Here is a 192450-nt window from a genome sequence, read left to right as displayed (position 1 = left end):
GACGCGCCAGCGGCGACTGGCTCGCGACTACGAGCGTCACGAGCACTCGTCCGAAACCTTCATCCACATCGCGATGACCGGCCTCATGCTGCGCCGCCTCGCGTAGCGCTCCATTTCAACAGGCTCTAAGGGGCCGGCGGGACAGGCCGGCCCCTTCATTCATGCAAGCTCCTAGGGCTTGCGTGGACGTCTATTTACGAACCAGGAGGTAGTTGGCGGAACCGCTGTTCCAGTAACCGTCCCGGCCGCTCCACGGGCGGTACTTGTACCGGGTGACGACCTGCCACGTGTACTGGTTGATCTGCACCGCGTAGCACTCAATCTTGATGAGTGCGTTGTCGCCCTCGGAGCCGGGCTCCTCGAATCCCATGCTCTGCGGGGACACGTGGATGACCCAATCGTTCACCGTGCCCGAGGGGACGGTGATGTAGGTGCCGTCGTTCGCCGTCCCAGTGCGGGCATTCTGCGCGAAGCTCTCGCCCGCATACAGACACGTGAAGACAGAGAGCATGGCCAGGAAAGAGAGACTGGTTCGTCGCGACATGGGAACTCCGGGGGTGAGCGCGGGCGTTCCGAGCCCCGCTTGGGCAGCCAAGCTAGGCCGCCGCTGCGAGGATTCAACTGGCCGGCACCCGGGGACAGGGTTCCCGTGAGGCATTGAATGGGTGTGAGGTGTGTGCCCGATTCTTGAGAGATGAATGGCAGGTCGTGCCGAAGGGGCCGCCGGGACTGGCCGGCCCCTTCATTCTGTCAATGAGGCAAGGGCACACTGAATGCGTCAGCGTGGCTCAAGGGAGTGCCCGGATTGCTGTCAATAGTCAGGGATTTGTTCGGGGCAAACCTGCATATAAGGGCATTCCCTGCATCCCTCGTCAACTCTGCCGTCGCAGTTGTTGTCGGCCATGTCATAGCAGACATCCCAATGGCCTGGGGAGACGCTACCATTTGAATCGTCGCAGTCCGATGCGTCGCCGACGTAGCCAGACGGTTGCCCGCAGGATTGATGAGTGATGTACGGGGTGCCGAAGCCGTCCCCATCCGCATCCCTGTACCAAGTCTGGGTAGCCAGGCCCTCATCCGTGGCTCCGTCGCAGTCGTTGTCCAGGGCGTCGCATACCTCCGTCGCGCCGGGGCTGATGTGGGGATTTCCGTCGTGGCAGTCCCCGGTTGCCGTGGTGTGGAACTTGATGGAGCAGCCTAGCGTGCCTGGATGGCTGGAGGAGCCGTAGCCGTCGTGGTCGCCATCCGGGTAGAGCATGCGTAAGGCGCCTTCATCCACCTCTCCGTTGCAATTGTTGTCAGCGTAGTCGCAGAGTTCAGTGGCCCCGGGATGCCAGCTCGACAGCCAGTCGCTGCAGTCATCGCCATTCGCCACATAGCCGCTGGGCTGGGTGCAGGCTGTGGTTGGGATGGTGGCGTTTCCGTAGCCGTCGCCATCCGCGTCCCGATAGAAGGTGAGCAGCACGCCTTCGTCCGTGGAACCGTTGCAATTGTTGTCCAGTCCGTCGCAGCTCTCCGCCCTGCCTGGGGAGACGTTGGAGCGGATGTCGTCACAGTCGTTGGCGTTCGACGCATATCCGCCGGGCTGAGCGCAGGCGAATGTGGTCAGGCTTGCGTTGCCGTACCCATCACCATCGGCATCGCGGTACCACGTAGGCATCACGCCTTCGTCTGCCTGACCATTGCAGTTGTTGTCTGCCCCGTCGCAGACCTCGGATGCGCCAGGACGGATGCTCGCGCTGGAATCGTTGCAGTCGGTGGCGTCCGAGACATAGCCACCGGGCCGCGCACACGCCTGGGTGGGCAGGCCCGCGTTGCCATACCCGTCGCCGTCGGCGTCACGGTAGAAGGTGGACTGCACGCCCTCGTCGGTGGCGCCGTTGCAGTTGTTGTCGGCCCCGTCACAGATTTCCGTGCCACCGGGGCGAATGCTCGCGCTGGAGTCGTTGCAGTCGCTGGCGTTCGCCACATATCCACCGGGCTGCGTGCAAGCGTGGGTCGGCTGGCTTGCGCTGCCGTAACCGTCGCCATCCGCGTCCCGATAGAACGTCGACGTCACGCCCTCGTCCGTGGTGCCGTTGCAGTTGTTGTCCACCGAGTCGCAGACCTCCGAGGCGCCAGGGCGAACGCTGGCGCTGGAGTCGTTGCAGTCGGTGGTGTCCGTCACGTAGCCCGCCGGACGTGAGCAGGCGTGGGTGGGCAGGCCCGCGTTGCCGTACCCGTCACCATCCGCGTCCCGGTAGAACGTCGACGTCACGCCTTCGTCGATGGAGCCATCGCAGTTGTTGTCCACGGAGTCGCACGTCTCCGTCGCTCCCGGCTTGATGCTGGCACTGGCGTCACTGCAGTCGCTGGCGTTCGACACATGCCCCGCGGGCTGGTCGCATTTCAGCGTGGTGGCTGAGGCCGTGCCGTAGCCGTCGCCGTCGGCGTCGCGGTACCACGTCTGGGTGGCGAGGCCCTCGTCCGTGGAGCCGTTGCAGTTGTTGTCCACGGAGTCGCACGTCTCTGTGGCTCCCGGCCGGATGCTCGCGCTGCCGTCGTTGCAGTCGCTGGCGTTCTGCACGTAGCCTGCAGGACGCGCACAGGCATGGGTCGATTGCGCCGCGTCACCGTAACCGTCGCCATCGGCGTCGCTGTACCACGCGCTCATCAGACCTTCGTCGACCTGGGAGTCGCAGTCGTTGTCCACGCTGTCGCAGACTTCATTGCCGCCGGGCTTGATGGCTGCGTCGCCGTCGTTGCAGTCGCTCGCGTTCGACACGTGGCCAGCGGGCTGCCGACAGCCCTGGACGGTCTGTCCGGCGGAGCCGAAACCGTCTCCATCCTGGTCGCGATACCACGCCTGCGTGGCCAGACCTTCGTCTGCCTGCCCATCGCAGTTGTTGTCCACCGAGTCGCACACTTCCGTGGCGCCTGGGTGCAGGCTCGGCTGGGCGTCGTCGCAGTCACCCGCGTTCGGTGCGTGCCCCGTGGGCCGGGCACACGCCTGCGTCGACTGGGACGTCACGCCGTAGTTGTCGCTGTCCTGGTCGCGGTACCACGTCTGGAAGACGAGGTCCTCGTCCGACTGGCCGTCACAGTCGTTGTCCAGACCATCGCAGCTCTCCGAAGAGGCCGCCTGCTTCTGCACGCATTCGAGGGCGCCATGGGTGCAGTACTTCACCCCCTCCCCACAGACGCCCAGGGCCCCCGTCTGGCACGCCACCAGTCCGCCAGGGTTTCCCTCGTCCGACTCGCCATCGCAGTCGTTGTCCAGGCTGTCGCACGCCTCGGGGGACGCCGCCTGGTTCGGCGCGCAGACCACGCTTCCTCCCGTGCAGGCCGTGGTGCCCGCCGAGCACACGCCGAGCTGTCCCGTGGCGCAGCTCTCTCCGCCACTCGGGTTGCCGTCGTCCACCAGACCGTCGCAACTGTCATCCACACCGTTGCACTGCTCCGGCGCGCCCGGGTAGGTGGTGGGCATCAGGTCGTCACAGTCGAGCTCCTCCACGAAGCCGGGGGAGGGCGTGCACGCAGTCTCGGGGCTGAACTCGTCGCCGAAGCCATCCATGTCCCCGTCGAAGTAGAACGTGTTGGTGAGCAGCGTGGACAGAGGCGTGGTCGATGGGGTGGTTGATGTGCTGGCGCTGGTGCCGAGCTGTCCCTGGCTGTTGTTGCCCCAGGCCCACACCGGACATCCCGGCCGCACCGCCACCGCATGCTGGGCTCCCGCCGCGATGGAGCTGGCATCCCCGAGTCCTGTTACGTCCACCGGCGACGCGCTGGTCACCGTCGTGCCATTGCCGAGCTGCCCCGAGGCATTGTGGCCCCAGCTCTTCACCAGTCCGTTGCCCATGATGATGATGGCCATGTTGTGTCCGGCCGCGATGGCCGTGGCGGCGAACACGCCTCCCACCGGCGAGGGCGACAGCACCGGCGTGGAGGAGGCACTGCCGGTCCCCGTCTGCCCGAAGGTGTTCTGGCCCCAGGCCCAGACGTTGCCGAACTGCTCGTCGATGATGAGCGAGTGGCCCGCTCCCGCTGCAATCGCCTTGGCGCGCGGCACGCCCATCACCCGCGTGGGCGTCAGCACCATCGAGGGAGACGTGCTTCCCGTGCCCACCTGTCCTGCGTTGTTGAAGCCCCAGGCCCAGAGCTGCCCATCCGCATCCAGCGCGAGGGTGTGATTCACGCCCGCCGCGATGGCGCGGATGGTCGGCAGTCGCGTCACCTGGACAGGAGAGGACACCGATGCGCTGGTGGAGCCCGTGCCCAACTGTCCCGAGGTGTTCTGTCCCCAGGCGAACACCTGTCCGTCCAACGACAAGGCCAGGGAGAAGCTGCCGTTGGCCGCGATGGCCTGGATGTTGGACAGCCCGGGCACTTGGGTGGGCACCAACACCGTCCCTCCCGTGCTCCCGAGACCCGCCTGACCCGAGGCATTCTGACCCCATGCCCAGACACGCCCATCCACGCCGAGTGCCAGAGAGTGGTATGCGCCGGCGGCGATGGTCTTGATGGCGAGAAGCCCATACACCTTGCCGGGTTGAGGCTGGGTCGTAGGGCTGACGCTGCCCGTGCCCAGTTGGCCGAAGGTGTTCTGCCCCCAGGACCAGACCGTTCCGTCCTTCTCCAGGAAGAGCGAGTGATAGGCGCCCGCGGCCACCTTGCGCGGCACTCGTACGGCAGACAGCTCTTGTCGCTTCGTGTCGAGGATCTCCTGGGAGGGTTCGGGGATGGGCTCTGGCTCTTCCCCGCAGCTCACGGACGCCAGGATGACGAGGACCGCGCTCAGCACGCGGACTCGTGACGCTTCGGGACATGGACTTTTCAAGGCACGGCTCCTGAGGGCCAGCCCAGACCCGGCCTCTCTCGGGTCATGGCTGTTTTGACGGGGCGGAAACCCTGCCGGATGCGGCCTGAGTCAGACGTGTCCTTCGGGGTGTCTGAGATAACCCCGGATGTGTTCGCGCGCCGGAGAGAACGAGAGGCGGAGGCCTTCTAACCCGAGACTGATTGCCAGGGATACCCGCGCCGCCATTCTCCGGGCTGGCTGTCTCGCTAATGCCTTGCAGGCCCGCTGCTGAGGGGCCCGGTCCCCAGCTTCAAATCCTGGTGCAGTCCCTTGTCCCGACTCACCCGCCAGATTTTCTGGTCCAGGTAGTAGTGGTGCAGCGCGAAGCCCCAGATGAAGCCCGCCATGAAGTCCTTCAGCGTCAGGCCCGCGCCCAGCGCGAGCTTCGCGTCGAACCCTCCACAGCCCGGATGCGCGCCGAAGCCACACCCCACGCCCCGGTACACCAGCGTGAAGACCACGCCGCACACCGCGTAGATGAGGAAGCGCTGACTCACCTTCGGCGCCCAGCCGAACGCCGCCGCATCCACGCCCGGCGAGTGATAGCGATTGCGGTGATAGAACCAGACCACGCCGTGGTACTGCACGTTGTGGAACGCCGTCACCGCCACGGCGAACATGATGAAGTCCATCCGCGCTGACACCGACGGCCAGAACACCACCGCCGACAAGCCCACCGCCGCGGCCATCATCAACAGCTTGGGCCCGTTCACCCGCTGGCCCGTCCTCCACCGCCACACCTGCCGCCCCGCGCTCAGCACCACCACCGCGAGCACCAGTGCGAAGCACGCCGCCGCGACGACGGGCTCCCACGTCGGCGTCCCCGTCAGCCCCAACTGCCTGCGCGCCCCCGGATGCGTCACCGCGAACGCGACGAAGGGCGCGAGCAACCCCACGTACAACGTCACGCTGTCGAGCCTCCGGTCCACCAGCGACGTCTCGCCTCCCTTGCGCTGGTACAGCGACATCAGCCCGTAGTGCTGCCTCACCACGTGCCAGTACGCCCACAGCGCGGCGAAGGTGAGGAACAACACGAAGGGCAGCTTGCTGCCCACCACCGCCGACACCGCGAAGCACAGCGGGCCCAACGCGAACCACCCCAGGCTCCCCAGCAGGAGCCCTCGCCGCGTCTTCCACTCCCTCGCGTCCAGGTACGTGCGCGACACCGTCGCGAACAGGTGCGGCCCGTCCAGCACCAACACCCACGCCCACCACAACGCCAGGCTGCTCACGCCTCCCCAGACGTGAAGCCCGACTAGAGCGAGGCTCGCGCAGGCGCCGCCCACCGTGGAAAGCAGGTCATGGCGACGGTCGACCAGCCAGCCAGGACGTGGCGCCTCGGAGGCGGTGAGAGGCAGGGTGCTCATGAGGCTCTCCTCGGAGGCCCCACAAGATACAGGAAGGTGCAGGTAGGCCGCAGGCCCACCTCTCGTCCTCCATTCGCCGGTCGACCGACCAAGGGCCCAAAACCCTCTTGAGCCGGGCGCTGCGTACCGCGATGGTGGTGCGTTATGGATCAAGGCAGGCGCACCACGGACCGGAAGGCAGTCGGTCTGTTGGTGAAGCTCAAGCATGAGAGCGTGGGGAGCTTCGCGGAGGAGTTCGCCACCAACCTGAGCCCGGGCGGGATGTTCATCCGCTCGCGCACGCCCCAGCCCGTGGGGACACCCGTCAAATTCGAGGTGCAGATCGCCGGTGGCGTGCGCGTGCTGCACGGCACCGCCGATGTCCGCTGGATTCGCGAAGTGGGAGACCCCTCGGGCCCTCCCGGCATGGGCCTTCAGTTCCATGAGCTGGACCCAGCCAGCCGCGCCCTCGTCGACATGATGCTCCTCCAGCGCAAGCCGGAGGCCCCCGTCGCCGTCGTCTCGCCGCTGCCCGCCATCGCCCCCTCCGTCGCGCCGCTGGCTCCCGCCATCGCGCCGCTGATGCCCGCCGTGCCGCCCGTGCAGGCCCGGCCCGCACCCCCGCCCGCCGCGAAGCCCGCGCCGCGTCCGGTGGAAGGCATGGCGCTCGACTCGCTCTTCGATGACATCGAGGCGCCGCCCGCTCCCGCGCTCGATGAGCCCTTTGATTTCTCTCCGCCGTCCCTGGCGGATGAGTCCTTCGACTTCTCGCCGCCCCCTGCCTCGGCGGAGAGCGACGTGGACATCCCGCTCGACGAGCTCATCGCGAGCACGCCGCCGCCCGCCTCGCTCCCCGGTGACGAGCCGCTGCCTGGGTTCGACTTCGAGATGGAGACGGGACTCGCGGACGCGCCCCTGGCGCTGGGCGAGGTGCTCGATGAGCCCGTGAGCCTCGACGAAGCGCCTCCCATCGAGGTCGGCATCACGGTGGAAGATGACTCGTCCGCGGGCTCCAGCGGACCGCTCGAGTTCGACATGGATATGTCCGAGGAGGCCCTGGCGCCTCCTCCTGCTCCCCGCGCCGCGCCGGCGCGCGCCAGCGGACCGCTGGAGTTCGACCTGGACCTCAGCGAGGCGATGGAGGAGTCCCCTCCCACGCCCCCCGTGCGCCCCGTCACCGCGCCCGTGCGCACCGCCGCGCCGCCGCCTCCCGCCGCTGCCGCGCGGCCGAGTGGGGGAGCGTTCGAGTTCGACCTGGATTTCAGCGAGGCCGTGGAGGAGGCACCTCCCGCGCCGCCTGCGCGCCCTTCCTCGCCCGCGCGTCCCGTCGCGCCGCCGCCTCCCGCTGCCGCCAGGCCGAGCGGGGGGACCTTCGATTTCGATTTGGATTTCAGCGAGGCCGTGGAGGAGGCACCTCCCGCGCGCCCCGCCGCGCCCGCGCGTCCGTCCGCGCCCCCGCCTCCTCCCGCAGCATCCAAGCCGAGCGGTGGAAGCCTCGAGTTCGACCTGGATTTCAGCGAGGCCGTGGAGGAGATGCCTCCTTCTGCGCCGCCTCCGACGCGGACCTCGCCGCCGCCTCCGCCGTCCGCGAGTCGACCGGCCGGTGGCAGCTTCGAGTTCGACCTGGACCTGTCGGAGGTGAGCGCGAGCCCCTCTCCGGGCGTCGCCGCGCCTCGGGTGCCCGCGCCGGCGCCTCCCGCGGCCCGGCCGCCACCGCCGCCCGCCGCGTTCCAGCCTCCACCCGCGCCGCCCGCGTTCCAGCCTCCTCCGGCTCCCGTGGCAGCGCCTCCTCCGGCGCAGGCGCTGCCCAACGTGCGCCGCGAGGCCCCCAAGCCTCCCGAGCCGGTGGGGACTCCCACGCTGCTCTCCCCGACGGCCGCGAAGCCCGCGACGCCGCTCGCCGCGCCTCCGCTCGATGAGCGGGGCCTTCCGAAGACGGTCTTCCTTCCGCCGCCGCCCGCGCAAATCGTGGGCACGGGGCCGGTCATCGGCATCGACCTGGGCACCACGAACTCGTGCGTGGCGCTGCTGTCCAACGGACGTCCCACGGTCCTTCGCTCGCGCGAGGGCTACAACACGATTCCGTCGGTCATCTCGCTCAACGCGCAGAACAAGCTGCTCGTCAGCCACCGCGCGAAGAACCAGCTCGTGTTGCGCCCGCAGCACACCATCTACGGCGCGAAGCGACTGGTGGGTCGTCCCTACGACAGCGCCGTGGTGAACCAGGTCCGCGAGCGCTTCCACTACGAAATCGTCCCCGACGCCGCCGGCCGCGCCGCCGTGCGACTGGCGGACAGCGTGCTGTCGCTGGAAGAGGTGCAGGCCATCATCCTCCGCGAGTGCAAGGAGATGGCGGAGGCCCACCTCAACCAGAAGGTGGAGCGCGCGGTGGTGACGGTGCCCGCGTACTACTCCGAGCCGCAGCGTGAAGCCGTGCGCAAGTCCGGCATCCTCGCGGGCCTCAAGGTGGAGCGCATCCTCAACGAGCCCACCTCGGCGGCGCTCGCGTACGGCCTCAACCGCGAGCTGAACAAGAAGGTCCTCGTCTACGATTTGGGCGGCGGTACCTTCGACGCCACCATCCTCAAAATCGAGAAGAACGTCTTCGAGGTGCTCGGCACCGGCGGCGACATCTTCCTGGGTGGTATCGACTTCGACAACCTCATCGTCGACTTCCTCCTCCAGCGCTTCCAGGAGAAGGAGGGCATGGCCTTCAACGGCGACGGCATCGCCCTGTCGCGCGTCAGCGACGCCGCCGAGCGCGCGAAGATGGCCCTCTCCGAGCGCGCCACCTTCGAGGTCCACATCCCGATGCTGATGATGGACAACGACGGGCGCCCCAGGGACTTGCGCGTCGTGATGACGCGGCAGGAGCTGGAAAAGATTTGCGACCCGCTGCTCAGCCGCACCGTGGACGTGGTGCGTGACGTGCTGCTGGACGCGAAGCTGAAGGCCAGCGAGGTGGACGACATCATCCTCGTGGGCGGCATGAGTCGCATGCCCCTGGTGCGCGAGAAGCTCAAGGGCCTGTTCGGCAAGGGCCCGCAGGCGAGCGTCAACGCGGACGAGGCCGTCGCCCTGGGCGCGGCGCTCTACTCGGGCTCGGTGGACAAGGTGAGCAGCGTGGTGCTCATCGACGTGCTGCCGATGACGGTGGGCGTGGCGATGCCCGGTGGCGCCTTCAAGCGCGTCATCGAGCGCAACAGCCCGCTGCCCGCCCAGCGCTCGTTCGCCCTCAACACGACGAAGGACAACGAGGAGTCCCTCGAGCTGTCCATCTTCCAGGGCGAGGACAATCACATCTCCGCCAACGAGTACCTGGGCACGGTGCGCATCGAGGGACTGCCTCGGGGACCGAAGGGCTCGGTGCGCGTGGCCGTCACCATCAAGCTCGATTCGGAGTGCGTGCTGCACGTCGAGGCGCGCGAGTACTCCACGCGCAAGGAAGTGAAGGCCACGCTGGCCACGCGTTACTCACCCGAGGAGCTCCAGAAGCAGCTCCAGGTGAGCAAGGAGTCGGTGAAGGCCGCCGAGGAGCGCCGTGGCGCGGACCTGAAGGAGCGCGCGGGTGGGTTCTGGGGCTTCGTGAAGAAAGCGCTGGGCCGCAAGTAGCGGGCACGCCGAGGGATGAAAGGACGGTACGTCGTGAGCCAGCACATTCCTCCCCGGCGGCGCTGCTCCTTCTGTGGCACCGCCGAGCCTCAAGCGGGCCACCTGCAACAGGGCAGTGCTGGTGCCGCCATCTGCGACCCCTGTGTGGTGCGGCTGTTCGCGGAGTTGGATCGGCAGGCCTTCTCCGCCGGCTCGCCTCCGAAGGGGAACCCCACCCCGCTTCACGGTGGCTCGGACGACGCGTGACCTCGGGAGCCCCATGTCGTCTGTCTCCGCGCCTCGGTACCTGACGCGCTTCCAGTGCCTCGCGGAGACGTGCGAGGACACCTGCTGCGCGGGGCTCGTCGTGCCGGTGAGTGAGGCGCGCTGGGGCATCCTTCGTGGCCTGGTGGCCGGTGGCCCCGATGCGGCGCTCGTGGAGGGGCTCGTGGTGCCGGACCCGGGCAGCGGCACGGGCGCCGAGGCCGCGTATGTCACCAAGCGCGAGGATGGGAACTGCTCGTTCCTCGATGAGCGCAAGCTGTGCTCGCTGCATCGGAAGTATGGAGAGGTCGCGTTGCCGGATGCGTGCGCGATGTTTCCGAGAGTCGCCACGCGAAGGGGAGGGCGGCTGGAGGTGACGGGCTCGTTCGGTTGTCCGGAGGTGGTGCGCCTGTGCCTGCTCGCGGAGGATGCGCTGGAGCAGGTGCCGGTGGACGCCTCAATCGTGGCTCGGCCGGAGGTCGCACGCGCGCTGGAGGGCGAGGACGCGTGGATGGTGCACGCCGAGCGGGTGCGTGATGTGGCGCTCAGCATCCTGGAGCGGCGCGAGTTTCCGTTCGCCTCGCGGCTGTTCATGTTGGGGGAGCTGGCGCGGCGGCTGGGGCCCTTCTACTTCCGGGGCACCGAGATGTTCCGGGAGGAGGGCGCGGCGACGCTGCTGACCCAGACACTCGCCATGTTCGAGGTGCCGGAGACGCTGGCCGCGCTGCATGTGGCGGTCTCCGGAGTGTCACTGCCTGGAGGTCCATGGGCGGGTATCTGCGGGACGGTGCTGCGGGCACGTCTGGGTGCGGTCGGGAGTGAGCGGTTCGCGGGGTGGGCTCGCGCGGTGCTGGCGTCCCACGGTGGTCCGCAGGCTTCGCCTGAGGAGGTCTGGGCTCGCTATGGCGCGCGCAGGGCTCGGTTGGAGCCGGTGCTGGGCGAGCGCGTGGAGCAGTACTTCCGGCACCACGCGATGAACCACTGGCTGCGCCATCCATTCACTGATGCGCCATCGGTGCTCGACTATGTCTTCAAGCTGGTGCTGCGCGCGGCGGTGCTGCGCTGGGCGCTGTTCGGCCATCCGACGGTGGTGGCGCTGTGCGAGCGCGAAGACCTCCAGCCCACGGAGGAGGCTCGCGCTCAGCTCGACGCGGCGGCGGTGGAGTGCTTCCAGCTCAGCGCGAAGCACCTTGAACAATCTTCAGAGTTGCACGCGCTTGCCCAGGGACTCTCGGGCGGCGCGGGGCCGGATTCACTGCCCCGGATGCTCGTGCTCCTCCAGGGACTCTGAGCCGCGCCGAGGTCGCCGCACGCGCCTCCACCGCGCGGCCAACCTTCAGCGTGATGAGACAGCGGCGTGAGCCTTCTCGCGCTCACGTCGCCGAGCGGGGCTTCGCGCCCAGTCGCTCCATCGCCTGACGGAACACGGCGATGTCCTGAGCGCCCTGGATGCCGAAGCGGTCTCCCACCACGAACGTCGGCACCGCGCTGACGCCCATCTCCCGCGCCTCCGTCACCGCGTCGTCCACCACCTTCTCGAAGTGCCCGCCCTCCACCGCCTTCTGAAGCGCGTCCGGCTCCAGCCCTACTTCCGTCGCCGCGCCGCGCAGCGTCTCCCACGCCCAGAGGTCCTGTCCCTCGCTCCAGTAACGACGCAGCAGCGCCGCGTGGTACGGCTCCAACTTGCCCTGGGTTCGCGCGTACTCGGTCGCCTGGTGCGCCCGCCGCGTGGACGGGATGACCTCCCGGTCCACCATCGTCAGGCCCTCCTGTGCCGCGCGCACCTTCAACGGGTTGTTGGGGTCCTTCATCTTCTCGCGGATGTGCGCGGGCAACGGCAGCCCCTCCGGCGGCGTCTCCGGACGCAGGAAGAACGGACGCCAGTCCACCTGGATGTCGTACTCCCGGCTCAGCTTTTTGACTTCCTGCAGACCGACGTAACACCAGGGACAGACGAAGTCGGACCAGACGCGGACGGTGACGGGCTCGCTCATGCCCCTCTCACTAACCGGAGTGGCGCGTCACGTCATGGCTTCCGTCTCCCCGCGAGGACTCCGCGAGTGAAAGTCCTCCGCTCCGGGCATACAGCCGCCGCTCGCATGTTCCGACGCCCCAGGGTGGACAGCGTCCAGAGGAGCGGGCACGGTCCACCCCCGAATGCCCCCAACCCGAGCGCTCGCCTGGAGGCCAGCGCCTGGGTCCACCCCAGGAGGACACCTTGTCGCTGTCGCTTGTCGCGGCCCTGGCCATCGCCGCCTCTCCGGCGCCCGCCCGGCCCCAACCGTTCACCCACCACGACATGATTTCGATGCGCCGGCTGAGCAACCCGCGCGTCTCGCCGGACGGAAAACAGGTCGCCTACGTCCTGCGCACCACCGACCTGGAGGCCAACAAGGGCCGCAATGACTTGTGGCTCGTCAACCTGGACGGGAGCGGCGCGCGCCAGCTCACCTCTCACCCCGACTCGGACTCCGACCCCACCTGGGCCCCGGACGGCAAGAGCCTCTTCTTCCTCTCCTCGCGCGGCGGCTCCTCGCAGGTGTGGCGCCTGCCCGTCGACGGCGGCGAGCCCCTCCCGGTGACGAAGCTCCCCCTGGACGTGGGCTCCTTCCGCCTGTCCCCGGACGGCGCGCGCCTGGCCATCTCCATGGACGTGTTCCCCGACTGCGTTTCCGGCCTGGAGTGCAACACCCAGCGCGAGACGGAGCGCTCCAAGCGCAAGGCCACCGGCCGCACCTACGACAAGCTCTTCGCCCGCCACTGGGACACGTGGAAGGACGGCAAGCGCTCCCACGTGTTCGTCGTCCCCGTGGCCGGCGGCACGCCCGTGGACGTGATGAAGGGCATGGACGCGGACAGCCCCTCCAAGCCCTTCGGCGGCCCGGAGGAGTACACCTTCACCCCCGACGGCAAGAGCGTCGTCTTCACCGCGCGCGACGTGGGCCGCACCGAGTCCTGGTCCACGGACATGGACCTCTTCGTGGCCCCCATCGACGGCAAGTCCAAGCCGCGCAAGCTCACCGACAAGAACCGCGCGACGGACACCAGCCCCGTCTTCAGCCCCGACGGCAAGACGCTCGCGTACCTGGCCATGGCCCGCCCGGGCTTCGAGGCGGACCGCTACCGCGTCATCCTGCGCACGTGGCCGGGTGGCCAGGAGCGCGTGCTCGCCGAGGACTGGGACCGCTCCTCCGGCTCGCTCGCGTGGAGCCCGGACAGCAAGACGCTGTACACGGCCGCGGGCCACATCGGCCAGGTGCCCCTGTTCGCGCTCGACGTCGCCAGCGGCAAGGCGCGGCAGCTCACCAAGGACGGCACCGACGACTCGCCCCAGCCCGCCGCCGGCGGCACCCTGGTCTACGTGCATGACGACCTGGACTCGCCCGCGGACCTGCACGTCCTGAACGCGGACGGCACCTCCAAGCAAATCACCCAGGTGAACCAGGACGCGCTCGCGCGCATCCGCTTCGGCGGCTTCGAGCAGTTCGAGTTCCCCGGCTGGAACAACGAGACGGTGCGCGCCTACGTGGTGAAGCCGGTGGACTTCGACCCGAAGCGCCAGTACCCGCTGGCCTTCCTCATCCACGGCGGACCGCAGGGCTCCTTCGGCAATCACTTCCATTACCGGTGGAACCCCCAGGTCTACGCGGGCCGCGGCTACGTGGCCGTCATGGTCGACTTCCACGGCTCCACCGGCTACGGACAGGCCTTCACCGACTCCATCACCGACGACTGGGGCGGCAAGCCGCTGGAGGACTTGCAGAAGGGCCTGGCCGCCGCGCTGCAGCGCTACCCCTTCATCTCCAAGGAGAAGAAGTGCGCGCTGGGCGCGAGCTACGGCGGGTACATGATCAACTGGATTGCCGGCAACTGGCCGGACGGCTTCAAGTGCCTCGTCAACCACGACGGCATCCTCGACGAGCGCATGGGCTACTTCGACACCGAGGAGCTGTGGTTCCCGGAGTGGGAGCACAAGGGCACGCCGTGGGAGAACCCGGACGGCTATGGCAAGCACAGCCCCATCAACCACGTGGCGAAGTGGAAGACGCCGATGATGGTGGTGCACGGCGGCCAGGACTTCCGCGTCGTGGAGACGCAGGGCCTGGGCACCTTCACCGCGCTCCAGCGAAAGGGCATCCCCTCCAAGCTGCTGTACTTCCCGGAGGAGAACCACTGGGTCCTGCGCCCCGCCAACAGCATCCAGTGGCACGACGAGGTGCTGGCCTGGCTGGACCAGTGGACGCGCAACTAGACAGGTGACACCCCGGGGCCCCTCGTCACGCGAGCGGGCCCCGGCTGTTTCTCTTCAGGGAATGACGAAGCACTCGTCGATGCAGTGCTCCAGGTACTCGGAGCAGCTCTTGTCGGCGGCGCAGTCGGCACACTCCGCCACGGCGTCCTTCCGGTCGTCGGTGTCGCGGTCATCCACCCAGTCGTTGATGGTGTCCGCGCACTTCCCTGTGTCGAGGTTGGAGTCGAAGCACTCCTTGCGATGGTCACAGATGGTGTCGGCGTTGCTGGAGCAGCCGGTGAGCACCGCGCTGAGCGCCAGGAGGGTCGTCACTGCGATGGTTCGGATGGACATGGGGCGGTGTCCTAGCGCACCCGGTCTCTTCCTGGAATAGCCTGGACGTGTTGCCTCCGGCGGTTCGCCACGTGTGGAGGTGAAGCGTCCTCCACACGTGGTGGGAGGGCCCGGCTAGTTCTTCTTCGTGCCCATGTCCCCGTGGCCCTGGTGCGCCGGGGTGCCCGGCGTTCCGGAGGGCGTCGCTCCGGAGCCTCCGACGCCCATGGTGTCGTCCAGCTTGCCCAGAATCTGCCAGGCCTGCTCACGGTGGGCGGGCACCTTCTGGGTGAGCTCCTGGAACATGGCGGTCAGCTCGGGGCTGGCGGAGGGCATGCCCTGCTTGGCGGCGAGCACCTTGCCCAGCACCGCGTCATGGTCCGCCACCTGGCCGGCCATGTAACACGAGTCGAAGGGAGGGCCCTGGAGCACCTGGAGCTCCTCCATCGCGGCCTTGTCCGCCGCCATGACCTTCTTCTCCACGTCGTTCAGGGGCTTGGGCATCTCCGCGAGCTTCATGCCCTGGGTCTTCGCATAGTCGGTGAGCTTCTGGTCCATGGCGGTGTGGTCCTTCACCATCATCTCGCCAAAGGCACGCACTTCGGGGTTCTGCGAGTTCTTCTGGGCGAGCTGGCCGAGCTGGATTTCCTGCTGGTTGGCGTAGTGCAGCCGCTCCAGCAGCGCCTTCTCGTCCGTGGGGGCCATGAAGCCGCGATACTCGGCCATGCCCTTCTGCGGAGTGGCGGGCTTCATCGCGGGAGACGGTGTGCCCTGTGCCAGTGAGACGCCGCCGGTGACCAGGGAGACCGCGAGGACAACTCCTTGCAGGGTTCGCTTCATGGGGTGTGGGTCCTTTCAGCGTTGAAAACCAATCAGTGCCGCACTGCGGACACGCACGTTGAGACAGACGTCTGGGGGAAGGCACGTGGGCGTCGCGCCATTCGTGTGGCAGCACACGAACGCCGTGGAGACAGGTCAGGCAGTCAACGGTGGCGCCCGTGACGGGTGTTGGGCTCGCGACGTCTCGGGGCTGCGTGTGCGTCAGCGCGGAGGCACGGAGTGCTCGCGCTCGGGCTGCCACGGCCAGCGGCCCTCGAGCTCCACCGTCAGGGTGAAGCTGAGGAAGGTCCGGACGAGGACGATGAGGCCCAGCACCAGGACATCCCGCAGGGTGGGCTCGTCGCTCACGGTGCGCAGGATGTCGGCGGCGACGAGGAACTCGAGGCCGAGCAGGATGGCGCGGCCCAGGTTCAGTCGGAAGTGGCGATAGGCCTCACCGGCCCGCAGCTCCCGTCGCCGCAGAAGCAGCATGACGAGCGCGAGCAGGGCGCCCAGCACCATGGCGCCGACGCCCGCGGCCTCCATCAGCCGGGCGGACAGCGAGACGAGCGGCCGGATGTCCATGACGACGCCTCCCCGGCTGAACCTGGACACGAGGAGCGCCGGCCTTCAACGGCGGGCAGGGCCTTGGCTGGCGGCTCGCTGTCGGACTCGAGCCGCCCTGGGCCGCGCGGCGTCTTCAGCGCCCCGCGTCCGTCGGCCCCGCCGTGGAGGGCGCGGGCGCGGCGGGTCTGGCCGGAGCGCCGCCCGTGGCGGGGACGTTGGTCTCCGACAGCTCGCCTTCCTCCCGCAGGAACTGCTGGGCCAGCTTGTCGACCTCGGCGGGCTCCAGGCCGGTGAGCACGGCTGTCGCCGTCTTCGCGCGGGACGCCAGCGCCGTCTCGCCGAGCGCGCCGTGGATGCGCGTCAGCGCCACGTGGATTTCGGGGTCGAACGGGTCCGACGCGAGCGCCTCCAGGTAGGCCGTCTTCGACTTCGGGTAGTCCTTGCGGTGCAGGAGGATGCGGCCCAGGTGCACGTTGGTGGCGGGCGAGCCCGGGTGCACGCGCAGGCTGCCGCGCAGCACGGACTCCGCCTCGTCCAGCCGCTTGAGCTCCAGGAGCGCCAGCGCGTACTTGTTGGAGACGGACTCGTACTTGTCGCCCACCAGCTTGTGCGCCTTGGCGTACTCCTCGGCGGCGGCCTTCACGCGGTTGCGCTCGCGCAAGAGCTCCCCCAGGTGCGCGAACTTGCGCGCGGGCACCTCCGCCACCTCGTTGAAGTCGCCGAAGGAGATTTCACGGCCCTTCTTCTCGCCGTCCTCCTTGCCCTTGTTCTTGGCGTCCTCTTTCAACACGACGCGGTCGTCGCGCGGCACCAGCTCCGAGGGGAAGGGCTGCTTCTTGATGTGCGAAAGCCACGACTTCTCGAACAGGGCGAAGGGCATGCCCATGGCCGCCTCCACCGCCTTCCGGTCCGTCTGCCCGGCCTTCAGCTCGCGCACCACGGCGCGCAGCCCCGCCGCGCCCTTCGTCTGGTGCACGTAGTCGATGGCGTAGAACACCTCCGCGAAGGCGGTGGCCGCGTCCTCCGCCGTGGGCAACAGCGCGATGGACGGGTGCATCTTCTCGAACGGGATGAGCGTGTCCGCCTTCACGCGCTTGCCCAGCAGGGCCTGCGTGGACGGCGTCATCGCCAGGCCCGCCTTGCCGCGCCAGCGCGACTCCAGGAACTTGGCCATGCCCTCGTGCAGCCAGATGGGCACCGTGTTGCGGCTCATCTGGCTGACGACGAGGTGGATGTACTCGTGCGCCAGCGTGTCCTGCCAGTCGTAGCCCTGCGCCACGGCCTTGGGGCTGGTCACCATCAGCTTGTTGAACTTGCAGATGGCGATGGTGCCGGTGGTGCGAATCTGCTTCTCGGTGAGCGTGCTCACCTTGGACAGCTCACGCGCGTTGTTCACCACCTCGACGCGAATCTTCCCGCCCGGCGGCGTCCAGCCCAGGTCCTCCGCCATGGCGCGGTGGATGGCCTCCAGCGTCTCCAGCGCGTAGGGCACCAGCACCGCTTCCTTGCCCTTCGGGTAGAAGAAGATGAAGTGCTCGCTCTCCGCGCGCTCGTGGCTCTTGACGATGTCGCGCGTGTCCTTGGCCAGCCGCAGGTAGCTGCCCGGCTTGTCCTCGATGTTGGCGCCTTCCAGCAGCCCCACCGCGTCGTCGTAGCGGCCCTCCTCGAAGGCCACGCGGCCCTGGTAGTACTTCAAGGGCTCCACGTCCGAGGGGATGAGCTGCTCCACCGCGGCCAGCTCGCGTTTGGCGCCGGGCACGTCCCAGTCGTCCAGGCCCTGCTCCACCTGGCCCAGGCGCGCCTTCACCTCGTCCTTGAGGGAGGACTCCTGCTGCGCGACGGCGGGCGTGGCCACGCCCAGTCCCAGGGCCAGCGCGAGGGCCACCCAGCGGTTCATCCGGCGGTCTCTCACTTCACCAGCTCCTCGTAGTAGCGCTTCACCTGCTCGCGGTACTTCTCCGGCGCGCCCTGCTTCATCGCGTCCAGCAGGTCCTTGCGGAACTCCTTGGGCGCCTGGAACGCGTCCTCGTCGGGCAGCTCCACCTGGTCCTTCGGGTCTCTTCCGGAGTTGCCCTGCTTGCGCCCGCTCATGCCGCCGGGCAGGGGCAGCCCGCCCTTGCGGCCCTTCTGGCCCTGCTGCATCTGCTGCTGGAACTGGCGCAGGCCCTCCAGCGCGGCCTGCTGCTCGCCGTAGCCCCGGCCCGGGTCCTTGCCCTGCATCCGCTGCGCGGCTTCACCCATGCGCTGGCCCACGCCCTCCATCTGCTGTGAGGCCTCTTCACCGAACAGCGGCGCCGTCTGCTCCATCTCCTCCATCTGCTGGCGCAGGTCCTGCGCGCGCTGCTCCAGCTGCTGCTGCTGCTGGGAGAGCTGCTGGAGCTGCTGCTTCTCCTGCTGCGAGAGCTGTGAGCCGGGAGGAGGGAAGAGCGACTGGAGCTGCTTGTTCACGTCCTGCACGTTGCGCGCGTCGCGGTCCAGGCGCTGGGCCAGCTCCGAGGACTGCTGCCGCACCTCGGGCGGGTTGCCGAACATCTCGTCGAGCTGCTTCTGCTGCTCACCCATGCCAGCCAGCTGCCGGGCCGCGTCCTCGGCCCTGGCGGCGGCCTCCGCGGCCAGGTCGAAGTCGTTCACCTTCAGCGCGTTCTCCACGTTGCGCAGCTCCGACTGGGCTTCCTCCAGGGGGCGCGCGGCGCGGCTGTTGAGGTGCTCCGGGTTGAGCTTGTCGTAGCTCTGCTGGGCCTGCTGCACCTTGCGCATGAGGTCGCTCTTGATGGACTCGCCGCGCTCGGAGAGGCGCTCCTTGTTCTGCGCGCGGGCCTGGTCTCGCAGCTGGCGCGTCTGCTCGGCCACGCGCTGCTGCTCGTCCACGGTGCCCTTCAGGTCCTCCATGAACTTGCCGAACTTCTCCGCGAGCTCCGGGTACTGCTCGCCGCCGAACTCCTCGTTGGCTTCGTCCAGGCCCTTGAGCATCTCGTCCATCTGCATGCCCAGCTCCTGGAGCTTCGCGAGCGCCTCGTCCGTCTTGCCCTCGCGCATCAGCTTCTCCACATCGTCCAGGGCGCTCTGCATGTCCTTGTCCTTCATCATCTCGGACAGGGCCTCGGCGTTGAGGTGCTCGTCGCGGATGCCCTTGCGCATCTCCGCCATGCGCTGCATCAGCTCCTGGATGCGCGCCTTGAGCTGCTGAATCTGCTCCATCACCGCCTGGCGCGCGGACTCGTCCGGGTTGGCCTTGAACTGCTCAATCAGCCGCGACAGCTCGCGGCGCTCGCCGGCCAACTGCTTGCCCATCTCCTGGAGCGCCTCCAGTTTCTGCCTGTCGAGCAGGGCCTCCAGGTAGAGGATGTCCTTCTCCAGCTCGGCGATTTCCTCCGTCACCACGCCGGACAGGCGGTTGCCGGTGCCCCAGTCCTCGCCGCGCGCGCGCTGGGTGCGCAGGTAGAGGCGGCGGAAGTCCGCGGTGCCGTTGATGTGGCTGCCCAGGGACTCGGAGATGTTGGCGAGCGCGGAGACCAGCTCGGTGGGCACGTCGCGCTCGCGCGACAGCGTCTGCGCCAGCGTGCGCATGTCGGTGATGAGCTGCTGACCGCTGGTGTCCACGGACGCGGCGGAGGCGATGGCCTGGGCGTCCTTCTGCTTGTCGCGGTCAGGCCCCTCCAGCCGGTCCGCCAGGTGGTCCACCATGCGGCCCCAGAGCTGCTCGGCCTTCTCCAGCGCGGCGCGGTGGTGCTCGGCGGCGGAGTAGATGCGCAGCACCTGGGTGCGGCTGACGCCCTTCTTGGGGCCCTCCACCGCGTCGTTGTCCTGCGCCTCCACGAAGTACGTAATCCGGTCGCCCGGGTCCACCTTGAGCGAGCCCAAATCCCACGTGTACGTGTCGCGGCTGCGCCGGCCGTCCTCGCGGCGCAGTGGCACGCGCGTGTCCTTCTGTGCGCCGGGCGTGCGGAAGACGAGCGACAGGCCGGACAGGCCGTAGTCGTCGGTGGCCTCGTACTTGAGCGTCACCTTCTGGCCGGGGTCGACCTCCAGCTCCGCGGCGGGCGTCATCAGCGTCACCTGGGGCGCCTTGTCCGCCTCCACGGTGAGGGGGATGTCGGGGCCCACCGCGAGCGGCTTCTCGCTCCGGGCATAGAAGACGAAGCGGTAGTGGCCGGTCTTCTTCGCGATGAAGGTGCCTTCCAAATCCCGGTTGCCGGTGACCTGGAGCGGCACCGTCTCGTCGTTGATGACCAGCTCCGCGCGCTCCACGGGGCGGTCCGAGCGTGTCTTGAGGACGACCTCGGTGCCGGCCGGGGCGCTGACGGCGCCGTCGGTGCCGGGCACGGTGCGCTGGGACAGGCCGGTGTACGCGGGGTAGCGGTACGTCAGCTCGATGTCGCCGGTGATGGGCTCGACCTGGGCCTGGGCCACCGGCGTGCGCGCCACCTCCAGGATGCGCTTCACGCCCGCGCCCCACTTCTCACCGAACAGCCCCAACACCAGCGCGAGCACCAGCAGCACGCCGCACGCGGCCAGGGCGCTGCGCTGCGCGGGGCGGCCGTCGACGACGGAGCGCGCGTCCACGGTGCGCACCCGCGTGTCCATCTGCGCGAGGAAGGCGTCCGCCAGCTCCGGCGAGCCGTTGGCCTGCCCCTCCTGCTCGCGCCGCAGCTCCACCGCCGCCAGCACGTCCAGCGACAGCTCCGGCCGGCGCTGGCCCACCAGGCGCGCGGTGAGCAGGTCGTCGCCCACCCGTCGCCGCGCGAGCCACAGGCCGAAGACACACGCCACCGCGGCGCCCACCGGCACGGCCAGCCCGAGCAGCGAGCCGCCGATGCGCGGGGCCACGAGTCCCAGCAGGCCGCCGCCCACCCACAGGAGGCAGGCCGCCACGAAGCCCAGGGCGACTCCCTGCAGCCACAGGTACCGGCGCTGCCGGGCGCGCACGGCGGAGAGCAGGGCCTCCACGCCACGGCCTCGCGAGGACCTGCCCACCCGCGTGGGCGAGGCCGGTGGCGGAGGCGGCGGGGGCGGCAGCTCGGGGCCTGGGCTCTGCGGGGTGTCGAGGTTCACGCTGTCCTGTCCGCTCAGTGGCGAGGCAACTCCCGGCGGAGGTGCCTATTTCCCGATTCTCTAGCAACGTCCGACGGGCCGCGAGGTGCTTGGGCCCCTGGATTTCACCCAGGATGGGCGGGGCTGTCCGACGCCGGAAGGACCCAGGCGCCGGAGGGTCCGGGAGGCAACGCGGCGCAGGCCGCCATTCGTCCCGTCAGCCCGCGCCAAGTGCCCGTCATGACTCGGGAAGGGCTTCATGGCGCTGGTGGGCCGGAGGCGGTCGACGCCGGGCGACGTGGCCGCGAAGCAGGGTCCCACCCGAGGTCCAGGCGCTGGGAGGGGTGGGGAAGCGCGTCGAGGGCCTGCGCGGAGGCGGCACCGGATCGACGCTCGTTGGTTCAGCGGGACGCCGGGCGAGCGAGCTGGCGAGCCGGGGCCCGCCGGAGGGGCGGGCCGTGGCGGACCTGCTTCAGCGAAAGTCCGGCTTCTTCGCGGCCGAGTCAGCGGCCAGGTCCTCTTCTGGATGCGGTACGCCACCCAGCTCCTGCGCGAGCGCGGTGAGCACGTCCTGCGTGCAGAGGATGCGGTTGCGCGACATCCGGGAGAGGACGCGCTGCACGGCGGACTCGACGGTGCCCTCGGAGGGGATGTCCAGCGCGCGCCCCGACTCCGTGAGGGCGAACAGCGCCTTGCGCCCATCCAGCGGGTCAGACTTGCGCTCCAGCAGGCCGCGCTTCTCCAGCCGCTTGAGCACGCCCGTCAGGGTGCTCGGGTGCACATGGAGAATCTGGGCGAGCGTGCCGGCGGTGATTCCGGGGAAGCGTCCCACCAGCCGGATGACCAGGCGCTGCGGGCCGGTGAGGCCCAGCGTCGACTCCATCCGCTTCGAGGTGGACTGGAGCCCGTGGTCCACGGCCCACAGCAGGCGCATGAACTCGAGCACTTCGCCGAGCGGCGGGCCCTTGAGCCGCTCACCTTCCTGGGGTTCCGGCTCCCCACTGGCCGTGTCCTTCATGACTTCATCTTCCCTCACCTGCCGCCTCCCTGTCTCTGCAAGTCTTTGAGTCGCAGGGGGTCTATCTCTTCGCGGTCCCCCCCGCCCTGTAACTTCGTTGTGTATCAGTCACCAGAAGACGTGGGGAGGCTTTCACCTTCCGCCACCTCCGCCTTCCGCGCCCGTGCTTCCCATGACGCGGGAGGGGGGCGCCCGTCCCTCCACCCCGTGAGGTGGGGGGCGGGGGGCGCCCCGCCTGGGTTGTCCGCTCGGTGGCGGGGCTCCGGCGGCCCCTCCCGACCTGGGCCGGAGAGGGGGCGGGGGACTACGGAGCGGGCGCCACGGTGGGCTTGGGCGCGGGCGCGGGCGGCGTCTTCGGGCCGGGGCCGGGGGCCGCGACGGGCTTGGGCTCCTGGGGCTCGGGCGGCATCTCCAGCGTCTTGCCGCGCTCCTGGGCGATGCGCCGGTACCAGCTCTCCGGGTACTTGGGGTGGTTCACCTTGCCCTGCTCGTCGCGGACGTTGCCGTCGATGTACTTCACCAGCAGCGTCTCGCCGAGCTTCCGCCAGCGCGCGTGGACCTTCTCGCCCTGCTGCACCGAGTAGGTGGTGAGGTACTGCCGCGCCTCTTCCGGGCTGCGCTTGTAGTGCTCCAGCGCCGTCTTCTCGATGTCGGCCTGGTCCGCGAGGAACTGGCCCTCCAGCGCGCCCTGCTCCTTGTGCACGTCCACGGACATGTCGCTCCAGCGCGCATAGGCCTGGTTGGACACCCAGTTGAACACCCAGAAGGAGGAGTCCCAGGAGAACGCGCCGCGGCTGGCCACGCCCTGGGCGAAGTTCCTCGGCACCTGACGGATGCCCGCGTACATGGGCGTGTAGACCGTCATCGACGTGTCATCCACGCCGAACCAGAGCACGCCGCCGATGGGGGCCGGCATGGAGCCGCGCATCTGCGCGACGAAGGAGAAGCCCGTCTGCTGCGTGGAGATGGCGCGCTCGTGGACGTACTTCTTGCCGTCCACCTCCCACGTCATCGGCCGCCAGCGGTAGGGCGCCGCGTAGGGACCCGCGCCCACGTCCTTGGACATGTCGAGCGGCGTGTTGTCGAAGTGGTCGCGCATCAGCGCCATGACGTCCTGCACGGACAGCTTCTTGTCCGGCTTGACCCACAGGGGCAGCCGCTTGGCCGGCGCGGAGCCATCCGCGTACTCCGGACCGTAGTTCTTCGACGGCGCCGCGCGCCGGAAGATGCTCCACACCCGCGCCTCGGAGAAGCGCTGCCCGCCGAAGTCGAGCGGGTTGTACGTCTCCGCGAAGCTGAAGTCCTTGTCCGCGCCCTTGAACCAGCCCTTCTCGCGGGCGAAGGAGATGACGTCCGGCGAGTACAGCACGTTGTCCGAGTCGTTCAGCGGGAACTGCTCGATGCGCGCCTGGTTGGCGTGAGCGGTGATGTGGCCTTCCGGAAGCCGGCGGGCCACCCACACCGCGCCCTTCTGGCCTGTGCCCTTGCCAATCAGCTCCAGCAGCCACGCCTCCTTGGGGTCGGCGATGGAGAAGGACTCACCGGTGGACGCGTAGCCGTGCTCGGCCACCAGCTTCGTCATCACCGTGATGGCCTCGCGGGCCGTCTTGGAGCGCTCCAGCGCGATGTAGATGAGCGAGCCGTAGTCGACGATGCCCGCGGGCCCCTCCAGCTCCTTGCGGCCGGAGAAGGTGGACTCGCCGATGGAGAGCTGGTGCTCGTTCATGTTGCCGACGACGGAGTACGTCACCGGCGCCTCGGGGATGCGCCCCAGGTGCTTGCCGGTGTCCCATTCGATGATGTCGCGCTGGGCACCCTCGGCGTGGCGGCGCGCGGGCGTGTAGTACAGCTCGCCGTACAGCTCGTGCGCGTCCGCGGCGTATGTCATCAGGGTGGCGCCGTCCGCCGTGGCGCCCTTGTTGACCAGCATGCTGGTACACGCGAGGACGGGCGGAGCAACCAGCGCGGCCGAGACGGGCAGCGCGGTGAGCAGTCGAGGCAGTCGTCGGTTCATGGCGGCGGATGCTCTACCAGCCGGGTTCCAGATACAAACCTCTCTTGCGAGGTGCCTGGCCGCTCCCCCGGCGCGGAGCCGCGACTCGACAGGGCCACCGCCCGGGCCACGAGACAGACCCGGGCGGCGACCCCTCTCCCCATGAATGGATGCGTCGTGTCAGTTGTTCGTGGCGACCACCTCCTTTCCCTCGGGAGGCGAGGCCACCTGCTCCACCTTCAAGGTGGTGGGGCCGCTCAGCGTCAGGTGGGCCTTGAGCTTGAGGAACTTCTTGCGGCCGAAGCCCTTCACCCGCACCAGCTCCTCCACCCGCTGGAAGGGGCGCTTGCCCCGGTGCTGGATGATGCGCTGCGCCGCCGAGTCACCCACGCCGGGCAGCAGGTCGAGCTCCGCCGCCGTCGCCTCGTTGAGGTTCACCACGCCCGAGTACTGGGTGCGCAGCCGCGCCGCGTCCGCCACGCCGGGCTTCCCCACCAGGAGCACCAGCGCCAGCAGTCCCCACGCGGCCCTCACGAATGGCCCCCCACGGGCGCCGCGTCCAGCCCCACCTCGGGCGCGTACCGCCCGCTGACTCCCGGCGTGTCCCGCTTCTCCGCCGCCTCACGCACGTGCAGCTTGCCGTCCAGCGGCAGCACATCCAGCAACACGTTCAGCGAGCCGTCCTTGTTCACGAACGCGCTGCCCGCCCGCACCCAGATGCTCCCGCCCTTGCCCTCGCGAATGGAGAACACCGCCAGTCGCTTCCCCGCCATCAGCATCTTCCGCCTCCACACTCCACACCGCGCCACCACGGCGCGACCGCCTCGCCGGCTTGACCGCCTGAGGTCGCCACCTGCTTGAGCAGTCGCCGTGCCAGGGCCGTCTCCCTCGGAGGCGTGTCATCACCCCCGTGCACGCGTCCGCGAGGTGTCCCACCGCGAGGACGGGCGCCGAGGCTCCAGTGGCTTCTCACGCGGCGAGATGCGTGAGGTGCCACGCGACGGAGCCAGGGCGCGAGAGGTGTCCGTCCCCGCGAGCGGCGCGGGGTTCGCCATCGTCCCATGTCGGCACGCCGCTCGGCGTCGTGACGGTCCGTGTTTCACGGGAGAAGTGAGGCTCTCGGGAATGAAAGGGCGCCAGGTTTGCTAAGACGCGCGCCGCCGCATCCCCCGTCGTCTGGAGGTCGCATGAAGGCCGTTGCCGCCGTGCTCGTCCTGCTGCCCTGTCTCGTGCTCGCGCAGGACCGCGACTTCTCCCAGGTGGAGGTGCGCGCCACGCCTGTCGCCGGCAACGTGCACCTGCTCCAGGGTGCCGGTGGCAACATGGCCGTCTCGGTGGGGCCCGACGGCGTGCTCCTGGTGGACGACGACTTCGCGCCGCTCATCGACAAGGTCCGCGCGGCGCTGAAGACCTTGAGCAAGCAGAAGCTCGTCTACGTCCTCAACACGCACGTGCACAGCGACCACACCGGAGGCAACGCGGTGCTCGGGCGCGAGGCGACGCTGGTGGCACACGAGGCCGTGCGCGCGCGCATGTCGAAGCCGAGGGTCCGTCGGGGCGAGACGCTGCCTCCCGCGCCGGAGCATGCGCGCCCCGTCCTCACCTTCCAGCAGGGCCTCAGCCTCTGGTTCAACGGCGAGGAGGTGCGGATGACGCACCTGCCTTCAGGCCACACGGATGGCGACAGCACGGTGCTCTTCGTGGGCAGCAACGTGCTGCACCTGGGCGACCAGTTCTTCACGGACCGCTTCCCCGTCATCGACCTGGAGGCGGGCGGCAGCGTGGAGGGCTACGTGCGCAACGTGGAGGGCGTGCTCGCGAGCCTGCCGGCCGGCGTGCGCATCATCCCGGGTCACGGCGCGCTGGCGGGACGCGAGGAGCTGGAGCGCTTCGTCGCCATGCTGCGCGAGACGACGGCGCTGGTGCGGCGCAAGAAGGTCGCGGGCAAGACGCTGGAGCAGGTGAAGGCCGAGGGCCTGCCGGAGCAGTACCGGAGCTTCGGCGAGGGCCACGTCAAGACGGAGAAGTGGCTGGAGACCGTCTACGCGGGCCTGGGCGGGGTGGGGCAGGGCAAGCGCCCCTGACGTCCCTTCATCCCGCGCGGGCTCCGTGGGAGAGTCCCCCCAAGTCCCGTCGTTCCGAGGTGCCCGCGTGAACCGCTCCGTCCTCACCGCCCTGCTCCTCCTGGGCGCGCCTTCGCTCGCCGCCGCGCCCGCCGCGCCGTCGCCCATCTCCGCGAAGGCCCGCGCCATCCACGAGTCGGCGCTCATCATCGACACGCACGTGGACACGCCCCTGCGCATGCTCAACGAGGGCTTCGACGTGGGCTCCCAGCCGCCCAATGGCCAGGGTCACCTGGACCTGACCCGCGCACGCGCGGGCAACCTGGGCGCGGCCTTCTTCTCCATCTGGGTGGAGCCCAAGGAGTTCGCGGGCCGCTACACCCATCAGACGCTGCGCATCATCGACTCGGTGCTCAGCGCGGTGGAGAAGCACCCGGACCAGATGGTGCTCGCGCTGTCCTCGAAGGACATCGTCGCCGCGCGCGCGGGCAAGCAGAAGAAGCTCGCCACGCTCATGGGAATCGAGGGTGGCCACTCCATCCAGAATGATTTGGGCGTGCTGCGCGACTTCTACCGGCTGGGCGTGCGCTACATGACGCTCACCTGGTCCAACACCAACGAGTGGGCGGACTCGTCGGGCGATATCCAGGACGCGGCGGTGAAGCACCATGATGGCCTCACCGACTTCGGCCGTGACGTCGTGCGCGAGATGAACCGGCTGGGCATGCTCGTGGACATCTCCCACGTGTCCGACAAGACGTTCTTCGACACGGTGAAGGTGACGCGCGCGCCCGTCATCGCGTCGCACTCGTCCGCCCGCGCGCTCACGGACCATCCGCGCAACATGACGGACGAGATGCTCAAGGCCGTCGCGGCCAACGGCGGCGTCGTCATGGTGAACTTCTTCTCCGCCTTCGTCGACGACACCTACCGCAAGGCCTACGCCGCCATGGCCACCGAGCGGAAGGCCGCCGAGGCCGCGGTGGAGGCGAAGTACAAGGACGCGGACCCCGTCACCCGCTTCCGCGCGGACTCCGAGGTGAGCTGGGCGTGGGCCGCGAAGGTGCCGCGCCCGCCGCTGGAGGCCGTCATCAACCACATCGACCACATCGCCAAGGTGGCCGGCGTGGACCACGTGGGCCTGGGCTCGGACTTCGACGGCATCAACTCCTCGCCCCAGGGGCTCGACTCGGTGGCGGACCTGCCGCGAATCACCGAGGCGCTGGTGGCCCGGGGCTACACCCGCGAGCAGCTCCACAAGATTCTGGGCGGCAACCTGCTGCGCGTCTTCCGGGAGGCCGAGCGCGTCAGCCGCGAGCTGCGCGCCACCCCGAGCGTCCAGCGCTGAAGCCACGCACGAGGGCAGCCTGGAGGCCCAGGCCCATGGCTGCCCGTCCGCCGGAGGATGGCAGGCGCAGCGCGTCTTTTCCGGTACGCCTGCCACCCGCGTCGTCGCGGTGAGGTGTGTTTGCCCCGGGGCTTCCCGCGCGCACTCACGAGACGCTAGCCTCCGCGCCATGGCATCGGGCGTCGTGTTGATTCGGCTGGGGCTCGTCGCCGCCCTGTGCCTGGGCGTGGAGGTACGCGCGGCGGACGGCGGCCCATGGCTCGCCGTGGCGCGCGTGTCCTCGGAGGAGGACGGCGCCCTGCTGGAGCGCGTGCGAGGCCAGAGCAGCGACCTGCCCGTCGAGCTGCGCGCCATGCCCGGCCCATCCCTGGAGGGCACTCCCCAGGACCAGTGGCGCTCCGTCGTCGCGCTGGCGGATGCGCAGCAGGCCCGCGCCGTCCTCTGGTTCCAGCGCTCGGGCACCGAGCTGCGCGTCCACTTCGCGGAGCCCGGCAGTCGCCACCTCTTCGTGCGTGTCGCGCGACTGGAAGGGCAGCCCGGCGCGCTCGAGTGGTCCGCGGGCGCCGAGGCCGTGGCGCTCGTCGTGCGCTCCGCCCTGCGCGCGGTGGAGGCCGGCACGCCCCTGGGAGACGTCGTCGAAGTCGCCGCCCCGCTGCCCGCGCCCGCCACCCCCGAGACGGAGCGCGAGCCCACGCCCATGCCGCCGGAGCTGTGGTCCATGCCACCGGCCGCGTCGGACTCGGTGCCGCTGCGCTGGCAGGTGATGGTGGGCGGGGTGATGACGCTGGATGGGTATGAGAGCTCAGGCCATCAGGGCCTGCTGCTCGCGTCCGGTTGGGAGTTCCGCACGCTGCGCATCCGCCTCCAGGTCCTCGCGGGCCTGGAGAAGAAGCTCCCGGATGGGCGCACGGACGTGAAGCTGGAGCAGTACGCCGGAGGCCTGTGGGTGGACACTCCGCTCATCGAAGCGGGGAGCCTGCGCTGGGGTGTGGGCGCGGGCCTGGGCCTGCTCATCTTCGGCCGCAGCACGGAGTCGTATTTCGGAGGAATCATCGCCGCCAAGCCCCGCTTCACCCCCGCCCTGCTGGCCGGGCCCGATACCTCGGTGCGCTGGCGCTTCTCCCAGCTGGTCGCGATGGAGGCCACCGTCGCCGCCGATGCCGTCCTGGGGCGCCCCCGGCTCGGCTACTCCGAGGACGGAAACTTCGTGCCGCGCAATGAGGGCTGGGCGGTACGGCCCCGGTTCGCCCTGGCGCTGGTGTTGCTGCCGTGAGTGGCGATGACCCGTTTTCGCCTCGACCTCCCTCCATGGGGGCGATGACGAGCACGGGACGGGAAGTTGTCGGCAGGGCACGTCCTGGAGCGGACCCCCGCATCCAGGCGGCCATCCAGGGACGCAAGGAGGCCGCCGAGTCCTTGCTGATGGAGCTGTTGCCGCGCGTGCGCAACCTCGTGCGCTACCTGGTGCATGGGGATGGAGAGGTGGAGGACATCTCGCAGGAGGCGCTCATCGCGCTGTTGCGCGGGCTGTCCACGTACCGGGGCGAGGGGCAGTTCCAGTCCTGGGTGGACCGGGTGGTGGCGCGGACGACGTTCGCCTGGCTGAAGCGCGCTCGGGGCAACGAGGCGCGGCGCGGCGATGACTCCGCGGAGCTGATGGCGGTGCCGTCCGAGGACGCGCCTCCCGACGAGTACGTGCACCGTCGTCGCATGGTGATGCTGCTGGACCGTATCCCCGACGAGCAGCGACATGCGATGGTGTTGCATCATGTGCTCGGCATGAGTGTGCCGGAGGTGTCGGACGAGCTGGGGATTCCCTTCGAGACGATTCGCAGTCGGCTGCGGCTGGGGCGCACGGCGCTCCGCGCGCTGGCGACCGAGGACGGCTCCGTTCCGGATGGAGGTACGGAATGAGCCGGCCCCTGGATGACGAAGGGCTGCCGCCGGGGATGCTCGCGCCGCTCGACGAGGACCCGGGGCCCGCCCGGCGACTGTCCCGGCAGAAGTCCGCGGCGCTGGTGCAGGCCGCCATGCTCGCCGCCCTGGACGCGCCTTCGCCGCCTCCGCGTCCCCGTCGACGGTACGAGTGGTTGATGGGAGGCGCGCTGCTCGTGGTGGGCGCGGCGGCCGTCGCCACCTGGCACCTGTCCCGACGGAGTGAGCCGGACGCGCCGTCGCTCAGCGCGAATCCCACCGTGGTGGAGCCCGTGCTTCCGGAGCCGGGAGTCGCCCCCGGGGGAAGTGCCAAGGGCGCGCGGGCCCACCCGGAGATGGACGGAGTCCGCGTCGGGCCGACCGTGCCCGAGGGCGTCGGTGTCGATGGCTCAAGGGCCGAGCCTGGGCGCGTGGACGCCGCCGCCGCACGGACTGGGTCCGAGGTGCCTGACGTCGACGCGGCTGGGGCCGGGCCCGAAATCACCGCGTCGCCACCGTCCGTGAAGCCCCGGGTGGAGCCTCGGCTCCCGGGTGCGCCCGCGCCGGAGGACCTGTTGCGCCGGGCCAATGAGCACCGGGCCACGGGGCAGTGGAAGGCCGCGGAGGCGCTCTACCTGCGCGTCATCCGGACCGACCCGAAGGGCATGTCCGCGTATGTGGCACGCGTGGCCTCGGGCTCGCTGCGGCTGGAGCACCTGGGGGATGCACGCGGTGCGCTGCGGCAGTACCAGGAGGCCCAGCGGGGCTGGCCCGGGGGTGTCCTGGAGGAAGAGGCGAGCCACGGCGTCGCGGAGGCCCTGCGGGCCCTGGGCGACAGGGACGGCGAGGCGCGAGCGCTGGAGGCCTTCCTCGCGCGCCACCCCGATTCGCCCCATGGGGTGGCGGCTCGGAACCGACTGAGGGAGATTTCAGGTCGATGACTCGCGCCTTCGCATCGCGGTGGAAGCGTTCTCCTGGCGGCTTCGTCCTGCTGGGCTGGCTGACGGTGGGGTCCGCGTGCACGGTGAGGGACCCGGTGGCCTTCATCAACACGCCGCACAACGACGCGGGCCCGGTGGCCTCGTCCGACGGTGGTGGGCCGACCGGGGAGGCCGAGACTCCCGATGACCAGGCGGCCTTCTGCGCGTCCACCGGGCCGCTCTTGCTCGTGGGCGACAGCGTCACGGGAGAGAAGGTGTGCAGCGGCCATCTGGCGGAGCGCGCCTTCCGGTTCGCGCTGTGCTCGTGTGACAGGCTCGCGTTCAGCGCGGCGCTCACCACGGACGCGTTCCGGAGCTCCATGGGCAAGTACGTGCCGGGAGGGCAGGGCGGCGCGGTGGCGACGAATGGTGGCGTCGCGGCCAACGACACGCTGAAGGTGGGCGGTGGGTTCAGCGCGGGCGGCGCGGATGGCATCTCGCTGGGCCGGGGCCTGTCGGTGGGCGGCGGCCTGTACAGCGGAGGTCCGCTCACGGGCAACGTGTCCGCGCAGGTGACGGGCGATGCCTGGGTGCGCGGAAACGTGGGGCTGGCGTCGCTGACGGTGATGGGCAAGCTGGCCGTGCCCGCCGGCAATGACATGTCGGGCACGGTGACGGCCTCGGAGGTGCTGCGCGAGCCGGTGGAGTCGGTGGCGCCGTGCGCGTGTGATGACGCCTCGCGCGTGGACATCCGCGGCCTCATCGCCAATCACGCCGAGCACAACCACAACGACGCCATCGGCCTGGACGCCTCGTCGCTGGCGGGCTTCAACGGAGAGCGCACGCTGGAGCTGCCGTGCGGGCGCTTCTTCCTGACGGGCATCGAGGGACAGGGGCGGCTCAACCTCGTCGTGCGCGAGCGCACCGCGCTGTTCGTGCGCGATGACGTCGTCATCGGCGAGCGGCTCTCCGTGGAGGTGGTGCCGCCCGGAGAGCTGGACCTGTTCATCGGCGGCGACGTGACGGTGGCGGGGCAGTTGCTGCTGGGCTCGGTGGATGCGCCGGCCCGCGTCCGCGTGTACTCGGCGGGCACCGGGACGCTGGGCATCTCCGCGGGCAGTGTCATCGCGGGAAACTTCTACGCGCCCGGCGCCACGATGACGCTCAGTGGAAACGCGGAGGTGTATGGCTCGCTCTTCGTGCGCCACATCGAGGCCTCTGGCGCCTTGGGGCTGCACTACGACGCGGACGTGCTCTCGCTCGGGAGCGCCTGCGGCCCCGCGAAGTGAGGTGCGTGGCACGTCCCCGCGACACCGGGACGACTTCGCGAACGCGCTGGGGTGGACAGACGCAAGGGGCGTGCACAGGTTAGCGAGCACACCTTCCTTCCGGCCTGGAGGACCCCCGTGCTCCACCGTCTGTCAGCGCTGATGGCCCAGCTCCAGGAGGACCGCGAGGCGCTGCTGCGAGGTGTCGGGTGGCCCGTGCTGGTGTGGGACTCGATGCCGCGTCTGCCGCGCGCGGTGTCTCCGGTGGAGGCCCCGACGCTGATGGGCCCGTCGCCGCCGCGTGTCGGGGAGCCCGTCGTCTTCGAGCTGCGGCCGAGGCTGCCGGGAAGTGGTTCCGAGGTGACGGTCGGCCGCAGCCCGGAGTGCGACATCGTCCTGCCGGAGCCCACCGTGTCGCGACAGCACGCGCGATTTCGTCCGGAGCCGCACACGGAGGTGTGGAGCGTGACGGACCTGGAGAGCCACGGCGGCACGTACCAGGAAGGCGTGTTGATTGTGCCGGGTCGCTCCTCTCCGTTGTTCAGTCGGGCGTCGCTGCGGCTGGGGGGCGCGGAGGTGGTGTTCCTCCAGGCGAGCGCCTTCGAGCAGTACGCGCGCTCGTGCGCCGCGCCGTCCCGGGTGCGCTTGACGCGACGGAGGTGACCCCCTTAGAAGGGGTGCGCCCTTGGGTGCCCATGTCGGGCTTTCAAGAGGGAAGCCGGTGCGAATCCGGTGCGGTCCCGCCACTGTGATTGGGCAGCCCTGAGGACAGGGCCGGGGACTTCGGTCAGTCGCCACTTCGGCAGCGGCCTCGCGGCGCTCCGGGGGAAGGCGGAAGCCCCCTTCCAGCCAGACGCGCCGTGCGCCTGAGGTTGGAGCCCATCAGCCAGGAGACCTGCCCAGGGGTGCGGACGTGTCGCGTGGCGACACGCTCGGACGGCCTTCTCTCTTCGATGGAGAGAGCGGAAGGCGGAGCATGCGGCGCACCTTCCTCGTCGGGCACCTCGTGTGCCTGGCGCTCAGCCTCCCAGCCCACTCACGCGCCCAGGCGTCGGATGACGTCGGTGTCGCTGTGCCTCCCGTGCAGGCCGACGCGGCTCCGGATGCAATCCCGAGCGAGCCTCCGAAGCCCCCCGCGGACGAGGTGACACCGGTGAGTCCCGGTGCGCGCTCCACGGTGGTGCGGGGCAAGTCACCGCCGCCTCCTGACTCACCCGAGCGCAGGGACCCGACGGGCGCCATCACCATCATCGACGCCACCGCTCGCGCGGGCGAGGCGCGTGACTCGGCGGAGCTGCTCGTCGGCTCGGTGGGCCTCGCGGTGCAGGACTCGGGAGGCTATGGCCAGAGCAAGAGCCTGGTCGTGCGCGGCGCGGCGTCGAACGGGGTGTTGGTGTTCCTCGATGGAATCCCGCTCAACGGCGCGGGTGGCATGGCGGACCTGTCCCAGGTCCCCGCCGCTCTTGTCGAGCGCTTCGAGGTGCTGCGCGGTGGCGCGGGCGCCCGCTATGGCTCGGGAGGCCTGGGCGGCGCGGTGAACATCGTCACGCGCGCGCCTTCCGCACACACGCGCGCCAGTGGCGAAGTCACGTACGGAAGCTGGAACACGGCGCTGGGGCACGTGGCCGTCACCGGCCCGCTGCTGGACGGACATGGCCTGGTGCTGCTGCACGCGGGACGCTCGGATGGGGACTTCGCCTACGAGCTCGATGAGCTGCCCGCCGTGGACGACAACCCCGTCACCGCCGAGGCCCGCGCGCGCAACGATGCCCAGGGCGGCGGCGTGCTCCTGCGCTATCGACGACGACTGCCCGGAGGCTCACGCCTGGATGTGCTCTCCGAGCTGGCCCTGGAGGACCGCGCCATCCCCGGCACGGTGCAGAACCCCCAGTCCGCCGGACGACAGGACCTGGACCGGCTCTCGCTCGGCGTGCGCTGGTCGGGTGCGCTCGGCGGCGCGGGAACGCAGGGCAGCGCGCGCGGCTTCTTCCGGCGCGATGGCCTGGAGGTGACAGGCGGGCTGCTCGGCGCGGGCGGTCCGCAGCGGCACCTGGTGGGCGGCGTGGAGCTGGAGGGACGGCTGCCGCTGGAAGGCGCTCACACGCTGACCACCACCGTGGCCTCCTCCGGCGAGCAGGTCACCGAGGCTCGGGGTTCTCAGTCCGCGGGTTGGTGGCGCGGCAGCGTCATGGCCATGGACGAGTGGGCGCTGTTCGGCGGTGTGCTGGATGTGGTGCCCTCGCTGCGGTTCGAGCGCGTGGGGCCCTACTGGCTCTTCTCTCCGAAGCTCGGCGCCGCGGTGTCGCTGGGCGGTGGCTTCGGCCTGCGCGCCAACGCGGGCCAGTCCCACCGCGCGCCCTCGTTCCTGGAGCTGTACATCCGCCAGGGCACGCTTTTGCCCAACCCCGGCTTGAAGCCCGAGCGCGCGCTGTACGCGGACGCCGCCCTGGGCTGGGACTCCGAGGAGACCGTCTCCGGAGCGCCCCGTTGGAGCGCGACGGCGGGTGGCTTCGCGGCGCTGTACGAGAACCTCATCGCCTACGAGCTGTATCCGCCGATGATGGCGCGGCCCTACAACTTCGACGCCGCGCGAGTGTGGGGCGTGGAGCTGGAGGGCGAGGCCCGGCCCTTCTCCTGGCTGTCCGCCAGCGGCAGCTGCACGTGGCTGCGCACGCAGAACCGACTGGGCGATCCGCGCTACTACAACCAGGACCTGCCCTACCGCCCGCGTCACAAGTGGGTGGGCCGCGTGCGCGCTGGCCCCGACTGGCTCAACGCTCGTACCGAGGTGCTCTACCAGGCCTCGCAGCTCGTCAATCGCACCGGCACGCGCGACCTGCCGTCACGCACCCTCTGGAGCGTGGGCGCCTCCAGCACCTTCCTGCGCGCTCCAGACGTCACCCTGTCCGTCGAGGTGAAGAACCTCCTCGACTCCCGGGCGCAGGACTTCACCGGCTTCCCGCTGCCAGGGCGCGCGGCCTACGCGACGCTCGCGGTGGCGCTCGACCCGAACCCCGCTTCGCCTCCTTCCTCCGAGGACTCCCATGCCCCGCGCGCCCCGTCTCCCTGAGCCCACGCCGCTGGCGTTGCTGTCGGTCTGCCTCCTGGCGCTCGTGCTCACCGGTTGTCCGGACGAAGGCGTGGTGTGCACCGCCGGCCTCACCGTCTGCGAGGGCTCCTGCGTGGACCTGCGCGGTGACACCGCCCACTGCGGCGCCTGTGGCACCACCTGCTCCTCGGGCGAAGTCTGTCAGGACAGCATCTGCGGCTGTCGTGCCGGGACCGAGTCCTGTGGTGGCGCCTGCGTGGACACCGCGACGGATGTGGCCCACTGCGGTGCGTGTGGCTCGGCCTGTGCCGCCGGTCAGGTGTGCGAAGCGGGCACGTGTCGAGAGGGTTGCTCGGAGGGTCTCCTGCGCTGCGGCGGCGCGTGCGTGGATGCGCGAAGTGACGTGCTGAACTGCGGCTCGTGCGGCGTCGCGTGCCAGGACGTGCAGTCGTGTCACGCGGGCCGGTGCGCCTATGACGTGGTGACGGCGTGCTTCACGAATGGACATCTCGTGGGCATCCAGGCGGGGACGGACCAGCTCGGGCCCCGGCGCGAGTTCGGCGCGGGCGTGCAGGCGCTCGCGTCGTGGGATGGCCACGTGCTCGCGGCGGACATGACGAACGGCAAGCTGCTCCAGGCGTCGGGAGGCAACCTGGGGGCCCTCGTCGAGGAGGACTCGCTGGGCGTGGTTTCCGGCTCGCCCAATGACATCCTCGTGGACCCGCCCTACGTGTACGTCATCGACTCGGTGAACAACACGCTCCAGGTGCTCAAGCGCGAGGGCGCCGCGCAGGGCAACGGCCTGGGCCTTCGCACGGTGGGCCAGGTGAACCTGGGAGCGAACACCAGTCCCCAGGCGCTCGCGCGCTTCGGCACCACGCTCTACATCCCGCTGTTCGGCACCGCGAGCTCCGGCTTCCAGCACGGCAACGCCGTGGCTCGCGTGGACGTCTCCAACCCCGAGCAGCCGCGCAAGGTGGACACGCTGTCGCTCACGGGGCTGGACTTGAAGCCTTTCGGTGGAGGCCCGGTGATGCCGCTGCCGTACTCGGTGACGGCGACGCGCTCCGCTGTCTACGTGGCGCTCACCAACCTCAACCCCGCCAATGACTACCGTCCCAACGGGCCGGGCATGCTCGCGCGCATCGACCCCTCCACCGGAGCGGTGAGCGCCATCGACCTGGGCGCGGAGCGCTGCCTCAACGCGGGCTATGTGGAGGCGGTGGGGGACCAGCTCGTGGTCGCCTGTATCGGCGAGGCCCTCTATGACCCGGAGAATGGCTACATCGCGACGTCGGTGCGCTCCACCGGGCTGGTGCTGGTGAAGGACGACGCCGTCGTGGCCTCCTACGCGCTCAACCCCGGCTGCCAGCCCGGTGCGCCCGGGTGTGTGCTCTCCGTGGCAAGTCGCTTCGCGGTGGCCAAGGGCGCGGTGTACCTGGCGGACACCAACGCCGGCCGCGTCTTCGTGGTGGAGGTGGGAGACGGCCGACTCACCGAGCGCCGTGGCTACTCCACGCCCGAGGCGAAGGGCCCCGCGTTGGAGGCGTGCCCGTTGGACCCGCGTCGCCCCGTGTCCAATGCCATCGACGTCACCGCGCTCCATTGACAATGCCCGCCACCCGCCATATCCCGGCCGGCGTCCTCGGTGCTGGCGTGGAAACACGGTGGCTCTAGGGAACCCGGTGTGAATCCGGGACTGCCCCGCAGCGGTGTGCAGGAACGACCGCCGTCACGAAGCACTGGTCCCTTTCGTGGGGCTGGGAAGCGACGGCCAGTAGGTGGGTGCCCCTGGGGCATCCGCGCCTGCGAGTCCGAAAACCTGCCAAGGACCCGTGCCCTTCGGGCACGGACATCACCGAGGCCTCCGAGGGGAGGCGGCGGAGGCGTCAGCCTTTTTCCCGTGCGCGTGGGTGTGCCCGGGGCCGCCTTCGACCGCGTCCTCCTGGAAGCCCACCCGCCCGTGGGGGCGGAGAGGGACCGAGGACGCTGATGAAGACCGCTGATTGGAAGCGAGTATCCCCCTGGACCAGGTCTGTTTCGCTGGCAGTAAGCACCTTCGCGGTGGCGCTGCTCGGCACGGGTTGCAATCCCGAGTGCGTCGACCAGTTCGACTGCCGCGCCGACAATGGCCAGCCCCCCGCGGGCCAGCAGTGGGTCTGCGTCGACGAGAAGTGCGAGACGGAGCCGGTGGAGCAGCCTCCGACGCCTGACTCAGGCACGCCGGACGCCGGGCCCGTTGACTCGGGCACTCCGGACTCGGGCCCGGGTCCCGCCGACTCGGGAACGCCGGACGCAGGCCCCGTGGATTCGGGCACGCCGGATTCGGGCCCGGTGGACCCCACGCCGGACGCGGGAACGCCGGACGCAGGCCCCGTCACCTGCGAGAACACGCCGCACGACGCGAAGCTGGGCACGCTCGCGCTCCAGCCGGGCTTCGTCGCCACCGAGACGGCGCCACTGCCGGATGGCATCGCCGCGCTGGGCTCGTCGCCGGGTCCGACGTACGCGTTCTACGCGGTGCAGGGGGGCGGCAAGGACGCCGCGCTGTACTCGATGGGCACGTGGCCCAACCTCCAGCTCTCCACTACCAAGCTTTATGACGTCGTCACCCCGGAGGACCGCGCTGGCAGCGTCACCGTCTACGCGGGCGGCTACCTCATCAACGACGGGCAGCGCGTCTTCACCGGCTACACCACGGGCGCCTCCGGGTCTCCGGGCTCCATCGCCGCCTACGACATCGCCACGCCGGCCTCGTCGTCCTTCCTCTCCGCGCCGAAGAACTACTCCGCGGCGGCCTTCTCGAGCGGGGACACGAGCGCGGTGCTCATCAACGGCGGCGGTCTGGGCACGCTGCCCACGGGTCTTGGCATCTACGGCCTGGTGACGTCCGAGAATCCGCTGGGCACGGTGCGCGTGGCCAACTTCCCGGAAGGCACGGTCGGTAGCGGCTTCACGGCCGTGGCGGACAACGGCGTCGCCGCGCTGGGCTACTTCAACGGCGACTTCGTCAACGTCATCTACGGCGTGGCCCCGGCTGTCGTCGCCCAGGCCATCACCAGTGGGACGCCGCTGGAGCTGGGCAGCCAGTCGCCCATCGAGGTGGGCAGCGAGTTCGACAGCGCGTCCTCCTTCGGCGCGGGCGTGGTGGTCAACCGCGGCGGGTATGACGAGAACTTCAGCTTCGTGAGCACCGACGTGTCGCGCTTCGCGCTGTCCACCAACACAGGTGGCGACACCGTCACCGTGGGCGCGCGCGCCGCCGTGCTCGACTACGTGGACCAGTGCACCACAGTCACCATGTTGGAGCCGCTCGGCTCTGACGTGCTGGTGGGCGTCGCCGACAAGAACGGCCAGCGGCTGGTCCGCCTCCAGGTGGCCCCGTGATTCGCCGCGCGTACAGGGGCCCGGCGCTCGCCGCGCTCCTGAGCCTCACGGCCTGCGGAGGCGAGGACCCGTCCTCTCCCTCCGGAGACGCGGGGCCGAACGACTCGGGTCCGCCCGGGGACGCGAGCGTCGCCGTGCCCGCGGACCCGTACGCGGACGAGGTCGTCGAGTTCCTTCCGGGCCTCGGCGCGGGCTTCGGGCAGGACCGCTTCCCGTCCGTCGTCCTGGGGCCGCCGGTGGGCTCGGGGCTGGACAGCGGCTCGCTCGACGTCCTCTCGCTGGGCAAGTCGGGCTCCATCACCCTGCGCTTCACGGACATCGCGGTGATGGATGGGCCGGGCGTGGACCTGCTCGTCTTCGAGAACGCCTTCCTCATCGCCGGAGGCGCTCGTGCCTTCACCGAGCGGGCGAAGGTCTCCGTGAGCGACGACGGCGTGCAGTGGTTCGAGTTCCCCTGCGCCCCCTCGGACGCGGCGAACAACTACCCGGGCTGCGCGGGCGTGCGTCCCGTGACGGCCAACCCCGCCGCGGGCATCAGCGCCACGGACCCCGCCGTGGCGGGCGGAGACGGCTTCGACCTGGCCACCGTGGGCCTGAGCCGGGCGCGCTACGTGCGCATCCAGGACTCCGGCACCAACGGCTCCGCCGGCACGTCCGCCGGCTTTGATTTGGACGGAGTCGCCGTGGTGAACGGCGTGTCGCTCACGGCCGCCCCATGACGAAGAAGCTGGACCGCCGCGCCGCGCTCCTCACGCTGGCCCAGGGTGGCTGTGCCCTGGCCGCGCTGGGAATGGGGTGCGGCGGTGAGTGGCGGGAGGCCGTCGTCCTGGACCTCCCGCCCGACGGCGCCGCCTGTCCCGGGGCGCCGCTGCCGGGCACCGCCGAGGAGGGCTGGGTGGAGGTGCGGCTCGCGGACCACCCCGCGCTCCAGACTCCCGGCGGCCATGCCGAAGTGCGCGTGCCCCAGGCTCTCCTGGACGTGGTGCTCGTGCACACGCGGCCCGGCTGCTTCGTGGCGTTGTGGCGCATCTGCACTCACGGTGACTGCGCGGTGGACTGGCTCCCGTCCGAGGGCGTCATGGAGTGTCCCTGCCATGGCTCCCGCTTCGCCCTGGACGGCGCGGTGCTCCAGGGGCCCGCACAACGAGCGCTGACGACCTTCACCGCGGTGCGCTACGCGGACTCCGTCTTCATCCACAGGCCCCGCTGAAGTCCTGCCCCGTCGGGCACTTGCGAGTCGCCCCGCGCACTGTCAATCTTGACGCGGCGCATGGCACTCGCGCCCGTGGTCCGGGTCACTCCTGTCCCCCCTCTCGAAGCGGTGTCTCCTTCTCTCATGAGACGGGAGAGTCGTGTAATGTCGGGCATTCGATGTGGCAGATCATCATCAACGGGCCCGGCTACTTCGATACGTCCTACGATTTGCCCGAGGGCGTGACGAGCCTGGGCCGCGCGGACGAGAACGACATCGTCCTGGGTGGCGACCTCGTGTCGCGCCGTCACGCGCGCCTGTACGTCGAGGCGGACATCCTCCGCATCGAGGACCTGGGCAGCCGTAACGGCAGTCGTGTCAACGGCGCGCCGCTGCAGGGCTCGCGGCAGCTGTCCCCCGGGGACACCGTGGCGCTGGGCGAGAACACGCTCGCGGTCCGCCAGCCCAACACCGTGGAGAACGCGGCCACGGAGATGGTGAACCTGGGCGCGGGCGGCGTCGTGCGCTTCGGCCATGGGCAGGACGTGGGGCCCTCCGTGCTGCTCGCCAAGAGCGTGCGGGACGCGGACGTGCTGCGCCTCCTGGACAACGTGGGGCCCATCCCCTTCGAGGACTTCAGCAGCGCGTCCACGCCGATTGCGCCCGCAAGTCCCCGCGTGGGCCAGGAGACGCTGGTGCTGATGTTCCGCACCGCGGAAGCGCTCTCCACCGCCACCACGCTGTCCACCTTCCTGGACACGACGATGGACCGGCTGCTGGAGCGCACGGACGCGACGACGGCGGTGGTGTTGCTCAAGCACCCCACGGGCGCGCTGGTGCCCGCGGCCGTGCGCCACCGGGGCAAGCTGGCCAAGGGCGAGGTGCCCGTGTCGGACGCCATCGTCGAGGAGGCGCTGAAGCAGGGCCGCGCGCTCGCGGTGGGCGACGTGCGCGACGACCGCCGCTTCGCCGCGCGAGAGAGCGTCATCCTCTACGCCGTGGACAGCGTGCTGTGCATCCCCATTGGCGCGGAGCCCCCGTACGCGGGCGTCCTCTACGTCAACACCACCACCAAGGGAGACGGGCTGGAGCCCATGCTGGACGCCTGCTCGGCGGTGGCCCACCTGGTGGCCACGGGCGTGCAGAAGTTCTCCCCCAAGGACGGCGGCGCCACGCTGGAGCGCGCGCGCCGCACGCTGGAGCGCTTCCACCCGCCGGACATCGCCGAGCGCCGCGCCTCCGAGGCCCAACGCCAGGGGGGCAGGCTGCCAGGCCTGGAGGAGCGCACCCTCACCGTGCTGCACGTGGAGCTGGTGGGCTTTGGCGCCCTGGCGCCTCGCATCGGCGCGGCCAAGGCCACCCAGCTGCTCAACGACTTCCACGCGCGCGCCACCGGCATCGTGTTCAGCTTCGAGGCCACGGTGGAGGGCTTCCTGGGCGACTCCATGCGGGCGCTGTTCGGCGTGCCGTACATGAAGGGCGAGGACTCGGTGCGGGCGGTGCGCGCCGCGCTGTCGCTGCGCACCGACTGGGAGCGGGCCATGAGCCGCCGCCCCCAGGACGAGCGCTGCGAGCTGCGGCTGGCCCTGCACACCACGCGCGCGCTGGTGGGGATGATCGGCAACGAGGTGCGCTCGGACTACACGGCCGTGGGCGAGGGCATGCCCGTCGCCGGGTGGCTGGCCGCCACGGGCAACCCCGGGCAGGTGCTGATGACGGGGAAGATGCTGGCCTCCGTGGGGGCCCGCTTCGACGTGATGCCCCTGGGGGAGCGGCTGGTCCGCGCGCCCCGGGAGAAGGTGGCCGTCTTCGAGGTGCTCGACGAGGACGTCGGCACGCTCACCAACCCGGGCCTGCGGTGAAAACCCCTCGCGGCAGGTTGACGGGTTGATGCAGTGGCCCTGGACGGGGTTCAATGGGGTCCCAGTGGTGGACCCCCGCCTCCATGAACGCCCATAACCCTTCCGCCCGGCTGCGTCCGTTCCGGCCCCAGCCCTTTGGCCGGTATACCCTCCTGTCCCATCTGGCGACGGGCGGCATGGGAGAGATTTATCTCGCCCGCCTGGAGGGTGCGCAGGGCTTCGAGAAGCTGTGCGTCATCAAGAAGATCCTCCCCCAGCTCGCCGAGGACACCGACTTCGTCGAGCGCTTCGTGGGCGAGGCGCGCACGCTCGTCCGGCTGAGCCACGGCTCCATCGCCCAGGTGCTGGACATGGGGCTGCACGAGGGCGAGGCCTACATGGCCCTCGAGTACGTGGACGGCAAGGACCTGCGCAAGGTGGCCGCCCGCGTCAGGGACAGGCAGGTGCCGCTGCCGCTCACCTTCATCCTCTATGTCGTGGGCCGGGTGCTGGACGCGCTCGCCTACGCGCACCGCAAGAAGGATGACGACGGCGAGGACCTGAAGCTGGTCCACCGGGACATCTCTCCGCAGAACATCCTCATCTCCTACGAAGGGGAGGTGAAGGTCGTCGACTTCGGGCTGGCCAAGAGCCGGCTGTCGGCGGCGAAGACGAACCCCAGCATCATCCTGGGCAAGTTCCTCTACATGTCCCCGGAGCAGGCGCGGCACCAGCCGGTGGACCGCCGCAGCGACTTGTACGCGGTGGGCCTCACGCTCTACGAGCTCATCGCCGGCAAGAACCCCTTCGACGGCATCCACCCCGGCGAGCTGATGTCCGTCGTCGCCAACCCCAAGGTGCCGCCGCTGGATGAGGTGGAGCCGCTCACGCCGCGCTCGGTGACGGCGCTGGTGGCCAAGGCGCTGGAGGTGGACCCCGCGCAGCGCTTCCAGACGGCGGAGGAGTTCCGCGGCCGGCTGCAGACGTGCCTGATGGAGATTGACGCGAACGCGGGCCCGGAGAGCGTCAGCCGCTTCATGCGCGAGCTGTTCACCGCGGACTTCCAGTCCGAGCGGCGCCTGTTGGCCAGCCTCAAGGAGGTGCCGCGCGGTGGCGGCGCCCCGGAGCCTCGCGCCGGTGCCCTGGAGCAGGAGGACGGTGGCCCCGCGCCCCGCGCGACGCTGCCGGCGGGGGCGATGCTGCCCGCGAAGACCATCCGGCTGGATGGCCCGGTGGAGGCGCTCTCCTTCCACCCCACGCCGCGCAGCCGCGAGGCCGGGGGGCCGGTGAATGACGGCGAGACGCGTCCGGGCATCCCCATGGACGAGTCCACGCGGCCCGCCTTCCCGCTGGAGGCCCTGGAGGAAGAGGCCCGCGCCCGGGCGGGCCGGCTGAATCCGGACACGTCGCCCTCGGTGGAGGTGGAGCCGGAGGCCTTCAGCCGTCCTCCTCCCGCGCCGCCGCCCGCGGTCCCCGCGGTGATTCGCCCGCCCTCGCAGACGCGCGAGGTGCCACTGGCCACGATGCCGCCGGAGGCGATTCCCCCCGCCCCCTGGACTCCGCCCGCGCCGCCGCCTTCGAGGCCGGACATGCGGCCCACGGAGCTGGAGCTGGTGCCCATGGGGGCCGTGGTCGGCCCCGCCGACTCCGAGCCGTCCCCCTGGCCGGTGGAGCCGACGGAGCCCCGCGCGGAGCCGCTGCGTGGAGCCGGTGGCGAGCCGCTCAGGCCCGGCGCGACGGCGTCCCGGCCTCCGGCGCCCGCCTCGGGTCCCCGTCCTGGTGGACCTCCGCCTCCGGTGGCCCAGCCGCCGCCCGCCGCGCCAGTGCCGCCCGCGACGATGCCGCAGCGTCAGGCGCTGAGCGCTCCTTCGGGGACGCTGCCTCCCGGGGCTCCCGCGCGCTCGGGGGCGATGGTGATGCCCGCGGTCTCCGCGGCGAGCGGCCCGTTCTCCTCGCCGCCACCGGGCGCTCCGACGCGCTCGGGGGTGATGATGATGCCGGCCGTCTCCCTGCCCGCGACGCCCGCGCGCTCGGGCGCGGCCCCGGCCAGCGCGCCTTCGTCCCGCGGCGCCGAGTCGGGCGGGGGCGTTCCGGATGTCGGGGCCTCGGCGGGCTTCGAGTCGGACGGGGCCGAGCTGCCGGTGCTCACGCCCGAGCAGATGGGCCACGACGAGCAGGCGGTGCGGGTGGAGGAGATGGACACCAACCCGCGCGCGTCCCGGCCGCCACGAGCGGAGCGCTCCGACGACACGCAGCCTCGCGGGCCTCGCGACGCGGACACGGACCCTCGGGGGCCGCGCGTGGCGGACATGCGGCCGGCGGCCGTCGCCCATGAGGACACCCAGCCTCGCGTGGTGCTCGACGAGAGCTTCCTTCGCGACGCGGAGGGCGCCGCGCGGGAGCAGGAGGAGCGGCAGGGGAGCGCGCGTCCGAAGACGGGCTCGAGCCGCGTCCGCGCGTCCTCTCCCGGCATGCGACCCGTGCAGCAGGGCCGGCGCACCGGGTCCGCCTCCGTCATCCGTCCCGCGCCTGCCCCGGCGCCCGCACCCGAGCCCGCCGAGGACGAGGAGGAGGACGCGGATGTTCGCGTGTCCATGCCCTCGCATGACGAGACGCGCCGCACGGCGGTGCCCGTCCGGCCGAACGTGCAGGCCGCCGCGCGCCGCGCCGGAGAGGACACCCGCAGGACCTCCATGCCCCGGCGCTCCCAGGGCAGGTCCGTCGTGAAGTGGGTGGTGATGCTGGGCGGTCTGGGCGCGTTGCTCGCGGGCGCCGCCGCGCTCGTCCTGAAGCCCGATTTGCTCAGACTCCTGACACGGCAGCTGGGGCTCGCCCAGCTCGACGCGGGCCCTCCGGCCGCGAAGCCCATCGAGCGGCCCCAGCCTCCGTCCTCTGAGCGCGCCGTGGCGCGGGGGGATGAAGTGCCTCCGGTCGCCGCGCCGCCCGTCGCGGGTGAGGTGGTCGCCGAGGACAGCCCGCCTCCCTCCCCACCGGCTCCCGCGAACGTACCGCCTCCCGCGAAGCCGGCCGAGGACAAGCCGGTGGCGGAGGACCTGTTCCTGGCCCCGTTGTCGGGCAGCCCCGCGAAGTCCGCCCCCTCCAAGCGCGCCGCTTCACGTGCGCGAGCTGCCACGGCTCCCACGAGCAAGGCCCAGGCCGAGCTCAGGAAGGAGTGGAAGGAGACGCTCGCCCTGTTCGAGAAGCTGGAGAAGATCCGTCCTTGCGAGAACATGGGCGTGCTGTGCACGCGTCGGAACGACGTGAGCCAAATGGTGGAGGCCGCCAAGGGGGAGCCGGACCCGGACCCCGAAATCCTCAAGAGTGTGAGGCGGGTGAAGAAGGATGCGCTGAGACAACTCAGCCAGGAAGACGAGTGAGCCCGCGGCCTTGGCCCTGGAGCAGCCAGAAGTCATGGAGTTGACCGGAAGTCCTGGGCGGGAAAGCCTTCAGGAATGAGCCTCCCCCTGATTGCCGGCGTGTTCCTGGTGGTGCTGGCCCTCGGCTATCGCTTCTACGGCGGCTTCATCGCCCGGCAGTTCCGGCTGGACGGTGGCGCCGCGACGCCCGCGCACACGAAGCAGGACGGCGTGGACTTCGTGCCGACGAAGCCCTTCTACCTGCTGGGCCAGCACTTCAGCGCGATTGCCGCGGCGGGCCCCATCGCGGGTCCCATCCTCGCGGCGCAGCAGTTCGGCTGGCTGCCGGCGCTGTTGTGGATAGCGGTGGGCTCGGTGTTCATCGGGGCGATGCACGACTTCGCCACGCTGGTGGCCAGCGTGCGCCACGGGGCCGTCTCCATCGCGGAAGTCGTGCGCAGCCACCTGGGGCCGACGGCGGGGCTGGCGATGCTGGCCTTCATCTGGGTGGCGCTCGTCTACGTCATCGTCGCCTTCACGGATGCGACGGCCGCGACGTTCGTCAGCGGTGACGCGGAGCTGGAGGGGCTCACCTTCCGCTTCAACCTGGGCGGCGCGGTGGCCTTCGCGTCGATTGCCTACCTGGGACTGGCGATGGTGATGGGGCTGGTGGACCGCTACCTGAAGCCGCCCTTGTGGCTGCAGACGCTCATCTTCGTGCCGGCGACGCTGGGCGTGGTGTTCCTGGGCACGCGCTTCTCCACGCTGCTGGTGATGGATGCGCGCAGCTGGGCGGCGCTCATCCTCGCGTACTGCTTCATCGCGTCGCTCACGCCGGTGTGGGTGCTCCTGCAGCCGCGCGGCTACCTGGGCGGCTTCGTGCTCTACGCGGCGCTGGCGGTGGGCGTGGTGGGCATCTTCTACGGCGGGCTGAGCGGGGAGCTGTCGATTGAGCAGCCGGCCTTCGCGGGCTTCAACGTGCCCGGGGCTGGAGGCGCGCTGTTTCCCTTCCTCTTCGTCACCATCGCCTGCGGAGCATGCTCGGGCTTCCACGGGCTGGTGTGTTCGGGCACCACGTCGAAGCAGATAGACAAGGAGCCGCACTGCAAGCCGGTGGGCTACGGGGCCATGCTGCTGGAGGGCTTCGTGGCGGTCATCGCGCTGGCGACGGTGATGATTGCCACCCAGGGGGAGCTCGCGGGCAAGGCGCCCGGCGCGGTGTATGGCGCGGGGTTGGGACGCTTCCTCGTCACGGTGCTGGGCAAGGAGCACCTCGTCTTCGCCACGACGTTCGGCGCCATGGCCTTCTCCACCTTCGTGTTCGACACGCTGGACGTGTCCACGCGGCTGGGGCGCTACATCCTCCAGGAGCTGACGGGCAGGAAGGGGCGGGTGTCGGCGATGGTGGCCACGGCGGTGACGTGTGGGGTGCCGCTGGCCTTCGTGCTGCTGGCGGGCACGGGGGCGTGGCGCTCGTTCTGGACGTTGTTCGGCACGTCCAATCAGCTGCTCGCCTCGCTGTCGCTCCTGGGCGTCTGTGTGTGGCTCAAGAGCACGAGCCGGCCGTATGTGTATGCGCTGGTGCCCATGCTGTTCGTGGGGGCCGTGACGCTCACCAGCCTGGTGCTCCTGGTGCGCGAGGCGCTGCAGCCGACCAGCTCCGCCGCCTCCCGCGTGAATGGGGTGGTGGCGGTGGTGTTGCTTGCGTTGGCTTTGTCGCTCTTCACAGCGGGGGCGCGTGCGCTGCGCTCCCGGCGTCCCCCCGCGGCCCCCGCGCCCGCTGTCTGATTCCGCCTCAAGGTTCTGCATGCTCCGTTACGCCGTTGCCATCTTCACCAGTGCCTTCTTGTTGTTTGGAGTGCAGCCCCTCGCGGGGCGGTATGCGTTGCCCTGGTATGGCGGCACGCCCGGCGTCTGGACCGCATGCATGCTGTTCTTCCAGGCGGCGCTGCTGGGCGGGTATGCGTATTCGCACGGGCTCGCGTCGCGACTGAGGCCGAGGACGCAGGCGAAGGTGCACCTGGGCGTGCTGGCGGTGGCGGTGGCGGTGCTGGGGGCAAGGGCCCTGTGGGTGGGCTCACCGGTGGCGCCAGGGCCGGAGTGGCGTCCGGCGGCCACGGACCTGGCGGTGCCCCGGCTGTTGGCGATGCTGGCGGCCACCATCGGCCTGCCGTTCTTCGTGCTGAGCACGACGGGGCCGCTGCTGCAGTCCTGGTTCTCCCGCGCGCGGCCCGGCCGCTCCCCGTATGCGCTGTATGCGCTGTCCAACGTGGGCTCGCTGCTGGCGCTCCTGGGCTACCCCTTCCTGGTGGAGCCGTGGGTAGGGCGGGGCACTCAGGCGTGGGGCTGGGGCGTGGGCTTCGTCCTGTTCGCGGTGGCTTGCGCGGTGTGCGCGGTGGACGTGCTGCGACACGAGCGGGCGACAGCGGGCGCCGTGGGCTCGACAGGGGCCGAGGGAGCTGGAGTCGACGTCGTGAGCGCGCCCGCGGGCGTGGGGGCCACGGGCGAGCTGTCGGCGAGTGCCGAAGTGCTGGGGACCGGTGCAATCGGTGCCTGGCCCGCGTTGGCGGCGGGAGGTGCCTCGGGCCCGCACGGTGCCGCCGCCCAGGAGGGTGAGGTCGCTTCGCGGAGGGCCGAGGCCAGTGCGGGGAACGGGCTCGCCGTGGCCTCCTCCCCGACGTCGCTCGAGGCCGCGTCACCGGCACAGACGACGGCTGCGGAAGCGGCCCGTGAAGCGGCCTTCGAGGCGATGCGGCGAGAAGCGCGAGGCGCGCCCGCCCCCATCGACTCCGAGGCCCGGCCCGGAGTGGCGCGCACGCTGTCGTGGCTCGGGTTGGCCACATGCGCGTCGGTGCTGCTGCTCGCGACGACGAACCAGCTCTCGCAGGACGTGGCCGCGGGTCCCTTCCTCTGGGTGCTGCCGCTGGCCGTCTACCTGCTCACCTTCATCATCGCCTTCTCGCGCGAGTCCTTCTATTCGCGCACCGTCTACGGGGTGCTGCTCATCGGCTCCGGGGCGGCGGTGGCGCACGCGCACGCGGCGGGGGCCCACTTTCCGCTCCCCCTCCAGCTCCTCGCCTACGCCCTGTCGCTCTTCGCCGGCTGCATGGTGTGTCACGGCGAGCTGTACCGGCTGCGTCCGGCCCCGCGCCACCTGAGTGCCTTCTACCTGTGGGTGTCCGCGGGGGGCGTGCTGGGCGCGCTGTTCGTCAGCGGCGTGGCCACCGTCTTCTTCCGCGCGTACTGGGAGTACCCGCTGTCCTTGGGAGGCTGCTGCGCGGTGGCGCTCGCGGGAATGGTGCGCGGGCCGGCGGCCGAGACGTGGAGTCAGCGCGGCCGACGGGTGCTGCGCGGCGCGATGCTCGTCATGGTGACGGTGAACCTGTTCCTCTCGGTGAACCGGGAGCTGGACAAGGCGCTGTTCAGCGAGCGGAACTTCTTCGGCGTGGTGCGGGTGACGGAGCAGGGCGAGGAGGACCCGGAGACCCACTTCTACAGCCAGCGCCACGGCGCCATCACCCACGGCATGCAGTACGTCAAGCCGGAGTACCGCTCGCGGCCGACGACGTACTACACGCGGGAGGCCGGGCTCGGGCTGGCCATCGCGGAGCAGCGTCGGCTGCGCGCGGCGGTGGGCCTGCCTCCGGGCCTGCGCATGGGCGTGCTGGGGCTGGGCGTGGGGACGAGCGCGGCGCTGCTGGAGAAGGAGGACCTGGGGCGCTTCTATGAAATCAACCCGGCGGTCATCTCCCTGGCGCGAGGCGAGGGCGGCTTCTTCAGCTACCTGAGCGACTCGCCCGCGACGATTGAAGTGGTGGAGGGGGACGCGCGCATCTCCCTGGAGCGCGAGCTGGAGCGAGGCGAGCCCGGCGCGTTCGACGTGCTGGCGTTGGATGTCTTCTCCTCCGACTCCGTCCCCGTGCACCTGCTCACCGAGGAGGCGGTGGCCCTGTACAAGCGGCACCTGGCTCCTCACGGCGTGCTGGCGCTGCACATCAGCAACGTGCACCTGGACCTGGTGCCGGTGACGCTGTCACACGCGCGCCGCCTGGGCATGCACGCGGCCTTCGTCTTCTACGACACGCAGGGGGACGCGCTGCGCAGCAACTGGATGCTGCTCAGTCCGGACCGTGAGTTCTCCTGGGGCCCGACGTTCACCCGAGCCACGGCGCGCGTGCGGCGCCTGGGGCTGCGTGAAGAGCAGGACTTCGCCTGGACGGATGACCGCAGCAGCGTGCTGCGGGTGCTGCGGGAAATCGAACCCGATGTGAATGTCGTGGATGTGGCGGCGTCCTCGGGCCCGCCGAAGATACCCCTGGCCCGTCCCGCCGGGCGGTGACTCAGGCGCGCGAGGCCGAGTCCGGCTGGCGTCGCGCCGCCTGGCTCAAGTCCAGGCCGATGAGCAGGAGCAGCACCGCGCACGGCAACCCCAGGGCAGCGGCCCCGTGATGGACATAGAGCAGCGGCCCGCTGGTGCACCCCAGCAGGAACGCGGCGCCCAGTCCCAGGTGAAGGCGCGTGCGCTCGAACTCGATGGCGGAGGGCAGGGCGCGCAGCCGGCGCAGCACGCCGGTGACGCCCTGGCCGCGAGCCCCGTCCCGCACCCAGGCGAACATCCGCACCAGCTGAATCCCGATGTCCGTGAGGATGCCGGTGATGTGGGTCGTCCGCACCACCGCGCCGGACACCCGGGTGACGAGCGCGTTCTGCAGCCCCATGGCGAAGGCCAGGCCCCACATCAGCACGGGCGCGCGCGTGCCCGGCGAGGACGTGAGCGCCGTGCCGATGCCGGCCAACGTCACCACCTCCACCAGCAGCGCGGCGACGTGCCGGCCTCGCGAGCGGTGACGGGACGCATCCAGCAGCGCCGCCGCGCACACCGCGCCCAGCACGAAGGACAGGAGCAGCTGCGCGGCGAGCACCGTGAGGCGCCCTTCGCCCGTGGCAATCGACTCGCCCAGCGCCGCCATGTTCCCGGACATGTGAGACGTGTGCATGCCGAGCGCCACGAAGCCCGTCGCATTCACCGACCCGGCGACCGCCGCGAGCAGGAGCGAGAGCACCGTATAGGCGCGGCGGTTGCTGGGAGAGGATTCCGTGGTGAAGGGCATGCGCGGCGCACCCCTGCGCTGTCAGGAGACGCTAACACCCGCTCACCCGGCCCGCGTCCACTCCCGTGCCAGCGCCCTGGCGGTCCGCAGCGCGTGCCTGCTCAGCCTGGAGGCCAGAGGAGCGGCCGACCCGCCAGCAGGTGCAGATGGATGTGGAACACCGTCTGCCCGGCGTCCTTGTGAGTGTTCATCACCACCCGGTACCCGTTGCTGGCGTGGCCCCGCTGCTGGGCCAGCTTCGCCGCGGCCACGAAGAGGTGGCCCACCGCCGCCTCGTCCTCCGTGGAGATGTCGTTCACCGTGGCGATGTGCTTGCGGGGGATGAACAGGACGTGCGTGGGCGCCTGGGGATTGATGTCCTCGAAGGCCAGGCAGGCGTCGTCCTGATAGACGACCTTGGCGGGGATGAGGCCGTCGCGAATCTTGCAAAAGAGGCAGTCGGACATGGGCCGGGGCTTAGCAACGCGCGGGGCGGGGGGAAATGGCCTCGGCGCTCATTGTTGAGGTCCCAAGCGATTCGCTGGGAGGGCGGCCGGGGCTTCGCTCGGGTGGGCAATCGGCGGTAGAGGTGGGGGACGACATGCCAGGTGGGCACTTCGCCTCAAAAGCCCCCACCGGTGATATTCCAGGCCCCGACGATGAAATCCATCCGCATCTCCCAGCTCATCGAGGACCACGACTACGACTTGCGCCTCACGCTCATCGCGGGCGCGAGCGGGCTGACGCGGACGGTGGACTCGTCGCGCATCCAGAAGCCGGGGCTGGCGCTGGCGGGCTTCACCGAGCACCTCCACCCCCACCGGGTCCAGGTGTTCGGCAACACCGAGATTTCCTATCTGGCCACCCTGCCGGAGTCGCGGCAGCGGGACGCGCTCTCCAAGCTCTTCGAGGAAGAGGACCTGGCGTGCGTCGTGGTGACGAAGGAGCTGGAGATTCCGCCCGTCCTGGTGACGGCGTGCGAGGCCGGCGGGCTGGCGCTGATGAAGACGCCGCTGCTCTCCAGCGAGTTCATCACCCGGGTGCAGTCCTTCCTGGAGGAGGCGCTCACCGAGTCCAGCAGCCTGCACGGCGTGCTGATGGACGTCTTCGGCGTGGGCATCCTGCTGTTGGGCAAGAGCGGCATCGGCAAGAGCGAGATTGCCCTCGATTTGGTGATGCGGGCCCACCGGCTGGTGGCGGACGACATCGTCGACGTCAGCCGGCGCAAGGGGGCCGTCTACGGCGCGGGCAACCCGGTCATCAAGCACCACATGGAGATTCGGGGCCTGGGCATCATCAACATCAAGGACCTGTTCGGCGTGGCGGCGGTGCGCGAGCAGAAGAAAATCGAGCTCGTGATTGAGCTGCAGGAATGGGACCCCCATCAGGAGTACGACCGGCTTGGCGTGGAGGACAAACATCTGCAGATTGTGGGTGTGGACATCCCACTGTCGGTGGTACCCGTGCGTCCAGGCCGTAACATGGCGACCATCATCGAGGTGGCCGCCCGCAACCAGTTGCTGAAGCTTCAGGGCCACCACTCGGCGAGGGAATTCGCCGAGCGGCTCAACCGAGCCATCGCCGAAGGGGCGATGCGCCGCACCCTGGGAGAAGAGGTCGAGTGACCGCGCCCGCGAAACAGTTGGTCGTCATCACCGGCATGTCCGGCTCCGGCAAGTCCACCGCCATCCGGGCGTTGGAGGATGCGGGGTTCTTCTGCATCGACAACCTGCCGGTGCTGCTGCTGCCCAAGCTCACGGAGCTGGCCGGTGGGGGCAACATCGAGCGCATGGCGCTGGTGATGGACGTGCGCGAGGGCGTGTTCCTCAAGGACGCCCCCCGGGTGCTCGACGAGGTCCGCCGCGCCGGTCACCACGTGGAGGTGCTCTTCCTCGACTCCAGCGACGACAGCCTCATCCGTCGCTTCAGCGAGACGCGCCGCCGCCATCCGCTGGCGCCCAACGGCACCGTGGCGGACGGCATCAAGGCGGAGCGCCAGGAGCTGCGTGACTTGCGCGAAATCGCCGACCAGGTCATCGACTCGTCGGTGCTGAACGTCCATGACTTGAAGCGCATGGTGCAGGCGCGCTTCAGCCCGGAGCCCGCGGCGGGGCCGAGCCTGTCGGTGATGTCCTTCGGCTACCGGTACGGGGTGCCGCCGCAGGCGGACCTGGTGCTGGACGTGCGCTTCCTGCCCAACCCGTACTTCGTCCCGGAGATGAAGGGGCTGACGGGCAAGGTGCCCAAGGTGGCGGCGTACGTGCTGGAGCGCGAGGAGACGCAGCAGTTCCTCGAGAAGGTCGTGGACCTGTGCCGCTTCCTCTTCCCTCGCTACCAGAAGGAGGGGAAGGCGTACCTCACGGTGGCGCTGGGGTGCACGGGTGGCAAGCACCGCTCCGTGGCCATCGCGGCGGAGCTGACCAAGCGGCTGACCGACGACAACACCCGCGTTCAGCTCTGGGACCGCGACATCGAGAAAGAGTAGCTCGGTGGCGTCCCTGACCCTGTTTCTGCTCTCGCTCGGGGTGGCGATGGACGCCACCGCCGTGTCCAGCGGGATGGCCATCCGTGGCGCGCGTCAGCCGGATGTCCTCAAGCTGGCGCTGACGTTCGGCCTGTTCCAATTCGGCATGTCCCTGGGCGGTGCGCTCGGGGGCCGGGCCATCCTCACGCACTTCGCGGCGGTGGACCATTGGATTGCCTTCGGACTGCTCGCGCTCGTGGGCGGGCACATGATTTGGGAAGCGTTCTCCCATGACGAGGAGACGCGCTCCGCCACCGGCATTCCGCTGCCCATGCTGCTGACGCTCGGCGTGGCCACCAGCATCGACGCGCTCGCCGTCGGCGTGACGCTGCCCGCGCTGGACCAGGGCATCCTCTTGTCCACGGGCCTCATCGGGGTGATGACCTTCGTGCTGTCCATCCTCGGCGCCTGGGCTGGCAAGCGGCTGGGGGAGCGCTTCGGCACCCGCATCGAAATCCTCGGCGGCCTGGTGCTCATCGGCATCGGCTTCAAGACGCTCTTCGAGCACATGAGCGCGTAGGCCTCCCGGCGGTGGGCTCCGTGCCCCCGCATGAGGCTGCCTCTCGTGCGACACCTCGCTGGCCTACGTCACGAGTGAGTCAAGATTGCGAAGTGACTCATGGCGCGCCATGCTGGGAGTCCGTAGCGTGGGTTCCCACTGGAGGCCAGGATGTCCCTTCCCCTGACGCGGCACTTCCACGTGGCCATCGCGGGCAGTGGGTTCGGCGGCCTGGGGATGGCCATCCGGCTCAAGCAGGAGGGGCTGGAGGACTTCGTCGTCTTCGAGCGCGCGGACGACGTGGGTGGCGTCTGGCGGGACAACTCGTATCCGGGGTGTGCGTGCGACGTGCCCTCGCACCTGTACTCGTTCTCCTTCGCGCCGAATCCTCGCTGGTCCCGCTCGTACTCGCCCCAGGCGGAGATTCATGCGTACCTGCGCGACTGCGCGGAGCGGTTCGGCGTGCTTCCTCACGTGCGCTTCCGTCACTCAGTGGAGGACGCGCGCTGGGACGACGAGGCGGGGCACTGGCGCCTCCAGACGTCGGAGGGGCTCTTCACGGCGGACGTCTTCATCCTCGCGGCGGGAGCCTTTGGCGAGCCGGTGCAGCCCGCCATTCCGGGCCTGGAGCGCTTCCAGGGCAAGGTGATGCACTCGGCGCGGTGGGACCACGACTACGCGCTGGAGGGGCGCCAGGTGGCGGTGGTGGGCACGGGGGCGTCCGCGATTCAGTTCGTCCCGGCCATCCAGCCGAAGGTGGCGAAGCTGGTCCTCTTCCAGCGCACGCCGCCGTGGATTCTTCCGCGCAACGACGACGCCATCTCCGGTTGGAAGCAGTGGCTGTACGCGCGCGTCCCTGGGGCGCGGTGGTTGATGCGCGCGGGCATCTACGCGGTGAAGGAGCTGTCCGCGCTGGCCTTCATGTACCCGTGGATCATCAAGTTGGCGCAGCGTGGCGCGTGGCGGCACCTGAAGGCGTCGGTTCCGGACCCGGTGCTGCGCGCGAAGCTGCGGCCTGGCTACACCATGGGCTGCAAGCGCGTGCTGGTGTCGGACGACTACCTGCCGGCGCTGACGCGGGAGAACGTGGAGGTCGTCACGGAGGGGCTCCAGGAGGTGCGCGAGCACTCCGTCGTCACGACGTCGGGCGTGGAGCATCCGGTGGACGCGCTCATCTTCGGCACGGGGTTCCAGATAACGGAGCCGTCGTTCGCCCGGCACATCCGGGGGCGTGACGGGCGCACCCTGGCGGAGACGTGGGCGGGGAGCATGAAGGCGCACCTGGGGACGTCGGTGAGCGGGTTCCCCAACTTCTTCATGTTGCTGGGGCCGAACACGGGGCTGGGGCACACGTCGGTCATCCTGATGATTGAGAGCCAGCTGGCGCACGTGCTCAGCGCGCTGCGCTACCTGGAGGGCAGGGGACTGGCGGCGGTGGAGCCCACGGCGGATGCGCAGGAGGCGTTCGTTCGCGAGGTCGACACGCGAATGGCCCAGACGGTGTGGATGCGGGGCGGCTGTGTGAGCTGGTACCTGGATGCGACGGGGCGCAACTCGACGCTGTGGCCGGGCTTCACCTTCGAATACCGGCGCCGCGTCTCCGCCTTCGAGCCGACGGACTATGTGGCCATCCACCGGCGAGCGCGTGCGAGGGGCGAGGCGGGTTCTCGGAAGAAGGCGCATGGCTGACGCGGTGGCGATGGCGGCGCTCGCGATGTCGTCGCGCCGCATGCTCGATGAGGGTCTGTCGGGCCGAACGCGGAACGGAGCCAACAGATGAAGTCGGTGAAGGACAAGGTCGCGGCGATAACCGGAGCGGGCTCGGGCATCGGCCGGGCGACGGCGGTGTTGCTCGCGCGTCAGGGCTGTCACGTCGCGTTGTCGGACGTGAATGTGCAGGGGCTCTCCGAGACGGAGACGCAGTGCCGCGCGCACGGTGTCCGTGTCCGGGTGGACCGGGTGGATGTCGCGAAGCGCGAGCAGGTGCACGCCTGGGCGGATGATGTGGCGAAGGAGTTCGGCGGCGTCCACATCATCATCAACAACGCGGGTGTGGCGTTGGGGGCCACCATCGAGGACACCCGGTACGAGGACTTCGAGTGGCTGATGAACATCAACTTCTGGGGTGTGGTGTATGGGACGAAGGCGTTCCTGCCGCACCTGAAGGCGGTGGACGAGGGGCACATCGTCAACGTGTCGAGTGTCTTTGGCCTCATCGGGGTACCGACGCAGGCGGCGTACAACTCGGCGAAGTTCGCGGTGAAGGGCTTCACGGAGGCGCTGCGGCAGGAGCTGGAGGTGGAGCCGGGGACCATCGGCGTCACCTGTGTGCACCCTGGGGGTATCAAGACGAACATCGCGCGCAATGCGCGGGTCACGGTGCGTCGAGGGTGGACGGACGAACGCTCGTCGAGTGACTTCGAGAAGGCCTTCGCCACCACGCCGGAGCGGGCGGCGGAGGACATCGTCACGGCGATTCGGAAGAACCGTCGTCGGCAGCTCATTGGCGGGGATGCGGTGCTCATCGACCTGTTCCAGCGGTTGTTGCCGACCCTGTACCAGCGGGTGCTGGTGGCGGGGATGCGGCGTCGGCGGCGGAAGATGCTGAGCGCGGCGACATGAAGCGCACGCGCGTGAAGGACTCGAGGGGCGCGACGAAGGCGGCGCCTTCGAGGACGCGTCGGCCGGCTTCGCGAGAGAAGGCGCGGGGGCGGGTGACGCCGCTCTCGAAGCGGCTGGAGGTGCCTTCACGGGCGACGCCGCAGGACCTCTTCGCCCTGGCGATGCGGTGGTGGGAAGAAGGGGAGCGGTTCGACATCGGCCGGATGGCGCAGGAGCTGGGCGTGAGTCGGGCCACGGTGTTCCGCTGGGCGGGGACGCGGGAGCTGCTCTATGGCGAGGTGCTGTCTTTCCGGTTCGAGGCCGCGCTCACCGCCGCGAGAAGCGAGTTCAAGGGGGAGGGGCCGGCGTATGTGGCGGCGGTCACCCAGCGCCTCCTCCACCTGATTGTGGAGGACGCGCCGCTGCGGCGCTTCATCCAACAGGATTCCGAGTACGCGATGCGGGTGCTGATGTCGAAGAGCAGCCGCGTGGAAGAGCGCTGCGCGGCGAGCATCAGGAAGGCGCTGGAGGAGGGCGTGAGGGACAAGCACCTCCGCCCGGCGATGGGGCTGGATGCGCTATCGAACGTCATCGTCCGGGTGGGACAGTTCTTCCTGTACCGCGACGCGCTCACGGGCGACCCCCCGGACGTGCAAGCCGCCATCACCGCGACGCTCATCCTCCTCACCGCGGAAGAGGGCGATGCGAGGTGGAAGAGGCGGTGATTGGAGCAGGCGTCAGGAGATGACGGGTCGCAGGAGTCCGGCCTCGCTCACTTGTGCAGTGCGAGCCCCTTGATGGCCTTGTCCACCTGCTTGCGCTCACCTCGCAACGCCAGGCCCACGAAGTCGAAGTCCTCGGGGTTCTCCGCGCGGAACGCGGCCCGGTTGTCCACGTCGTTGCCCGTGGCGAACATGGCGGCCACGTACACAGCGGCCGTCAACCCTCGCTCCACGGCGGCCCGGTGCGCGGCTTGAAGCTGCTCCCGAGTGGCGCTGAACACGAGCATCGGCTGGCCCAGGAGCCGGCTGTACTTCCTTCCCGTCGCATCCTCATACGGCTCCCCCAGCATCTCCGGAGCCGATGCGGCCATTCCCGTCGCGAGGAAGGCGGTGACGTTCAGCTTCTGCCAGACGGCGAGGTCTTCGCGGATGACGATGGCGATCTTGGTCGTGAACAGCTCGGGCATGGAGGTCTCCTCTGTCGCCGGTCATCCTCGACAGAGGCGCGCTCCAGGTCTGGAACGTTCGTGCACATCGCGCGGTAGGCGGCCGGTGTCAGTCCATACGCCCGCCGGAACCATCGTCCCAGGTGACTCTGGTCCGCGAAGCCCACCGCCGCCGCGACACTCGCGGGTGTCTCTCCTCTCGCCAACCTCCCGCGCGCCGCCGCGAGGCGAAGCTGCACCAGATACGCATGAGGTGGCAGCCCATAGGCCGCACGGAACGCTCGCGAGAGCTGGAAGCGATTTGCTCCGCACTCCCGCGCCAGCTCCTCCAGCCCCAGGTCCTCCTCCATCCGCGTCCGCAGGAACTCCCGTGCCCGACGCGCGGCCCGGTGCGCTGCCTCCCCCAGTCGCGTCACCACCGATGCTCCGAGCTGTGGATTGAGCGCCGCCGCCAGCTCCTCCAGCGCCTCGTCCCGCGCCAGCCGCGAGCCTGTCCCGCGCAGTCGCCAGAACGCCCGCTGGATATGCGCCGCCAACCGAGGCTCCTCCGTGAGCGTCGCCTGGAAGCCCGGTCCCTGTGACACCCCACGCCCATCCGCCACGCGCTCGCAAGCCCGAGCCACCCACGACGGCTCCAGGTAGAGCATCAGATACGTGAAGCCCGTCTCGCCCCGGGCATGCCCGTCATGAGTCTCCCCGGGCTCAATCAGGATGACCCGTCCCGGGGTGCTCCGGTGCAGGGCCCGCCGACATGAGAACTCCTGGAGCCCCTGCTCCGTCACTCCCACGAGGTACGCGTCGTGAAAGTGGGGGTCATACGCATGGCCCGTGAAGTGCGCTCGAATGCTCTCGATGCCCGTCGCCTCGTCACGCGCCACGTCGACCCAGTCCCGCTCGAGTCGGGACACAGGGGAGCAGCTCGGACAAGACGGACGCGCGCCGGACATCTCGCGCTCAATCCTAACACCGCGTCCCGGCAACAGGCCCGCTCCCCCTGAACCAGGGAAGCGGGCCCAAGCCTCACAGCTAGTTCGCCGTGAAGTACAGGTTGTCCAGCAGCAGCGCGTTGCCCGAAGGCCCGCCTCCCGCGATGAACACGAAGGGCGACAGCACCGCGCCCATGCTCACTCCCGCCGCGGAGAAGTCCGACAGCGGAATGGCCAGGTGGTGCCACTGCCCGTCATTCACATACCCATACTTCGCCACGTCCAACTGCACGCCCTCCGTGTCGCTCATCCCAATCTTCACCGAGGCGAACCCCGGGTCCGACGAGTTGAGGCTCACGTGCAGCGTCTTCCACGCGTCCAGGTTGTGGCCCGTATCCCAGTGGATGCCGAAGCCCAGCCACCCCTTGCCCGTGTGGATGATGCGGTCCGCCGTCTTCCCCTCGATGCGCGTGTTCGAAGGCTCAATCGTAACGGTGCCCTCGTACAGGTAGAGGTGCGTGTCCACGTCGTTGATGATGATCTCCTCGGACCGGCCTCCCTCGTAGAAGCCGACGAACAGGCGCCGCTGGCCCGCCTCGAACGGGAACGGCCCCGGGAGCGCCTCGTCCTGGGGATTCGACCCGGCATCGTTCTGCGAGGACGGCTGGTGGTTCTCGTAGTCGGATGCCCCCGGGTCCGGTCGGCACGCGGCCAACGTCAACAGCAGCATTCCCACGGTCCGCTTCATGGTCGCACCGCCCTTTCACCACCACTCGAGGTCCGCACCAGCACCCAGCCGCCCGTCACCGTCCCACCCATCTCCACGATGGCCTTGTAGGAAGGCGTCAACAGCTCGTAGGGAATCGTCCCCGTCGAGTCGTACGTCACCGCGTCCGGGAAGTTGTCCAACACCGACTGGTACGAGCGGATGGCCATGTCCCGCACCACCGGCAGGTCCTCCTGCCGGGCCAGTCCGTTCTGGTACACGCCGAGCAGGTTGAGGCCCACGTAGTACTGCGCCTCGCCATACGGCCCTCGCGCGAGCACGGTGGCCCACGAGTAGAACGCCGCCACCGGCCCCGCGTTGGCCTGGAGCACCCACTTCGTCTCCGTCCCCGGCGTCGAGTCCGCGAACGGATTGTTCGGGTCGTCCAGGATGGTGGTGCTCGGATACACGCCCATGGTCGGGTCATGGACCTCGAGCGTCAGGTCCTCCAGCGACTCGCCATAGACATAGCTCGCGCGGTCATAACACCCGAAGGTGCTCAAGGCCGCGAGGAGCACGAGACACGTCCTCATACGTCGTCCCTCAGAGCGAAAGGATTGCATACGCACCCACCTCGTATTCGCGGCCCTTGAGTCCCTCGGCGATGGCCACCGTGCTCATGCCCTCCGAGTACTCATCCAACATGCGCACCAACCCTCGCAGACCGAAGCGCGTGGACACCGCGCCCAGCACCGGCCGCTTGAGCCCGTAGGACACGTCGCCGCCCAGCTGCACCGGATACGTGAGGTTGAACACGCGGTGGTAGTCGTATGGACCCCAGTCGTTGAACCGAAGCTGCGTGGCGAGCAGCAGCGTGTCGTACAGCACGTTGGCGTCCAGGCCGAAGCGGCGCACCTGCCGCGCGTCCTCGCCTCCGGACTGCACGCTGCCCACGAAGGCCGTGCCGTACAGCTTCAGCCGCTGCGACGGATTGCCCACCATGCGCAGCGTCGTCTCCCACTCGTCGCGCGCCGGTGGCGCCCCGGCGAAGGCCACCGCGCTGCCGTCCGCGAGGATGGCGATGCTCGCGTCTCGCGACGTCGGCTGGCGGCGGTACACCAGGTCCAGGCCCGCGGCGAACGGCGCGTCCTCGCGCATCTCCCGGTCCCACGCCCAGAACCACGTCCCCGGCGTCGGGTCGAAGGTGATGAGCAGCTCCGCGCCCAGCGTCTCGCGGTTGTCCAGGACGGTGAAGGCGTCCTGCAACACGTTGCGCGCCCGCACCGCCGGGAAGTACGTGCCCGAGTCCTGGTCGAACGTGTCGGGGATGTTCGGGTTCGGCCCGATGAGCGGCTTCTGGTACAGCACGTTCGGCGCCACCTCGATGGTGCCCAACTGGAACGCCGCGCCCGCCTGCGCGCCGAAGTGGTTGCCGCGTCCGCTCTCCCGCAGGCTCCAGCCCGTCAGGACGATGCTCGGCTCGGGACCGCCGTCCGCCACCAGCCCGCGGAACGAGCCCTGGGCATACAGCCGCACCCCGCCCAGGTCATACGTGGCCCGCGCCTTCGCGCCGAGCGTGTCGAGGAACTGCACCTCGTCGCGCAGCACCTCCTGGCCCGTGCCCATGTAGCTTGCGCCACCCTTGGCCTCGCGCGTCCAGGTGAACTCCTCACCAATCCGTTGGGGCGCGGCGAGGATGCCGCCGATGTCGAGCGCCAGCGGGCCCTTGTTCCACTCGAACGTGAGCGCGGTGCGACGCGCCACGCGCTCGCGGATGACGGAGGCCGTCTGCTGCGTGGCACCCCGGGCGATGTCCTCCTGGTGCACCAGCGTCAGCGCCATGTCCCCGAAGCCCTTGCGGTACTTGGCGACGATGGACGGGTTGGCGCCCCAGTACAGCTCCGGACCCACCGCCAGCTTGAAGCCCTCGAAGGAGCGCTTGCCGCTGAGCACCACGCCGAAGGGCGCGTTGCCATGGTAGATGTCGATGTTCGGCCCGTAGTTGGCCTCACGGTACAGGCCGAAGAAGTCGCCCTCCTCGCCCCAGTGGTAGTGGCCGACGCGGTAGTAGCCCTCCAGCGCGAAGTCCGCGCGGTCCAGCTTGAACTCCGCCTGGTACAGCGCGAAGCGGTCGAAGGCGGACACGCCCGGCTGGGAGACGCCCGGTGTCGGCGAGCCCGTCGTGGGCGTCGTCGGCGTGGGCGTGGTGCCCCGGTTCTCGTAGAAGAGGTTGTTGAGGCGGTTGGTGGCCACGTTGCCCACCACGTTGAACGACGCGCGGCCGTACACCCCCGTCGCCGGCTGGACCGCCAGGTCGAAGAAGATGGACTCCGTGTGGTCCGCCGCCGTCAGGTTGGGCCGCGTCGTCGCGATGCTCCCGCGCGACAGCGAGCTGTCCATGACCAGGCGCAGGTTGGACACGCGCACCATGCTGAGCTCCTCCGTCTTCGCCAGGGCGATGGAGGACTCGTAGCTCTTCGACATGTCGGAGGGACGCAGGCCCGCGAAGTGCGCGTGGATGCGGTCCAGGTCCGTGTCCGCCGCGTACGGGTCCAGGCGGAAGGCCGCCTGCAACATGTAGTAGGCCGTGCGCGGTTGGATTCGGGAGATGCCCGCGTCGTCCGGCTGGCCCAGGGCGCAGATGCCGAACCACTCCTCGTTCATGTTGTTCTGGCCGGGCACGAAGTCCGCCGCGTAGCCGCCGTTGGGCCACGACGCCGTCGTGTCGTGAATGGAGAGGTTGGCCTCCTGGCCCATCTTCCACCAGCCGTCCACCCACTGGAACACGAAGCCGCCCAGCGCGTTGCCCACGCGGCCCTGACCGTAGGTCTGCGTATAGATTTCCTCCCACTGCTGGCGCAGGTACTCGGCCTGGGACAGGTGGTCCTCACGGCCGTCCCGCGCGTTGAAGGCGTCCGCGCCGAACTCCGAGAAGAGCACCGGCTTGTCCACCTTGCGCAGCACCTCGTCGAACAAGTCCCTGACGCTCGGGCCCCGGTAGACGTTGGCGCCGAAGATGTCGATATCCATGGCGTGCTTGGCGACCAGGTCGATGTACTGGAGGTCTCCGTTGGCCAGGGCCACCGGGTGGTTGACGTCACGGGCCTTGATGGTCCGCGCCGCCTCGCCCATCAGCGTGTAGAGGTGCTCCGCGCGCGCGGCGTCCTCCTGGCCCGGCAGCGCCTCGATTTCGTAGCTGGTCCAGTGCAGGCCGTAGTTGTTCTCGTTGCCGAGCAGCCACATCAGCACGCCCGGAACGCCCCGGTACACCTCCACCTTCTTCGCCAGTTCCTCCAGGAGCGCCTTGCGGTGCGCGGCGTTGGAGTAGTCGATGTTCGGCACGAAGGCGCCGTTGACGGTGGCGCCGTAGCGGCCCATCAGCGGGTTCACCACCGTGGTGATGCCGTAGTTCTTGAAGATGAACTCCACCCAGCGCGGAGGGATGTCGTCGAACTGGCGGATGGAGTTGACGCCCATGTCGCGCAAGAGCGTCATCTCCCGAGCCAGCACCGCGCGCACGAAGTCGTCGGGCTGGTTCCAGAGCGAGTAGCGGTAGTTCTCTCCAATGGGCGTGTAGCCCCAGTTCATGCCGCGCAACAGGAAGTCGCGGCCGTCCACCTTCAGCTTGAAGCCGCGCTCGTCGTGCTGAATCTTGACGACGGTGGCCTGCTCCGCGCCCGGCTTGACGTCCACGGGCTGGAGGGTGAGCGGCTGCGGGGCGGGAGACGGCGTCGGACTGGGAGGACCCGAGGGCGTCGTCGTGGTGGCGGCGGGAGGCGCGCCACCCGGGGGAGAAGCGGCAGGCGGCGTCGACTCCACCGGCGCCGTTTGCGGTTGGGCACCGCCGGGTTGGACGGGCTGCGCGTCCTGCCCGGCATGGACGGGGGCCTGGTACAGCGCCACCGCGAGGAGGGGTGCGAGGACCAGGGCTCTCACGCGGCCAGCTCCACATCCAGCCCGTTCTGGGCCACCACGGCGCGGTACAGATGCGCGCTGTCCTTGGGGATGCGCTTCTGCGTGGCGTAGTCCACGTACACCATGCCGAAGCGCTTCTGATAGCCGTAGGCCCACTCGAAGTTGTCCAACAGCGACCACGCGAAGTAGCCCTTGAGCGGCACGCCCTGGTTGATGGCCTCCAGCGAGGCCTCCAGGTGCGAGCGCAGGTAGTGCACGCGCTTGGCGTCCCTCACGCGGCCATCCGCGTCCGGCGTGGTGCCGTAGGCGGCCCCGTTCTCCGTGACGTAGAGGTGGCCCGGTTTGTAGTCCTGGTGCAGCCGCACCAGCAGCTGCGTGAGGCCGTGGGGCGACACCTCCCAGTCCATCTCCGTCTTCTCGGAGCTGACGTGGACGGTGCGAGGCGCGTTCTGCGACTCGGGGATGCGGTCGCTGCGGATGACGCCGCGGTTGTAGTAGTTGACCCCCAGGAAATCGATGGGGACGGCGATGTCCGCCAGGTCGCCCTGGCGCACGAAGGGCAGCGTGTCCGACTTCAGTCGCCCCTCGGCGACATGGTCGTCAATCACGTCGCGCGGGTAGCCCTTGCCGTAGAGCGGGTCCAGGTACCAGCGGTTGAAGCCGCCGTCGAAGGCGCGGCACGCGTCGTGGTCCTCCTTGCTGGGCGACGCCGGCTCCGCGGGCACCAGGTTGAGGGTGATGCCGACCTCCGCCTTGGGCACGTTGGAGCGGATGACGGGCACGGCCTGCCCATGCGACAGCAGCACGTGATGGGCCGTGGCCAGCGCCTGGCCCCAGTCCTTGATGCCGGGCGCATGCTCGCCGTTGGCGTAGCCCAGGATGCTGATGCACCAGGGCTCGTTGTGCGTAATCCACTTCGACACGCGGTCCCCGAGCTTCTGGCTCACCACGTCCGCGTACTCGACGAACGCGCTCACCGTGTCGCGCGAGGCCCAGCCGCCCTTGTCCTGGAGCGCCTGCGGCAGGTCCCAGTGGTACAGCGTGACGGCGGGCTCGATTCCCACCTCCAGCAGTCCGTCGACCAGCCGCGAGTAGAAGTCGAGTCCGGCGGTGTTCACCTTGCCGCGTCCCACGGGGAGCACGCGCGGCCAGGCGATGGAGAAGCGATACGCCTTCAACCCCATCCAGCGCATCAGCTCCACGTCCTCGCGCCAGCGGTGGTAGTGGTCGCAGGCGACGTTGCCGTTGGTTCCGTCGGCGATTTTACCGGGCGTGGCGGCGAACCTGTCCCAGATGGACTCACCGCGCCCGTCGGCGTCGGTGGCTCCTTCAATCTGGTACGAGGAGGTGGCCACACCCCACACGAAGTCATGAGGAAACTGCCGCATCGTCAGGGACTCCTTTCGAGGACTCGAGATGGCAGCGGACGTGGTGCTCCGCCGCGGGAAGGTGAAAGGGAGGAAGCGCCTCGTGGCACCGCACGTCGGCGTGAGGACAGCGGGGCGCGAAGGCACACCCCAGGGGAGGAGGCGGCGCGGTCGCCACGCGCGCGGGAAGGGGCGTGCGCAGGAAGTCCGCGCCATCCGGCACCGCTGACAACAGCAGCCGCGTGTACGGGTGCCGAGGCGCCTGGAGCACATCGCTGGTGCGGCCCGTCTCCACGACGGAGCCCGCGTAGAGCACCAGCACGCGGTCCGCCAGGTGACGGGCGCTCGCCAAATCGTGCGTGATGAAGAGGATGCCGATGCCGCGCTCGCGCGTCAGGCCCTTGAGCAGCTGGAGCACGCCCCGGCGCGTGGACACGTCCAGCATGGAGGTGGGCTCGTCCGCGATGATGACGTCGGGCTCCACCGCCAGCGCCCGCGCCACGGCCACGCGCTGACGCTGGCCACCGGACAGCTCGTGCGGATAGCGCTTCGCCAATTGCTCCGCGGGCGTCAGGCCCACCGACTCCAAGAGCGCATGCACCTTCCGCGTCAGCTCCACGCCGCGCGCGCGCCCATGGCGCACCAGCGAGCGCTCCAGGTGATAGGCCACCGTGTGCACGGGGTTGAGCGAGGCGAACGGGTCCTGGAACACCATCTGCACGCGGCCCCGGTAGGCCAGCGACGCGGAGCGACCCTCGCGGGCGAGCACGTTCTCTCCACTGAGGAGGATGTCGCCCGAGTCCGGCGTGTCCAGCCGCGCCAGGAGGCGGGCCAGCGTGGACTTGCCGCTGCCGGACTCACCGACGAGCGCGAGGATTTCTCCGCGCTCCAGCGAGAAGGACACGTCCGTCAGCACCTTGCGCCGCGCGTGGGACAGGAAGCCGCCCACGGGGAAGCTCCGATTCAAACGCGAGGCTTCCAACAGGGGAGGGCTCATCGACGACCTCCGGGCAGTGCGGCGAGCGGGGGCTTCAGCGCGCTGGCGGCCTGCTCCAGCACGTCGGGCGTGGGCGCCTGCGTGTCGGTGGCGCCCAGGTGCGGGAAGGACGACAGCAACAGGCGCGTGTACGGGTGACGGGCGTCCGTGCGCAGCCGCTGCGCGGTGTCCACCTCCACCAGCTTGCCGGCCTGGAGGATGCCCACGCGGTCCGACAGCGCGAGCAGCAGCGGCAAGTCATGCGTGATGAAGAGGACCGCGAAGCCCAGCCGCTCCTTCAGCTCCAGCACGCGCTGGAGCAGCTCCTTCTGCACCACCACGTCGAGCGCGGTGGTGGGCTCGTCCATCACCACCAGCCGGGGCTCCAGCGCCAGCGCCAGGGCGATGCCCACGCGCTGCCGCATGCCGCCGGAGAGCTGGTGCGGCCAGGCGTTCACCAGCTCGGGCTTCAGGCCCACCATGGCCAACAGCTCGCGGCCCCGCGCGTAGGAGGACGCGCGTGAGGCGCCGCCGTGCGCCGCGAGCGTGTCGTGGAACTGCTCACCCAGCGTGAGCACCGGATTGAGCGCGCTCATCGCGCTCTGGAACACCATGGACACACGGCTCCACCGAAAGGCGCGCAGCGCCTCCGGCGACAACGCGGTGACGTCCGTTCCGTCGAAGACGATGCTTCCCTGGGTGATGGCCGCTGACGAGGGCAACAGGCGCAACAGCGCGTAGCCCAGCGTGGACTTGCCGCTGCCGGACTCGCCCGCCAGGCCGAACACCTCGCCCGGGGCGATGTCCAGGGACACCTGGTCCACCACGCGGGAGGGGCCCGCCTGCGTCATGTACTCGATGCACAGGTCGCGCACGCTCAACAGCGCGCCGGGCGCGGCGGCCTCCTGCGCGGGCGTGGCGACGGCGCGCATCACCGCGGCCTTGGGCGCCTTCGGAGGCGCGCGCAGTGAGGGGTTGGTCAGCTCGTCGATGGCGGAGCTGAGCAGCGTGAGCGAGAAGCCCACCAGCGCGATGCAGATGCCCGTGGGGACGAATATCCACCAGGAGCGCGTCAGCAGCGCCGCGTCGTTGCCGGCCCAGTAGAGGTTGGTGCCCCACGTCACCGCGCCCACGTCGCCCAGGCCCAGGAACTCCAGGCCCACCTGAGCGCCCACGGCGTACAGCGTGTTTCCAATGAACGACGAGGCCACCAGCGACGCCATGTTGGGCAAGAGCTCGCGGGTGATGATGCGCGCGTGGCTCTCTCCGGCGACCACGGCCGCCGCGACGAAGTCCCGGCCTCGCAGCGCCAGCGCCTCCGCGCGGAAGACGCGCGCGTTCCAGGCCCAGCCCGCGAAGGTGAGCACCACCACCATGCGGAAGGGGCCGGAGGGCAGGTAGGCGCCCAGGACGATGGCCAGAGGCAGGCCCGGGATGACCAGGAAGATGTTGGTGGTGAGCGTCAGCGCGTCATCCACGCGTCGGCCCAGGTAGCCGGCGGTGATGCCCACCAGCGCGCCCACCAGCGTGACGAGCGCGCCCACCGCGAAGCCGATGGCCAGCGTCTCGCGCGCGCCCACCACCGTCTGCGCGAGCACGTCCTGGCCCTGGCCCGTCGTGCCGAACCAGTGGGCACTCGAAGGCGGCTGGTGGGGCTGACCCATCAGCTCCGTCGGGTCCATCACGAACCACGGGCCCACCAGCGCGACGAGGAGGAAGCCCAGCAGGAGGGTGCCTCCCACCGCGGCCTTGCGCTGGCGGAGCAGGCGTCGAAGGGTCTCACGCATGGGCGCGGGTCCTCGGGTCCAGCCAGAGGCAGAGCAGGTCCACGGCGAAGTTCGCGGCGAGCACCGCCAGCGTGATGACCAGGAAGAGCCCCTGCATCAGCGGGTAGTCCTGGTTGCGCACCGCGAGGATGAGCAGGTAGCCGGTGCCCGGATACGAGAAGACGATTTCCGTCAGCAGCGAGCCGCTCAGCACGAAGCCCAGCGCCATGCCGAAGCCCGTGACGTTGGGCAAGAGCGCGTTGCGCGCCGCATAGCGCAGCATCACCTGACGGGGCGGCAGGCCCTTGGCGTGCGCCAGCCGCAGCGTGTCCGTGCCCAGCACCGCCACCATGGTGTTGCGCATGCTCAGCATCCACCCGCCGAGCGTGGCCACGACGATGGATGCCGCCGGCAGCACCGCGTGTCGTCCCACGTCCGCGATGAAGGTGAGCGTGGCTCCGGGCTCCACGTCGTGCGAGTACGCGTGACGCAGCGGGAACCAGCCCAGCCCGAAGCCGAACAGGTACAGCGCCAGCATGGCCAGCCAGAAGTAGGGGAAGGCCCCCAGGAAGGCGAGCGCGGGCGCGAGCGCGGAGTCAAGCCAGCCGCCCCGGTTCCACGCGGCCAGCACGCCCAGCATCGTCCCCACCGCGAAGCTGATGATGACCGCGCACCCGGCCAGCCCCAGCGTCCACAACAGGCCCGTGCCGATGACCTCCGTCACGGGCGACGGGTAGTACGCGTACGACAGGCCGAAATCGCCCGTGAGCAGGTGCTTCAGGTACGTGAAGTACTGCACGTGCCACGGCGCGTCCGTGAAGCCGAACGCCGTCTTCAGGGCCACCAGCGCCTCGGGGGAGATGCGGCCCTCGAAGCGGGCGAACATCGCCGTGGCCGGGTCGCCGGGCGCGAGCCTCGGGATGACGAAGTTCATCGTCAGCGAGGCCCAGGCGGCGAGCAGGTAGAAGCCGAGCCTGCGGAGCACGTAGCGCATGGTCAGGGCGCCTCCCTCGGGACGAGCGCCGTCAGCACCAGCAGGCTGTCGGGCTCGGCGTGGGGCGAAAGCCGGGCGTAGGGGTTCGCCTCGGTGGGAAAGCCCGTGAAGCGCTTGGAGTTGGACTCGCCCCAGGACGGGTTCGGGAACAGCGGAATGGCCGGCGCCGTCTCGGAGAAGCGCCGCTGCACCTGCGCCATCAGCGCCTGCTGCTCCTCGCGCGAGTCGGTGACTTCGAAGCGCTCCAGGAGCGCGTCCGTCTCCTTGTCGCCGTAGCGCTGCCAGTTGGCGGGAGCCACCTCGCCCACCGGACGCACCGTCGCGGACGACAGCATCCACTTGTAGAAGGTGTACGGCGTGGGCCCGTCCAGCGACCAGGAGATGGCCAACTGGAACTCCCCCTTCTGGAGCCGCGCCTGCCACGCGCTGAACTCGTACGTGCGCAGCTGTGCCTGGAGGCCCAGCTTGCGCAAGTCCCGCGCGACGACCTGTCCCGCGCGCACCCAGTCCGACCAGCCACCCACCACCTCGATGTCCAGCGTCAGCGGGCTGCCGTCCGCCTGGCGGCGCAGGCCGTCGGGCCCTCGCGTGAGGCCCGCCTCGTCCAGGAGCCGCGCGGCCTCCTTCGCGTCGTGGCGCACCCACGCGTCGTCCGCGACGGCCGCGTCCCGCCAGCCGGTGTACGCGTCATTGAGCCCCGTGGCGTCCGCCGGCCGCGTGTAGCCGTACATGGCGATTTCGACCAGCCGCTCGCGGTCCAACGCCATGCTCAGCGCCTTGCGCACGCGCACGTCGTTCAGCGGGGGCTGGGTGGTGTTGGGGTAGAGGAAGACGGTGCTGCCGAAGAGCGGGAACCAGCGCGCGTGGTGCTTGGGGTCCTTGGAGACGAAGGTGCGGTCCACCGCGGGGACGAAGTTGCCGGCCCAGTCCACCTCGCCCTCCACCAGCGCCAGGTTCGCCTGGTCATTGGTGGGGAAGGCCAGGAAGCGCAGCGCCCGGACGGCGGGCTTGCCGGGCTGCCAGTAGTACGGGTTGCGGCTCAGTTCGTACACCTGGTTGCGGAAGACACTGACTTGCGTGAAGGGCCCGGTGGCCACCGGGTTCGGATTGGTGAAGGTCACCGGGTCCGCGACGAGCTCCCAGATGTGGCGCGGGACGATGGGCTGCGCCGCCAGGTCTCCGAAGCCCGGGATGAAGGTGCGGGAGAACTGGAAGGCCACGGTGTGAGGCCCTTCCGCGCGCACGTCCGAGAGGAAGCGCCACACGCCGCCCGCGTCCAGGGCCGCGTGCTTGCGCAAGAGCTGGAAGGTGTAGGCCACGTCCTCGGCGGTGAAGGCCTTGCCGTCGGACCAGCGCACGCCCTCGCGCAGCGTGAAGCGCAGGGTGCGGCGGTCCTCGGACCACGCGTGGCCCGTGGCGAGCCACGGCTGGAAGTCACCCTTGGACGGCGTGTACAGCTCCAGGCACTCGTAGACGCCCGCGCGCGTGGGCCAACGCGAGCCCGCGCCCGGGAAGAGCGGGTTGAAGTTGCGCACCCACGCGCTCTGCTGCTCCACGGAGACGAACAGCGTTCCGGGCGGACGCGGACGAGGCTCGTTCGAGCACGCCGCGCACAGGAGCAGGAAGAGGGTGGAGGCGATGAGGCCCGCGGGCCTCATTCCACCCTCGTGTAGGCGCGCACGTAGTCCACCCGCATCTGCTGGGGGAACTGCGTGGTGCCGTCCACCGGACCCACGAAGCCGCCACCCACCGCGACGTTGAGGATGAGGAAGTGCGGATGGTCGAACACCCAGCGGGCGTTGCCCGGCAAGTCCCTGGGCGTCACCTCCATGAAGGCGATGTCGTCCACGAACCAGCGGATGCGGTCCGGGTCCCACTCCACCGCGAAGAGGTGGAAGTCCTCGTAGAGCTTGCCGCCGGCGACGACATGCTCCTCGCCCACGTTCTCCCCGCCGGAGTAGCCCGGGCCGTGTAGCGAGCCCCGGACGATGGCGGGAAGCTGGCCCCGGTGCTCCATGATGTCGATTTCACCGCACGTGGGCCAACCCACCTGGTTGAAGTTCGCGCCCAGCATCCAGAAGGCCGGCCAGATGCCCTTGCCCGTGGGGAGCTGGATGCGCGCCTCGAAGCGCCCGTACGTCCGCTCGAACTTGCCGCGCGTGGTGAGGCGCGCGGAGGTGTAGTCGTTGCCCTGGTAGCGCTCGCGCCGCGCGGTGATGACCAGCCGGCCCTCGCCGTCCAGCGACGCGTTCTCCGCCCGCGCGGTGTTGTGCTCGTACTGGCCGTTGCCCCAGCCGTCTCCTCCGACGTCCGGACTCCACCGCTCCGAGGAAGGCAGCGCGCCCGCGGGTCCGTCGAACTCGTCCTGCCACACCAGGCGCCAATCCTGACGCTCGGGCTGTTGCGTGGTGGGAGGCGGTTCCGTTCGTCCTGAGCGGGCCGGGTCACAGGCCAGGCTTCCCAGGAGCGCGAACCACGGAAGGAGTCGGCTGGGCGTCATGCGGATTTTCCGACGTGTTGGAGGGGAAATAGCGTGCGGTCCCGAAGGGCCGCCTGGAGCACGAGTGTGGCCGCGCCCACCGCGATGGACTTGTCGCCCAGCGCGGAGGTGACGATGCGCGTCTCCGCCATGGACGTGGACAGCGCGCGCTTGCGCACCGACGCCCGCAACGGGTCCAACAAGAGGTCTCCCACCGAGGAGATTTCGCCGCCGAGCACGACGATGGCGGGGTTGAGCAGGTTGAGCAGGCCCGCCACGGCGACGCCCAGGTACTGGCCCAGCCCGTCGATGATCTGCCGCGCCGCCGGGTCTCCCGCGCGCGCGCCTTCGACAATCTCCCGCACCGTGGGCGCCTTGCGGCCCTTGGTGCCCATCAGCTCCCGCGCGCGCTCCACCAGCGCCCCGGAGCCGATGAGCGTGACGAGACAGCCGCGCAGGCCGCACAGGCACGGCGGGCCCGCTGAGTCGACGGCGATGTGGCCAATCTCTCCGGCCGTGCCACCGGCGCCGCGGTACACGTCGCCGTGGATGATGTGGCCGGAGCCGATGCCCGTGGCCAGCTTGATGTACGTCAGGTCCTCGCCACCGATGCCCGCGCCCCAGTAGCACTCCGCCAGCGCGCCGAGGTTCGCGTCGTTGTCCACGAACACCGGCAAATCGAACGTCGTGTTCAGCGCCTCGCGCACGTCGTAGCCGCGCCACGCGGGCAGGATGAGCGGGGACAGCTTCCCGGGCGCGGACGGGTGCACGGGGCTGGGCGCGGCCACGCCCAGGCCCACCACGGAGCGCCGGGGCACGCGCTCGGCGTCCAGGCACTCCTGCACCAATGTCCGCACCGTCTTCAGCGTGCCCTCCGGATCATTGCGAACCTGCTGCGCGGCCGTGCGGTGGGTGCGCACGCGACCTCTCAAGTCGGTGAGCACCACGGTGACGTGGGTGGCGCCCATCTCCACGCCGATGATGCTGAAGGCGTCGTCGCGGAAGCCGATGAGGGTGGGGCGACGGCCGCCTCGGGAGACGCCGGCGCCAATGCTGCGCACCAGCCCCGAGTGCTCCAGGTCCGCGACGATGGCCGACACGGTGGACGGGCTCAGCTCCGTCCTCCGGGCAATCTCCGCCCGGGAAATCTGGCGCTCGCGCCAGATCATGTTGAGCAGCAGGCTGCTGTTCTGCGCCCGCATGCCCGCCGCGTCGACCGTCAGTGCCGCCGTTCCCACTTTCATCGTCCCCTTACGCTCCATTCCGCCGCGCGGAAGGCGCGGTGGGTGTCATCTCCACTGGATGTCGTCGATGTAGAAGACCATCGGGGAGGGCTTGCCCCCCGCCACCCAGCCGAAACCACCCACCACCTTCCGGTATCGGACGCGGCTGACGTCGATTGTGTACTCCTTTGGCTCCGTCGTGAGCGTCTGGTCGCCGGTATCGAGGGTGAAGCCGTCGGCCTTGGTGCTCATCCCCACCAGGAACTTGACGACCTCGCCTCCCTGGGCGCCCCACGCATAGAAGGACAGCACGGACGCGCCGTCGGGGACCTCGAAGCCGGGCAGGTCACCCCAGTTGAACTCGGGGTACTGCCACCACACGCCACCCCAGCCGTTGTTGCTCGCCGTGTAGGTGAACTTGTGGCAGTCGCCCTTGGCGGTGCCCGGCCGCGTCGCGGCGCACTCGGGCGCGGAGACGATGGTGCCCAGCTCGCCGTCACCCATGTAGCCGCTGGGCGCCCAGTGGCCATCCACCGTCAGGGGCAGCAGCGTGGTGGGGCCCGCGTCCGGTACGCCCGCGTCCGGTGGCGGCTCTCCCGCGTCAGGCGTGCCCGAGTCCACGGGCCCCGCGTCCGGCGTACCCGAGTCGACAGGCCCCGAGTCCGGCGTGCCGGAGTCGGGCTTTGTCCCCGCATCGGCCTGCGGCTCGGGCGTCTTGTCGTCGTCCTCCGGGTCACACGCTCCAAGCAGACTCATCGCGGCGAGCATCCCCGCCGCGGCACACGTCCAGGCGAAACGCTTGTGTTGCATGGGCTTCCCCTCCCTGCTGGAAAACTTCGTTCGCACTGCGAAGAAACCAGTCGACGCAACGAGCCAGCGCTCGCGTGGTGCGATGCGTCAAGAAAGCGCTTTGCTTCAGAGGAGAGTGAGGTGAATCACGCCGTGCCCATCCGCCAACACCCCCGGGCCCACCGTCACTCCGCCACGAACGCGTGCTTCATTCGTTCGAGTGCCGAAGAAAGTACCAGCGACGTTGGCTGGAATGCAAGCCGCCGCGTGACAGGCCCTTGACGCCAAACCAGACATGGCGCCGAGGGTGGACCTCTCCCAACGCCTGACGCAACGCGGCGATGGTGCGGTGAGAGGGATAGGCGCGCGAGCAGGTGAATGAGGGCTGGAGAGGTGCTGGAAACTTTGTTCGGACGGCGAACTAAGTCGGGAGCGGGGGGCGCCGGGTCATCCTGGAGGGGCACTGGACGGGGTGCGGCTCACGTCCGGCTCCGAGCGGAATGGCGACGACGGGGGCCACCATAGCCTGGGGCTCCCGTCTTGAAAAGTTTCAGCGGGCCCCGGCGCAACCGGAATCCGGGCGCGGGTCACCGGTTGCTCGTCTTCATGGGCACGTTGAGTCGACGTTCTGTCTTGCTGGGCTTGGGGTCCTGCGCCGTGGGCGCGGTGGCCTGCACCTGCGCGTCCCAGGCCGAGGCTGTCCCCGTGGCGCCTCGCGTCAGGGCGCGGCTTTATGTCTGCGAGGGCTGTGAAGCAGTCGCCGAGCGGAGCCCGGAGCGTCTGGCGCCCTTCGTCCAGTTGGCCAGCGGAGCGGAGCCGGGGGAGCGGATGACGCTGACGGGGCGCGTGTTGAGCGCCGAGTCACGCGAGCCCGTCGCGGAGGTCGTCATCTACGCGCATCACACCAACGCGGCCGGGCTGTATGCGAACGGTACGCAGGAGTCCGAGTGGAGTCGTCGCCACGGCCGGTTGCGAGGGTGGGCCAGGACGGGTGGGGACGGCGTCTATACGTTCGACACCATCAAGCCCGCGCCCTATCCGAACGACATCCTGCCGGCGCACGTGCACCTGTTCATCGGCGAGCCGGGGCGACCTCCGTACTACGTCGATGACGTCGTGTTCGACGGAGAGTTCGGCGTGACGCCGGAGTACCACGCGCGGCAGGAGCTTCGAGGTGGCAGCGGCATCGTGAAGCTGTCACGCACGGCCGCGGACGTGTGGCTCGCGAGGCGGGACATCGTCCTGGAGCGGCACCCCTGACGCGAGCGGGCGGGCGCTCAGAGCGGCGCCAGTTGAAAGGCGTCCATCAGGAGCGGCAGAGGGCGCGCGCTCCACAGCACGGCCCACTGTCGTTCATTCACACCGCGCATGTGGACGTCGCCCACATACAGCGCGACGGCGGCGCGGGCCTCCAGGTCGATGAGGAGCGCTCCCACCTCACCCGCCATCGAGAAGGGCCGGTCATCCGTGGCAGTGACGAGCACCTCGCGTCCGTCGTTCTCGCTCACGGAGATGATGCGGCCTTGCCGCAGGCCGCCCCGGTAGGAGTACTTCACCACGGTGCTGCCCACGCGGGGCGCGGCCACCCGGGGCACCCAGGGCACAGGCGGGTACTCGTCCGTGCCGAGTTCCTCCGGGTCCACGGGCGCGGCGATGCAGGCGTCGAGCAGGCCCGAGGGGTTCCACCCCGTGCCTCCCGTGGCCACTACTTGAGCGACTCGCGTGTGGGTGGTGACATGGCGGAGCCAGCGCCTCTCGGCGCGGCGGTCCACGATGCCGTCCTCGCCCCGTGAGTCCGCTGGAGGTTGTGGCACCAGTCCTGCCACCGGGAGCGTGCCGGGCGCCGGCGGCAGCAAGGGCGGTGGTCCCAGCCGGTGCTCCACGGTGAGCAGCACGGGGGCGCCGGACGCGCGCTGGCGGAACCAGCCTCCGAGGGACATCTCGTAGGGGCTGCCCTCCTCGCTCAGCGGCTCTCCGGCAATCAGCCGGGGGCCTCTTCTGTCGCCGTGCGTGCTCATGGTCGTGACTCCTACAGCTCGCTCAAGCCCGGGTCGAACAGGTAGCTGAGCTTGACGAGGAACTCGCGCGAGAACACGGGCATGGGAGCGTGGCCGCCATTGTACGGCTGGGCGATGCGGAAGTTCGTGCCGAGCAGGTTGTAGATGCCCGCGCCAATCTCCAGCCCCTTCGTGCCCACGTTCTCCGCGCGCACGTAGAGGTTGAGCAGCAGCTGCGTGGGCAATTCCTCCACCGCCGAGGCACCTTCGTCGTCCGGCACGTCCACCGCGAAGCGCTTGCCCACGAGCACCGCGGTGGGATTCACGGACAGCCACGGCTGCACCTTCAGGCTGCCCGACAGCGAGGCCTTGTGCGTGGGCATGCCGGTGAAGGCGTTGGAGTGCCCGGGCACCTGGTAGTCCGCCACGTCGTTGCGGCCCGAAGGCGCATAGAACGAGTAGCTGAGCGCCGCGCGGCCCCAGCTCCCCTTCACGTGGTAGTCCAGCTCGATGCCCCGGCTGCCCAGCCGCCCCAGGTTCCGGTACGCCTCTTCGTTCGTCACCGCGTCGTACGAGTAGATGATGGGGTCCGACACGCCCACGTCGAAAGCGTTGGCGCTCAGCGCGTGGCCATCGCCGAAGCGCAGCGTGCCCTCCAGCTCGTACACGGTGGTGCGCTCGGGCTTCACGTCCGCGCCCAGGCTGATGTTCTCGATGCCCGGCGCGCGGAACGCACGGCTGAAGAGCGCCTTGCCGCTGAACGGGCCGAACGCGCGCAGGAGCACCAGCCGGGGGACGAACGAGCTGCCGAAGTCGCTGTGGTTCTCATACCGCGCGCCCGCGACGACGGTGACGAAGGGGTTCTCCGAGAAGGCCTCCACGAAGCCCGCGACGTTGAGGTAGGAGACGCTGACGGCGCCGTCCTCGCCAAAGGCCGTCTGGAGGCCCACGTCCGCGGGGCCCTTGAGCTTGCCCTGGTCCGACGCCACGTCCACGCCGCCGGTGAGCTGCAGGAAGTCCAGCGCCGCCCAGCGCGCCATCGTCCGGCCGCGCAGCCGCATCACCTGCTTCTCGTAATAGAACTCGGAGGCCTGGTCCGCGTCGCGGAACGGCTCGGAGAGCGTCAGGTTGAAGCGGGGGATGATCTCCACCCGCTCGCTGGGACGGAAGCGGTTGCTCAGCTCCGCGTGGAAGGACTCGAAGTCGGAGGACGAGGGCGCGTCCAGCACCTCGTCGAAGGCGACGATGGCCGACGTGGCGAAGCGCTGGTACAGCACGCTCAGCTGGAGGTCCCGGTAGCCCACGCCCGCCTGCACCGTCGTCGGGTTGAGCTTGGTGTTGCCGCCCATGTCGGCGGTGTTGCCGAAGAAGTCCTGGAACTGGGCATCGCTGCGCTGGCCCTGGCCCAGCGACGCGGAGGCGAAGACGCTCAGGCCCGGCGCGGACTCGAACACCTTGCGTCCCGACAGCGTCAGGCTCCGTCGGCCGTTGACCTTCTCCAACTGGCCGTAGGTACCGGACACCATCAGGTCCGTGCTGCCCTGCACGCCCCGGGTGATGACGTTGATGACGGCCAGCTCCGCGTTGCCGCCGTAGATGACCGAGCCGGGGCCGCGCACCACTTCGATGCGCTCGATGAGCTCCACGGGCAGCTCGTTGCCCAACTGCATCGTCGAGTAGAGCTGCTCGTTGAGCTCCTTGCCGTCGACGACGAGCAGCACCTTGCCCTCGTAGCCCCACAGCCCGCGGAACCCCGGGCCGACGGCGCCCTGCGTGTCCACGCCGAAGAAGAAGCCCGGCACCTGGAGCAGCAGGTCCATCAAGTCGCGCGCGCCCGAGTTGCGAATCTCCTCCCCTGTCATCGACGTCACCACCGCTGGCGAGTCGCGCAGCTTCGTAATCGCGAACGACGCCACCTGGCTGTGCACGTCGGACTCCTCGTCGAGCGGCACGTCCTGGACCTCTGCGGGCGTCGACTCGGGCGCGGCCTCGGCAGGAGGCTCGGACGTCTCCGGCTCCCACTGGGCGAGGGCGGGGGGCGCGGCGCAGAGCAGCAGCGGGAGCAGGAGGGGGCGGGGCCAGCGAAGGCAGAGCGGCATGAGGGGACCTCGGGGCAAGCGGGGGGCATGGGCGGCCAGGGCCCGCGTCTGACAGGGATGGGGAGACAGCGGTGCGCGGCGGGGTTCAGCGCACCCGGACGGCCGTGCGACGACCCGGCTCGACCTCGACGCTCATGCGACGCTTCACCTCGCCGTTGACGCGAACCTCCACGCGGGCGGGGCCGGCGGGGAGGTTCTGGGCGACCAGCGGCGGAAAGCCATAGGGGCGGTTGTTGACCCAGACCTCGCCGTAGAGGGCCGGAGAGGTGATGTCCAACTCACCCCGGCCCGTCGCGGCGGCCTTCGTCACAGCGGGCGCGGCGGAGGCCACGGGCGCGTGGGCGGCGGGAGGCTCCACGGCCGCCGCGGGCGCGGCGACGGTCACGGGCGGAGAGGTGGGCGCGGCGGGCCGCGTGACGACGGGCGTGAGCTGCCCGCTGACGTCGCGGTTGAGGGAGTGCACCGCGTCCTCTTCCAACTCCACCGTCTCCTCCACCAGCCTCCGGTCTCCCTGCGCGAGCGCCACGCGGTACGTGCCCGCGCGCAGGGGCAGGCGCGCGGGCGTCATGTCCACGGCCTTCCCATCCACCTGCACCACGAGGCCCGGCGGCGTGGACGTCACCAGCAAGAGGCCGCCGCGAGGCTCCTCCAGCACGGCGGGCTCCTCCTTGGGCTGCGCCCGCGCCGCCGTGGCCGCCGCCTTGGAGGCGCGCGTCCGGGCCGGCTGCCGCGCCGGGGGCTCTCGCGTCGCCTTGGCCTGCTCCGTGCGGCCGCGGTTGCGCTCGCGCGACTGGAGGTCGGTGGCGATGCGCAAGAGCTCCACCAGATCTCCTCCGGGCGCCTTGCGCAGGCTCAGCGCCTCGGTGAACTCGCTGACGGCGGTGTCGTAGTCGCGGTCTTCCAGGGCGGCGAGTCCGGCGGCGCGGCGCGCGCGGGCCAGTCCCTCGCTCGCGTCATCCACCGGCGGCGGAGGAGGCGGAGGGGCCGTCGCGGCCTGCGTCGGTGGCGTGACGGGAGCGGTGGTGGGAATGGCCTCCGTCGCGCGGCGCTTGCGCACCACCACGTAGGCCATGGCGTTGAGGGCGAGGGTTCCGACGACGATGACGGCAATCCAGGTCTTCTGTTTCATCCGCTTCTCGGTCTCACCGCACGCGCCACATCAGCCCGGGCACGAAGGCCGTCCCGCTTCAGACGACGACGAAGTACCAGAACAGGGCACTGGCGCAGGCCGCGGCTCCCGCGGTCAGCACGACGGGCCAGGGGAAGGGGGGCTCGCTCAGGTCCACGGGGACGGACACGGGGAGGGCGGCCACCGGGCTGCGCATGGTGGGCGAGGTCCGCTCCTCCACGGGCGGCGGGAGCCGCGAGACGGGGCTCGGCGTGCGCTCGAAGGGGATGCTCCCGCCGGACATGCCGCTGCCGGGCGACGAGCCGAACGCGGACAGCGCCGTGGCGTGCTGCCCCGTCGTGTCGGCGGGGAACAGCGACGTCACCAGCGAGGCCAGCTCGCGCCCGCCGGATGTCCACTGCTGCGCGGCGCGGAAGCGCTCCAAATCCATCGCCAGCTCGCGGGCCGTCTGGTAGCGCGCGTCGGGCTCCTTCTCCAGCAGGCGCAGGATGATGCGCTCCAGCTCCGGCGCGAAACCCGGTGACACCAGTGAAGGCGGTGTCACCTGCACCTGGGTGGCGGCGACGATGGTCTGCTCCACCGTGTCGCGCTTGAACAGGCGCCGCCCCGTGGACGCCTCGTAGAGGACGATACCCAGGGAGTAGAGGTCCGAGCGGTGGTCCAGCTCCCGGTTCGTAATCTGCTCCGGGGACATGTACGCGTACTTGCCCTTCACCACGCCCACGCTGGTGCGCTCGACGTTCACCGCGCTCTTCACGATGCCGAAGTCGGCCAGCTTGATGATGCCGTCGCGCGACACCAGCACGTTGCCCGGCGTGACGTCGCGGTGCACCAGCTTCAGCGGCGTGCCGTCCGGCAGCGTCTTTGAGTGCGCGTACGCCAGCGCGTCCGCCACCGCGATTCCCACGTCCACCGCCACCCGCTGGCCCAGGGGGAAGTGCGACTTCCACGCGTGCCGCAGCACCCGGTCCAACGCCTGCCCCTGAATCCACTCCATGGCCAGGTAGTACTGGCCCTCAATCTTCCCGAAGTCGAAGACCTGCACGATGTTCGGATGCGTCAGCAGCGCGGCGACCTTCGCCTCGTCCGCGAACATCCGGCTGAACGCCTCCAGGTTGGCGTACTCCGGCAGCACCCGCTTGATGACACACGGCTTGGAGAAGCCGTCCGGTCCATCAATGGAGGCCAGGAAGATGTGCGCCATCCCACCCGCCGCGAGCCTTTGCAGAATTCTGTATTTCCCGAAGTAGACGTCTTCAACGGGAACCGGCACTGGCGCGTCGAGCCTGTCCAACTGTCGCCTCAGGAATTAGCTGTAAGGCGAGAAAGATACAGTTGGTTTGCCTACCCCACAAGTTCGCGACCCTCGGGTGTCAAGCCCTTTGGGCATCAAACTCCGGGAGTCGGGTGGGTCATCCGCGGCGGGGTTTGCCGCGGGACTTGCGACGGCGTTTGTGCGGGGGGGACGGAGGGGTGACTTCGGCGAAGCGGAGGCCGGAGACGCCCGCGTGCTCCAGGGCCTCTTTGATGCCCTCGGAGACGATGAGGCTGACGGGCCAGCCCCAGGTGCGCAGCACGCGAGCGCCCTGCGTCTTCGTCGCGTCGATGCGCAGGCCGCGGACGGTGCGGTAATGACCCACGCGCTCGGGCGGGCCGTCCTCGGCGGTGTAGTGGGAGACCTCCGCGCAGGCGCGTTCATCCAGGCAGCGGATGAGGCGGGTGGCGACGAGGATGAAGAAGGGCTCGGGCTCGCCCTCGACTTCCACGGGGATGAGCTGCACGTCCTCCGGGGCCAGCTCCCGGAAGATGGAGGCCACGGTGGCGTGGACGATGGGGGTGAGGCCCGCGCCGGCCAGGGAGAAGTCCAGCGGGCGGCCGGGAGGCTCGGCGGTCAGCTTCAGCCGGCCCTGCTGCCGCACCGGGGCGCCGGAGGTGAAGGACCAGACGGAGCGCGGCTTGCGGCCGTCCAGGGCCACCGGGTCGCTCAGCTCGCGCCGGGCCGGGTTGCGGAAGTCGTCATGCAGGTCGAAGTAGCGGGCGGTGCGCTCGGGCCGCTGCGAGGCACGGCGGGCGGCGGGTGCTCGGCGGGCGCTGTCCGGAGCCTCCTCGGAAGGAGCCTCGCCGCCGCGTGGAGTTCCTTCGTCGGAGCTCGGACCCGGGATGCTCCGCGCGAGCAGCCGGAGCGCTTGGGTGAGCCGCCTGAACATCCGGCGATGTTACTTCGCCCGTCCCGGGTGGGAGCGAGCGGAACGTGAGGGGCCAGGTCCGCTGCCCGCTCCGCGTCCCGCCAGCCCGCGCTACCAGGACGTGTGGAGGGCATACTGGCCGGCGCGGGTGTCCAGGCTGAGGAAGGAGAACTGCCCCTCCGAGCACGTGCCGCTGTTGAGGAACAGCTTGCTGCCGTGCTCCACCTTCATGCCCTGGTGGGTGTGGCCGGTGACGACGATGTCCGCCTCGCTGTCGCTGGCGCGCGCCAGGGCCCACTGCTGGAAGCTGCACCGCGCCGGGTCCGGCAGCGCGGGCGAGAGGCGGGCGTCCAGCGCCTGGAACATGCGGAACATCGCGCGCAGGTGCATGCGCCGCAGCCACCCGCCCGCCCACACCGAGGCCTCCGAGAACCAGCGCGCCTTGCGGATGACCCAGTCGTGGTGGTGCCCGTGGGTGAACAACATCCGGATGCCATCGGCCTCGAGCACCAGCTGCTCCGGCGCGCCGAGCGCCGTGCCGGCCACGAGGTCATGGTTGCCGTGGACGTAGTGGTACTGGGGCTCGGCGAAGCGGCGCACCAGCTCCGGGTGGGCAGCGCGCGCGGCGGCCAGCTCGGCCGCCTGGTGACCGGGCGCGCGAGAGGTGAGCGTCTCGAAGATGTCGCCCAGCAGGACGATGCGCTCGAAGTTGCCTTCCAGCACGCGCAGGAAGCGGACGAAGGAGGAGTCCTCGTGGCCGAAGTGGTCCGCCACGTCGCGTCTTCCCAGGTGCAGGTCCGAAATCACCGCGATGTGCATGCCGTATTCCCCTCCCGCGCATGGTCAAGGTCGCGGCCCATTTTCATGAGTAACGGAGCCAGGGCTTCCCCGCAAACCTGCGCACGCCGTGCGCATTCGTCCACGACGCGATGCGCTCCGATTTCGATTTGCAATCGTGTCTTTTAAACACTAAGACTGTGTCCGAAATACACGAAGGCGAGGGCGGGCGCATGGTCATCGGGTACATGAAGGCGGCACCGACGTCGTACGTGATGCAGTTCGAAGGGGGAAAGGTGGTGCGGGAGGGGGCGGGGCTCTCGTTCTTCTACTGGAAGCCGTCGGCGACGTTGGTGAGCGTGCCGCTGTCGAGCGTGGACGTCCCCTTCGTCTTCAACGAAATCACGCGGGACTTCCAGGCGGTGACGCTGCAGGGGCAGCTCACCTACCGGGTGGCGGACGCGCGCAAGCTGGCGTCGCTCCTGGACTACTCGCTGGCGTCGTCGGGGCGGCACCGCTCGGAGGACCCGGAGAAGCTGCAGGAGCGGCTGGTGCAGGTGGCGCAGGTGCGCGCGCGCACGGTGGTGCAGGGGATGGTGTTGCGCGAAGTCCTGGTGAGCGCGCAGACGATTGAAGCCCAGGTGCTGGCGTCGCTGTCGGCGGCGGAGCCCATCCGGGCGCTGGGGGTGGAGGTGATGGCGTTCTCGCTGTTGTCCGCGAAGCCGACGCCGGAGATGGCGCGGGCCTTGGAAGCGGAGGCGCGCGAGGGGCTGCAGCGTCAGGCGGACGAGGCCATCTACGCGCGGCGCAACGCGGCGGTGGAGCAGGAGCGCCGCATCAAGGAGAGCGAGCTGGCGACGGAGCTGGCCGTGCAGGAGCGCCAGCGGCAGCTGCGCGAGGCGAAGATGGCGGGGGACATCGCGGTGGAGGAGCAGCGCTCGGCGCTGATGGAGCGCTGGGCGCAGAACGAGAAGCAGGCCGCCGACGCGCGGGCCTACGCGCTGGAGAAGACGCTGGCGCCGGTGCGCGGGGTGGACTGGAAGACGCTGATGGCGACGTCCTCGAACGGTGGAGACCCGGCGCTGAACATCGCGCTCGCCTTCCGGGAGATGGCGGAGAACGCGCACCGCATCGGCGAGCTGAACGTGTCGCCGGACCTGTTGACCTCGCTGATGAGCGGCGCGGGCGCGAAGCCGCCGAGGGAGAACCCGCGCAACGTCCAGCACGGGCCGCCCCGCGAGCGCTGAGCCACCACGAGGGGAGGGCCGGGCCATGTACGAGAAAATCCTGCTCGTCACCCGCCGCACGCGGCTGGCGGGGCTGGTGGAGCGCTTCAACACGAAGAAGCAGGCGAAGTTCTACGTGGAGCACGCGGGGCAGGACTTCGAGGAGTTCGAGCGCGAGGACGACGCCTACCTGCGCGCGGTGGACCGGCTGCGCGACTCGCTGGACGTGGGGCTGCCGGTGCAGCAGGTGGACCGGGGCCTGGTGCCCACCTTCCTCTTCAGCGGGAAGGAAGTGGTGGTGGTGGCGGGGCAGGACGGCCTGGTGGCGAACGTGGCCAAGTACGTGGGCGAGCAGCCGCTGGTGGGCGTGAATCCGGACCCGGAGCGCTTCGACGGAGTGCTCTTGCCCTACGAAGTCGCGCAGGCGCGTGGCGCGGTGCGCAAGGTGCTCGAGGGCAAGGCCCGGCTGCGCGGCGTCACGCTGGCGGAGGCGCGGCTGGAGGACGGGCAGCGGCTGTTGGCCTTCAACGACTTGTTCATCGGCGCGAGGACGCACGTGTCGGCGCGCTACAGGTTGAGCCATGGCGGACAGGAGGAGTCGCAGTCGTCCAGTGGCGTGCTGGTGTCCACTGGCGCGGGCTCCAGCGGGTGGCTGTCCTCCGTCTTCACGCTGGCTCGGAGCCTCACGGCGCAGACGGGCGGCGTGCCGGGCGCGCCGTGGCGGCTGGGGTGGGAGGAGCCCCGGCTGGCCTTCGTGGTGCGCGAGCCCTTCGTGAGCCGTCACTCGGGGGCGGAGGTGGTGGGCGGCTTCGTGACAGAGGAGCAGGAGCTGGTGCTGGAGTCGCGGATGCCGTCGGGGGGCGTCATCTTCAGCGACGGCATGGAGGAGGACTTCCTGGTTTTCGGCGCGGGGGCGCGGGCGCACATCCGTCCGGCCCGGCAGCGCGCGCGGCTGGTGGTGGGCTGAGTTTTCCGGAGGCCGCGTTCCTCGCGTTATGGTGACGCCTCACGGACGCTCGGGGCGTCCCGCGCTGGAACACGCACGAGGAGAGGCTCATGGCCAGGACACTCGCGGTGATGACGTCCGGCGGGGATTCGCCGGGGATGAACACGGCGCTGCGCGCGCTGGTGCGCGTGGCGGCGGTGCGCGGCGTACGCGTGCTGGGTGTGGAGTTCGGCTACGAGGGGCTGATGGAGGGCCGCTTCCGCGAGCTGACCCGGCCCGACGGCGAGGGCGGTCCGCTGGTGCCGGAGCCGGAGCTGGATGCGAGCGGCCAGCTGGGTGGAACCATCCTGGGCAGCGCGCGCAGCCAGCGCTTCATGACGCCCGAGGGACGCGCGGACGCGGCCCGTCGGCTGGAAGACCTGTCGGGGCTCGTCGTCATCGGCGGCAACGGCAGCCTCACCGGCGCGCACCTGCTGGCGCGCGAGTGCAAGACGCCGATAGTTGGCATCCCCGCGTCCATCGACAACGACATCGGCTGCAGCGCGTCCGCCATTGGCGTGGACACCGCGCTCAACACGATTGTGGAGGCGTGCGACCGCATCTCCGACACCGCGCGCGCCCACCGCCGCGCCTTCATCGTCGAGGTGATGGGGCGGCACTGCGGCTACCTGGCCATGGCGGCGGCCGTGTCCGCGGGCGCCGACGCGGTGCTCTTTCGAGAGCAGGGCAGGGGCGAGGCGGACATCCTCCAGGCGCTGGAGGACCTGGTGCGACGCAACCTCGCGGAGGGGCGCACCAAGCGGCGCGTATTGGTGTTGAAGGCGGAGGGTGTGGAGCTGCCTACGCCGCTGCTCGTCTCGCGACTCCAGGAGCGCTTGAAGGACCTCAAGGGCGTGGAGGCGCGCGGCATGGTGCTGGGCCACCTGGTGCGCGGCGGCAGTCCCACCCACCATGACCGGATGATTGCGGGCCGGCTCGCCTTCGCCGCCGTGGAGGCCGCGCTGGAGGGCGCCACGGACTTGATGGTGGGCTGGCAGTCCACGGTGCCCGGCGGCCAGACGACGCCGGACCCGTACGTGAAGCGCTATCCGCTGGAGCAGGTGTTGTCGGAGACGGCGGCGCTGCTGGATGGCAGCAGCCCCGTCACCCAGCGGCGCGTGCGGATGATGGAGTCCGTTCAGGGCGTGCTCGCGCTGTAGCCCGCGCGCGAGCGCCCCGTCGCTCCTTCACCCCGCGCCCTACGTGACAGTCACGACGACTTCGGGGCACTTCAGCGCCACGTCGTGGTACTCGCCCGCGAGGGCGGGGACCTTCGCCTGGTCCGAGGTGACGTCCATCAGCGGCCCCTGGAAGGTGATGCGGTAGGTGCCCGGCTCCTGGAGCCCGTACGCGGGCGCCACGTCCACCGTGCCCTCCACCGACTCGCCGGGAGCAAGGGTGGCGTAGGAGGAGGCGGTCGGCGGCGCGCGCTTCATCATGGGCCCGCCGTAGGGCAGCGCGGAGGCGGCGCCGTCGCGCGACACCAGGAAGATGTCGTTGCGGATGCCCTCCAGCGGCGTGTGCCACTTGAGCACGTAGAGGGGCTCCTTCGTGGGGTTGGTGAGCTTGAACACCAGCTCCACCGGCTCGCCCGCCTTCACCTGCGCGGGGCCCGTCAGCGTGCACTCCAGCGTCTTCGCCACGGCTGCCTCCTCCTGCGTCCGCGCATCCGCTGGCGGCGCTGTCTCTTCCTTGCGCGTCGCACAGCCCGACCCGGTGATGGCCAAGGTCAGCAGCGCGATGCGGCCCACGTGTCCACGCGTCGTCATGGATACCTCCGCCTTCGAAGACGGCGTGGGGCCCGAGGCCTCGCGCCGTCCGGAAAAGAAAACGGGGGCGCCGGCCGCACCCCCGCTTCCCGTCACATCATGTCAACGAAGGCCTGTCACGGCAGCGCGGGGGTGTTCTCCGCGAAGTACTCGTGGCTGTCCGCGTTGTCGCGGGCGCGCGCGGAGTTGGAGCTGGTCAGGCTGCGGCAGGCGCTCTGGCCGTAGGCATGGTCATCCGTGTCCGCCACCACGGTGAAGTGGCTCATCTCGTGGATGAGCGTGCCGCCCTTGGAGTCAGTGCCGGACATCGGCGCGCTCCAGAAGGCGTTGCACACGTAGATGCGGTACGGCTGGTTCTTGTAGACGTACGCGTAGGCGCTGTCCGAGCACGCGCAGTCGACGATGACGTTGCGGGTGTCGAAGGCGCTCTTGATGGCCGCGAAGTGCGACCTGATGGTGCTCACGTTGCTCGACGTGTTCGGGCCGAACCACGTGGTGAAGCGCTGGCCGATGGTGCCGTTGAGGTAGCTGACGGAGTTGTTCGTCATCGACTGCGCGGTGCTGAACGCCGTCGACACCGTGGAGGCGGGACGCGAGCCCGTGCAGCTCGACGTGGACAGCGCCTGCGCGGTGACGGTGTCATTGCCCCAGGCCACCGGCGCCTGGAACTCACGGCCCTCGATGAAGAGCTCCACGCTGTCGGAGCGCAGCTGGGAGATGCCCTCGTGGCCCACGTCCGAGTGGTGACCGTCCGAGTCGTAGCGGATGCTGTAGCTGCCCGTCTTCGAGAAGTCGTAGATGGTGCCCAGGTCCACCGTGTACGAGACGCTCTCCCCCGCCGCCAGGCGCAGGAAGTCCGTCGTCACCGGCGTGGCCCACTTGTAGTGACGGCCGTTGTACTCCGCCTTCGCGCCGTCCACCGTCACCGCGAACAGGTCCTCCTTGAGGCCGTCCGTCGGCGTGTGCCACTTGAGCAGCCGCACCGTGTCCTTCGCCACGTTGGTGAGCGTCACCGTCACGCTCACGCTCTCGCGGGCCGCCAGCGACGAGCGCGGCACCGACAGCTTCACCGCCACGTCTCCGGCGACGGCGTCTCGCGCCGACTCGCCCTCGGTGGGCACTTCGCCCGCGCGCTCCTCCGGAGCACCACAAGCACCCAGCAGCGAGACACTGACAACTGCACCCATCCACCAATTGAGGCGACCACCTGAGCTGAAGCTCATCGGGGACTTCCTTTCGGGGGGATACGTTTGGGGAGTGACTTCGCGGAGTACGCGGCGGCCCTCATTCAGAGAATGCGGTCCTGTCGCGGTATCCACCTTATAGTCCCGCCCCGGGAATCCCGTCCAGACCCCGACAGCCGGGTGCGACTAGGGGCGGGCGTACGACACGAGCAGGGCCACCATGCACGCGGCGTAGCCGAGCACGACGGGGCCGAGCGCGAAGAGGACCGTGTCGTAGAAGCTTTCGGTTTGGGTGGTCATGGCGGTGTTCCTTGCGTCGCGCCGCGCGGTCATCGCGTGGCATCCGGACACAAGAGCAAGGCCTGGGCCATGGGCGTTGCGCGGGTGGAAACCCAGGCGCATCGCGGGGTTGGAGCGGTGAAGGGGCCCGCGCGGCGGGTTTCGCCGCGCAGCCTGTTCGCGAATGGGACGCGCGCGTGCGGCCTCGACATTGGAGGCCCGCGCACACGCATCCGCTTGCGTCACTTCCCTGCGGCGGGTCCGCTTTCACCGGCGAGTGAGCGGACGAGCTCCAGGGAGCGCCGCACGTGTTCGCCCACGCGAATCTGGGATTCGAAGCTGTCGCGAATGACTCCGGCGCGGTCCACGACGAACGTCACGCGGCCGGGGAGCAGGCCCAGGAAGGAGGTGCCGACGCCGAAGGCCTCGCGCGCCTGGCCCTTTTCGTCGCTCAGCAGCACGAAGGGCAGGCGGTGCTTGGCGGCGAAGCCCTGGTGGGACGCGGAGGAGTCACCGCTGATGCCGACGACTTCCGCGCCCGCCGCGACGAAGTCCTCGTACTGGTCCCTCAGGCCGCACGCCTGCACGGTACAACCCGGCGAGTCGTCCCTCGGGTAGAAGTAGACGACGAGCACCTTCTGTCCGGCGAGGTCGCGCAAGCGCACCGGCTGGTTGCCCGCTCCCGTCAACGTCACGTCCGGCAGCGCATCCCCGGCTTTCAGCAGCTTCTGCTTCGCCACGCAGTCCTCCCGCATCGCCGGAGGTGGGGGCCCGGCGCGCCCGAGGCGCGGCAGTCAACCATGCCCCGAGGGGAGGGGCGAGCTTGCGGACGAGCCCTCCTGTCGGGTGGGGTGCCTGCTCCCTCGCTGCCCGAGGGTGAGAGGGTCATGTGCGGAGCCCTTGTTGGCGCGCAGCATCTCCACCACCCCCGCCGCATCTCATAGTCGTGGGGGATGCGAAGGCGCTCCCCCGTCCGGCAGGCGACAGCCCTGCGCGAGGCCGGACCCGAAATTTCGGGCACGGGAAGCAATGGCGTCTTACCTTTCGAGATAAGACGTGAGAGCTTATCCAGGGAACAGGGCGGAAACTTTCGCCGGAGTTGCGCAACTTCGTGTTCAGGCGTAGGACGCGATCTCCGGGGGGTTGGTCAGGAGTGAACATGGTCGGCCTCGTCGTCGCATCGCACGGGCGTTTGGCGGAGGAGCTGGTCTCCACCGCGGAACAGATCGTGGGGAAACTCCCCGCGGTGGCAACCTGCAACATCGAGCCGGGGACGCCCGTTGAGGACATCCGCGCGAAGATGAAGCAGGCAGTGTCGCGCGTGGACACCGGTGACGGTGTCATCATCCTCGCGGACCTGTTCGGAGGTACGCCCTGTAAGGAGTCGCTGATGATGTGTCAGCGCATGAACCTGGAGGTCCTGGCGGGCGTCAACCTGCCCATGCTCCTCAAGGCCAACTCTCTTCGTTCCGAGCAGCTCACCCTCCCTGAGATGGCCAACCAGCTGGCATCCCATGGTCAGCGCAACATCACCTGTGCATCCGCCCTGCTTCGCGAGGCCCAGCAGCAACCGCGAACTTGACGGACCCGCGCGGGTCGGCGATTCGAGACTGCCGTGATCACCCTGGTCCGCGTCGACAACCGCCTCATCCACGGCCAGGTCGTCGAAGCCTGGCTCCCGCACCTCAAGGTGTCCCGCGTCGTGGTCGCGGATGACGAGGCTGCCTCCAGCCCGCTCATCCGCGCCGCCATGGCGCTGGCGGTGCAAAGCGCCATCGAGGTCCAGATTCTCCCCCTGTCCCAGGTGGACTTCGCGGCCCTGTCCAAGGACGGGGTGCGCACGCTGGTGCTCCTGCGCGACGTGGCCTCGGTGCCTTTCGCGTACGCGCACGGGCTGAGCCTGGGCGAGCTCAACCTGGGCAACGTCCACTTCGGCACCGGCCGGCGGCAGGTGTCCCCGTCCGTGTTCCTGGCGGAGGCGGAGCTGCGCACGCTCCAGCAGCTGGCGGAGCAGGGCGTGCGGGTGGAAGCGCGCGCGGTGCCCGCGGAGAAGCCGGTGGAGCTGCCGGACCTGTCCGAGCGGTGGGCGAAGGCCGGGTGAGCGCGTGAGCGTCGTCTGGGTCCAGGTGGCGCTGGCGGGAGTGTGGGGCGGGCTGGTGGCCGTGGAGCGCAAGGCGTTCCTCCAGGCCATGCTGTCCCGGCCGCTCGTCGCCGCCACCGTCATGGGGCTGCTCCTCAATGACGTGCCCTCCGGGCTGGGCGTGGGCCTGTTGCTGGAGCTGTTCTTCCTGGGCACCGCCAACCTGGGCGCGGCGCTGCCGGAGAACGACACCCTGGCGGCCACCGCCACCAGCGCCGCCGCGGGCACGATTACCCTGGCCTCCGGCGCGGGCTCCACGCCGGCCATCTGGTCGCTGGCGGTGCTGCTCTTCATCGGCATGGGCCGGGTGGGGCGGCGCGCGGACCGGCTGCTGGAGGGCTACTCGGCCAGGCTGGCGCGGGTGGCCCTGGCGTCCGCGGAAGCCGGCGACCTCACGCGCGCCATGCGGCAGAACCTGTGGGGCATGTGGCCGCACTTCGTGGTGTACGGCGTGCTGACGTCGCTGTGCGCGCTCGCCGGCTTCTTCGCGGAGCCGATGCTCCAAGAGATGCCCCCCATGATGGTGCGCGGGCTGGCGTGGGCCTGGCCCGCCATGGCCTCCGTGGCCGCCGCCATCGCCGCGCAGGGCAGCCACGCCAGGCGGGCCCCCCTCTACGCGGCGCTGGGCGCGGCGGCTGTCACCGTCACCGTGGTCTTCCTGCTGCTCCAGGAGCGCACGTGAGCGCCCCGGACACCGCGCTGCCCTGGACGGTGCTGCTGCGCGTCTTCATGCGCTCGCTCTTCCTCCAGGCATCGTGGAACCCCAAGGGCATGCAGAACCTGGGGCTGGCCTACGCCGTCTTCCCCGCACTGGAGCGGCTGTACGCGTCAGGCACCGCGCGCGAGGAGGCCGTCCGTCGGCACCTGGTCTTCTTCAACACCCACCCGTACGTGGCCGCGGCCATCGTCGGCGGGGTGGTGTTCCACGAGGAGCGAATCGCCCGGGGTGAGGAGACGCCCGACAAGGTCGTGGCCTTCAAGGCGGCGCTGATGGGGCCGCTGGCCGCGCTGGGGGACGGCTTCTTCTGGCTGTCGCTCAAGCCCGCGGCGGGAGCGGTGGGCGCCGCGCTGGTGCCCCTGTTGGGGCTGTGGGCGGTGCCGGTGTTCCTGGTGTTCTACAATCTGGTGCACATGCTCCTGCGAGTGCGGTTGTACTGGCTGGGGCTCACCCTGGGAGACCGGCTGGTGGAGGCGGTGGCGCGGGCCAACCTGCCGGCGCGAGGGGCGCGGCTCAGGACGGTGGCGGCGCTGTGCGCTGGCGGGCTCGCGGCCTGGCTGGCGGTGTCCTTCGGGGCCAACGCGGGCGGGGCCCATGCGCCCCTGCTGGCGGCCGGGTGCCTGGCCCTGGGGGTTGCATCCTACGTGCTGGTCAGCCGTCGGGTGCCCAACTACGTGGTGCTCTACCTCGCGGCGATACTGGCTGGCGCGGCGGGTGCCTTCCTTTAGGTAAGACGAGAGGTAGGAGTCGCGATGTCAACGGTGGCCGAAGGAACATACGAGATCATCAACGAGCTGGGGCTCCACGCCCGGGCGGCGGCGCAGATGGTCAAGGTGGCCAATCGCTTCAAGAGCGACGTCTTCATCGAGGCCGAGGGTCAGAAGGCCAACGCCAAGTCCATCATGGGCGTGCTGATGCTCGCGGCGGCCCAGGGGTTCAAGGTGAAGGTGACGTGTAAGGGAGAAGACGCCGAGGCGTGTCTCCAGGAGTTGGCAAAGCTCATCGCCGACCGTTTTGGCGAGTCGAAGTGACGGGTGAGAATGGAAATGCGGTAGGACGCGGAGGAAAGAAAGACACGTGAGCAGCCAGGCCACTCCCACACTGAGGTTGATGGGCATCGGCGCCTCACCCGGCGTGGCGGTGGGCCACGCCTTCATCCTGGACCGCAAACGCATCCGCACGCCGAAGCTGAGGCTGGCGGAGGCGGAAGTCGAGCCCGAGCGGATGAGGATGAAGACGGCGGTGGACCTGTCCGACCGTCAGCTCGCCGAGCTCAAGGAACAAATCACGCGCACCGAGGGCTCCGACCACGCCCTCATCCTGGAAGCGCACCGGCTGATGCTCCACGACCCGATGCTGGTAGACGCCGTCAACCAGCTCATCGTCGAGGACCGCATCAACGCCGAGTGGGCCGTCCGCCGCGTGGCGCGCAAAATCAAGCACCTGTTCGACAACATCCCGGACGAGTACTTCCGCGAGCGGCGCTCCGACGTGGACTACGTCGCCGACCGCATCATCCGCAACCTGATGGGCCAGGTGGTGGACGAGGAGGTGGAAGTGCCGGCGGAGGCCATCGTCGTCGCGCATGACCTGCCTCCGGCCGACGCCGCGCTGATGGCGCGCAGCGGCCGGGTGGCGGGCTTCGTCACGGACCTGGGCGGCCAGACGAGCCACACGGCCATTGTCGCCCGTGCGCGAGAGACGCCCGCGGTGGTGGGCGCCGGCAGGGCCAGCGAGCAGATATCCCCCGGGGACCTGGTGGCCATGGATGGCACCCGGGGCATCATCCTGGTCAACCCCACGGAGGAGCAGCTCCAGAGCTTCCGCGAGGAGCAGCGCCGTCACCAGGAGGCCGAGCACCTCGCGCTGGCGACGAAGGATTTGGAGGCCATCAGCACCGACAGCTTCCGCATCCGGCTCAACGGGAACATGGAGTTCCTGGAGGAGATTCCGTCGCTCCTGGCGCACGGCGCGGAGGGCATTGGCCTGTACCGCACCGAGTTCATGTTCCTGGACCGGAAGACGGCGCCGACGGAGGAGGAGCACTACCGCGCCTACCGTCAGGTGCTGGAGGCCATGGGCGGGCGCCCCGTCACCATCCGCACGCTGGATTTGGGCGGCGACAAGGTGCCGGGCAAGACGAAGCACGAGAAGGAGCCCAACCCGGCGATGGGCCTGAGGGCCATCCGCTACTGCCTGTCCAACCGCGAGCTGTTCCGCACGCAATTGCGCGCGCTGCTGCGCGCCAGCGTGCACGGCAATCTGCGGCTGATGTTCCCCCTCATCTGCGGGGTGAGCGAGCTGCGCGAGGCCCGGAGCGAGCTGGAGGCGTGCCGCACGGAGCTGGGCCGCGCGGGCGTGCCCGTGGGCAAGCGCTTCCCGGTGGGCATCATGGTGGAGACGCCGAGCGCGGCCATCATCGCGGACCGGCTGGCGCAGGAGGCCGACTTCTTCTCGGTGGGGACCAACGACCTCATCCAGTACTCGCTGGCCATCGACCGCCAGAACCGCGAAGTGGCCTACCTCTACCGGCCGCTGCACCTGTCCGTGCTGCGCATGCTGGACACCATCGTCGCCGCGGCGAAAGCCGCCAACATCCCCGTGTCCATGTGCGGGGAGATGGCGGGAGATCCGCTCTACACGCTGGTGCTGCTGGCGCTCGGCTTCGACGAGCTGTCGATGACGTCGGGGCAGATTCCGGCCGTGAAGCGCTTCATCCGCCGGGTGAGCCGGGTGGACGCGTCGGTGCTGCTGCGCGAGGCGATGGAGCTGACCACCGCCGAGGAAATCGAGCGCTTCATGCGCACGGAGATGGACCGGCGCTTCGTCGACACGCCGGAGCGCGCCGAGCCCGAGCACGCCAAGCCCGCGCCTTCCGGGCGGACCACGGGCTGAAGCACGCCGCGTCCTGACGCCGGGGCGCGGCGCGGGGGCTTGTCCCCCCGTCTGCCCGGCGGGAGGCCCGTGCCGAGGCGCGTGGGCCGTGCCCAGCTTTCAGGTCGAGCAGGTCAACACCTGACCTGGGAGGCGGGCGTGTTCAATCCAGCGGACATCCAGACGGGCATGACGGCGCGGGACAGGGACGGGGAGAACCTGGGCCTCGTCGTCTCGGTCGACGCGGCGGGCTTCGTCATCGAAAAGGGCGGCTTCTTCCATCGCGACTACCGGGTGGCCTTCTCGGACGTGTCGGACATCGACCGGGATGACGTGTACCTGCGCGAGGACCTGGCGAGCCTTCCAGGCGTCAGGACGGACGTGCTGGAGGCGCGCGGAGAGACTGCCCGTCACGTGGCCCTGTACCACGACGCGACGGGAGCGCTCGGTGTTGCCCCCCTCGACAGGGTGAGGACCCACGCGGACACAGAGGTGGCCCTGGCGGCGGGGGAGGATGACGTGCCGCAAGGGGTGCTGGTGGGCCGGCCCTCGGAGCACTCCGAGGACGAGGCCTCCGGGCGCCGCGCGGGCACTCCGTCCGAGGGTGACTCGCACACGCGCCGCTGAGTCTCTCCCGCGAGCGTCCACGGCGACGGGGGCGTCGGCTGCGGGTGATTCAGTCCGGTCGCGAGCGTCCACGAGGGCGGGGCCAGGCGACGGGTCCTCTCGCCAGCGCGTCGGCCACGGTGACTCAGTTCCGTGCGTGCACGAGGACGGGGCTTGGCGAAGGGTCCACTCGCCAGCCCGCCGGCCGCGGGTGACTCAGTCCGGTGCGTCCTCGTCGCCGGGAGCGGAGGGGAGGGAACCGTCCACCTTCAGGCCCCTCTTGATGCGGTGGCGGCGGATGGCGCGCTCCACGGGACGCAGGCCCGCGAGGGACAGCAGGGCGATGGCCACCGTGGTGCCGGCCGCCCAGTGGAAGCCCATGCCGGTGGCCAGGCCCACCGAGGCGGTGAGCCACAGGTTCGCCGCCGTCGTCAGTCCCTTCACGTGCCCCTGGTCACGGATGATGGCGCCCGCGCCCAGGAAGCCGATGCCCACCACCACCTGGCTGGCGATGCGACTGACGTCCGCGCGCGAGCCGTCCGGGGAGCCGCTGCCCAGCGTCCACTCGACGAAGACGCTGGCCAGCGTGAAGAGACAGGCGCCCAGGGACACGAGGATGTGCGTGCGCAGCCCGGCGGCCTGTCCCCGCAGCTCCCGCTCCAGGCCGAGCACGGCGCCGAGCAGCGCCGCGACGCCGAGCCGCAGGGCGATGAGGGTCTCATCCACGTGGGAAGAGCCTACTCACCCAGTTCGATTTTCTCGTCCTTGTCCGCTTCCGTCAGTTCGGGATTGGGCAGCGTCTCCAGCGTGGCCGCCAGCAGCTTCGTGGTGGGCACGACGTAGGGCGCCACTTCCTCGCCCAGTTCCTGGCTGAACTTCGTCACGCGCGCCGCGTAGTCCTCGTCGCGCGAGCCCCAGCTCCCCGCCGCCTCCGCCGCCCAGACCTCCTGGCCGTCGGTGCACCGCAACAGCTGCGCCTTCACCTCGGCCTCCGCGCCGTCGCCCTTGAGGCTGATGCTCGGGTCCAACCAGAGCACGCCCTCCACGCCCTCCACGCACAGCCCCTTGAACGTGGTGTCCGAGGGCCGGCCCGGCAGCGCGACGTTGTCCTTCACGATGAAGTCGCGGTTCTGGTTCACCCACTGGCGGGCGATGAGCGTCCACAGCTCCCCCACCGCGGGCTTCTCGTCGGGCAGCGGCTGCGCCACCACCACCAGCCGCTTCGTCGCCTTGCGGTCCACCTGGGCGTAGTCGCCGCGCACGCGGTGCGTCTTCACCGCGGAGCAACCCGCCAACAGCCCCAGCCCGAGCAGGGGCGCCCATCGCATCATCCTCATGATGTCCCTCTCCCGGCCCCCTTCGTCGGAAGGGGGCCTCGTGTTACCGCGCCGTGTACCGCGTGCCTCAGGCCGCTCGCGTGGAGCTGTCCTCACCACCGCCCGCCTGGGGCGTGCTGCCGCCCGGGGACGACTCGCGCCGCCGCCGGTCGTGCATGAGCTGCATCACCGCGGCCAGCACCGTGAACGACACCACCAGCGTGGTGATGAGGCCGATGCAGGCCACCATGCCCATGGAGCGCAGGCCGTTGTGCTTGGCGGCCAGCAGCGCGGCGAAGCCCGCCACCGCCGTCAGCGTGGAGGACGCCACCGCCGCGCCCACGCTGCGAAGCGCGACGAGCGGCGAGGTGCCCTCCAGGAAGCGGTGCAGGAGGTACAGGCCGTGGCTCACCCCGAAGCCCAGGAGGATGGGCAGGATGATGATGTTCATGAAGTTCAGCCGCAGGCCCGTCAGCGACATGATGCCGAGCATCATCGCCACGCCCACGCCCAGCGGAATCACCGACGCCAGCGCCAGCTTCGCGTTGCGGAAGTCCAGGAAGTGCATGGCCAGAATCCACAGCGCGGTGAGAATCACCGTCACCTTGCCGTCCCAGAGGACGATGCGCGCCAGCTTCGCGTAGAGCTGCGTGGCGCCCGCGGCGCGGAACTCCTTCTGCGCGGTGGGGCCCGGCGGGTCGAAGTCATCCTTGTCGAAGCGGCCCGGGTTGTACGTGACGGGGATGCCGCGCGTCTCGTCGGCGAACTGCATCATCTTCTGGCCGTCGAACAGGTCCACGCTCGAGTAGATGAACGTGAGGTAGCCCTTGTTCTGCGCGGTGGGCAGGTTCTTGAACTGGGCCTTGTAGTTGTCAGGCACGCCGTGCACGTCGAAGGGCTTCGCATCCAGCACCTTCATGAAGAACGTGGCCTTCTCCTGCATGTCCGGCGGGAGCGCTGAGATGGAGAAGCCGCGCGCCTCCAGATTGGCCATGTCCTGCTTCCACTCCTGGAGCACCTTCTCGTTGGCCTTCGCCGTCGCCTCGGGCGGCACGAAGGTGAAGATGCTCACCACCTGGTCGATGGACGGGTACTTGTGCGCGTTCTGCGTCAGCTCGCGGTACACGCCCTCGGCCTCGTCCAGGTCCTTGGTGTAGACGGCCATCGGGTCGCTGGAGATGTTGAAGCGGACGTTGATTTCGTCCTGCAGCAGCACCGACGACATGCCGTCCGGGATGAGCGCGCGGGTGTTGTAGTTGAAGCCCACGCCGTGCTTCACGCGGTCGAAGAAGCTCAGCGCGCCCTCGGGCGGCTCGCCCGTGCCCGCCCAGGGGACGGCGGCGGCGCAGATGAGCGCGACGATGGCGGTGCTCACGCCCAGCACCAGGCCGGGACGGGGGATGCGCAGCTCCTGGCCGCTGACGGAGGAGTTGACCGGCGGCGGCTTCATCTCGCCGATGAGCTTCTTGGGCCACTCCGGGTTGATGCGGCCGACCAGCGCCAGCAGCGACGCGCTCCACACGAAGAGCGTCAGACCCAGGATGAGCGTGCCGCAGCCGGCCAGGAAGCCGAACTGGGAGAAGCCGCGGAACTCGCTGACCATCAGCACGAAGAAGGAGCCACCCGTCACGATGGCGGCCACCGCCGCGGGGCGGCCCGCGTTGACGAAGGCGTCGATGATGGCCACGTCGTACGGCTTGCCCGCCCCCAGCTCCAGCCTCGTGCGGAAGGTGAAGTGGATGCCGTAGTCGATGCCGAACCCCATCAGGATGCCGCCCAGGATGGAGGTGATCATGTTGAGCTCACCAATCGTCGCGTAGGTGAAGCCCAGCGTATAAATCGTCCCAATCACCGTGCCGCTGACGACGATGAAGGTCGGCGCCAGCTTGCGGAAGAAGAGGATGGTGATGGCGAAGATGGTCACCAGCGCGATGACGGTGACGGGCTGCAGCGACTCCTCAATCGCGAAGGAGTCGTCCACCGTCGTCTTGTACGAGCCGGTGTAGCCGTAGGCGATGGTCTGCGAGTCGCCCATCCGCTTGTAGTCCTCGACCAGCTTCACCTTGCCGGCCTGCGTGGAGTACGCGGCCAGGTCCTTGTTGAGCTTGTCGAGGTAGTCCTTCGTCTTGCCAATCTCCGTGGTGTCCCACATCGGCTTGACGAGGATGAGCACCATCTTCTTGTCGCTGGAGATGTTGTAGTCGTCGCGGATGCTCTTCTTGCCGACGGACGAGTACTTGTCGACCAGGTCCTGCATGTCCAGCTCCACCGGCTTGGTGGCGCCCATGTCGATGTAGAAGGGGTTGCTGCGGCGCAGCTTGTCCTCGAGGAAGGCCATGATGCGGCGCTTGCCTTCCACCAGGTCCTCCGTCTTCACGAAGAGGACCATGTTCTGCTGGATGAACTCGACGGGCAGCTTGTAGGAGACGGTGCGGACGTTCTCCTTGTCGGCCTCGAGCATCGCGGCGATGTCGTCGGCGGTCCGCTTCATCGCGGCCTCGTCCGTCGAGCGCAGGGCGAGCATCAGGAAGCCGCTGCCCCCCACCATGTCGATGACCTGCTTGACGTCCTTCACCTCCGGCAAATCCTGGGAGATGAGGTCGAGCTGGTTGGAGTTGATGCGCAGCTTCAGCGTGGCCCACGTGGACACTGCGAGCAGGGTCAGCAGTACGGCCAGGATGGTGCCTGGACGACGGACCAGCAGCTGCGCGAAGGCGTAGGCGAAGCGAGAATGCGAGTTCGGGTTTCGAGGAGCGCCGCTCATTCGCGGGCGACCCTACCGACAAACGCGCTCCCCCGGAAGCACGGCCCACCTGCCCGCCCGGCTTGCTGGCCACGGGGAAACCTTGAAGCGACTCCGGGAATAATTGACAGGCGGCCGACGAGCGCTCAGTGCCCCCCCTCCACGGGGAGCACGGCGGGCAGCGGCTCGGGGGGCGCCCGGGGGGGCAGGAAGAACGAGCGGGGATCGGCGAGGAAGCGGGCCCCCACCGCGCGCAGGAAGGGCAGGGCCTCTCCCACGGGCACGTCGCGGGCCCGCACGGCCACGCCCAGGGCCAGGGAGAACGACACGGTGAAGTTGATGGCTCCGATGAGCCCCACACCCACCAGGGCCATGAGGAAGTCGGGCTGGAGCACCGCCTGGGGGCCCAGCGCGCCGCCGGCCATGGCCACCGAGCCGAGCGCGAAGGTGACGTGGCGGATGTCCAGGGGCAGCCCGAAGAAGCGCCCGAGTACGTTCATCAGCGCCAGGAGGAAGCCCAGCGTCACGCAGGCGCCCACGCCCGAGGCCGTGTGCACCAGCCCGTCCGCCAGCCGCTGCGCGCCGCCCACGCCCAGCACGCGCCGCAGCACGCGGTGATGGGCCAGGGCCTCCGGCAGCCGCCGGTACACCACGAAGTTCTCCAGCCACCCGCCCGCCACGCTGGACAGCCACAGCAGCACCCCGGTGAGGGCCGCGTACGGCAGCGAGCCGCTCTTCCACGGGTGCATGGAGGCCACCGTGGCCTGGGCCTTGGCGGGGGAGAGGAAGGGCGTGCCCCGCGCGGCCTGCCACGCCAGGGCCAGGGCCACCGCGGCGGGCAGCACGCAGCCCAGGTTGCCGGTGAAGGCGGCCAGCTGCGAGCGGGTGATGCGAGGGATGATGTCCACCAGGCTCGACAGCCGGTCTCCCCGGGCGCCCTCGCCCACCGCGCCCGCCAGCGTGGCCGCCGTGACGGAGGGCTGCTTGGTGGCCAGCGTGAAGCCCAGCACCTGGATGAGGAGGAAGGCCACCGCGTAGTTGAGGCCCACCGCCAGCCACGAGAAGAACGGCGCGAGCGCCAGCGAGGTGAGGGCGAACTTGCTGGCCACCGCGACGGCCGTCACCAGCCCGCCGCCCGCCGCCGAGTGCACCATGGCGTGGAATTCGGAGCGCGTGCTGGTGATGTAGTGCTCGCCGGAGTGGCCCGCGCGCTCGATGATTTTGCGCGCCAGCATCCGCGCGTTGCGGCGCACCAGCTCTCCCACGGAGCGGTCCGCGTGCGCGCGCCGCAACAGGTCCGACAAGAGCCCCAGCGCCTCGCGCCAGCGCGGCTCACCCCGGGGCGCGCCCAGCACCCGGGCGATGGCCTCCATGCGCTCCAGGCTCCGGCGGATGCGCTCCAGCCGGTACACCAGGTCCACGCTGACGCCCGAGGCCTCCAGGTGCCGCGACACGCTGACCACGACGAGGCGGCAGTCGTCCACGCACGTGGCCAGGTCCCTCAGCGTGTCAGAGGCCGCGTCGCGCGCGAGCACCGCGTCGCACACCATCCGCAGCCGCAGGAAGGGCGAGGCGCGAAAGGACGTCTCCGGGGCGCGGTCCCTCACGTCCTCCATGGTCCCCAGCGCCGCCGTCTGCACCGACAGCAGCATCAGCGCGTCCATCAGGTCGGAGCGCACGCGGGCGGCGGGCACGGGGGCCGGTGGCAGAGGCTCGCCCACCAGCGACGCCAGCTTCGTCAGCAGCGCGGGCGACAGCAGCGCCAGCCACACCGCGTCCTCCGGCACGGGGAACAGGCGCAAGAGCAGCTCCGACAGCTTGCCGGGCTCTGGCGGGGCGGGAAGCAGCGTGCGGGCCAGTCGGTCGGAGACCTCCGACAGGAAGCCCTGGCCCGCGGGCAGGCCCACCTGCGCGAAGAGCTTCAGCCCCCGGCTGCCATCGCACACGGCGGACACCAGCCGCGTCACCGCGGCGCGCATCGCGGGCTCGCCCTCCATGATGCGCACCATCAGCGCCAGGCGGGTGTCGGCGGGAGGGGCTTCGGGTTCGGCGGCGTCCACCAGCCCATGGGCGGGGATGCGCTCGCGCAGCCAGGCCATCCAGCGCTCCACCCAGTCGAGCCTCGACTCCAGGCCGTCCTCGGGCACGTCGCGCAACAGCCGGTACAAGTCCCTCACGGCGGGGTTGCCCGGCGAGCGCGGGGCGTACTGCACGCAGAACGCGTCCACCTCCCGCTCGGAGGGAGCGTGGGAGGTGCGGCTCGGAGTGAGCGGAGCGGGGGCGGGGAGGGTCATCGACCAGGCGAGAGGGGGAGGCGAGACTACGCCATGCCGCGCCCCCTCGGAACCCCTCCGACGGCCGGGGGCCTGGTGGCCTGGCCGTCGGGAGTGGGAGCGGCGGCTACTTCTTCGCCAGCTCCTGCCGCATGCGCTCCAGCAGCTTGTCCCAGCCACCCTGGGCCAGCAGCGGCTGCACCTGCGTGTCGCGGATGTCCTGGAGCATGGAGGAGCCCAGCACCGTCACGTCCACGACCTTCCACGCGGCGCCGTCCTTCACCAGCCGGTACTTCAGCTTCATCTCCTGCGTCTTCAGCGGGTGCTTGATGAAGACGACGGAGTCCACCGTGGCCTCGTTGCCCGTCACCTCGGCGGGGGAGTAGACGATGTCCTCCAGCGACTTGAAGTTCTCCCGCACGCGCGGGAAGGCAATCTTCGCGAACAGGCCGTGGAAGAGGGTGACGAACTCCTTGCGCTGCTCATCGGTGCCCTTGGCCCACGAGTCGCCGAGCAGGAACTTCCCCTGCTCCTCACCGCCGAAGAGCTTGAGGGCCGCCGCGTCGCGCTCGTAGCGCACGGACGTCACCACCGTCTTCACCGGCTTGACCACCGGGTCGTCCTTCTTCGGGGCCGCGGCCAGTGCGGGAACGGACAGGGTGAAGGCGACCAGGAGGGAGAGGGTACGGAAGCGGGCGTTCATGTCGGGCGAGTCCTCCACAGCGAATGCTCGGCGTTCTGTTAGCCCAGGAGAACGCCGGGCGCCTCGCGAAATTCAACGCTGGAAGCTCGGCGGGCGGCCACGGTGCCCGCTCGCCCGGCATGGCGGACACTCGAATGAAGCGGGCCTGCTGGCCGTTTGACTCCCTTGGGACCACACTTTAGTGTCCGCCCGCGCGCGCGGTATGCGCCCCCCTTGCACTGAGACGACATGCCTACCGACTACCTGTTCACGTCTGAATCCGTCACCGAGGGCCACCCGGACAAGATCGCGGATCAGATCTCCGACGGCGTCCTGGACGCCATCATCGCCAAGGACCCGCAGGCTCGCGTCGCCGTGGAGACGCTGGTCAAGACGGGCCTCGCGATTGTCGCCGGTGAGGTGACGACGAACACCTACGTGGACATCCCGAAGATTGTCCGCGGCACCATCTGCCGGATTGGCTACACCGACAGCTCCATGGGCTACGACGGCAACACCTGCGGCGTCATGGTGGCCATCGAAGGGCAGAGCCAGGACATCGCGCGCGGCGTGGACAACAAGAAGGAGCAGGGCGCCGGTGACCAGGGCATGATGTTCGGCTTCGCGTGCGACGAGACGCCTGAGCTGATGCCCGCCCCGCTGCACTACGCCCATGCGCTGACCCGCAAGCTGGCGGACGTGCGCCGCAAGCAGCACGACTGGCTGCGTCCCGACGGCAAGAGCCAGGTGACGGTGGAGTACCGCGAGGGCCGCCCGGTGCGCATCGACGCGGTGGTGGTGTCCACCCAGCACTCGGACGACGTCTCCAACAAGAAGATCCAGGAGGCCATCCGCGAGGACGTCATCGCGAAGGCGATTCCCAAGAAGCTCATCGACAACAAGACGAAGTTCTACATCAACCCCACGGGCCGCTTCGTGGTGGGTGGCCCCATGGGCGACTCGGGCCTCACGGGCCGGAAGATCATCGTCGACACCTACGGCGGCATGGGCCGTCACGGTGGTGGCGCCTTCAGCGGCAAGGACCCGTCCAAGGTGGACCGCTCCGCCGCGTACATGGGCCGCCACATCGCCAAGACGGTGGTGGCCGCGGGTCTGGCGACCCGCTGCGAGGTGCAGGTCTCCTACGCCATCGGCGTGGCCGAGCCCGTCAGCGTCATGGTGGAGACCTTCGGCACCGCCACGGTTCCCGAGGAGCGCATCGCCAAGGCCATCCGTCAGACGTTCGGCCTGAAGCCGCGCGAAATCACGGAGCACCTGGACCTGCTGCGGCCCATCTACCAGAAGACCGCCGCGTACGGTCACTTCGGCCGCACGGAGAAGGAGTTCACCTGGGAGCGCACGGACAAGAAGGACGCGCTCCGGGATGCGGCGAACAGCACCTCCACGGGTCGTCGCCTGAAGGTGGTCTGAGTTCCTCTCGCGAACGCCCCGCTGTCCGGGGCTGACGCGGAAGCCGAGATGGGCCGCCTCCCGTGTGGGAAGCGGCCCATCGTCGTTTCAGAGCAGGCCGTGCGCCTTGAGCGCGTCGATGGCGCTCGAGAGCGCCGGCGAGCGCGACGGGGACTTGCCCGCGGGAGAGCGCACGGTGCTGACGAAGATGTGGCGGCCCTTGGGCGAGGCGACGTGGCCCACCAGCCAGGTGACGTCGCCCTCCGCCTTGTTCGGGTACCAGCCCGTCTTGGCGCTCAGCACCGCGCCCTCCTTCCAGGGGCCGCCCAGGTTGATGCCATCGCGGACGCTGGCCACGGTGTCCGGTCCATGCGTCATCGTGGCCTTCACCTGCTCCAATACCTGGGGACTGACGGGGAGCTCGCCCCGGAACATGCGCGCGAGGAAGTCGAGCTGCTCGTCGGGGGAGATGCGCAGGGGGCCTCCCAGCCAGAAGAGGGTGATGTCGCCGGAGGCGTCCTGCGTGCCGTAGTGGAAGCGCTTCAGCCAGTCCTCCATGCGCTCGCGGCCAAGCTGCTTCGCCGTGCCCTGGAAGAACCACAGCGCGGAGCGGCGCATGGCCGTGTCCAGCGTCTGGTCCTGGTTCCACATCGCGATGGCGTGCTTGGTGCCGTCCCACTTGCGCACCTCGTCCACGCTCGACACGACACCTGTCTCCAGGGCGATGAGCGCGTGGGGCACCTTGAAGGTGGAGGCAGGCGGAAGCCGCGTGGCGCACTTCGCCGCGTCGTTGCGAGTCACCTTGCCTGTCTCCAGGTCTATCAACAGGAAGCAGCCCGGGTGGGCCGGTGGGGCCTTGGGCGCGGCGGCGAGCGCGCTGGAGGTGGCGAGGGTGAAGAGGGCGAGCAGTGTCGTGGGGCTGCGGAACATGGGGCTCCGGTTCTACGCGACGGGGGACGAGCTTCGCGCGTTGGGGCCGGTGCGGGAGCAAGGCTTGCGCCAGGGCTCGCCGCCGGGGGCGTGAGGGAGAACCCGTAGGGTGGCGTGGTCCTTCGGACACGAAGCAGTGGCGACGGGTCCACGGGTGCGTGGCACGGAGCCCACGTCGTGTGTCTTCGGGGGGCCGCTTCCTTGAGCGTCGTGCTCTGTCCGTTCCTCCCTGCACACGGACCGCCGTCATCGGCTCGGACACCCGGTGCAGGTGACGAGGCCATGAGGCGAAGCCCTTGCTCGTCAACTTCGACCGTGCACGTGGAGCGCCGCGTCCCATCGGCATCGCGATGGCGAAAGAAGCGGCGTAGCGTTCTGGCGGGAAGATTCTGGAGCCCTGCCGTTGGGTGGGCATGGGCTGCCAGGGCACATACGCGGGGAGTACGGCGGTGGATGACGGGTCCTGGTCCTCGATTCCGCGGCCGAGGTGGGCCGCGCTCGTGGTGGTGGTGGGCATCGCGGGAGCCGCCGCTGTCGTGGCGGGGTTGCGCTCGCGGTTGAGTCCCACGCCCGTGTCGCCGGAGCTGTTCCTGACCGGCGCTCCGGTGCGCACGCTGGAGGCGCGGGTGAGCTACCCCGGCGCGGACGTGCACCGTCCCTATGGACCGCTGCGCTCGGGAGATGCGGGCGGTCCGACTCCGGCGCCGCTGCGCGAACTGGCGCGGCTGGAGGCCGAGGGCGACATGCATGGACTCGCGGCCGCCTATCTGGTGCGACGCAACGCGGAGCTGGCCGCGCCCTATCTGGCGAAGGCGGGGACGTCTCCGGACGTCGCCAGCGACAGGGCCATCATGGCGTTGGACCAGGGGGACTCCGCCACGGCGCTGGCGCTGTTGGAGGGGGTGCTGAGCGCTCAGCCGAGGCATGCGCAGGCACTGTGGAACCGGAGCCTGGTGCTGCGGGACTTGGAGCTGTGGGCGCTCGCCGCGCGCTCCTTCGACGCCGTGGCCGCGCTGGGGGAGCCGGGCTGGGCGGCGGAGGCGAAGACTCGCGCGGACGCGGCGCGCGCCCGGCTGATGGGCACGGAGGACCGGCGCAAGATTTCAGCGCGGGGCCATGCGCTCGTGACGCAGGGCGAGCCCGTGTCCGCCGAGGTCCTCCGTGCCTATCCCGGCATGTTCCGCATGTACCTGTATGAGGCCATTCGCGCGGCGCCCTCGGTGGAGCGGCTGCGCGCGCTGGAGCCGATGGCCGCGGTCCTGGATGCGCGCGCTGGCGGCACGACGCTGGGAGATGCCATCCACAGGGCGAGCGGACGCGACTTCCAGGTCCGCGCGCCCCTGGCCCAGCGCTACCTGGAGCTGTACCGCACGCATGACGTCGCCGGTGGACTCGCCGCGTTCCTGGAGGACCTGCGGGACGCGGGCGAGATGGACCTGTACCTGGGCGCATTGGTGCGCGAGGAGAAGGTGGGGGAACGGCTGGAGGAACTCGCGCCGCTCATCTCGCAGCTCGGAGACCCGTGGTTCACACTCCTGCTGGAACACGAGCGCGCCAACGTGGCCATCTCCCGAGGAGAGCTGCTCCAGGCGGAGCAATACCTCCTGAAAGCCGCCTCGCTCTGCCAGCAGCATCCCTTCGGCTACCGCTGCATCCCGATTGAAGCGGACCTGGGGGACCTGTATCGCCAGCTCCACCGGCTGGCGGAGTCCCACCGTCACCTCCAGGCCGCGCGCGCCCTGTACCGCACGGACCCGAGGTTTGGCGAGACGCAGCTCCTCCTCCAGCTCGGGCAGCTCGCCCGCTACCAGGGTGACGCCGCTCAGGCGCGGGCCTACCTGGAGGAAGCGCTCGCGCAGCGTCCCGACGACTGCACCATCCGCCACTTCGTCCGCTCGAATGACGCGCTGGCCTTGCTGGGGTCCTTCTCCGTGGAGCAGGCCCGGGAGCGCATGCGCGAGGCGCTGTCCTGCAAGACGCCCTTGCTGCTCTCGGGAGCGAAGACGCTCGCGGACCTGGCGCGGCTGAAGCCGGACCCGGAGCAGGACGCGCGGCTGGTGGCGGGCCTGTCGGAGCGGCGCCAGCAGCACACGCTCACTCCGGGCGAGGCCGCGCTGCTCACGCACATCGAGGGGCGCTTCCTGGTGGAGCAGGACAGGGTGCGCGGCGAGGCGCTGCTCCGACAGTCCATCGACGAAGCGCGGCGCCTTCCGGCCACCAGCGTCGATGCGCGCAAGGCCCGCGCCTACAGCTACACGTCGCTGCTCTTCGCGGCGGCCCGGGCGGGAGAGGCCGAGAAGGCATTCCAGCTCTTCGGCGAGGAGCTGGGCGGCGCGCTTCCCGGACAGTGTGTCCTCGCCGTCACCGTGGATGTCGAGCGGACGCTGGTGCTGGCGCGTGGCCCGGATGGCCGGCTCGTGGAGCACCACGACGCGAGCCGCCGCACCCCGCTGGATGAAGAGCTTCAGGGGCTGGTTCCCGAGTCGATGACGGCGATGCTGCGGGCGTGCCCGACGGTGGAGGTGGTCGCGCGTCCCCCGTTGCACGGTCGCGCGGGGCTCCTTCCCGAGGACCTGGCGTGGGCCTACCACGGGGTGAGGCCTCAGCCGGCCGTGCCGGCGGTGAGCACGGGGCGTCGGCTGGTGGTGGCGGACGTGCAGGCGCCTACGTCGCTGGGTCTGCCCGCGCTCGGCGGATGGGCGGGGCTGCCTGGGGATGACGCCACGATGTTGTTGGGGCGTCAGGCCACGCCTTCTCGCGTGCTGGAGGCGATGGCGGACGCCTCGCAAATCGAGGTCCACGCCCACGGCCTGATGAACCCGGATGTGTCCGAGGCGTCGCTCCTGGTGCTGTCCCCCGAGGCAGGTGGCCGCTACGCGCTCACCGCGGGCGAGGTGCGCGCGACGAAGCTGCGAGGCCAGCCCCTGGTCATCCTGGCCGCGTGCCGGGCCGCGCACGGCACCACTTGGACGTATGAGCGCTTCAGCCTGCCCGTGGCCTTCCTGGACGCGGGGGCGCGCACGGTGCTCGCGGCGACGGTGGATGTGCCCGATGCCGAAGCGGGACCTTTCTTCAATGCGGTGCGTGAGCGGATTCAGCGTGGAGAGCGCGCGGCGAATGCACTGCGAGACGTGCGGATGACGTGGATGCGGCGAGACCCTCGGAGCTGGGTGCGCGCGGTCCTGGTTTTTGAATGAGGGCGGGATGGGCCCGCCTGGTTCAAGTGGAGGGGGAAGACGATGAAGAACATGAACAAGTGGATGATGTGCCTGGTGCTGGTGGGGGCGGTGACGGGATGCCGCACGCTGGGCACGAGACCGGTGACACCGAGCCCGTCGTGCCCCGAGCCCGGTCCGATTCCGAAGACTCCCAAGGTCCAACGCCTGCCGCCCAACGCGCAGCTGCCCGAGGGCGCCACCCAGATGGTCATCGGAATGTGCCCCAGCACGGGCAAGTTCCTCGCGCTGGGCGTCAACCCCGGCAAGAAGACCTTCGCGTACGCCGTATCGGGTGACCGCGCCTCCAGCGAGGCGTTCCTCGCGCAGGTCCACCGCAAGGGCATCCCCACGACGACGTTCACCGCGCCGGTGAAGGCCCGGGGCGAGGGTTCCGTGGGGACCGACGCCGTCGACGCGGGCTCCCCGCAGCAGGGCAATCAGGGTGGAGGCGAGGAGCAGAGCGCGCCACCGCCGTATGACCCCTGCACCAACCAGTCGGATGAGATTGGCGACAAGCCGCCGCCGGACCCGGAGGACGAAGGAGGTGCGGTGCCGGATGGCTTCGCGGCTCTCGCCTGGAGGACCGCCAACGCCGTCGATGACACCAGCGACCCGGCGCCCGCCGCCAAGCCGTCGCCGTCCGGAACGACGGTGCCTCGCTAAGCGCGGATGAAGTGACGAGGCCCGGAGACGTCACGCCGGGCCTCGTCGCGGTTCCTCGCGAGTACGTCAGGCCTCGAGCGTGCCGCCAAGCGCTTTGACTCGTCGCTCGACATCAGCCTTCACGTCCGAGCGCAGCCGATGGGCCAAGGTGAGCTTCGAGCGCTTGAGTCGCGCAACCTGCTCGAGTCCGGCGAGGAGGTCGTCGCGCACGAGCTGCTCGTGGGGCTCGTTCATCGCCGTGGTGAAGAGGTGGACCGCGTGCCTGCCATCCGGCTCGCGCACGAAGCGGAAGCCGCAGCTCCAGTCCTTGGTGTCGTTGCGCACCAGTCGGAAGGTGATGTCAGGGACTTTCAGCGTCGGCACGTGCGAGAGGAACTCCAGCTCCGTCGATGAGACCTGGGCGCTCACGTAGATGCGGACCTGGAGTCGCTCCAGCCGGGACACGAGCGGTGTCGCCAGGAAGTCGGAGACCCACCCGAGGAAGAGGAAGATGTCCAGGTGGCGCAGCGCGAGGAACGCGCTGGGGTCCTGGCCCAGCTCCGTCCATTGGTCCAAGGCGCCACGCATCGCGAGGGACTCGAGCCAGGGCATCTTCGCCAGCACCTGCGTCATCACTTCGCTGTTCGCGAGCGAGCGCAGCGATTTCATCACCGGGTGCGTGGTGATGTCGTAGTCCCCGCGACCTTCCAGATGCTCCACCGTGGCCCACAGGGGATGGCCCGCCGTCTTCTGGATGGCGCTCCGGATGGCGCGCGCGCTGCCTTGCTTCAGCGCGGCGTGGGACAAGAAGCCCCGCGTGAAGACGCAGTCGGGCTTGAGCACCGCGTCGAGCGGGCCGAGCAGCTCCTTTCGGGCGCTCTTGAGCAGCTCCCGCTCGCGCTTTCGCTCGGTGGCGGTGAGGGTCCGCCGGGTGGCTTCGAGCTGGAGCGCGATGAGCTCACCGCGAGGGTGGCCCTGCTCCAGCAGCACGTCGGCCAGCACGGCGCGGGCCTCTTCGTCCTCGGGTTTCGCGAGCACCTGGGCCAGCAAGGTCTCCGCGTCCGCGGCGTTCCGGGGCTTGGGTGTCGCGGCGTCCTGGAGGGCCGTGTCGAGCTGGGCGAGGACCTTCACGGCGTCGGCGGGAAGCTCGGCGTCCTTCGCGGCCTTGAGCTGGACGCGAATCCGGTCGACGTGGCCCGCGAGGAACTCCTCGAAGTCCTCCTGCTTGTCGTAGCCCGCGCGCGCCTTCAGCATCGCGCTCGCGGCCTGGGCATCCCGGATGCGGCGCGCCAGGGGAGCCAGTCGTGTCCAGAACGGCCGGGCCCCGGAGCTGGTGAACGGCGGGTCCACGAATCGGCTCGCGACCCAGCGGTCGATGCGCGGGTCCTCGGGCCAGCCCGCGAGCGTCTCCAGCCGGCCCCGCCCCTTCACCGAGCCCTTGTCGAGCAGCGCGGCGAGCAGCGTCGTGAGGTTCGCCGCGTCGGGCTTCTTCGCGAGCGCGTCCCAATCCTTCGGAGGGTGAAGGTCACCCGCGAGCTTGTTCCCCACGGCGACGATGGGGTTCGCCAGCGCGGTGTGCGGCGTGGCGCGCCAGGCCACGAGCAGACCGTCGAGGACGGCGTTCCAGTCGCCTCGGTTCGCGGGCTCCAGCAGGGAGTCCAGCTTCAGTGAGGAGGAGGGCATCTGGCGCCTCGGTCGACGTGTGGGGGGCGTGAAATCAGACCCGGACCGGATTCACTTCGGGAAGTTCGCGAGCGTCAGCGACTCTGGAGGGACGGTCAGCTCGCGGAGCATGAGCGTGTCACCGGAGAGGTAGCGCCAGCCGGTGCCGTCGTGGCGGAAGTCCGAGCGCTCCACGAAGGAGCGCTCCTTGCCCTTCTCGAACACCTTCGCGAAGAAGAGCACCTGCGCGGTGCCCTGGGCGTCGGGCGCCTGACGGTCCATCACCACCAACTTTGGGAACTGGTGGGCCTGTGCGAAGGCGCGCAGCTCGCGCACCACCACGTCCTCGGGCCGCGCTCGGTCCGGGTGGCTGGGGTGAAGTGTCTTCCACAGGTACGTCGGCTCGCGCTGGGCGAAGGCGGCGTAGCGGCTGCGCATCAGTCGCTCGGCGTCCGGCGGTTCGGCTTCGCCCCGGTGGAAGGGGGCACAGCACTCGCGGTAGCGCAGGCCAGAGCAGCAGGGGCATGGAGGGGCAGGGGGCATGGCGCGCCCTTCAGCCTACCTGGACGGAGCGCCCAGGGGGACGCCGCGTGCTCGCCTCGCCACACACTCGGAGGATCGCCCTTGCTGGCGGCGGTGTCCGGGCATACATCCGGGGACCGCGCCTATGAGCCTCCTTGAAGCCATCGTCCTGGGACTGGTCCAGGGTCTCACCGAGTTCTTGCCCATCAGCTCCACCGCCCACCTGCGCATCGCGCCGGAGCTGTTCGGGTGGAAGGACCCGGGGGCCGCGTACTCGGCGGTCATCCAGCTGGGCACGGTCGCCGCGGTGCTCATCTACTTCCGCAAGGACATCGTCTCGCTGGTGACGGCCTTCTTCCGGGGCCTGGCGAAGCGCGAGCCCTTTGGCACCGTGGAGTCCCGGCTGGCGTGGTTCGTGTTGGTGGGCACGCTGCCCATCGGTATCTGCGGGCTGGCCTTCAAGAAGGCCATCGAGAATCAGTTCCGCTCGCTCTACGTCATCTCCGGCAGCCTCATCATCCTGGCCATCATCCTCTACGTGGTGGAGAAGCGCGCCTCGCACAAGCGGACGCTGGCCGACATGACGTGGCGGGACGGCATCCTCATCGGCCTGTGGCAGGCGCTGGCGCTCATCCCCGGCTCGTCGCGCTCGGGCACCACGCTCACCGGCGGCCTGTCGCTGGGGCTCAAGCGCGAGGACGCCGCGCGCTACTCGTTCCTCTTGTCCATCCCCGCCACCACGCTCGCGGGCATCTTCGAGCTGAAGCACCTGCTGGAGGCCACCTCGCGGCCCAGCGCTCTGTCGCTCTGGGTCGGCACCCTGGTGGCGTTCGCCTCGGGCATGGCGGCGATTGCATGGTTGTTGAACTACCTGCGCTCGCGCACGACGCTGGTGTTCGTGGTGTACCGCGTGGCGCTCGGCCTGCTGCTCCTCGGGTTGCTCCAGGCGGGCAAGCTCAAGCCGCTGTCCGGCGTGGAGAACCTGGACGTGCCTCGCGAGCCGGGCAAGCAGCAAATCGAGAAGCAGATCACCGACTAGTTTGGAGGCGGGCTTCGTGAGCGTGGAGGCGTTGTTCCAGGGGGTGGAGGCACGGCTGTCGGCGCGTCCCGCTCGCAACGTGGACCTGCCGGGGCTCGTGCTGCGCGAGGCCTCCGTGCTGGTGCCGTTGTTCGAGCGCGACGGCGTGCCGCACGTGGTCTTCACCCGGCGCCCGGCCACCCTGCGCACCCACGCCAACCAGTACAGCTTCCCGGGCGGAGGCCGCGACGCGGAGGACCTCACGCCGCTGCACACCGCGCTGCGCGAGACGGAAGAGGAGCTGGGCATCGACCGGCGCGGCGTGCGCGTGCTGGGCATGCTCGACGAGGTGCCCACCATCTCCCAGTACCGCGTGCGGCCCTTCGTCGGCGTGATTCCGGGCGACGGCAAGTACCAGCCCAGCCCGGAGGAGGTGGCCTTCATCCTGGAGGTGCCGCTCGTCAGCCTGATGGACCCGGCCATCCTCCGCGTCGAGCGCAAGGAGGTCTTCGGCGCCGAGCGGGACTTGTACTTCTACACGTACGGCACCCACGTCATCTGGGGCGCCACCGCGCGCATCCTCCGCGACTTCCTGGGGCAGCTCGCGCAGGTGCCCGGCCTGGAGGCCGTGCTCACCGCGCGCGGCTAGAACTGAAGGTACACGTACGGCCGCGTCTCCACGGCCGACAGGTGGCGGATGCCCAGGCCCAGGACGACCAGGGCCATGGCGCGCACCGGCACCGGCATCCGGACGAACACCTCCGACGCCACCGTGTAGAGCTTCATCGGCACCACGTGGAAGAACACCGCCGCCGCCAACATGCCCCACACCAGCGGGCTGACGTTGGCGATGCCCGGCACGCCCTCCATCATCCGCGCGTAGAACTCCCCCGCGTGCGTCATCGTCTTCGCGCGGAACACCACCCGCGTCAGCACGACGATGGTGAACGTGGCCAGAATCCCCATCGCGATGCGAGGGACACCTGGCTTCTCGGGCTTGCCCACCCACCACTCCCAGCACCGTGACAGGCCCAGCACCGCGCCGTGCACGCCGCCCCAGACGGCGAAGCGCCAGTCCGCGCCGTGCCACAGGCCGCCCAGCACCATCACCGTCATCAGGTTGAACAGCACCCGAGGCTTCGACACCCGGTTGCCACCCAGCGGGCGGTACAGGTAGTCCCGCAGCCAGGTGGACAGGCTCATGTGCCACCGGTTCCAGAACTCGCCCAGGTTCTTCGCCAGGTACGGCCGGTTGAAGTTCTCCGGGAACTTGAAGCCGAACAGCGCCGCCACACCCAGCGCGATGTCCGAGTAGCCCGAGAAGTCGTAGTAGAGCTCGAAGGTGTAGGCGATGGCCGCGACGATGCACTCGGCCGACGCGTACTTGTCCGGCGAGGCGAACACCGGGTCGACAATGCCGCTGCCCAGCACGTCCGCGATGACCAGCTTCTTCACCAGGCCCACGGCGATGCGGAACATCGCCTGTCCGCCTTCTTCCGGCGTCAGCGTGGGCACGTCCTTGAAGCGCTCCAAGAGCTCCGACGCGCGGACGATGGGCCCGCTCACCACGCGCGGGAAGAAGAGCATGTACAGCAGGTGCTCGATGAACGAGTGCTCGGAGCTGGCCTTCCCCCGGTACACGTCCACCGTGTAGCTGATGGCCTGGAAGACGAAGAACGACAGACCCAGCGGCAGAATCAGGCTGAATGGCGTCTCGCGGACGTGGAGGCCCCAGGAGGCGGGCACCAATTCCAGCGCCGTCTTGCGCAGCAGCTCCAGGTACTTGAAGCCTGCGAGCAACCCCAGGTTCGACACGATGGACAGCGTGACGAACAGCTTGCGCACGCCCTGCGACGTCGCGCGTCCCATCCCCTTGACGAGCAGGTGGTCCACCGTGACGCCGATGAGGAAGATGATGAGCGGGAAGGGCGTGAAGGCCGCGTAGAAGTAGACGCTGGCCACCAGCAGCACCAACAGGCGCGGCCAGTAGTGACGGTGCACCGCCCAGTACAGGGCGAACACCGCGATGACGAAGACGAGGTATTGGAGGCTGTGCGACAGCACGTCAGTTCCCCTCCATGCGCGCGGTGGGCTCGGTCTTCTTGCGCAGCTCGTACGCGGCCAGGAAGTCCCGCGCGAAGCTCGCCGCCAGTCGCTCGTAGCCCTCCGGCGTCAGGTGCACGCCATCCGCGTGGCCCAGCACCGGCCGGGAGCGCTGCCAGCGCAGCATCGCCCGCTCGCCGCCCATGGCCGCGCGCGGAGACCAGTACGCGCAGCCCGCGTCCCGAGCCACCCGAGGCAGCGTGTCCAGCACCGACGCCAGCGCGGGCGCCTCCGTCCAGCGGCCATTCGTGTCCTGCGCCAGCCGGTCCGTGGGTCCCATCAGCAGGCACTCGGCGTTGCCGGTGGCCTTGCGCAGTCGGGCGATGAGCGCGGGGTAGTCGTTCGCCACCGCCGCCGCGTCCAGGTCGGACCTTCCGGCCTCATTGGTGCCGTACCAGAAGACGAGCAGGTCCGGCCGACGCGAGGCGAGCTGCGCGTCCACCGCCGCCGCATCCATGCCTCCGAGCGTGGAGGCCATGGCCCCAGGCAACCCCAGCGCGTCCAGCACCACGCCCGGAGTGTCGTACTCCAGCGCGGCGCCCAGCACGGTGACGCCGCTGCCCTCGGGCGCGGTGACTTCCACCTCGTGCGAGGGGCCGGTGACAGGGAAGGAGCGGATGCGCACCATGGGCGCGGACAGCGGCTCCGGCAGCGGCGCGTCCGGAGGCATGGCCTCGCCATCCACGCGGATGTCCGGCGCCTTCGCGTCCGGCACGTCGAGCGCGTACAAGTCCAGTCGCCCCGTGGTCGAGGCCTTCGCGTTCGGGCAGTCCTTGCAGAACTCGATGCGCAGCTTCGCGCCGGGCGCGCCCACGGCGCGGATGCCGGTGAGGCCCCACAGTCCGCCCGGCTCGGCCTCCATCGCGTCCTCCACCTTCCAGTCGCCCACCAGCTCGCGGGCCACGCGCGCGTTCTCCAGGCGAGGCGACGCCTTGCCCGCGGCGATGAAGCCCCGGCCCGCGTCACCGAAGCGCTTCGTCAGCACCCCGCGCACCGCGTCCGTGAAGTAGTGCGATGCGGTATGCGACGCGCCGAGCTGGGCGATGCCCACGCGCAGGGCCTCGCCGGACTCGCGGCGGCGCAGCCGGTCGAACGTCTTCGTCAGCGCAGTGTCCGCGTCCTGCAACCCCGGCGTGTCCGCCACCGGCACCAGCGGCGCGTGCACCTTCGCGAAGCTTCGCTGGAGCGCGAGGTCGAAGAGATGACCCAGCAGGTCCGAGCCCTTCGCGCGCGGGTGCACCAGGTCCTCCAGCATCAGCCCGGCCTCCAGCCACCGCAGCGCCGCGCCCTCGCCACCCATGGCGGTGTACGCGTCCCAGAAGGCACAGCCACCCAGGCGCGCCTCCTCGCGGAAGATGTCGGAGACCTCCTTGGAGCCCCGGCGCGGCACCAGCTCGCCGCCCATGGTCCGCACGCCCGCGTCGATGGGCGACATGACCAGGCACGCCGCGTCCGGCACGTTGGCGCGCACGCGCGACACCAGCTCCTTCATCTGCGCGCGCACCTCTTCGAGCGTCGTTCGGTCTCTCGAGAAGAAGAACGCCTCGTTGCCGCCGACCATCAGCACCACCATGGCCGGCTTGCGCTGACGCAGCTGCGCGCGGAAGGCCGCGGGCTGGGCTCGGAGGTATACCTCCGCCATGCCGCCCAGCAGGCCCACCGTGTCGTAGATGACGCCCGGCGTGCCCGTCTCCAACGTCACGCCGTGCAGCTCCACCTTGCCGGACGTGGTGAGCGTCAGCGTCTTGGCGCCCTCGGGCAGATTCACGCGCGCGAAGGCCGCCTCCGACTTCGTCTTGGAGAAGCCGCGCGTCTGGATGCGCTGCAACGGCCTGCCATCCACGGAGAGCTGCACGGAGCCGCTGGACGGCTGGGCGAGGAAGAACAGCTCCGCCACCCGCGAGCCCTCGACGTCGTACTTCGTGCTTTGCGAGCCGCCCGCCGAGGTGAAGGCCACGCCCGTCCAGCCCACCCTGTCGCGGGGCCACTTGGTGTCCACCAGCCGGGCAATCTCCCAGCCGTCCGAGCCCCGTCCGGAGCGCGTCCACCGGCCCGCGCTGGCGGGGCGGGTGATGAAGAGGAAGCCCTTGCCGCCCGAGCCGAAGCGCTCCTGGAGCCTGTCTCGCACCACGTCGGTGATGTAGTCCGACGCGACGAGCGAGTCCCCCAGGTGCACCACGCGCACCGGCGTGCGCCGCGTGTCCGCGCGCAGCTCCGTCAGCGCCCGGTGGAAGGGGGCCAGCCCGTCCTCCTCACAGGTGCCGTCCGCACGCGCCTTGCGGCAGTTGGGCTCGATATCCACGTGCTGGGCGCTCATCCGCTCGCGCAGCGCCTCCAGCTCCACGGCGCGCGCCAGCGACGGCGCGCTCAGCTCCTCCAGGCCGATGCCCGGCACCGTGGGCACCGCGGGCGTGGGCACCGCGTCCACCACCGCTGTCCCCGCGTCGTCCGCCGGGTCTTCTTCCGGCACCGCGTCCGGCTTGGTCGTATCCGACGCCACCGCCTCGATTTCAGGGGGTGGAGCGGGACGGCCTCCGGTGAAGGACGCGGGCAGCGCCAGCGCCACCAGCTTCGGGCCCAGGGGGCCTCGCTGGAGACTGGGCAGGGGGCGCCACGACTCTGGAATCGGGGCGAGCGAAAGCCCCAGCGCCAGCGCGACGGTGAGAACGAGCGTCAGCCCGGTGGTTCTGGCCTTGAGGAAGTCCAACAGCGCGGCATGAGACTGGCTTTTCGGGGGCGGGTCAAAACTCTCGCCGCTCGGGGCCGCTCCATCGTCCGGAGGGCGGACAGGCGGGCTCGGGGGCCCTGAAGGTGGGAGGCGCAACGGCCTGGGCGGGGGCTTCATGGGAAGCGGCTCCCCTCTTTCCCGGAAAGGCCGAAACGCTATGGTGCGCCGCCATCCGCGCTGGGGGAAGACCCTGGCGCCTCCCTTCCGCTGGCGACGAGCCGGCACTCGCAGGAGTCGTACCCCGCATGGCCCTCTATCCCGTCATCATGGCCGGTGGCTCCGGCACTCGCTTCTGGCCCCTGTCCCGTCAGGCGAGGCCCAAGCAGTTCCTGCCCCTGGCCTCCAAGCTGCCGCTCATCACCGACACCGCGGGCCGCCTCAAGGGCCTGTCGACGGTGAAGAACACCTTCATCGTGTGCGGCCCCCTGCACGCGAAGGCCGCGGCGAAGCTGGTGAAGGGCCTGCCCAAGGCGAACATCCTCGTGGAGCCGGTGGCTCGCAACACCGCGCCCGCCATTGCCCTGGCCGCCCTGCACGTGGCCGCGCGAGACTCGAAGGGCATCATGGTGGTGCTGCCCTCGGACCACCACGTCGCGGACGTGGCCGGCTTCAAGCGCACGCTCGAAGAGGCGGCTCGCATCGCGGAAGGCGGGCACATCGTCACCCTGGGCATCCAGCCCAACCGCCCGGAGACGGGCTACGGCTACATCCAGGTCGGTGACGCGCTCACGGGCGGTGGCCGGGGCGTGAAGGCGTTCAAGGAGAAGCCCGACGTCGAGACGGCGAAGGCGTACGTCTCCTCGGGCGAGTACCTGTGGAACGGCGGCATCTTCGTCTTCCGCGCGGACGTCATCCTGGCCGCCTTCGAGCAGCACATGCCGGAGATGAAGAAGGGCCTGTCCGCACTGAGCAAGGTGGCGGGCAAGCGCACGTTCGGCTCGGTGCTGAAGAAGGTCTTCCCGAAGCTGCCCTCCATCTCCATCGATTACGGCGTCATGGAGAAGGCCTCCAACATCGCGGTGCTGCCTGGAGACTTCGGCTGGTCCGACGTGGGCTCCTTCGCGGCCATTCCGGAGGTCCGCCCGGCGGACGAGAACGGCAACGTCATCTCCGGCGCCTCGGCGGTGGTGGTGGACTGCAAGGGCTGCGTGGTGCTCGCGGACAAGCGCCCCCTGGCCGTCGTGGGCCTCACGGATGTCGTGGTGGTGGACTCCGGTGACGCGGTGCTGGTGGTCCCCCGCGAGAAGAGTCAGGACGTGCGCAAAGTCGTGGAGGCCCTCAAGGCCCGCAAGCTGCAGAAGTACCTGTAGGCGCAGGCGCCCAGTGTGCGCTGGAGAAACTTCCGACCCGCGGGCTGAAAGAACTTCCGCTTCGTGGGTAACGGGTTTCTCCGGGTTCTCGTCCCGTCGGGAGGTTGTCCTGTCCAGTCGGTGACGAAGCCGGGGGTGCACGGGGGTTGCAGTGCCCCCGCCGCCCGCCCCATTCCGGGGCGGCAGGGGCGGTGGGCGAACATGGCATGCAGGCACTGCGCGGTGGAGCATCCGGTGGGCACGGGCTGTCCCCAGGCGCCTTCGCTGGAGGGGCAGCGTCACGGGCCGCTCGTGCTGCGCCAGTCGCTGGGCGCCGGAGCGCTGGGCACGGTGTACCTGGCCGAGCACCAGCCCACGGGCCACCGCTTCGCGGTGAAGGTGCTGCACCCGCACCTGGCCGCCCAGCCCGTCGTTCGCGCGCGCTTCCAGGCGGAAGGCCGGGCGCTGCGCACGCTGAAGCACCGCCATGTGGCCCGCGTGCTGGACGTGCGCCGGGGCCCCGGCGGTCTGCCCTGCATGCTGATGGAGTACGCGGAGGGCGAACCCTTCTCGCGCCTGCCCATGCCGCTGGCCTCGGCGGAGGTGGTGCTGCTGCTGGCCCAGGCGCTGTGCGCGCTGGAGACCGCGCACTCGCGAGGGCTGGTGCACGGTGACTTGTCCGCGGACAGCCTCATCCTGACGTGGGACTCGCGCGGCGAGCGGCAGGTGAAGGTGCTCGACTTCGGCACGCAGGCGGTGCTCTCCGCCAGCCTCTCTCCGGAGGAGCGCGCGTGCGGCATGGTGGTGGGCTCGCCCGCCTTCCTCGCGCCCGAGCAGTGGGCGGGGGACGCGGTGGATGGGCGCACGGACCTGTATGCGCTGGGCGTGGTGGGCTACCTGCTGGCCACCGGAAGGCTGCCCTTCGGCTTCGGCCGCGTGGGCGGGATTTCTCCCACGGAGCCGCACGTGCTCAACCCGCGCGTGCCTCCCGCGCTCTCGCAGGTGCTGCTGCGCGCGCTGTCCCAGCGCCCCGGGGAGCGCTACCCGGACGCGCGCGCATTCCGCGAGGCGCTGCTGGAGAGCCAGGGCATCGGCCGGCTGGAGCCTTCTGTTCCGGCGCGCACGCGCACGTCGAAGGGCGGCGTCTCCATCTTCGGGCACATCCTCCCCGAGGACGGCGCCACGCCGCTGCACGTGGCGCTGCGCGACGCGGCCCATGGCAACGCCGCTCCGACGGAGGTGAAGCCGCCGCGCATGGAGTCGCCGCAGGGACTGGGCGTGCGGCTGGGGCTGGCCACGGACACGGAGCTGGTGCCCGTGCGCGTGGGGGACGTGACGGTGGACGGCTTCTTCGCGACGTGGGCGGGGCCGCTGCCGGAGCTGGCCTCGCAGCTCCCGGTGGAGCTGTCACTGGGGGGCCGCAAGGTGGCGTGTGACTGCGACGTGGTCCGCCACGTGACGCGCGACGAGGCGCGGGCGTGGGGCGGGGCGTCGGGCCTCTATGTCCAGTTCGCGGGCGAGGCGGCGCGGGAGCTGTTGGGCCGGGCGCTGGGCGTGGGCGTGACGCGAGGGGCGCTGGACGCGGAGCCCGTGCCGGACGCGGAGCTGGGGCGTCTGCTGTCGCGCGCGGCCGTCGTGGCCAAGGACCCGTATGCCCTGCTGGGCGCGCTGCCGCACGAGGACTTCGAGCAGGTGCGCCGCCGCGCGAGCGCCGCGCTGCGCCGGCTGAACCTGTTCCGTCAGCGCGCGCTGCCGCTGGGACAGCGTCAGGCGCTGGAGTCGCTGCTGCGCCGCGTGGAGGCGGCCGGGCGCGTGCTGGGCGAGCCCGTGTCGCGCGCGGGTTTCGATGCCACGCGCGGCAACCTCGCGGGTGTGGCGCGCTGCCTGGAGGCGGGCCTGTCGGAGACGCAGGCGGACGTGCTGCGCCAGGCCTTCCTCACGGCGCGTCCCCTGGCCGAGTCGCGGGCCCGGGCCCTCTTCACGCAGGGCCATTCGCTGGAGGCGCGAGGCTCGCTGGACGCCGCGCTGGAGCGCTACGCGGAGGCCCTCTCGTTGGATCCGCTCAACGCCTCCTGGCTGCGCCACTACCAGGAGCTGCGCGGGCGGGCGCGCCAGGGCGTCGTCGCCCCGAGCGTCGAGTCCCGGGGGCTGGAGGTCACCACGCACTGAGTGACGCCCCGTGACGCCCTTGCGCGTCCCGGGAGGGCCTGGGGCCCTGGAGCACGAACCGCCGCCTGCCCGACAGTCGGGCAGGGCTGGGGGTTGATTGGCACCCCAGGGACTTGAAGGGTCCCCGAGGGGCCTGCGTTCAGGAGGTTGAGCCCCTGTGTCGGCGGGTGCCGGGAATCCTGGCGCTCGTGTAGAGTCCGCCGCCCTCCGTCATGCCCTCCGGTTTCGCGAGGGCGGGGACACCTTCATGAACGCGCATATCTTCCGCGAGTACGACATCCGAGGTCTGGTCGATAAGGACCTCACCGCCGAAGTGGTGGAGCTCCTGGGCAAGGGCCTGGGCACCATCATCCGACGCAAGGGCGGCCGCTTCATCGCCGTGGGCCGCGACTGCCGCGAGTCCTCCACCCGCTTCCGCGACTCGCTCTGTGCGGGCCTCACGTCCACCGGCCTCAACGTCTTCGACGTGGGCGTCGTCCCCACGCCGCTGGTCTACTTCGCCGCCAACACCCTGCCGGTGGATGGCCTGGCCATGATTACCGGCAGCCACAACCCGCCGGAGTACAACGGCTTCAAGGTTGGCGCGGGGAAGACGACCTTCCACAGCCACGAAATCCAGGCGCTGCGCAAGCTCATCGAGGCTGCTGACTTCGAAGTCTCGGCCACGCCCGGCACCGTCACCCCGTTCGACATCATCACCCCGTACAACCACTTCGTGAAGCAGACGGTGAAGGTGGGCCGCAAGGGGATGAAGATTGTCATCGACGCGGGCAACGGCACCGGCGGCGCCATCGCCGTGCCGCTGTTCGAGAGCATGGGCTTCGAAGTCGTGCCCCTGTTCTGCGAGATGGACGCGACGTTCCCCAACCACCACCCGGACCCGACGGTGGTGGAGAACCTCCAGGACCTCATCGCCGCGGTGAAGCGCGAGAAGGCGGAGGTGGGCATCGCCTACGACGGCGACAGCGACCGCATCGGCGTCATCGACGACCAGGGCAACATCCTCTGGGGCGACCAGATCATGGTCCTCTTCAGCCGCTACGTGCTGAAGGACAGCCCGGGCGCGGCCATCGTCGGCGAGGTGAAGTGCAGCTACACGCTGTACGACGACATCGCCAAGCGCGGCGGCAAGCCCATCATGTGGAAGGCGGGCCACTCCCTCATCAAGGCGAAGATGAAGGAGGAGCACGCGGAGCTGGCCGGCGAGATGAGCGGCCACATCTTCTTCAAGAACCGCTATTTCGGCTTCGACGACGCGGTGTACTCGTCCGCGCGCCTGCTGGAGATTCTCACCCACGAGAAGCAGAAGCTGTCCGAGCTGCTCTCCGACGTGCCCAAGACGTTCGCCAGCCCCGAGCTGCGCTTCGACACGAAGGAAGAGAAGAAGTTCGAGATGGTCAAGCGCGCCACGGAGACGCTGCGCGCCGCGGGCCACGACATCATCGACGTGGACGGCGTGCGCGTGACGTTCCCCGACGGCTGGGGCCTCATCCGCGCCTCCAACACGCAGCCCATCCTGGTCCTCCGCTTCGAGGCCAACACGGCCGAGCGCCTCAAGGAGATCCAGGAGCTCATCGAGGGCACGGTGGCCCGCGTGCAGAAGGAAGTGGGTGGGTGAGCATGTCGTCGCCTCGCATCCTCGCCATCAGTGGAAGTCTTCGTAACGGTGGGTTCAACCAGCTGCTCCTGGCGGTGGGCATCCAGAAGGCCCGCGCGCTGGGGGCCGAGGTCGATGTCGTGGACCTCAAGGCCATCGGCATCCCCCTCTATGACGGTGACGTGGAGGCGCAGGGGCTCCCCGCGCCCGTCGTCGCGTTGCGCGAGCGGGTGGGCAAGGCCCAGGGGTTCCTCATCTCGAGCCCCGAGTACAACTCGTCCATTCCCGGCGGCCTGAAGAACGCCATCGACTGGGCGTCGCGCGCGCCGGGCCGGCTGTTCCAGGGCAAGTGGGCGGCCATCATGGGCGCCAGCCCCGGCAACTTCGGCACGTCGCGCATGCAGCCCCACCTGCGTCAGGTGATGTCGTCGGTGGGCGCGCTGGTGCTGCCCAACCAGGTGCACCTGGCCCGGGCGATGGAGGCCTTCACGCCCGAGGGCACGCTGAAGGACGAGGCGAAGAAGAAGGAAGTCGAAGCGCTGGTCACCGAGCTGTTCGAGCGCGTGAAGGGCTGAGAAAGGACACCTCCATGGCGACGCTTGGAATCGACCTGGGTGGAACGTTTGCCCGAGCCGCGGTGGTGGACGAGGCGGGGAACATGCTCGCGTCGGCCAAGGTGGCCCTCGTGGAGCGCAGTCCTTCCGGAGTGGTGGAGACGATTGCCCAGGCGGCGTCCCAGGCGGTGAAGTCCGCGGGTGTCGTGGTGGGCGGCTGTGGCGTGGGCGCGGCGGCGCAGATTCACAAGGACTCTGGCGTGCTGTCGGTCGCCCCCAACCTGGGCTGGCGCAACGTGCCGCTGGGCCAGCTGCTCACGGACCGGCTGGGGCAGAAGGTGAAGGTGGTGAACGATTTGTCCGCCGCCGCCTGGGGTGAGCTGCACGCGGGCGCGGGACGCGGCGCGCAGGACTTGCTGGTGGTCTTCGTGGGCTCGGGCGTGGGCAGCGCCATCATCGCGGGTGGACACCTGCTGGACGGCGCGGGCGGCGTGGCGGGAGAGCTGGGCCACATCAAGGTGGTGCCGGGCGGCCGGCGCTGCGGCTGTGGCGAGCAGGGGTGCCTGGAGGCGTATACCGGCGGGCACAACCTCATCGCGCAGGCGCGCGAGCTGCTGGCGGCGGGGAGCTCGCCCGCACTGGCGGAGCTGGTGGGGAATGACGCCACGAAGCTGACGCCGGTGACGCTGGAGCAGGCGGCGGAAGCAGGCGACGCGGCGGCTCGGGAGGTGTATGAGCGGGCCGCGACGTTCCTGGCGCTGGCGGTGGCCAACCAGGTGACGGTGTTGAACCCGGCGCGACTCATCCTGGGCGGTGGGGTGTTGAACCACTGCCCCGGCATGCGGCGCCGGGTGCTGGAGGGTGTGCGGGCGTGGGCGTCCCAGACGTCCCGCGAGGGGCTGCTCATCGCCGACGCGGAGCTCGGTGACGACAGCGGCCTCATTGGTGCGGCGTTGCTGGCCGCGTGATGAGAGGAGCGCGGATTCATGGCCGAGTTCAAGAACCAGGTCACCTACCGGGGACAGCCGGTGACGCTGGAGGGGGACGGACAGGTGCAGGTGGGCGACGTCGCGCCTGACTTCACCGTGTTCAAGGGGTTCTTCGAGTCCCACCAGCTGTCGGAGCTCAAGGGGCAGGTGGTGGTGTTGAGCGTGGCGCCCAGCGTGGACACCAAGGTCTGCGCCATCCAGCTGCGCATGTTCAACAAGCAGGCGACGGACATGGGGCCGGACGTGAAGGTCTGGTACCTGAGCCTCGACTTGCCCTTCGCCCTCAACCGCTTCAGCGCGGCCGAGGGCATCAACAACGTCGCGGTGCTGTCGGACTACAAGCTCCGAGAGTTCGGGCGGAAGTACGGCCTGTACATGAAGGAGCTGGGCCTCCTGGCGCGCAGCACCTTCGTGGTGGGGCGTGACGGCAAAATCGTCTTCCGGGAAGTCGTCCCGGAGATGATGCACGAGCCGGACTACGACGCCGCGCTGGAAGCGGTCCGCAAGGCGCTCTGAGTCGTCGAGCGCCGCGCCGCTTCCAGGCGCGGGTGTCGTGTGAGGCGCTTCAGGCGGGCACCACGCGGGCCTGCCTGACGGCCATCAACTCCAGGCAGGTGAAGCCCGCCACGGCGATGGCCTGCACCAGGGTGAAGGCCTGTCCCCAGACGGTGGGCTGCACCCAGCCGGACGCGAGCAGGACGAAGCTGTCCACCGTCCACAGCACGTTGGCGACGATGATGGCCCAGACGAGCGCCCGGTGGACGAGCGGGCGCATGGCCAGGAAGACGAGCAGCGCGGCGAAGGGCAGCAGGCTGAAGCCCGCCGAGCGCAGCAGCGTGACGTGCAGGCCCAGGAAGTCACTCAAGGGGCCCGCGGCGAAGAACATCAGGGTCCCGGTGGCGCCGCTGATGAGACCGTCGGCGAGCAGGACGTGGCCCAGCAGGGTGCGGGAAGCGGGAATGGCGCTCATGGAGGTGTCCTTGGGAAAGCGGCGCCGGAGCATCCGGCCGCCGTGTGAGACACAAATTGCGCGCCGGGGGATTTGAAGTCGATTACGTGCGAGGTAATTGGAGCGCTTCCCCCGCGTTCCTAGTGTCAGGGGCATGATGATGCCGAGCCGTCCGGTGGGAGAGTTGCTGCGGGAGTGGCGCCAGCGCCGCAGCTTGAGTCAGCTCGATTTGGCGTGCCGCGCGGACGTGTCGGCACGGCACGTGAGCTTCCTGGAGACGGGGCGCTCCACGCCGAGCCGGGACATGCTGCTGCACCTGGCCGAGGAGCTGGATGTCCCGCTGCGCGAGCGCAACGCGCTGCTGGTGGCCGCGGGCTTCGCGCCTGTCTATTCAGAGAACGAGCTGGATGGGCCTCGGATGGGCGCGGCGCGCGAGGCGGTGGAGCTGGTGCTCTCCGGACACGAGCCCTATCCCGCGCTCGCAGTGGACCGGCACTGGCACCTCGTCACGGCCAACCGCGCGGTGGGCGTGTTGTTGGAGGGCGTGCCTGTGGAGCTGCTTCAGCCTCCTATCAACGTGCTGCGGCTGAGCCTTCATCCGGAGGGGCTGGGCCGGCGAATCCTCAATTTGGAACAGTGGCGCGCGCACGTGCTGACGCGGCTGCAGCGACAGGTGTCGAGCACGGCGGACGTGACGCTGGCGGCGCTGCTCGACGAGCTGCGAGGCATGGGGGCGCAGAGCAGCTCCGCGGAGCCGGACTTCGCGGGCGTGGTGGTGCCGCTGCGAATCCAGACGCCGCGAGGCGTCCTGTCCTTCATCGGCACGACGACGGTGTTCGGCACGCCGGTGGACATCACCCTGGCGGAGCTGGCGATTGAGTCGTTCTTCCCGGCGGACGCGGCGACGGGGGAGCTGTTGCGTAAGGCTGCGGCCGACGCTGCTCGACACTCCGACGCCTGAAAATAGGGACGCCCCGTTCCGGCCATAGGGTAACCGGAGCGGGGCGCGGGGTGCGGCGACCGCGACTACAGCGTGGGGGTACCCACGCGATTGCTGCAGTACGCACTGGAGCCGCAGGTGGTGCCGACGCTGGTGTACCAGGCCGTCTTGCGGGTGCCGTACTGACGGTTGTCCGCGTGCACGTGCGCGCCGGTGCTGTTGCCCGTGGAGCCCACGAGGCCCAGCGCGCAGCGGTCGCACGTCTTGGAGCCCGAGGACACGTTGGAGTTCAGGTGGAGCTGACGGAAGTCCCAGCCGGTGGCGCCGGTGACGACGTAGTAGTTGCCCGCGCCGCCGTTACAGGTGGTGCCGCCGCTGCAGTTGTTCGCACAGCCGCCGTAGTAGGCGTAGTAGCGGCTGACGTTGATCATCCCCCGGTGGTTCCACTCGCTGCACGTGCCGTTGCTCATGTCGAGCGCGTTGTGGCTGCTGCCCGAGCACGAGTAGTACGTCGTGGAGCCCACGCGAGCGGCCGTGTCACAGATGGGGCCCACCGCCGTCGCGGAGAGCGCGCTGGTGGCCCATCCCGTCACGGTGAGCGCCACCGTGGCCAACATCCACTTCATTGCCTTCATGAAAACCTCCTCTGAGTTGTTTCGCTGCGGCACTGCGGTGATGCAGGGGTCACCTCCGCAGCCGCTGCTTCTCGCGCAGCAGCAGGTGCCACTCCTGGAGGTTGAGCTTCAGCGCGGACAGCCACGCGTCGATTTCCAAGTCCATGCTCGCGTCCACCCCGCGCAGCGACTCCAGGAGGGGCCGCGCGGAGGACTGGCCCAGCCGGGCGATTCCCTCCAGCGCCGCCTTGCGCACCGCCGGATTCGAGTCGCGCCGGAAGGCCTCCTCCAGCGAGCGCCGCGCCCCCGTCGCCTCCGCCCCCGGCACGCCGCCCAGCGCCGTGGCCGCCGCCGCGCGCAGGCCCGGGTCCTCCGACTTCAGGTGTCCGGTGACGCGCTCCACCGCCTCGTGGCCCACGGCCTCCATGGAAATCTCGCCCAGGAGCTTCGCCGCCACCGCCGGGTCCTCCGTCGAGGTGGCCACCGCCACCGCCGTCTCCGACACCGCGCGGTCATGGCCCGAGTACACCTGGGCGCTCTCTTCAATCAGGTTGTCGGCGACGGCCCGGCGCACCTCGGGGGAGGCGTCCCGCGCGAGCTGCTCGTACGTCACCACGCCGCCGTTCTTCGCCATGAACTCCACGGAGGGCGTGGCCCTCAGGGCGCGCACCGCCGCGGCGCGCGCGGCCGGGTCCGCGTCTCCGGCGGCTCGGGCGAGCAGGGGCTGCACCAGCGTGGGTGACTCGGCGTGGCTCGCCTTGGTGGCCAGCGCCGCGCCCAGGGCCTCCAGCACCTCCGGCTCGCGCTCCCGCTCCAGCGCGGCCTGCAGCTCCGCGACGGGCAGGGCCAGCGCCGCCTCGCGCAGCCGCACCTTCACGTAGCGCCGCAGCGCGGGCGAGCCGTCCTTCAGCGCCGCGCGCACGTCCACCAGCATCGTCTCCACCGTGCACGTGGACGGCGTCAGCAAGGGCGGGGCCGCGCTCGCGGGCAGCGCTCCAGACACCAGTGCCGACACCAGCAGCGCGCGCGCCAGGTGCTTCCTCACGAGGGCGTCCATCAGTGCGGCGCTCCTTCCTCGACGAGGCACGCGTGGTGCTCGCCCTTGCCCAGCCAGATGCGGGCGAAGTCCACCGTGCCCGAGGCGTAGAGCTGCTTGAACTCCGCGTAGTCGCGCTGGAAGCGCGGGTCCTTCGCGGCCAGCCTCGCCAGCAGCGGCAGCGCCTGCTCTCCGGCGGCGCGCACGGCGAAGCGGAAGATGGCCCAGCGCACGCAGACGTCGTGCTCCTTCTCGAAGGCCGCCTCGTAGATTTTCAGGGCCTCCTCCGGCTCTCGCGTGACGCCGAGCCGGAAGGCCGCCATCTCCCGCACGTCGCGCTCGCGGTCCGTGGTGAGGATGCGCTTCAGCTCGTCGAAGGACTCCGAGCCGATGAGCGGATTGGAGTACGACGGCATCTCCAGCGCGAGCAGCCGCACCGCCATGTCATCCGACTGTCCGGCGATGGAGAGCAGCTCCTTCCAGTACGGGGCATGGGTGCCGGTGCGCTCGAAGTCCTCCTTCATCACCCGGCCCAGGGTGCGCGTGGCCACCCACGCCGTGGAGTCCGCCGTCTCGTCCAGCGCCACGGCCTTCAGGCGCGCGAGGTCTCCAGGGGACAGCCGACGCTGCGTCTCCAGCGCGTCCAGCGCCGCCGAGCGGTTCTGCAGCGGCAGGCTCTTGTCCTCGCCCAGCTTCAGCAGCGCCTCGGACACCTTGGCGTCGTGCACGGCCGGCGCGGCCTTGAGGGCATCCAGGTAGAGCCCCAGCTGCGGAGGACTGGCCTGCTTCGCCCACTCGACGACCTGGAGCGCGCGGCCCGCGTCCTGGCCCACCAGCTCCGTCAGGCGCTCCTGGAGGTACGCCGCCAGCAGGTTGTCCCGATTGCCCACCGCCACGGCCAGCGCCTCGCGCAGCGAGTCCAGCGTGGCCGTCTTGTCCAACTGGCGCAGGCCATCCCAGCACCCTGGCATCGGGAGCTGCTCAATCGCCGGGGTCGGCTCGGTCGAAGGCGACGCGCCTGAAGGCGTGCCGACGAGGACACCGCTTGAGGTGGGCTGCCTCGCGGCACTCACGGTGTCGGTGCTGTCCGGGGAGGAAGGAGGCGTCCCTCGGAAGAGCAGCAGCGCGACGGCCGAGGCCACCAGCACCGCGCCCACCAGGGCCCAACCAGGCTTTCTGAAGGTCATCAGGAGAAAGTCGATAGGTGGTTAAAACTATTAATTCTTGATTACTTGGAAAATGCGTAAAGGGCAATGACTTTGTCACGGGCGCGTGCCGATGCCTGCTCCCTCCGAGGGCGGGCGTGAGGCGCGCGGAGGGGGCGGACATAGCTTTCCCAGGTGAGGTGGAGGTGAAGCCTCCCGTCACCGCCGAGGTCTGCCAGGGGGAGTCCCATGCATGAGCCGCCACCCGCCGCGTCTGGAGAGGACGGCCGTGCGTCCTCACGCGGAGCCGTGCCCTGGCATGCCCTGCCGCCCGAGCGGGTGTTCGAGCGACTGGAGAGCGGCTCGAAGGGACTGACGGACGAGCAGGCGCGCGAGCGGCTGCTGCGCCACGGGCCCAACGTGCTGGAGCGCCAGAAGGGGGAAGGGCCGCTGCGGCTGCTCTGGCGCCAGGTGAACAGCCCGTTCATCTGGGTGCTCATCGTCTCCGCGGTGCTCGCGGTGGTGATGGGGAAGGTGACGGACGGGCTGGTGGTGGCGGCGGTGGTGGTGCTCAACACCGTCATCGGCTTCGTGCAGGAGTTCCGTGCGAGCAAGGCCATAGAAGCGCTGAGCCGGATGGTGCCGGAGAACGCGACGGTGGTGCGTCACGGCGACAAGCGCGCGGTGCCGGCCGCGGAGCTGGTGCCCGGCGACGTGGTGGAGCTCGCCTCGGGCGACAAGGTGCCCGCGGACATGCGGCTGGTGTCCTCGCGCAATCTCCAAATCGAGGAGGCCGCGCTCACCGGCGAGTCGGTGCCGGCGGCGAAGCAGCCCTCGTCCGTCGAGGAGGACGCGGAGCTGGGCGACAGGACGAGCGTTGTCTTCGGCGGCACGCTGGTGACGTCCGGCGCGGCCACGGCGGTGGTGGTGGCCACGGGCGGCGCCACGGAGCTGGGCCGCATCTCCGAGATGCTCCATGGGGCCACGGACCTTCAGACGCCGTTGACGAAGGCGCTCGCGAGCATCGCCAAGGTCATCACCGTGGCCATCCTCGTCGTGTCCGTCCTCCTGCTCGGGGTGGGGCTGTGGCGCGGCTATGACCTCGGTGAGGCGGTGGTGGTGGCGATTACCCTCGCGGTGGCGGCGATTCCGGAGGGCCTGCCCGCCATCGTCACCATCGCCCTGGCCATCGGCGTGCAGCGCATGGCGGCCCGTCGCGCCGTCATCCGCAAGCTGCCGGCGGTGGAGACGCTGGGCAGCACCACCGTCATCTGCTCGGACAAGACGGGCACGCTGACGCGCAACGAGATGACGGTGCAGGCGCTGTGGACGCCGACGGGGCGCTACACCGTCACCGGGGTGGGCTACGCGCCTCGGGGCGAGCTGCGCCGGGACGGGCCTCCGCTCAGCGCGCTGCTGGTGCCAGAGGATGTGAGGGAGCTGCTGCTCGCGGGCGCGCTGTGCAACGACGCCGTGTTGCATGGCCGGACGGATGGCGACTGGCGGCTGACGGGAGACCCCACCGAGGGCGCGCTGGTGGTGGCGGCGGAGAAGGCGGGCCTGGGTGTGGACAAGGCCCGTGAGCGTTTCCGCCGGTTGGACGCCATCCCCTTCGAGTCCGAGCACCAGTTCATGGCCACCCTCCATGACGACGGACGAGGAGGCCGCGTGCTGCTCCTCAAGGGCGCGCCCGAGGCCGTGCTGGCGCGGTGCGCGCCGGAGGGTGCCGCGTCGAACGAGGAGGTGCTCGAGGAGGTGGAGCGCCTGGCGCGGCGGGGGATGCGCGTGCTCGCCGTGGCCTCGCGCGAGCTGCCGCGGGGGCGGGACACCGTGTCACCGGAGGACGTGGAGGGCGGCTTGGAGCTGCTGGGGCTGGAAGGGATGATGGACCCGCCGCGAGAAGAAGCCATCGAGGCGGTGCGGGCGTGTCACGAGGCGGGCATCGTCGTGAAGATGATTACCGGCGACCATCCGGCGACGGCGGAGGCCATTGGCGCGCGGTTGGGGCTGCACGAGCCGGGGACGCCTGGTGTCGTGGGCGCCAGGCTGGGCGCGCTGGATGACGAGGAGCTGGCGGACGTCGTCGAACGCACGAATGTCTTCGCGCGCGTGGCGCCGGAGCACAAGCTGCGACTGGTGCGCGCGCTCCAGCAGCGGCGACACGTGGTGGCGATGACGGGGGATGGCGTCAACGACGCGCCCGCGCTCAAGCAGGCGAACATCGGCGTGGCGATGGGCATCACCGGGACGGCGGTGTCCAAGGAGGCGGCGGACATCGTCCTCACGGACGACAACTTCGCCTCCATCGCGGCGGCGGTGGAAGAGGGACGGCGCGTCTACGACAACCTCATCAAGTCCCTGGCCTTCGTGCTGCCCACGAACCTGGGCCTGGCGCTGATTCTCCTGTGCGGCGTGGCCTTCTTCCCCATCCAGGACTTCGGTGGGGGGCCGGTGCCGCTGATGGCGATGCTGCCCACGCAGCTGCTCTGGATAAACCTGGTGGCCACGGTGTCGCTCGCGCTGCCGCTCGCGTTCGAGGCGCGCGAGTCGGACATCATGCGGCGCAGGCCCCGGAGTCCGGACGCGCCGGTGCTCAGCCACTTCATCGTGATGCGCACGGGCCTCGTGGCCCTGTTGATGACGGCGGGCGCCATTGGCTTGTTCCTCTGGGAGTACTCGCACGAGGTGCCCGAGGTGGGGCATGCGCGGGCGCTGGCCGAGGCGCAGACGATGGCGGTGAACACCGTCATCAGCTTCCAGATTTTCTACATGGTGATGTGCCGCACGTTGACGGGCTCGCTGCGCAAGGTGGGGCTGTTCAGCAACCCCTCCGTGTTCATGGGGATTGGAACGCTGGTGCTCTTGCAGCTCGCCTTCATGTACGTGCCCTTCATGCGGCGCATCTTCGGCACCGCGCCGCTGTCGCTGGAGGCCATTGGCCTGTCCGTGCTGGTGGGGGCGGTGGTGGTGCCCGCGGTGGGGCTGGAGAAGTGGCTGCGCGGGCGCAAGGACGGTGGGCCGGTGAATCACTCCCGCTCTCACGAGGACGAGAACGAGGAGCACACGCCACCTCCGGGGCCTCGTCAGCGCCTGCCGGCGTGAGGGGCTTCAGCGCTCCGAGCGAGAGGGACGCGCGGCGGCGTCCGGGAGCGTGGTGTCTTCCGGCTCGAAGACGATGTGGCAGCGGTCCAGCTTGGGGCCGCAGGCATGGTCCAGGTCGGCGCGGGTGTCGCAGCCGGGGCGCTCCTCGCAGGTGTCGGGCAGGAAGGCCCAGACGAACTGGAGCACGTTGCCCCGGCGGCCCTCGGGCAGGGCGGCGAGGAAGTCTTCGCGGTAGGTGTAGAACAGCTGTGACAGGTGCACGGTGTCCCTATCCAGGCGCACGTGGCGCTTGTCACCCACGAAGCGGCGGCTGGCCTCGTTGAGCTGCGCGTCGAGGTACTCAGGCTGGAAGTGGGAGCTGTCCATGCGCGGGCCGCCCCGGGTGGCGTGGAAGAGCGCGAGGTGGACGCGCGGGTCGGCGAACTCCTCGGAGAGGATGCGGTGGCGCAGCGACCACAGCGTCATGCGCCGGCCGCCCACCGGCCACGAGCGGGCCCAGAAGAAGCGTCCTGGCCACGGCTGCTCCACGCTCTCCAGATAGGGATACCCATCCACCACCTGCTGGAGCACGAGCGCGTGGTAGGCGTTGAGCCAGAACGCGAGGGCGTCCTCCGACGTGGGAAAGACATCCGGCCGGTTGTGCGGAGAGAAGGTGGCGAGCGACGCGACGAAGCGGTCCAGCTCCGCGCGCTCCAGGCCCATGGAGGAGAAGTCCACGTCTCCGTCCGGCCGCACATGCCGGAGCACCTTCTCGAAGCCCTGATAGTGGAAGGGCTCGTCGGCGGAAGGCACGGAGGCGGGGAGCAGACCCTGCACGTACAGCGTCGCCAGTGCCGCCAGCATGCTGATGCTGGCGAAGAGCACGGCGGCCACCAGGTAGCGTCGTCGGGAGGGCAGGGGAGCGTCCACGCGGCGCGCAGCATAGACCAGGGCGAGCCCAGGCCACCTGTCCCCAAGGGCCTCCTGCTCGGCGAGCACACAAATGGACGCCATGCCCGCCGGCCACCTACCTCGCGGCACCTACAGCGCCCCGCCGACGTAGAGGGCTCCGCCAGGGAATCAGCCGCCGCTCTACGTGGGGGCTCCGCGATGAGACGTCCTCTGACGAGGCGCTTGGCGAAGTGAAGACTCTAGGCAGGCATGTGGATACGGTGCGTCAGACGGGGCCGGCAAGAGATTGAAATGACGCCGCAGGAGATTGTTGTCGCCGGCCGAGGTGAAAGATGCGTGCGTGGGCTGGTTTCATTGTGTCGATGGGGCTGGGATGCCAAGGGCCGTCAGTCAGGCATCCTCGCGTCCTGGAGTTGTCGCCTCTTGAGAATTGTCTGGGTGGGGCCAGGTCCCCCGTTCTCGTCGCAATGCAGCGAACACCCTGTGAAGGGGCGTGCCCGGTCTATGAGCTTGTTGTCCATGCGGATGGGACGCTCAGATATCTTGGCGTGAAGTTCGTCAAGGAAGTTGGAGTGCGCACGGCTCATGTCGATTCGGTGCAATTGTCTCGGATACGAGCTGCGCTTGCGCGGGTGATGATTCCGCCCGAGGACCATGACGAGTATCCGTGCCCGCATGGGGTGAGCCACCTGGGTGGGGTCTCATTGTTGGTTCCGAGTGTCGTGCCTGCTCCTGTCTGCTACGTCGATCTGGCGCTGCTGGGGCGCGCGCCGATGTTCGAGGGATTTGATCATGAACTGGATGACATTGTGGACAGCGGGCGCTGGGTTGGAAAATCGGATGAGTGAGGTGTGGTGGATGCGCGTGGCGTCCTCGCGCGCCACGCTGTCCAGGCGCTGACGCAGCTCTGCCGCTCGAGGAGCTTGAGCTTCGTGATTGACCCCTCGGCCCGGACGGCATCTCCATGCCATCCCACCGAAGAGGACTCCCAGACGACGTCGGCCACTGTCCCGTCGCTACAGCGACAGCCGCTGCCCCGACGCAGAGGACTCCGCGAAGGAGTTCAGCAGGCGATGCAGCTTCAGCGCATGCTCGAAGTCGGGAGCGAGCGACGTGCCCTCCGCGAGGTCCTTCGCGAAGGCGGCGTAGAGCTGCGCCGTCTGGTGCGCGTCGTCGGTCAGCGCCCCCTTGGGGCTCAGGACGTACTTCTCCGGCGTGGGCAGGGACTGCAGCGGCTGGTTGTCGCCCCGCGCGCCGGACACGGTGAGGTCCTGTGACAGGTACAGGTCTCCCTCAGTACCGGTGATGGTGCAGCCGATGACACCGCCGTTGCGCTTGCCGGCCTCGACATGGGCCGACAGCACCGCGCCGCTCTTCAGCGTGCCAGAGACGAGCACCTGGTCCGGCGCGGTGACGGGGATGACCTCGCCCGTCTCCGCGAGCGTGGTGTGCTCGAGTTGTCGGGCGACCAGCGCCGCCGCGCTCTGCACGTCCCCTACCGCCGCCAGCACCGTGTCGAGGAAGTGCGCGGTGATGGTGGCCAGCACGTTGGCGCCCTTGCTGGCGTCCGCCGTGTAGTCGTACGCCTTGGGCCGCGTGTGCCCGAGCATCGACGTGGACACCTGCAGCGTCACCGAGCGCACCTTCCCCACGTAGCCCTCCTGAAGCAAGTCCCGCAGGTAGCGAGCCCCGGGAGCCAGCCGCCGCTGCAGCCCGATGACGGTCCTCACACCCGCCTCGCGCGCCAGCGCCGCCAGCTCCGTCGTCTCCTCCAACGAGACGCCCAGCGGCCACTCGCAGAACACTTGCTTCTTCGCCGCGATGGCGGCGCGCACCAGTCGCGCATGCTCTGCCGCGCGCACGGAGACGACCACCAGGTCCACCTCCGGATGCTCCACCAGCGGCTCGAAGCTCGCGAACGCATGCGGCACCTCGAACCGGCGCGCCGTCTCGTCCGCGCTCACCTGCCGCGTGGTGCTCACCGCCGTGACGCGGTAGCCCGGCAGGGTCTGCAGCGCGGGGAGGTGCGCGTACGTCGCCCACCCCCACTGGGGGCTCGCTCCGATGATGCCCACCCGAATCCTCTCCGACGTGCCCATGGCTCCACTCCCGCGTTGGTGACGGGGACGGCCACCCCAGTCCGGGCGCCGCTCCCGGCCGGCAAGCTAGCGAGCGGCCTCCTGGGATTCAAGACGACCGGTCATGTTGACCGAAATCCCATGGAGAATCATGGGCTTGGATGCAAATAGCCCCCGGTTTTGACGGCCCGGGGCACGGGCCCTAAAAGGGAGCGATGCCGAGAGTCAGCGTTCGCGAGAAGCTGCTCGCCGCCGGTCTGGAGACCCTGCGCACGCAGGGATTCAACGGCTGCGGCGTGCAGGACATCACCGACGCGGCCGGCGTGCCGAAGGGCTCCTTCTACAACCACTTCGACAGCAAGGAAGCGCTGGGGGCGGCGGTGGTGGACCAGTACATGCGCGCCAGCAGCGCGGACCTGGCGCTGCTGCGCGACACGTCCCTCACGCCGCTGCGACGGCTGCGCGCCTACTTCGCCGCGCAGGTGGAGTCGCTCGTCGCGGGCCGGTTCGAGTGCGGCTGCCTCCTGGCGAACTTCGCCGCGGAGCTGGCCGACCACAGCCCCCTCATCCGCGAGCGCGTGGCGGCCTCCTTCACCGAGTGGTCCCTGCGTCTGGAGGAAGTCCTCCTGGAAGCGCAGGAGGCCGGCGAGGTCGCCAAGGACGTGTCGCCCGGAATGCTCGCGACCTTCATGCTCGGGGCCTGGGAAGGCGCCGTGCTGCGCAGCCGCGTGGAGAAGGGCCGGGCCCCGTTGGACGCCTTCCTGCGGCTCGCGTTTGATCGCTCACTGGAGCAAGGCATCCCCGCCTGCACTGTTTAATTAGGGATTGTTGCTTTCTCGCGTCTTGAGACAGAGTGCCTCCCGAATCACGGGAGGGAGTCAGCTTTGTCCATACGTGTAGGTCTTGCTCGCGGGCTGTGTCTCGCGGTCCTGCTCATTGGCGCGGGGTCATTCGCGCAGGGCGTCTCGGTCATCACCGGCACCATCACCAGCGCGGATGACAAGCGCTCGCTCGCGGACGCCGTCGTCACGGCGACGTCACCGAAGCTGCAGGGTGAGCGCGTGGTCGTCTCGGACACGAGCGGCCTGTACCGACTCGCCCAGCTTCCTCCGGGGACGTACACGCTGCGCGTGGAGCGCGAGGGCTTCGAGCCCTTCGTGCGCGCCGATATCGTCCTGCGGCTGGACCGCACCATCCGGGTCAACATCCAGCTGTTGCCCTCGTCCTTCGGCGAGGAGATTTCGGTCAGCGCGGCGCCCACGGTGGACGTCGGCTCCAGCACGACGGGCCTGAACGTGGACGCGGACTTCCTGCGCACCATGGCCGTCATCCGCCCCGGCACGAAGGGCTCCGCGTCGCGCTCCTTCGAGTCGCTGGCCGAACTGGCCCCGGGCGCCACGGAGGACCGCTACGGCGTGAGCGTCAGCGGCAGCAGCTCGCCGGAGAGCCAGTACGTGGTGGATGGCCTGTCCGTGAATGACCCGAGCGTGGGAACGCTGGGCACGCCGCTGTCCGTCGAGTTCGTCCAGGAGGTCAACGTCATCACCGGTGGCTACATGCCGGAGTACGGCCGCTCCACGGGTGGCGTGCTCAACGTCGTCACCAAGTCCGGCTCCAACGAGTTCCACGGCTCGGTGTTCGCGAACATGGCGCCCGGTGCCCTGCAGCGCAACGGCACGGTGGTCCGTCAGGAAGGCACCGTCATCTCCGCGCAGGGACAGCCGTGGAACCAGGGCGACTTCGGCTTCGACCTGGGCGGCCCCATCCTCAAGGACAAGCTCTGGTTCTACGTGGGCGTGGCGCCGTCGTTCAATCGCATCCGCGTGGACCGCCAGCTGAGCACGCTGGACTTCTGCACGGAGGTGGACCCGGCGGCCGGCTGCGCCGCGGTGGGCCAGCGCCGCAGGGACCCGGAGACGGGCTTCGGTCAGGTGACGCCGATTGAAGGCTCGCGCACCACCCGCTTCGCCGACGAGCGCAGCATCCAGTACATGAGCAAGCTGACGTACCTCTTCAACCCGGACCACAACCTGTCCGTCTCCGTCTTCGGCACGCCGCGCTCCTCCGGCGGCGACGGCAAGTATGCCTTCAGCGACGACGGTGACCCGGAGGTCTGCGTGGGCCTGTCCTGCACCGGCTTCGTGCAGGGCTCCTACGACTCCATCGCCACCCGGCGCTCCAACGGCGTCATGGACATCGTCGCCAAGCAGTCCTCGTCGTTCTTCGACAAGAAGTTCCTCGTGGACGCGACGCTCGGCTGGCACCACCAGTCGGACAGCACCCTGCCGTCGGATGGCTCCGGGCTCCTGTCGGACACGGGCCTGTCCTCGCGCCCCAACATCGCCTGGCGCCGCACCCGCAACCCCGGCCCCCACACCATCACCGAGTTCGAGTCCCTGGTGGACCCGTCCGTCTGTGGCGCCACCGACGCCGAGCAGCGCCGCAACTGCCCCGTCACCGCCTACTCCACCGGCGGCCCCGGCACCATCAGCGAGCAGGAGCTGGACCGCGTCCAGGGCAAGGTGATGGGCACGTACCTGTTCCAGGCGCTCGGCCACCACATCGTCAAGGCGGGCTTCGACGCGGAGCGGATGAGCTTCTACAACAACCGCGCGCGCACCGGCGGCACGCCCTGGCAGGAGTGCACCGGCGGCGACTGCTTCTACACCCTCAACCAGTACGGCTACCTGGAGGGACCGGACTCGCCGGTGTTCCTGGCCAGCAAGGAAGGCACGTCCACGTCGATGACGGTGGGCGGCTTCGTGCAGGACAGCTGGTCCATCATGGACACCGTCACGCTCAACGCGGGCCTGCGCTACGACGTGCAGACGCTGTGGGGCCTGGACGACAAGGTGGGCCTGCACCTGCCCAACCAGTGGTCGCCGCGCGTGGGCGCCGTCTACGACTTCACCCAGCAGGGCCGCTCCAAGCTGTTCGTCAACTACGCGCGCTTCTTCGAGAACGTGCCGCTGGACATGGCGGACCTGTCCTTCCCGCAGCAGCAGCTCCTGTCGGCCACGTACGACTCGCCGCCTTGCAACCCCAATGACCGCAACTCCCTGGTGACGGACTGCGTGGCCAGCCGCAACCGCCAGCTCATCGGCAACCGCGAGAGCCCCAACCAGGCCTGGGACGCGCAGGGTGGAGACCGCGTGCCGGTGGACCCGAACATCCGCGCCCAGTCCGCGGACGAAATCATGGTCGGCGGCGAGTACGAGGTGCTGCTCGGCCGCTTCGGCCTGCAGTACACCCGCCGCCAGCTCAACGACGTCATCGAGGACATGAGCCGCGACGACGGCAACACCTTCTTCCTGGGCAACCCGGGCAAGGGGTACTCGTCCGACTTCCCGGAGGCGGTGCGCAAGTACGACGCGGTGAACCTGTACTACCAGAAGGGGTTCTCCAACGGCTGGCTGGCCCAGGCCAGCTACACGTGGTCCCAGCTGCGCGGCAACTACTCCGGCCTGTTCCGCGCGGACACCGGCCAGCTGTCGCCCAACCTCACGCGCGACTTCGACCTGGTGTCGCTCACCACCAACCGCGACGGCCCGCTGCCTGGAGACCGCACGCACTCCATCAAGATTTTCGGCGCGCGCGAGTTCCAGGTGACGAAGGGGACGAGCGTCAACATCGGCGGTGGCTACCGCAGCCGCTCCGGCACGTCGCTCAACTACCTGGGCGCGCACCCCCGGCGCAGCGGCTCCGAGACGTTCATCCTGCCGCGCGGCAGCGCCGGCCGGCTGCCCTGGGTCCACAACATCGACACCCACGTGGGCGTCAACCAGAAGCTGTCCAAGGACTACACGCTGAGCTTGTCGCTGGATGCGTTCAACCTCTTCAACTTCCAGCAGTACACCGCGGTGGACCAGACGCTGACCTTCACCCGCGTCTACGCGATTGAGCAGGGCGGGAAGCCGGCGGATTTGACGGCGTGCCTCACGGCCAACAACCCGGACTGCAAGGTCATCTCCACGACGACGAACCAGCCCATCCTCACCTCCGACATCAACCCCAACTTCAAGCGTCCCACCGCCTACCAGGCGCCGCGCTCCATCCGTCTGGGCGCGAAGCTCAGCTTCTAGGCCCCCACCATGAAAGGACAATCACCCATGAAGACTCGTTGGATGGGATGGGGCCCAGGCGTCGCCGCGCTGGTGCTGCTCGCGGGCTGTGGCGTGGAGGACCCGGAGCCCCAGTGTGTCGTGGCGCGCGCGGTGAGCGACGGCTCCATCGGCTCGTTCGCCACCGTGTACACGCTGTCGCCCGGACAGAATCCGGACCAGCAGTGCGCCCAGCTCAAGTCGGAGTCGCTGGGCCTGCAGAAGTACTACAGCCGGGACGCCAACGCGCCGGACACCGTCGCCGTGCGCAGCGCGCGCCTGGGCAAGCTGCTGGAGGACTTCGATGACAGGCCGGACCTGGACGCCTCGCACACGCCCTACTCGGTGGGCCCGTTCTCCAGCGAGGGCCCCGGCGATGACCACTTCTGCGACGTGCCCACGCTGAGCCCCACGCGGCTCGAAGTCCCCGCCACGGACACGCTGCCCGCGCAGAGCTTCCGCTACGAGTGGTCCAACCTGCGCATCTACAACACGCCTGGCATCCCGGGCACGCAGTTCAAGGCGGACCTGAGCTACACGGAGAACGGGTGCACGGCGACGTACCAGGCCAAGGGCATCTGGCCGGTGGTGAGCTGTGCGACCGCGGGCAAGCCGGATGAGGTGAAGTGCGACCCGTACCCGGACTACACCGTGGGCCGCCTGCGCGGCTCCGGCATCAACCCGCTGTTCCCCGTGAAGTGTGACCCGGTCGCGCTCATCTGCGTGCTCACGGGTGACGTGCCGTCCGACGAGACGCCCTGAGCGTCGGTGGAGCAGGCCCCTTCCGCTTCGTTTCATTGAGCGGAAGGGGGCCCGCCCAGGCTCACTGGAGCGGGGTGGACTGCTGGTCCACGCCGGAGGACTTGCGCCAGTCGGAGAGGTTCGTCTCCTCCTGGGGGTCCACCTTGAACGTCCCGCTGGAGCCGTACCGGTTCCGGTCCATCTTCAGGCCGGGCCGGTGCTGCCGCTGCCCCAGGCGCACCAGCCGGCGCCCCTGGATGCTGTTGCCTCGCACCGTCAGGTTCTCGCTGGGCGCGCCGTTGGAGCCCAGGCCGAGCATCATCCCGTAGCCCTGCGTGCCGGAGATGGAGTTGTCCACCACCTGCACCTCGCGCGAGTTCTCCACGCGGATGCCGGTGCCGTCGCTGCCGCCGCTCTGGGTGATGTCCCGGATGACGTTGCCGCTCACCACCACGCCCACGGGGCTGGGCTGGTCGCCGATGCGCGAGCCTCCCACGGAGATGCCCCGGCCCGCGTCGAAGATGATGTTGTCCTCCACGCGCACGTCCCGCGCGGAGTAGTGGATGACGACGGCCTCTCCGACGGACGTGGGGGACTTGCGGAAGCCGTACATCGTGTTGTCACGGATGATGACGCGATGGCACGTCTTGACGTCCACGCCGTTCTCGTCGTTGCCGTGGAGCAGGTTGTTCTCGATGAGGATGTCGCTCGCCGGAGCGTCTTCCTTCTTGTCGGGCAGCAGGCACTGCACGGAGTCACCGGAGTTGTCGTGGATGTCGTTGCCGCGCACGGTGATTCCCCGCGACGTGGCCTGGATGACGATGCCGTGTGAGTCGCCCTTGGGCTGCTTGCGGAAGTCGTGGATGTGGTTGTTCTCGATGAGGACGTCCCGGGCTCCGCCGTAGGTGGCGATGCCCGCGCCCAGGGTGCCGTGGTGGATGTCGTTGCCGGAGAGGACGGAGCCGGTGGTGTTGCCCTCGAAGAGGACGGCGAAGCGGGGCTGGCCGCGCACGTCGATTTCGAAGCCCTCGATAATCCAGTAGGGCTTGCGCACCTGGACCAGCGTCCCGCCTTTCGGCGTCGGGACGATGCGCGGCCGTCCCTCGCCCACCAGGGTGATGGGGGCCTCCGCGCGCCCCGCCTTCACCGCGTTGTCGATGAGCAGGCCCTCCGCGTACTCGCCGGCCTGGACGCGGATGGCCTCGCCGGGGCTCACGGTCCTCAGCGCGCGGCCGATGGTGCGGAACGGGGCCTGCTTCGTCCCCGCCGCCGTGTCCGAGCCCGAGGTGCTCACGTGCCACTCCCGGGAGAATTGTTTCGGCCGGCGCGTGGCGTGCCGCGCGGTGTCGCCGTTCCCCTGGCTGCCCTCCTTCTTGGCGGGCGAGGGTGTGTTCGCCGCCCATGCGGGGCTGAACGCCCACAGCGCGCAGGCAAGGCCCCATCCCAGTGTCAGCTGGCTGACCCTCATCCCCATCCCCTCCCCGCTGGAAAACCCCGCTCCCCAAGGTGCGCACGATGGCGTGGCAGGGAAGCGGGGAAGGGGCCTTTGCCCGTCACACCAGACGGGCACGGGTGTGTGGGGCCGGCGTTGCCCCGGGGGCTCAGGGAGGGGCGGGCGTCTTGAACTCGGGGATGAGCTCGCCGGTGAGGCGGATGCTCTTGAGGACGGCCTCGTGCGAGAGGGCGCCCACCTGGTGGAAGGACATCAGCGCGTCGATGCCCAGCGACTCGTAGCGCTTGAGGCCCTGGCGCACCTGGTCCTTCGTGCCGACGATGAGCGAGTCCTGCGCGCTCAGGACTTCCCAGACCTGCTCGTGCGGCACGTCCTCGCCGGACATGATGCGGCCGAGGATGCGCTGGGCCTTGGACACGGGTGCGTTCGGGTCCTTGCCTCGCAGGTACTGGCCGGTGAGGCCGCCACCGGCGGGGTCCTTGGCGAGCGCTTCCAGCTCCGCGGCCGTCTGGACGAAGAAGTCCTTGGCCTCGAAGAAGGTGAAGGAGCCATTGGTGTACCAGGCCGCGGCCTGGGCGGCGCCGTTCTCCATGGCCTCGCGCTCCGAGTCCGCGCAGTGCACGAAGGTGAAGAAGGCCACCTGGTCGTTCACGAACTCGCCCACGGGCTCACAGCGAGTCTTCAGCGCCTCGCGGTAGATGTGGATCATCTCGCCCACCTGCTCGGGAGAGGCCCACAGCGTCACGCCGAGCGCGCCCACGCCGTTGCGTCCGGCCTGCTCGAAGGACGCGGGGCTGGAGCACGCCTGCCATAGGGGAGGGTGCGGCTTGCGATAGGGCTTGGGGATGACGCTGATGTCCTTGACGCGGAAGTCCGGCGTGTCCCAGGAGAACTTCTCCTGCGTCCACATCTTCGGGACCATCTCGAAGGCCTGCTGCATCTGCGAGCGGGTGGAGTCCGCCTCGATGTTGAAGACGCGCCACTCGGGGATGGTGCTGCGGGCCATGCCGAGCTGGAAGCGGCCGCCGCTCAGGTGGTCGATGAACGCGGAGCGCTCGGCGATGCGGATGGGGTGGTTGAAGCGCGCGGGCGCGAGCGCGGCCGAGTGGCCCACGTGGATGTTCTTCGTGCCCATCGCGATGGCGGTGAGCATGATTTCGGGCGCGGAGCTGTGGCTGAACTCCACCGCGGTGTGGTGCTCCACCTGCCACCAGACGCCGTAGCCCATCTCATCCGCCAGCCGCGCCTGCTCCAGCGTTTCACGGATGAGCCGATGCTCATGGTCCGGCTGGGTCCAGTGTTCCTTCGGGTGCTGCATCTCCGAGAAGATATCGAGTCGCATGTCGGGTCCTTCCCCCTGTAGACCTCGGGTTGATGCGACTGCAGCACCGGGAGTGAGGCTGTCTCGTCCCATGGGTCAATCCTTGTCATGCGAGGGTCCGGGTTGACATCCGTTGTTTGTGTTGCATGCGGTCGCTGCGGGAATGCTCTACTCCGCCGGCCCGCACCTGCCTCCCTCGGGGTGGTGCGGGCTCACCAACGGCCTGGTCTCCCTCCCCTCATCTCGCGCCCCATCTCGTCGGGGAGCCGGCCGATTCCTGCTCACGCTGGGAAAAGGAAGCTCGAATGCAAATGCAAGGCAAGACGCGCTGGGGCTGGGCCTGTCTCATCATTGGAATGCTGGGGGCCTCCCTGGGCTGTGGCTCGTCGGGAGAGGCGCAGTCGCTGGGCGCGGTGGAGTTCGTGGGGGCGGTGTCTGATGCGCTCGCGGGAGAGGACGTCACGCGCGTCACCGTGACGCTGACGGCCACGGGAGTCCCGGCGTCCACGGTGGCGCTGGTGCAGGACGCGGGGGCGTGGCGGGGGACGTTCCATCAGATTCCCGCGGGGACGGCGCGGACGTTCACCGCGGAGGCGTTCGATTCACAGGGCGCGCTGCGTTATCGCGGCGTGGCGGAGGGTGTCACGATTGTGGCGGGTGCGACGGCGGTGGTGGCCATCACCCTGCAATCCCTCTCCACGGGGACGCCGTTCGACAACACGGTGCCTTGCATCGACTCACTGGTGGCTTCGTCGAGCGTGGTGTTGCCGGGTGGCGACATCGTGTTGCGAGCCACGGCGCACGACAAGGATGCGACTGACACGATTTCCTATGCGTGGAGCGGCACGGGTGGGGTGTTCACCACCACGGGCACGTCGACCACGACGTGGACGGCACCGCAGGTCTCCGGGGAGTTCGCGCTGACGTTGACTGTCACGGACTCGCGCGGCGCGGCGACCAGCCTGCGCATCGATGTCCGCACGATGTCTACGGATGGCGGGCCGAACTCGGGTGGGGCGAATGTGAGCGTGGCGTTCAACATGGCGCCGACGGTGCGGGGAATCACCGTGACGCGCTCGCCGGTGCCGGTGGGACAGAGCACCACTGTCACGGTGGACGCGGTGGACGCGGATGGGGATGCGCTGACGTACCAGTGGTCCACCGTGTGCGCGGGCGCCTGGACGCAGGCGACGTCGTTGTCCGCGTCGTTCACGCCGAGCGCCGTGCCGTCGGGAGACCCGTGTGGCAACTGCGCGCTCAACGTGACGGTGGCGGATGCGAAGGGCGGGCGAGGGCAGGGGACGCTGCGCGTCTGTGTCGGGCCGGGCACGGGCCCGAGTGTTCCTCCGCGCATCGTCCTGGCGAACCAGTCCTCGAACACGGTGGCCGGTGGTGGGACTGTCACCCTGCGCGTGCTGGCCGAGGATGGAGATGGCACGGCGCTCACGTTCGGCTGGGCTTCGAGTGTCGGTACGTTGGGCACGGCGACGAACGGCTTCACGTCGAGCGAGGTCCGCTGGACGGCGCCGGCCTGTGTGGCGCAGGGCAGCGCGCCGACCGTCACGGCGACGGTGACCAACGCGCGGGGCTTCTCCGTGGCGCACACGTTCAGCGTGAGCGTGGTCAACGGGCCGGACTGTGGCAGCGGCACGGTGGCGCGGTGGGATGCCACGGGCAGCATGTTGGCGACACGAATCCGATATGGCGCCGTCCTGCTTCCATCGGGCAAGGTGCTTGTGGTTGGCGGCTACTACAGTTCAACGATTCTGGCTTCTGCCGAACTCTACAACCCGGAGACGGGAGCCTGGACCGCTGCTGGCAGCATGCGGAGGGCCCGCTTCGGCCACACGATGACAGTGTTGCCTTCGGGCAAGGTGTTGGTGGTGGGGGGCTCTGTGTCGACGTCTTCTTTGGGAGTACGAGATGTCGACATTTATGATCCTCAGGCCAACACTTGGACGGCCGCCACATCGACGACCTTTGAGCGCAGCGGTCACACCGCGACCTTGCTGCCTTCAGGAAAGGTGCTTGTCGTTGGCGGGATAAATAGCTCGGAGAGCATGGCCCGTATCCCAGAGGTGTATGACCCGGAGACCAATACGTGGACGCCGGTCGCGAGCATGGTGGCAGCCTATCGGCTGGGTCACAGCACCACCTTGCTGCCTTCGGGCAAGCTGTTGGTGGCAGGAGGCGGTTACGCGGCTGAAATTTACGACGCGACCGCGGACTCGTGGACACCTGCGACAGGTCTCACGGGAGTGTCTTGGCCAGAGGCCTACCTCTTGCCGTCCGGCAAGGTCCTGCTCCAGTCTGGCGTCTCGCTGGTGCTGTATGACTCGCAGCTCAATGTCCAGAGTGTCCTTGGCAGATGGATTCACAGCCGCAATCAGGCGTTTCAACTGATGCTGCCGTCGGGAAAACTGATGGTGACCGGCGGGACGGAGACCATCAGCGCCACAACAGAGTTGTTCGACCCCATGACAGGCATCACCCAGTACTCCGTGAGCATGCCTCACGCTCGAGCCTATGGGCAGCCCATCCTGCTCCAGAATGGAAAGGTGCTCGTTGTCGGAGGCATGAGCACCGAGACCGTCTACAACTCGGCGGTGCTCTACACGCCCTGAACTGGAGCCAGCCGTCACCCTTGGCTCGTGTCACGTGCCGAGGGTGGCGTCCTCCACCCGGGCACCCGTCCGCCTCCCAGGTCGGGTGCCCGCGCGGACTCACGTCGGGAACACGTGCCCCGGGCGCGCGAACCACGTATGCAGGAGCGCATGAGCCGCGCTGACTCCCGTGGAATCCTCTTCGACCTCGACGGCACGCTGGTGGACTCGCTGCCGGACATCATCGACACCTTCCTGCAGGCCTTCCCCCTGCATGGCCTCACCGCCCCCACCTACGCCCAGGTGCGCGCGCTCATCGGCCATCCGCTCGACCTCATGTACGCGGAGTTCGCGCCCCAGCACGTGCCCGCGCTGTGCGCCACGTACCGCGAGCACTACCCCCTCAATTACATGAACCGCTCGCGTCCCTACCCCGGTGTGCTGGAGACCCTGGGCACGCTGCGCGAGCGCGGCTATCTGCTCGCCGTGGCCACCACCAAGAAGAGCCCCATGGCCCGCCGCTTCGTGGACGCCATGGGCCTGGGCCCCGTCCTCCACCATGTGCAGGGCACGGATGACTTTCCGCACAAACCCGCACCCGACGTGCTCCACCGGGCCCTCTCCGTGCTGAAGACAGGCGGCTTGTGGATGGTGGGAGACACCACTCTGGACCTGAGGGCCGGCAAGGCCGCCGGACTTCGCACCTACGGTGTCACCTGGGGCACTCACCCGGTGGAAGAACTGGCAGGTGAATCACCGGACGAACTCCAGCCGGACCTGCGCCGGCTGCTGGAGCACCTTCCTCCCCTGTCCTGAGTCCCTCGCTATACTTGGAAAGTATGGAGCCACTGCCTGATGTCCTCCGTCATTTCCATCCCGTGCTCCCCGCCGCGTCGCTCCGAAAGAAACCCGTCCGAGTCGAGGTGGCCGGTCGCGCCTATGCCCTCTTCCGGGACGCGGAGGGGCGCCCCGCGGCGCTCGCGGACAAGTGTCCCCACCGCTTCGCGCCGCTCTCCAAGGGCCGCGTGCGTCCCGATGGGCGGCTCCAGTGCCCGTACCATGGCTGGCGCTTCGACGCGCAGGGACAGGGCGCCAATCCCAGCCAGCCGGAGCTGCGTCACTGCAATGTGAGCAGCTTCCAGGTGGTGGAGCACCGGGGCTATCTGTGGCTCGCCCACAAAGACACGCCGCTGTCCGCGCTGCCGGAGCTGCCCGCCACCGACGGCTACCTCTTCGGAGGCAGCTTCTCCGTCCTCTTCGAGGCCCCGCTGCACGTCGCGCTCGACAACTTCAGCGAGGACGAGCACACGCCCTACGTCCACACCCGCCTGGGCTGGGATGACCCTCACGCGAGCCAGGTGCAGTTCGAGGCGCACAACCGCGAGGACCACACCGAGGTGCGCTACCTCGCCCCGCAGCGGCCCGCGGCGCTGATGAAGCTGTTGGGCGTGCGCGACGGCGACCTGTTCCGCAACGAGTGGGTGACGCGCTTCGACCCGGTGCACAGCCAGTACACCGTGAGCTGGGAATCCCCCACCGGCAAGCAGCGTCCCTTCATCACCCGCGCCAACATCTTCTTCGTACCGGAGACGGCGAAGACGACGCGCCTGCATGTCTTCTCCTTCCTGCGCTGCGTGCAGCCGCTGCTCATGCCCTTCCTGCCGGTGGCGGCCCGCGTGGCCATGGAGCTCACCCGCTGGGAGGTCGTCGACGACGCGCGCTTCATCCCCACCGTCGCGGCAACGCCCTACAGCCACAAGGGCATGCGCCTGGACCGCTACGACAAGCCGCTCGTGCACCAGCGCCGGCTGATGGAGCGCATCTACTTCCATCAGCAGCGCCCCTCCTCGGACGAGGAGTCGCCCGTGGCGCTCGCCCGCGAGGCGGTAGGCTGAGGGCCGTATGAGCCTGGACGCGCGCGTCGTGGAGACCCTGGTCGCCCAGCGGCGCCGCTTCCTCGCGTTCCTCGCCCCGCGCGTGGGCAGCCCCGAGGAGGCCGAGGAGGTCCTCCAACTCGCCCTGGTGAAGGGGCTGGAGAAGGGCGAGGGCCTTCGCGATGAGGAGAGCGCGGTGGCCTGGTTCTACCGGCTGCTGCGCAACGTGCTGGTGGACCGCCACCGCCGCGCTCGCCGCGAGGAGCGCGTCCTGGCCGCCGAGGACGCAGAGGCCCCCCGCTCCACGGAGGACACCGAGGAACTGGAGTCCTCCGTGTGCGCGTGCGTGGCGGGACTGACGGACACGCTCAAGCCCGAGTACTCGGCCGCCATCCGCCGCGTGGACCTGGAGGGCACCAGCGTGACGACATTCGCCCGCGAGGAAGGCCTCACCGCGAACAACGCCGCCGTCCGCCTGCACCGCGCCCGGCAGGCCCTGGGCCGGCGCCTCATCGAACTGTGCGGCACCTGCTGCACCCACGGCTGCGTGGACTGCGCCTGCGAGCCGGGCCGCCCCCGCGTCACCGGGAGTCCCTGACGAATGCCGGTGTAATGCCGCGCGGAGTCCGAGCGTCAGCCCGGGCGTCAGGGGCGGGCGGGTGCTCGCCCCCCTTCGTCGAGGACGCCCATGGACACCGAATCCCTCCACCGCCTCGCGCTGCCTGTCAGCGCCGTCGCCTTCCTGCTCTTTGCCCTGGTGCTGCCCACCGCGCGGCTGCGCCGCCGCACGGGGAGCGCGGGCTTCGTGCTGCACCGCCGCGCCAATCCCTTCCAGCGCGTCATCGGCGTGTGCATGGGTCTGTTCATCCTCGGGCTGACGGCCTGGAGCGCGCTGTACGCGGCGCTGGGCTCGGGACGGCTCGGCGTGTGGCCCGTGCCCGACGCCGTCCGGTGGCTGGGCTGGGCGATGATGGCCGCGGGGCTCGTCCTCGTGCTGGTGGCCCAGGTGCAGATGGGCGCCTCGTGGCGCATCGGCATCGACCGGGAGCCCACGGCGCTGGTGACGGACGGTCTGTTCTCCGTCGTCCGCAATCCCATCTTCGCGGGCATGTTGTGGGTGGTGGTGGGGATGGCTTGCGTGACGCCGAGCGCGTGGACGTGGATGGCGTGCGCCGACTACGTGCTGCTCGTGTCTCTTCAAGTCAGGCTGGAGGAGGAGCACCTCGCGCGGCTGCACGGCCCGGCGTATCGCGAGTACGCGGCGCGGGTGGGGCGCTTCCTGCCTGGGGTGGGGCGGTTGGAGTCGAGCGAAGTCACGGCCTGACAGGCCGTCTTGCTTCGTGGAGTCTCGTGCTCCACGAAGTCTCGACGGGAACCCCTGGCCGGTGTCAGTGCGCCGGCTGGACGGGTTCCTGCTGCTGCGGGAGTCCGACGCCGGTGCGGGCCTCGAACGCATTGCAGCCGCTGGCGCCAGAGACCTTCAGGTCGTACGCGCTCAGGTCCGCCTGCATGCAGCGTTGTGTCTCGTTGTCACTGGGATTGGCGTTGCCGCTGGCGAAGTAGCGACAACTCTTGCAGTTGCCCCACGAACCTTCCGCCATGATGACCTCCTCGGAAAAAGGGGTGCTGCTGTCTTCCTTCCGAGGGTGGGGTCGGTGGACGTGCCTCACAAGCGGGGCTCGCCACCGCCCCGGGGGGGCGTTCGGTCCGGCGCCTGGGTTTCAGGCGCCGGACGGTGACACCTTACGGCTGCTGCGCGGGCTGCTTCTGCTGCTCGAGCTGCGCGTCCGGCGGCACCTGCATCCCCGCCGGGTTCTGCTCCGTCGCGCCAGGCAGGGGCTGCACGGTGGGCGGCACCGCCGTCTCGTCCTTCAAATCAGAGTCGAGCGGGCGGGCCTCGAACGCACCCACCGAGCGCAGCAGGCGCAGCGCGGCGACCGAGGCCTGGAGGCGCTCGCTCACCAGGCCGATTTCGGCGCTGGTCAGCGCGGTGTTCGCGTCCGCCACTTCCAGGTACGTGGCCACGCCGGCCTTGAAGGAGACGTCGGTGAGGCGCTGGGACTCACGCGCCAGCTCCACCGTCTGCTCCGCCTTGAGGCGGTTGGCCAGGGCGCTCTCCAAATCCAGCTGCGAGCGCTTCACTTCCTCGCGCGCCGTCAGCTCCGCCTTGCGGGCGTTGGCCTGGGCCTCGACGATGCGCGCGGAGGACTCCGTGAGGTTGGCCTCGCGCAGACCGCCATCCCACAGCGTCCAGTTGGCGCCCAGGGTGATGAGCCACACGTCCGCCCGGCCCGCGAAGCCCGCGGCGTTGGCGATGCGCCAGGTGCCGGTGAGGCCCACGGTGGGCAGGTAGCTGAACAACACGCCGCGCTTGTTGATGCGCGCCAGCTCCGTCGTCTCACGGGCCGCGGCCACGTCCGCGCGCTGCTCCAGCGAGCGCTGCACCAGCACGTCCGACTCCGTCTTCACCGGCACCTGCGGCTCCGGCGGCGGGGCCACCTCGAAGTCCGCGCTGTCCAGCGCCAGCAGCGTGGCCAGCACCAGCTTCGCGGACGCCAGCGCGTTGCGGGCGCGGATGAGGTCCTGCTCCGCGCGGGACAAATCCTGCTCGGCGCGCAGCAGCGCCACGCGCGTCACCGTGCCGGCGTCGAAGCGGACCTTGGTGTCCTTCGCGCGAGCGCCGTTGAGCTCCACCAGCCGCTCCTGCACCGTCACGGCCTGGGCCTGCGCGGCGGCGCCGTAGTACGCCTGCGCCACGCCGAAGAGGATTTCGCGGCGCGCCTGCTCCACGTTGAGCGCGGCGACCGTCTCGCTCTTGTAGGCCGCCTGGATGCCCGCCCACAGCTGGGGCGCGATGATGGCCTGGCGCAGCTCCGCCTGGAACTGCCGCTGCACCAGCGGCTGGATGACCACCGGCTCGGGGCCCAGGGGGCCGGGAGGAATGACGGCCGCGTTGGAGTTGCGGATGATGGCCGCGCCCACGGCGATGGTGGGCAGATAGCCGGCCCACGCCTTGCGGGACGCGGTGTCCGCCTGACGCAGGCGCGCCTGCGCCGCCTTCAGGTCCAGGTTCTCCTTACGCGCCTGGATGAGTGCGTCTTCCAGGGTCAACACGGGGGGCGGTGCCGCGGCCAGGGTGGCCGCCAGGGTCAACGCCAGAAGTGAGCTCATAACCGCCTCTGCCTCCTCGTGGGGTCCGCGCCGGCGCGAGCCCCATGGGTCCTAGGTGGACTTGCTACGGGTTGTGTCTTGGGTCCGCGTCCCGGGCTTCTTGCCCGAGCGCGTCATGAACGTCAGGAATTCAGCGCGAAGGGCCGCACCGGCTCTTATGAAGGTCATCCGCCAGCGCATGGCTTCTTCCACGGTCCTGTTTCGAGTCGGCCCCACATAGGCCATGTCGTTCGATTTTGGAAGCTCCGGAATGTAGTAACCCTCAATAGTTGATGAAGTCAATTGTTTAGGTAATGGGGGTGAATTACCATGAGGGACATGAGTGGAAGCAGCGAAAATCTGGAGCGACGGGGCAAGTCACCGCACTCCGGGCCGGAGGCCCGGGGGGACGAGCCGGGGGACCTGCCCAAGCAGGCGTGGACGCTGCTGTTCGAGCTGATGCACGCCCACATGAGGAACTTCCCCGCGCTGGCGGCGGAGTTCGAGCTGTCCCCGGTGCAGGCGCACGTGGTGCGTCAGCTCGGCGAGGGCCCGCTGGCGATGAGCACGCTGGCCAACTACCTGTCGTGTGACGCGTCCAACGTCACCGGCCTGGTGGACCGCATGGAGGCGCGGGGGCTGGTGGAGCGGCGCAGCAGCGAGCAGGACCGGCGCGTGAAGATGCTGGTGCTGACGGAGTCCGGAGTGGCGCTGCGAGAGCGGCTCCTGGCGCGACTGGCGGAGCCGCCGGAGCTCATCGCCTCGCTGTCGGACGATGACCTGCGCGCGCTGCGCGACATCATGCGCCGGGCGCTGCGTCCGCAGTGACACGCGCGCGGGCCCGCCCCTCCGGTGAGAGGGAGGCGGGCCCGGGGTGCGTCAGTCCAGGAGGAACGTGTACGAGTACTTCATCTCCGTGGAGACGGCCTCGCCCTTCTTGATGGCGGGCTTGAAGCGGAAGCGCTTGATGGCGTCGCGCGCTGCTTCATTCAGGCCGTAGCCGGGCCCGGAGAGCACCTTGGCGGCGACGACGCGGCCCTCGTTGTCGATGGTGATGGACAGCGTCACCGTGCCTTCGATGCCGGCGCGACGGGCCTCTTCCGGGTAGGGGACCTTCACCTCGGAGGCCACGGTGGGCTCGGAGTCCACCTGGTAGATGGGCGTGTACTTGGGCGCGGAGTAGCCCTTCACGTCCTTGGGGTCCTTCGCGGTGCCCTCCGCCTTGCCGTAGGCCGTGTTGCCCACGGGCGCGGCGAACGAGCCCGCGCTGGTGGTGGAGGACATCGTCATGCCCACCACGAGCGGCGGCGGCTTGGCCTGCGGCGTGGGCGGCGGCTCGTTGGGAGGAGGCGGCAGCTGCTCCTGCGGAGGCGGCTGGGGCTTGGGCGCTTCCGCCACCTTGATGGGCGGCGGCTTCACCGCCTTGGGCTTGGGCGGAGGCGGCTTGGGCTCCTCCTTCTTCTCCTCGGGAGGAGGCGGCGGAGGCGGCTTCTGGACCTCCACCATCACCAGCTCCACCGGGCGCTGGACGACGGGGCGTGGGCGCTCGGCCATGAGGTGCAGGTACCAGAACCCCACGCCGTGCAGCACCAGCGACACGAAGAGGAAGATGCCCACCACCCTGAGCGAGCGCTCACGGCGGGGGAACAGGGGAGGAGAGGTGTCGACGGCCGCCTGGCTCATGCGCTGGGCCTTGCGTCAGGGTGTGGCGGGCGCGGCCGCGGGGGCCACGTCCTTCTCGATGTTGAGCGCGAACTTGGCGATGCCCTGGCCCTTCACCGTGTCGATGAGCCGCATCACCTGTCCGTACGCGATGCTCTGGTCGGCGCTGATGATGGCGCGGGTGTCCTTGTCCTTGGCGATGGCCTCGGCGACCTTCGCCCGGAGGTCCGTCTCGCTGACGGCGGCGCCGTCGAAGTAGAGCTTGCCCTCCTTGTCGAGCACCACGTTGACGAGCCCCTGCACCGTCTCGCCGCCGTTGGCCGCGCGGGGCAGGTCCACCTCCACCGTCTCGCGGACGATGAAGTTGGCCGTCACCATGAAGATGATGAGCAGCACCAGCACGATGTCCACCAGCGGGGTGACGTTGATGCCGGTGATTTCCTCGTCGTCCTGCTGTGCGCCTCCGGCCATGGGCTAGCGGCCCTCCGCCGTGCGAGCGGCCGCGTCAGGCGTGCGGCCCTCGGCGCGCATGCTGCCCACCAGCGCGTAGCCCAGGGCGTTGGCGCGGCTGGTGAGCGTCTTGAGCTGACGGTTGAAGATGTTGAAGGCGACGACGGCGGGAATCGCGACGGCCAGACCCACGGCGGTGGCGACGAGCGCCTCGGAGATGCCGGCCATCACCGTCTGCTGAATCGCCGCGCCCTTCACGTTGGCGGAGCCCAAGTCGTGGAACGCCTTGATGATGCCGAGCACCGTGCCGAACAGGCCGATGAACGGGGCGTTGTTGCCCAGCGTGCCGAGGAAGGACAGGAAGCGCTCGTACTGGGGACGCTCGCGGGACATGGTGGACGCAATCACCTGCTCCACGGTGTCCGCGCCCTGCGGGGCGGAGGCGAGCGCCTCGCGGATGATGGCGGCCTCCATGCCCGTGCGGCCCTGGACTGCCTTGCGCGCCGCCTCGAAGTCGCCGCGCGCGAGCTGCACCGCGAGGGCCTCCGAGTCAGGGAGGCGGTTGCGGGCGAAGTACACCGTGCGCTCCAGCATGATGGCGATGGAGAGCACGGAGAGGACGACCAGAATCCAGAGGACCCACTCGGCGGAGGTGAGCGTGACGCCGAGCAGCTTGCTGCTGAGCCAGCCGAGCTCGGGTTGCCCTGTCTGGGCCAGGAGGAGGGAAAGCATCATGAAGGGAAGCCTGGGGGGAAGTGGGTGACGGGTGTCAGTAACCCGGTTGCCAACTCGCGCGCCCATCTGTTGTTCCGTCCGACCCTAAAGTCAAATGGATCGGCCGGTTTGTCCGCTTCCCGGGCCGTCTGGCGCCGACTGGAAACACATTTGTCGCCCAGCCGTCCGCTGGGGTTCCGGGTGGCTGCGCGCACGTCCGCGCGGGCCCCCCTCCCGACGCCTGGGCTCAGGGGCGAGGGGTCAGCTTGAGCAGCCGTCCGTTCGGCGCGTCGGTGAGGAGGTAGAGCGCGCCCTCGGGGCCTTGGACGACGTCGCGCACCCGAGCGTTCCCCGCGGGCTTCAAGCGCTCCTCGCCCACCACGCGGTCGTTCTTCACCACGAGTCGGATAAGGGCATGGCTGGACAGGCCGCCGATGAAGAAGTTGCCCTTCCATTCAGGGAAGAGGTTCCCCGAGTAGATGGTCAACCCAGAGGGGGAAATCACGGGGTCCCAGTAGTAGACGGGCTGTTCCATGCCCGGGCCCTGGGAGCTCTTGTGGATGGGCTGGCCGGAGTACTCCTTGCCATATCCGATGGTGGGCCAGCCGTAGTCCTTGCCCGACCTGACGAGGTTCAGCTCGTCGCCGCCGAGCGGTCCCATCTCGACCTCCCAGAGCCGGCCCTGGGCATCGAGCGCGGCGGCGAGGACGTTGCGGTGGCCCAGCGAATAGATTTCCGGCCGCGCGCCGGAGGTGTTCACGAAGGGGTTGTTGGCGGGCACGGTGCCGTTGGTGTTGATGCGGACAGTCTTGCCGAGGTGGCTGTTGAGCTGTCGGGCCTGGACGCGGCCGGTGAGGATGGAGCGCTCGCCCAGGGTGACGAAGAGGGTGCCGTCGCGGGCGAACACGAGGCGGCCTCCCGCGTGCAGCACGGAGTTCAAGGTGGGCTTCATGCGGAAGATGACGGTGAGCGCCTCGATGCGCGGCTGCGAGCCGTCCTTGAGCTTGGCGCGTGCCACCGCGAGCCCGTTGCCGCCCTCGCGCGGTTCGTAATAGGTCCAGTAGATGAGGCGGCTCGTGGCGAAGTCGGGGGCGACCTCCACGTCGAGCAGGCCGCCCTGGTCGCGGCCGTCCACGGGAGGCAGCCCCGCGACGGGCGCGGACTTCACGCCCTGGGGCGTGACGATGAAGAGCTTCCCGGTGGGCTTCTCCGTCACCAGCATGCGCCGGTCCGGCAGGAAGGCGACGGCCCAGGGGTAGTTGAAGTTGGTGGCGACCACGGTGACCTGATAGCGCGTCTGAGAATGCACGGCGGGCGCACGCGTCTGGCCGGGGAAGGCCGGGTCGAACTCCGTCACGTTGGGCGGCGCCGTCTCCAGCGGCTCTCCGTTGGGATTGGGTCCTGGTTCGCGGGGCACGGATTGCTGCCCCTTGGCGGCAGGGTCTCCAGTGAGGTCTTCAGTGAGGTCTCCGGTGGGGTCTTCGCTGGGGACGGCGTCCTGGGCTCGAGCTGTTCCGGCGATGGACAGGACGGCGGTGCAAGCCAGGGTCATCCATAAGACACGCATGTGCATGGGCTTCCTCATGGGCGGGTGAGCGGGGAGAAGCCGACAGCTATCGACCCTGGAGCTCGTTCCGCCCATTGGACTCGCGGAACGGTGTGCGCGGTCCAACACGGCATGCGTGGAGGAGTCAGCAGTGGAGGGGCTGGAGGAATCCGCGCGTCTGGGGGAAGGTTCGTCTCCCGACATCAGGAGAGCGCATGACGAAGCCGCCCGAGGATTCGCTTCCCCCGCCGCCGAGGCCGCCCGGCATGCCACCGCGTGGCGGGCCCGCGAGGGACCCTCGGATTCCGGAGGGCAGCGCGGACTACTCCGCCGCGCTGGCCGATGCCACCGCGTACAAGCGCGGCGACATCTCCTTCGACGAACTGCGACGTCGGGTGCTCGCGCGGGAGCTGCCTCCGCATCGGCTCGGTGATGGCTACCTCATGATGTCGCCGCCGCCTCCGCCGCCGGGCGTGCACTATGACCCGCTCGTGATGCCCTCTGACTGGGTGGGCACCTGGGGCGAAATCGCGATGACGCTCTTCGCGGGAGAGCTCACGCAGTCGGAGTACCAGCGGCTGCACGCCGCCGCGCATCCGCGGTGCCCGCGTTGAGATGAGGGATGCGGGCGGGGAGCGTCACTCCGGATAGGAGGTCTTCGCCCGCTCCTTGCGTTCCTTCTCCACGCGGTCCCGTTCGCGGGCCTGTTCGTCCAGGTGGCGGTCCATCTTGTTCGCGTTGTCGCGCTGTTCGCGGAGCTTCTCGGGATACTGCGCGGCGATGAGCGGAGCGAAGTGCTCCAGTGCCTCCTTGAGGTCGGGGAAGGGCACGTCGTTCTTCTCGACCATGATTTCCCAGGGCTCCGAGCTGGAGCTCCGGAGCATCTCGAAGCCGACGCCCCGGGCCGCCCAGGTCCCAGGGACGGGGATGGTGACGGAGATGTATTCGCCCAGCGTGCAGGTCCGGATGAAGACCGTGGTCGGGTACTTGCGCTGGCCCCGCCGGTCCCGCTCTTGATAGGTGAGCGAGCAGGCCTCGAGCGGCCTCAGCTGCTCCTGAATGCGGGCCAGCTCGGGGAGCCCGCCTACGTCCGAGGTCGTCAAGAAGCCACCCTTCTTGAGCCCCGTGCTCACCATGCCCAGGCCGAGTCCGACGGCAATCGTGCCCGTGATGACGAGGTACACCTTCATGTTGGAGTGCTTGTTGATGGGCTGGCCGTTGCCGGCACTGGACACGGTCGCTCCTGGCGCGTGGGCGAGTTCCCCGGGGGGCTGTGGTGTGGAGGCGCCCCTGGGCATGGCCCCGCCGGTGTAGCCAATCATGAAGGCCGCGAACAGCGAGACTCCTCGCAGCAGCCCCAGCGAGGGCTGGATGGGCAGCGCTCCAAGCGACTGGAGCCACGCGAGCGTCTTCGGAGCCGCCATGCCGCTGCATGCCATCATCACTCCCGCCCAGGCGATGATGAGAAGGATGTTCACCACCGTGGTGGCGCCGGAGTTCGCCGTCCTGCCGAGGAGCTTCGAGCGTGCCACCAGCTTGGGGTGCACGTTCTTCCGGAGCCACGTCCCGACGAACACGCCCAGCAGCAGGGGAATCCACAGCACCGCCATCGAGAAGGCCATCGCGGATTCTTGCCGATTCATGGACTGACCTTGCTTCAAGCCCGGGTGAATCCCAAGAGGCGAGTTTGTATCTCGGAAACATCAGGAACTTGAGAACGTGAGAGTCGGAGTCCCATGCGACGGGCACCGCGAGCTGACGCGGCGCCTGGATGGCGCGACGGCTATTTGCAGATCTCCTTGGTCAGCTTGTCGCGCTGGGTCTGCTCCGCCGTCGCCCGCTTGACGGCGTCCTCCATGGCGTCATCCGCCTTCTCCAGCGAGTCCAGGGCCCGGCTGTGCGCGCGCCCCTTCTTCGCGGTGAGCACCACGTCGCGCATGTCCTTGCGCGCCTTCTTCAAGGTGGTGAGCTGTTCCTCCCGCTCCGCGAGCTCCTTCTTCGCGGACTTGCATTCGGGAGTCTGGGCGGACGCACTCGACGCGAACAGCACTGCGGTGATTACGAGCCAACGCACACGCCACCTCCAGAGGAAGAACCTGGAGGGAGTATAGGGCGGCGCGAGAGGTCGATGAACCGAAGAGCGCGGGCCTTTGCGTCCGCGCCCTCCGTCGGGTGGATTCTTCGCTCAGCACTCGAAGCGGCAGACTCCGAAGCAGCCGTCCCAGGTATTTTCGCAGGCGACTTCGCAGGCCGGAGTGGTGCAGCCCGACAGGCACGCTTCATATCTGGCGTCACAGAATGAGCAGCACGGCGCCAGCAGGTCCTCCGCGGCACTCGCCGTCGTGGACACCAGGGATGCGCCGACGCCAATGACAGCGCCCAGCAAGCCCATCAGCAAGGTCTTCTTCATGTTTCCCCCTCCGCGCGCGACTGTGATTGCGTCCGGCGCGCCCACGCTGGCGCGCCTTGGGAGGGATTAGTCCATGTCTCGGCTTGGCGCCTTCAACCCTGTCCCCTCTCAAGTGTCGGAGAAGGGACAGAGGCGTCTGTCTCGCGACAGCCGTGCTTCAAATCTTCCGGTCGGGCGCGTCGGTGAGGGCGGGGTTGCGCTCGACGACGGGGCCGAGCACCTCGTCGATGCGGCGCATCAACTCCGCCTCCAGCTTCACGCCGGCGGCCTTCGCGGTGTCGTGGACCTGCTCGGGGCGGGAGGCGCCGATGATGGCGGAGGAGACGCCCTTGTTCTGGAGCACCCAGGCGACGGCGAGCTGCGCCATGGTGAGTCCCGCCTCCTGCGCCAGCGGACGCAGTTGCTGCACGCGCGTGAGCACGTCGTCCTTCATGAACCGGGCGATGAAGCGCGAGCCGGTAGGGTCCGTGGCGCGACTTCCCGCCGGAGGCGGCTGTCCGGGGAGGTACTTGCCGGTGAGCACGCCCATCGCCATGGGGGACCAGACAATCTGCCCCAGGCCCTCCTCGAGCGACGCGGGGATGACCTTCTCCTCGATGACGCGCCAGAGCATGGAGTACTGGGGCTGGCTGGAGACGAAGGGGATTCGCAGCTCGCGGGCGAGCGCGGCGCCCTGGCGAATCTGGTCGGCGGTCCACTCGGAGACGCCGATGTAGTGGGCCTTGCCCTGACGGACGATGTCCGCGAAGGCGACCATCGTCTCCTCCAGCGGCGTCGCCGTGTCGAAGCGGTGCGCCTGGTACAGGTCCACGTAGTCCGTCTGGAGGCGGCTCAGCGAGCCGTGGATGGACTCCATGATGTGCTTGCGTGACAGGCCCCAGTCGTTCTTCCCGGGGCCGGTGGGCCAGAACACCTTGGTGAACAGCTCATAGCCGGCGCGGCGCTGGCCCTTGAGGGCGCGGCCGAGCACTGACTCCGCGCGGGTGCCGGCGTAGACGTCCGCCGTGTCGAAGGTGGTGATGCCAACGTCCTGCGCGGCCTTCACGCAGGCCACCGCGGCGTCCTCTTCCACCTGGGAGCCGTGCGTGAGCCAGTTGCCGAAGGAAATCTCACTGACGGCCAGACCGCTGCGACCAAGATGACGGAAGTGCATGGGGCGGCAGCCTAACCAGTGATGGCGCGGCTCGCACGGCTTCCGAGCGGCCACAGTCCACCGGCCCATGTCACCCACGCGACGTAGACGAGCTGGAAGGGGATGCGCAGCCAGAAGTACCCGTCCGGAAACGGCAGGACGTGGGTGCCCTGATTCGCCGCAGCCTCGTGGATGTTGGCGGGGAGGATGGCGAGCAATAGCGCGACGAGCCCCAGGGCCGCGAGCTTGCGCGTCCGGGGCATCAGCAGGCCCACGCCGCCCAGGGCTTCGAGCACGCCGGACAGCAGCGTCCAGAAGCGCGGCGAGGGGAGCTGCGGCGGAATCATCGCGTCGTACCGTGCGGGCATCGCGAAGTGCATGACGCCGGCGCCGATGAAGAAGAGTCCGGCGGCCACGGCGGCGCGACGAGCGGCCGTGGAGAGCGCGGGGAGGCGACGCAGCGGAGGCAGGTGGAGCAACAGGAAGGCGGTGATGAGCACCAGGGCGAAGGACATGGCGAGGCACCTCGGGCATCCGGACCGGGGATGGTCCCGGTGGGTCGATGCTCAAGATGCGCCGGTGGGGCGGGCCTTCGCTTGAACGAACTGGCTGCGACGTTGAAGGAGTGAGGGCGTGGTGCCGAACATGCGGCGGAAGGTGCGCGTCAGGTGGGCCGCGTCGGAGAAGCCCGCGGCGTGCGCGGCCTCGCCCGCGGTGCGGCCCGAGGCGATGGCGCCCGCTGCTCGCTGGAGTCGCAGCCAGAGGAGATAGGGGCGCAGGGGAACGCCGGTGGACTCGGTGAAGGCATGCATCAATCGCCCCGAGGACAGGCCGGCCACCTGGGAGAGCGTCTCCAGGGACGTGTCCTCCGGAGCGGGCTCCGCGCGCAGGTGTCGCAGGAGCTTGCGCACGCGCGGATGCATGCGCGGTGGAGGCACCTCCGTGGGACCGGCCAGGGCCTCCAGTGTGGCCTCCATCCAGGGGCCGATGGCCTCGTGCGCGATGGGGCCCTCGCGCGGCAGCCGGGCGAGCAGGGCGTCCCGTGCCGCTTCGTCGAAGAGGCGCGCGGGGGACTCGAGCGAGGCGCGCAGCCGCTCACCGTCCTGGCTCTCTGGTTCGATGAAGAGAAGGACGACCTCTCCCCCCTTCGCGTCGATGGCGTGGGGCACATCCGGGCCCACGAGCACGCCCGCCGCGCGGGTGTCCGCCTTCTCCGTGCCCGCGCGGAAGGCGAGGGTGCCCTCGCGACAGAGCAACAGGTGCATCGCGTGGTGCGCGTGCTTCGACGACGCGTCGCCCGGCCCCCACATGGCGAGCGCGGCCGGCCACACCACCAGGGGCATGTCCGGCCACGGTGCACGGGGAGCGAGGTCGGCGGGGCGCGCGAGCAGCATTCGCGGGTGAAGCTACCAGCGATTCCTCGACAGGATGACCGCGCTGTAGGCCCCGAGCGAGAGCGCCCCGCGCGCGGGCAGTCCATCCCGTCCGCCCCATTCTCCCCAGACGTCGTGCACGGCGGTGTCCCCGAAGTCCGGCGAGTAGCCTCGCCAGTCCCCGTTGAAGCGCACCCGCCACAGCCCGTCCGAGGGCAGGCCCAGCTCGTACCCCGAGAAGGCGCGGTGCCCCAGGTTCACGACCACGACGACGTCGTCTCCCGGGCCGCCGTGCTCCCAGCGATGGAACGCCATCACCTTGTCCACGTGGTTCAGGTGGAAGACATTGACGTGCTCGCCGCGCAGGCCCGCGGTGGTGTCGTGCCAGTCGCGGCGCAGGCGGATGAGGTCCCGGTGCGCCTGGAGGATGCCGCCGAACCAGCCCGCCTTGTTCCAGTCGAGCGGGTCTCCGTCATCGAAGTGGCCGTCCTCCAGGAACTCCTGCCCCATGAAGAGCATGGGGATGCCCGGCGCCGTCAGCGTCAGCACCGCGCCCAGCAGCGCCTTCTTCTTCGCGAGCAGGTCGCCCGGGTTGTGGGGCGACACCTCGGTGGGCAGCCGGCTGCGGCCGTTGGCCACCTCGTCGTGGCTCTCCGTGAAGATGACCCTTTGCGTGGCCGCGCCGTTGTAGCGGAAGCAGAGCGCGTCACGGACGGCGTTCAAGTCGCGCCCCTCGTCGAAGGGCGCGATGAGCGCGGCGCGCACCGGGTGCACGAAGGACGCGTCCCACTGCGCGTCGAAGCCCGCGCCCTGGGGATGCGTGACGGCGGAGTCGGCGGCCATGTCCTCCGCGATGAGCAGCTTCCAGGGGAACTCGCGCTTCACCGCCTCGGTGATGGAGCGCAGCAGCTCCCAGCCCGCCGGGTTGTCCACGCCGCTGGCGGTGCGAATCTCCTTCGTCGCATCCAGCCGCAGGCCATCCATGTGGTAGTCGCGCAGCCACATCAGTGCGTTGTCGCGCAGGTAGTCGCGCACCTCGGAGCGGCCGTAGTCCGGACGCGTGTCGCCCCACGGCGTGCTCGCGCGCCAGTCCGCGTAGAAGTACACGCCGCCCCGGCCGAACGTCTCCCCGTCGAAGTCCCAGTGCGGCAAGTCACTGGGCCCCAGGTGGTTGTAGACGACGTCCATGATGACGCCGATGCCGCGCCGGTGCGCCTCGTCCACGAAGCGCTTCAAGTCGTTGGGCGAGCCGTAGGAGCTCTCCGGCGCGAAGGGGAAGGTGGAGTTGTAGCCCCAGGAGAAGTCCCCCGCGAACTCGGCCGAGGGCATCAGCTCCACCACGTTGACGCCCAGCTCCCGCAGGTAGTCGAGCTTGTCGATGGCGCTCAGCAAGTGACCGGGGCCCCAGCCGGGCGCGTCGTTGAACGTGCCGATGTGCAGCTCGTAGATGACGGCCTCGCGGAAGTCCGGCATCCGGAACATGCCGTCGTAGCGCCACTGGAAGTCGCGGTGGTCCAGGATGACGCTGTTGCCCGTGGAGTTCGTCACGTCGGCCGCGCGCGGGTCATTGCGCCAGCGCCAGTCGCCGTAGCGACCCTGGATGATGAACTGGTACTGCTGGCCGTTGCCCGCGCCTGGGATGTCGCGGGAGAAGTTGCCGGAGGGCTCGCGCGCCAGCTCCACCGCGTGCCAGTGGCTGAAGTCGCCCACCACCTGCACGCGCTGCGCATGGGGCGCCCAGACGCGGAACGTCGCGCCGCCGTCGAAGGGGATGGCGCCCATGCCCGGCCGCCACGAGGGCTCCGGCTGGGGCTCCAGCGGGACGAAGGCCGTGAGGAAGCCGGGTGCCTGGAGCTGGTCCGCGGGACCGAACAGCTCCGGCGCGGAGCGAGAGCGCGCGGTGCGCTGCAGCACCTGGTTGCCGCGCTGCCTGCACGCGGACTCGCTGAAGTCCTTGCGTGCCCCGCGTGACTCGTCTGGTTTCGTTTCCCGGTTCGACATGCTTCCCCCGCTCCGCGGACGCCGCGATGCGCCGCATTCCGACAGCGGGAGCGCCCCAGGGTAAATCCTCCCCAGGGGGCCTACGCTCGTTCAATTCAAGGCACTGAGTGGGGTCGTTCGCACCTGCCCAAATCCTGGCGCCCCATGTCGCAAGGACTTGTCTGGAGCGGATGTCCATCGCTCCAAGACAACGTTCGCATCCCAAGGCCGGGTCCTCCTTTGTGGGGGCCCGGCCTGTTGTCTTTCAGCCCGAGACGGAAGTCTGGCATTAGGGTGGAAGGGTCCTGTTCGATTCCGGACGGTGACGGATTTGTCAGTGTTGTCCGGCCTTTGGATTGCCTTGGATGTGACAGGGATTGCGCGCCGTCAAGGAATGCGCTGCCCGCTGAGCCGTGAATCCTCGCTGTGCAAAGGACGTGTATGCGCCAGCTTCAGAAGACGCTGCTGACAGCCTCTCTGATGTTCCTCGGGTTGAACGGGTGTGGTGACGCCGAGGTCCAGGACGCACCGACGGCGAGCACCCGTCAGGACGTGGCCCTGGCCCCGCCGCTGCCGCCCGGGTGTCTGTCCACGGACCGGGACGTGGACCAGGATGGAATCTGTGACGTCGTGGAGGCCGCGCTGGGCACCAACCCCAACAGCTCCGACACGGACGGGGACCGGCTGAGCGACTACGCGGAGGTGTACGGGCTCGACGGAGTGAATCTGCCTGCCTTCGGAGCCAACCCGCGCAGGAAGGACATCTTCGTGGAGGCGGACTACTACCCCGGCCTCTTCCCCGCGCAGACCACGCTGGACCGCGTCACCTCGGCGTTCACCCTGGCGCCGGTCAGCAACCCGGATGGCTCCACGGGAATCACGCTGCACCTGGTGGTGGACCAGCAGATTGCAGCGGCGGACGCGGACCAGGACCTGAACCCCGTCTGGACGGACTTCGACGTCATCAAGACGAAGTACTTCGCGGCGAACCGGGCGCCGTTCTTCCACTACATGCTGTTCGCGAACCGCTACAGCGGCGGCAACTCCAGCGGCATCTCCCGAGGCATCCCCGCCCATGACTACGTGGTGACGCTGGGCTTCATCGGCGGTGGCTCGGCGTCGCAGCTCGCCGGCACCATCATGCATGAGCTGGGGCACAACATCGGCCTGCGCCACGGCGGCACGGACCACGCCAACTACAAGCCCAACTACCTGAGCATCATGAACTACGAGTACCAGTTCTACGGCTTCACCATCGGCGGCGTGCCCAACGTGTTCGACTACTCGCGCTTGCAGATTGCGTCCTTCAACGAGGCGACCATCAGCGAGGTCGCCGCCTTCACGCCAGTGGCTCCGACGACCGAGGCGGACCTCGCCCGCTTCGGCGGGCTTCGCGTCAACAACGTCCAGATTGGCGGCAACGCGAGCGCCAACCTCGACTTCAATGCCAATGGCCTCATCGAGGTGGCGAGCTACGCCCGGGACCTGGACCGCAACGGCCTGTCGAACAGCGTGTTCCCCGCGTCGCAGAACGACTGGCTGGCCCTGGTCTATGACGGGGCCGGGACGATTGGCGACTCCCAGCTGGGGGCCTTGCGGAGCCTGATCCGCGAGGAGCCGTTCCTCGTCGCCCCGGACAAGATGGAGCCCTGCCTCACCGTGGAAGAGAGCCGCATGCCGTAGTCCTTCGCTCCAAGGGAACCTTCGCATCCCAGGGCCGAGTCCTCCTCTCCGGGGGCTCGGCCCTCGCGGTTTGGATGGGCATGAAGGCGACAGGGGGCGCGCCGAAAGGAATGCGCCGTCGGGTGTGATGCATGTCCTCGCTTCGCAAAGGAAGTGTATGAGCCAGCTTCAGAAGGCGCTGCTGACCGCTTCTCTGCTGTTCCTCGGGTTGAACGGATGTGGTGGCACCGGCGGCCAGGAGGCACCGATGGCGAGCACCCGTCAGGGCGTGGCCCTGGCCCCGCCTCCCCCGCCCGGGTGTCTGCCCGAATCCCCGGACACGGACCAGGACGGAATCTGTGACGGGGTGGAAGCCATCCTGGGCACCCATCCCGACAGCTCCGATACGGACGGTGACCGTCTGAGCGACTACGCGGAGGCGTACGGACTCGATGGCGTGGACCTGCCCTCCCTGGGCGCGAATCCGCGGAGGAAGGACCTCTTCGTGGAGGTGGACTATTACCCCGGCTTCCTGCCCGCACAGACGACGCTGGACCGCGTCATCTCGGCGTTCACCACCGCGCCGGTCAGCAACCCGGATGGCTCCACGGGCGTCTCGTTGCACCTGATGGTGGACGAACAGATTTCCGCGGCGGACGCGGACCAGGACCTGGACCCCGTCTGGACGGAGTTCGACCTCATCAAGGCGAAGTACTTCGAGGCGAGCCGGGCGCCGTTCTTCCATTACATGCTGCTCGCGAACCAACACAGCGGCGGGACCGCCAGCGGCAGCTCTCGAGGCATCCCCGGCCATGACTTCGTGGTGACCCTGGGCTTCGCTGGAGGTGGCACGGCGCTTCAACTGGCAGGGACCCTCATGCACGAGTTGGGGCACAACATCGGCCTGCGCCACGGTGGGAACGACAACGCCCACTTCAAGCCCAACTACCTGAGCATCATGAACAACGAGTACCAGCTCCATGGCTTCACCATGGGCGGTGTGCCCAACGTGCTCGACTACTCGCGCGTGCGGATTGCGTCCTTCAACGAGGCGACCATCAACGAGGTCGCGGCCTTCACGCCGGTCGCTCCCACCACCGAGGCGGACCTCGCGCTCATCGGAGGGCTTCGCTTCAACAACCGCCTGGTCATCGGCAACGCGAGCGCCAATCTCAGCTTCAATGCCAACTTCGTCATCGAGGCCACGAGCTACGCCCTGGACCTCAACCACAACGGTGCGAAGAACAACGTGTTCCCCGCGTCGCAGAACGACTGGCAGGCCCTGGTCTATGACGGGGCCGGGGAGATTGGCGACTCCCAGCTGGGGGCCTTGCGGAGCCTGAGCCGCGAGAGCGCGTTCCTCGTCGCCCCGGACAAGATGGAGCCCTGCCTCACCGTGGAACCGGACCGCACTCCGTAGTCCCGGTGTCCAATCCCGCCGCTGGGTCCTTTCCGTCCAGGGGACCCGGCGTGCGCTGTTCCCGCTCCACGCGGCTTGTAGGGGCCGTCCGAGTGTCCGACACTAGCGCTTCCTCATGGCCGCCAGCGAAGAACGTCGCCTCCAGGCTCTCGTGCTCGCCCCGGTGCGACGCGTGCAACGGCGTCTCAACGCCGTGGCCTGGGCCCAGGCGAGCGTCGTTCCCCTGTGGGCCACCGTCACGGCCTGCGTGCTCGCCCGGCTGCTCTTGCGTGACGCGTGTGTCTGGCTCCTGCCTCCGCTGGTCCTCGTGGGGATGACGTGGGGCTGGCTCCGGGCTCGCGCGCGCGGCGTCTCGCTGGAGCAGGCGGCCGTGCTCGCGGACCGCTCGGCCAACGCGGGTGGGCTGCTGCTGACGCGGCTGGAGCGGCCCGTGGGCGAGTGGGAGCTGACAGTCAATCAGCTCGTCCGTGACGTGAAGCCGCCCGTGGTGGCGTGGCGCCGTCCGGTGGGGGCGCTCTCGGGCGCGCTCTTGTTCCTGCTCGTCGGCTTCCTGCTTCCGTTGCCCGCGCCCCGGGGGCCTCGCGCTCCCCATGCCGCCGCGGCCGCGAAGGTGGAGGCGGTGAAGGCGCAGGCGGAGGCGCTGGCTCGGGAGGAGCCGCTGGGCGAGGCGGTGGAGGACGAGCTGCGCCGACTGGCCGAGGAGGTCGCCGCCGGTCGCTTCGACTCCGGCGACTGGGAGGCCGCTGACTCATTGGAGCGACGACTCGCCGAGCGCGCCGCCGAGGCCGCCGCCGAGCTGGCCCAGGCCTCCGAGGCCGCGCGAGATTTGGAGGAGGCCCTGGGCGCGGCGGGGGGCGCCGAGTCCGCGTCTCGTGAGCGCGAGGCGCTGGAGCGCGCCCTCATGGGGCTGAATCCCTCGGAGGTGGCGAGCGGCGAGTCCCCGTCGGAGGGCGAGGACTCCCAGGAGCAGGGTGAGGCCTCGGCTCGCTCGGGTGAAGGACAACAGGGGCAGCAGGGACAGGACCCGAACGGGACGCAGGGCACCTCTCCGTCGGGACAGCAGGGCACGGCGGGCACGAAGGAGCAGGCCCAGGCCCAGCGGCAGGCCCAGGCCCGCGCTCAGGCCGCGGGCGCTCCGGACCAGATTTCGGAACTTCGCCAGTCGCTGGAGCGTCGACAGCAGTCCCTCGCGCAGCGCTTCGAGCCGCGCGAGGGCCAGGGCCAGCAGGCGAGCTCACAACGCTCGGGCCCGCGTCAGCGGCAGGGCGCGGGCGAGCGCGGTGAAGGTGCGTCCCGACCCGGACAGGGCGGCGAGCAACGGGGTGAGGGCGAGGGGCAGGGCGAAGGACAGGGACAGGGACAGGGCGAAGGTGAAGGCGAGGGGCAGGGCGAAGGACAGGGACAGGGGAACAAAGGCCATGCGAGCCGTGGGACACACAGGGGCACGGGGACGGAGGGTGGCGGGCCTGGTTCGCTCTTCTTCGGGGGTGAGGCGGAGATGGACCCGGACCGCCTCGCGTTCGAGCCGCTTCCGGAGGGACAGGGCGGCGAGGCCGGAGAGCTCTGGGGGCTCGAGGCGGCGGACCCCCGGCGGAACACAGGGGCGTCGGGAGGGGCGGGCTCGCGGGGAACGAGCGCGCGGGGTGAGGCGACGGCGGGGCCGGGGGCGCAGCCGTTGTTGCCGCGCAACCGCGACCTCGTGAAGCGGTACTTTGGTGGCGAGTAGTCTGGAAGGGGAGACACACGTGGCAGCGGAGCTTCTCAGTCCCGCCGAGGCGCAGGGGGCGGCGGAGGTGGCGGCCCGGCTCAGGGACAACCTGAACACGGTGCTGTTGGACCAGGAGTCCGTCGTCGAGCAGGTCGTCGTCGCGGTGCTCGCGCGCGGGCACGTGCTGCTGGAGGGCCTGCCCGGCCTGGGGAAGACGGAGCTGTGCAAGTCGCTGGCGAAGCTGCTCGCGCTGCCCTTCCGTCGCATCCAGTTCACCCCGGACCTGCTGCCCGGCGACATCACCGGCACCTACGTGTTGGAGGGAGAGGGGCGCCGCGAGTTCGTCTTCCGCGAGGGGCCGCTGTTCGCGAGCCTGGTGCTGGCGGACGAAATCAACCGCTCCAGTCCCAAGACGCAGTCCGCGCTGCTGGAGGCCATGCAGGAGCGCCGGGTGACGGTGCTCGGCCAGACGCGGACGCTGCCGGACCCGTTCTTCGTGCTGGCCACGCAGAACCCCATCGAGCTGGAGGGCACCTACCCGCTGCCCGAGGCGCAGCTGGACCGCTTCCTCTTCCGCATCCAGGTGCCACCCGTGGGCGCCAAGACGCTGCGCGCGCTGCTCACCACGCGCGTGCGCGGCGCGCCGCCGGAGCTGTCCCCCGTGCTGGATGCAGAGGGCCTCGCGCGCCTGTTCGCCGCCGCGGACCGCGTGCACCTGCCCGGGCCCGTGGCGGACTTCATCGGCCGGCTGGTGGAAGCCAGCGACCCGCGCCAGGCCTCCGCGCCCGACGCCGTGCGCCGCTTCGTGCGCTATGGCGCGAGCCCCCGCGCCGCGCTCGCGCTCGCCGCCGCCGGACGCGCGCGTGCGCTCTTGAGTGGACGGCCCAACGTGGGCTTCGACGACGTGGTGGCCGCCGCGCCCGCCGCGCTCAACCACCGGCTGGTGCTCGCCTACGAGGCCTCCCTGGAGAAGGTGTCATCGCCGGACGTGGTCCGCGCGCTGCTCCAGGCCGTGCCCGAGGTGCCGCGTGACTAGCGTCGCGATGCTCTCGCTGTGGCTCTTGCTGGGCACGTCACCACCGCCACCCCCCATCAAGAGCCCACCCGTCGCGGTGGAAATCGCCGAGGCCGCCGAGGCCGCCCGTGCGCCCTACGGCTATCGCGAGGCGAGTGGCAGCGCGGACTCCAACACCTGGGGCCCCCTGCGCGTCACGCTGCACGGCGGCGCGCTGAAGCCCCAGCGCGGGTACTGGGCGACGCAGGTGGTGCTGAACAACAGCGGGCCCCAGCCGCTCCCGGTGCGCCTGTCCTTCAGCCCCGCCTATGGCGACACCACGCGCGCCGTGGTGCGCGAGGTGGAGGTGGGGCCCCGGCAGCGCGTCGTCACATGGGTGCCGCTGCCCGTGGCGTGGCACTCGGTCACCGTGCTCGTCCTCGCTCCCGGCGTGGCCCCCATCAACGAGTCGCTCTACGCCGACTCCGACCGCTTCGAGCCGGTGATGGTGGTGGGGAGCGTGGCGGACTTCGAGGCCGCCACCGCGCTGACGAAGACGGGGGAGCAGGACGAGCCGTACTTCTCCGCCCGCTTCCTTGAGGCGCGGGATGCACCGCGTGAGCTGGCCGCCTACGTGGGCTTCGAGATGGTGGTCATCACGGACGAGGCCACGGTGGTGCCTGCGGATGTGTGGGCCGTGCTGGAGGCCTACGCCGTGTCGGGAGGGACGCTGGTCGTCACGCGCCCCTCCAGGGACTTGCGTGAGCGCCTGCCGCTGCTCCCGGAGGCGATGACCCCGGAGATGCCCTATGGCTTCGGCAAGGTGTGGACGTGTGACGGCGTCGCGCTGGAGTGCCAGGCGCGGATTCGCGGAGGCGTCAGCAGCGTCGAGCCGGCTGCGCGTGGCCCGGTGATTCCCGTGGGCGCGCAGCAGCGCTGGGTGGGGTCGGTGATGGGAGAGCGGCGCGAGGCGCAGCCCCTGCTGACCAATGCCCGCACGCCGGTGGGCCGCTTCCTGCTGGTCATCTCCGCCTTCGCGTTGGCGGTGGGCCCGGGGGCCTGGTGGTTGGCGAGACGACGAGGGCCCGTGGCGGTCCTCATCGCGGTGCCGGCCATCTCCGTGGTGACGTGCCTGGCGCTCATCTTCTGGTCCGTGCTGGTGGATGGCTTCGCCGTGCACACCGCGCGCTACAGCCTGACGTGGCTGGACGGAGCGCGCTCCCGCGCGGTGACGGTGGGCCTGAGCGCCTGGTACGCCAACCTGTCTCCGGACGTGGTGCGCCTGCCCTCCGCCAGCGTGCTCCTGCCGCCTCCCGAGGATGAGGATTCGCTGGCGGACATGGATTGGACCGGAGGACTCACGGTGGGCGACGGCTTTCTTCCGCCGAGGACGTATCGCGAGTGGGGTGAGGTGGCCGTCCTCCCCTCGCGCGCGCGGCTGGTGGTGAAACGCGCGGGAGAGACGCCTCGCATCCAGAACGCCCTGGGGGCGCGGTTGGAGGAAGGGTACCTGCGGCTGGATGGAAAGCTGTGGCGTCTGCCCGTCTTGTCGGAGGGCGAAGAGGGTGCGCTCACCGTGGTGGAGCCGGAGGACGCGAAGGATTTCTCGGTGAGCCAGGGCCTGGGGGAGGGCGGCGCGCTGCGGCTGACGAACGCCCTGGGGCCCTTTGGCGCGAACACTCCTGAGAATGGCTTCATCGCGCGGTTGAGCGGGCCGGGGTTGATGCCGACCAGCGGCTTTCCCACCGAGGTGGATGCCGGGGTGCATTTCATCCGGGGCGAGGTGAAGCCATGAGCCCGCTGCTGGAGGTGAAGGGGCTGCGGCGCGACTACGGCCCGCTCAGGGCGGTGGATGACGTGTCCTTCAACCTGGAGCCGGGCAGCATCCTGGGCTTCATCGGTCCCAACGGCGCGGGCAAGAGCACCACGCTGCGCATCCTGGCGACGCTGGATGCGCCCACGTCGGGCGAGGTGCTGCTGGGCGGCCACTCGCTGGTGGACACGCCGGACAAGGTGCGTCCGCTCATCGGCTACATGCCGGACCGGTATGGCACCTACGACGACGTCACGGTCTTCGAGTTCCTGGACTTCTTCGCGCGCGCGTATGGGCTGACGGGCGCGAAGCGGCGCCAGCGCGTGGAGTCGGTGATGGGCTTCACGGGGCTGGTGCCGTTGGCGGACAGGCTCACCACGGCGCTGTCCAAGGGCATGCGGCAGCGCGTGGCGCTGGGGCGCACGCTGCTTCACGACCCGAGCCTGCTGCTCCTGGACGAGCCGGCGGACGGCCTGGACCCGAGGGCCCGCATCGAGCTGCGCGAGCTGCTGCGCGCGCTGGCGGACCAGGGCAAGGCGGTCATCATCTCCAGCCACATCCTCACGGAGCTGGCTGAAATCTGTGACACGTGCGCCATCATCGAGCAGGGGCGCCTGCTGGCCACGGGCAAGGTGGAGGACATCCTCCGGCAGGGCACGGGCGTCGCCGCGGTGGAGCTGACAGTGCGGCTGGCGGCGGGCGAGGGCCTGGAGGCTGCGTGGGCGCGGGCGGAGCGACTGCTGCTGGAGCAGCCGCGCGTGGCGCGCGTCTCGCGCGAGGGTGAGTCCTTGAGGGTGGAGCTGGAGTTGGAGTCCGGTGGCGGCGCGGGGCAGGTGGACGCGGCGGCGGCGGCGCTGCTGGCGGTCCTGGTGACGGCGGGCCTGCCGGTGTGCTTCTTCGGCACGCGGGAGCGCAACCTCGAGGACGCCTTCATGACGGTGACGAAGGGGAGGCTCGCTTGAGCGCGCCGGTGGAGTCGAGCGTGGGAGGCGGGTCCTTCCAGGAGCGATGGGGAGACCGCCTCAACCCGCTGGTGGTGAAGGAGGTCCGTCAGGGCCTGCGCACGCGCATCTTCTGGGCGAGCTTCGGGTTGAACCTGATTGCCTGCGTGGTGCTGGCGCTCGTGGCGTTCGTCCAGACGCGGGAGCTGTCGTTCTCCCATCATGGCCAGGCCTACTTCTTCGCGTTCTTCATCTGCCTGGCCGTGGCGCACTACTTCGTCATTCCGTACGGCGCGTACCGCTCCCTGGCGCGCGAGCGCGAGGACGACACGTGGGTGCTGTTGGTGCTCACGGGGCTGGGGCCTCGCAAGATTCTGCGGGGCAAGGTGGCCTCGGCGCTGGTGCAGGCGGGGCTGTATGCCTCCGCGGTGGGGCCCTTCCTGCTCTTCAGCTACTACCTCAATGGCATCTCACTGCCGTCCATTCTCACGGTGCTGGGGTTGGGTGGGGCGTGGCTCGTGTTCCTCACCGTGGTGGCGGTGTGCGCGGCGACGCTGGCGGACAGTCGGATGGGGCGCGCCTTCGTGCACTTCGTGGTGCTGGGGGCGCTGGGCATGGCCTTCAGCACGGCGCTGGGCGTCGGGGGCGCGCTGAGCGACTCGGGCAGCCGGCTGTTGAGCAAGTATGGAGTGCAGTTGGCGACGGGCGTGGGGCTGGGGGTGATGCTCCTGGATGGCTGGCTGTTGTTCGAGGTGGCCGCGTCGCGGCTGTCGCTCTCCACGGAGGACTACACGAAGGGGCCTCGGCGGGCGGTGGTGGCGCAGATGCTGGTGGCCCTGCTCGTGGGCCTGGGTTTCTGGTGGTACGAGGACCGCAAGCACGTGGTGACGGAGATCTTCTCCATCTGCGGCACGGTGCACCTGACCTTCGTCGGGCTCTTCCTTGTCTCGGACGTGGATGGGCAGGCCCGTGCGCTGCGCCCTGGCACGGGGCCGCTGTCGCTGTTCCGTCCGGGGGCGCTGCGAGGCTTCCGGCTGACGGTGCTCCTGTTCGTGGCCTGGGCCGCGGTGTGGGGGGCGTTGGCGCTCGTGTCGGACGACAGGAACTCCAACAGCGAGGCCATGCGGATGCTGATGATGGTGATGCCGGCCTACGCGGTGCTCTATCTGTCCCTGGCGTTGGTGTTGGGGCGGATGCCGCGCTCGGACCGGTTCTCGTCGCCCGCGTCGGTGCGGTTGCTCTTCGTGGCGGCGGTCGGCGTGGCGGCGGGCCTGCCTCCGTTGCTGGCGGAGCTGACGGGGTTCGACATGGGGGACCCGCTGCTGAACCTCCTGAATCCGGTGGTGGGTCTGGCGAACTTCGGAACCCATGACTACTCCACGGGCGAGCCGGAGATGACGTGGCCCCTGGCCACCTTCGTGGTGGGCGTGGCGTTGCTGGTCGCGTTCCTGGCGGACCGGGCGCTCGTCGAGCGTGAGAAGCGGGCCCACCTGCCGTGAGCGAGCGTCTGGACGAAGCGGCGGTGGGACGGCTGGCGCCGGGGCTGGCGCTGGCGTTGCCGCGAGGTCCTCACCGGGGACGCGTGGGTGAAGTGCGCGCGTCGTCCACCGGCAGCTCGCTGGAGCTGCATGACTTCCGGGCGTATCAGCCGGGCGATGACTTGAGGCAGCTGGACTGGAACGCGGTGGCGCGCACCGATGAGCTCATCCTCCGGGTGCGGCAGGACGAGGTGTCTCCGCGCGTGGAGGTGGTGCTGGATGGCTCGCGCTCCATGGCGCTGTCCGCGCGCAAGGCGGCGTGCGCGCGGGAGCTGGCGTTGCTCGCGTGTGAGGTGGGCGCGCGTCAGGGCTTGAGTCCCACGTTGCTGGCGACGGGGGTGAGGTCGGAGCGGGTGCAGGGGTCGGCGTGTCGGGCCGCGCTGCGGACGCTGGAGTTCGATGCGGGGGATGACCTGGTGACGGCGCTCGGGCGGCTGCCTCCGCCGAGGGCCTGTGGGTTGCGGGTGGTGGTGAGCGACTTCCTGTTCGAGGCGGACCTGTCGGCGATGGCGGCGCGGCTGTCTCGGGGGGCGGCGGGGTTCTTCCTGGTGCAGGTGCTGGACGCGGAGGACCTGGCGCCGTCGGGAGGCGAGGGCGCGCGACTGGTGGATTCGGAGAGCGGCGCGGCGCTGGAGGAGCTGCTGACGGAGGACGTGCTGGCCGCGTATGCGCGGCGCTTCGAGGAGCACCAGCGCCTGTTGAGAGCGGCGGCCCTGCGGTCGCGGGGAGCGCTCCTGACGGCGCCCGCCACGGAGTCACTGGATGCCCTGGTGCGGGGCGCTCTGCGGCCCCTGTTCGTCGCCGGGGGGCACGCGTGAGCTTCGGCTTCGAAGGGGCGGCGAGAGGATGTGGCGCGCCCAGCTCCCGCGTCGTTGCGGGGAGCGTGAGCTTCCGTGCTTCACGGGCGCTGCCGGGGTGTGGCACGCCGCGCTCCCGTGTTGGTGCGGGAGGCGTGAGCGTGGGCTCCCGATGGGTGTTGCTGAAGTGCGGCGCATCTCGCTCCCGGGTCGTTGCGGGAGGTGAGGCGTGAGCTTCGGCTTCCCGTGGGGCTTGCTGGCCCTGGGCGCGTTGGTTCCGCTGGTGGCGGCGTACTTCCTGCGGCGTCGGCAGAAGCCCGTCGTGGTGAGCGCGCTGTTCCTGTGGCGCACGCCGCGCCCGCGCGCTGAGGCGGGGCCTCGCTGGGAGCGCTTCACGCGGGAGGCCTCGCTGCTGCTGGAGGCGCTGGCTGTCATCGCGGCGGCGCTGTACCTCGCGGACGTGCGTCTGGGCGAGACGGCGCGCACGAAGCACCTGGTGCTGGTGGTGGATGGAAGTCTGTCCATGTCAGCGCGGGGCCCTGACGGGGTGACGGTGCTGGAGCAGGCCCGCCGCGAGGCCGCGAAGCGTGTCGAAGATGAAGCCGCCACGCGCGTGACGGTGCTGGCCACGGGGCTGTCTCCGCGTGTCGTCGCGGGCCCGGAGGCCGAGCCCTCTCGCGCCCTGGCGGCGCTGGAGTCCTTCGAGGCGCGAGGCGCGGACCACGACCCCATGCCCACGCTCCTGTGGGCTCAAGAACTGGCAAGCACGGGCAAGCACGTGGCCTTCTTCACCGACGCGGCCCCCATGGAGGGACTGGTCATCCCAGCCCCCGTGCGGTGGACGGCCTTGGGAGCGGCGCGCGACAACGTGGCGCTCATCTCCGCGCAGCGCAAGGACGAGGGTGGCACGGCGACGGTGACGCTGCGAGTGGCCCGCTTCGGCCCAGGCCCTGAGTCCGTGGCCGTGCGACTGCGCGCACTCCCAGGCCCCGATGCGAAGCAGGGCACGGAGCGCGTGGAGAAGGTGTCGCTCCAGGGCGAGGGCACCGCCACGCTGCGCCTCACGTTCCAGAGCGCGGGCGACATCGAGGTCTCCCTCCCGGACGATGCGCTGCCGGAAGACGGGCACGCACGGCTCGCCGTCGCGCCCACGAGGCCCCTCGCGGTGAGTCTGGCCCAGGGCATGGGTTCGTTGGAGCGCGATGCGCTGGAGCGCTTCCTGGGCGCCTCGCCGGAGGTGGCGCGAGATGGCGCATCGGGCGAGGTGTTGCTCATCGGCCCCAGGGGCACGGATGCGAAGGTGACGGTGGGCGCCTCGGGAAAGTCGCGGACCTTCGTGGGGCCGTTCTTCTCCGAGAAGGGGCACCCGCTGTTGGATGATGTGCAGCTCGCGGGTGTGCGGTGGTCCGCGGGTGAGAATCCTCCCGGACGACCGCTCGTCACGGCGGGAGACGCGGTGCTGGTGTCCGAAGAGGACGATGGCCGCGTGCACCTCAACGTGGACCTGTCTCGCTCCAATGTTCAACGCGTGTCCGCCTGGCCTGTGTTGCTGGGCAACGTGGTCCGAGAGGCGCGTCGTGCCCGCGAGGGCTTCGTCCGCCGACAGCTCACGCTGGGCGAGCCGCTCCAACTGGTGACGCTGCCGGGGAAGCGCTACACGCTGGTGGGCCCGGGTGGAAGCAAGCCGGTGTTCGGCGCGGGAGCGGTGAGCCTTCCTCCCCCCGCGACGCCAGGGCGCTACGTGCTGGAGCGTGACGACGCGGACACGGTGGACTCGGCGGAGGTCCTCGCGCTGGACGCACGGGAGTCGGACCTGCGTGGACGCACGAGCGCGGACGTACCCGCGAAGGAATCGGGAGAAGACGAGGCGCGCGCGAATGCCTCGGACCGTGCGCGCTGGCCGCTGGTGTTGTTGCTGCTCGCGCTGCTGGGCGACTTCTACGTCACGAGGCGGGCGTCATGACCTTCTCCCTCCCCCAGGCGTGGGTGTTGTTGCTGCCGCTGGGCCTCTTCCTCTGGAAGTTCGGCCGGCGACCCGGCCCGCCCATGTGGCTGCGCGCCGCGCTGCTGGTGCTGACGGTGGGCGCGCTCTCCGGCCCGGAGCTGCGGCGAGCCGATGCGGGCAGCGACGTGGTGGTGGTCGTGGACCGCTCCGCCTCGATGCCTCGGGACATCGACCGCACCGCGCAGGAACTCGTTTCTCATCTGGAGTCACAGCGGCGTCCGGGTGACAGGGTGGGCGTCATCGCCTTCGGCCGCGAGCCGCGCGTGGAGCAACCCCTGTCCACGGGTGGCGCCTTCGGTGGCTTCACGCGCCCGGTGGATGCGGATTCGTCGGACCTGTCCGCCGCGCTCGACGCCGCCAACGCCCTCATTCCCCAGGAGCGCACCGGCCGGGTGCTCGTCCTTTCCGATGGACGGGCCACGGGCACGGACGCGCGAGGCTCCGCGCGCAGGCTCGCGGCCCGCGGAATCGCCGTGGACTGGCGTCAGCTCGCGCGGCCCGAACCTCCACTCGATGTCGCCGTCGTCTCGGTGGACGTGCCCACCGCCGTGGCCGTGCGCGAGCCCTTCCAGTTCTCCGCGAGCGTGCACTCCTCGGCGGCGGTGACGGGCACGGTGCGCCTGGAGCGCAACGGCCGCCTGCTGGTGAAGGGGCCCTTCGACTTCCAGCCCGGCCCCAACGTGCTGCCCTTGAGAGACCTCATCGAGGAGCCCGGCCTCGCGCGCTACCAGCTCACCATCGAAGTCCCGGGCGACGGCGTGGTGGAGAACGACAAGGGCCTCGCGGTGCTGCGAGTCGAAGGTCCCCGGCGCGTGCTGCTCGTGACGAACCAGCCCAAGGGCACGCTCGCGAAGGCGCTCGAAGCGACCGGGCTGCTCCTGGAGGTCCGCGCGCCGTTCCGCCTCACCCTGGATGACCTGGATGGCGTGGGCGCCGTCGTCCTGGAGAACGTCGACGCGAACGCGCTGGGCGAGCCGGGCCTCAACGCGCTCGCGTCCTACGTGGAGCAGGCGGGAGGGGGGCTCGTGATGACGGGAGGGCGCGAGAGCTTCGGCGAGGGTGGCTATCGCCGCTCTCCCGTGGAGCCGCTGTTGCCCGTGTCGCTGGAGATGCGCGAGGAGCAGCGCCGCGCGGCCATCGCCATGAGCATCCTGATGGACTGCTCCTGCTCCATGGGCGCCACCGTGCCCGACGGCCGCACGAAGATGGAGGTCGCCGCCGAGGGCGTCGTGGGTGCGCTCACCCTGCTCAACCCGCAGGACGAGGCCTCCGTGCACATGGTGGACACGGAGCCGCATGAAATCTTCCCGCTCCGCTCGGTGGAGGCGGGCCTTCCCTTCGACAAGGTGGCGCGCGGCTTCAGCGGCGGTGGAGGCATCTACGTGGGCGAAGCGCTGCTCACGGGCCGCAAGCAAATCCTGCGCAGCGACAAGGCCACCCGCCATGTGCTGCTCTTCTCCGACGCGGCCGACTCCGAGGAGCCAGGCGACTACCGCCGCATCCTGTCGGAGCTGCAGGGCAAGGGCGTGACGGTGTCCGTCATCGGCCTGGGTACGCCCAAGGACTCGGACGCGGCGCTGCTGAAGGAAGTGGCCCAGCGGGGCGGCGGACGCATCTACTTCGCGGAGGATGCGATGAGCCTGCCGCGCATCTTCAGCCAGGAGACGCTCGCCGTCGCCCGCGCCACCTTCATCGACGAGCCCGTGTCGATGGAGGCCGCGCCGGACCTGCCGCTCCTCGGCAAGCTGCCCGCCGAAGGACTGCCCCAGGTGAGCGGCTACAACCTCACCTATCTCCGGCCCCGGGCCAGCGTGGCGCTGCGCACGCTCGATACCCACGCGGCGCCCGTGCTCGCGATGTGGCCGCGCGGCGCGGGACGCACGGTGGCCTTCACCGCGGAGGTGGATGGTCCGTTCACCGGCGAGTTGCGCCAGTGGGGCTCGCTGCGCGCCGCGCTGGAGGCGATGGTGCGCTGGACGCTGGCGGGCACCACGCCGCTGGGCGAAGCGGTGGTGCGCTCCGAGCGGCGTGGGCACCTGCTGCGGGTGACCTTGGACCTGCCCCCGGATGAGCCACTCCCCGCGACGCTTCCCACGCTGATGCTGTTGGCGGGGGACGGGAAGTCCGCGCCCACCGAGCACCCCATGCGCTGGGAGGATGATGACCGGCTGGTGGCGGAGCTGCCGCTGGAGGGAAGCGGCACGTGGCACCCCGTGGTGCGAGTGGGCACGCGCGCCCTGCGCGCCCCGCCCATCGCGCTGCCGTATGCCCCGGAGTTCGAGCCCGGAAGTCCGAAGGAAGGTCTCGCGGTGCTGCGAGCCGTCGCCGCCGTGGGAGGAGGCGTGGAGCGTCTGTCCATGACGGGCCTCTTCGAGGAGGCCCCCGAGTCCGAGGGCCACCTGGCCCTGGCGCCCTGGCTGGTGGCGCTGGCCGTGGCCGTGCTGCTGTCGGAGGTGGCGGTGCGCCGCTTCCTCTCCGCGCCCCGCGTGCGAAGGCCCGTCGTGGCGACAGCTTCGCCGTCGAGCGCGCCGTCGACGCAGCAGACGGTGGCACCCGCGAGGAGCGAGAAGGCTTCCGCGCGAGGCCCGTCGACCGAGCCCGCCGCGACTCCGGCGGAGGCGAAGCCCTCTGGCGCGGAGACGAAGACCGGGGAAGGTAGCGTGGACTCAGCGCTGGATGCAGCGCGCGCCCGCTCCCGCCGGCGACTGGACCGGTGAGCGGCCTGAGACGGGCCGCCCACCGGAGGTGCATCAGTTGTACGGGATGATGCTCACGGGGGTGCCCAGCTCGCTTTGAAGCTGGGTGCGGACCGTGCTGCTCACCGGCCACCGCCACGAGTACTGGAACAAGTCAGACAGGTTGGCGCCCGCGGCCCGGCTGGCGGCGAGGACGAAGTTGTTCGCGGAGTCGGTCGGGGTCGTCACGTTGCCCAGTGACTCGACCTGGCGCCAGAGCACGAGGACGAAACCCCAGCCGTGGACCCGCGCGAGGCGCAGCACGAAGGAGGCGAACAGGTCCGTGGTGCCAAACCCGCTGATGCCTTGATTGGCCACCAGCGTGTTCGTCCAGTCATGCTTGTAGCAATAGGAGCTTCCCGGGGAGACCTGCGTGCTGGTGGCGCCGGCCGTGCCGCACAGGACGTCGGCGGTGCGGTACGTGTCCACCAAGGCCTTCACGTTGGTGTACTGGGTGGTGTGCGCGGTGGTGACCGGCAGGCTGTAGTACTCCATGGCCAGGAAGCGCATCAGCACCGCGTAGCCCGTCACCATGGCGTGCGCGTAGTTGGCGTTGGTGGACTTCAGCTCGCCATCGTAGAACCAGAAGTTGCGGCCCAATTCGTAGAAGCCCACCTGGTTGTGCTTGCCGGCGGCGGCCTCGGGGCAGATGTAGTTCTGGAAGGTGTCGAACTTGAACTCGATGCCTGTCTGTCCCATGTAGCCACACGCCGGGTCTGTCGCCGAGCAGCCCGTCACCGCGCCCGAGGGCAGGGCGGCCAGGCTGTCCCGGCCCAGGTAGTGCCGGCTCGGGTAGGACGCGTTCAACGTGGGCGTCTTGCCAGTCGCGCTCTGGTAGAACGAGTAACCCTTGTCGAGCCCATCGATGACGAGCGACAGCTGCGTCACGTTGCAGGTCGTCAGGTCGGGTGTCCTCAGCGCCACGTACTGGCCCTTCCACACGTAGAGCGTGTGGTTGGACGAGTTCATGGACGTGTAGCTCTTCCGGAGGACGCAGTACCAGGAATAGGGGTCGTTGAAGTCCTTGTAGGCGGCTTGATAGCCATCCGTGTGCTGGGTGCTGCACGCCAGGTTGAGGTTCATCCCCTTGTACTGGCCGTTATGGAGGCAAGACCAACCATACGCATTGTTCTGGGTGAGCGTCGCGGTGGCCCCAGAGCCATACAACTGGACGCAGTGCGCCGTCAGGTTCATGCCCGGCAGGTCGATGGCGGCCAGTGCGCTCCCCGGCGCGGCCACTCCCAAGACCCACAGCAAAGCCCCGACAGCGTTACGACATGAGCGAGCAATCGCGGAGCGCTCTGCGCTCCACGGGTGGTTCTTCAGCATGTAGGACTTCCCCCTCTACGGATGTGGCACGGGCCGCCCCCGACCTGGAGGTGTCATCGCGATGAGGGGGGCGGCCCGCTCCCTATGAAGTTCACAGGGTAAAGACGAGATACACGGAAAGAACGGGTGCCACAACTGGGTCAAAAAAATTCCCCCCTACCGAAATCTGGGAATGGGGCTTTCGAGGTATGAGGCGCCCATGACGTACGCACGTTGGGGACGCCTGGGCCTCGCGCTGGGACTCCTCGCACTGGCCCTCCAGGCCGCGCGCCTGGCGTTGCACAAGGGCTTCAGCATCGACGAGTTCCAGTACGCGCACGCGGCCTGGCTCGTGTCGAAGGGGCAGGTGCCCTACCGAGACTTCTTCGAGGTCCACTTCCCGCTGCTCTACCAGGGGCTGGCGCCGCTGTTCTGGCTGATAGGGGATGCACCTCGGGGTGTGCTTGCCTTGCGTCTGGCCATGCTCGTTCCGCTGGCGGGGACGTGTGTCTCGGTGGCGGTGCTCAATCGCCGCGAGGGCCGCGTCTCGATGTGGCTGGCTCCGGTGCTGTTGCTGGCGCTGACGCCGTTCACGCGCTTCGCCACGGAGATTCGTCCGGACGCGCTGGCCTGTGCCTTGTTCCTGGGAGGGCTCGCCGCGGTGTCGGTGCGGCCCGGTACCCGGACGCTCGGCTTCGTGGCGGGGCTGTTGTTCTCGGCCGCGCTGTGGTCGTCGCAGAAGGTGTTGTTCTACGGCGGGCTGGTGGGCGTGGTGCTCGCGGTGGATATCATCTGGCGGCGGGGCAGGGGTGCGGTGCTCGTGGCGTGGCCGGGCGCGTTCCTGGCGGGCGCGGGCGTGGGGCTCGCGGCGGTGGCGATGTCTCTCACGGTGACGGGCTCGTGGAGGGACTGGTGGCAGTGGTGCTTCGTGTGGGCCGCGGAGCATCAGCGGCACTACCCGGGCTTCTCGTGGCGGGACTACCTGCTGCCGATGGTTCGCGAGCAGCCCTGGCTCTTCGGGTTGGCGGTGTTGGGGTTCCTCGTCTCGGTGCGTGCGTGGTGGCGCTCGGGAGCGGAGCGCTGGAAGGACGCGGACCTGCCGTTGCTGCTCGCAGTGCTGGCGACGTTCGGCTCGTATGCGCTCCAGCGCGCGCCATTCCCATACAGCCTGCTGCCGTTCCTGGGAGCGCTCGCGCCGTTCATGGCGCGCGGCGTGGTGGCGGCCTTCAGTGGTTGGAGCGCTCCCCCGGCGCGAGTCGTCGCGAGCCTGGCGCTGGGTGTGTTGCTCTGTCTTCAGCTCTGGAGGCTGGAGGCCCTGCTGGACGGAGGGGGCAATGCCAGACAGCAGGACGTGCTCGCGCGCATCGGCACGCTCACGGGGCCCGGGGATGTCGTCTATGACAACTCAGGGGGCTACGTGAGCCGGCCGCACGCGCACTTCTATTTCTACACGGATGCCTATCTGCGGGGCTCCATCCCGGACGTGCTGGCGCGCGAAGTGCCGAAGGCCCTGGTGGAGCGCGGCTGCGTGCTGCGCGTGGATGACCTACGGACCTCGGGACTGCCGCAGTCGCTGCGAGGCTTCCTCGACACGCATTACCAGCCCTACGACGGAGACCTGTTCCTGTGGGGGCGGCGGTACGACGTGTCACCCGGGAGCGCGCTGGAGGAACGCTTCCTGGCCGTGCGTGACGGACGCTACTTCGTCGAGCCTGCGTCCGTGCTGGAGTCGGGCGCGCTGTTCATCGACGGGGCCCGCGTCACGGAGGGGGAGTTCACGCTGACGCGAGGGGAGCACACCGTGCGCTACGAAGGTCCGGTGGAGCGCTTCCATGTGCTGTGGCTCCCGCGAGACGGCCAGCGCTGGGTGCCGCGTCCCGAGGCGAAGCCCACCTACTCCCGCTTGTTCTGAGCGGCCCCGGGTGCCGCGCCCCGAGGAGACGCCTCCTTGCTCGCGCTTGTTCCAAGTGGCGCGGTGCCTCCGAGCGGAATCCTCGAAGGCACCCAGGAGCCAGAGTCGCGCTACGGCGCGCAGGGCGCCTGACCCCCCGCGCGCTTGTAGGCACTCACTCGGGTGGACAGGTTGCCGTTGTCGGTCTCCGGCGAGGTCTGCCGGCCTTCACCCGCGCCGAAGGAGAAGCCAACGGAGTGCGCGGCGGCCAGCTCCGCCGTGTGCGAGAAGAAGTAGTCCACGCGGTTGTCCTTCCACTTCTGGTTCGTGTTCGGCAGGTTCATGTTGCCCACCGGGAGCTGCCACCAGAAGTTCGGCTTGTTGAGCCGCTCGGAGATGGCGCTGGCCCAGGTGAACGCCTGGCGGAAGTGGGGCAGGGTGGCGTTGTTCGCGTCCCACCACGTGTCCTCGCCGACGCTGTCGTAGAAGCCCGCGTCGCGGTCCGACGCCTCCACGACGATGAAGTCCGTGTCCGCCGCGCCGAGCTTCAGCAGGAAGTCGGCCACCTTGCGCGCCTCCCCCGCGATATCGAACGACGCGTTGGTGTTGAGGTACACGTCCGTGCGAGTCGACCAGGGGCTGGCGTGCAGGCTCACCTTCGCGTTGGGCGCGTACTTGCGAGCCATCGCAATCATGCACCGGCTCACGCCCACGGCGTTGTTCGCCATCCCCGCGCAGTCCGTGGCATTGGCGCTCGCCACCTGCGCGGGCACCGTGGCCGGGTCTCCATTGGAGAAGAACTGGAGATAGCCCCACAGGTCCGGCTCGATGTGGAGCAGGGCGCGCTCGCTGCCCACCTGCTGCAACGTGAAGCGCCAGTCCGCGAAGTAGCGCCGCATGATGGCCACGTCGTTGAGCGACTGGAGCTGCTGCTCGCCCTCACGCGCGGGCCCGACGCCGCCCAGGAGCTGCTGGTAGTAGGTGATGAAGGGGAGCTGCTGGCGCCCCTTGGCCCCGGACACGTGGCCACGCACGTAGGCACCGGGCGGCTGGGACACGTCCTGCCAGCATCCCCACCACGCGCACGACGCACCCGCGCAGGTCGTGCCGGACGTGGTGCATCCCGAGGTGCACGAGGTACAGATGTTCGTCGAGTCGACCAGCCCACTGGCGACGTACAGGTAGTGCACGTCGAAGGGTGCACCGGCCGCCGTGCTGTCCTCCATCTGCGCGCCGACGAGGAGCCGGTTCTTCCCCAGGGACGTGAGGAACGTCTCCCCCATGCACCCGGTGCCGACAGGGCCACCGTCCGGCATCCCACCGCCACCATCCGGCGTCCCGTTGCCTCCGCCGTCGGAGACGTCCGTGCCCGCATCTCCCGAGGGCGAACGTCCGTCATCGTCCGAACTGGAGCAGCCTCCCAGCACCAGCAGGCAGAGGGTGAGAGGAGCGAATCGCTTCAGCCACGTCGAAGTGTGCATGCGCATGACGACAGTCACGCTACCCCGTCACGCCCTGCACGGCTCAAGGACCCGAGACTCCGGGACAGGGGGGGGGCGCCATGACCGCTTCCCCGCTCCACATCCAGCCTCGTGATAACAATCTGTTAATCTTTCAATTCAAGAAATTCTTGAATCTCGGCATTCGCGCCGACTACACGTGAGGGGTCCCCCCTGCCGAGCCCGCCGGGTGGCTTGGGTCTCCTCGCGGGCGTGGCACATCCCCTCGAGGCCGTGATGAAGACGCGACTGTGGTGGCTGGTGGTGCCCGCATTGCTGGCGGTTGGCTGTGGTCCCGTCGTCGACGACGAAGAAGGCGAGGTCATCGACGAGCTGACCGGGCAGGTGCTCCAGCGGGCCACGGTGAAGTACGACATGCACCGGCTCCTGGAGGACGCGCAGGTGCTGGGGCACCAGTGGATTACGACCGAGCAGGTGCAGGCGTTCCTGACGCAGCAGGGCTCGTATCTGGCGAACTACCGGGACCCGGCCTTCAGCAACAAGACGGCGGCGGCGCTCATCGTCGAGCGCTCCAAGGCGTTCGGCATCAGCCCGCTGTACATGCTGGCGCGCATCCAGGTGGAGTCGAGCCTGGTGCAGAGCGGCACCTCCACCAACCTGGCCAAGGCCACCGGCTGTGGCTGTCCGGACAGCAGCGGGTGTGACGCGCAATACACGGGCTTCGGCAAGCAGATTGATTGTTCGGCGAAGAAGCTGCGCGGCTACTTCACGGACCTGGACGCGGGGCGGCCCACCATCTCCGGCTGGAAGGTGGGGACGACGAAGGCGACGTTGGACCCGTGCTCGGTGAAGCCGACCAACAAGGCCACCGCGGCGCTGTACACGTACACGCCCTGGGTGGGCGCCTACGCGACGCAGTGTGGCCGCACCACGGTGGGCGGCTCGTCGCTGGTGGCGAGCATCTACCACCGCTACGCGGACGGCGGCTTCAACTGGGACGCGCCGACGACGTCGGGCTGCGTGTCGGAGACGGCGGGCACGACGGTGCCGAACCTGGGCTGCGTGCAGAGCTCGTCGGATGCCGTGTGGCGGCAGTGCGTGTCCGGCGTCTTCACCGCGGGCACCACGACGAAGCCTGGCAACTGCACCCAGTCGTGGCCGTGGTGCTCCTCCGCCACGCTGGGCCGCAGCGTGCCCGCGCGCACGTGCGTCCAGTCCTCGTCGGACCAGCAGTGGAGCCAGTGCGGCGTGGGCGGCGCGTGGGTGAGCTCGCCCATGGCGCCCAACAGCGGCGCGGGCCCCGTGGGCGCGTGCTTCGAGATGTACTGGCTGTAGCGGCCGGCGTCAGTACTCGTTGGTCCAGATGAGGTCCAGGCCACCCGAGCGCGCGTCGCCGTACTGGCCTTCCAGGCTCCAGCGCGGTCCGAACTGGTATTCGAAGCGGACCGCGTTGGAGTTCTCTCCCTGCTGGATGTTGGCGCCCACGCGTCCGGTGTAGCCGACGTAGATTTTGTCGGTGACGTAGGTGCCCACCTCCAGCTTGGTGCCGGCCATGCCCGCGCCGCCGGCCTCAATCGAAAGCACGTCCAGCGGCAGCTTCGCGGCCAGGGCCTTGCGCGCCTCGTTGGCGACGAGCGAGCCGACGACGGAGGCGGCCTGGGCGCTGGCCGTCATCGACGCGCCGGAGCCGCGCTCCAGCGTGCGCCGGCCGGTGGCGAGCAGCGTGTAGATTTCGGACTCCGGCAGCGGCGGCTCGCTGGTGGGCTTCAGGGTGATGTCGCGGCCCTGGCCGCGAATCGTGACGAACACCGTGATGTTGGAGCTGTCGTTGCGGTGCTCCGCGGTGACGTTGATGTACGGGACGGTCGGCGGCCCGGTGAAGCTCACGACGCTGTCGCGCTGCACGTCGAAGCGCCGACCCAGCACGTCCACCCGGCCGCGCAGCACGCGCACCTGACCGAAGAGGCGCGCCACGTCGGTGTATTCGACGCGGAAGTCCTCCGACAGCCCCAGCTCCACGTTGAGGTCGGAGCCCTTCACCCAGATGTTGCGCGGCGCATTCACGTTCACCCAGTACGCGCGCCCGGGGGGCGGCGACTCGTCGTCGCCCGCCTCCAGGTCCTCCTCGGACTGTGGCGCGGGCGGAAGCTCGGTGGTGGGCTGCTGGTTCGGCTCGGGGTCTCCGGGCGAGGGCTGCTGTGTCTGTTTGCGCTTGCGTCGCTCGATGGGCGTGCCGTTGCGCACCAGCACCACGTCCCCGGGGCGCTCCAGGTCCTGGAGGTCCTTGCGCTTCACCTCGGGCAGCTCGATGGTGGCCTCGGGGATGGAGACGTTGCGCAGGTTGACGAGCCGCTCGGAAATCGTGCCCTCCACCTTCGCCTTCATGCTCAGCACGGCCATGAGCTGGTCGTCGAAGACGATGGGGAAGTCGCGAGCCATCAGCGGATAGGGCTTCCCCGCGGGGCTGGTCAGCTCGTACTCGCCATTCTGGGTGCGCGTCGCCGTCAGCGGCGCGTCCAGCCACACCGTGCCGCCGCCGGCCTTGGCGGACAGCGTCTTGATTGCCAGCGCCTCGCGGCTGGCCTCCAGCGCGAGCTGGATTTCGCGGTACTCCCCCAGGCCCATCAGCCCGAGCTTGCCGTCCTTCCACGCCAGCGAGCCCTGGAAGGTGGGCACGGCCGGAGTCCCCGCCAGCTTCGCGTCCGCCTGAATCAACCCGCCGATGCTGCGCAGCATCTCCACCGCGCCGGAGAGGAAGGACGGGTCGAAGTCGCGCGCCTTGAGCGTCACGTCCAGCGGCGCCTTCGAGGTGTTGAGTCCGCGCTGAATCGCGGGCAGGGACACGTCCAGCTCCACGCCGCCTTCCACCAGCAGGGTGCCACCGGCGGGCGCGGTGAGCAGCAGGTCAAAGGCGGAGCGCGCGTTCTGGTAGCCGTAGTGCAGGCGCGCCTGTCCCAGGGCCAGCTCGCCCATGCCCAGCTTCTGCACTCCGGCGGTCAGCTCCATGCGCGGCGTGTCCAGCGTGCCGCGCGCGGCCAGCTCCACGGCCAGCTCGCCCTGGATGCCCTTGGCCGAGGCGCTCGCCTTCTGCTCCGCGGCGCCCGTCGCGCGGGCCTTCGCCACGCCGGGCAGGTGCTGGAGGTCCACCGGGCCCAGGCGGCCCTTGAGCTGGAAGGGGATGTGTCCGTAGACCTCCTGGTCCTGCAGCGCGCCCAGGGGCGCATCCAGCGTCACGTCGAGCTGGGCCAGGGGCCCTTCGTCCCGCTGCACCGCCAGCGTCACCTTCACGTCCTGGTCATCGCCCACCACGCCGAGCTGCCCGTTCACCGGTGGCAGGCCATAAGCGGTGAGGCCCGCGGTCTTCACGCTCAGCCGCGCCTGCGGCACCAGCGCGGAGCCGGAGAGGGAGAGCTGCGCGGACACGGTGCCCGCGGGCTTCTGCAGGCCGCCCACGCCCTCGAACTGGGCCAGGGGCAATTCAGCGATGAGCGCCTCCAGGTCCACCGAGGCCGCGAGGATGTCATCGGCCGTGGGAGGCCGCGCCATCATCCCGCCCAGCGTGAAGGGCGTGTGCAGCACCACGTACGTCTGGGAGGCCAGGCCCGTCACGTCCAGGCGCGCGTCCAGGGTGGCGTCCTCGCGGTCCGACGCCAGGCGCAGCTCCAAATCCAACGGCTGCTTCAGGGCGAAGCCGGGCGGAGGCGCGGTGTAGTTCAGCTTCCGGCCGCGCAGCACGAAGTCCAGCCGGGGCTCGCGCGCGGTGCCGTCGATGCGCAGCTCTCCGGCCACCACGCCGCTCACCGGCTCCGTGCGGCCCAAAAGCTTCATCGCCCCGGCGAGGTCCAGGTCCTCCAGGTCGACCTTGAGGGAGAGCGCGTCCTTGCGGCGCTTCAGCACGCCCTGCACCGGCACGTCGAAGTCCGCGAGGACTTTCGCCACCGGCAGCCCCGCCGCCAGCGTGCCCGTGGCGCGGTCCTTCACGTAGCGCGCGTCCAGCGCGAGCTGGAGGTTCTCGTAGCCCTTCACCGTGCCGTTCTGCCAGCGCAGCTTCGTCTCCGCGTCCGGCCGGGGCAGCTTGCCCTTCGCGGTGACGAAGCCGGACACCGTGCCGCCCAGGCCCAGCGCCTCCGGGACGGCGATGCGCGGCAGCAGCGTGAGGTCCACCGCCTCCAGCTCCACGCGCGCCGTCACCTGCTGGTTGGCGAGCGCGCCGAGCACCGACAGCGACTGCCCGCCCGACGCGAGCTTCAGCGCGGGCTCCACCTTCACGCCGCCACCACCGAAGCCGACATGCGTGGGCGCCTGGAGCTTCCACGTCGCCTCCGGCCACGAGAGCACCAGCGATTGGATTTCCAGGCCCTGGTTGTCTTCATCCACCAGCCCGTTCAGTCCCAGGCCCAGCGTCAAATCGCCCAGGGCCCGGACGCTGACCTCCAGGCGTCGCTCCTGTGTGGTGATGGTGGCGGACACGTCCCGGAAGGAGCGCTCGCCGGAGCGCAGCGAGCCCACCACCAGCGTGGCGTCCGTGGTGAGCGGACGGGTGACGTCCGGCACCTCGGCCTGGAGCGTGAGGTTCCTCACCGAGATGTCTGCATAGGAGAGCGCGGTGAAGTTGCCCTGGACCAGCACCCCCGGCGTGCGCGCGGGGCCCTCCGCGCGGAACTCCAGCGTGCCGCTGCCGGACAGCGGAGGCACGGTGCCAGGGAGCAGCTTCGTCAACGTGTCGGACAGCAGGGCGAGGTTGCCCGCCGTCAGGCTGCCGTCCACGCGAATCGAGTCGAGGGTGCCCTCGCCCTTGGCCTGAAGGGAGGCGCCCGGCACCAGCACCAGCAGGCGCGACAGCGTGTAGTTCCCGTCCTTGGCGCGGGCATGCAGCTCCACGGGCCCCAGCGGCTGACCCCGGAAGCGCGAGGGCGACACCGTCAGGTCCACCTCGCCGTCGAGCGTCTCCACGCTCGTGCCGCCGCCCTTCGCGTCCAGGTTCGCGGAGAGGCTCGTCTTCGGGCCTTCCTTCACCAGCGCGGACAGGTCCACGTCGCGCGCCTTCACGGAGACGCCGGTGGAGCGCATCCGCTCCAGGTCCAGGTCGCCCTTCACGTCCAGCTTCGCGTCCGCGGCCGTCCCCTGGATGTCCGCTCGAGCCAGGTCTCCGTCGATGCCCGCCTTGCCCACCAGGTTCACCGGCACCAGCAGCGGCCACGTGGGCAGAAAGCCGCGCGTCAGCTCCGGCGGCACGGTGAGGCGGCGCACGTCCACGTCCGCCTTCAGCGCGCCAGCGGGCTGGCCCGGCGGGGCCTCGGGAGGAAGCTGCGCGGAGGCGCTCGCGTCGAGCAGCAGGCCCGCGAGGTCCAGGTCCACGTCGGCCTTCAGTGCGCCCTCTTCACCCTCGCCCTTCAGCGACAGCCGCATGGGGCCCTTCGCGGGCAGCGCGAGTGCACCCGTGGCCTCCAGCGTCGCGCCGAAGCCCTGCGTCGCCGCCGCGAAGTGGCCGGACGCCTTCGCGTCGAAGTCCTCCAGGCGCACCTGTCGCTCGCCGCCCTCTTCAAGCTCCTGCTTGAAGTCGACGTAGCCGTCCTCGAGCAGCAGCTCGCTCAGCTCCACGCGCAGCTTGCCGCGAGGGGAGGGCGGCTCTTCGGGCTTGGGCACGCGGGGCGCAATCGCCCGGGAGAGGTTCAGCCCGCGCTCGTCCTGGGCCAGGTAGAGGCGGGGCTGCACCACGCGCGCCTCGGTGAGGTTGACTTGTTGCTGGAGGAGGCCGCCCAGGCGAACGCGCGCCTCGACGCGGGCAATCTCCGCCACCAGCTCGCCCTCCGGGTCATACAGCTTCACGCCGGTGAGGACGGCGCCTGGAGGCGCCAGGTCCAGCCCCTCCACTTCCAGGCGGCCGGAGAACTGCTCGTTGGCCAGCTGGAGGCCCTTGCGGACGAGCCAGCCCTCACCCGGGGAGGACGTCACCCAGACGAGCGCGCCCAGGACGGCGAGCACCACCAGGCCCACCAGGCCGAGCAGGCCCAACAGCAGTCGTCGTGCCCAGCGTCGCCCTTTCAAAACGCCTCTCCAATCGACAGGTGCAGCGCGCACTGACCGTCAGGCGCTCCCGCGAAGGTGGCCCCGCGAGAGGTGGGGCCGTCGGGCTTCCACTTGCTGCCAATGCCGAAGCAGCCTCCGGACGTCGGATAGATGTACCCCGGGGTGGCGACGGGCAATCCCTGGCCCAGATTCAGTCGCCGCGCGATGTCCAGGCGCACCGGCCCCACCACCGTGAGGTAGCGCAAGCCGAAGCCCACGGCCTGGTAGTGGTCGGGACCGAACAACTTGGGCGCCCTGCCCGAGTCGAAGCCCTCCACGCCCACCAGGCCCGTGTCCCAGAAGGCCGCGAGCACGATGCTGGTGGAGATCTGGTAGCGCAGCTCCAAGGACGTCTCGACGAGGCTGTTGCCGCCCACCGGCACCGTCTCCCACTCCTCCGTCTGCGTCGTCTCCGGCACGCCGTCGCCGTCCAGGTCCTCCTGCTTGGCCAGCGCCGCCAGCGGCGACAGGCGCTGGCCATTGAAGCCGCGCATGGAGGTGGCGCCACCGGAGAAGAAGCGCGTGACGATGGAGCTCTGCGAGCCTCCCGCGGGGTTGAGCGTGCCCGCGCGCAGCTTGCCCGCCAGCACCAGGCGCTTGTCCTCGCCGAAGGAGTAGTAGAAGCGCAGGTCCGGCAGCAGGCGGATGTAGTTGAAGTCGCCGAAGAAGATGCTGCCGCCCTTCTGCACGGACAGGCTCAGGAAGTAGCCATCCCGAGGCTCCACCGGGTCATCCCGCCGGTCCCACGAGAAGGCCACCTCCAGGAAGCTCAGCGCCACGTCACACTGGATGGTGTCCGCGCCACAGCCCAGCACGACGGGCGGCACGCGCGAGTCCGCGCTCACCCGGCCCGACAGCCGGTAGATTTGGAGGTTGTAGGAGGGGAACACGGAGAAGCTGCGGTGCGGTTGCCAGATGACACCCGTCTGAAGCCTGCCGCCGTAGAAGTCGTAGGCCTGCTCCAGGCCCTTCTCCAGCGTGAGCGACGTCTGCTGGCGCAAGTCTCGGAAGAGGAAGCGCGGCTGCTCGTACTCGCCCGTGATTTCGAAGACGGGCCCCTGCTTCGACGGCGACAGGACGTGGGGGATGAACGCGTAGCCGGCGCGGCCTCGCAGGGTGACGCGGCGCAGGCCGCCCAGGAAGTTGCGGTTGGTCCACTCCCCCAGCACGCGCGCTTCCTGCCGGGCCGCGTCCACGCCGATACCACCGCCCAGCCGCACCGAGCGGAACGGCGCCTCGCGCACGTCCACGACGACGGGCACCGTGGCGGACTCCCGGTCCGGCGCCCCGCGGTTCACCTTCACCGCGCCGAAGACGCCCATGCGGAACACGCGCGCCTGGGCCTCCGCCAGCGCCGTCTCGCTGTACCAGTCCCCCTTCTTCAGCGCGCCCTGCACCTGCTCGATGATGCGGCGCGGCGGCACCTGGGGGTTGGCGTCCGTGGCGACGAACGTGTTGCCGAAGCGGTAGCGCGGGCCTGGCTTCACGTCGAGCCGCACCTTCGCCTGGCGGGTGTCCACGTCCACCTGCACCTCGCCGGACACCTCGGCTTCCGCGTAGCCCAGCTCGCGCAGCTGCTCCTGCACCCGGGCCTTGGCTTCCTCCCAGGGCGCCTCGCGGAAGATGTCGCCTTTCTTGAGGGGCAGGTCGTCCATCACCCGCTCGTGGTGCTCCTTGCGGTGCTGCTCCGGCAGCGTCTGGAGGCCCTCCACCTGGATTTCGCTGATGTGCGTGGGCTCGCCCTCGCTCACCTGCACCTGCAGCTTCACCTCGTTCTTGCCCTGGGGCTCCACCGCGCTGTCCACCACCTCCGCCTGGTAGAAGCCCTGGGCCTGGTAGTAGCGCTCGATGCGGCGCAGGTCCGCCTGCCACGCGTTGGGGTCGAAGTAGTGGGGGCTGCCGAAGGGCCAGAACGCCCACCACGGAGTCTCCGAGGTGAGGATGCGGTCCTTGATGTCCCCTTTGCTCACGTGTTTCGTGCCCTCGATTTCCAGCTGGGAAACCTTGGGGCCCGGAGGCGGGGTGGACGTGGTGGCGCACGCCGCGACGCTCAGGAGCGAGGCGACAGTGGCGAGGCGGAGGAGTCGGAGCAGGTCAACGGCCACGGACTGTTCATACAAGGAAGGCAAGCGGCTGACGCGTCCTCTGGAGGACGAGCTCATCCCTTTGTCGCATTCCAACGTCTTGTCGCCCGGTCCTGTCGGCTGGTCCTTGCCGGACGGACACGGAGACGTGCAAGCCGCGCCAAGGTGCGCCAGATTGGGGCCCATGCTCCTGTCCCGGCGAATCAGAGTCCTGGTGTTCTGCGTGGTGTCGGCGCTCGCCACCGCCGCCTGCGGCGTGGATGATGACGAGGTGGTGCGCGTGAAGGAGGGCGAGAGCCTGGCCGACGCGGACTACTGCGGCTCCTTCGGCTGCGCGGACTCCTTCGAGTTCTGCGCCGAGGTATTCCTGGAATTCGGCCGCTCGCCGCCCATCTGTGTCACCGAGGACGTCTGCGCGCGGCTGGAGTGCGCCAACGCCAACCGCCGCTGCGCCATCTTCGATGGCTTCCCGGGTCAGGTGAAGTGCATCGACTGACCGCCGTGGGGTAGCGGTGACTCCGTCCGGGAGGGACTTCTCCCGGACGAAGTCAGCGGTGTCTTCGGGTCAGCGGCGGGCGGAGGCGGTGAGCCAGGCCAGCTTCTCGGCCGCGTCCTTCGTCGTGGGGTCCGTCATGAGCGCGCCCACGTCCTGGGAGATGCGGTACGCCCAGTTCGAGTCGCTCATGGAGCCCGGCAGGTTGATGCGGTCCCGGGTGCCGAGCACGTCCTGCCAGGGCAGCACGCACAAGTCGCTGCTGGAGTTGAGCGCCGCGGCGAGCAGGCCCCGGTGCACCTCCGGGGTGAACTCGCGCGTCACCGTCACGCCCTGCAGCTCCGGCCAGGCGCGCGCGGCGGCTTGACGCTCGTCGTCGCGGGCGCCCTCCCACCACTCCGCCATCGTGTCGGTGTCATGGGTGCCCGTCGTGACGAGGGACACGGCGGGGAACTGGTGCGGGTTCCGGTAGACGCTGTCGTCGCGCTCCCAGCGCATCACCCGGTAGCCGGGCAGCTTCAGCTCCGCGAGTATCTGCCGCACGAAGGGGGGAATCACGCCCAGGTCCTCGGCGACGATGCCCGCGCCCTCGGAGAGCAGCTCGAAGTGCTTGCGGCCCTGTCTCTTGTGGCTCTCCTCGTCCGGGGGGATGAAGCGCCCTGTGGGTGTCTTCTCGTCGCGAATCCACTGCCGGAAGTAGCCGACCGCGTGGTCCACCCGGCGCAAGTCGTAGTAGCTGGCCGCCTTCTTCGCGCGGGCGCGCAGCCACGCGTAGTCGTCCTTCTGCATGGCGGCGAAGTCGAAGTAGGGCAGGCCCCAGTCCTGGCCGGTGGCGGAGAAGTCATCCGGCGGCACGCCCAGCCGCGCGTCGCGACGGAGGATGGTGGGGTTGGCCCAGCAGTCCGCGCTGTCCTGGCCGATGATGAAGGGCTCGTCGCCGCAGAGGAGCACGTCCTGCGTCTTCGCCCTGGCGCGCGCCGCGTCCCACTGCTGCTCGGCCACCCACTGGAGCCACGCGTGATAGCGCACCCGGCGCTCCAGCTCCGTCGCCTTGGCGCGCAGCGCCTCGGGCTGGCGCGTGCGCAGGCCCTCCGGCCACTCCCACCACGCGCGGCGCTGCTGCTCCTCGCTGATGGCGGTGAAGAGGGCGTAGGTCTCCAGCCAGTCGGCCTGGGCCTCGCGCCACTGGCGGAAGGCGCGGGCGCGCTCCGTCTGGCGGGTCCAGTGCTGCTCCTCGAAGGTGTCGAAGGCGCGCGCGAAGGCGGCGTCCTTGAGGGGGAAGACCAGGTCGTAGCGGACGCGCGGCGCGGCGCGGGCCTCGGCGAGCTGCTTGCGCTGCTCCTCGGAGAAGGCGCCCTCGCCGCCGGAGGCGATGAACTCCGGCAGGGCGTGCAGGTCGATGAAGAGCGGGTTGAGGCCGAACGCCGACCGGGTGGCGTAGGGGCTGGAGTCACCGGGCGCGGTGGGCAGGAGCGGCAGCAGCATCAAGAGCTTCTGACGCGCGGCCTTCATCCAGGAGAACATCCCATCCAGCGCGCCGAAGTCGCCGATGCCGAAATCCGTCGGGGCGCGGAGAGAGAACAGCGGAAGCAGGAGACCGGAGAGCCGGCCGGGGGTGGACATGGTGCGGCGCAATCTGCACCACACCTGCCCCGGAGTGAACTGGTCCGATACCAGGAATCGCGCGGCGGGTTTTCGCTGGAGGACGGAAGCACCTTCTGCGGCGCACCCATGTGTTGGCCGGTACAATCCCGGGGTGACAGTGACTGTCTTGCCCTCTTCCTTCTATGCGCGGCCGGCCCTGGTGGTCGCCCGGGAGCTTCTGGGAACCCTGCTCGTGGTGGTGGACGCCGCCGGCCAGCGCCGGGTGGGTCGAATCGTCGAGACGGAGGCGTACATCGGGGAGCACGACCTGGCCTGCCATGCGGCCAAGGGGCTCACCCCGCGCACGGAGGTGATGTTCGGCCCCCCCGGGCGGGCGTACATGTACCTCATCTACGGGATGCACCACTGCTTCAACGTCGTCACGGACGCGCCCGGCGTCGCGGCGGCGGTGCTGGTGCGCGCGGTGGAGCCGGTGGAGGGGCTTGAGGCCGGGGTGCGCACGGACGGGCCGGGCAAGCTGTGCAAGGCGCTGGGGCTGACGCTGGGGCACAACCGGCTGGAGCTGAGCTCGCCGGGGCTGCACCTGCTGCCGGGGGTGGAGGTGGCGGAGGCGCGGGTGGAGCGCGGGCCGCGCATCGGCGTGGACTACGCGGGGGCGTGGGCCCACGAGCCCTTCCGGCTCTGGGTCCGGGACAGTCAACACGTCAGCAAGCGGCCTTCGACGAGAGCTCGCAACCGGCCTTGACGAAGGCGCTTCCGGCTGGTTGGGTGCGCCCCGCCATGCCCGACGAGGTCGCCACGGAAGATGATCGCCAGCTCCTCGCCCGCGCGCAGGATGGGGACATGTCCGCCTTCGAGGCCCTGGTGGAGTCACACCAGGACAAGGTGTACGGTCTCGCCCTGCGGATGACCCGCTCGGAGGCGGACGCCGCCGAAATCACCCAGGACACCTTCCTGTCGGCCTACCAACATCTCAAGGATTTCCGCGGGGATGCGGCCTTCGGCTCCTGGGTGCACCGGATAGCGGCCAACCATGCGCTCATGCGCTTGCGCCACCGGCGGGTGACGCAGGCCGCCGAGGTGGAGCTCCAGGGGCCGGAGTTCACTCCCCGGGGTACGCTGGCGGACTACCCGGTGTCGGACTGGAGCCGGGACGCCGAGGAGAAGGCCCTGGACGCCGAGCTGGGGCAGGCCATCCGGCAATCGGCGGACAGGCTGCCTGAGGGGTATCGTGAGGTCTTCCTCTTGAAAGACGTGGACGGCCTCAGTTACGAACAGATTGCAGAGGTGACGGGGGATTCCATTCCCGCCATCAAGAGCCGCCTGCACCGGGCTCGTCTCGCGCTTCGGGAGGCCATTGACGCCTTCTACAACCGGGACAATCGCGGTCCGTGAAACGCAACTGGGGGGCTCCGCATCTTCCGAAGCGAGGACGAGGGCGTGCCGCAGCCAGCCGAGGTTCGGATGTACACCTGTAAAGACTCAATCAACCTCCTGCTGGAATACCTCGAGGGCGAGATGTCGCCCGAGGAGTCGCGCCACCTCCAGGAGCACCTGTCGGGGTGCTCGCCCTGTGAGGAGTTCTTGAACACGTACCGGGCGACGCCCAGTCTGTGCAAGCGCGCGCTGGCGGCGAGGATGCCGAAGGAGGTCAGCTCCAAGCTGACGGAGTTCCTTCGCACCAAAATCAAGTCCGCCTCGTGAACCTGAAGCAACTGTCGCTGCCGGAGCTGGCCGAGGCGCTTGCGCCCTTCTCCCCGTCCCCCACCGCGGTCCGCAAGGTGTTCGCCGCCGTCTTCGCCCACGGGCTTGGCTCGGTGGAGGAAGTCGCCCGTTCGCCCCAGGTGCCCCGGCGGGTGGCGGACCACCTGAAGGCCCACGCCGAGATGCCCAGCCTCCAGGTCGTGGAGCGGCGTCGGGCGGACGACGGCTTCGTGAAGTACCTCTTCGACTCGCCCCTGGGCGGGCGGATTGAGGCCGTCCGGATTCCCATCTTCGATGAGAAGTACGTCGTCTGCGTGTCCAGCCAGGTGGGCTGCGCGCTGGCGTGCGACTTCTGCATGACGGGGAAGTTGGGTTTCAAACGGAACTTGCAGACCTGGGAGATTCTGGACCAGGTGCTTCAGGTGCGGGCGGAGGCGGACCGGCCGGTGCGGGGTGTGGTGTTCATGGGGATGGGGGAGCCGCTGCTCAACTACAAGGAGACGTTGAGGGCCGCGGGAATCCTCTCGAATCCGGCGGGCTTCTCGATTTCGGGGCAGTCCATCACCTTCTCGACGGCGGGGCATGTGCCGGCGATTCGTCGCTACACGAAGGAGGGGCATCCGTACCGGCTGGCCTTCTCGGTGACGAGCGCGATTTCCGAGAAGCGGATGAAGGTGCTTCCGATTGAGAAGACGCATCCGTTGCCGGAGCTGATTGAGGCGATTCGCGAGTACAGCCAGGTGCGGCGCGAGCGGGCGATGATTGCCTATGTGGCGATATCGGGCTTCAACCTGGAGCGGGAGGACGCGGAGGCGTTGAAGGTGGCCTTCGAGGGGATTCCCATCAAGGTGGACCTCATCGACGTGACGGACCCGACGGGGAAGTACCAGCCGCCGTCGGCGGAGGAGCTGAGCGCGTTCCGGGATTACTTGCAGATTCTGAAGGCGCCGGTGGCGCGGCGGTATTCAGGGGGCAAGGAGATTGGGGCGGCGTGCGGCACGTTGGCTGCGACGCAGTACGGGGGCACGGTGATGCCGGTGCCCGTGACGTCCGAGCCGACTTCGCCCACCACGTGACAGTGTGCCCTGTCGGGCGAGCCGAGGGTGCGGGGTGGGGCGGTTAGGGTGCCGTCCGTTTCCGGGGCCCTCCGGCTGGTGCCAAGGCATACGGGGAGCAGGCCATCCGGTGACGGAGGGGTGTACCCATGTCCCTGCTCTCGGAGTTCAAGCAGTTCGCCCTGAAGGGCAATGTCGTGGACCTGGCGGTGGCGGTGGTGATGGGGAACGCGTTCTCCGCCATTGTGGCCGCGGTGGTGGCGGACCTGGTGATGCCAGTGGTCGGCGCGGTGCTGCCGGGAGGTGACTGGCGCAACGCGACGGCGACGTCGCTGAACCTGCGGTGGGGGCACCTGTTGGGCGCGGTGCTCGACTTCCTCATCATCGCGGCGGTGCTGTTCATCGTGGTGGCGAAGGTGGGGCAGGCGTGGGCGAAGCGCGGGAAGAAGGGCGAGCCCGCGCCCGCCACGACGAAGGTGTGTCCGGAGTGCCTGGAGACGATTCCGTTGGAGGCACGGCGGTGCCGGGCGTGCACTTCGGTGCTGGTGACGGTGTGAGGTGATTGCGGGTTCTGCACACCGGATGAGGGCACGGGGGGAATCTCTCCGATGCCGTGGAGGGGCTACTCAGCGGGAGAGACCAAATGCTTGCGCGCGAGAGACTCGGTGCCTTCGTCGACCCCGAGCGCAAGAGCCTTGTTGATGGGCTCGTCGAAGGAGCGTTCATCGGAGCCTTCGATTCGTTCTGCTGGGGATGCTCTTGCCTGCTTGAGCCACAAGACAAGGATGCGGAGTGCAGTGGTCCGCACCTTGACGTCTCCGTGCTCGCAGAGACCAGGTAGCGTGAGTGTAAAATGCGCTCTTCCCCACCCCCGCATCTTCGAGGCCATCAAGAGTGCGTTCCTGAGTTGTCGAGGCGTGCCGCTGCCCCGCTCGATGATGTTCATCAGGAAGTCAAAGGACTCCTGTTTCAGGGCCGTGAACTCGACATGGACGGAAGAGGGGATGAGGGTTCTTGAGCCAGGTTATCGCTTTGCACTCCCCTCAAGTTCTTCTCGTTCATGACTGCCTTGTTTGAAGGGCGCTCCCGGAGCCGATTCTCCAGCTGGCATGCCCTCTATGCCATCCGCCGTGACGCAGATGAGACCTCCCGGTGGGTTGGAGCCACCGGGAGATGGGCGACGCTGCTTTCGATATCCTTTAAAGGGATTAGGCGTGCCTTCTGGCGTCATGACGTTACTTCCGGCCCTCTTGAATGATCCTTTCTTCCAGGTCTTTGTGCCGAATCAATTCCTGGTCAGGGCGTACTTCCACGAGGAAGAAACGAGACCGGACGGCCGTGACGATGCCGAGGTCCTCTTCCGCCAGGGCCTTTTCTGATTCCGTCATGGGCTGAATCTCCATCGTGAAGTGTGGACCAAATTGTTCAAGCAAGACCGCCATCATGGTGTTCTGGTCAACCGTCAAGAACATCTTGATGCTGTGGTAGTGGATTCGAATGTGTGGTGAGGTCATCTGAAAACCAATCCACTCACGATATCGAGAAACTTGGCGAAATTCATCTGTCGAGAAACCCCTCCAGCCGGGTCTCGGAAGAAGACCGTGTTCTTCGAGACCTTGTCAACGATGACGAAGTGGCCTGGTTGAGAGCCAATACGTGCAATGAAGGAACCCCTCGATGCCACTCCCCGGAACTGAAGCTCCGTTGGATACGCCATCATTCCCTGCCAGCCCGGCTGGAACTTGTTGAGGTTGTCCGCCAGATAATCGGGCTTGAGTCCTCGGAACCATCCTGATGTTAAATTGGATTGGTGGGCTTCGATTCCGGCCTCTTTCAGCAGTTGGACACCGGAGGCAGGCCCGCAGGTGTTCTTAGTGAGCTGAGCAACCATGGCTCCAGGCTTGCCTGCGGCCTTGGCGCTTGCCCCCGCAGGCCCCAGATTGATGTTGAGCCGGCGAGGAAGGGAAGTCGATGGAGTGCGCAGTCCCTTTGCCAGTCCTGCGCCACTGCGGCCCATCGAATAGACGGAAAGTCCCGACGAGAGTGTGTAGAAGGCCGTCTTCCCTGCGCCGACGACGCAGCGGCCCGTTTCCCCGTTGCCGCAGGCTGACTTGGTTTCGAGATAGCTCTCACCCGCTGACACGAACGGGATGAACTCGTTGATGGCGAAGCTGGCTGCGGCGAGTTTGCTGACAGGGGCGTACATGTCATACGCCGCCGATGCATTCAGCATGCTGTCGAGTTGCGAGCCAACGAAGGCTTTGCTTGCGTGGCACCCAAGGTGTGGTCCACAGGGGACCATTTCCGAGTTCATGTCGAAGCTCTCGGATGCTTTGGTCAGAAGGGACGTCAGGGCCGACTTAGAGGAGCCAGAACTCTGTCCGATGTCGTTCGTGTGGCGCGCATCGGGCTGGGCCTTCGCGTCGTCGAGGGTCTCGACGCTAGGCACCTTGAGGTCGATGCTGGGCAGATACAGGGAAGGCTCCGCCACATGCAGGTGCCGCTCCCACGCGCCAATCATCATGCTCTGGTTTGACTGTGGTGCCCCCATCCAGCCGCCGTCCCATCTGCTCGTAACCGTTCAGGGGTGGTGTTGAGGCCGTCGTCGCGGTGTGCAACCCGTGGCGGATGCAAACGAAACCCACTGCGACGCTGGAATCGAAGATTGAACGACTGGTCCACGAGCACCTGGTGGAGCA

155 protein-coding genes, 1 pseudogene and 2 riboswitches are annotated in these 192450 nt (G+C 69.6%); of the genes and pseudogenes, 80 read left to right on the top strand and 76 right to left on the bottom strand.

Features of this window, described 5'->3' with window-relative positions; genetic code table 11:
• A pseudogene (locus LZ199_RS36835) lies at window positions 1-106 on the top strand (IS5-like element ISRso1 family transposase); the annotation flags it as partial.
• Window positions 107-190: 84 nt separating this feature from the next.
• Here LZ199_RS36835 and LZ199_RS36830 read toward each other — a convergent pair.
• From LZ199_RS36830 to LZ199_RS36820, 3 genes are all read right to left on the bottom strand, one after another.
• On the bottom strand, window positions 191-544 hold the full coding sequence (locus tag LZ199_RS36830; RefSeq protein ID WP_253998469.1) for a hypothetical protein: 354 nt from the start codon (window positions 542-544) through the stop codon (window positions 191-193).
• A gap of 267 nt (window positions 545-811) precedes the next feature.
• A complete protein-coding gene (locus LZ199_RS36825) occupies window positions 812-4780 on the bottom strand; it encodes a MopE-related protein (protein WP_253998468.1) in 3969 nt (1322 codons plus the stop codon).
• A 263-nt stretch (window positions 4781-5043) separates the two neighbouring features.
• Entirely contained in the window at window positions 5044-6204 is a 1161-nt protein-coding gene (locus tag LZ199_RS36820; RefSeq protein ID WP_253998467.1) for a hypothetical protein, read from the bottom strand.
• Window positions 6205-6348: 144 nt separating this feature from the next.
• Between LZ199_RS36820 and LZ199_RS36815 the strand changes: the two genes are divergently transcribed.
• Genes LZ199_RS36815 through fliB form a run of 3 tightly spaced genes read left to right on the top strand, consistent with a single transcriptional unit; the run spans window position 6349 to window position 11329 of the window.
• Complete coding sequence (locus tag LZ199_RS36815) at window positions 6349-9795, top strand: TIGR02266 family protein (protein ID WP_253998466.1); 3447 nt, start codon at window positions 6349-6351, stop codon at window positions 9793-9795.
• Between the two features lie 33 nt (window positions 9796-9828).
• A complete protein-coding gene (locus LZ199_RS36810) occupies window positions 9829-10041 on the top strand; it encodes a ClpX C4-type zinc finger protein (RefSeq protein WP_253998465.1) in 213 nt (70 codons plus the stop codon).
• Window positions 10042-10054: 13 nt separating this feature from the next.
• A complete protein-coding gene (gene fliB, locus LZ199_RS36805) occupies window positions 10055-11329 on the top strand; it encodes a flagellin lysine-N-methylase (RefSeq protein ID WP_253998464.1) in 1275 nt (424 codons plus the stop codon).
• Window positions 11330-11411: 82 nt separating this feature from the next.
• Here the strand turns inward: fliB and LZ199_RS36800 are convergent, their stop codons facing one another.
• Entirely contained in the window at window positions 11412-12032 is a 621-nt protein-coding gene (locus LZ199_RS36800) for a DsbA family oxidoreductase (protein WP_253998463.1), read from the bottom strand.
• A gap of 224 nt (window positions 12033-12256) precedes the next feature.
• Here LZ199_RS36800 and LZ199_RS36795 point away from each other — a divergent pair, with 224 nt between their 5' ends.
• On the top strand, window positions 12257-14290 hold the full coding sequence (locus tag LZ199_RS36795; protein WP_253998462.1) for a S9 family peptidase: 2034 nt from the start codon (window positions 12257-12259) through the stop codon (window positions 14288-14290).
• Between the two features lie 54 nt (window positions 14291-14344).
• Here LZ199_RS36795 and LZ199_RS36790 read toward each other — a convergent pair whose 3' ends face one another.
• The 9 genes from LZ199_RS36790 to LZ199_RS36750 form a co-directional block, all read right to left on the bottom strand.
• Complete coding sequence (locus LZ199_RS36790; RefSeq protein WP_253998461.1) at window positions 14345-14623, bottom strand: hypothetical protein; 279 nt, start codon at window positions 14621-14623, stop codon at window positions 14345-14347.
• Window positions 14624-14737: 114 nt separating this feature from the next.
• Complete coding sequence (locus LZ199_RS36785; RefSeq protein ID WP_253998460.1) at window positions 14738-15442, bottom strand: DUF4142 domain-containing protein; 705 nt, start codon at window positions 15440-15442, stop codon at window positions 14738-14740.
• A 201-nt stretch (window positions 15443-15643) separates the two neighbouring features.
• A complete protein-coding gene (locus LZ199_RS36780; RefSeq protein ID WP_253998459.1) occupies window positions 15644-16006 on the bottom strand; it encodes a DUF1622 domain-containing protein in 363 nt (120 codons plus the stop codon).
• A 115-nt stretch (window positions 16007-16121) separates the two neighbouring features.
• Window positions 16122-17885 carry a peptidase MA family metallohydrolase gene (locus LZ199_RS36775; RefSeq protein ID WP_253998458.1) on the bottom strand — a complete coding sequence of 588 codons (1764 nt, stop codon included), beginning with the start codon at window positions 17883-17885 and terminating at the stop codon, window positions 16122-16124.
• 11 nt (window positions 17886-17896) lie between these two features.
• The gene (locus LZ199_RS36770; protein WP_253998457.1) at window positions 17897-21040 is read right to left on the bottom strand and encodes a DUF4175 family protein; all 3144 of its coding nucleotides are present in this window, start codon (window positions 21038-21040) and stop codon (window positions 17897-17899) included.
• A 451-nt stretch (window positions 21041-21491) separates the two neighbouring features.
• Window positions 21492-22037: a MarR family winged helix-turn-helix transcriptional regulator gene (locus tag LZ199_RS36765; protein ID WP_253998456.1), complete on the bottom strand. Its 546-nt coding sequence runs from the start codon at window positions 22035-22037 to the stop codon at window positions 21492-21494.
• A 304-nt stretch (window positions 22038-22341) separates the two neighbouring features.
• Window positions 22342-24051, bottom strand: a complete 1710-nt coding sequence (locus tag LZ199_RS36760) for a dipeptidase (RefSeq protein ID WP_253998455.1) — start codon at window positions 24049-24051, stop codon at window positions 22342-22344.
• Window positions 24052-24210: 159 nt separating this feature from the next.
• A complete protein-coding gene (locus LZ199_RS36755) occupies window positions 24211-24564 on the bottom strand; it encodes a ComEA family DNA-binding protein (protein WP_253998454.1) in 354 nt (117 codons plus the stop codon).
• Window positions 24561-24809 (bottom strand): hypothetical protein, encoded by a 249-nt coding sequence (locus LZ199_RS36750; protein ID WP_253998453.1) that lies wholly within the window; start codon window positions 24807-24809, stop codon window positions 24561-24563. The genes LZ199_RS36755 and LZ199_RS36750 overlap by 4 nt, the downstream gene beginning before the upstream one ends.
• A gap of 408 nt (window positions 24810-25217) precedes the next feature.
• On the opposite strand from LZ199_RS36750, the gene LZ199_RS36745 reads away from it, so the two are divergent.
• The 16 genes from LZ199_RS36745 to LZ199_RS36670 all read left to right on the top strand — a co-directional run bounded on the left by LZ199_RS36745 (window position 25218) and on the right by LZ199_RS36670 (window position 48707).
• Window positions 25218-26114 (top strand): MBL fold metallo-hydrolase, encoded by an 897-nt coding sequence (locus LZ199_RS36745; RefSeq protein WP_253998452.1) that lies wholly within the window; start codon window positions 25218-25220, stop codon window positions 26112-26114.
• A 67-nt stretch (window positions 26115-26181) separates the two neighbouring features.
• Window positions 26182-27441 (top strand): dipeptidase, encoded by a 1260-nt coding sequence (locus LZ199_RS36740; RefSeq protein WP_253998451.1) that lies wholly within the window; start codon window positions 26182-26184, stop codon window positions 27439-27441.
• Window positions 27442-27610: 169 nt separating this feature from the next.
• Window positions 27611-28714, top strand: a complete 1104-nt coding sequence (locus tag LZ199_RS36735) for a hypothetical protein (protein ID WP_253998450.1) — start codon at window positions 27611-27613, stop codon at window positions 28712-28714.
• A gap of 44 nt (window positions 28715-28758) precedes the next feature.
• The gene (locus LZ199_RS36730) at window positions 28759-29355 is read left to right on the top strand and encodes an RNA polymerase sigma factor (RefSeq protein WP_253998449.1); all 597 of its coding nucleotides are present in this window, start codon (window positions 28759-28761) and stop codon (window positions 29353-29355) included.
• A complete protein-coding gene (locus tag LZ199_RS36725; protein ID WP_253998448.1) occupies window positions 29352-30296 on the top strand; it encodes a tetratricopeptide repeat protein in 945 nt (314 codons plus the stop codon). Before LZ199_RS36730 ends, LZ199_RS36725 begins: the two co-directional genes overlap by 4 nt.
• Window positions 30293-31564, top strand: coding sequence for a DUF7305 domain-containing protein (locus tag LZ199_RS36720; protein WP_253998447.1), 1272 nt, complete (start codon window positions 30293-30295; stop codon window positions 31562-31564). Before LZ199_RS36725 ends, LZ199_RS36720 begins: the two co-directional genes overlap by 4 nt.
• 117 nt (window positions 31565-31681) lie before the next feature.
• The gene (locus LZ199_RS36715) at window positions 31682-32206 is read left to right on the top strand and encodes an FHA domain-containing protein (RefSeq protein ID WP_253998446.1); all 525 of its coding nucleotides are present in this window, start codon (window positions 31682-31684) and stop codon (window positions 32204-32206) included.
• A gap of 7 nt (window positions 32207-32213) precedes the next feature.
• Window positions 32214-32460: riboswitch (cobalamin riboswitch) on the top strand.
• A 59-nt stretch (window positions 32461-32519) separates the two neighbouring features.
• Complete coding sequence (locus LZ199_RS36710; RefSeq protein ID WP_253998445.1) at window positions 32520-34613, top strand: TonB-dependent receptor plug domain-containing protein; 2094 nt, start codon at window positions 32520-32522, stop codon at window positions 34611-34613.
• Entirely contained in the window at window positions 34588-36201 is a 1614-nt protein-coding gene (locus tag LZ199_RS36705) for an MXAN_6577-like cysteine-rich protein (protein ID WP_253998444.1), read from the top strand. The genes LZ199_RS36710 and LZ199_RS36705 overlap by 26 nt, the downstream gene beginning before the upstream one ends.
• Window positions 36202-36221: 20 nt before the next feature.
• Window positions 36222-36436: riboswitch (cobalamin riboswitch) on the top strand.
• A 148-nt stretch (window positions 36437-36584) separates the two neighbouring features.
• Window positions 36585-37979, top strand: coding sequence for a hypothetical protein (locus LZ199_RS36700; RefSeq protein WP_253998443.1), 1395 nt, complete (start codon window positions 36585-36587; stop codon window positions 37977-37979).
• Window positions 37976-38698, top strand: a complete 723-nt coding sequence (locus LZ199_RS36695) for a cell surface protein (protein WP_253998442.1) — start codon at window positions 37976-37978, stop codon at window positions 38696-38698. Before LZ199_RS36700 ends, LZ199_RS36695 begins: the two co-directional genes overlap by 4 nt.
• Window positions 38695-39189, top strand: a complete 495-nt coding sequence (locus tag LZ199_RS36690) for a QcrA and Rieske domain-containing protein (protein WP_253998441.1) — start codon at window positions 38695-38697, stop codon at window positions 39187-39189. Before LZ199_RS36695 ends, LZ199_RS36690 begins: the two co-directional genes overlap by 4 nt.
• Window positions 39190-39350: 161 nt before the next feature.
• Entirely contained in the window at window positions 39351-41033 is a 1683-nt protein-coding gene (locus LZ199_RS36685; protein WP_253998440.1) for an FHA domain-containing protein, read from the top strand.
• 83 nt (window positions 41034-41116) lie between these two features.
• Window positions 41117-44389 (top strand): serine/threonine-protein kinase, encoded by a 3273-nt coding sequence (locus tag LZ199_RS36680; protein WP_253998439.1) that lies wholly within the window; start codon window positions 41117-41119, stop codon window positions 44387-44389.
• A 75-nt stretch (window positions 44390-44464) separates the two neighbouring features.
• On the top strand, window positions 44465-46156 hold the full coding sequence (locus LZ199_RS36675) for a carbon starvation CstA family protein (protein ID WP_253998438.1): 1692 nt from the start codon (window positions 44465-44467) through the stop codon (window positions 46154-46156).
• A 19-nt stretch (window positions 46157-46175) separates the two neighbouring features.
• The gene (locus LZ199_RS36670) at window positions 46176-48707 is read left to right on the top strand and encodes a fused MFS transporter/spermidine synthase family protein (RefSeq protein ID WP_253998437.1); all 2532 of its coding nucleotides are present in this window, start codon (window positions 46176-46178) and stop codon (window positions 48705-48707) included.
• 1 nt (window position 48708) lies between these two features.
• Here the strand turns inward: LZ199_RS36670 and LZ199_RS36665 are convergent, their stop codons facing one another.
• On the bottom strand, window positions 48709-49479 hold the full coding sequence (locus LZ199_RS36665) for a YoaK family protein (protein ID WP_253998436.1): 771 nt from the start codon (window positions 49477-49479) through the stop codon (window positions 48709-48711).
• Between the two features lie 101 nt (window positions 49480-49580).
• Window positions 49581-49925, bottom strand: a complete 345-nt coding sequence (locus LZ199_RS36660) for a histidine triad nucleotide-binding protein (RefSeq protein ID WP_253998435.1) — start codon at window positions 49923-49925, stop codon at window positions 49581-49583.
• Between the two features lie 192 nt (window positions 49926-50117).
• On the opposite strand from LZ199_RS36660, the gene hprK reads away from it, so the two are divergent.
• The 6 genes from hprK (at window position 50118) to LZ199_RS36630 (ending at window position 55807) form a co-directional block, all read left to right on the top strand.
• Entirely contained in the window at window positions 50118-51083 is a 966-nt protein-coding gene (gene hprK / locus LZ199_RS36655; protein ID WP_253998434.1) for an HPr(Ser) kinase/phosphatase, read from the top strand.
• A complete protein-coding gene (gene rapZ / locus LZ199_RS36650; protein ID WP_323390144.1) occupies window positions 51080-51943 on the top strand; it encodes an RNase adapter RapZ in 864 nt (287 codons plus the stop codon). The genes hprK and rapZ overlap by 4 nt, the downstream gene beginning before the upstream one ends.
• 4 nt (window positions 51944-51947) lie before the next feature.
• Entirely contained in the window at window positions 51948-52502 is a 555-nt protein-coding gene (locus LZ199_RS36645) for a manganese efflux pump MntP (RefSeq protein ID WP_253998433.1), read from the top strand.
• Window positions 52503-52652: 150 nt separating this feature from the next.
• Window positions 52653-54170, top strand: coding sequence for a flavin-containing monooxygenase (locus tag LZ199_RS36640; RefSeq protein WP_253998432.1), 1518 nt, complete (start codon window positions 52653-52655; stop codon window positions 54168-54170).
• Between the two features lie 87 nt (window positions 54171-54257).
• Window positions 54258-55103 (top strand): SDR family NAD(P)-dependent oxidoreductase, encoded by an 846-nt coding sequence (locus tag LZ199_RS36635; protein WP_253998431.1) that lies wholly within the window; start codon window positions 54258-54260, stop codon window positions 55101-55103.
• Entirely contained in the window at window positions 55100-55807 is a 708-nt protein-coding gene (locus LZ199_RS36630) for a QsdR family transcriptional regulator (RefSeq protein WP_253998430.1), read from the top strand. Before LZ199_RS36635 ends, LZ199_RS36630 begins: the two co-directional genes overlap by 4 nt.
• 47 nt (window positions 55808-55854) lie before the next feature.
• Here LZ199_RS36630 and LZ199_RS36625 read toward each other — a convergent pair whose 3' ends face one another.
• From LZ199_RS36625 to LZ199_RS36565, 13 genes are all read right to left on the bottom strand, one after another.
• Window positions 55855-56271, bottom strand: a complete 417-nt coding sequence (locus LZ199_RS36625) for a DUF2000 domain-containing protein (RefSeq protein ID WP_253998429.1) — start codon at window positions 56269-56271, stop codon at window positions 55855-55857.
• Window positions 56202-57158: an AraC family transcriptional regulator gene (locus LZ199_RS36620; RefSeq protein WP_253998428.1), complete on the bottom strand. Its 957-nt coding sequence runs from the start codon at window positions 57156-57158 to the stop codon at window positions 56202-56204. The genes LZ199_RS36625 and LZ199_RS36620 overlap by 70 nt, the downstream gene beginning before the upstream one ends.
• Window positions 57159-57276: 118 nt before the next feature.
• On the bottom strand, window positions 57277-57924 hold the full coding sequence (locus LZ199_RS36615; protein ID WP_253998427.1) for a hypothetical protein: 648 nt from the start codon (window positions 57922-57924) through the stop codon (window positions 57277-57279).
• Window positions 57921-58475, bottom strand: a complete 555-nt coding sequence (locus LZ199_RS36610) for a hypothetical protein (RefSeq protein WP_253998426.1) — start codon at window positions 58473-58475, stop codon at window positions 57921-57923. The genes LZ199_RS36615 and LZ199_RS36610 overlap by 4 nt, the downstream gene beginning before the upstream one ends.
• Window positions 58476-58485: 10 nt before the next feature.
• The gene (locus tag LZ199_RS36605) at window positions 58486-61818 is read right to left on the bottom strand and encodes a glycoside hydrolase 5 family protein (protein WP_253998425.1); all 3333 of its coding nucleotides are present in this window, start codon (window positions 61816-61818) and stop codon (window positions 58486-58488) included.
• Window positions 61815-63185, bottom strand: coding sequence for a GH1 family beta-glucosidase (locus LZ199_RS36600; protein WP_253998424.1), 1371 nt, complete (start codon window positions 63183-63185; stop codon window positions 61815-61817). Before LZ199_RS36600 ends, LZ199_RS36605 begins: the two co-directional genes overlap by 4 nt.
• A complete protein-coding gene (locus LZ199_RS36595; protein WP_253998423.1) occupies window positions 63166-64161 on the bottom strand; it encodes an ABC transporter ATP-binding protein in 996 nt (331 codons plus the stop codon). Before LZ199_RS36595 ends, LZ199_RS36600 begins: the two co-directional genes overlap by 20 nt.
• Window positions 64158-65927: a dipeptide/oligopeptide/nickel ABC transporter permease/ATP-binding protein gene (locus LZ199_RS36590; RefSeq protein ID WP_253998422.1), complete on the bottom strand. Its 1770-nt coding sequence runs from the start codon at window positions 65925-65927 to the stop codon at window positions 64158-64160. Before LZ199_RS36590 ends, LZ199_RS36595 begins: the two co-directional genes overlap by 4 nt.
• Entirely contained in the window at window positions 65920-66900 is a 981-nt protein-coding gene (locus LZ199_RS36585; protein WP_253998421.1) for an ABC transporter permease, read from the bottom strand. Before LZ199_RS36585 ends, LZ199_RS36590 begins: the two co-directional genes overlap by 8 nt.
• Before the next feature lie 2 nt (window positions 66901-66902).
• Window positions 66903-68558 carry an ABC transporter substrate-binding protein gene (locus tag LZ199_RS36580; protein ID WP_253998420.1) on the bottom strand — a complete coding sequence of 552 codons (1656 nt, stop codon included), beginning with the start codon at window positions 68556-68558 and terminating at the stop codon, window positions 66903-66905.
• Window positions 68555-69400 carry a glycoside hydrolase family 16 protein gene (locus LZ199_RS36575; protein ID WP_253998419.1) on the bottom strand — a complete coding sequence of 282 codons (846 nt, stop codon included), beginning with the start codon at window positions 69398-69400 and terminating at the stop codon, window positions 68555-68557. The genes LZ199_RS36580 and LZ199_RS36575 overlap by 4 nt, the downstream gene beginning before the upstream one ends.
• Window positions 69397-70623: an ROK family transcriptional regulator gene (locus LZ199_RS36570; protein ID WP_253998418.1), complete on the bottom strand. Its 1227-nt coding sequence runs from the start codon at window positions 70621-70623 to the stop codon at window positions 69397-69399. Before LZ199_RS36570 ends, LZ199_RS36575 begins: the two co-directional genes overlap by 4 nt.
• A gap of 45 nt (window positions 70624-70668) precedes the next feature.
• Entirely contained in the window at window positions 70669-71412 is a 744-nt protein-coding gene (locus LZ199_RS36565) for a hypothetical protein (protein ID WP_267145173.1), read from the bottom strand.
• 519 nt (window positions 71413-71931) lie between these two features.
• Here LZ199_RS36565 and LZ199_RS36560 point away from each other — a divergent pair.
• The gene (locus tag LZ199_RS36560) at window positions 71932-72651 is read left to right on the top strand and encodes a dioxygenase family protein (protein WP_253998417.1); all 720 of its coding nucleotides are present in this window, start codon (window positions 71932-71934) and stop codon (window positions 72649-72651) included.
• 17 nt (window positions 72652-72668) lie between these two features.
• Here LZ199_RS36560 and LZ199_RS36555 read toward each other — a convergent pair whose 3' ends face one another.
• The 6 genes from LZ199_RS36555 to LZ199_RS36530 form a co-directional block, all read right to left on the bottom strand.
• Window positions 72669-73409, bottom strand: a complete 741-nt coding sequence (locus LZ199_RS36555; RefSeq protein ID WP_253998416.1) for a hypothetical protein — start codon at window positions 73407-73409, stop codon at window positions 72669-72671.
• An 11-nt stretch (window positions 73410-73420) separates the two neighbouring features.
• Window positions 73421-75487, bottom strand: coding sequence for a TonB-dependent receptor plug domain-containing protein (locus tag LZ199_RS36550; protein WP_253998415.1), 2067 nt, complete (start codon window positions 75485-75487; stop codon window positions 73421-73423).
• Between the two features lie 85 nt (window positions 75488-75572).
• The gene (locus LZ199_RS36545) at window positions 75573-76616 is read right to left on the bottom strand and encodes a PEGA domain-containing protein (protein WP_253998414.1); all 1044 of its coding nucleotides are present in this window, start codon (window positions 76614-76616) and stop codon (window positions 75573-75575) included.
• A gap of 58 nt (window positions 76617-76674) precedes the next feature.
• On the bottom strand, window positions 76675-77820 hold the full coding sequence (locus LZ199_RS36540) for a serine/threonine-protein kinase (RefSeq protein ID WP_253998413.1): 1146 nt from the start codon (window positions 77818-77820) through the stop codon (window positions 76675-76677).
• A gap of 208 nt (window positions 77821-78028) precedes the next feature.
• Window positions 78029-78823: an imm11 family protein gene (locus LZ199_RS36535; protein WP_253998412.1), complete on the bottom strand. Its 795-nt coding sequence runs from the start codon at window positions 78821-78823 to the stop codon at window positions 78029-78031.
• Window positions 78824-78913: 90 nt separating this feature from the next.
• Window positions 78914-79621, bottom strand: a complete 708-nt coding sequence (locus LZ199_RS36530; protein ID WP_253998411.1) for a metallophosphoesterase family protein — start codon at window positions 79619-79621, stop codon at window positions 78914-78916.
• A gap of 191 nt (window positions 79622-79812) precedes the next feature.
• On the opposite strand from LZ199_RS36530, the gene LZ199_RS36525 reads away from it, so the two are divergent.
• The 3 genes from LZ199_RS36525 (at window position 79813) to LZ199_RS36515 (ending at window position 82950) form a co-directional block, all read left to right on the top strand.
• Window positions 79813-80826 (top strand): SPFH domain-containing protein, encoded by a 1014-nt coding sequence (locus LZ199_RS36525; protein ID WP_253998410.1) that lies wholly within the window; start codon window positions 79813-79815, stop codon window positions 80824-80826.
• Window positions 80827-80851: 25 nt separating this feature from the next.
• Entirely contained in the window at window positions 80852-81772 is a 921-nt protein-coding gene (locus LZ199_RS36520) for a diacylglycerol kinase catalytic domain-containing protein (RefSeq protein WP_253998409.1), read from the top strand.
• An 89-nt stretch (window positions 81773-81861) separates the two neighbouring features.
• Window positions 81862-82950: a 6-phosphofructokinase gene (locus tag LZ199_RS36515; RefSeq protein ID WP_253998408.1), complete on the top strand. Its 1089-nt coding sequence runs from the start codon at window positions 81862-81864 to the stop codon at window positions 82948-82950.
• Window positions 82951-82989: 39 nt separating this feature from the next.
• Here the strand turns inward: LZ199_RS36515 and LZ199_RS36510 are convergent, their stop codons facing one another.
• The 3 genes from LZ199_RS36510 to LZ199_RS36500 all read right to left on the bottom strand — a co-directional run bounded on the left by LZ199_RS36510 (window position 82990) and on the right by LZ199_RS36500 (window position 85762).
• Window positions 82990-83559, bottom strand: coding sequence for a protease (locus LZ199_RS36510; RefSeq protein ID WP_253998407.1), 570 nt, complete (start codon window positions 83557-83559; stop codon window positions 82990-82992).
• Between the two features lie 116 nt (window positions 83560-83675).
• Window positions 83676-84746, bottom strand: coding sequence for a M35 family metallo-endopeptidase (locus LZ199_RS36505; protein WP_253998406.1), 1071 nt, complete (start codon window positions 84744-84746; stop codon window positions 83676-83678).
• A gap of 518 nt (window positions 84747-85264) precedes the next feature.
• The gene (locus LZ199_RS36500; protein WP_253998405.1) at window positions 85265-85762 is read right to left on the bottom strand and encodes a peroxiredoxin; all 498 of its coding nucleotides are present in this window, start codon (window positions 85760-85762) and stop codon (window positions 85265-85267) included.
• 419 nt (window positions 85763-86181) lie between these two features.
• Here LZ199_RS36500 and LZ199_RS36495 point away from each other — a divergent pair, with 419 nt between their 5' ends.
• The 7 genes from LZ199_RS36495 (at window position 86182) to LZ199_RS36465 (ending at window position 91381) form a co-directional block, all read left to right on the top strand.
• Window positions 86182-86604 carry a PTS sugar transporter subunit IIA gene (locus LZ199_RS36495; protein WP_141647100.1) on the top strand — a complete coding sequence of 141 codons (423 nt, stop codon included), beginning with the start codon at window positions 86182-86184 and terminating at the stop codon, window positions 86602-86604.
• Between the two features lie 33 nt (window positions 86605-86637).
• Entirely contained in the window at window positions 86638-87123 is a 486-nt protein-coding gene (locus LZ199_RS36490) for a PTS sugar transporter subunit IIB (protein ID WP_163863929.1), read from the top strand.
• A gap of 4 nt (window positions 87124-87127) precedes the next feature.
• Window positions 87128-87844, top strand: coding sequence for a PTS sugar transporter subunit IIC (locus tag LZ199_RS36485; protein ID WP_253998404.1), 717 nt, complete (start codon window positions 87128-87130; stop codon window positions 87842-87844).
• Entirely contained in the window at window positions 87841-88608 is a 768-nt protein-coding gene (locus LZ199_RS36480; protein ID WP_253998403.1) for a PTS system mannose/fructose/sorbose family transporter subunit IID, read from the top strand. The genes LZ199_RS36485 and LZ199_RS36480 overlap by 4 nt, the downstream gene beginning before the upstream one ends.
• Before the next feature lie 24 nt (window positions 88609-88632).
• Window positions 88633-88911 carry an HPr family phosphocarrier protein gene (locus LZ199_RS36475; protein ID WP_253998402.1) on the top strand — a complete coding sequence of 93 codons (279 nt, stop codon included), beginning with the start codon at window positions 88633-88635 and terminating at the stop codon, window positions 88909-88911.
• Between the two features lie 46 nt (window positions 88912-88957).
• On the top strand, window positions 88958-90775 hold the full coding sequence (gene ptsP / locus LZ199_RS36470) for a phosphoenolpyruvate--protein phosphotransferase (protein WP_253998401.1): 1818 nt from the start codon (window positions 88958-88960) through the stop codon (window positions 90773-90775).
• 138 nt (window positions 90776-90913) lie between these two features.
• Window positions 90914-91381 carry a hypothetical protein gene (locus LZ199_RS36465; protein WP_253998400.1) on the top strand — a complete coding sequence of 156 codons (468 nt, stop codon included), beginning with the start codon at window positions 90914-90916 and terminating at the stop codon, window positions 91379-91381.
• Between the two features lie 195 nt (window positions 91382-91576).
• Here LZ199_RS36465 and LZ199_RS36460 read toward each other — a convergent pair whose 3' ends face one another.
• From LZ199_RS36460 to LZ199_RS36440, 5 genes are all read right to left on the bottom strand, one after another.
• Complete coding sequence (locus LZ199_RS36460) at window positions 91577-92086, bottom strand: MgtC/SapB family protein (RefSeq protein WP_253998399.1); 510 nt, start codon at window positions 92084-92086, stop codon at window positions 91577-91579.
• 11 nt (window positions 92087-92097) lie between these two features.
• Window positions 92098-92697, bottom strand: coding sequence for an MXAN_6521/LA_1396 family lipoprotein (locus tag LZ199_RS36455; protein ID WP_253998398.1), 600 nt, complete (start codon window positions 92695-92697; stop codon window positions 92098-92100).
• A 67-nt stretch (window positions 92698-92764) separates the two neighbouring features.
• A complete protein-coding gene (locus tag LZ199_RS36450; protein ID WP_253998397.1) occupies window positions 92765-95440 on the bottom strand; it encodes an efflux RND transporter permease subunit in 2676 nt (891 codons plus the stop codon).
• A gap of 125 nt (window positions 95441-95565) precedes the next feature.
• Entirely contained in the window at window positions 95566-97713 is a 2148-nt protein-coding gene (locus tag LZ199_RS36445; protein WP_253998396.1) for a site-specific recombinase, read from the bottom strand.
• Window positions 97714-97819: 106 nt separating this feature from the next.
• On the bottom strand, window positions 97820-98395 hold the full coding sequence (locus LZ199_RS36440; protein WP_253998395.1) for a Tgt2/MlaC family protein: 576 nt from the start codon (window positions 98393-98395) through the stop codon (window positions 97820-97822).
• A 228-nt stretch (window positions 98396-98623) separates the two neighbouring features.
• Between LZ199_RS36440 and metK the strand changes: the two genes are divergently transcribed.
• Window positions 98624-99805 (top strand): methionine adenosyltransferase, encoded by a 1182-nt coding sequence (gene metK / locus LZ199_RS36435; RefSeq protein WP_253998394.1) that lies wholly within the window; start codon window positions 98624-98626, stop codon window positions 99803-99805.
• Between the two features lie 87 nt (window positions 99806-99892).
• Here the strand turns inward: metK and LZ199_RS36430 are convergent, their stop codons facing one another.
• The gene (locus tag LZ199_RS36430) at window positions 99893-100714 is read right to left on the bottom strand and encodes a penicillin-binding transpeptidase domain-containing protein (protein WP_253998393.1); all 822 of its coding nucleotides are present in this window, start codon (window positions 100712-100714) and stop codon (window positions 99893-99895) included.
• Between the two features lie 449 nt (window positions 100715-101163).
• On the opposite strand from LZ199_RS36430, the gene LZ199_RS46835 reads away from it, so the two are divergent.
• Complete coding sequence (locus tag LZ199_RS46835) at window positions 101164-103911, top strand: CHAT domain-containing protein (protein ID WP_253998392.1); 2748 nt, start codon at window positions 101164-101166, stop codon at window positions 103909-103911.
• A 42-nt stretch (window positions 103912-103953) separates the two neighbouring features.
• Complete coding sequence (locus LZ199_RS36420; protein WP_253998391.1) at window positions 103954-104595, top strand: hypothetical protein; 642 nt, start codon at window positions 103954-103956, stop codon at window positions 104593-104595.
• Between the two features lie 66 nt (window positions 104596-104661).
• Here the strand turns inward: LZ199_RS36420 and LZ199_RS36415 are convergent, their stop codons facing one another.
• Window positions 104662-106257, bottom strand: coding sequence for a TIGR02996 domain-containing protein (locus LZ199_RS36415; RefSeq protein WP_253998390.1), 1596 nt, complete (start codon window positions 106255-106257; stop codon window positions 104662-104664).
• A gap of 51 nt (window positions 106258-106308) precedes the next feature.
• Window positions 106309-106779, bottom strand: a complete 471-nt coding sequence (locus LZ199_RS36410) for a YchJ family protein (protein WP_253998389.1) — start codon at window positions 106777-106779, stop codon at window positions 106309-106311.
• A 124-nt stretch (window positions 106780-106903) separates the two neighbouring features.
• Here LZ199_RS36410 and LZ199_RS36405 point away from each other — a divergent pair, with 124 nt between their 5' ends.
• Window positions 106904-107797: an undecaprenyl-diphosphate phosphatase gene (locus LZ199_RS36405; protein WP_253998388.1), complete on the top strand. Its 894-nt coding sequence runs from the start codon at window positions 106904-106906 to the stop codon at window positions 107795-107797.
• A gap of 16 nt (window positions 107798-107813) precedes the next feature.
• Window positions 107814-108425 carry an NUDIX hydrolase gene (locus tag LZ199_RS36400; protein WP_253998387.1) on the top strand — a complete coding sequence of 204 codons (612 nt, stop codon included), beginning with the start codon at window positions 107814-107816 and terminating at the stop codon, window positions 108423-108425.
• On the opposite strand, the gene LZ199_RS36395 is transcribed toward LZ199_RS36400, so the two are convergent.
• Window positions 108422-109840 carry an MBOAT family O-acyltransferase gene (locus LZ199_RS36395; protein ID WP_253998386.1) on the bottom strand — a complete coding sequence of 473 codons (1419 nt, stop codon included), beginning with the start codon at window positions 109838-109840 and terminating at the stop codon, window positions 108422-108424. The genes LZ199_RS36400 and LZ199_RS36395 overlap by 4 nt on opposite strands.
• A gap of 1 nt (window position 109841) precedes the next feature.
• A complete protein-coding gene (locus LZ199_RS36390) occupies window positions 109842-112724 on the bottom strand; it encodes a GDSL-type esterase/lipase family protein (RefSeq protein ID WP_253998385.1) in 2883 nt (960 codons plus the stop codon).
• Between the two features lie 128 nt (window positions 112725-112852).
• Here LZ199_RS36390 and LZ199_RS36385 point away from each other — a divergent pair, with 128 nt between their 5' ends.
• The 6 genes from LZ199_RS36385 (at window position 112853) to tpx (ending at window position 119721) form a co-directional block, all read left to right on the top strand.
• Window positions 112853-113917 carry a mannose-1-phosphate guanylyltransferase gene (locus LZ199_RS36385; protein ID WP_253998384.1) on the top strand — a complete coding sequence of 355 codons (1065 nt, stop codon included), beginning with the start codon at window positions 112853-112855 and terminating at the stop codon, window positions 113915-113917.
• Between the two features lie 201 nt (window positions 113918-114118).
• Window positions 114119-116065: a serine/threonine-protein kinase gene (locus LZ199_RS36380; RefSeq protein ID WP_253998383.1), complete on the top strand. Its 1947-nt coding sequence runs from the start codon at window positions 114119-114121 to the stop codon at window positions 116063-116065.
• 247 nt (window positions 116066-116312) lie between these two features.
• A complete protein-coding gene (locus tag LZ199_RS36375; RefSeq protein ID WP_253998382.1) occupies window positions 116313-117683 on the top strand; it encodes a phosphomannomutase/phosphoglucomutase in 1371 nt (456 codons plus the stop codon).
• Between the two features lie 2 nt (window positions 117684-117685).
• A complete protein-coding gene (locus LZ199_RS36370) occupies window positions 117686-118237 on the top strand; it encodes an NADPH-dependent FMN reductase (protein WP_253998470.1) in 552 nt (183 codons plus the stop codon).
• Between the two features lie 14 nt (window positions 118238-118251).
• The gene (locus LZ199_RS36365; protein ID WP_253998381.1) at window positions 118252-119184 is read left to right on the top strand and encodes an ROK family protein; all 933 of its coding nucleotides are present in this window, start codon (window positions 118252-118254) and stop codon (window positions 119182-119184) included.
• An 18-nt stretch (window positions 119185-119202) separates the two neighbouring features.
• On the top strand, window positions 119203-119721 hold the full coding sequence (tpx, locus tag LZ199_RS36360) for a thiol peroxidase (protein WP_253998380.1): 519 nt from the start codon (window positions 119203-119205) through the stop codon (window positions 119719-119721).
• A gap of 49 nt (window positions 119722-119770) precedes the next feature.
• On the opposite strand, the gene LZ199_RS36355 is transcribed toward tpx, so the two are convergent.
• Window positions 119771-120175, bottom strand: a complete 405-nt coding sequence (locus LZ199_RS36355; protein ID WP_253998379.1) for a hypothetical protein — start codon at window positions 120173-120175, stop codon at window positions 119771-119773.
• Window positions 120176-120308: 133 nt separating this feature from the next.
• On the opposite strand from LZ199_RS36355, the gene LZ199_RS36350 reads away from it, so the two are divergent.
• Window positions 120309-121115, top strand: coding sequence for a helix-turn-helix domain-containing protein (locus LZ199_RS36350; RefSeq protein ID WP_253998378.1), 807 nt, complete (start codon window positions 120309-120311; stop codon window positions 121113-121115).
• A gap of 65 nt (window positions 121116-121180) precedes the next feature.
• Here LZ199_RS36350 and LZ199_RS36345 read toward each other — a convergent pair whose 3' ends face one another.
• From LZ199_RS36345 to LZ199_RS36335, 3 genes are read right to left on the bottom strand one after another with little or no spacing between them, the layout of a single operon-like run.
• Complete coding sequence (locus tag LZ199_RS36345) at window positions 121181-121729, bottom strand: M23 family metallopeptidase (protein WP_253998377.1); 549 nt, start codon at window positions 121727-121729, stop codon at window positions 121181-121183.
• A 49-nt stretch (window positions 121730-121778) separates the two neighbouring features.
• Window positions 121779-122765: a HEAT repeat domain-containing protein gene (locus LZ199_RS36340; protein WP_253998376.1), complete on the bottom strand. Its 987-nt coding sequence runs from the start codon at window positions 122763-122765 to the stop codon at window positions 121779-121781.
• Window positions 122765-123931 (bottom strand): HEAT repeat domain-containing protein, encoded by a 1167-nt coding sequence (locus LZ199_RS36335; RefSeq protein ID WP_253998375.1) that lies wholly within the window; start codon window positions 123929-123931, stop codon window positions 122765-122767. Before LZ199_RS36335 ends, LZ199_RS36340 begins: the two co-directional genes overlap by 1 nt.
• Before the next feature lie 207 nt (window positions 123932-124138).
• Here LZ199_RS36335 and LZ199_RS36330 point away from each other — a divergent pair, with 207 nt between their 5' ends.
• Window positions 124139-126991 carry a cation-translocating P-type ATPase gene (locus tag LZ199_RS36330; RefSeq protein ID WP_253998374.1) on the top strand — a complete coding sequence of 951 codons (2853 nt, stop codon included), beginning with the start codon at window positions 124139-124141 and terminating at the stop codon, window positions 126989-126991.
• Window positions 126992-126997: 6 nt separating this feature from the next.
• Here LZ199_RS36330 and LZ199_RS36325 read toward each other — a convergent pair whose 3' ends face one another.
• Window positions 126998-127984 (bottom strand): DUF547 domain-containing protein, encoded by a 987-nt coding sequence (locus LZ199_RS36325; protein WP_253998373.1) that lies wholly within the window; start codon window positions 127982-127984, stop codon window positions 126998-127000.
• Between the two features lie 230 nt (window positions 127985-128214).
• Between LZ199_RS36325 and LZ199_RS36320 the strand changes: the two genes are divergently transcribed.
• The gene (locus LZ199_RS36320) at window positions 128215-128730 is read left to right on the top strand and encodes a DUF6438 domain-containing protein (protein ID WP_323390136.1); all 516 of its coding nucleotides are present in this window, start codon (window positions 128215-128217) and stop codon (window positions 128728-128730) included.
• A 168-nt stretch (window positions 128731-128898) separates the two neighbouring features.
• Here the strand turns inward: LZ199_RS36320 and LZ199_RS36315 are convergent, their stop codons facing one another.
• Complete coding sequence (locus LZ199_RS36315; protein ID WP_253998371.1) at window positions 128899-129981, bottom strand: Gfo/Idh/MocA family protein; 1083 nt, start codon at window positions 129979-129981, stop codon at window positions 128899-128901.
• Window positions 129982-130175: 194 nt separating this feature from the next.
• Between LZ199_RS36315 and LZ199_RS36310 the strand changes: the two genes are divergently transcribed.
• The 3 genes from LZ199_RS36310 (at window position 130176) to LZ199_RS36300 (ending at window position 134822) form a co-directional block, all read left to right on the top strand.
• Entirely contained in the window at window positions 130176-130778 is a 603-nt protein-coding gene (locus LZ199_RS36310; protein WP_253998370.1) for a TetR/AcrR family transcriptional regulator, read from the top strand.
• 66 nt (window positions 130779-130844) lie between these two features.
• Window positions 130845-134042 carry a TonB-dependent receptor gene (locus LZ199_RS36305; RefSeq protein WP_253998369.1) on the top strand — a complete coding sequence of 1066 codons (3198 nt, stop codon included), beginning with the start codon at window positions 130845-130847 and terminating at the stop codon, window positions 134040-134042.
• Between the two features lie 27 nt (window positions 134043-134069).
• The gene (locus tag LZ199_RS36300; protein ID WP_253998368.1) at window positions 134070-134822 is read left to right on the top strand and encodes a hypothetical protein; all 753 of its coding nucleotides are present in this window, start codon (window positions 134070-134072) and stop codon (window positions 134820-134822) included.
• Window positions 134823-134883: 61 nt separating this feature from the next.
• Here LZ199_RS36300 and LZ199_RS36295 read toward each other — a convergent pair whose 3' ends face one another.
• Window positions 134884-136269 carry a right-handed parallel beta-helix repeat-containing protein gene (locus tag LZ199_RS36295; RefSeq protein ID WP_253998367.1) on the bottom strand — a complete coding sequence of 462 codons (1386 nt, stop codon included), beginning with the start codon at window positions 136267-136269 and terminating at the stop codon, window positions 134884-134886.
• 133 nt (window positions 136270-136402) lie between these two features.
• Entirely contained in the window at window positions 136403-137596 is a 1194-nt protein-coding gene (locus LZ199_RS36290) for an LLM class flavin-dependent oxidoreductase (protein ID WP_253998366.1), read from the bottom strand.
• Between the two features lie 284 nt (window positions 137597-137880).
• Here LZ199_RS36290 and LZ199_RS36285 point away from each other — a divergent pair, with 284 nt between their 5' ends.
• The 5 genes from LZ199_RS36285 (at window position 137881) to LZ199_RS36265 (ending at window position 143376) form a co-directional block, all read left to right on the top strand.
• Window positions 137881-140199, top strand: a complete 2319-nt coding sequence (locus LZ199_RS36285; protein ID WP_253998365.1) for a Kelch repeat-containing protein — start codon at window positions 137881-137883, stop codon at window positions 140197-140199.
• Between the two features lie 150 nt (window positions 140200-140349).
• Entirely contained in the window at window positions 140350-140994 is a 645-nt protein-coding gene (locus LZ199_RS36280) for an HAD family hydrolase (protein WP_253998364.1), read from the top strand.
• Between the two features lie 23 nt (window positions 140995-141017).
• Window positions 141018-142073 carry a Rieske 2Fe-2S domain-containing protein gene (locus LZ199_RS36275; protein WP_253998363.1) on the top strand — a complete coding sequence of 352 codons (1056 nt, stop codon included), beginning with the start codon at window positions 141018-141020 and terminating at the stop codon, window positions 142071-142073.
• 7 nt (window positions 142074-142080) lie between these two features.
• On the top strand, window positions 142081-142650 hold the full coding sequence (locus LZ199_RS36270; RefSeq protein ID WP_253998362.1) for an RNA polymerase sigma factor: 570 nt from the start codon (window positions 142081-142083) through the stop codon (window positions 142648-142650).
• Window positions 142651-142740: 90 nt separating this feature from the next.
• Window positions 142741-143376, top strand: a complete 636-nt coding sequence (locus LZ199_RS36265; protein ID WP_253998361.1) for a methyltransferase family protein — start codon at window positions 142741-142743, stop codon at window positions 143374-143376.
• 64 nt (window positions 143377-143440) lie between these two features.
• On the opposite strand, the gene LZ199_RS36260 is transcribed toward LZ199_RS36265, so the two are convergent.
• Window positions 143441-143653, bottom strand: coding sequence for a hypothetical protein (locus LZ199_RS36260; RefSeq protein ID WP_253998360.1), 213 nt, complete (start codon window positions 143651-143653; stop codon window positions 143441-143443).
• 142 nt (window positions 143654-143795) lie between these two features.
• Window positions 143796-145223 (bottom strand): TolC family protein, encoded by a 1428-nt coding sequence (locus LZ199_RS36255; protein ID WP_253998359.1) that lies wholly within the window; start codon window positions 145221-145223, stop codon window positions 143796-143798.
• Between the two features lie 318 nt (window positions 145224-145541).
• Here LZ199_RS36255 and LZ199_RS36250 point away from each other — a divergent pair, with 318 nt between their 5' ends.
• Window positions 145542-146030 (top strand): MarR family winged helix-turn-helix transcriptional regulator, encoded by a 489-nt coding sequence (locus LZ199_RS36250; RefSeq protein ID WP_253998358.1) that lies wholly within the window; start codon window positions 145542-145544, stop codon window positions 146028-146030.
• Between the two features lie 51 nt (window positions 146031-146081).
• On the opposite strand, the gene LZ199_RS36245 is transcribed toward LZ199_RS36250, so the two are convergent.
• The 4 genes from LZ199_RS36245 to LZ199_RS36230 form a co-directional block, all read right to left on the bottom strand.
• Window positions 146082-146885: an energy transducer TonB gene (locus tag LZ199_RS36245; RefSeq protein ID WP_253998357.1), complete on the bottom strand. Its 804-nt coding sequence runs from the start codon at window positions 146883-146885 to the stop codon at window positions 146082-146084.
• A 15-nt stretch (window positions 146886-146900) separates the two neighbouring features.
• Window positions 146901-147335 carry an ExbD/TolR family protein gene (locus tag LZ199_RS36240; RefSeq protein ID WP_163863881.1) on the bottom strand — a complete coding sequence of 145 codons (435 nt, stop codon included), beginning with the start codon at window positions 147333-147335 and terminating at the stop codon, window positions 146901-146903.
• A 3-nt stretch (window positions 147336-147338) separates the two neighbouring features.
• Window positions 147339-148049, bottom strand: a complete 711-nt coding sequence (locus tag LZ199_RS36235) for a MotA/TolQ/ExbB proton channel family protein (RefSeq protein WP_253998356.1) — start codon at window positions 148047-148049, stop codon at window positions 147339-147341.
• Window positions 148050-148275: 226 nt separating this feature from the next.
• On the bottom strand, window positions 148276-149595 hold the full coding sequence (locus LZ199_RS36230; RefSeq protein ID WP_253998355.1) for a PQQ-dependent sugar dehydrogenase: 1320 nt from the start codon (window positions 149593-149595) through the stop codon (window positions 148276-148278).
• A gap of 194 nt (window positions 149596-149789) precedes the next feature.
• On the opposite strand from LZ199_RS36230, the gene LZ199_RS36225 reads away from it, so the two are divergent.
• Entirely contained in the window at window positions 149790-150188 is a 399-nt protein-coding gene (locus LZ199_RS36225; RefSeq protein WP_253998354.1) for a hypothetical protein, read from the top strand.
• A 24-nt stretch (window positions 150189-150212) separates the two neighbouring features.
• On the opposite strand, the gene LZ199_RS36220 is transcribed toward LZ199_RS36225, so the two are convergent.
• The 7 genes from LZ199_RS36220 to LZ199_RS36190 all read right to left on the bottom strand — a co-directional run bounded on the left by LZ199_RS36220 (window position 150213) and on the right by LZ199_RS36190 (window position 156490).
• Window positions 150213-151217 (bottom strand): hypothetical protein, encoded by a 1005-nt coding sequence (locus LZ199_RS36220; RefSeq protein ID WP_253998353.1) that lies wholly within the window; start codon window positions 151215-151217, stop codon window positions 150213-150215.
• A gap of 140 nt (window positions 151218-151357) precedes the next feature.
• Complete coding sequence (locus LZ199_RS36215; RefSeq protein ID WP_253998352.1) at window positions 151358-151648, bottom strand: hypothetical protein; 291 nt, start codon at window positions 151646-151648, stop codon at window positions 151358-151360.
• 111 nt (window positions 151649-151759) lie between these two features.
• Entirely contained in the window at window positions 151760-151984 is a 225-nt protein-coding gene (locus LZ199_RS36210; RefSeq protein ID WP_253998351.1) for a hypothetical protein, read from the bottom strand.
• 157 nt (window positions 151985-152141) lie between these two features.
• A complete protein-coding gene (locus tag LZ199_RS36205; protein WP_253998350.1) occupies window positions 152142-153137 on the bottom strand; it encodes an aldo/keto reductase family protein in 996 nt (331 codons plus the stop codon).
• An 11-nt stretch (window positions 153138-153148) separates the two neighbouring features.
• A complete protein-coding gene (locus tag LZ199_RS36200; protein ID WP_253998349.1) occupies window positions 153149-153631 on the bottom strand; it encodes a DoxX family protein in 483 nt (160 codons plus the stop codon).
• 51 nt (window positions 153632-153682) lie between these two features.
• The gene (locus LZ199_RS36195) at window positions 153683-154459 is read right to left on the bottom strand and encodes a helix-turn-helix domain-containing protein (RefSeq protein WP_253998348.1); all 777 of its coding nucleotides are present in this window, start codon (window positions 154457-154459) and stop codon (window positions 153683-153685) included.
• 63 nt (window positions 154460-154522) lie between these two features.
• Window positions 154523-156490 carry an alpha-amylase family glycosyl hydrolase gene (locus LZ199_RS36190; protein WP_253998347.1) on the bottom strand — a complete coding sequence of 656 codons (1968 nt, stop codon included), beginning with the start codon at window positions 156488-156490 and terminating at the stop codon, window positions 154523-154525.
• Between the two features lie 420 nt (window positions 156491-156910).
• Here LZ199_RS36190 and LZ199_RS36185 point away from each other — a divergent pair, with 420 nt between their 5' ends.
• The 10 genes from LZ199_RS36185 to LZ199_RS36140 all read left to right on the top strand — a co-directional run bounded on the left by LZ199_RS36185 (window position 156911) and on the right by LZ199_RS36140 (window position 172064).
• On the top strand, window positions 156911-158152 hold the full coding sequence (locus LZ199_RS36185) for a zinc metalloprotease (RefSeq protein WP_253998346.1): 1242 nt from the start codon (window positions 156911-156913) through the stop codon (window positions 158150-158152).
• Between the two features lie 157 nt (window positions 158153-158309).
• Window positions 158310-159551 carry a zinc metalloprotease gene (locus LZ199_RS36180; RefSeq protein ID WP_253998345.1) on the top strand — a complete coding sequence of 414 codons (1242 nt, stop codon included), beginning with the start codon at window positions 158310-158312 and terminating at the stop codon, window positions 159549-159551.
• Window positions 159552-159723: 172 nt separating this feature from the next.
• Complete coding sequence (locus LZ199_RS36175) at window positions 159724-161277, top strand: hypothetical protein (protein WP_323390134.1); 1554 nt, start codon at window positions 159724-159726, stop codon at window positions 161275-161277.
• A 19-nt stretch (window positions 161278-161296) separates the two neighbouring features.
• Entirely contained in the window at window positions 161297-162295 is a 999-nt protein-coding gene (locus tag LZ199_RS36170; RefSeq protein ID WP_253998343.1) for an AAA family ATPase, read from the top strand.
• A complete protein-coding gene (locus LZ199_RS36165; RefSeq protein WP_253998342.1) occupies window positions 162288-164048 on the top strand; it encodes a hypothetical protein in 1761 nt (586 codons plus the stop codon). The genes LZ199_RS36170 and LZ199_RS36165 overlap by 8 nt, the downstream gene beginning before the upstream one ends.
• A complete protein-coding gene (locus LZ199_RS36160; RefSeq protein WP_253998341.1) occupies window positions 164045-165028 on the top strand; it encodes an ABC transporter ATP-binding protein in 984 nt (327 codons plus the stop codon). Before LZ199_RS36165 ends, LZ199_RS36160 begins: the two co-directional genes overlap by 4 nt.
• On the top strand, window positions 165025-166506 hold the full coding sequence (locus tag LZ199_RS36155; protein ID WP_253998340.1) for an ABC transporter permease: 1482 nt from the start codon (window positions 165025-165027) through the stop codon (window positions 166504-166506). Before LZ199_RS36160 ends, LZ199_RS36155 begins: the two co-directional genes overlap by 4 nt.
• On the top strand, window positions 166503-167363 hold the full coding sequence (locus LZ199_RS36150) for a DUF58 domain-containing protein (protein ID WP_253998339.1): 861 nt from the start codon (window positions 166503-166505) through the stop codon (window positions 167361-167363). The genes LZ199_RS36155 and LZ199_RS36150 overlap by 4 nt, the downstream gene beginning before the upstream one ends.
• Before the next feature lie 208 nt (window positions 167364-167571).
• Window positions 167572-169305: a BatA domain-containing protein gene (locus LZ199_RS36145; RefSeq protein ID WP_253998338.1), complete on the top strand. Its 1734-nt coding sequence runs from the start codon at window positions 167572-167574 to the stop codon at window positions 169303-169305.
• Window positions 169302-172064 (top strand): VWA domain-containing protein, encoded by a 2763-nt coding sequence (locus LZ199_RS36140; protein ID WP_253998337.1) that lies wholly within the window; start codon window positions 169302-169304, stop codon window positions 172062-172064. Before LZ199_RS36145 ends, LZ199_RS36140 begins: the two co-directional genes overlap by 4 nt.
• Window positions 172065-172097: 33 nt before the next feature.
• Here LZ199_RS36140 and LZ199_RS36135 read toward each other — a convergent pair whose 3' ends face one another.
• A complete protein-coding gene (locus tag LZ199_RS36135; protein WP_253998336.1) occupies window positions 172098-173321 on the bottom strand; it encodes a calcium-binding protein in 1224 nt (407 codons plus the stop codon).
• Between the two features lie 289 nt (window positions 173322-173610).
• On the opposite strand from LZ199_RS36135, the gene LZ199_RS36130 reads away from it, so the two are divergent.
• Window positions 173611-175302, top strand: a complete 1692-nt coding sequence (locus LZ199_RS36130) for a hypothetical protein (protein WP_253998335.1) — start codon at window positions 173611-173613, stop codon at window positions 175300-175302.
• A 110-nt stretch (window positions 175303-175412) separates the two neighbouring features.
• Here the strand turns inward: LZ199_RS36130 and LZ199_RS36125 are convergent, their stop codons facing one another.
• Window positions 175413-176768 (bottom strand): hypothetical protein, encoded by a 1356-nt coding sequence (locus LZ199_RS36125; protein WP_253998334.1) that lies wholly within the window; start codon window positions 176766-176768, stop codon window positions 175413-175415.
• A gap of 249 nt (window positions 176769-177017) precedes the next feature.
• Here LZ199_RS36125 and LZ199_RS36120 point away from each other — a divergent pair, with 249 nt between their 5' ends.
• A complete protein-coding gene (locus LZ199_RS36120) occupies window positions 177018-178076 on the top strand; it encodes a hypothetical protein (protein ID WP_253998333.1) in 1059 nt (352 codons plus the stop codon).
• Window positions 178077-178085: 9 nt separating this feature from the next.
• Here LZ199_RS36120 and LZ199_RS36115 read toward each other — a convergent pair whose 3' ends face one another.
• Both LZ199_RS36115 and LZ199_RS36110 read right to left on the bottom strand, forming a co-directional pair.
• Complete coding sequence (locus LZ199_RS36115; protein ID WP_253998332.1) at window positions 178086-182789, bottom strand: translocation/assembly module TamB domain-containing protein; 4704 nt, start codon at window positions 182787-182789, stop codon at window positions 178086-178088.
• Window positions 182786-184915: a BamA/OMP85 family outer membrane protein gene (locus LZ199_RS36110; protein ID WP_253998331.1), complete on the bottom strand. Its 2130-nt coding sequence runs from the start codon at window positions 184913-184915 to the stop codon at window positions 182786-182788. The genes LZ199_RS36115 and LZ199_RS36110 overlap by 4 nt, the downstream gene beginning before the upstream one ends.
• A 163-nt stretch (window positions 184916-185078) precedes the next feature.
• Between LZ199_RS36110 and LZ199_RS36105 the strand changes: the two genes are divergently transcribed.
• Entirely contained in the window at window positions 185079-185390 is a 312-nt protein-coding gene (locus LZ199_RS36105; protein WP_253998330.1) for a hypothetical protein, read from the top strand.
• Between the two features lie 69 nt (window positions 185391-185459).
• Here LZ199_RS36105 and LZ199_RS36100 read toward each other — a convergent pair whose 3' ends face one another.
• Complete coding sequence (locus tag LZ199_RS36100) at window positions 185460-187010, bottom strand: 4-alpha-glucanotransferase (RefSeq protein ID WP_253998329.1); 1551 nt, start codon at window positions 187008-187010, stop codon at window positions 185460-185462.
• Window positions 187011-187149: 139 nt separating this feature from the next.
• Here LZ199_RS36100 and LZ199_RS36095 point away from each other — a divergent pair, with 139 nt between their 5' ends.
• The 5 genes from LZ199_RS36095 (at window position 187150) to mscL (ending at window position 190308) form a co-directional block, all read left to right on the top strand.
• Window positions 187150-187737, top strand: coding sequence for a DNA-3-methyladenine glycosylase (locus LZ199_RS36095; protein ID WP_253998328.1), 588 nt, complete (start codon window positions 187150-187152; stop codon window positions 187735-187737).
• Between the two features lie 35 nt (window positions 187738-187772).
• Window positions 187773-188387, top strand: a complete 615-nt coding sequence (locus tag LZ199_RS36090; RefSeq protein ID WP_253998327.1) for an RNA polymerase sigma factor — start codon at window positions 187773-187775, stop codon at window positions 188385-188387.
• Window positions 188388-188456: 69 nt separating this feature from the next.
• Window positions 188457-188696: an anti-sigma factor family protein gene (locus LZ199_RS36085; RefSeq protein ID WP_141640579.1), complete on the top strand. Its 240-nt coding sequence runs from the start codon at window positions 188457-188459 to the stop codon at window positions 188694-188696.
• Window positions 188693-189772: a radical SAM protein gene (locus LZ199_RS36080; protein ID WP_253998326.1), complete on the top strand. Its 1080-nt coding sequence runs from the start codon at window positions 188693-188695 to the stop codon at window positions 189770-189772. Before LZ199_RS36085 ends, LZ199_RS36080 begins: the two co-directional genes overlap by 4 nt.
• Before the next feature lie 128 nt (window positions 189773-189900).
• Entirely contained in the window at window positions 189901-190308 is a 408-nt protein-coding gene (gene mscL / locus LZ199_RS36075; protein WP_253998325.1) for a large conductance mechanosensitive channel protein MscL, read from the top strand.
• Between the two features lie 65 nt (window positions 190309-190373).
• Here mscL and LZ199_RS36070 read toward each other — a convergent pair whose 3' ends face one another.
• The 3 genes from LZ199_RS36070 to LZ199_RS36060 all read right to left on the bottom strand — a co-directional run bounded on the left by LZ199_RS36070 (window position 190374) and on the right by LZ199_RS36060 (window position 192275).
• Complete coding sequence (locus tag LZ199_RS36070; protein WP_253998324.1) at window positions 190374-190697, bottom strand: hypothetical protein; 324 nt, start codon at window positions 190695-190697, stop codon at window positions 190374-190376.
• A 289-nt stretch (window positions 190698-190986) separates the two neighbouring features.
• Window positions 190987-191265 carry a hypothetical protein gene (locus LZ199_RS36065; RefSeq protein WP_253998323.1) on the bottom strand — a complete coding sequence of 93 codons (279 nt, stop codon included), beginning with the start codon at window positions 191263-191265 and terminating at the stop codon, window positions 190987-190989.
• Entirely contained in the window at window positions 191262-192275 is a 1014-nt protein-coding gene (locus LZ199_RS36060; RefSeq protein WP_253998322.1) for a cysteine peptidase family C39 domain-containing protein, read from the bottom strand. Before LZ199_RS36060 ends, LZ199_RS36065 begins: the two co-directional genes overlap by 4 nt.
• Window positions 192276-192450 lie beyond the last annotated feature (175 nt).

This window comes from Myxococcus qinghaiensis, assembly GCF_024198215.1.
Lineage (GTDB): Bacteria > Myxococcota > Myxococcia > Myxococcales > Myxococcaceae > Myxococcus > Myxococcus qinghaiensis.
The sequence above is the reverse complement of the archived record's forward strand: the minus strand, read 5'-3'. Positions and strand labels throughout refer to the sequence as shown.

Excerpts from the sequence above, each read along its gene's own strand:
- LZ199_RS36830 (WP_253998469.1), bottom strand. The coding sequence starts at position 544 with ATGTCGCGACGAACCAGTCTCTCTTTCCTGGCCATGCTCTCTGTCTTC.
- LZ199_RS36820 (WP_253998467.1), bottom strand. The coding sequence starts at position 6,204 with ATGAGCACCCTGCCTCTCACCGCCTCCGAGGCGCCACGTCCTGGCTGG.
- LZ199_RS36815 (WP_253998466.1), top strand. The coding sequence starts at position 6,349 with ATGGATCAAGGCAGGCGCACCACGGACCGGAAGGCAGTCGGTCTGTTG.
- fliB (WP_253998464.1), top strand. The coding sequence starts at position 10,055 with ATGTCGTCTGTCTCCGCGCCTCGGTACCTGACGCGCTTCCAGTGCCTC.
- LZ199_RS36800 (WP_253998463.1), bottom strand. The coding sequence starts at position 12,032 with ATGAGCGAGCCCGTCACCGTCCGCGTCTGGTCCGACTTCGTCTGTCCC.
- LZ199_RS36790 (WP_253998461.1), bottom strand. The coding sequence starts at position 14,623 with ATGTCCATCCGAACCATCGCAGTGACGACCCTCCTGGCGCTCAGCGCG.
- LZ199_RS36785 (WP_253998460.1), bottom strand. The coding sequence starts at position 15,442 with ATGAAGCGAACCCTGCAAGGAGTTGTCCTCGCGGTCTCCCTGGTCACC.
- LZ199_RS36780 (WP_253998459.1), bottom strand. The coding sequence starts at position 16,006 with ATGGACATCCGGCCGCTCGTCTCGCTGTCCGCCCGGCTGATGGAGGCC.
- LZ199_RS36775 (WP_253998458.1), bottom strand. The coding sequence starts at position 17,885 with ATGAACCGCTGGGTGGCCCTCGCGCTGGCCCTGGGACTGGGCGTGGCC.
- LZ199_RS36765 (WP_253998456.1), bottom strand. The coding sequence starts at position 22,037 with ATGAAGGACACGGCCAGTGGGGAGCCGGAACCCCAGGAAGGTGAGCGG.
- LZ199_RS36760 (WP_253998455.1), bottom strand. The coding sequence starts at position 24,051 with ATGAACCGACGACTGCCTCGACTGCTCACCGCGCTGCCCGTCTCGGCC.
- LZ199_RS36750 (WP_253998453.1), bottom strand. The coding sequence starts at position 24,809 with ATGCTGATGGCGGGGAAGCGACTGGCGGTGTTCTCCATTCGCGAGGGC.
- LZ199_RS36745 (WP_253998452.1), top strand. The coding sequence starts at position 25,218 with ATGAAGGCCGTTGCCGCCGTGCTCGTCCTGCTGCCCTGTCTCGTGCTC.
- LZ199_RS36735 (WP_253998450.1), top strand. The coding sequence starts at position 27,611 with ATGGCATCGGGCGTCGTGTTGATTCGGCTGGGGCTCGTCGCCGCCCTG.
- LZ199_RS36730 (WP_253998449.1), top strand. The coding sequence starts at position 28,759 with ATGACGAGCACGGGACGGGAAGTTGTCGGCAGGGCACGTCCTGGAGCG.
- LZ199_RS36725 (WP_253998448.1), top strand. The coding sequence starts at position 29,352 with ATGAGCCGGCCCCTGGATGACGAAGGGCTGCCGCCGGGGATGCTCGCG.
- LZ199_RS36720 (WP_253998447.1), top strand. The coding sequence starts at position 30,293 with ATGACTCGCGCCTTCGCATCGCGGTGGAAGCGTTCTCCTGGCGGCTTC.
- LZ199_RS36710 (WP_253998445.1), top strand. The coding sequence starts at position 32,520 with ATGCGGCGCACCTTCCTCGTCGGGCACCTCGTGTGCCTGGCGCTCAGC.
- LZ199_RS36705 (WP_253998444.1), top strand. The coding sequence starts at position 34,588 with ATGCCCCGCGCGCCCCGTCTCCCTGAGCCCACGCCGCTGGCGTTGCTG.
- LZ199_RS36700 (WP_253998443.1), top strand. The coding sequence starts at position 36,585 with ATGAAGACCGCTGATTGGAAGCGAGTATCCCCCTGGACCAGGTCTGTT.
- LZ199_RS36690 (WP_253998441.1), top strand. The coding sequence starts at position 38,695 with ATGACGAAGAAGCTGGACCGCCGCGCCGCGCTCCTCACGCTGGCCCAG.
- LZ199_RS36685 (WP_253998440.1), top strand. The coding sequence starts at position 39,351 with ATGTGGCAGATCATCATCAACGGGCCCGGCTACTTCGATACGTCCTAC.
- LZ199_RS36680 (WP_253998439.1), top strand. The coding sequence starts at position 41,117 with ATGAACGCCCATAACCCTTCCGCCCGGCTGCGTCCGTTCCGGCCCCAG.
- LZ199_RS36675 (WP_253998438.1), top strand. The coding sequence starts at position 44,465 with ATGAGCCTCCCCCTGATTGCCGGCGTGTTCCTGGTGGTGCTGGCCCTC.
- LZ199_RS36670 (WP_253998437.1), top strand. The coding sequence starts at position 46,176 with ATGCTCCGTTACGCCGTTGCCATCTTCACCAGTGCCTTCTTGTTGTTT.
- LZ199_RS36665 (WP_253998436.1), bottom strand. The coding sequence starts at position 49,479 with ATGCCCTTCACCACGGAATCCTCTCCCAGCAACCGCCGCGCCTATACG.
- LZ199_RS36660 (WP_253998435.1), bottom strand. The coding sequence starts at position 49,925 with ATGTCCGACTGCCTCTTTTGCAAGATTCGCGACGGCCTCATCCCCGCC.
- hprK (WP_253998434.1), top strand. The coding sequence starts at position 50,118 with ATGAAATCCATCCGCATCTCCCAGCTCATCGAGGACCACGACTACGAC.
- LZ199_RS36640 (WP_253998432.1), top strand. The coding sequence starts at position 52,653 with ATGTCCCTTCCCCTGACGCGGCACTTCCACGTGGCCATCGCGGGCAGT.
- LZ199_RS36635 (WP_253998431.1), top strand. The coding sequence starts at position 54,258 with ATGAAGTCGGTGAAGGACAAGGTCGCGGCGATAACCGGAGCGGGCTCG.
- LZ199_RS36630 (WP_253998430.1), top strand. The coding sequence starts at position 55,100 with ATGAAGCGCACGCGCGTGAAGGACTCGAGGGGCGCGACGAAGGCGGCG.
- LZ199_RS36625 (WP_253998429.1), bottom strand. The coding sequence starts at position 56,271 with ATGCCCGAGCTGTTCACGACCAAGATCGCCATCGTCATCCGCGAAGAC.
- LZ199_RS36615 (WP_253998427.1), bottom strand. The coding sequence starts at position 57,924 with ATGAAGCGGACCGTGGGAATGCTGCTGTTGACGTTGGCCGCGTGCCGA.
- LZ199_RS36610 (WP_253998426.1), bottom strand. The coding sequence starts at position 58,475 with ATGAGGACGTGTCTCGTGCTCCTCGCGGCCTTGAGCACCTTCGGGTGT.
- LZ199_RS36600 (WP_253998424.1), bottom strand. The coding sequence starts at position 63,185 with ATGCGGCAGTTTCCTCATGACTTCGTGTGGGGTGTGGCCACCTCCTCG.
- LZ199_RS36595 (WP_253998423.1), bottom strand. The coding sequence starts at position 64,161 with ATGAGCCCTCCCCTGTTGGAAGCCTCGCGTTTGAATCGGAGCTTCCCC.
- LZ199_RS36590 (WP_253998422.1), bottom strand. The coding sequence starts at position 65,927 with ATGCGTGAGACCCTTCGACGCCTGCTCCGCCAGCGCAAGGCCGCGGTG.
- LZ199_RS36585 (WP_253998421.1), bottom strand. The coding sequence starts at position 66,900 with ATGCGCTACGTGCTCCGCAGGCTCGGCTTCTACCTGCTCGCCGCCTGG.
- LZ199_RS36580 (WP_253998420.1), bottom strand. The coding sequence starts at position 68,558 with ATGAGGCCCGCGGGCCTCATCGCCTCCACCCTCTTCCTGCTCCTGTGC.
- LZ199_RS36575 (WP_253998419.1), bottom strand. The coding sequence starts at position 69,400 with ATGACGCCCAGCCGACTCCTTCCGTGGTTCGCGCTCCTGGGAAGCCTG.
- LZ199_RS36570 (WP_253998418.1), bottom strand. The coding sequence starts at position 70,623 with ATGAAAGTGGGAACGGCGGCACTGACGGTCGACGCGGCGGGCATGCGG.
- LZ199_RS36565 (WP_267145173.1), bottom strand. The coding sequence starts at position 71,412 with ATGCAACACAAGCGTTTCGCCTGGACGTGTGCCGCGGCGGGGATGCTC.
- LZ199_RS36555 (WP_253998416.1), bottom strand. The coding sequence starts at position 73,409 with ATGAGCACGCACGGCGACAGAAGAGGCCCCCGGCTGATTGCCGGAGAG.
- LZ199_RS36550 (WP_253998415.1), bottom strand. The coding sequence starts at position 75,487 with ATGCCGCTCTGCCTTCGCTGGCCCCGCCCCCTCCTGCTCCCGCTGCTG.
- LZ199_RS36545 (WP_253998414.1), bottom strand. The coding sequence starts at position 76,616 with ATGAAACAGAAGACCTGGATTGCCGTCATCGTCGTCGGAACCCTCGCC.
- LZ199_RS36540 (WP_253998413.1), bottom strand. The coding sequence starts at position 77,820 with ATGGCGCACATCTTCCTGGCCTCCATTGATGGACCGGACGGCTTCTCC.
- LZ199_RS36535 (WP_253998412.1), bottom strand. The coding sequence starts at position 78,823 with ATGTTCAGGCGGCTCACCCAAGCGCTCCGGCTGCTCGCGCGGAGCATC.
- LZ199_RS36530 (WP_253998411.1), bottom strand. The coding sequence starts at position 79,621 with ATGCACATCGCGGTGATTTCGGACCTGCACCTGGGAAGACGCGACGTG.
- LZ199_RS36525 (WP_253998410.1), top strand. The coding sequence starts at position 79,813 with ATGGTCATCGGGTACATGAAGGCGGCACCGACGTCGTACGTGATGCAG.
- LZ199_RS36520 (WP_253998409.1), top strand. The coding sequence starts at position 80,852 with ATGTACGAGAAAATCCTGCTCGTCACCCGCCGCACGCGGCTGGCGGGG.
- LZ199_RS36515 (WP_253998408.1), top strand. The coding sequence starts at position 81,862 with ATGGCCAGGACACTCGCGGTGATGACGTCCGGCGGGGATTCGCCGGGG.
- LZ199_RS36510 (WP_253998407.1), bottom strand. The coding sequence starts at position 83,559 with ATGACGACGCGTGGACACGTGGGCCGCATCGCGCTGCTGACCTTGGCC.
- LZ199_RS36505 (WP_253998406.1), bottom strand. The coding sequence starts at position 84,746 with ATGGGTGCAGTTGTCAGTGTCTCGCTGCTGGGTGCTTGTGGTGCTCCG.
- LZ199_RS36495 (WP_141647100.1), top strand. The coding sequence starts at position 86,182 with ATGGTCGGCCTCGTCGTCGCATCGCACGGGCGTTTGGCGGAGGAGCTG.
- LZ199_RS36475 (WP_253998402.1), top strand. The coding sequence starts at position 88,633 with ATGTCAACGGTGGCCGAAGGAACATACGAGATCATCAACGAGCTGGGG.
- LZ199_RS36455 (WP_253998398.1), bottom strand. The coding sequence starts at position 92,697 with ATGAGGATGATGCGATGGGCGCCCCTGCTCGGGCTGGGGCTGTTGGCG.
- LZ199_RS36450 (WP_253998397.1), bottom strand. The coding sequence starts at position 95,440 with ATGAGCGGCGCTCCTCGAAACCCGAACTCGCATTCTCGCTTCGCCTAC.
- LZ199_RS36445 (WP_253998396.1), bottom strand. The coding sequence starts at position 97,713 with ATGACCCTCCCCGCCCCCGCTCCGCTCACTCCGAGCCGCACCTCCCAC.
- LZ199_RS36440 (WP_253998395.1), bottom strand. The coding sequence starts at position 98,395 with ATGAACGCCCGCTTCCGTACCCTCTCCCTCCTGGTCGCCTTCACCCTG.
- metK (WP_253998394.1), top strand. The coding sequence starts at position 98,624 with ATGCCTACCGACTACCTGTTCACGTCTGAATCCGTCACCGAGGGCCAC.
- LZ199_RS36430 (WP_253998393.1), bottom strand. The coding sequence starts at position 100,714 with ATGTTCCGCAGCCCCACGACACTGCTCGCCCTCTTCACCCTCGCCACC.
- LZ199_RS36420 (WP_253998391.1), top strand. The coding sequence starts at position 103,954 with ATGAAGAACATGAACAAGTGGATGATGTGCCTGGTGCTGGTGGGGGCG.
- LZ199_RS36415 (WP_253998390.1), bottom strand. The coding sequence starts at position 106,257 with ATGCCCTCCTCCTCACTGAAGCTGGACTCCCTGCTGGAGCCCGCGAAC.
- LZ199_RS36410 (WP_253998389.1), bottom strand. The coding sequence starts at position 106,779 with ATGCCCCCTGCCCCTCCATGCCCCTGCTGCTCTGGCCTGCGCTACCGC.
- LZ199_RS36405 (WP_253998388.1), top strand. The coding sequence starts at position 106,904 with ATGAGCCTCCTTGAAGCCATCGTCCTGGGACTGGTCCAGGGTCTCACC.
- LZ199_RS36390 (WP_253998385.1), bottom strand. The coding sequence starts at position 112,724 with ATGAAGCCCCCGCCCAGGCCGTTGCGCCTCCCACCTTCAGGGCCCCCG.
- LZ199_RS36385 (WP_253998384.1), top strand. The coding sequence starts at position 112,853 with ATGGCCCTCTATCCCGTCATCATGGCCGGTGGCTCCGGCACTCGCTTC.
- LZ199_RS36380 (WP_253998383.1), top strand. The coding sequence starts at position 114,119 with ATGGCATGCAGGCACTGCGCGGTGGAGCATCCGGTGGGCACGGGCTGT.
- LZ199_RS36375 (WP_253998382.1), top strand. The coding sequence starts at position 116,313 with ATGAACGCGCATATCTTCCGCGAGTACGACATCCGAGGTCTGGTCGAT.
- LZ199_RS36370 (WP_253998470.1), top strand. The coding sequence starts at position 117,686 with ATGTCGTCGCCTCGCATCCTCGCCATCAGTGGAAGTCTTCGTAACGGT.
- LZ199_RS36365 (WP_253998381.1), top strand. The coding sequence starts at position 118,252 with ATGGCGACGCTTGGAATCGACCTGGGTGGAACGTTTGCCCGAGCCGCG.
- tpx (WP_253998380.1), top strand. The coding sequence starts at position 119,203 with ATGGCCGAGTTCAAGAACCAGGTCACCTACCGGGGACAGCCGGTGACG.
- LZ199_RS36355 (WP_253998379.1), bottom strand. The coding sequence starts at position 120,175 with ATGAGCGCCATTCCCGCTTCCCGCACCCTGCTGGGCCACGTCCTGCTC.
- LZ199_RS36350 (WP_253998378.1), top strand. The coding sequence starts at position 120,309 with ATGATGATGCCGAGCCGTCCGGTGGGAGAGTTGCTGCGGGAGTGGCGC.
- LZ199_RS36345 (WP_253998377.1), bottom strand. The coding sequence starts at position 121,729 with ATGAAGGCAATGAAGTGGATGTTGGCCACGGTGGCGCTCACCGTGACG.
- LZ199_RS36340 (WP_253998376.1), bottom strand. The coding sequence starts at position 122,765 with ATGGACGCCCTCGTGAGGAAGCACCTGGCGCGCGCGCTGCTGGTGTCG.
- LZ199_RS36335 (WP_253998375.1), bottom strand. The coding sequence starts at position 123,931 with ATGACCTTCAGAAAGCCTGGTTGGGCCCTGGTGGGCGCGGTGCTGGTG.
- LZ199_RS36330 (WP_253998374.1), top strand. The coding sequence starts at position 124,139 with ATGCATGAGCCGCCACCCGCCGCGTCTGGAGAGGACGGCCGTGCGTCC.
- LZ199_RS36325 (WP_253998373.1), bottom strand. The coding sequence starts at position 127,984 with ATGGCGTCCATTTGTGTGCTCGCCGAGCAGGAGGCCCTTGGGGACAGG.
- LZ199_RS36320 (WP_323390136.1), top strand. The coding sequence starts at position 128,215 with ATGCGTGCGTGGGCTGGTTTCATTGTGTCGATGGGGCTGGGATGCCAA.
- LZ199_RS36315 (WP_253998371.1), bottom strand. The coding sequence starts at position 129,981 with ATGGGCACGTCGGAGAGGATTCGGGTGGGCATCATCGGAGCGAGCCCC.
- LZ199_RS36310 (WP_253998370.1), top strand. The coding sequence starts at position 130,176 with ATGCCGAGAGTCAGCGTTCGCGAGAAGCTGCTCGCCGCCGGTCTGGAG.
- LZ199_RS36300 (WP_253998368.1), top strand. The coding sequence starts at position 134,070 with ATGAAGACTCGTTGGATGGGATGGGGCCCAGGCGTCGCCGCGCTGGTG.
- LZ199_RS36295 (WP_253998367.1), bottom strand. The coding sequence starts at position 136,269 with ATGAGGGTCAGCCAGCTGACACTGGGATGGGGCCTTGCCTGCGCGCTG.
- LZ199_RS36290 (WP_253998366.1), bottom strand. The coding sequence starts at position 137,596 with ATGCGACTCGATATCTTCTCGGAGATGCAGCACCCGAAGGAACACTGG.
- LZ199_RS36285 (WP_253998365.1), top strand. The coding sequence starts at position 137,881 with ATGCAAATGCAAGGCAAGACGCGCTGGGGCTGGGCCTGTCTCATCATT.
- LZ199_RS36280 (WP_253998364.1), top strand. The coding sequence starts at position 140,350 with ATGAGCCGCGCTGACTCCCGTGGAATCCTCTTCGACCTCGACGGCACG.
- LZ199_RS36275 (WP_253998363.1), top strand. The coding sequence starts at position 141,018 with ATGGAGCCACTGCCTGATGTCCTCCGTCATTTCCATCCCGTGCTCCCC.
- LZ199_RS36270 (WP_253998362.1), top strand. The coding sequence starts at position 142,081 with ATGAGCCTGGACGCGCGCGTCGTGGAGACCCTGGTCGCCCAGCGGCGC.
- LZ199_RS36265 (WP_253998361.1), top strand. The coding sequence starts at position 142,741 with ATGGACACCGAATCCCTCCACCGCCTCGCGCTGCCTGTCAGCGCCGTC.
- LZ199_RS36260 (WP_253998360.1), bottom strand. The coding sequence starts at position 143,653 with ATGGCGGAAGGTTCGTGGGGCAACTGCAAGAGTTGTCGCTACTTCGCC.
- LZ199_RS36255 (WP_253998359.1), bottom strand. The coding sequence starts at position 145,223 with ATGAGCTCACTTCTGGCGTTGACCCTGGCGGCCACCCTGGCCGCGGCA.
- LZ199_RS36250 (WP_253998358.1), top strand. The coding sequence starts at position 145,542 with ATGAGTGGAAGCAGCGAAAATCTGGAGCGACGGGGCAAGTCACCGCAC.
- LZ199_RS36245 (WP_253998357.1), bottom strand. The coding sequence starts at position 146,885 with ATGAGCCAGGCGGCCGTCGACACCTCTCCTCCCCTGTTCCCCCGCCGT.
- LZ199_RS36240 (WP_163863881.1), bottom strand. The coding sequence starts at position 147,335 with ATGGCCGGAGGCGCACAGCAGGACGACGAGGAAATCACCGGCATCAAC.
- LZ199_RS36235 (WP_253998356.1), bottom strand. The coding sequence starts at position 148,049 with ATGATGCTTTCCCTCCTCCTGGCCCAGACAGGGCAACCCGAGCTCGGC.
- LZ199_RS36230 (WP_253998355.1), bottom strand. The coding sequence starts at position 149,595 with ATGCGTGTCTTATGGATGACCCTGGCTTGCACCGCCGTCCTGTCCATC.
- LZ199_RS36225 (WP_253998354.1), top strand. The coding sequence starts at position 149,790 with ATGACGAAGCCGCCCGAGGATTCGCTTCCCCCGCCGCCGAGGCCGCCC.
- LZ199_RS36220 (WP_253998353.1), bottom strand. The coding sequence starts at position 151,217 with ATGAATCGGCAAGAATCCGCGATGGCCTTCTCGATGGCGGTGCTGTGG.
- LZ199_RS36210 (WP_253998351.1), bottom strand. The coding sequence starts at position 151,984 with ATGAAGAAGACCTTGCTGATGGGCTTGCTGGGCGCTGTCATTGGCGTC.
- LZ199_RS36205 (WP_253998350.1), bottom strand. The coding sequence starts at position 153,137 with ATGCACTTCCGTCATCTTGGTCGCAGCGGTCTGGCCGTCAGTGAGATT.
- LZ199_RS36200 (WP_253998349.1), bottom strand. The coding sequence starts at position 153,631 with ATGTCCTTCGCCCTGGTGCTCATCACCGCCTTCCTGTTGCTCCACCTG.
- LZ199_RS36195 (WP_253998348.1), bottom strand. The coding sequence starts at position 154,459 with ATGCCCCTGGTGGTGTGGCCGGCCGCGCTCGCCATGTGGGGGCCGGGC.
- LZ199_RS36190 (WP_253998347.1), bottom strand. The coding sequence starts at position 156,490 with ATGTCGAACCGGGAAACGAAACCAGACGAGTCACGCGGGGCACGCAAG.
- LZ199_RS36185 (WP_253998346.1), top strand. The coding sequence starts at position 156,911 with ATGCGCCAGCTTCAGAAGACGCTGCTGACAGCCTCTCTGATGTTCCTC.
- LZ199_RS36180 (WP_253998345.1), top strand. The coding sequence starts at position 158,310 with ATGAGCCAGCTTCAGAAGGCGCTGCTGACCGCTTCTCTGCTGTTCCTC.
- LZ199_RS36160 (WP_253998341.1), top strand. The coding sequence starts at position 164,045 with ATGAGCCCGCTGCTGGAGGTGAAGGGGCTGCGGCGCGACTACGGCCCG.
- LZ199_RS36140 (WP_253998337.1), top strand. The coding sequence starts at position 169,302 with ATGACCTTCTCCCTCCCCCAGGCGTGGGTGTTGTTGCTGCCGCTGGGC.
- LZ199_RS36130 (WP_253998335.1), top strand. The coding sequence starts at position 173,611 with ATGACGTACGCACGTTGGGGACGCCTGGGCCTCGCGCTGGGACTCCTC.
- LZ199_RS36125 (WP_253998334.1), bottom strand. The coding sequence starts at position 176,768 with ATGCGCATGCACACTTCGACGTGGCTGAAGCGATTCGCTCCTCTCACC.
- LZ199_RS36120 (WP_253998333.1), top strand. The coding sequence starts at position 177,018 with ATGAAGACGCGACTGTGGTGGCTGGTGGTGCCCGCATTGCTGGCGGTT.
- LZ199_RS36105 (WP_253998330.1), top strand. The coding sequence starts at position 185,079 with ATGCTCCTGTCCCGGCGAATCAGAGTCCTGGTGTTCTGCGTGGTGTCG.
- LZ199_RS36100 (WP_253998329.1), bottom strand. The coding sequence starts at position 187,010 with ATGTCCACCCCCGGCCGGCTCTCCGGTCTCCTGCTTCCGCTGTTCTCT.
- LZ199_RS36090 (WP_253998327.1), top strand. The coding sequence starts at position 187,773 with ATGCCCGACGAGGTCGCCACGGAAGATGATCGCCAGCTCCTCGCCCGC.
- LZ199_RS36085 (WP_141640579.1), top strand. The coding sequence starts at position 188,457 with ATGTACACCTGTAAAGACTCAATCAACCTCCTGCTGGAATACCTCGAG.
- mscL (WP_253998325.1), top strand. The coding sequence starts at position 189,901 with ATGTCCCTGCTCTCGGAGTTCAAGCAGTTCGCCCTGAAGGGCAATGTC.
- LZ199_RS36070 (WP_253998324.1), bottom strand. The coding sequence starts at position 190,697 with ATGAACATCATCGAGCGGGGCAGCGGCACGCCTCGACAACTCAGGAAC.
- LZ199_RS36065 (WP_253998323.1), bottom strand. The coding sequence starts at position 191,265 with ATGACCTCACCACACATTCGAATCCACTACCACAGCATCAAGATGTTC.
- LZ199_RS36060 (WP_253998322.1), bottom strand. The coding sequence starts at position 192,275 with ATGATGATTGGCGCGTGGGAGCGGCACCTGCATGTGGCGGAGCCTTCC.